Raw genomic sequence first — 230,686 nt, 5'->3', positions numbered from 1 at the left:
CCAGGAACGCCGTCTGTCGCGCCCGGCTGACCAGGTCGCTCGTGCTGAACTTCGCGTCCGAGGTGAAGATCTGGCGGTCCGCCCAGTAGCGGATCCGCGAACCCGTCACGCCCTTCTTCACCTTGCCGACGACCCGGAGTTCGCTGCCCGAGGTGAAGGGCGTGAAGGGGGCGTCCGGGCCCGCACCGGCGAAGGTGCCGGGCTCACCACGGTGGAAGGACATCGCGTACGTCTTGCCGCCGCGGTCGACCTCGACGTCGAGACGCTCGGACAGCGCGTTGACGACGGAGGCGCCGACGCCGTGCAGCCCACCGGACGCCGCGTAGGACCCCGAGCCGAACTTGCCGCCGGCGTGCAGCTTCGTGAAGACGACCTCGACCCCGGTCAGCCCGGTCTTCGGTTCGACGTCGACGGGGATGCCGCGCGCGGTGTCGCGGACCTCGACCGAGCCGTCCTCGTGCAGGACGACGCCGATCTCGTCGCCGTGCCCGGCAAGGGCTTCGTCGACGGAGTTGTCGATGATCTCCCACAGGCAGTGCATGAGGCCACGGGAGTCCGTGGAGCCGATGTACATGCCCGGTCGCTTCCGGACCGCCTCGAGCCCTTCGAGGACGGAGAGATGGCGCGCGGAGTAGTCGGAGCTCACCCGCAGATGGTACCGACGGGCACCGACACCCGAGGGCCGCGCGAGCGGCGCGCCTCGGACTGGGGACACCCGCTCCGCGCTCAGCGAAACAGGCCGTCCGGGATGCACGACTCCCAGCCACCTCGTGTTCAAATGGGTGTCCACCCGCACCACCTGCGATCCGTGAGGAGCACAGCAATGACCCAGACCGTGCACGACCTCTCCATCGACGAAGCCAGCAGCCACCAGCTCACCGCCGCTGACCGCTGCGACAGCTGCGGAGCGCAGGCGTACATCCGCGCCACCATGGCCAGCGGCGAGCTCTACTTCTGCGCCCACCACGGTGCCGAGTTCAAGGACAAGCTCGCTGCGACCGCGCTCGAGTGGCACGACGAGAGCAGCCGACTCCACGAGTCGAAGTAGTCGTCACCAGACGAACGAACGGGAGGCGCGGTGCCAGCTGGCACCGCGCCTCCCGTTCGTTCGTGTGGTCGCGTCAGGCGATCCGCTTGAACGCCTTGTCGACGTACCGGTCGATGGTGGCGCGCGCCTCGCGCGCGTACCGGTCGATCGTCGCCGTGCGCTCCGGTTCCGGCGCGTACTCGCGCCCGAGTCGAGTCGTCGCAGCGGCGAGGACCGCGTCCGTCAGCTGCGGGTTGAGCGGCAGGATCGGGCCCTGCGTGTGCGTCCCGAAGGACGTGCCGTTCATCGCGCCCTCGACCGGCGAGCCGGCCTGGTTCCCGCCGCCGGACACGACGTCCGCGAAGGGCTCGACGCCCGTGCCGAGCTCGATCCGTGTGGCGTGGTCCTCGAACCCGGCGACACGCACCGGCGCCCCGGACAGCAGCGGGTAGCGGGTGTCGAGCACGAAGTAGTTGACCCGGCGCTCGGCACCCCGGACAGCACGGGCGTCGAACACACCGAAGCCCGCGACCGGGGACCCCTCCGTCGGCACGACCTCGTTCGTGGCGAGGTCGAAGCCACCGCCGACGGCGACCACCGGCACGCCGGCGGCCGCCAGGTCACGGAGCACCGGACCGATGCGCGTGACGTCGACCCCCAGGGAGCGCATGGCGCTGAGCGGGCCGTTGCCGACGACGACCACGTCGGCGGTGGTCGGCAGGGTGTCACCCGGGGCGTACTCGACGACCTTGGTCGCGATGTCCGCGGCCGCGGCACGACGGGTGAGGGCCACGACGTTGCCGCGGTCCCCCGAGACACCCATCTGACGCGGGTAGACGTGCAGGATGGTCAGCCGTTCGGCCGTCATGCGGTCTTCTCCATGTCGCCGTGGCCGAGGGCCTTGCGGGCGATCATCATGATCTCGTAGTTGACGATGAAGTTCTTCGTGCCCGACGTCGTCGAGCCGAGCTGCTCCATGTGCCGGATCGCGGCCTCGACGTCCGGCTCGACCCGTCCGATGCGGACACCGGCGTGCTCGAGCGCGATCGCGATCTGCCACGCCTTGTCACCGGACACGACGTCCACGTGGTCGAGCTTCGAGAAGTCGATGTCGTAGATCCACGAGATGTCCGGCGTGCCCTCGTCGATCGCCATGAGGACCTGTTCCGGGTGGTCCGGCAGGGCATCGAGGTTGAGCTGGAGGCTCGCCGCGTTCTTGAACATCGTGAACTCGGCGGACTCGCCGGCGATCGGCAGACGCTCGCCGCGGCCGTACGCCGGCTTCATCGTGCCGAAGGCCTTCGTCACGGCGTCCGCGCGGAACTGCCCACCCAGGGCGGCACTCGCGGTCGCGGTCGCAGCCGCTGCATCCACCGCGTAGTGCAGACCGCGCGCCGGCAGACGGACGGGGATGTCCGTGCCCTCGAAGCGGATCGTCGCCCCGTCACCGGTGTTCGCGACGACCTCGGACTCGGCCGGGTTCGGGTCGCCCGCAGTCCGGTCGAAGTCGTCGGCGTTCTGCAACCCGTTCGGAGCCGCGGCGACGACCTCGGTGCTCGCGCCGAAGCGGAGCACGCGCTGCCCCGAGCGGGCTGCGTACGCGTCGAGGAACTGGTCGTCGCGGTTCGTGATCACGTTCGCCGTCGACAGTGCCGCGGTGTCGAGCATCATCGCGGCGACGCGCTCGGTCTCGAAGAACCGGTAGAGCTGGTCGACCTGCACGTTGAGCATCGTCACCGTGGAGGGCGACAGGATGCCGGCGAGCTCGACCGCGAAGGCCTCGTCGACCTCGAGGATGCCGATGTCCGCCTTCAGCTTGCCCGTCAGGGACACCTCGGACAGCAGCGCCGAGGCGATGCCCTGGGGCAGGTTCGCCCCGGACGGGTTCGTGAAGACGCGGAGCCCGTGCGCCCGGACGATGTCGGAGATCATGTGCGTCGTCGTGGACTTGCCGTTCGAGCCGAGCACGAAGACGACGCCGTTCGGGAACTGCTTCGTCACGTGCTGCAGGAAGTCCGGCACGAGCTTGAGGACGATGTAGCCCGGGTAGGCGGACCCACCGCCCCGCGCTCGGGCGAGGGCGCGGAGGATCCGCCCGACCAGGATCGGGATGAGGAAGCGCATCGGCCTACTCGAGGTAGTCGCGGAGCGACTGCGATCGGGACGGGTGGCGGAGCTTCGCCATCGTCTTCGACTCGATCTGACGGATGCGCTCGCGCGTCACGCCGAACGTGTCACCGATCTGGTCGAGGGTCTTCGGCTGGCCGTCACCGAGGCCGAAGCGCATGCGGATGACGCCCGCCTCGCGCTCGGACAGGGAGTCGAGCAGGCTCTCGAGCTGCTTCTGCAGCATCGTGAAGCCCACCGCGTCGGCCGGCACGACCGCCTCGGTGTCCTCGATCAGGTCGCCGAACTCCGAGTCGCCGTCCTCGCCCAGCGGGGTGTGGAGCGAGATCGGCTCGCGACCGTACTTCTGGACCTCGACGACCTTCTCCGGGGTCATGTCGAGCTCGCGCGCGAGCTCTTCCGGGGTGGGCTCGCGGCCGAGGTCCTGCAGCATCTGGCGCTGCACGCGGGCCAGCTTGTTGATGACCTCGACCATGTGCACCGGGATGCGGATGGTGCGGGCCTGGTCGGCCATCGCGCGGGTGATCGCCTGACGGATCCACCAGGTGGCGTACGTCGAGAACTTGAAGCCCTTGGTGTAGTCGAACTTCTCGACCGCGCGGATGAGACCGAGGTTGCCCTCCTGGATCAGGTCCAGGAACTGCATCCCGCGGCCGGTGTAGCGCTTGGCGAGCGAGACGACGAGACGGAGGTTCGCACCGAGCAGGTGCGACTTCGCGCGCTGACCGTCACGGGCGACCCAGCGGAGCTCGCGCTCCTCGGGCTTCGACAGGCCGGTCGAGTGCTGCAGCTTGTCCTCGGCGAACAGGCCGGCCTCGATCCGCATCGCGAGCTCGACCTCCTGCTCGGCGTTGAGGAGTGCCACCTTGCCGATCTGCTTGAGGTAGTCCTTCACCGGGTCGGCGGTGGCACCGGTGATCGTCGTCGAGTAGACGGGCGCCTCGTCGTCGTCGGACTGCGAGATGACGAGCGCACCAGCGGCGACCGCAGCAGCGGCGTCCGGCTTGGCGTCCTTGTCCTCGGTCTCGGTCTCCTCGGCGTCGCCGTCGGCGTCGTCGGTGTCGGCCGCGTCCTCAGCGGGCTCGACGACCTCGTCGTCCTCGTCGTCGTCGTCGGCCTTCTTCTTCGCGCGCGTCGCCGTCTTCTTCGGTGCGGCCTTCGCGGCGGTCTTCTTCGTGGCGGTGGTCTTCGTGGCGCGCTTCTTCGGCGCGGCCTTCCCCTCGGCCGCGTCGGCGTCGTCCGCCGCGACGCCCTCGGGCTCGGTGTCCTTCGTGGGATCGATCGTCGTGCTCCGGGCAGCCATGCGATCACCTCTCTCGTCGTGCCACGCTCGTGGGGTCGTGGCTCTCCCTCGCCGCCCAGGGCCTGCGCCGCAGTCCCCCGCGTCGCCAGGTCCTACCGTTCCGGGCAGCATGAGGACCCATGTCAAGTCCCCCGACTCCCGCGGCGCAGCGAGGCGACGCGGGCGTGAGGGGCCCGAACGGGTCCGTCCTCCATTATTGCACGGCCTTCTTCCGCAGGCGCGCAACGAGTGCAACCCAGAGCGGCCCCACCCGTATTCCGTCCTGCGCGTGCATCTCCCGCCGGGTCCGCCTGCGCGCGAGCAACAGCATCAGGACGCCGAACCCGACCACCAGGTACTGCACGGTGAGCGCGACGCGGAAGTTCTCCCACGCGAAGACGGTGCGCCCCGTCGCACCCGAGACGACGTCGAGCAGCGTCCCGATGAGGAACATCATGACGAAGGCGGCCAGGAACCCGCCGACGTTCACGACGCCGTTGGCCGAGCCGAGCGAGCCGACCGGGTTGAAGCTGCGGGCGAAGTCGAAGCCGATGAGGGATCCGGGGCCCCCGACGCCCATGGCGAGCACCAGCAGGACGAGCAGCCAGGTCGGCGGCTGCCCCGGCCAGAGCAGCACCGCGGTCCACACCACCCCGAGCGCCAGGACGATGCCGAGCACCAGGTTCGACCGACGGAGCGGGAACCGGGCGCAGAGCACACCGAGCACCGGCCCCACGACGAAGCCCGTGAGGACGATGACGGTGAGGAAGCCGGCCGCCTCGGACGGGGTGTAGCCGAGGCCGCGCAGCATCGGGACGCCCCACAGCAGCGAGAACACCGTGCCGGACGACTGCGTGACGTAGTGCGACCAGAAGCCGAGCTGCGTGCCCGGGCGACGCAGCGCGTGACCGAACGTGTGGAAGGCACCGCGCCACGAGTGCGGGAGCGGGATGGTGTCGGTGCGCACCGCCACCGGGCCGTTCCGGACGAACACGACCGCGAGGACGAGCCCGACCAGGCTCGCGGCCGCGGCGACACCGAACGCCGGCGTCCACCCCGCGGTGTGCAGCAGCACCGCGAAGGGGAACGCCGAGAGGACCTGGCCGACCTGTCCGAGGTTGCCCGTCCACTGCGAGATCTGCGGCAGGATCCGCCCCGTGAACCACATCGGCACCAGGCGGATCACCGAGATGAAGGTCATCGCGTCGCCCGCCCCGACGAGCACGCGGCCCGCGATCGCCGGCCCGATCGTCGGCGAGAAGGCCACCACGGCCTGTCCGACCACGAGCAACGCGGCGCCGAGCAGCACGAGCTTCCGTGGTCCGACGCGGTCGAGCGCGATGCCGACCGGGATCTGCAAGCCGGCGTAGACCGCGATCTGCACGACGGCGAGCGTCGACAGGACCGCCGCGGACACCGCGAAACGGTCCTGCGCGTCGACCCCGGAGACACCGAGCGACGAGCGCTGCACCACGGCGAGGACGTAGGCGAGCACCGCGACGCCCCAGACGAGGAAGGCACGGCGGGAGTTCACCCGACCAGGCTAGCGAGGCGCCCCCGCGCCCGACGCACGCTGTGGACGACGGGAGGCGCGGTGCGGGCTGTGGAGGAGCCTCCAGGCCGTTCGCGGTGCTGGCCCGCCCAGCTGGCGTCAGTCCGTCGACGCGTCGCCGTCGGACCGGCGGTCAGCCAGGAACCGCTCGAGCTCGGCCGCGATGGCGTCCGCCGTCGGGACCTCGCCGTCCACGTTCGTGAGGGGCGACGCGACGGGGTTGCCCTCCATGTACGTGTCGTGTCGTTCCTCGAGCACCCCGACCAGGCGCTGGAGCTCGGGGTTGCCCGCGACCTGCTCGTCGACCCGGGTCCGGAACTCGCGGTCCGACTCACGCAACGCGTCGGTCGGGAAGATCAGGCCGGTTGCCGCCGAGATGCTCGACAGCGCCGTGACCGCGGCATCCGGGAACTCGGTGTCACCGAGGTAGTGCGGGACGAGCAGGACGAGCCCCGTGACCTGCTCGCCGAGCTGCGTCAGCCGGTGCTCGACCAGGTGCAGGACGTTCGCGGGCGCCTGGGTCTCCGGCTTCCACACGCTCATCTGCTCGACGAGGTCGGCACGGGTACCAGACACGGTCAGGCTGATCGGACGGGTGTGCGGGACGGGCATGGGGATGGACTGCACCCACGTCGTGTCCGCGACCTGCAGTCGGTCGGCCAGACCGGTGACCGCGTCGACGAACCGGTTCCACTGGAAGTCCGGCTCGTACCCGGTGAGGAAGAGGAACGGCTGCCCGAGCTCGTCCCGCACGAGGTGCAGGGCCAGACGCGGTGGCTCGACCGCGGTGATGTGGTCGTGCTCGAAGGTGATCACCGGCCGACGCGCACGCCAGTCGAGCAGGACGTCCGGGTCGAACTCGGCGACGAGCTCGTGGGCGAGACCGTCGAGGATCGAGGTCGTCACCTGCGCGACGGCGGAGCCCGCGTCCACGAAGCCGGTCAGGCCCGCGACCAGGTGCAGCCCGGCCGGGACGGTCGGTGCGCCATCGGCGACGGAGTACAGGTCCTCGGGGTGGTTCACCGTCCCCATGCTAGGCGGCACCCCCGACCGGCCCGTGCGTCGACCCCACGCTCTCGGCGAACACCTGCTGGATAGGCTGGGCGCATGGTCCGACCGACGCTCTCCACCACCACCTCGACCCCCTCCGACGTCGAAGCCGACGTCCTCGTGCTCGGTGTCCGCTCCGGCACCGACGGCGGCGCGCCCGCGATCGCGCCGAGCGCCACCGGAGCGCTGGAGGTGCTCGCGGACCTCGACCTCGGCACCATCGGCGTGACCGGCGCGAAGGACCAGCTCGTCCGCCTGCCGGGCACCGGTGTGACCGCCGCCGGCATCGCGCTCGTCGGACTCGGCTCGACCGTCGACGCCGCCTCGGTGCGCGCCGCGGCCGGCAGCGCCGTCCGACAGCTCCCCCAGGTGTCCTCGATCGCCCTCGCGCTCCCGACCGACTCCGCCGAGCTCGTCGACGCCGCCCTCGAGGGCGCGGCCCTGGGCGCCTACGCGTTCACCCGGCACAAGGGCGCGGGCTCGACCGGTCCGACGCGGGGCGACCAGCGCATCGAGGTCGTCACGCCGGCCGACACCGCCGCCGACGCCACCGTCCGTCCGGCGATCGTGGCGGACGCCGCGGCGCTCGTGCGGGACCTCGTCAACACCGCCGCCGGTGACCTCGGCCCCGCCGACGTCGCCGACGTCGCCGTCGCCCAGGCCGAGGGCCTGCCGCTCACCGTCGAGGTCCTCGACGAGCACCAGCTCGAGGAGCAGGGGTTCGGCGGCATCGTCGGTGTCGGCCGTGGCTCGGAGCGTCCGCCGCGCCTGGTGGTCGTGCGCTACGAGCCGTCCTCCGCGAGCAAGCACCTCGCGCTCGTCGGCAAGGGCATCACGTTCGACTCCGGCGGCCTCTCCCTGAAGCCCGCCGCGTCGATGCTCGGCATGAAGACCGACATGACCGGTGCCGCCACCGTGCTGGCCGCGACGATCGCGGCCGCACGCCTCGGCCTCGACACGAAGGTCACCGCCTGGCTGTGCCTCGCCGAGAACATGCCGTCCGGCTCCGCGACGCGCCCCGGCGACGTCCTCACGCTGAAGAACGGCAAGACCGTCGAGGTCACGAACACCGACGCCGAGGGGCGGCTCGTCCTCGGTGACGGTATGGCCGCGGCGTCGCTCGAGCAGCCCGACGCGCTCGTCGACGTCGCGACGCTCACCGGCGCACAGGTCGTCGCCCTCGGCGACCGCACGACGGGCCTGATGGGCAGTGACGACCTGGTCGCCCGTGTGCGCGCGGTCGCCGACGCCGTGGCCGAGCCGATCTGGCCGATGCCGCTCCCCGAGGAGCTCGACGCGCGACTGGCCAGCGACGTCGCCGACATGGTCAACGCGACCGTCGGCAACCCGGCCGGCGGGATGCTCCTGGCGGGCAAGTTCCTGGAGCGGTTCGTCGGCGAGGGCGTGCCGTGGGCGCACCTCGACATCGCCGGCCCGTCGGAGCACAAGGGCGGCGGGTACGGCTGGCTCGGCAAGGGCGCGACCGGTGTCATGGTCCGGACGCTCATCGGGCTCGCAGAAGAGCTCCAGTCCAAGTAGTAGGTTGGGTCCCGGCGGGCTGCGCACCGATGCGCGCCCGCCGGAACCAGCGGGACGGGACCGGAACCATGCGGTCCGACCGTCGGACGCCGCCGCCGCGGTGTCCAGTGGGGTCCGACCCGGGCCCCGACACGCACGAGGGAGTTGCACCAGGTGACGGAACAGACTTACGACGTCGTGGTCCTCGGTGGCGGCAGTGGTGGCTACGCCGCTGCGCTCCGGGCCGCCGAGCTCGGCATGAGCGTCGCGCTCATCGAGGGAGACAAGCTCGGAGGGACCTGCCTGCACCGCGGCTGCATCCCGACCAAGGCGCTGCTCCACGCCGCCGAGGTCGCCGACGCCACGCGCGACGCGGAGAAGTACGGCGTCATCGCCGAGTTCGCCGGTGTCGAGGTGCCGAAGGTCATCGACTACCAGCAGGGCGTCATCAACTCGAAGTACAAGGGCCTGCAGGGACTCGTCAAGGCCCGCGGCATCACCGTCGTCGAGGGCTGGGGCCGCCTGACCTCCCAGAACACCGTGCAGGTCGGCGACCAGACCGTGACCGGCAAGAACGTCGTGCTCGCGACCGGTTCCTACTCGAAGTCCCTGCCGGGCCTCGAGATCGGCGGTCGGGTGATCACGTCCGAGACCGCGCTCAAGATGGACTACGTCCCGAACAAGGTCGTCATCCTCGGCGGCGGCGTCATCGGCGTCGAGTTCGCCAGCGTCTGGAAGTCGTTCGGCGCCGAGGTCACCATCGTCGAGGGCCTGCCCCACCTCATCCCCGCCGAGGACGAGTCGATGTCCAAGCAGCTCGAGCGCGCGTTCCGCAAGCGCGGCATCGACTTCTCGCTCGGCGTCCGCTTCGACCACGTCGACCAGCACGAGAACGGCGTCGTCGTGACGCTCGAGGACGGCAAGACCTACGAGGGCGACGTCCTGCTCGTCGCGGTCGGCCGCGGCCCGCTCACGCAGAACATGGGCTTCGACGAGGTCGGCGTCGCGATGGACCGCGGGTTCGTCACCACGAACGAGCGCCTCGCCACCAACCTGCCGAACGTCTACGCCGTCGGCGACATCGTCCCGGGCCTGCAGCTCGCGCACCGCGGGTTCCAGCAGGGCATCTTCGTCGCCGAGGAGATCGCGGGCCTCAACCCCGTCGTCATCTCGGACACGAACATCCCGAAGGTCACCTACTCGGACCCCGAGGTCGCCTCGGTCGGTCTCTCCCAGGCGAAGGCCGAGGAGGAGTACGGCAAGGACAAGGTCGACACCTACGAGTACAACCTCGCCGGCAACGGCCGCAGCCACATCATCGGCACCTCGGGCGCCGTCAAGGTCGTCCGCGTCGTGGACGGCCCGGTCGTCGGCGTCTCGATGATCGGCGCGCGCGTCGGTGAGCTCATCGGCGAGGCCCAGCTCGCGGTCAACTGGGAAGCACACCCGGAGGACGTCGCCCCCCTCGTGCACGCCCACCCGACGCAGAACGAGGCGCTGGGCGAGGCCTTCCTCCACCTCGCGGGCAAGCCGCTGCACGCGCTGTGACGACCACGTCCACCGTGCACACCGTGACAATGACACCAACCACCACAGCAACCCGCGAACAGGAGCCCACCCGATGAGCGAATCCGTCAACCTCCCGGCGCTCGGCGAGAGCGTCACCGAGGGCACGGTCACCCGATGGCTGAAGAACGTCGGTGACCGGGTCGAGGTCGACGAGCCGCTGCTCGAGGTCTCGACCGACAAGGTCGACACCGAGATCCCGTCGCCGGTCGCCGGCGTCGTCGAGGAGATCCTCGTCCAGGAGGACGAGACGGTCGAGGTCGGCACCGCGCTGGTCAAGATCGGCGACGGCTCCGGCTCCGGTTCGGACGCCTCGGACGGCCAGGGCGCCGACGAAGCCGCGGCCGACGCGAGCGAGCCGGAGACGGCCCCGAGCACCGAGCAGGGCGAGGAGCAGAAGGCCCCGGAGCCGCAGCAGGCCGAGCCCGCGCCGGGCGGCCAGACGCAGCCCGCCGCACCGCAGGCACCCTCGGCTCCCCCGGTCCCGCAGGCCGCTCCGGTGCCGCCGCCCGCCGCGGTGCCGGCCGCCGTCCCTGCCCCCGCCGCCGCTCCGGCTCCGGCTGCTGCTCCGGCCGCGTCCGGCGCGACCGCCTCGGCGTCGGTGCCGAACCCGAACCAGGACGCCTCGGCCTCCGGCTACGTCACCCCGCTCGTGCGCAAGCTCGCCAACGAGCAGGGCGTCGACCTGTCGACCGTCTCCGGCTCCGGCGTCGGCGGCCGCATCCGCAAGGAGGACGTGCTCGCCGCGGCCGCGAAGGCGTCGTCCGCCGGCTCGTCGGCTCCGGCCGCCGCTGCCGCCGGTCCGTTCGTGGCCGAGACCTCGCCGCTCCGCGGTACCCGCGAGAAGATGTCGCGCCTCCGCAAGGTCGTCGCCGAGCGTGCCGTGCAGTCGATGACGTCGACCGCGCAGCTCACCAGCGTGGTCGAGGTCGACGTGACGAAGGTTGCGCAGTTCCGTGACGCGAACAAGGCCGAGTTCCTCGAGAAGACCGGTTCGAAGCTGAGCTTCATGCCGTTCTTCGCCCTCGCGGCGTCCGAGGCCCTCAAGGCGCACCCGAAGATCAACTCGACGGTCGAGGGTGACGAGATCGTCTACCCGGACCACGAGAACGTCTCGATCGCGGTCGACACCGAGCGCGGCCTGCTGACCCCGGTCATCAAGGACGCCTCGAGCCTGTCGTTGGCGGACTTCTCGAAGTCGATCGCCGACCTGGCCGAGCGCACGCGCAACAACCAGCTCAAGCCAGACGAGCTCGCGGGTGGCACCTTCACGCTGACGAACACCGGTTCGCGCGGCGCGCTGTTCGACACCCCCGTGGTGTTCCTGCCGCAGTCGGCGATCCTCGGCACGGGCATCGTGACGAAGCGCCCGGCCGTCGTGAAGGTCGACGGCCAGGAGGCCATCGCGATCCGTTCGTTCGTCTACCTCGCGCTCTCGTACGACCACCGGATCATCGACGGCGCGGACGCGTCGCGGTACCTCGTCGCGGTCAAGAACCGCCTCGAGGAGGGCAACTTCGGCCCGAACCTCGGCTACTGACCCAGCGTCCCGTTCCACACCGGACGGCCCCGGTCCCGCTCAGGGACCGGGGCCGTCCGGCATTCCCGGGGTCGCGCGATCGACAGGACGGGCGCCGTCCTCACAGGAGGCCGACCGCCGCGGTGGTGAGTCCCCCGGCGACGACGACCCCGACGACCGCGTGTCGGACCGGCAGTCGACGCCCGGATCCGAAGGGGATGCCCTGCTCGACGGCGTCGCGGACCGCCCGCACGACGAGCGCGCTCAGGTCTCCCGGAGCCGGACCGGCCGGAGTCGGTGCGACCGGGCGCTCGTCGAACAGCTCGGACACCGGCCGGGTCCACCGTACGGGCCTGGGCGGGGCCGCTGCGACGACCAGGTCGAGCGCCTCGCCGACGAGCACCGCGTCGCCGTCCCGCGCTGCGTCGAGCGCCGGGTCGAGCACCGCCCTGGCCGCGGCTCGTGCATCGACGCGGTCCCAGACCGCCCGCGCGGCCAGGACGAGCTGCCTCGGGCCGTCGGGGTCCCGCGCGGGTCGCGCCGACGCCGGCGGCCCGGACGGTGCACCGGTCGGGTGCGCCGCGTCGGTCCCGGGCTCCGCCCCACAGGAGCCATCGGCGTGCACCGGCACGGCACCAGGTGGCACGTCGGCGACCACCACGGCGCCGGACTCGTCGACGCCGACCCCGTCCAGCGGCACGGTGCCGACCTCGACGGCGCCGCTCCGCGCTGCGAGGGCGACCTGCAGGAGCGGCACGGTCAGGGTGACGGCCACGCCCTCGGTCGGGACGCCGACGACGTCGAGTGTGCACTCGAGGGGCCGGACCGCGGGCCGCAGGACCTCGGCCGCCGGGTGCCCGCTCGAGCACCTGCCGACCCGGACCACCGGCACGAGGTGCGGACCGCACCCCGCCGACCGGTCGGCCGTCCACCGCGCGAACGCGGACGGGTCTCGTGCGCCGCACCAGCGCTCGTGTCGTTCCGTCGTCGTCATGGTGTCGAGCGTGGCGGAGGAGCGGTGGGCCTCCCGTCCGTCGCTCCCCGTCTGTGGACGGGACCGTTCGCCCACAGCTCGACGAGGGACGGTCTGCAGGCGGGAGCCGAGGCCGTATCCTGGTCGCATGGCACGCAGCACTCCCCAAGCACCGACGGCGAAGGAGCCGGGTCGTCTCAAGCAGATGTACCAGGTCTTCACCATGACCCGTCGGGCCGACCCGAAGTCCGTCTGGTGGTTCCTGCTGGCGTTCGTCGGCCCCGTCGTCGTGGGCGTCCTGCTCGCGCTCCTGCTCCCCGGGCAGAACTGGCTGGCGATCACGCTGTGGATCGTCGCGGGCGTCCTGCTCGGCGTGCTGCTGTTCCTCATCGTCCTCGGTCGGCTGGCCGAGCGCGCGGCCTACTCGCAGATCGCTGGGCAGCCCGGCGCCGTCGGTGCGGTGCTGTCGAACTCGCTGCGCCGCCAGTGGCGCTCCAGCGAGATGCCCGTCGCGGTGCACGGTCGTTCGCAGGCCGCGGTCTACCGCGCGGTCGGCACGCCGGGTGTCGTCCTGATCACCGAGGGCCAGCGGGGCAACCTCAAGCGCCAGGTGGACGAGGAGCGTCGCAAGGTCCAGCGCATCGTTCCGAACGTGCCGGTGCACGTGGTGCACGTCGACGACGACGAGGACGGCGTGACCCTGCACAAGCTCCCCCGCGCCATGAACAAGTACAAGAAGGCCCTCAACCGCAACGAGGTCCTCGCGGTCGCGAACCGACTCGACTCCCTGACGCACGGCCCGGCATCGGCGATCCCGAAGGGCATGGACCCGATGCGGGCCCGTGCCGGCCGGCCGCGCTGACCCTCGTACGCCCTCGTCGCACCGACGCCCCCGACCGTGCCAGGTCGGGGGCGTCGTCGCGTCCGGGGCTGGTCCGGCGAGGACGCCCCTCGCGTCCGTGGTGCAGGAACCGTCTGGTACCGGCTGTCCGCTCGACGTCGTCTGCTCCGTCGACGCGAGCGGCAGCCCGTACGGCCCGTAGGGCGCGGGGCGCGAGCGCCACGGGTCAGCGCCGGACGAGGACCGTCCCGGCGATGCGGTCGTGCGCACCGCGGCTGTCACGGTCGATGATCAGGGCCGGGACGACCAGGCACAGCAGGACCGTGCGCACCACGGGCCGCCAGACGCCCACGTAGCCGCCACGGATCGGGACGACCCGCAGCCCGACGCACACGTGTCCGAACGACCCGGACAGCGTGCAGATGAACAGCACCTGGAGCACGGCGAAGATCGCGAGCTGCAACCAGGTGTGCGTGATGTCGCCCGATCCCTGCAGCGGCGACCAGACCCCGGTCACGAACGCGACGAGGTCCGCCAGGAGGCCGTCGATGAGCAGCGCCACCACACGTCGGCCGATGCGCCCGACGCTCCGCGGCCCCTCCTCCGGGAGCCCGAGGTCCTTGCCCGGCCACCCGTCCGGGTGCTCACCGCCCGGGTGGGCGGAGGACGCGGAGGGCGGGGTGGTGCTGCGGGCCATGGTTCCAAGGGTAGGCGACCGCGCCGACGTAACACGCACGAAACAATGCAGTCATGTCCGGGAAACCCGGTGTCAATAGCCTCGTCGGAGGGTGCACCTGCGGCACCTCCGACATCACCTACCCCCCAGGAGATCGACACACATGTTCAGCGATTCCTCCGAGGTGCTCGCCTTCATCAAGGACACGGACGTCAAGTTCCTCGACATCCGCTTCACGGACCTGCCCGGTGTCCAGCAGCACTTCAACATCCCGGCGTCGACGGTCGACGAGGACTTCTTCTCGGTCGGACAGCTCTTCGACGGCTCCTCGATCCGCGGCTTCGCGTCGATCCACGAGTCGGACATGCAGCTCATCCCGGACGTGACGACGGCCTACATCGACCAGTTCCGCGCCGAGCGCACGCTGATCATGATCTTCGACATCTACAACCCGCGGAACGGTGAGATCTACGGCCGTGACCCGCGTCAGGTGGCGAAGAAGGCGGAGAAGTACCTCGCGTCGACGGGCATCGCGGACACCGCGTTCTTCGCCCCCGAGGCCGAGTTCTACATCTTCGACGACGTCCGTTACTCGGTGACCCAGAACAAGTCGTTCTACTCGGTCGACTCGGAAGAGGGCGCCTGGAACACCGGTCGCGAGGAAGAGGGCGGCAACCTCGCCAACAAGACCCCCTACAAGGGCGGCTACTTCCCGGTCTCCCCCGTCGACAAGACGGCGGACCTGCGCGACGACATCACGCTCAAGCTGATCGAGGCGGGCTTCGAGCTCGAGCGCTCGCACCACGAGGTGGGCACCGGCGGCCAGCAGGAGATCAACTACAAGTTCGACACGATGGTCCACGCCGCGGACGACATCCTGAAGTTCAAGTACATCGTCAAGAACACGGCCGACCAGTGGGGCAAGGTCGCCACGTTCATGCCGAAGCCGCTGTTCGGTGACAACGGGTCGGGCATGCACACGCACCAGTCGCTCTGGTCCGACGGCAAGCCGCTGTTCTACGACGAGAACGGCTACGGCGGCCTCTCCGACGTCGCGCGCTGGTACATCGGCGGCATCCTGAAGCACGCCCCGGCGCTGCTCGCGTTCACGAACCCGTCGATCAACTCGTACCACCGCCTCGTCAAGGGCTTCGAGGCTCCGGTCAACCTGGTCTACTCGGCCGGCAACCGCTCCGCAGCGATCCGCATCCCGATCACGGGCACGAACCCCAAGGCCAAGCGCATCGAGTTCCGCGCGCCGGACGCCTCGGGCAACCCGTACCTCGCCTTCGCCGCGCAGCTCATGGCGGGCCTCGACGGCATCCAGAACCGGATCGAGCCGCACGAGCCGGTCGACAAGGACCTCTACGAGCTCCCCCCGGAGGAGGCCAAGGGCATCCCGCAGGTGCCGGGCTCCCTCGACGAGGCGCTCGAGGCGCTCGAGGCGGACCACGAGTTCCTCACCAAGGGCAACGTCTTCACCGAGGACCTCATCCAGACGTGGATCGACTACAAGCGCGAGAACGAGATCCTCCCGCTCGCGCAGCGTCCGCACCCGTTCGAGTACGAGCTGTACTTCGGCGTCTGACCCTCGCTCCCCCAGAAGGGCCCCGCACCACACGGTGCGGGGCCCTTCCCCGTCTGCGGGACGCTGGGCGCTTGAGTGCACCGCGAGAGCGACAGGCTTCGGCGAACCGTTCGCGGTGCACTGTCGCCTTCGCGGAGTCATCGGCGGGGAGGCGCGCGACCGTGTCCGGGCCCGCGCGCGAGCTGTGGACAGGACCGCCTGGAGGCCCGGTGCCGGTCCGGCGGACCGGCACCGGGCCTCCAGACCGTCACCCCGCTGTCTGCCCGTTCCTTCCCATCACGGTTCCGATGGCAAGGAGGAACGGGCGTACCTGGTCGGAACGGACCACCAGGTACGCCCGGAACAACCAGGTACGCCCGGAACAGCCAGGCTGCCCGGGCACGCGAGAGCGGGGCCCGCGCCGCACCGGCACGGACCCCGCTGCTGCGCGTCGACGACTAGCGCGCCGTGGCCAGCACGTCGTTCGTCCCCGCCGCCACGCTCACGGGTGCACCCGTGACCGGAGTGGGCCGTCCCAGGGAACGGACGGACCACCCCGCCTCGACCCAGTCGGCGACCGGGAGGCAGTTGCGCGCGTCGATCACGACGCGACGGCCGACGAGCGACGCGAGCGCCACGGGCGACGCCTGCACGACCTCGTCCCACTCCGTCAGGACGAGCACGACGTCGGCCCCCTCGACCGCGTCCTCCTTCGTGGCGGCGTAGGACAGCGTCGGGAAGGAGCGCCGGGCGGTCTCGTTCGCCTCCGGGTCCCACAGCGTGACCTGCGCCCCGCGGAGGTGCAGGGCCGCGGCGACGTTGAGCGCCGGCGAGTCGCGGACGTCGTCGGTGAGCGGCTTGAAGGCGGCGCCGATCACGGCCACGCGGCGGTTCAGCACGGAGCCGCCGAGCGCCTCGATCGTCATGTCGATGACCCGCTCGCGCTGCCCCATGTTGATCTCGTCGACCTGCTGCATGAGTCCGACGACACGACCGGCGCCGATCTCGTTCGCGCGGTGCATGAGCGCGCGGATGTCCTTCGGCAGGCAGCCGCCACCGAAGCCGAGACCGGCGTCGAGGAACTTCCTGCCGATGCGGACGTCGTGCCCGAGGGCGTCGGCAAGGGTCGTGACGTCGGCTCCGGTGATCGCGCACATCTCGGAGATCGCGTTGATGAACGAGATCTTCGTTGCGAGGAAGGCGTTCGCGCTCACCTTCACGAGCTCGGCGGTGGCGAGGTCGGTCGTGATGACCGGGGTGCCCTCGGCGATGGGTGCGGCGTAGACCTCGCGGATGACGGCGTCCGCCGCGGCCGAGGCACCGCCCCAGACCAGGCGGTCCGGGTGGAGGGTGTCGTCGACGGCCTTGCCCTCGCGGAGGAACTCGGGGTTCCAGACCAGCTCGGCATCGATCCCGCTCGGCGCGAACTCGCGGACGATGCCGCGCAGCCGTGCGGCCGTCCCGACCGGCACGGTGGACTTGCCGATGATCAGGCCGGGGTGGGTGAGGTGCTCGGCCACCCCGCGCGTCGCCGCCTCGACGTAGGTGAGGTTCGCGGCGTGCGACCCCGCCTTCTGCGGCGTCCCGACGCACACGAAGTGGACGTCGGCAGCCGTCACGGCCTCGGCGAGGTCGGCCGTGAAGCGCAGTCGGCCGGTGGCGACGTGCTTCGTGATGAGCTCGGGTAGTCCCGGCTCGTAGAAGGGCACCTCGCCGGCGGAGAGCGCGGCGAGCTTCGCGGGGTCCACGTCCACGCCGATGGTGTCGAAGCCCATCTCGGCCATCGCGGCCGCGTGGGTGGCGCCGAGGTAGCCGGTGCCGATGACGCTGATGACGGGAGCCGGCCGCACGTCGGCGGCGTCGGTCTTCTTCTGAGCGGTCACTGCTTGACCTCCTGCAGGTCGTAGTCGGTGTCGGTGCGGGCGATGCCCTCGGCGAAGGTCGCCAGGCTGTCGGCACGGGAGTCGAGGCGCCAGTCGTTCGTGGTGCGGGTGCCGTCGACGATGGTGGTGGCCACCTGGCTGAAGTACGCGAAGCCGATGACGTCGCGGTTGGCCGGGTCCGCCAGGGCGTCGAAGAGCGAGTCGATCCACTGCGACTTCTGGCTGTCCGAGACGCTGCCACCGGTCTCGGTGGCGCCGATCTCGTTCAGCAGGACGTGCTTGCCGGGGGCGACCTGCCGGAGCTGCGCGAGCGTGGCGCCGAAGGTGTTCTGGAAGGTGGGCTGCTCGGTGGCGGTTCGGTAGTACCCGCTCATGCCGACCCAGTCGACGTAGTCGGCGCCGGGGTAGTACTGGCGCATGTAGTCGAGCGTCTGGTACTTCGGGTTGCCGAGCTTGTCGATGCGCGACGGCGACCAGTTCCAGATGACGTAGTCGTTCGCCCCGTTGGCCTGGAAGACGTCGTGCACGTGCTGCCACATGGCGACGTACGACCCGGGTGCGTTCTGCTGCTTCGACCCTTCGGACCAGTTGTACCACTGGCCGTTCATCTCGTGGTCGAGGCGGATGACGACGGGCATGCCGTTGGCCTTCAGCGCCCTGGCGTACGACGCCAGGTAGTCGTCGAACTTCCCGGAGACGATGTCCTGGTTCGTGTAGCCCTCGACGTACGGCTGGTCGTTGCCGGTCTTCGCGGGAACGGTCTCCCACGTCATCATCGGCAGGCGACCGTTCGCCCACGACCGCTGCACGGCGCCGGCGTTGAAGTCCTGGTCGAAGCCCTGGAAGTAGCCCACCATGTTGGTGGCCCGGCCGACCTCCTGCGAGACACGGTCGTACTCGGCCCAGTTGAACGGGGACTGCGCCGTGTAGAGGCCGTACCAACGCGACTGCTGGCCGAGGATCTGCGCCTTGGTGGGCGTGCGGATCGGTTCCGTGCCGACCGGGTCCTTCGACGGGCCGGTGTTCGGCGCGGTTCCGCCCGGGGCAGCATCGCCGGACGAGCCGCCGGCGGCACCACCCGACCCCGAGCCACCGGAGGACGTGCCCGCGGCCGAGCCGCCGGGTCCGGACGATCCGGCGGCGGAACCGGAACCCGCCGCCGACGACTTCCCGCTCGTCGCCGCTCCGAGGTCGGACTGGAGCGACGCGATCTGCGCCTTGAGCCGCGCGATCTCGTCGGCCCGCGAGCCGGCCTGAGCGCTCGACGAGTCGAGTTCGCCCTCGAGTTTCCAGATGGTCTGCTGCGCGGCGTCGAGCTTCGCGGCGAGCTGGGCGGCGGTGGGCTGCTTCGCCTTCGGCGGAGTCACCCCGAGGGCGGAGTGGACGGCCGTGGACACCGGCCCCGCCGGGGACACCCACACGGTCCAGGTGATGAGGCCGAGGACGAGGACGATGGCCGTCGTGCCGATGGCGGTGCGGCGGGCGTGCTTGCTGGACTGCGCCCACCACGTGCTGGTGGATCGGATGAGGTCAGACAATGAGGAACGCCTCCAGGGCGAAGATCGCGATCCCGATGACGTACGGGATCGCCGCGTAGGGGTTGACCCGGCGGGGCTTCGCCGGTGCCGGACGCCCGGTCGGCGCAGCCGCAGCCGCGGTCGCCGCCGAGCGACGGGTGGCGAGGACCGTCGCGGTCGAGTTGGTCGTGGCGTCGGCCCCGAAGAGTTCGTCGAACGCACGGTCGGCCGCGGCCTGGTCCCCGACGTCCACCCGCGCCCGGACGACGTCGGTACGGTCCACCGGCGGCAGACCGGCGTCGACGGGGCTGACGGGCGCGGTGCCCAGCGCGGTCGGCTGGACCGCGTCTGCCGGAGCCTGCTCCACCGGACCGCCGGCGTAGGCCCCGGCACGGGTCCCCCAGCCGGACGCGTGCGCCAGGCGGAAGAACCCGATGAGGCGGATCGGCATGAGGAAGAACGTCGACACGATGATGAACATCGGCAGGCGGAAGAAGTCGCTCGGCTTCTCGGCGAGGTGCCGCATCTGCCGGATGGCCATGCTCAGCACGCTGGAGACGACCATCAGTCCGGCGACGTAGACGAAGCCCGTCGAGAACCCGTACTGCGACAGGATCCCCTGGTACAGGTTCTCGCCCTGCCCGGTCACCGCGCGGTAGATCCAGCCGGCGATCACGCCGAAGAGCATGAACGGCAGGATGATGTCGGTGAGGAAGAACACCGCGAGGACCGGCGCGTGTCCGAGCATCCACGGGAGCATCCGCAGCGTGTTGTACTGCGAGCCGCGCGCCCAGCGGAGCTGTTGCTTGAACAGCTTCTTCACCTGCAGCGGGGCGTCCGTGTAGACCAGCGACGTGTACTGGTAGACGGTCCGGTAGCCCTCCTTGAGCGTCAGGTTCGTGAGCGTCCGGTCGTCGGACACCTCGAGGAACACGCCCATGAACTCCTCGTGCATGAAGCGGTCCATGACCCGGACGAGGATGCTGCGGCGGAACGCGATCGTCCGGCCGGGCAGGCACCCGATCTGCCCGAGCACGCTCTGCGCGGGCATCGAGTACAGCGCGCGGGAGTTCTCGAGCCAGTCGGCCCAGCGGGTGATCCACGAGCGGGTCGGCTCGAGGATCCGCTGTCGGGTGGTGACGCCGCCGACGGACTCGTCGGCGAACGGCTTGAGCAGCTCCGAGAGCGTGCCGGGCGTCCACACCGTGTCCGAGTCCACGAGCACGGTGATGTCACCGGTCGACATCTCGGTACCGACCTTGACGGCGTTGCGCTTGCCCGGGACGGGCGTGTGGGTCCAGCGGACGAGCGGGGCGAACTCGTCGCAGACCTGCTCCAACGCCTCGTTCCTGGCGCCGTTGATGACGACGATGATCTCGCCCGGACCCTGTTCGACCATGCGGCCGATCACGTCGCGGAACAGGTCGATCGGCTCGTCGACGACGGGGACGACGACACTGGTCGTCCCGACGAAGGTGCCGGTGTACGGGCGGTAGCGGGCCGACAGGATGACCTTGAGCAGCCAGAGCAACCAGATCACCGCGGAGTACACGGCGAACAGGTAGAACTCGGGGTGCCCTTCGACCATCTGCCGGATCTGCAGAATGAAGGTGAACATCGATCCCTGCTTCAACGTTCGAGGTGGGGATTCCGCTTCATCGGGGAACCATGGCCGGTTCGGGTGAGGCCATTGATGCAGAACCGGCCGCGCCGCGCAACGCGTCCCCCGTCCGGGGGCACTGTGGCCCTGTCACGGGGTACATGGCTGTCCGCATCGCGGCACCCCTCCTGTGTCCGCCGTGCTGCTGACAGCACCACGGCGGACCGTCCGGGAGCGCTCACACCCTGCGCGCACCGGTCCCGCCGACCGGGAGGCGCGCCCTGCTTCGCGTGGGAAAGTCCAGTTCAGGGGCGGGTTGGCGCGCACGGCGAGCCGCGCCGCAGGCGGGTGCGACGAGGAACCCGGAACCTGATCCCCAGCTGCGAAGAGCACTCCCGGGGTGGACAGCACGGGGTACATCGGAAGATGAGTCGGGGGACAACCCTCGACACGAGGAATTCATCCTCGACGACATGTCATCTTCTCGCGAGTTGCGACCGTCCGGGCGTGTCGCCGCCGGACGGAGCCCTCCTCCGGGTGTCCGTCAGGCGCCGTAGAACTCGCGCTCGAACACCTGCCGTGCTCGTCGGGTCACACCCAGGTAGTCGTCCTCGAGCTGCGACGCGGACCCCGGCGGGTACTCCATCAGGCGGGCGATGCCCTCGAGCTGCACGCGGTCGACCGGCAGCACGTCGGTCGTCTTCCCCGACCAGAGCACGAGCGCACTCCGGGTCCGCGACGCGAAGCGCCAGGCCGCCCCGAGCCGCTCGGCGTCCTCTCCCTCGACGAGCCCCGCCACCGTCGCCGCGTCGAGGGCCTCGAGGGTCGAGGTCGTGCGGAGTCCCGGTACCGACGTCGCGTGCTGCAGCTGCAGCAACTGCACGAACCACTCGACGTCGCTGAGCGACCCGCGGCCGAGCTTGAGGTGTCGGGCGGGATCGGCGCCGCGCGGCAGCCGTTCGGACTCCACGCGCGCCTTGATGCGGCGCACCTCGCGGACCTCCCGGTCGTCGATCTGGTCCGGGTAGCGGGTCCGGTCGGCCAGGTGCTCGAAGTCCCGGAGGAGCGCGTCGTCGCCGACCGCCCCACGGGCCCGCAGCAGCGCCTGCGCCTCCCAGGTCAGCGACCAGCGGGCGTAGTACGCGCCGTAGGAGTCGAGCGTGCGCACCACCGGGCCGTTCTTGCCCTCGGGGCGCAGGTCCGTGTCGAGCTCGAACGGGTGGATGGCGTCGTCCGTCAGGCGCGAGAGCTCGCGGACGATGGTCTGTGCGGCGCGAGAGGCCCGCTCGGGTGCCAGGTCCTCCGGGGCCCGGTACACGTACAGCACGTCGGCGTCGGAGCCGAACCCGAGCTCCCGGCCCCCGAACCGTCCCATGGCGACGATGCCGAACGCGAGCTCGGGCGGGGCGTCGCGGCGAGCGAGGGCGAGGGCGCCCGCGAGCGTCGCCTCGGTGACGTCCGACAGTGCCGGTCCCAGCGCGTCGACGTCGAGGTACCCGAGCACCGCGGCCATGCCGAGACGGAGTGTCTCCCGTCGCCGGGCCGACCGCACGAGGGCGGCTGCACCGTCCACGTCCTGACCGTGTCGCGCGGTCGTCGCGGCGTGCTCGGCGAGCAGCGACCCCAGCGGGCGGGGGCGCAGGAGCGCGTCGGGTTCGTCGAGCCACGCGACGGCCTCGGGGAAGCGTTCGAGCAGGCCGGCGAGGAAGGCCGACTCGGACAGCACGGTCGTCAGCGAGTGCGCGGCCCCCGAGGAGTCACGGAGCATGCGGAGGAACCAGCTCGACTCCCCCAGCGTGTCGCTCAGCCGCCGGAACGCGAGGAGTGCCCGGTCCGGTGCCGGTCCCTCGGCCATCCACCGGAGCAGCACCGGCAACAGGTTCCGCTGGATCGCGGCGCGCCGGCTCGTGCCCTGCGTGAGGGCACGGATGTGGCCGAGCGCTCCGGCCGGGTCCGCGAAGCCGATCGCTCCGAGGCGGTCGGCCGCCTGGTCGTTCGTCAGGACGATGTCGCCGTCGGTCGCGGCCACCGCGGACAGCAGCGGACGGTAGAACAGCCGCTCGTGGAGCCCGCGGACCTCGAGCTTCACGCCCCGCCAGCGCTGCTCGAGCGCGGACGCCGAGGTGGCGAGTCCGGTCGAGCGTGCGAGCACCCGGAGTTCGTCCTCGTCGGAGGGCATGAGGTGTGTCCGCTGCAGCCGGCGGAGCTGGATGCGGTGCTCGAGCACGCGCAGCAGCGCGTAGTCGGGACCGAAGCGTGCCGCCTCCGGGCGGCCGACGTAGCCCGCGGCCGCGAGGGCGTCCATGGCCTCGAGCGTCGAGCGCACCCGGACGGACTCGTCGTCGCGGCCGTGCACGAGCTGGAGCAGCTGCACGGTGAACTCGACGTCGCGCAGGCCGCCCGGTCCGAGCTTGATCTGCCGGTCGACCTCGTCGTCCGGGATGTGCTCGGTGACCCGCTCGCGCATCCGCTGCACGGACTCGACGAACCCGGGCCGGCCGGCCGACGTCCACACGAACGGCGCCACCGCTGCCGCGTAGCGCTCCCCGAGGTCACGGCTGCCGGCGATCGGCCGGGCCTTGAGCAGGGCCTGGAACTCCCACCCCTTGGCCCACCGCTCGTAGTAGGCGACGTGCGAGTCGAGCGTCCGGACGAGCGCGCCGTCCTTGCCCTCCGGGCGGAGGTTCGCGTCCACCTCCCAGAGCGCCGGTTCGGCGGCGAGGTCGGTGATCGCGTGCGTCGCGGCGATCGCCAGTCGCGTCGCGATGAGCACGGCACGGTCGGTGCCGACGCCCGTGTCCGCGGCGTCGTCCCGCGTCGGCTCGGTGACGAAGATGACGTCGACGTCGCTGACGTAGTTGAGCTCACGGGCGCCGGCCTTGCCCATCGCGATGACCGCGAGCGGGGTCGCCGCGACGTCTGCTGCGGGGAACGGGACCTCGCGCCGGGCGACGGCCACCGCGGCCTCGAGCGCAGCGCCCGCCAGGTCGGCGAGCCCTGCGGCGACGACGGGGAACGCCTCGGTCGGCGCGTCGTGCAGCACGTCGAACAGTGCGATCTGCGCCAGGTGCCGACGGTACCGGACGCGGAGCCGCACACGGGCGTCCTCCCCCGTGGCGCCGTCGACGGCCTCGGCCAGGGAGGCGCTGTACGCCTCCTGCGACCACGGTGGCGTGACCGGCTCGAGCAGCAGCGCGATCTCGGCCGGCCGACGGTGCAGGAACTCCCCGAGCCCGACCGAGGCGCCGAGCAGGCGGACGAGGCGCTCCGTGGCGTGCTCGTCGGCCAGCACCGGTCGCAGCTCGTCGGGTGCACGGTCGAGCAGCCGTTCCACCAGCCGCAGCGCGCCGTCCGGATCGGCCGTCGACTCCCAGAGGGCCGGGGCGTCGGTGACCGGCACCCGCATCTCGGGGCCGGACCGTGCCTCCAGTCCGGCGATCCGTTCCAGGCTCTCCGACAGCTCCGCGAAGCCCAGCCGGGCCATCTCGGAACGGGACGTCCTCGTCCGACCGGTCATGTGGTGCGCTCCGGGCGTGCTGCTAGAGCGCGCCGAGGTTCGTGTCCAGCTCGAACGGCGTGACCTGGTCGCGGTACGCCTTCCACTCCTGCCGCTTGTTGAGCAGGACGTAGTTGAAGACCTGCTCACCCAGCGTCTCGGCGACGAGCTCCGAGTCCTCCATCAGCCCGAGGGCGTGGTCGAGGCTCGCCGGGAGCTGCTTGTACCCGAGGGCACGGCGCTCGGCGTCGGACAGGCTCCAGACGTTGTCCTCGGCCTCGGGCGGGAGCTCGTAGCCCTCGTCGATGCCCTTGAGGCCCGCGGCGAGCAGCAGCGAGTAGGCCAGGTACGGGTTGGCCGCCGAGTCGATGCCGCGGTACTCCACCCGGGCGGACTGGCCCTTGTTCGGCTTGTAGAGCGGGACGCGCACGAGCGCCGAACGGTTGTTGTGGCCCCAGGTCACGAAGGACGGAGCCTCGTCGCCGCCCCAGAGGCGCTTGTAGGAGTTGACGAACTGGTTCGTGACGGCGGTGATCTCCGGTGCGTGGCGCAGGACGCCCGCGATGAAGTGCTTCGCGGTCTGCGAGAGCTGGTACTCGCCGCCCGCCTCGTAGAACGCGTTCTGGTCGCCCTCGAAGAGCGACACGTGCGTGTGCATGCCCGACCCCGGCTGCCCGGACAGCGGCTTCGGCATGAAGGTGGCGTAGACGCCCTGCTCGATCGCGACCTCCTTCACCACCGTGCGGAAGGTCATGATGTTGTCCGCCATCGTCAGCGCGTCGGCGTAGCGCAGGTCGATCTCGTTCTGCCCGGGGCCGGCCTCGTGGTGGGAGAACTCCACCGAGATGCCGAGGTCCTCGAGCATGCGGACCGAGCGCCGACGGAAGTCGTGGGCGCTGCCGCCGGGGACGTTGTCGAAGTAACCCGCCTGGTCGACGGGCTGCGGGCCGCCGTCCTTCCAGTCGCGGCTCTTGAGCAGGTAGAACTCGATCTCGGGATGCGTGTAGAAGGTGAAGCCACGGTCGCTCGCCTTGGCGAGGGTCCGCTTCAGCACGTTCCGGGGGTCGGCCACGGCGGGCTGTCCGTCCGGCGTCGTGATGTCGCAGAACATCCGCGCCGTCGGGTCGACCTCGCCCCGCCATGGCAGGATCTGGAACGTCGAAGGGTCCGGGTGTGCCAGGACGTCGGCCTCGTAGGACCGCGTGAGGCCCTCGATCGCGGAACCGTCGAACCCGATGCCCTCCGCGAAGGCGCCCTCGACCTCGGCCGGGGCGATCGCGACGGACTTCAGCGTGCCGATGACGTCAGTGAACCAGAGTCGGATGAACTTGATGCCCCGCTCCTCGATGGTGCGGAGCACGAAGTCCGTCTGCTTGTCCATGCACGACCTTTCCGTGTTCGGCGGGGCTCGGGGCTCCCGTCACCACAGGCTAGTGCTCCGGGCCCGGCGTGCGCGACGCCCGTGCGGAGCGTCGGGCAGGACGTGCCCGAGAACGTCCCCAGGTCCGACGACCAGTGTCGGGGCGGAACACCGAACGCAGCGAACGGAGCCCTGCATGGCCGTCCTCGACGACGCCGACGTCCTCACCCAGACCCCGATGCCCGTCCCCGAGGCGAGAGGGCCGCTCAGCGCAGCCCTCATCGACGCCCTGACCACCGGGACGCCCGGTGCAGGGACACCCGGTGCCGGGACGCCCGGTCCGGACGCGCTCCGTGACGCGGCGACGGCAGCGGTCGACCGCGCCGAGGACGTCCTGACGGACGACGACGTGCAGCTCACGCTCTTCCTGCTCTACGAGCTGCACTACGGCGGCATCGTCGGCGTGGACGACGACCTCGAGTGGGACCCCGCCCTGCTCGCTGCCCGCGCCGTGCTCGAGACCGCACACGAGGCGGCGGTCCGCGCCGTGGTCCCGCTCCCCGAGCGCCCGGAACCGACGGCCGAGGCCGTGTCGGCGGCGTTGTTCGCGCTCACCGCGGCCGACAGCGGGCCGAGCCTGTCCCGCTGGGTCGCGCGCAAGGCCGACCGGGAGCACATCCGCGAGTTCCTCGTGCAGAAGAGCATCTACACGCTGAAGGAGGCCGACCCGCACAGCTGGGCGATCCCGCGGCTGTCCGGCCGGGCGAAGTCGGCCCTGGTCGAGATCCAGTCGGACGAGTACGGCGGCGGGCGACCGAAGCGCATCCACTCGGCGATCTTCGCCAGGACCGTCCGCGCCGCGGGACTGGACGACTCCTACGGCCGGTACGTCGACCTGGTGCCGGCGATCACGCTGGCCGCGCTCAACACGATGAGCCTGTTCGGGCTGCACCGTCGGCTGCGCGGAGCGGTCGTCGGGCACCTCGCGGCCTTCGAGATGACGTCGTCGGTGCCGAGTCGGCTCTACGGCGACGGTTTCCGGCGCAACGGGTTCGACGAGGACGCGACGTGGTACTTCGACGAGCACGTCGAGGCGGACGCGGTCCACGAGCAGATCGCGGGCCGCGACCTCGCGGGCGGGCTCGTCGCCGCCGACCCCGCACTGCTCGGCGACGTCCTGTTCGGCGCAGCCGCCTGCCTGGTGGTCGAGGGGATGGTGGGCGCGCACGTGCTCAACGCCTGGGAGTCGGGCACGTCGTCCCTGCGCCGTCCGCTGCCCGCTGACGGGGTCCCCGCGTGACGGGGCGCGAGGAGGACGAGGCAGAGCTCGTCGCCTACCCCGACGGGCCGTTCCTGCTCCGCGGCGCCGTGCGCATCGTCGGCCCCGACGGACAGGAACTCCCCCGGCGGCGACGGACCGTCGCGCTGTGCCGGTGCGGCAAGTCGACCCTGAAGCCGTACTGCGACGGGACGCACAAGATCATCGGGTTCCGGACCGAACCCGAGCTGCCGGGCGTCGACGAGCGGGACGCGTCCGCCGACTGACGAGCCGGACGCGCGGCGCTGCGGGTCCGCGCTGCGGGCACGGACGCTGCGGGCACGGTCGCTGCGCGTGCTCACCGCCGTGCGTCCGTCACCGGTCGGGGGCGGACCTCAGCGGTCCTCGTCGTCCCAGCGCTCGTTGTTCGCCTTGATGCGGTCCAGGGCGTGTTGCGCCTCCTCACGCGTCCCGAACGGCCCGATGCGGTCGCGCTGCGGCGACTGCGGGCCCTGCTCGACCTCGTGCGTCTTCTCGTTGAACCACCACTGGGACTCGATGCGTTCGTCGCTCATGGCGCCACCGTACCCACGCGGCGGTCGGTGCGGCCGCGTGCGGGCCACCGCGGTCACGCGGACACGCCGGCGTCACCGTCGGACGCCCGCGTCCCCTCGAGACGCCTCCGGATGTGGCGGCGTCTCGACGGGACGGCGGCGTCTCGACGAGCCGCCGGTGTCGCGGCGGGCACGGCGGCCTGGGCGACGACGCGCTGCCACACCCGGTTAGAGTGGTCGGCATGCCCCGGGACGCACACGGACACCTGACCGCCGGCCGGATCTCCCCCCAGCGCCCCGTGCCCGAGGACATCGAGCGCCCCGAGTACGTCGGTCGCGCCGAACCGCACGAGCACGGCCTCGGCGACACCTACACGCCGGACGAGGTCGAGCGCATCCGCACGGCGGGCCGCATCGCCTCGCAGGCCATCGACGCCGTCGGCGAGGCCATCCGCCCGGGCGTCACCACCGACGAGCTCGACCGGATCGGGCACGACTTCGTGGTGTCGCACGGCGCCTACCCGTCGACGCTCGGGTACCGCGGGTACCCGAAGTCCCTCTGCTCCAGCCTCAACGAGGTCATCTGCCACGGCATCCCCGACGACACCGTGCTGCAGGAGGGCGACCTGGTCAACATCGACGTCACGGCCTACAAGGACGGCATGCACGGCGACACGAACCGGACCTTCGTGGTCGGGCAGGCGTCGCAGGAGGTGCAGGATCTGGTCGACCGGACACGCACCGCACTCGAGCGCGGCATCAAGGCCGTCGCACCCGGGCGACAGGTGAACGTCATCGGCCGGGCGATCGAGGCCTACGCGAAGCGCTTCGGCTACGGCGTCGTCCGTGACTACACCGGGCACGGCGTCGGGCGGGCGTTCCACTCCGGCCTGATCATCCCGCACTACGACGCGCCGCAGTACGACACCGTCATCGAGCCCGGCATGGTGTTCACCATCGAGCCCATGCTCACGCTCGGCGGCATCGACGCGGACATCTGGTCGGACGACTGGACCGTCTCGACGCGTGACAAGTCCTGGACCGCACAGTTCGAACACACCCTCGTCGTCACCGAGCGCGGCGCGGAACTCCTGACCGTCTCCTGACGGCACCCCCTTCCCCCAGAAAGGCACACCCATGACCACCCTCGCAGTCGGCGTCGACATCGGCGGTACGGGCATCAAGGGCGCGATCGTCGACGTCACCACCGGCGAACTGCAGACCGACCGGATCAAGAAGGCCACGCCCGAGGGCGGCAAGCCGCACGACATCGTCGCGGTCGCGAAGTCCATCCTCGACGAGCTCGCGCCGGCCGCCGACGTGCCCGTCGGGGTCTGCTTCCCCGCGATCGTCCGCGACGGCAAGACCATGTCGGCCGCGAACGTGTCGAAGAAGTGGATCGGCTTCGAGGCCGAGGCGCTGTTCGAGAAGGAGCTCGGGCGGTCCATCCACTTCGTCAACGACGCAGACGCCGCCGGGTTCGCCGAGCAGCAGTTCGGAGCCGCGAAGGGCAAGGAAGGGCTCGTCGTCGTCACGACCCTCGGCACCGGGATCGGCACCGCGCTCATCAACGACGGCGTCCTCATCGTGAACTCCGAGCTCGGACACCTGGAGATCGACGGGCACGACGCCGAGACGCGGGCGTCCTTCGCGGCCAAGGAGCGGGACGAACTGTCCTGGAAGCACTGGGCGAAGCGGCTGCAGAAGTACTACTCGACGCTCGAGGCGCTGCTCTCCCCCGAGCTCTTCGTCGTGGGCGGCGGTGTGTCGAAGCACCACGAGGAGTTCCTCCCGCTGCTCGACCTGCAGGCCGACATCATCCCCGCGACCCTCCGCAACAACGCCGGCATCATCGGCGCGGCGACCCTGGCGGCGCGCTCGCGCTGAGCGCTCGGGGCCGGAGACCGCTCCGGCACGGGTAGACTCGATGGTGCGAATGGGTCGGTGAGACGGTCGCGTCACTCCTCCGGGAGTGCCGAGGAACGTCCGGGCTCCACAGAGCAGGGCGGTGGGTAACACCCACCCGGAGCAATCCGCGAGACAGTGCCACAGAAAGCAGACCGCCGGCGGCGACGTCGGTAAGGGTGAAACGGCGGTGTAAGAGACCACCAGGGGTCCGGGTGACCGGACCTGCTCGGTAAACCTCGCCCGGAGCAAGGTCAGACAGAGGACGACGAGGCTGCTCGCTGAGTCCTCGGGTGGACCGCTGGAGGCCGACGGCAACGTCGGTCCGAGAGAGATGGCCGTCACCGCGAGAGCGGGACAGAACCCGGCGTACGGCCGGCCCATTCGCACCGTACTCCCGCCGTGATCGGATGCGCCGCGGGTCGCGTCGGCGTCGCGCGATGCGGGCTGCGTGGACGGCGACGAACGGACGGGAGGCGCACGGCCGTGTCGCCGCGCGCCTCCCGTCCGGAGCATCGTCGGGTGCTGCGTCGGCGGGACCCCGCAGGCCCCCTACAGGCCGGACTCGGCCGTCCGCACCAGGATCGCGTCGCTGTCCGGGCAGAGCACGACGTCGTCGGGGGCGGCCTGGCGGATGGTCTGCAGGTCCGACGCGGTGAGCGTCACACCCGACGCGGTGGACACGCCGCCCTGGAGCAGCGACGCGCCGAAGCCGTAGCGCGCGCGCTGCCGGTCGTACAGGGCGAGCAGGTCGGCGGGCACCTTCGCTGCGACGGCCGCGCGGCTCGCCACGGCGGACTGGCGGTCCGCTTCGACACGAGCGATCTCGGCGTCCCGCTCCCCGACCAGGGCTGCGCGGTCGGCGTCGACCTGGGCGAGCTGCGCCTCGATGTCGCCGACGCGGGCGCGGTGGACGTCGAGCTGCTCCATGACCTCGAGCTCGGCGGTCTCGAGGTCGCCGACGCGGCGGTCGAGCGAGTCCATCTCGCTCTGGAGCCCGGCGGCGTCCTTGCCGTTGGTGACGTTCTGCAGCATCGTCGTGTCCCGCTGGATGCGCGCCTGCGCGCTCGCGATGTCGGACTCGAGGCGCGCGAGGTCGCGCTCGGCGTCCTCGACGCGGCCGGTCGCGGCGGCGAGCTCGGCGCGGAGCGACGCCGCGGAGGCGCCGAGCTCCGTGAGCCGGTCGCCCTTCTGCAGCGAGGTGATGCGGTGCGACAGACGGGTCACGTCGTTGTCGAGGCGCTGGAGGTCGAGGAGGACGACCTGGTCCTCGGGTGCTGCCTTCACGGTCGGTCTCCTTCGTGGGCGGGTTCGGAGGCGGGCTCGGCCGCCGGCAGGACGGCGAAGTCCCAGGGGTCGGTGCGCAGGTCGCTGACGGTGACACGGACGCCCGCGGCTCGACGCAGCTGCTCGGCGGCGACGTCGAGCCACAGCCACTCGGTGGCCCAGTGCGACGTGTCGACGAGCGCGGGTCCGTCGCCGAGCGATGCCTGCTCGCGGAACTCCGATGCGGGGTGGTGCCGGAGGTCGCTCGTCACGTAGACGTCGGCCGCGCGGACGGCGGCGTTCCCGAGGTACGCGTCCCCGGCACCGGCGCAGAGCGCGACCGTGCGCACCGGGCGGTCGAAGTCGCCGGACACGCGCACCCCGGTCGCGGTCGGGGGCAGGATGTCGACGAGGGTGCGTGCGAGCGCGCCGAGGGTGGTCCCGGTCGGCAGGACCCCGACGCGGCCGATGCCCGTCGCGGGGTCGGCACCCGGCTCGAGCGGACGCTGCTCGACCAGGCCGAGCCGGTCGGCGAGCACGGCGGAGGTGCCGGTCGTGACGACGTCCGCGTTGGTGTGCGCGGCGAGCAGCGCCGTCCCGCCGCGGACGAGCGTCGCGAGCACGCGGCCCTTCACGGTGGTCTCGTCGATGGTCGTCACGCCGCGCAGCAGGAGCGGGTGGTGGGTCAGGAGCAGGTCAGCACCGAGCTCGACCGCCTCGTCGGCGGTGGCCGGGACGGCGTCGACGGCGAGGTGGACGTGGTCGACCCGCTGGTCCGGGTCGCCGGAGACGAGCCCGACGGCGTCCCACGACTCGGCGCCGGCGGCGGGCCACAGGTCCTCGGTGACGGCCTGGAGGTCGCGGAGCGTCGGCATCCCGTCAGTCTACCGAGCCGCCGGCGCCGTCCGGCGCGTCAGCGGCGACCGAACAGGGCACGGAGGCGCGAGACGAGCCGCGTCCACCAGCCACCGTCGGCGCCGTCCGCGACGGCCGTCGCCGGCGTGGACGCGTCGTCGTGGACGGTCGGGACCGAGACCGCTTCCGGCAGCACCACCGGCGTGCTCGCCGTGGTGCCGGCGTGCGCGGTCAGCGCGGCGGCGAAGGCGGCACGGTCGATGACGGTCGGACCCGTCGCCGGCTGGACGAGCGGGGTCGGGCGCGTGTTCGCCGAGACGGGGGTGCGGGCTTGGAGGGACAGGAGCGGACGGATCGGCTCGTCACGCCCGTCGGTGGTCGCCGCGGCGACGCCGGCGGTCGTGCTCGCGACCGCCGGCGTCGTGGCGACGTCGACGTGACGGGAGCGGACCGCCGGGGAGGATGCCGACGAGGTGCGCGCGGACCCCGGGGCAACGGCCTGCCGCACGGGCGTGGGGACGGGCACCGTGGCGGCACGCCGGGCTGCGGCGCGCTCGCGCCGCTCGGCCTCGTCCGCGGCGTCGGCGAGCAGGTCGGCGAAGACGGCGCGGGCGAAGCCGCGAGCGGCCTCGACCTCGGCGTCGTCGATGTCCGCGACGGCGACCTCCCACGCGGCGAGGCGGGCGAGGTCCTCGTCGCGGCGTCGGACCTCGTCCTCGAGCAGCTCGATGCGCTCGACGGTCGTCCGGCCGCTCGCGGCGGAGACCTCGACCGCGAGGTCCTCGATGCGCAGGGCGAGCCGTGCCGGCGGCTCGGGGAACGACGGGGCGCAGGCCGCGACGTGGCGGGCGCGGTCGCGTCGACGGAACGACGTCGAGACCTCGGCCCGGTCCGCGGCGGGCTGCTCGGCGGCGACCTGCTCGGGCGCAGCGGGGACCGACGCGGGCTGCTCGGGCGCGGCGGGCTCCGGTGTGGTCCGGGCGGCAGCGTCCGAGAGCATCACCGGCCGCTGCACGGGACCCGTGACCGGCGGCACCACGAGGTCCGCCAGGTACGGCGTGCGGGGGGCCGGGACGTCTCGGAGCCACTCCTCGAGCTCGCGCCCGAACGGGTCGACGAGGGGGGTGCGTGCACCGGGCTGGGTCTCCATGTGACGCAGGATAGATATCACGGACGCCCGGACCGGGGAGATCCGCGGAGTGTCGCGCATCCCAGCGCACGACACGTCATGTGCCGGCGCAGAGGTGAGCGGCGTGTCACCCGTTCGGGCGACCCTCGACCGACTCCGCGACGAACGTGTCCAGCAACCGTCGTCCCTCAGGCCAGGCACCGCTCGCGACGTTGACGTGCTGGCGCGCCCCCACCCGCAGCACCCCGGCGCCGAGCACCTCCGCGAACTGCCCGGCACGCTCGGCCGAGCAGTACGGGTCGTCGTCGCTCACCACGAGGGCCGTCGGCGCCACGACCGGCCGCGACGGAGCGAGGAACCCCCGGGCCGCCTCCGGGAAGACCGGCGCGGTGGGGTCGGGTGGCGCCACGAGGAACGCTCCGACGACCTCGACGTCGCCGTGGTCCGCGAGCCAGTGTGCGGCGGCCAGGACCCCGAGGCTGTGGGCGACGAGCACCGGTGGACGATCGCAGGCCGCCACGGCGACCGAGATCGCACGGTCCCAGTCACGGGGGTCCGGCTCCGACCACGACGCCGGCGCGATCCGCACGGCAGACGCCCCGCGCTCGCCCTGCCAGCGGGACTGCCAGTGCTCGGGGTCGGACCCCCAGATGCCCGGCACGACGACCCACGGGTGCTGGTCGGCCGGCCGCTGGTGTGCGTTCATGCGGGCAGCGTAGCGGGGGCGCTCGGCGTCACGACGCCAGGGTGTCGCGGGGGTACTCGCCGAACCGCTGGGCGTAGGCCGCGGAGAACCGTCCGAGGTGCGCGAAGCCCCAGCGCACGGCGACCGAGGCGACGGTGAGCTGTCCGGTTGCACCCCGGAGGAGCTCGTCGTGCACGCGGTCCATGCGGATGCCGCGCAGCACGGCGTTCGGCGCGGTGCCGACCTGTCGTTGGAAGGCCTGCTGGAGCCCGCGGACGCTGAGTCCCACGTGCTCGGCCACGTCGGTCGTCGTGATCGGGGTGTGCGCCCTGGCGTGCATGTACTCGATCGCCGCGCGGACGCGGGTCGTGGCGCCCTGCGGGACGGGTACCTCGGGCGTCAGCTGCTCGTGCGGGAACGCGTGCAGCACCGCGAGAGCCGTCGCCCGTGCGGTCTCCGCGAGGACGAGCGGCGACGGCTCCGCCGGCCCCAGCACGACCTGCGCCGCGCGGTGGACCTGCGCGTTCCAGGTCCGCAGGTCCTCGGCGCGCGGCCGGGCCGTGTGGTCGAAGACGAGCGGCCCGGGCTGCCCACCGTGCACCTCGGCAGCGATGCCCTCGAGGAACCGGCGGTCGACGTGCACGAGGTGCTGCCGGACGTCCGCGAGGTCGAACACGAACGGACGACCGGACGGGAAGACGACCGGCGTGCCGGGTGCGAACCGGACCTCGTCGCGCCCGACGTCGACGGTCCCACCCCCGTCGGTGGTCCACATCACGACGTGGTCGTCCCCGGACGACGCCGCACCGCTCACCTGGGCGTCGAAGTGCGTCGTGCGGAACGACATCGTGTCGTCACCGACCATCCGGAAGCGGTAGCCGAAGGGCCGCTCGGTCCGACGTGCCGTGAACCGCGTGCCCTCGTAGGCGTCCGAGAAGAGCTGCAGGGCAGCACCGAGGTCGGTGCCGGCAGCCTCGGTGCGCAGCCGGGTGCTCGCGGGCGCGTCGGTCGTCATCGGACCGAGCGTCCCACCACGCTCGGACCGGGGGTCGCTCGCCGGGTGGACGTGCGCGGATCGGCCGTCGTCGTGCGGGAACCGGACCACGGGTTCCCCCCGGATGCGGGGCGGGACGTCCGCCGACGGGTCAGTGACGACCGCGGCGGACCAGCCAGCGGTTCCGTTCCTCCACGCGGTCGTAGCGCAGGTCGTCCACGACCATCTGCACGAGGGCGAGCCCCCGACCACCCTCCGCAAGGGCGTCCGGCAGGTGCGCCGCCGACGGGTCGACGAGCACGGGCACACCGTCGTCGGTCAGCGAGACGAGCACCTCGTCCGGTCCGACGTCCACACGCAGCGAGCAGGTCACGCTGCGGCCGCCGGCTCCGTGCTCGATGACGTTCGAGGCGAGCTCCACCAGGGCGAGCTCGAGCGCCATGCGGTCCTCGGGCGAGAGATCCGGTTCGCGGTCCCACACGGAGGACAGGAACGTGTGCACCGCCGTGACGTCGTCAGGCGGGCAGGCGAGGTCGAGGACGTGCTCGCCCATGGCGACCGTCATCCCCAGTTCGTGACCGCGGCGTCCCCGTCCGGGTACGTCCGCAGGATCTTGTCGATGTTCGAGAGCTTGAGCACCATCTGCACCTGCTCCGACGGAGCGGCGATGCGGAGGTCTCCCCCGGCCTGTCGCGCGGTCTTCAGGCACCCGACGAGCGCGCCGAGGCCCGACGAGTCCATGAACTCGACGCCGGACAGCTCGACGACCAACCGGGCGCGACCGCCCTCGACCACCTTGGCCACGGTCTCGCGGAACGCGCCCGCGCTGACCATGTTCAGGCGGCCGCTGCACTCGAGGACGGCAGTGTCGTCCGTTGCCTCGTGTACGACGATGTCCATGCACGTGCCTCCTCGGTTCGGTACGGGTGCACCCTGCAACCTACCGGGTGCAGGCCGTCGAGCGGTACGGCCTCGCCGCGCCGTCGCCGGATCCACCCGCGAACGGACGGGAGGCGCGGTGCCAGCCGGCACCGCGCCTCCCGTCGTGCGGTCCGTCGATCAGCCCGTGTTCTGCAGACCGGCGGCGATCCCGTTGACCGTGAGCAGCAGCAGCCGGTGGTCGCCGTCCGTCGGGTCCGTGCTGCCGGACGTGCGGATCGCACGGAGCGCGCGGAGCTGCAGGTGCGACAGCGCGTCGACGTACGGGCTGCGGAGGCGGACGGCGCGGGCGAGCACCGGACGGTCCTCGAGCACGTCGCTCCCGCCGGACACGCGGAGCACCCAGTCACGCGTCCGGAGCATCTCGTCGAGGACCTTCGCCGCGAGGTCGTCGCGGTCGGCCAGCTCGAGGTACCGACGGGCGATCTGCTCGTCGGTCTTGGCGAGCGACATCTCAACGTTCTTGATCATCGCGCCGAACAGGGGCCACTCGGCGTACGCGGAACGGAGCACGTCGACGTCACCGACGGCCTCGAGCGCGGAGCCGAGTCCGTACCAGCCGGCCAGGTTGATGCGCGCCTGCGTCCACGAGAACACCCACGGGATCGCGCGGAGGTCCTCGAGGGACTCGACACTCAGCCCGCGGCGGGCGGGCCGGGAGCCGAGCGGCAGGAGGCCGAGCTCCTCCATCGGCGTGACCCGGGCGAACCACGGGGCGAAGCCGTCCGCCTTCACCAGGTCGTAGAACGCCTGCCGGGACACGTCGTCGAGCTGCTGGGCGAGATCCGCGAAGCGGGTCGCCGCTGCGGCCGTCCGCGCCTCGTTCGAGGGCGACGAGGCGAACAGGGTGGCCGACGCCATCTGCTCGAGGTGCCGCGCCGCGATGTCCTGGTCGCCGTACTGGGCGAAGATGACCTCGCCCTGCTCGGTGAGCTTGAGACGGCCGTCGATGGATCCCGGCGGCTGCGCGAGGACCGCCTCGTTCGCCGGCCCGCCACCGCGGCCGAGGGAACCACCACGGCCGTGGAACAGCGTCAGTTCGACGTCGTGCTCCCGTGCCCAGTCCGCGATCCGCGCCTGTGCGTCGTACAGCGCGAGGTTCGCCGAGACCGGACCGACGTCCTTCGAGGAGTCGGAGTACCCGAGCATGACCTCGAGCTTGCGGCCGGTCGCCGCCAGCCGACGTTCGAAGGGCTCGCTGTGCACGGCCTCGTCGAGGATCTCGACGCTCGCGTGCAGGTCCGCGAAGGTCTCGAAGAGCGGGATGACGTCGAGCACCGGAGCGGCGTCACCGCAGGCGGCGACCGCGAGCTCGTGCACGTTCGCCAGGTCGGCTGCCGACTGGGTGAAGGACACGATGTACCGGTGCGCGGCCCGCACGCCGTACCGCTGCTGCAGGTCGGCGACCGTGCGGAACACGGCGAGGACCTCTTCCGTGGTCTCGCTCAGCGGCCCGCCGGCACGGATCTCGGCCAGCGCGTTCCGGTGCACCTGGGAGTGCTGGCGCACCTCGAGCTCGGCGAGGTGGAACCCGAAGGTCTCGACCTGCCAGACGAGGTTCTGCAGCTCACCGTTCGCGGTGCGGACGGCCCCGGCTGCGACGAGCGACGTCTGGATCACGCGGAGGTCGGCGAGGAGTTCCTCGGGGCCGGCGTAGGCGAGGCCGTCCTGCCCACGACGCGTGGCCCGGATGCGTGCCGCGACGAAGAGCAGCGCGCGCCGGTGCGTCTCGTTCGGAGCACGGACGCCGATGCGCTCGGCGATGCCCGGGTCGAGTGCCTCCTGCGCGGCGACGAGTGCCTGCAGCCCGGGATCGGCCGGCGTCTCCGCGGCGTCCAGCGTCAGCGCCGACCCGATGCGGGTCGCCGCTCGCGCGAGACCGAGCAGGATGTGCTCCGCCGCGATGTCGGCCGCCTGCCGCGTCACCGCCGCCGTGACGTGCGGGTTGCCGTCGCGGTCGCCGCCGATCCAGGTGCCGAACCGCACGAACGCCGGCGCGGTCACCGGGACGCGTCCGGCGTCGTCGCCGAGGAGCCGGTCGTCGAGCAGTCGGTAGACCTGCGGCACGATCTCGAACAGCGTCTGGTCGAAGACGCTCATCGCGGTGCGGACCTCGTCGAGCGGGGTCGGGCGGGTGGTCCGCAGCGGCGAGGTGCGGAGGAGCGTCGTGATCTCCTCGAGCAGGCGACGCTCGTTCTCGGCCCGGGCGGTGGCGTTGCGCGCCCCGTCGCGCTCGTCGATGAGGTCGGTGATCCGCCGGACCGCCGTCGTCACCGCACGGCGGCGGGCCTCGGTCGGGTGGGCGGTGAGGACGGGGTGGAACCGGAGGTCGGCCAGGCGCGACGCCGCCTCGTCCTCGCCGACCTGCTCCACGAGCGACGCGTACGTCGCCGGGAACGAGTCGCCGGCGAGGCCCCCGTCGTCACCACGGGCGCGGAGGACCCGCACGCGGTGGTGCTCCTCGGCCAGGTTGGTCAGGTGGAAGTAGGTCGTGAACGCCTGCGCGACGGCCTCGGCCCGCTCGGCGGACATGCCCGCCACGATGGCCTCGGCCCGCGCTGCGCCCTCGGCGTCAGCGCCCTCGTACGCGTCGATGACCGCGGCACGCAGGCTCTCGACGTCGTGGAGCAGGTCGTCGCCGCCGGTCTCCCGCAGCACCCGCCCGAGCAGGTTGCCGAGGTACCGGACGTCCGCGCGCAGGTCGCTGTCGACCGCTCCGCTGACGTCGTCCCGTGCGCGCCCGTGGCGCGTCGATCCGTCGATCGCCGTCATGGGTTCCTCTCACCTTGCGCCGGGACCGCGTCCCGGGTCCCCAGCACTGTACCGGCGCACGCACGCACGTGACGACGACCGTCCGGACGGACCGACCGCGCGCAGGGATCGGCACCGCCCGCTGCACGGCCGAGCGGGCGGTGGCGTGCACGGCCGTCCGTCGTCGGGTGGTCGCCGGGACCACGACGCGGCGCGGGAGCACCCCTGCGGTCGCGTCGCACGCCGTGACCCCGGCGGGTCTGGGCCGGATCAGGCGGGCACGGGGTGCACCGCGCTGCCGCGAGCGGTCGTGGCGACGGCCACCGGCGGACGCAGGGCGGCCACGAGCGCCCGGTCCAGGCCCGCGGCGAGGTCGACCTCGGCGAGCACAGCCTCGCGCTCGGCCGCGGACCACGGGGCGGCGTCGAGCTGCGCCCGGTAGGTGTCCTCGAAGGCCGAGGGGTCGGCGACCTGGTCGAAGATTGTGAAGAGCACGCCGTTCGTGTCGAAGCCGAACCGCTCCTCGAGCAGCCGGGCGAGGGTGGGACCGCCGGTCAGGTCGCCGAGGTACCGCGTGTAGTGGTGTGCGACGAAGCCGCCGGGCGAGGTCGCGGCGACCTCGTTGAGCCGGCGGACGTAGGCGGTGGTGGCCGCGGTCGGACAGCAGAGCTCGGACCAGTCCGGCCCGACGAGGTACTCGAGGTCGGCCCGGATGGCCGGCATGCGGGTCAGCTGGGTCGTCACGAACGGTGCCGCGACCGGGTGGTCCGCCATCCGCTCGGCGGCGCGTTCGAGTGCGTCGTACACGACCGCGTACTGTCCGAGGAGGTCGGCGTAGTCGGCGACGTCGCACTCCCCCGCCAGCAGGTCGTGCGCACCGCCCGACCAGGTGACGGCGCCGCCCGCGAGCGCGACGTCCGTGGCACCAGGTCCGGCACCCGCACGAGAGCGTCGGCGCAGCAGCTCGGAGAACGGCGTCACGGTCGGGCTCATGAGGTAAGGCTAACCTCAGTAGCTGGAAGGTCAAGCACCGGAACAGGAAGTCCACCATGAGCCCGAATCCCAAGCGCACCCAGCACGTGTTCGTCGTCGACCGCACGGAGCGCATCAGCCCGCACATGGTGCGTGTCCACCTCGGCGGCCCGGCCTTCCGCGACTTCCTCGACGACGCCGACCCGGACCGTCTCGCCGCGACCGACCGGTACGTCAAGCTCCTGCTGGCACCGGCGTCGAGCGGCCTCACCCCGCCGTACGACCTCGAGGCGCTGCGGGAGACCCTGCCGAAGCACGAGCGTCCCGCACGCCGCACCTACACCGTCCGTCGGGTCGACCACGCCGCCGGCACGATCGCGATCGACTTCGTCGTGCACGGCGACGAGGGGCTGGCCGGGCCGTGGGCCGCCGCCGCCCGCCCGGGCGACCTCCTCGCGCTGTCCGGCCCCGGCGGCGGCTACGCCCCGTCGCCGGACCCCGCCGTGACCCACGTGCTGCTCGGCGACGACAGCGCCCTGCCGGCGATCGGTGCCGCCCTGGAGGCGATGCCCGCCGACGCGACCGGCGTCGCGCTCGTCGAGGTCGGCGGTGCCGCGGACGAGCAGCCGATCGTGCACCCGGCCGGGGTGGACCTGCGGTGGCTGCACCGCGACGCCACCGGCGCCGAGCCGGGCACCCTGCTGCTCGAGGCGACCCGTGCCCTGCCCCGCGCCTCCCGGCCGGTGCAGGTCTTCGCACACGGGGAGCGGACCGCCGTCAAGGCGGTCCGACGGGTCCTGCAGGACGACTGGGGACTCGAGCGGGCGGAGCTGTCGCTGTCCGCGTACTGGGCGCTCGGCCGCACCGAGGACCGGTTCCAGGAGGAGAAGCGCGAGCCGGTCGGGGCCGTCTTCGCGGACTGACCGCTGCGCGGCCGGGAGGCACGGGCCACGTCGGTGGTGCCCGCTAACGTCCGCGACGTGGTCACCACACCCCCCGCTCCCCCCTGCTGCGTCCCGGGCTGCGGTGCTGCCTCCGCCGCGGACTTCGCCGCCGTGCTGCCGCTCTGCGCCGGTCACGTCGTGCTCGTCGCGGACACCGCGGCCGAGCACGCCGGCGTCGAGGACGCGCTGCCCGGCCCGTGCCCCGTGTGCGGCTCGCGCACGGGCGTCCGGTGGCCGAGCGCGACGCTCTGCGGGACCTGTGAGTGGCGGTGGGGCGAGGTACCGGACGGCGAGCTGCCGCCGCCGCGCGTCGACGTCGTGTACTACCTGCGGCAGCGCGACGACTTCGGCGACCGGGTGAAGATCGGCACGACCGCGAACCCCCGCCAGCGGCTCGCCGCCGTCCCGCACCAGGAGCTGCTGGCGTTCGAACGCGGCGACCGACGGCTCGAGCGACGACGGCACGCGACCTTCGCCGCGACCCGCTACCCGGGCACCGAGTGGTTCCGGACGACCCCGGCGCTGCTGGACCACGTCACGTCGGTGGCCGCCGGGGTCGAGGACCCGTGGGCGCTGCACGCCCGGTGGACGAGCGAGGCCCTGGCCCTGCGCGGCTGAACCACGCCGGCCAGGGGCCACGAGGACGCCCGGTCACGGCGGGGCAGACGCTGCGCGGCCGGACCGGGCAGCGCCGATGTCAGACCGCAGCTGCCGCCAGGGGCTGCCGGTCCGCTGCCGGGTCGTCACGGAGGAACCGGTCGGCGGTCCGCAGCGACAGCGCCATGATCGTCAGCGCGGGGTTCGCGATGACGGCGCTCGGGAAGACCGAGTTGTCGCAGATCCACAGGTTCGGGACGTCCCACGACCGACCCGCCGGATCGACGACGGACGACCCGGCGTCGGCGCCCGCGCGCGCGGTGCCGATCGTGTGCGCGGTGCGCTCGAGCACCCGGACGTCGGTGCCGCCGGCGGCTTCGACGATCGCGGTCATCGTGCGGACCGCGTGGGCGCGGATCGCGTCCTCGTTGGCACCCGTCGAGAACGTCACCCGGGCCCGTGGCACCCCGTGCTCGTCGAGCTCGTCGGCGAGCACGAGGCGGTTGTCGTCGTACGGCAGGCACTCGGCGTTGATGCCGACCCCGGCCGCGCGCGGGTAGTCGCGCATCGCCCTGACGAGTTCGGCGCCGCGCAGGCCCCCGCCGCGGACGAGCGTCGTCGCGAAGGTCAGCGGCTGGACCCCGAGGCTCTGGATCAGGTAGCCACCGGCGAAGTCGGCGTCGGCCGGACGGACGAAGTCCTCGGTGATGATCGACGACGGGTAGCCCCGGTACGAGCGCATCGACTCGTCGAACGTCGCCCACACCTGTGTGGCCCCGTGGGCCGTGAAGTTCCGGCCGACCTGACCGCTGCTGTTCGCGAGGCCGGTGTGCAGCAGCAGGCGCGGCGTCTCGACTCCGCCGGCGGCGAGCACGAGCGACCGGCACCGCTGGCGACGCTGACGACCGTCGCGCGTGTAGAGGACCGCGCAGACCGCGCCGGCCGCGTCGAGCTCGATGCCGTGCACGAACGACTCGGGGCGGATCTCGGCGCCGAACGCGACCGCCGCCGGCAGGTACGTGGTGTCCATCGACACCTTCGACCCGTTGCGGCAGCCCTGGTGGCAGGACCCGCACGACACGCACGCCTGCCGGAGGCCGTGGTGCTCCTGCACGCGGTCCTCGGTGGTCAGCGCGACCGGGGCGTCGGTGGCCGTGATGCCGAGCGCTGCGGTGCCGCGCATCATCATGTCCGACGACGCGTTCCGCGCCGGCGGGCCCATCCGGTACCGCCGGTCGGGGTCCCACGGGTAGTGCGCCGGCCCGGCGACGCCGACCTCGTGCTCGACGCGCTCGATGTACGCGGTGAGCTCGGCGTGGTCGATCGGCCAGTCCTCGCCCTGCCCGCTCTCGGTGCGCAGGCGCAGGTCGTGGACGCTCGGGCGCGGCGTGAAGGCACCCCAGTGCAGGGTCGACCCGCCGACCCCGGTGCCGCTGTTGTTCGGACCGAACGCGGTCGGGGCCGAACCGCCGCTGATGCGCTCGTCCATCCAGTTGATGTCCGCGGGTGCCTCGACCTCGTCCGGCAGGTGCTCCCCGGGCTCGGTGTTCCGCCCGGCCTCGAAGGCCACGGCGGTGAGGCCCTCGCGGGCGAGCCGGGCCAGGAGCGGGGCGCCCCCGGCCCCCGTCCCCACCACGACCACGTCGACGACCTCGTCGTCCTGGTAACGCCGCTGTCCGTCGAGTCTCATCGTCCTGCTCCCTCGGGTTCCCACGCTTCCCGTTGCCCGGCACCGAGCAGCTGGAAGCCCTGCTTGCGGACGCCGTCGCCACCGTTGGCGAAGCCGTCGTAGTCGATCTCGGACATGGTGGCGGGGTGCGCGAGCCACTGCTTCACCAGGTCGACGCTCGCGTCCTCGGCCCACGTCCGGAGCTGGTCCGCGTCGAGCGGGCCGTCCGCGCGGTACCGGCCGGCCGCGACGTCCTCGAACACGGCGGGCAGGTCGGCCTCGGTGACCCGGGCGAGCGCGTCGAGCGCACCGCGGTAGGCCTCGAGGTCGGTCGGCATGCCGTCGCCACGCCAGCCGTCCCCCCGGCCGGCCGCGAGCTGCGTGTCGACGCGGAGGGCGAGGTCGACCTCGCGCTCGCCCGGCTGGGGCACGACGATGCGGGCGACGGCGCGCAGGGTGTCGAGCTGCCGCGGGCTCAGGGCGCCGGGGGTGGCTGCGGGGTCGTCCGCCAGCGCGCGGACGGCGAGCACCCCGCGCGTCCGGGCGCTCACTCGCGGTGACGCGATCACGCGGGCGTTGCCCGCGGGGACGACGGGGCCGTGCGCGATGCGGCGCGCCCAGAAGCCCCGGACGAGCGCGGCGACCTCGACCGGGCGCTCCCAGGGCAGCAGATGAGCCGCGCCTGCGACTTCGTGGAGCTCGGCGGCGGACCAGTGCGGCAGGGTGAGGCGTCGCTGGGCGTCCGCGGCGAGGTCGCCGTCCTCGGCGCCGGCGAGCACGAGTGCGGGGACGGGGTTCGGCTCCGCGGTGGTGGACCAGTCCTCACGGCTGCCGCGCAGCAGCCAGTCGCGCCACGCTCGCGGGTCCGTGCGCTGCACGTCCTGCACGGCCTGCTCGTACCGGTCGGGCGGCAGCACCTCGGCGGTGTTCGCGTCGACGAACTCGGCCGCGTGGTGCGGTCCGACCGCTCCGTCCTCGGCCCAGGCGAGCATCGCCGTCCGACGCTCCTCGGCCATCGGTTCCGGTGCGAGCGGCGAGGCCGCGAGGAGCACGACGGCGCGCAGACCGAAGAGGCCGTTCGCGCCGGAGACCGTGCGGTCCGCCACCACGGTGGCGACCTTGCCGCCCATCGAGTGACCGATGAGCGCCCACTCGGTGGCGCCGCTCGCACCGATGGCGCGCTCGACCAGCACGGCCATCTCCTCGACGGTGGTCCCGCCGGACGCCGGGCTCCGACCGAAGCCCGGCAGGTCGATGCCGACGAGGTCGAGGTCACCGGCGAGTTCCGAGCGCAGCAACGCGAACTCCTCCGAGCTCGAACCCAGCGCGTGCAGGCAGAAGGCGGTCGCTGTCATCCTTCGTTCCTACCGTCCGGATCGCGCGGGACCCAGGCTCCCGTACCCCGGTCCTGTACCCCGTTCGCGTCCCGGGGGCGCGGTCAGGAGACAGGGTGCTCGTCCCCCGCCAGCAGCACGGACGCGCCGGGTGCGGCGTCAGCGCGCGTAGGCGTCGACGAACAGCGCGCCGCGGAGGTCACGCAGGGTGTCGACGAGCCGGTCGAGGGTGCGCCCGGAGAGCCCGGAGACCTCGAGGTCGTACGGCCCGAGTGCGGGCAGTCGGCCGGTGCGGATCCGGACGACCTCCCACCCGATCGCTCGCACCGCTCGGTCCTTGCGTCGGTCGGTCTCCTGCCTCGGACCGACGTGCTCCAGGCCGTGCCGGCCGGTGCTGTCGTACTCGATCGCCACGCGGAGCTCGGGGAGCACGATGTCCGGCCATGCCTCGACGTGGTCGAAGAAGGGCCGGTCGAGCCGGATCGCCGTGTGGGCGAAGGTGAACGCGAAGCGCTCCTGCAGCGCCTGGCGCAGGTCGGCCTCGACCGCGGAAGCCGTCGCGGGGGCGCACACACTGGTGAAGGACTCCCCCGACGGCAGCCGAGGCGTCTTCGTGCAGATCGACCGGGGCACCGGTTGCGCGACGCGTCCGGACCGGGGACGGGCGGACCGAGCGCGTGACGACGCCACCGCGCCTGTCGGGAGGCCGCCGGTGGCCCGCCCGCCCGCGAGCGCGCCACCGGCCGCAGGGGGCGCACCACGCGCGGGAGCCGCCGGGAGCGTCTGCCGCCCGCGCACCCGCTCGACCCGCTGGGGCACGGGCACCGTCGCGGGCCAGTCCTCGGGGAGCACCGGCCAGCGCTGCGGCGTCGCCTGCAGCTGGCACTCGGGGCACCACACCGACCGTCGCCGCTCGCGGCCCGGACGGGACCGCTGCTCGGCGGGCGTCGCCACGAAGACGTGTCCCACGTCGCACTCCCACGTCAGCAGGACCTCGGCCGCCGGCGGCACCTGCGTCAGCACGACACCGTGGTTCCACTCCGGGTGGTACTGCCGGATGAGCACCGGGTACGACGCCCAGGCCGACCGGAACGCACCGACGGGGTAGGGCACCGCCGTCCCTCGCGACCACTGGCGCCGCCGCCACCACGCATCGACCGGTTCGACCACGCCGTCACGCTAGGCAGGACCACCGACAAGGGCGCAGGTCGGTCGGCGTCGTGGTCGAGGAGGGCTCGAGACGCGGGGCGCGTCGCCCGCGGTCAGGACCCGAGCGCCTTGCGGACGTGCGCGACGACGGCGTTCGCGTGCCCGTGACCGAACCCGTGCTCAGCCTGCAGCCACGCGACCACCTCCGAGTGGCGGTGGTCGGCGAGCCGGTCCGCGACCACGTCGAGCCAGTCCTGCACGGGGCGCCCGTACGTCTTCTCGATGCTCGGGAAGTACGAGGCGGGCCCCTTCGGCCTCGACCCGTCGGACGGCGGTTCCGGCGCGGTCACACGGTGTGACGTCATGGGCGACACGGTAGCCGTCCGGGGACGTCCCACACCAGGGGCACCCTGGGCCCGGTCGTCCGCACTCCCGGGGGGGTCACCGCCGCGGGACGCCGTGCCGGCCCCGCCGGAGTGTCCCGCTGGGCTGTTCCCCGAACCGATCCGCGTAGGCGGCGGCGAAGCGCCCGAGGTGGGACCACTGCCACCGGCGGGCGACCTCCGCCACCGTGTCGTCCGCCTCCGGGGCCTCGAGATCGCGGCGAGCGCCCTCGAGACGTTCCGCACGCAGCCGTGCCATCGGCGATTCGGCGAAGCGGCGGTGCATGGCGTTCTGCAGTCCGCGCTCACTGATGCCGACCGCGTCGGCGATGTCGCGCAGTGTGACGGGCTGGTCGGCGTTCGCACGGATCCACTCGGCGGCGCGGGCAGCGGACCCGCGCTCGGGCCGGGTCTCGTGCCGGACGACCGGGAACGCCGCGACGACCGCATCGGCGACGTCGGCGTTCACCGCCTGCCGGGCGGCGTCGTCGAGCGTCACGTCCATGAGTCGGGGTCCGTGGGACCGGATCACCCGGCGCAGCGCGGCACGGGCAGGTTCGTCGCCGGGCTGCATCGCGAGGACCACGGGCCCGACGGGCAGGTGGTCGCGACGCAGGAGCGCCCGCCGCACCACACCGTCGGAGAGGTGGAGGAGCGTGATCGTGCGCACGTCGGCCGTGAAGCCGTACCGGCGCGAGGCCGAGACGAACGTCGGGACGCCCGGCTCCACCACAACCGTGGCACCGTCCTCGAGGTCCTGCATCGTCGCTGTGCCGTCACCCGTCCAGAAGACGACGTGCTCGGCACGCGGTTGCATCACACCGGACCGTGTCCCCTGCACCTCCGCGCGGCGCACCGACACCTCGGCATCCCCTGCCCCGAGGTACCGGAAGCGCTCGACCCCGCCTGCGACACCCCCGCTCGTGCCGTACGCAGCGTCGAGCTCGTCACCGTGGTCCGCGCTGCTCTCCTCCACGCGGAAGCGGCGGAACGTCGAGCGTCCCGACCGAGGTGCCTCCAGAGTCACGGACGCATCGTCTCAGCCTGCGGGACGCCGAGCGCGCTTTCCGGACAGCTCCCCCCGGGCGGTCGGGGGCGTGGGGCCGCGGAACGCCCCTGGGCGGCGGCGTCACCACCGGATGCGGGCGAACTCCTCGCGGAGCCGTCGCGCGCGACCCGGGTGCACCTGTTCGACCCAACCGATGCGGCCGAGCAGGTGGGCACGGAAGTCGGGGTGCCCGGCTCGGTCCTGCGACGCCGGCCCGTGTTCGGCCGCGTTGTGGAGGATCGCGTGCAACCGGTCGACCTCGCGCCGACCGGGCGAGGTGCGGTCGTTGACGACCACGCCGGTGACGGACTGACGGGTTCCGCGCCGCCTGGCGCGGGTCTTGTGCGGGTTGAGCCGGTACCCCTGGTCGGCGACGATCCGTCCGACCCCGCGCAGGAAGGCGTCCGGCCGGGCCGCGAGCCGGTCGCCGCCGCTGAAGGTCAGGTCGTCCGCGTACCGGCTGTACCGGGCTTCGCTCGCGGCGGCCCACCCGGCGAGCCGGGCGTCGAGGTGGCGGAGAGCCGTGTTCGCCAGTGCCGGCGAGGACGGGGCGCCCTGGGGCAGGTGTGCCGCGGCGAGCGCCTCGCGGAGCGCGGCGCGTTCCTCCGGTCGACCTCCCGGGGGCATCCTGGTGAGCACGTGCGGCGGGACCCGGTGCGTGCAGAGCCCGGTCAGGACGTGGGCGAGCGGCTCGGCGTACCCGGCAGACCGGAAGACGCCGTACACGTTCGGCGCCGTCACGGTCGCGAAGAACGAGGTGAGGTCGGCGGTCAGCACGATCTGCTGGCCGGTGTGCAGTGCGGCCCCGGTGACGACGCTCCGGTCGTGTACGAAGCCGTGGACGGCGTCGTGCACGGGCAGCGTCACGAGGAGTCCGTCGAGGATCCTGCGCTGGGTCCGGCGGAGCAGGTCCATCGGCTTCTCGAGCAACCGCGGAACACGGCCCGGTCGCTCGACCCACTCGTGCCGGAAGTGGTGGAGCGGGCTGTCGGGGTGTGCCTGCCGGTTCCAGGCTCGGGTGTCGGCGAGCCAGAGCAGTCGTCCGAGGGTGACGTCGAGGGCGCGGGCGAGTTCCGGCAGCGTGTCGACGAGCAGCGGGCCGTCGGTGACGGCCCGGGACCGGACGGGGGTGGCGCGTCGGGCGAGCACCCGGACCGGTCGGCGCTCCGCACGTGACCGGTGCAGTTCGACGAGCCGCGGGGCTGCGGCGAGCACGCGGCCGAGCTGACGCGGGGCGTCGACCGGCGGCCGAGGGTGGGAGTCGAGGGCGGTGGCGACCGCCAGACCCACGAAGGCGCGCTCGATCCCGACGACGGCGTACCCGGCCGCGGTCAGGTCGTCCGGTGTCCACCCGTCGGCGGCCAGGAAGGCGTCGGCGAGCGCCGTGGCGACGACGTCGAGGGGCGTGGGGTTCCCGGAGGACCCGTCGGTGCCTCCGTGCGGCGTCGCGCGCGGAGCGCGCCGTCCCGCTCGGGGCGTGTCGTGGTGCTGGTCCCGCGTGCCCCGGGGTGACCCCGGAGAGGTCGACGCGTCGCGCGCGTCGGCCGCCTCCCCCGGGAACTCCACGCGGTCACCCTACGACGACCGACCGACCGGCCGTCGGTCAGACCGCCCGCGTCGCGCCCGTCACGGGGCCCGGGGCCGCGTCCTGGTCGTCGGCGGCGTGCAGGACCTGCTCCGCCTGTCCGAGGAGGTGCCGGACGGCCAGGCCGATCGACCGCGCGCCGACCACGGCGACGAGCACGCTGAGCAGGGTGAGGACGACGGCCACCGTGACCGGGGCGCCGGGCAGGTCGAGCACGCGGAGCCACTCGACCGTCGCGGTCGTCACCGCGGCGGCCGGGAACACGAAGGACCAGAACCCGAGTGAGAACCGGAGTCGGACGTACCGCGGGAGCAGCGCGACCTGCACGAGCACCAGGAGCCCGCCGAGCCCGGCGACCGCCTGCACGGGCAGGGTCACGGCGTCGTCGGTGAGGGCGAACAGGGCGACCGTGGCCACGGCGGGGGGCGCGACGAGGATCGTCATGGTCGGGACGAGGGGCCCGGGCAGGGCGGGGCGGAACGCGAGCCGGATGAGCAGGAGTCCGGTCATCACGCCCCAGAAGAACACGCCGACCCCGAAGCACGCCCAGGACAGCCACCCGACCCCGACCTCGTGCGTGGCCACCGCGGCGACGAGCGCGGCAGCGACGGTGGGCAGGAGGTACCCACCGTGGACCGACTCCAGCGCGAGGCGACCCTCGAACCAGGTGCTGAGGAGCCAGCCGGCGAAGCCCGCGGCGACCGCCACCGACGCGAGCACGACGACCGCACCGGCGAGGGGCGCGGAGCGGGCGAGGTCGACGCCGAGCAGCATCGCGCTCGCGGGGACGAGTGCGGCGAGCGGCCCCTGTGCCGGGTGCCGGAGCTGGTCGACGAGCCGCTCGCGGACCCGTGCGCCGCGCAGCACGTGGGCGCCGACCAGCCACAGCCAGGCGAGTCCCGCGACCGCCCAGAGGACCTGCGGGACCAGGCCGGGCAGCCGCAGGACCGGAGACGCGACGGTCCAGGCCTCGGCGAAACCGGCGAGCCCGAACGGGACGGCGAGGGTGTTGAGCGGGATGCGCGAGGTGGGGCGTGGCATGACGGTCCCATTCTCCCCGGTGGTCGGAGGTCGGTCGCGCGTCGTGCCGGCCGGGCGTCCGCCGTCCTCGCCCGCGGCGTCGAGGTGGTCCTCGTCCGCCGGCAGCGGGCAGGCCGACGGGAGGCGCGGTGCGTGCCCGCACCGCGCCTCCCGTCCGGCAGGTGGGCGCCTCAGCGTCGCGAGCGGCCGAGCACGACCGTGCCGACCACCGCGGCGATGCCCGCCCACACGAGCGGTCGGGTCACCCGGCGACGCTTCGCCACCCAGCCGCCGTCGGTGGCGTTGTGCGCGTCGGCGGGCTCGTACAGGTTGCCGTCGCTCGGCACGCCCTCGCCGCGGAGCGCGAAGGTCTCGACCATCGGCTTCGTGATCTTGTGGAACAGCCCCGGGAACACGTACTGCAGCGGCACGAGCGACGCCTGGATGCGACCGACGAACCGGTAGCGCTTGGGGTGCAGCGCCGCTCGCACGACGGCCTTCCCAGCGCGCTCGACCGACACCGTGGGCGGCAACGGGTGCGAGGTCTTGCCCGTGTAGTTGGCGCCGTTCTGGTAGATCGGCGTGTCGATCGTCGACGGCAGCAGGGCGGTGAAGTGGATCCCGGTACCCTCGTACTCGTCGCCGAGGACGTCGACCAGGCCGAGTGCCGCGTGCTTGCTCGTCACGTAGGCCGACTGGTACGGCGCCGACAGCAGCGACTGGATCGAGCCGACCAGCACGTAGGTGCCCTTCCCCCGCTGCTTCCAGTGCGGCAGGAGGGCGGTCACCGCGTTCAGGTGCCCGTACAGGTTGGTGTCGACGACGCGCTTGAACGCCTTCGTCGGGGTCTGCTCGAAGAGGCCGTAGACGAACAGCGCCGCGTTGCCGACGAAGACGTCGATGCGGCCGTACCGCGTGGTCGTGGTGGCGACGAGGTCGCGGACGGCGTGCTCGTCGGCGACGTCGGTCGGGACGGCGATCGCCTCGGCACCGAGCTCGCGGCACTCCCGGGCGGCCGCCTCCAGCGATCCCTGCCCGCGTGCGGCGAGCACGAGGGTGGCGCCCTGCCGGGCGAACTCGTGCGCGGCGGCCCTCCCGATGCCGCTCGATGCTCCCGTGACGACGACGATCTTCCCGCGGAACCGTTTGGTCATGCCTGCGTTGCTACCCGGCGGCGGCTGCGGTGCCGTCCAGGCGCCCGTCCCCCTCAGCGGGCGCGGCGCGGCCACACCGTGTAGCTGACCGCCCAGAGCAGCTCGATCCCGAGCACGACGCCGAGGACCGGGAGCCAACCGACCAGCGCCTCGGTCCGCGCCCCCGTGCCGAACGCCAACAGGAAGGCACCGACGACCGCCGCGGCGATCGCGACGGCGAGGAGGGTCCGCAGCACGTCCGCCCAGCATGCGCGGGTGTACGCCCATCCGGTCGGTCGCGCCGGGAGCGGCCGCCCGTCCCGCCGGTGCGCGAAGCGGGCGTCGGCCCAGGCGACCATGCGCTTCCCGTACGCGAGCGAGACCCCGATGTACAGCGCGGCGAGCCCGTGCATCCAGTCGGCACGCCCGCCCTGCGCCAGGTCGAGGGCCGTGACGGCGAGGAGCACCGCGTCGATGACGGGCGCGAGCGCGAGCACGAGCGCGCCGGCACGGGGGCATCGGGCGACGTAGCGCAGCGCGAGGCCCCCGACGACGGCGACCCAGAAGCCGACCTCACAGGCGATGATGACGGCGATCAGGACGGGGACCTCGTTTCGAGTACGACTGTGTTCACAAGGCGCATGCTAGTACAGATGTGTACGATCGGCACGTGCCCCGGCTCATCGACCACGACGAACGCGACCGCGAGATCGGCGAGGCAGCCTGGCGAGTCCTCTCGCGCGACGGTCTCGCCGCGCTCTCCGTCCGGAACGTCGCCGAGGAGGCCGGGATCGCGACGGCCTCGCTCCGACGGGCCTTCCCGACGCAGGACGCACTGCGGGTGGCGTGCCTCCGGCGGGTGTTCGAGCACGTGCAGCGTCGGCTCGACGCCCTGCACGCCGCGCGCGGGCCGGGCGACGACCCCGTGGAGTTCGTGGTCCGCTGCCTCCGGGAACTGCTCCCGCTCGACCTCGAGCGACGGACCGAGGCGGAGGTGTGGGTGACGCTCGGCTCGCTCGCGCTCACCGACGACGCTGTCCGGGCGGCGTACGACGACGCGCACGCGCTGCTCAGCGACGCGTGCGCCGCCCTCCTCTCCCTCGCACGGACGACCGCGGTGACGGACGACCGCGTCGGCAGCGGTACGGCGACCGACGCCGCACGCCTGCACGCCCTCGTCGACGGCCTGGCCCTCCACCTCGTGCACGCTCCCGCCGACGCGGACACCGCCTGGGCGGTCGACGTCCTCACCACCGAGGTCCGACGCCTCGCCGCACCGCGCGCCGGGTGAGCCACACGCAGGACCTTCCGGCGCACGGGGCCGAGGTGCGACGATGGGCGCATGCCGAAGGACGAGCTGACGGTCGCGGAGGCGACGGCGATCGCCGAGCACGCCCGCTCCGGGGCGCTGCCGCTCGACGACCCTGAGGTCCGCCGCGTCGTCGAGCAGGCGAACCGGACGCTCGTCCGAGCACAGATGTGGGGCGAGGACCGCAGTCCGAGACTCCGCCGCCGACGGCGGTGGCTCGCCGTCGGAGCACTCGTGACGGTGCTCGTCTGGGTCGCCGGTCTGCTCGTCCCGCTGGCGTTCCGACTGGGATCCTGACAGCGCACGACGATCCACTGAGCGCGCCTCAACACGCCCGGCCCCCGGAGTGGGGTTGCCCGCCCGCGGTGCTGCGGGGTTGACTCGACGGTGTGACGAGCACCGCCGACCGCCCGTCGTCGGCGAGGACGTGGACGACCACCGTCCGCGACGACACGGGGCCCATCGTGCTCGCCGGCCTCAGGAACTCGTGGGCGCCGCTGGCGAAGCAGACGCTCATCGCGGCATTGATCGTCGGCGCGGCCATCGGGAGCGCGTTCTCGCCCTGGCTGCTCGTGACCGACGCCCCCTGGATGTGGACCGGGGTGGGCATCGCGATCGCCGGCCTCGTCTTCGCTGCCGTCGCGACTCGGTGGCCCGCCGTGCTGCGCGTGGAGCTGCTCATCCCGGCCATCGACTTCTTCGCGGTCGGCCTGCTCCGGTACGGCACCGGGGACAGCCGGTCGGTCTTCACCACGATCGTCGCGCTGCCCCTGATCTGGGTCGCCGCGAACCCCGGTCGGTGGAACATCCTCTGGCCGGTGCTGGGCACGGCCGGCACGCTCATGCTGCCGTACCTGATCGCCCCGACGCACGCCCAGGGCAGCGAGTTCGTCAGGCTGTTCACGGTCGTGGTCGTCTTCGGAGCGATGGCCGCCGTCACGAACGAACTCGCACGCCAGGCGAACCTCCAGCTCGCCGCCGTGCAGCGACGCCGACGGGTGGCCGAGGGCGAGATCGACCGCGCCGCCCTGGTGCAGCAGTCCCTCCTCCCGACCAGCGCGACCGGGCTGCCGTCCGAACTCCGGGCAGTGGGCGTCTGCATCCCAGCGCGGACCGTCGGTGGGGACTTCTACGACTGGTTCGCCACCCCGGGCGGCGCGGCGTTCACGCTCGGTGACGTGATGGGCAAGGGTGTGGGCGCCGGGATGATCGCCGCTGCCGTGCGCTCGCTGATCCGCAGCACGGTCGACGAGACCGACCCCGCCGTTGCGGTCCGCCGCGCGGCGACCGGGCTGGCGACGGGAGCGTCCGACCTGACGAGCGGGCAGTTCACCACGTGCTTCCACGTCCGCGTCGACCGTGACGGCCACGCGCGGTGGGTGGATGCCGGGCACGGACTGACCCTCCTGCGGAGCGCCGACGGCACCGTCCGCGCGCTGCGGTCCGGGCACCTGCCGATCGGCGTCGGCACGAGCTGGACCGCGGAGGACACCTTCCTCGAGGCCGGTGACGTGGTCGTGGCGGTGAGCGACGGCGTGCTCGACCTGTTCGGCGGCGACCTCGACTCGCTCGACCGGTTCGAGACCTGGGTGGCCGAACGCGCCCACCCGCAGCAGATCGTCGACGGCATCGCCGACCTCGCCCACGCCGGCGAGCACCCCGACGACGTCACGGTGCTCTGCGTCGCCTACCTGCCCTGACGACGGTCGCCGGGGTCGGTGCTCGTCCTGCGAACGGGGGACTGGCGGCCGCGTGCAGCACGGGTCATGATCGTGTGTCCCGTCCACCGTCGGGGCGCCCCCGCGCAGGAAGACCACCATGGCACCCGACCACGACCCGTCGCTCCCCCTCGACCGCCGCCGGTTCCTGACCCTCGGCGTCGGCGGGGCGGCCGTCGCCGCCACGGTCGGCACCGCGCTCCAGGCGGCACCCGCGAGCGCCGCGACGTCCGGGGCCGTGCTGCTCGCCGCCGACGAGTTCGACGGCGCCGCCGGCACCGCACCGAACCCCGGCATCTGGCGCTTCGACACGGGTGCCGGTGGCTGGGGCAACGCCGAGCAGCAGACCTACACCGACTCGCGTCGCAACAGCGCGCTGGACGGCGCCGGCAACCTCGTCATCACCGCCCGGCGCGAGGCCGACGGTTCGTACACCTCCGCGCGCCTGAAGACCGAGGGCACCTTCACGGCCCAGTACGGCCGCGTCGAGGCCCGCATCCGGATCCCCCGCGGGCAGGGCATCTGGCCCGCGTTCTGGATGCTCGGCGCGGACATCGGACAGGTCGGCTGGCCTGCGTGCGGCGAGATCGACGTGATGGAGAACGTCGGCTTCGAGCCGGGTACCGTCCACGGCACGATGCACGGACCCGGGTACTCGGGGGCGAACGGACTGTCCGCGGCAGCGACCCTGCCGAACGGCGCCGCATGGGCGGACGCGTACCACGTCTTCGGTGTCGACTGGCGTCCGGGCTCCGTCACCTGGCTCGTCGACGGGATCGCGCAGCGCACCGTCACCCGCGCCGACGTGGGCTCGTCACCGTGGGTCTTCGACAAGCCGTTCTTCGTACTGCTCAACGTCGCCGTGGGCGGGACGTGGCCCGGGTCACCGGACGCGACCACGCGGTTCCCGCAGCAGATGCTCGTCGACTGGGTGCGGGTCTGGCAGCAGTCCTGACGACCGACGTCCGCTGCTCAGCGTCGAGCGCGCGCCAGCAGCCAGAGGTACGTCGCGTGCCCGACCAGCGCCAGCCCGAAGAAGACCGCGGCGACCGCGTACACGCGGTCGAGCTCGCCCTGGCCGATGACGAGCATCACGACGCAGAACACGACGGCCGCAGCGAGCACGCCGACCTGGATCGTCGACCAGACGCGACGGAAGCGGGGCATGCCGGAGTCGTCCACGATCCCATTCTGCCCGACGCAGAGCGCAGGCCCGCCGTCACTTCTCGGGGTCGTGGCCCCAGTTCATGAGCGAGTACCGCCACCTCGAGTCGTGCGAGTCGCCCTTCGGTTCCTGCTTCGAGTGCCGGGCGACGTAGCCGACGACCTTGCGCATGTGGGCGTAGTCGTCGGCGGTGTGGTCGCCCTGCTTCTTCTCGAGGATGCGGACGATGTGACGACCGCTCTCGTGGCCGGTCGACTCGCCGCCGCCGTCGGACTTCTGCCCCACCGCCTTCGACTCGTCGGTGTCGAGCCACCGCTTGAGCTCCGACGCCGTCATGTTGACGGCGTCGCCGAAGTCGTCGCGCGTCTGCTGCTCGTCGTGCTGGTCGTGGTCGTTGCTCATGCGCGTCAGCGAACGCGCGGGACCTGAGCGTCGCCGCAGGGGCACATGTCCCCCGTTCCGGTGCGCACAGCGGACGCCGCTCCACCTCCGTCCAGCCCGCGGCGGGTTGTGTGTCCCCCGAACACCCACGACAGGAAGTGAGAGCGACATGCGCGCAGTGGTCTGGCACGGCATCGGGGACATCCGCCTCGACGAGGTCCCGGAGCCCACCATCCAGCACCCGGAGGACGCGATCGTCCGCATCACCCGCAGTGCGATCTGCGGGACGGACCTGCACTTCGTCCGCGGCACGATGGCGCCGATGGAAGCGGGCACGATCCTCGGCCACGAGGCCGTCGGCGTCGTCACCGAGATCGGCGACGCCGTCCGCGGCTTCAGCGCCGGCGACCGCGTCGTGATCAACTCGACGATCTCGTGCGGCGCCTGCCGGTACTGCCGCATGGGCAAGACCGCGCAGTGCGACGTCGCCAACCCGAACGGTCCGCAGGCCGGCACGAGCTTCTTCGGCGGCCCGCAGTCGACCGGACCGGTGAACGGTCTGCAGGCCGAGTACGTCCGCGTGCCGTACGCGCGGAACACCATGCACCCGCTGCCGGAGAACGTCAGCGACGAGCAGGCGATCCTGCTCTCCGACATCTTCCCGACCGGCTGGTTCGGGGCGGAGCTCGCGGGAGTCAGCCGAGGCGACGTCGTCGTCGTGTTCGGTGCCGGCATCGTCGGACAGTTCGCCGCTGCCTCGGCCTACAAGCTCGGCGCGGCCCGCGTGATCGTCGTGGACGGCGAGGAGACCCGTCTCGCCGCCGCGCTCGCGCAGCACTGCGAGGTGGTCGACTACAACCGCGAGGACCCGGTGCAGGCGATCATGGACCTGACGAACGGCATCGGCGCGGATGCCGTGATCGACGCCGTCGGCGTCGATGCGGAGCGCCCGAAGCAGGGGCCCGCGGCGGTGTCGGACGAGCAGGCCGAACAGTTCGACGCCGAGGTGCAGCAGGTCGCTCCTGACGCCTCGCCGGACGGGTTCGGCGAGGAGCAGCAGTGGAAGCCGGGCGACGGCCCGTCGCAGGTCGCGCAGTGGGCGGTCGCGTCGGTCGCGAAGTACGGACGCATCGGCATCATCGGCGTCTACGGTCCGACCGCCGAGCGCTACCCGATCGGTCAGGCGATGAACAAGAACCTGACGATCCGGATGGGCAACTGCGACCACCACTCGGTCACCCCGCCGCTCATCGACCTGGTCGCGTCCGGGCAGTTCGACCCGACCGCGCTGATCACCGAGCACGAGCCGATCGGCTCCGCGATCGAGGCGTACGAAGCCTTCGACCGTCGCGAGCCCGGCTGGGTCAAGGTCGAGCTGGAGGCCGCCCGATGAGCGCCGCCGACCACGCCGCGCCCACCGACCAGTACGCCTTCGCGGACCCGCGCAGCCGGTACCCGGACGTCTCCCCCGAGCCGCAGACACAAGACGAGCCGGGCCTGCAGTCGCAGATGACCCCGCTCCCCGACCTCGGCGAGTCCAGCTACCGGGGCACCGGGCGGCTCGAGGGCCGGAAGGCGCTCATCACCGGAGCGGACTCGGGCATCGGCGCGGCCGTCGCGGTCGCCTTCGCCCGCGAAGGTGCCGACGTCGTCCTCGCCTACCTGCCCGAGGAGCAGTCCGACGCCGACCACGTCATCGAGCAGGTCGAGGCCACCGGGCGGAGGGCCGTCGCGGTCCCCGGTGACCTCCGTGACAAGGCGTACGCCGGACAGCTCGTCGAGCGGGCGGTCGCGGAGCTCGGCGGCATCGACGCGCTCGTGAGCGTCGCCGGCAAACAGCGTTGGCAGCCGGACCTGCTCGACATCACGGACGACCAGTTCGAGGCGACCTTCGACGTCAACGTGTTCGGGCTCTTCCGTCTCGTGAAGGCCGCGCTGCCGCACCTGCAGCCGGGCTCGACGATCACGACGACGGCGTCGATGGAGGCCTACCAGCCCGCACCCGATCGGCTCGACTACGCCGCGTCGAAGGGTGCGATCAACAACTTCTCGAAGGGGTTGTCGCAACTGCTCGTCGAGCGCGGGATCCGCGTGAACGTCGTCGCGCCGGGACCGACCTGGACCGTCCTCCAGCCGAGCGGTGGGGTCGACCCGGAGTCGTTGCCCGAGTTCGGCAGCAGCGAGTCACCGATGGGCCGTGCCGCCCAGCCCGCCGAACTCGCGCCGGCCTACGTGTTCCTCGCCTCGCAGGAGTCGAGCTTCGTCGCCGGCGAGACGCTCAACGTGAACGGCGGCATGGTCACCCCCTGACCGCACCGGGAGCGCGGACCGGACATCCCGGCACCCCTCGGGAATGCCGGCCCGCGCTCCGGCGTCGAACCACCCACACACCTGCGAAGGAGCACACCATGAGCCTCGACCTCCACGAGGGGAACGGCGTCGACACCGAGCGTCGCTGCGTCCCGACCACCACGCTGCACGCGCTGCACGATGACCAGCAGGAACCCACGTTCGGGCGCTGGCTCGGCCAGATCAACGGCGAGCGCTGACCGACGGCGAGCGCTGACCATCGAGCGCTGATCGACGGGAGGCGCGGTGCCAGCTGGCACCGCGCCTCCCGTCCGTTCGTCGGTCGAGTCCGCCGGTCAGGAGGGGCGGCCGGTGATGTTCACCAACCAGGTGACCCCGAACCGGTCGGTGAGCATCCCGAACGTGTCGCCCCAGGGGGCGCGGGTGAGCGGCTCGATGACGGTGGCCCCGTCGGCGAGCCCGTTCCAGCAGCTCGTCAGCAGGTCCTCGTCGTCGCCGCTGAGCGAGACGGAGATGTTGCTCTCCGTCGGGGTCGGCATCGACGCGGGGGCGTCCGACGCCATGAGCAGCAGCCCGGCCGGCGTCCGGATCTGCCCGTGCATGATCTTGTCGGCGTCCGCCGGGTCCTGCGCCATGCCGCCCTCGGCGAAGGTCATGGTCGTGAGCTCACCGCCGAGCACCCCGTGGTAGAAGTCCAGCGCCGCACGCGCCTGGTCGCGGAAGCCGAGGTAGGGGTTGAGGAAGACGGACACGGGTGCTCCTTCGGGTCGCGCGGACACCTGCGGCCGCGTCGGCACGATGATGACAGATCCGGCGTGCCCGGCGGAAGGCTCAGGGACGGGCCAGCAGGAACGGCCGGCGCAGCTCAGCAGTACCCCGCGCTCGGTCGGCCCGCGCGCGCCGCCGCTCAGACGTCCCGGAGGCTCCGCCCCGAGGCCGCGTCGTTCCACGAGGTGGACGCGCCGATCTCCACCGCGGTGTGCAGGCCGGTGTGGCCGTGCTCGAGACCGCACCGCCACCGGTCGAACCCGCTCGTGCAGGGGACCCGTGACGACGGGTCGGGTCCGACGTCAGGTCTCGCCGGGGCATCGGTGTCGAGCGCGTCGGGGTCGGGCGCATCTGAACGCTCCAGCTGCCGGGCCGGTCGCTGCGGAGCCGGCCGCCGCGGGACGGGTCGTTGCGGTGCGACTCTGGACGGTGGGGTCGCGGTGGTGTCCTCGTGCATCTCACCGCTGTGACGGACCGGGAGGCCGATCCGTCACGGTCCTGCCCGAACGGACGCCACACGGGCGTGGCGCCTCGGCCGCGTCTCGCTCGGCGAGCATCACCGCACGGTGACCCTCGGGGCGCAGCGTCGGTCCGTGGTGCGCGCTGTGATCGAGGGGTGCCGTGCCGACCGAGTCGCGGAGGTGCCATCATCACGACGTGCGCATCGACGACTTCCTGCTGCCCGACACCCCCGCGACCCGTGCTGCGGCATCACTCGCGGAGCGGTACCAGTCGCCCGCGATCACGGCTCACGCGCTGCGCTCGTGGTACTGGGCCGAGGGGTTCGCGGCGCTCGACGGCCTCGACGCCGTCGACCACGAGCTGCTCGCCGTCGCCGCGCTGCTGCACGACGTCGGCACGGTGACGGAGTTCGACAACCACACGTTGTCCTACGAGCACGCCGGCGGTCACGTCGCGGTCGCCCTGACGACCGGTGCCGGATGGGAGCCCACCCGACAGCGACGGGTGCTGGACGTCATCGTCCGGCACAACTGGCCGGCCGTCGACGTGGCACTGGACGTCGAGGGGCACCTGCTCGAGCGCGCCACGGGCCTCGACGTCTCCGGCGCCGGTGCGGACGTGCTGCCGACGGACTTCCTCCGCGAGGTGCTCGCCGCGCACCCGCGCGGCGAGTTGGCCGAGGAGTTCGGTGCGTGCGTCGTCGACCAGGCCGCCCGGAAGCCGACGACCGCCGCGCGACGGCTCGTCGACGGCGACGTCCTGGGCAAGCTCGCGCGCAACCCGCTCGAGTCCGTCTCCTGACGTCGGTGGCACGCGCCGGCCGCGACACGTGGTCGGACGGGTGGCGGACAGGCGGCCGTGGCAGCATCGGGTGCATGACCATCGCCGCCCCGGACGTCCGCCACGTCGTGGAGGCGTCCGGGGACGACCTCGACGCCGCCCGCGCGATGTTCGAGTCGGCGTACGGGGCGTCCGGGTTCCTGCCCGAACGGACCGAGCGGCGGTTCGGGTACCGGTTCCGGTCGGTGGGCGGCGACGGCCTGTCCCTGGACTCGAAGCGCTTCGACGGCCGCATGGTCGGTGAGGTCGACGCGACCAGCCACTACTTCGTCACGTGGGTCAGCGACGGCGGTGGGCTGATGGACATCGGCCGCGACGAGGTCGCGCTCACGCCCGGCCGTCCGGTCGTCTTCCCGAGCGAGCGCCCCTTCCGCTTCGACCTGTCGGACGTGCACCAGAACGTCGTCCAGTTCGACCGACGACTGCTCGAACGGATCGCCGCCGAGCTGCACGGCGACGAGCCGGCTCCCCTGGTGTTCGACCACGCCGCGGAGCCCCGCCACGACGCCCTCCGTGCGTGGAACGCGGAGCTCCGCGACACCGCGCAGGTGGTCCTGGGCGGTGCCCCGCTGACACCGCTCGCCATGGCGGAGGCCGCCCGCCGTTCCGCCGTCGCGATGCTCCGCGCCTTCCCGCACAGCACCCTGGCCCCGCGGGTTCCGGTGCACCCCGGCGCACGAGGGCGGGTGCTCGAAGCCCTCGAGTACATGCACGCGAACGCCCGGTCCCCCATCACCACGACGGACGTCGCCGAGCACGTCGGGTTGAGCGTGCGTGGGCTGCAGCAGGGGTTCCAACGCCAGGTGGGCACATCGCCCAACGCGGTCCTGCGGGGCATCCGCTTCGACCGCGTCCGCGCCGAGCTCCGGTACGGGTCGGTGGGCGAGGTCACCGTCGCCGAGGTCGCGCGCACGTGGGGCTTCGCCCATGCCGGGCGGTTCTCGGCGGCGTACGCGAAGCGCTTCGGCGAGCTCCCGAGCGAGACCCTGCGCACGCGGCGGTGACCGTGCGGCGGGGCTCGGTACCCCGCCGGGCGCCGGTGCGGTGAGCCCTCGGAGCGGACGCGGCGACCGCGGTCGACGCGACGACCCCGTCGGGGCCGGGAGGAACGTGGCGGGGCCACGGGAGGCGCCTCCCGTCCGCTCCGCTACAGTCGTGCCTGTCCGCTCACGAGTGTCCGGAGCAGGCGTGGTCGCTGTGGTGCGGATGCACTGCACGACGTCGGAGGGGTGGCGCGCTGTGGTGCAGGACGAGTCCGGTCGGGGCCCGCGGTCCGGAGCGCCCGCTCGCCGCAGGCGACGGCGGCTCCTCACCCTCGGACTCGCGATGGCGGTGTCCGCGGGGACGATCATCGGGGTCGAAGCCCTTGCCGGACCCGCGGAGTCGGACGGACCGCGCGGACCAGCGATCGGGACCGTCGCCGCGCGAGCACCGAGCGTCACGGTCGCGGACGTGTCCGCCCGCGGCACGACCACGTCCGGCCGCACCACGGTGCGCACGACCGTCCGTGTCGAGAACCGTTCCGCCACCCGGGAGCCCGCGTCCGTCGCCTGGCTCTCCCTGCAGACCGGCACGACGAAGTACGCCCTCGGACACGTCTCGGTGCCGTCCCTGGCGCCGGGCGCGAGCACGACGGTCCGCGCGACGCACCCGGCCCCTCGTCGCGCCCCTGCAGCGGAGTACTCCGTCCTCGCGTGCTCCGGGGCGTACTCCGCGACGGCGTGCCGCACGTCGACCGCAACCGTCGCCACCGGGTCCACGAGCCCGGAGCGCCCGTCGACCGGCGTGATGCTCGACGTCGCTCGCGCCTACTACCCGGTGCCCCTGATCGAGCGGTACGTCGACCTGCTCGCCGAGCACGGCGGGACCTTCCTGCACCTGCACCTCACCGACGACCAGAACGTCGGCATCGAGAGCGACGTGCTGGGGCAGACGCTCGCGGACGCCGACCTGCGCGACGGCGTCTGGACGAGTCGGGTCACCCACCGCCCCTTCCTCAGTGCCGCGCAGGCACGGGAGATCGCGGACCACGCAGCGGAACGCGGCGTCGCCGTCGTACCGGAGGTCGACACCCCCGGGCACATGGCGGCCGCGTTCGCCCTCCTCGAGGCGCGGCACGGCGAGGAGTACGTCGACCGCATCCGATCGGGCACGAACGAGCTCGACGTGTCGGCGCCCGCGAGCGCTGCGCTGGCGGCCCGGGTCGTCGCCGAGGTGGAGCGCACCTTCCCCGGCAGCCGGACCGTCCACATCGGCGGGGACGAGTGGGGGGACGACGTCAGCGCCGACGACCGTGTCGCCTGGCTCGACGCGATGGCGGCCGCTGCCGGCGACCGCGAGGTGTGGGCGTGGAACGACGGGATCGACCGGGCTGCGATCGGACGGCTGGACCCGCGCATCCGGGTCACCTACTGGAGCTTCGACGGCGACACCGAGGATCCTGCGGAACGCCGCGAGCGTCGCCAGCACCGAGCGGGCGCGGACGACCTCTCCGCGGCCGGGACGGACCTGCTCAGCTACGACTCGTACCACCTGTACGAGGTGCCGACGGACCTCGACCCGGCGGACAGCGCGTACGCTGCCACGGACCTGCGTGCGCACTGGTCGCTCCGGACGTGGGACGGTGACACGGGTGCGCGACTGGGGACGCCGATGTCGGGTGCCGCCGTCGCGATCTGGGGCGAGGACCTCGAGCAACCACCGTCGGATGCCCTGCTGGAGTGGAGCCGACCGCACGTGGTCGCGATGATCGAGACCGCCCGCTCCTGAGCGGGCCCCGGCGCCGCCGATCACGGTCCGTGAAACGTCCGCGTCGGGAGTCGGCGGCCGGGCCTGTCCCCGCCGGTGCGGCCCTCCGGGAACACGAGCGGCACATGCGCGTTGTACCAGGCAAGTACCCCCTGGGGGTACCTGCGCGAGGATCGACCCCACCAGATCGGAACAGCATGGACACGCACGAGCACCACCGGACAGCCGGCGATGGCAGCCGCACGACGACGTCGTGGGCGATGGCCGCCCAGGCGACGCTGCACTGCCTCACCGGGTGTGCGATCGGCGAGGTCCTCGGCATGGTGGTCGGCACTGCGCTCGGCTTCCACGACGCCGGCACGATCGTCCTGTCGATCGCGCTCGCGTTCGTCTTCGGCTACGCGCTCACGATGCGTGGCGTGGTCAGGACCGGCCTGGGCTTCGGCGCGGCCCTCAAGGTCGCGCTCGCTGCCGACACGGTCTCGATCGCGGTGATGGAGGTGATCGACAACACCGCCATCGTGGCGATCCCCGGGGCGATGGACGCGCAGTTGGACCAGTGGCTCTTCTGGGGCTCCCTGGCGCTGTCCCTGGCCCTCGCCTTCGTGGTGACCACACCGGTCAACCGGTGGATGATCAGTCGCGGGCTCGGGCACGCCGTCGTCCACGGCCACCACTGAGCCGTCGACGCGCACGCGCACACACCGTGTGTGCGGCTGGACGGTCCGGGCCGGACCCGCTGCGGAGAGGATGACGGACACAGCGGCGACGAGGCGGTCGGCACGTTCACCCGTGGGCCCTGCCGGGATCGAACCGACGACATCCACGGTGTAAACGTGGCGCTCTACCAGCTGAGCTAAAGGCCCCTCCTGTCCGATCCTAGACGGTCCAGGAGCGCACGCCCTGCGCCATGCTGGAGCGGTGTGAGATCACCCCACGGAGCCGGACCGCCACGCGGACGACGCTGCGGCGTCCGGCACGGCGCCCCTCGTCGTCGTCGCCGCCGTCACGCGGCACGACCGCCGGGGACGGTGACCCCGGCGGTCGACCGCCTACGACAGCCGATCAGCCTTCCGCTCCCCCACCGCCGAACCGCTCGACGAGCTCCCGCTTGAGCACCTTCCCGCTCGGCCCGAGCGGCAGCGCGTCGACCACGTGCACGAGGCGGGGGTACTTGTAGACGGCGATCTCGTCCGCGACGAAGCGGATCAGCTCGTCGGGTGTGACGACGGCCCCCTGCCGGAGCACGACCGCTGCCGCGACCTCCTGCCCGTGCACGTCGTGCGGGACACCGAAGACCGCCGCCATCGTGACGTCGGCGTGCGCGGCGAGGACCTCCTCGACCTGCCGTGGGTACACGTTGTAGCCGTTGCGGATGATCATGTCCTTCGTGCGGTCGACGATCGTCAGGTAGCCGTCGTCGTCCTTCGTCCCGAGGTCGCCCGTGCGGAACCAGCCGTCCACGATCGCCGTGGCGGTGGCGTCCGGCCGGTTGAGGTACCCGTTCATGAGGTTGTGGCCCCGGATCACGAGCTCGCCGATCTCCCCGGTCGGGAGCAGCACGGTGCGGTCGGTGACCTCGGGGTCGGCGATCTCGATGTCGACGCCCCAGATCGGCGTGCCGATCGTGCCGGGGCGCGGTTCCACGCCGACGTGGTTGAAGGACGCGACCGGCGAGGTCTCGGTGAGCCCGTACCCCTCGTGCACGGGTGCGTCGAACTCCTGCTGGAAGCGTTCGAGCACGGCGAGCGGCAGCGACGCCCCGCCGGAGATCGCGTAGCGCAGGCGCGGTCGCGCCTCGGACCGGGTGGCGGCGTCGAGCAGCGCGATGTACATCGTCGGCACGCCCATGAAGATGGCCGTGTCGTGCTCGACCATCGCCGCGAGCGCGGCGTCGCCGTCGAACCTCGGCAGCATGACGATGGTCGCGCCGGCACGGAAGCCCGTGTTCATCGTGCACGTCTGCCCGAAGGTGTGGAACAGGGGCAGCGCTCCGAGCAGGACGTCGCCGCGCCGCATGTCGAAGGTCGTGAGCAGGCACGTGTTGACCTGCTCGAGCAACGCGAAGTGCGAGCCCTCCGCACCCTTCGGCTGACCGGTGGTCCCGCTGGTGTACAGGATCGTGGCGGTGTCGAAGGGGTGCCGCGGGACGTAGGTGTCGAGGGGCTCGCTCGCGGCGGCCAGCGTCTCGAGCCGGTCGTGCCCGTCGGCGCTGTCGGTCGGGGCCAGGACGCTCAGCACGTCGACGCCGGCGAGCTCGGCACCGGAAGCTCCCTCGGCGAGCAGCGGGGCGGCGCAGACCAGGACGCGGGCGTCACTGTCCCGCAGGACGTACTCGATCTCACGGCGCTTGAGGAGCGCGTGCACCGGGACGACGACCGCACCGAGTGCGAGGGCTGCGTAGTAGACGCGGGGGAAGTCGGCCACGTTCGGCACCAGCATGGCGACGCGGTCGCCCTCCTGCACCCCACGCGCACGCAGGGCGCCGGCGTACCCGAGGGTCTGTGCCCAGAGTTCCGCGTAGGTGGTGCGCTGGTCACCGACGACGACGGCGACGTCGTCGGGGAAGCGGGCGGCCGACTCCGCCAGGATCGCGGCGACCGATGCGGTGGCCTGGGTGGTCCTGGCCCCGCTGACGGCGCCGGGTGCGGAGTGGGTGCTGGTGGTGGTGCTGGTCATGCCGGCCTTCCGTCTCCCGTGACGAGTTCTCCTCACGGAGCCTACGGCGCGGGCGCTCCCCGGGGCCGGAACACCCCTCGGCCGGGCGTGGCCGGGGGTACCCGAGCCGGCGGCGTCCCCCGGCCCGTTGCGCGCTCCGGCTCACCGCTCGCGCGCACAGACGGATCGTGTTGTCTGGGAACCGTCGTGGCGCGGGTCAGGTGCCACGAACCGGGCGGCCGGTCTGTGTTCGGGTCACGGATCGGCCGCCGACGGCCCCAGCCCCAGCCCCTGCCTGCTCCTCACCCGTCCCCGACGCGCTGACCAGGACGGACAGGAGGCACGGTGCGGGCCCGCCAGGCGCCTCCCGGCGGTCCCGTGGCCACGTCGGCTGTACCCCGCTCACCGCCGTGCTGCGAGGGCTCGTCGGTACCGTCTGCCGCACAGCGTGAGGAGGTGTGCGATGACCGAGGGCGGCACGCACGGAGCATCGGGGTACTGGTACCCCGACCGGCAGGAGAAGGCCGGGGTCGAACTGCTCACCCTGATGCGGCGGTACCGCGCGGCCGAGGTTGCGATGCGTGAGCGCAAGCGCCGGTCGATGCGGATGAACGCCACCGACATGGAGGCGGTGCGGTTCCTGCTGCGCGCCGGCGAGCAGGGGCGGCAGGTGCGACCGGGCGACCTCACCGCGCACCTCGGCATCACCTCGGCGTCGACGACGGCCGTCGTGAAGCGTCTGGTGTCGACCGGCCACGTCGAGCGCCGGCCGGACCCGTCCGACGGCCGCGGCGCCCTGCTCGTCGCGACCGGTCACAGCGACGACGAGGTGCGCACGGAGCTCACCGACGTCCACGCGCGGATGATCGCGGCCGCCGAGCGCCTCTCGCCGCAGACCGTCGCCGAGATGGGCGCGTTCTTCACCGAGATGATCGAGGCCATGGACGCCGACACCCCGTCGGTCGAGGCGGACGGGGCCGAGCGCCCGGGACCGATGTCCGAGATGCGTACGCATCCAACTCGGTAGTTAGACAAACTAGGGAAACCGGAGCAAGCTGGTCCCAGTCACCGACCGCGGTGACGTCACCGCACGGGAAGGGCCGGCCATGAGCACCATCGACGCGACACACTCGCAGTTCTCCGAGGTCCGCGAAGCAGCCCGGGGTCGGGTGCTCGCCGCCGTGGCCACGAGCCTCGGCATCGTCGCCGTCACCGTCGCCACCGCCGCTGTCACCGTCGTCACCCTCGGGGCCTGAGCACGATGACGAACCACCGGGACCTCCGCGAACTCCAGCGCCACCCGCACGAGTGGCACCGTCGCGGCCTGCGGCACCCCGACGAGATCGACGCCCTCGTGCACCACCGCACGCATGGCGACGTCCCGCCGGAGCCGACCTACGGCGACTTCTTCCGCGTCGCCTGACGGATCCCGTCCTCAGCCCTGCCGACCCGGCGCCCGACGGTCGTCCGCCCGGCGCCCGACGGACCGCAGCTCCGGGAACTGCTCGTCGCGCCACTCCCCCTCGGCGGGAGTCCCGCTGGTCGCCGCTCGCTCCTCGCGCTCGCGCAGCTCGACGCGGCGGATCTTCCCCGAGATCGTCTTCGGCAGCGATCCGAACTCCACCCGGCGGACGCGGGCGTAGGCGGGCAGTGCGACGCGAGCGTGCTCGAGCACGGCGCGCGCGGTCTCGACCGTCGGCTCCCATCCCGCGGCGAGCGTCACGTACGCCTTCACGACGTTGAGGCGGGCGTCGTCAGGTGCGGGCACGACGGCACTCTCGGCCACGGCCGCGTGCTGCAGCAGGGCGCTCTCCACCTCGAACGGCGACACCTTGTAGTCGGAGGACTTGAACACGTCGTCGGTCCGGCCGATGAACGTCAGCTGCCCGTCGGCGTCGCGGCTCGCGATGTCCCCGGTGTGGAAGAAGCCGTCGCGCATCGCGTCCGCCGTGCGCTCCGGGTCGCCGAGGTAGCCGGCCATCAGGTTCGTCGGACGCTCGGTCAGGTCGAGGCAGACCTCGCCCTCGTCACCGGGGCGTCCGGTGACCGGGTCGAGCAGGGTCACGGCGACGCCGGGCAGCGGGCGCCCCATCGCGCCGGGCGTCACCGGCGCGCCGGGGACGTTGCCGATGATCGCGGTGGTCTCGGTCTGCCCGTAGCCGTCGCGGATCGTCAGACCCCAGGCCGCCTCGACCCGGGCGATGACCTCGGGGTTGAGGGGCTCCCCGGCCGACACGACCTCGCGCAGGGCCCGGGGCTTCGGACCGAGGTCCGACTGCAGCAGCATGCGCCACGCGGTCGGCGGCGCGCAGAACGTGTCGACGCCGGCCTCCTCGAGCTGGGCGAGCAGGCCCGCCGGGTCGAAGCGGGGTGTGTCGTACACGAACACGGTCGCCTCGGCGATCCACGGCGCGAAGAAGCAGCTCCAGGCGTGCTTGCCCCACCCGGGCGAGCTGATGGCGAGGTGCACGTCGCCGGGGCGCAGACCCAGCCAGTGCATGGTGCTGAGGTGCCCGACCGGGTAGGACGCCTGCGTGTGCACGACCATCTTCGGGCGTGAGGTGGTGCCGGAGGTGAAGTAGACCAGGCACGGGTCGGTGGTCCGGGTCGTCACGCGTGGGCGGACCTCGTCGGCCGGGGCGGGCTCGCCGAGGTCGTCCGGGTACGCCGTCCACCCGTCCGCCGCTCCCCCGACGACGATGCGCGAGGGCGCGCCGGTGACGCCGTCGAACTTCGGCGTCTCCCCGTGGTTCGTGACGACGTGGGACACCCCGCCGCGATCGATCCGGTCCTGCAGGTCAGCCGTGTCGAGCATCGTCGAGGTCGGCAGGATCACCGCACCGAGCTTCATCACCGCGAGCATGGTCTCCCAGAGCTCGAGCTGGTTGCCGAGCATGAGGAGCACGTGGTCGCCCTTCCGGACGCCGAGCCGGTCGAGGTGCACCGCGAGCCGGTCGGACCTCGCCGCCATCTGCGCGTACGTGGTCCGGGAACCGCCGTCCTCGTCGACGATCCACAGGGCCACCCGGTCGTTGTCCTGGGCGACGACGTCGAACCAGTCGGTCGCCCAGTTGAAGTCGGCGCCGAGGTCGGGCCACCGGAAGGCGCGTCGGGCGGCCTCGGCGCGCTCGGTGTCGTGTTCGTCGAGGACCGCGAGCAGCTCGTCGCGGGCGGCGCGGTAGACCGTGGTCGGGTTCGAGGAGGGCACCGGTCGATCATGCCGCACCGCAGCCGAGTGCGCAGCGAGCGGGGTGCCGGCGCAGCGCACGGTCGACCGACGCGGGTAGCGTCTGCTCCCGTGGACGGTGTCGGTGTGGTGGACGAGGGCGGCCGCCTGCGGCTGCTCGGCAGCGCGGGCGCCGGCGCGGCCTTCGCCGTGGTGCTCGTCGTGCTCGTTGCGTCGTCCTGGACCACGGCGACGACGGGCCTCCTGGTCGGCCTCGGCGTCCCGGCCGGACTCGTCGGTGCCGCCGTGGGGGTGTGGACGCAGTTGCGGTCCTGGCGGGCCGCCGGTGGCTACGAGCGGTCCGTCGCGGTGCAGCGCTGGGTCGCGGACGGTCACGTACCGGCAGCGGTGCCCGCTGAGGAGTGGGTGCCGGCACTGCAGGCGCAGGCGGACCGCGAGGGTGCCGGCTGGGGGAAGGTCGTGCTCTGCGTCCTCTGGACCGCGATGACCCTGTCGATGGCCGACCAGCACGGGTCGGTCCTGACCGCCCTGCTCGTGGCGCTCTGGCTCGGTATCGGCCTCTGGGCGGTCCTCTGGGTCATCCCCCGTGCTCGTGCGGCCCGTGCCCTGCTGCGCCGCGGTGTCTCGACCGACCCGGCGCCGCACGGCTCCTGACGACCACCGGCGGCGGCGTGCGGACAGGGAGCGGCACGCGCGCGGCACCGTGACTACGCTCGGCAGCATGCAGAGTCGCACCCTCGGCCGTACCGGCCGCTCCGTGTCCGTCGTCGGTCTCGGTACCTGGCAGTTCGGCGGAGACTGGGGTCCCGTCAGCGAGCAGGACGCCGCCGCCGTGATGGACGCGTCGGTCGAGTCCGGCGTCACCCTCTTCGACACCGCCGACGTGTACGGCGACGGTCGCAGCGAGCAGCTCATCGGGTCGTGGCGGCAGGCCAACCCGGACGTACCGCTCACGGTGACGACCAAGATGGGCCGTCGGGTCGACCAGGTCCCCGCCAACTACGTCGCGGCGAACTTCCGCGAGTGGGTCGACCGCTCCCGCCGCAACCTGCAGCAGGACACCCTCGACCTCGTGCAGCTGCACTGCCCGCCGACGGCCGTCTTCGCGGACGACGCGGTCTACGACGCCCTCGACGCGCTCGTCGCGGACGGCTCGATCGCCGCGTACGGCGTCTCGGTCGAGACCGCCGACCAGGCGCTCACCGCGATCGCCCGCCCGCACGTCGCGAGCGTGCAGGTCATCCTCAACGCCTTCCGCCTCAAGCCGCTGGACCGCGTGCTCCCGGCCGCACGGGAGGCTGGCGTCGGCATCCTCGCGCGCGTCCCGCTGGCGTCGGGGCTGCTGTCCGGCAAGTACACGACCGAGACGACGTTCAGCGAGGGCGACCACCGCAACTACAACCGGCACGGCGAGGCCTTCGACCAGGGCGAGACCTTCAGCGGCGTCGACTTCGAGGACGGCGTCCGGGCTGCGCAGGCGTTCGCGTCCGCGCTCCCCGAGGGCGTGTCGGTCCCGCAGGCGGCACTGGCGTGGATCGTCGCCCAGGACGGCGTCACCGCGGCCATCCCGGGAGCGCGCAACCCGGAGCAGGCGCGGTCGAACGCCGGCGCGGCGGACCTCGGCGAGGTCCCCGGTCTCGACGGGACCGTGCACGAGCTCTACGACCGGTGGTTCCGCGCGGCGGTGCACGACAAGTGGTGACGGGGCGGTCCGGGTGGAGCGGGCGGACCGCCGCCCGCTCGATCGCTCCACGCGGGGTGGTCGTGACGCTCGTGGCGGCGGTGGCGGTCGTGCTGCTCGCACTGTGCACCGCTCCGGCCGCGGGCACGACCCGGACCGCGCCTCCCTGGCCGGCGCCGACCGACCTGCGGTCCCGCGCCGAGGCCGCCGGTCTGCGGAACGTGTGGGGCGCGCCGCTCGCGGAGCACGTGCACACGCACCTCACGGTGCTCGACGGCTCGACGCCGGTGACCGTGCCGGGCGACGTCGGGCACTCGGCGCGGGAGCACTTCGCGGCCGAGCTGCACACGCACGACACCTCCGGGATCCTGCACGTGGAGTCACCGACCCGGCAGACCTTCACCCTCGGGCAGTTCTTCGACGAGTGGGACGTGTCCCTCGGCGTGGGACACGTCGGCGGGCTCCGGGGCGAGCTGACCGTCTGGGTCGACGGTCACCGGTACCTCGGCAACCCCCGGTCGATCGCGCTGGTCGACCGGCGGCAGGTGGTGCTCGCCGTCACCACCGTCGGTGAGGTGCCGCGTCTGCCGGCTCCGTTCGACTGGCCGCCGCAGTACCGCTGACGGGGTGGAGGCCCGCGACCCGTCCCGACGGGACGTGCGCCGACCGGTGGTCACCGCGGAGCGGGCCGGTGACCGCGCCCGGGCCGATCCGTCCGCACGGAGCGGCGCGCCGGATCAGCGCCGTCCGTCGAGCCCGAGCAGGCCCGCGACGACGGCGGGGTGCTCGACGTGCGCGAAGTGGCCGCAGTCGCCGAGCACCGCGGTGCGGACGTCGGGCAGCAGCCGCCGCAGGTCGTCGAGGTCGGACACCCGGGCGAACACGTCGTCACGACCGAGCACTGCGGTGACGGGGCACGTGACCGCGCGCCAGCGCTCGACGTCGTAGGACGCGGCCGCCCGGGCCGCGGCGGTGAAGCGTTCCGGTCGGAACTCGTCGACGAAGGCGTCGAGCACGCTCCGGTCGAGCCGCCGCACGTGCGTGAACACCGGCGCTGCGACGAGGGGCAGCAGACCGACGCACGCGATCCCGCGGAGCAGCCCGCGAGCGGCCCCGCTGGTGACGAGGAGCCCGGCGCGGAGGAGCGTGAAGGCCGGCAGGGTGCCCAGCGCCCGCCACGGGTGCCGTGCGGCGCGGACGGTCGCCGTCGTCGTGCCCGACACCAGTCCGAGGGAGCGGACCCGGACGGGTGCGGCGACCGCCAGGTGCAGCGCGACGAACGCGCCCATCGAGTGCCCGACGACGTCCACCGCCGACAGCCCGAGCGCGTCGAGGACCTCGACGAGGATCCCGGCGCCGCGCTCGACGTCGAACGCGCCCACCGGCGCCGGGGAGGTTCCCCAGCCGGGCAGGTCGACGAGGACGAGACCGCGCTCACCGACGCCGCCGGTCTCGGCCAGCAGGGGTGTCCACGTGGTCCACGACCCGGCGACACCGTGCACGAGGAGGACCGGATCGGGCCCGACACGGTGGTGGACGACGACGTCGCCCGACCCGGTCGTGACCGTGCTGCGCTCCAGGGACCACGTGCCGGGGTCGTCCACCACCGGCCAGGGCGCGTACGGACCGTCCGTCACCACGTCCGTGACGGCCGTGGAGTCGACGTCGTGCACGGTGCCTCCCGTCCGGTCACGCGGGCGCGGACGCGCCCACCACTCCTTCGGAGCGGAGCGCCGCCGAGGAGGGTCGTGTCAGCGGGAAGGAGCGCGGTCAGCCGACGGGGACGGGCGCCGTGCACGCAGCGAGCCGGTCGAGCGCCGCGCGGTACTCCGCGACGTCGCGCTGCAGCCCCGGCTCCGTGATGATCGAAGCCTTGATCCGGCCCTGCACGTCGATCACGAAGGTCGCCCGGGTGGCGAAGCCCTTCTTCTCGAGGAACACGCCGTACTCCTTCGACACCGCGCCGTGCGGCCAGAAGTCCGCGAGCAGCTCGAAGTCGTAGCCGTGCGTCTCGGCGAACGAGCGGAGCGTCGCCTTCGAGTCGACCGAGATGCCGATCAGCTCGACGCGCTGGTCCTCGAACATCGCGATGTTGTCCTGGAGCGTGCAGAGCTCGTTGGTGCACCCGGACGAGAACGCCAACGGGAAGAAGACGAGGGCGACCGGGCGGACGCCGCGGAAGTCGCTGAGGCGGACGTGCTCACCGAACTGGTTCGGGAGCTCGAAGTCCGGCGCGAGTGAGCCGATCTCCAGGGCCATCGGTGCACAGCTTCTTCCTCGGGCGTGGGGTGTGCCCGTGTCGCGTGTGCACGTGCGGGTCGCCCGTGCACGATCGGCAATCGTACGCCGACGACACCAGGATGCAAGCGCCCGTCCACGTGCACGTCACCATCAGCCTGTGGGTCGGTCGTGGGGCCTAAGGTGGTGTGGGCCCCATCCGGTCGTGACCCGACCACCGGTGGCCCCCATGTCCACCACCACGAGAACGAACGAGGTCAAGGGTGACGGTGAACGACCAGGACCCGCGCAGCACCGCAGGGACCGACCAGGACCCGGAGGAGACCGCAGAGTGGCGTGAGTCGCTCGACGGGCTCGTCGCGACGCACGGCCACCAGCGGGCCCGCGAGATCATGCAGAGCCTGCTGAAGCGCTCGAACGAGCTGCACCTCGGCGTGCCGATGGTCCCGACGACCGACTACGTGAACACGATCGCGCCCGAGGACGAGCCGGAGTTCCCCGGCGACGAGGAACTCGAGCGCCGCTACCGCCGGTGGATCCGGTGGAACGCCGCGATCACGGTGCACCGGGCCCAGCGGCCCGGCGTCGCGGTGGGCGGCCACATCTCGACCTACGCGTCGAGCGCCGCCATGTACGAGGTCGGCTACAACCACTTCTTCCGCGCGCAGGACCACCCGTCCGGCGGCGACCAGGTCTTCTTCCAGGGCCACGCCTCCCCCGGCATGTACGCACGTGCCTACATGGAGGGCCGCCTCAGCGAGGACCAGCTCGACGGCTTCCGCCAGGAGAAGTCGCACGCCGGTGGCGGTCTGTCGTCGTACCCGCACCCGCGCCTCATGCCGCACTTCTGGCAGTTCCCGACCGTGTCGATGGGCATCGGCCCGATCAACGCGATCTACCAGGCGCAGCAGGCCAAGTACCTGTCCAACCGTGGGATCAAGGACGCCTCCGACCAGCAGGTGTGGGCGTTCCTCGGCGACGGCGAGATGGACGAGGTCGAGTCGCGCGGTCAGCTGCAGGTCGCGGCGAACGACGGGCTCGACAACCTGAACTTCGTGATCAACTGCAACCTCCAGCGCCTCGACGGCCCGGTGCGTGGCAACGGCAAGATCATCCAGGAGCTCGAGGCGTTCTTCCGCGGCGCGGGCTGGAACGTCATCAAGGTCGTCTGGGGCCGTGAGTGGGACGACCTGCTCGCCCGCGACACCGAGGGCGCGCTCCTCAACCTGATGAACGCGACGCCGGACGGCGACTACCAGACGTACAAGGCCGAGAACGGTGCCTACGTCCGCGAGAACTTCTTCGGGCGCGACCCGAAGGCGCTCCAGCTGGTCGAGGGCTACACCGACGACCAGATCTGGAACCTCAAGCGCGGTGGCCACGACTACCGCAAGGTCTACGCCGCGTTCAAGGCCGCGACCGAGCACAAGGGCCAGCCGACCGTCATCCTGGCGAAGACGGTCAAGGGCTACGGCCTCGGCCCGAGCTTCGAGGGCCGCAACGCGACCCACCAGATGAAGAAGCTCACGCTCGACAACCTCAAGCAGTTCCGCGACGAGATGCGCATCCCGATCTCGGACGCGCAGCTCGAGCAGGACCCCTACACACCGCCGTACTACCACCCGGGCAACGACGACGAGGCGATCCAGTACATGCACGAGCGTCGTCGCGCGCTCGGCGGGTACGTGCCGGAGCGTCGGACGAAGTACACGCAGTTCACGCTGCCGGACGAGTCGAAGTACCAGGTCGTCAAGAAGGGCTCCGGCAAGCAGGAGGTCGCCACGACGATGGCGTTCGCCCGTCTGCTGAAGGACCTGCTGCGGTCGCCCGACTTCGGCGACCGCGTGGTCCCGATCATCCCGGACGAGGCACGGACGTTCGGCATGGACGCCTACTTCCCGACCGCGAAGATCTACAACCCGAACGGCCAGCACTACACGTCGGTCGACCGCGAGCTCCTCCTGGCGTACAAGGAGAGCCCGCAGGGCCAGATCGTCCACGTCGGCATCAACGAGGCTGGAGCCCTGGCCGCGTTCACCGCGGTCGGCACCTCGTACTCGACGCAGGGCGAGCCGCTCATCCCGGTCTACGTCTTCTACTCGATGTTCGGGTTCCAGCGCACGGGCGACGCGATCTGGGCCGCCGGCGACCAGATGGCTCGCGGGTTCATGATCGGTGCCACCGCCGGTCGGACCACCCTGACCGGTGAAGGCCTGCAGCACGCCGACGGCCACTCGCCGCTCCTCGCGGCGACGAACCCGGCGGTCGTGTCGTACGACCCGGCCTACGGCTACGAGATCGGCCACATCGTCAAGTCGGGCCTCGACCGCATGTACGGCACGAACGAGGACGGCTCGCCGAAGCACGCCGACCCGAACGTCATGTACTACCTGACGGTCTACAACGAGCCGATCGTCCAGCCCGCCGAGCCCGAGGGCGTCGACGTCGAGGGCATCGTCAAGGGCATGTACCTGCTCAAGCCGAGCGAGCACGACGGCCCGAAGGCCCAGCTGCTCGCGTCCGGTGTCGCAGTGCCGTGGATCCTCGAGGCGCAGCAGCTCCTCGCCGAGGACTGGGGCGTGTCCGCCGACGTCTGGAGCGTCACGAGCTGGGGCGAGCTCACCCGTGACGGGCTCGACGCCGAGCAGCAGGCGTTCCTGCACCCGAACGAGCAGCCGCGCACCCCGTACGTGACCGAGCGCCTGCTCGGCACCGAGGGTCCGGTCGTGGCGGTGAGCGACTTCATGCACGCCGTGCAGGAGCAGATCCGCCCGTTCGTGCCGACCGACTACGCCACGCTCGGCGCCGACGGCTTCGGCTTCTCGGACACGCGCCCCGCGGCCCGCCGCTTCTTCCACATCGACGGCCCCTCGGTCGTCGTGCGGACGCTGCAGCAGCTCGCGAAGCAGGGCAAGGTCGACCACGCCCTCGTCCAGCAGGCGATCGACAAGTACCGCCTGCACGACGTCAACGCCGGCACCACCGGCAGCGCGGGCGGAGAGGCCTGATCCCCCGGTGAGCACACCCCGCACCGTCCCTGCCGTGGGCCGGGAGAACGACCGCGAACGCGCGCTCTCCTGGCTCCGGCAGGTGTCGGGCGAACTCTCCACCGCCACGATCAAGCGGCTCGAGGACACCCTCCCCTGGTACAGCGAGATGCCGCCGGGGCGCCGCTCCGCGGTGGGCCTCGTGGCTCAGGCGGGCATCACCTCGTTCATCTCCTGGCTCGAGGGCACCGCATCGACCCCGTGGATCGCGGCGGCCGACGTCTTCGGCTCCGCACCGCGTGAACTCCTCCGCTCGGTGAGCCTGCAGCAGACCCTGCAGCTCATCCGGGTCGTCGTGACCGTCGTCGAGGAGCGCGCGAAGGACGACGAGATGCTCCAGGAGGCGATCCTCAAGTACTCGCGGGACATCGCCTTCGCCGCTGCCGACGTCTACGCCCGCGCCGCCGAGGCCCGCGGGCTCTGGGACGCCCGGCTCGAAGCGCTCGTCGTCGACTCGATCCTGTCGGGTGAGTACGACGACGAGCTGCCCTCCCGCATCGCGGCCCTCGGCTGGCACGGCCACGGCGAGGTCGCGGTCCTGGTCGGCAACGCGCCGAAGCAACTCGAGGTCGACCAGATCCGCCGGACCGCCCGACACATGGACGCCGACGTGCTCATCGGGGTCCAGGGCTCCCGGCTCGTGGTCGTCATCGGGCGCGCCACCCCGCGCGACGACGTGCCCGAGGGCGAGGAACCCGTCTCCTTCACCGCCATCGCTCAAGCCCTCGAACCGTCCTTCGGCGAGGGTCACCTGGTGCTCGGCAACGAGGTCCCCGGGGTCGTCGACGCCTCGACCAGCGCGAAGGGCGCCCTCGCCGGGTTCGCCGTCGCACGGGCCTGGCGCGGTGCTCCCCGACCAGCCCTCGCCGACGACCTGCTGCCCGAACGGGCCCTGGCCGGCGATCCGCTCGCCCGCTCGGCCCTGGTGCAGCGCATCTACGTGCCGCTCAAGGACCAGTCCACCGAGCTGCTGCAGACGCTCTGGTGCTACCTCGACACCGGACGGTCCCTCGAAGCGACGGCACGGGAGCTCTTCGTGCACCCGAACACGGTCCGCTACCGCCTCCGCCGGGTCGCCGACGTCATCGGTTGGGACGCCACGCACGCGCGCGACGCCCTGATCGTGCAGTCCGCACTCATCCTCGGCGCGATGTCGGAGTCGTCGGCCGGGCGTCGCCGCCTGCCGCACCGCCGCTGACCCCGTCGCGCCGCGCGCCGTCGTTGCGCCCGGCGCGCGTCGAACCACGGAAGCGACATCGAACCAGCCCCGCGCCCTGGTTCGATGTCGCTTCCGTGGTTCCACCCGCGGTGCCCCGCCCTGCCGTGCCGTCGCCGACGCCCGTGCCGCACTCCACGACCGGTGGAACCGCACAACGTCCTCGCCGTATCTGTGTGGGATGTCCACACGGGTCCGGCGCGGCACGGCCGGGAGGATTGACCGGTGATCGTCGTCGTCGCGCCCGGACAGGGCTCCCAGACCCCCGGCTTCCTCGCCCCCTGGCTCGAGGACGCCGCAGTCCGTGACCGCGTCGGAGCGTGGTCCGAGGCCATCGGCGTCGACCTGGTCCGGCACGGCACGGAGTCCGATGCGGATACCATCCGCGACACCGCCCTCGCGCAGCCGCTCATCGTCGCCGCGGGCCTCGTGACCGCGGACGCCCTGCTCGCCGACGGCCGACGCGCCCTCGTCGGCGGCGTGGCCGGACACTCGGTCGGCGAGTTCACCGCGGCCGCGGTCGCGGGGATCCTCGAGCCGTCCGACGCCGTGACCCTCGTCGCCGAGCGCGGCCGGGCCATGGCCGACGCCGCGGCCCTCGAACCGACCTCGATGGCGGCCGTCCTCGGCGGTGACGCCGACGAGGTCGCTGCCGGCCTCGCGCAGCACGGCCTCGTGCCGGCCAACCACAACGGCGGCGGTCAGACCGTCGTCGCCGGTCCCGCGGACGGCATCGCCGCCCTCGCCGCGGAGCCGCCCGCCAAGGCCCGCGTCGTCCCGCTCGCCGTCGCCGGCGCCTTCCACACGCGCTTCATGGCGCCGGCCGTCGAGCGCGTCGCCCCGGTCGCCGCCGGTGCCGTCGTGCACGACCCGACGCTGCCGATCTGGACCAACGCCGACGGCTCCCGGGTCGACGACGGCCGTCGCTTCGTCGACCTCATGGTGCAGCAGATTGCGAACCCGGTGCACTGGGACGCCGTCATGGAGTCGTTCGGCGCCGCGGGCGTCACCGGCATCATCGAGCTCGCGCCGGCCGGCGCCCTCGTCGGCCTCGCCAAGCGCGGGCTCCGCGGGACGCCCACCGTCGCCATCAAGACCCCCGAGGACCTGCCCGCAGCGATCGACCTGCTGCAGCGCGCGGGCCAGGAAGCAGACGCAACCGCATGACCGACAGCTCCACACCGATCACCGCCGCCGACGGGACGGAGGCGACCCGCGCCTCCCGGCCGCTGCTGCAGCAGCGTCGCGGACACGAGTTCACCCGCATCCTGGCGTTCGGCGCCGCCCGCGGTGAGAACGTCGTGCCGAACGACGACCTCGTCGGCCCGATCGACTCGTCCGACGAGTGGATCCGCCAGCGCACCGGCATCGTCACGCGCAAGCGCGCCGGCGCCGACGTCGAGGCGGTCGACCTGGCCGAGACGGCCGCGCGCGAGGCGATCGAGAAGGCCGGCATCACCCCCGACCAGATCGGTGTGGTGCTCGTGAGCACGGTCACCCACACCGTCGCGACCCCCTCGATGGCGTCGCTGCTCGCCGAGCGCATCGGTGCGACGCCCGCGGCGGCGTACGACGTCAGCGCGGCCTGTGCCGGCTACGCGTACGGCATCGCCCAGGCGGACTCGTTCATCAAGTCCGGCCTCGCCGACCACGTCCTGGTGGTCGGCGCCGAGAAGCTCAGCGACGTCGTGGACCCGACCGACCGGTCGATCTCGTTCCTGCTCGGCGACGGCGCGGGTGCCGCGGTGGTCGGCCCGAGCGACTTCCCCGGCATCGCCCCGACGATCTGGGGCTCGGACGGCTCGAAGTGGGACGCGATCGGCATGACCGCGACCTACAACGAGTGGGCCGCCGGCGCTCCGCGCCCGACCATGCGCCAGGCCGGCCAGACGGTCTTCCGTTGGGCCGTGTGGGAGATGGTCAAGGTCGCCCGCGAAGCGCTCGAGACCGCCGGGGTCCACCCCGAGGACCTCGCCGCCTTCGTGCCGCACCAGGCGAACATCCGCATCATCGACGAGTTCGCCAAGCAGCTCGGCCTGCCCGACACCGTGACGATCGCCCGCGACATCACCACGACGGGCAACACCTCCGCCGCGAGCATCCCGCTCGCCACGCACCGCCTGCTCGAGGAGCACCCGGAGCTGTCGGGCGGCCTCGCCCTGCAGATCGGGTTCGGCGCCGGACTCGTGTTCGGCGCGCAGGTGGTCGTCCTCCCCTAGCCCCACGCGCCTCCGCGCGCGGGCAGTGCCCGTGCCCTAGGCTGTCCCACGGTCAAACGACACCCCCCTCAAGGAGAACACCCATGGCCCTGTCCAACGAAGAAGTCCTCGCCGGCCTGGCCGAGCTGATCAACGACGAGACCGGCATCGCGACCGACACCGTCGCCGCCGACAAGTCGTTCACCGACGACCTCGACATCGACTCGATCTCGATGATGACCATCGTCGTGAACGCCGAGGAGAAGTTCGACGTGAAGATCCCGGACGAAGAGGTCAAGAACCTCAAGACCGTGGGCGACGCCGTCGACTACATCGTCAAGGCCCAGGCCTGACGCGAGCTTCCTGAGCGCCGCGGCCGCGGACACACCGCGGTCCGCGGCGCTCGACTCGTTCACCACGGCGGCTCGTCCCGCCGACTCGTCCACACGAAAGAACACGTCGTTCCATGACCAAGAAGACCGTCGTCGTCACCGGGATCGGTGCGATCACACCCCTCGCCGCGACCGCCCCGGAGACGTGGGAAGCACTGCTCGCCGGCAAGTCGGGCATCACCCGGATCGAGGACGAGCGCTACTCGTCGCTCGAGATCCCCGTCGAGTTCGCCGGCCAGGCACGCCGCTTCCTCACCGACCAGCTCACCCGCCCGGAGACCAAGCGCCTCGACCCGTCGTCGCAGCTGTCGCTCGTCGCCGCGCGTGAGGCCTGGGCCGACGCCGGCATCGACCCCGAGACCGTCGTCCCCGAGCGACTCATCGTCGACTGGGCGACCGGCATCGGCGGCGTGAACACGCTCCTCGACGCCTGGGACACCCTGCGCGAGAAGGGCCCGCGTCGAGTCATGCCGATGACGGTGCCGATGCTCATGGCCAACGGCCCCGCCGCCGCGATCGAGATGGAGTTCGGCGCCCGCGGTGGCGCCCGCACCTACCTCTCCGCCTGCGCATCGTCCACCGAATCGCTGGCCGAGGCCTACCGTCACGTGGCCGACGGCGACGCCGACATCGTCATCACCGGTGGCGCCGAGGCCGCGCTGCACCCGCTGCCCCTCGCCGCGTTCGCCGCGATGCAGGCGCTCTCGCGACGCAACGACTCCCCCGAGACGGCGTCCCGTCCGTACGACGTCACCCGTGACGGCTTCGTGCTCGGTGACGGCGCCGCGGCGCTCATCCTCGAGTCCAAGGAGCACGCCGAGGCCCGCGGCGCGACGATCTACGCCGAGGTCGCCGGTGCCGGCATCACCTCGGACGCGTTCCACATCACCGCACCGGACCCCGAGGGCAGCGCCGCAGCCCGCGCGGTCATCACGGCGCTCGAGCACGCCGACGCCGCCCGCGAGGACGTCGTCCACGTCAACGCCCACGCGACCTCCACCCCGGTCGGCGACGTCGCCGAGTACCACGCCATGCGTCGCGTCTTCGGCGACCACCTCGACGACGTCGTCGTCTCGGCGACCAAGGCGTCGACCGGTCACCTGCTCGGTGGAGCCGGTGCGATCGAGGCCGCCTTCACGGTCATGGCGCTGCACCAGCGGGTCGCCCCGCCGACGATCAACCTGACCGAGCAGGACCCGGAGATCGTGATGGACGTCGCGACCGCGCCGCGCGAGCTGCCCGCGGGCGACCTGCTCGCGGTCAGCAATTCGTTCGGGTTCGGCGGGCACAACGCCGTGGTGGCGTTCCGTACGGCCTGACCCGTCGTCGCCGGCCCCGCATCGGCATGGAGGCCCGTCCTGCGTCCGCAGGGCGGGCCTCCGTCGTCCCCCCGGCCGGTCCACGTTCCCCGCGGCTCCCGCCCCACCTCCGCCTCGCCTCCGCCTCCGCCTCCGCCTCCGGTCGCACGACATGCCGCTCACCTTCGGCTCCGACGGCGTGTTCTGCGACCAGAACGTCCGCCGGCGGCACGTCGTGCGCCCTCAGGGGCAGCGGCAGGCGCCGCTCGTCACGCCCCGTGCACCAGCGGGACGACGGACGCCGCCGGCTCCGGAGGGAGCGGGCGGCGTCCGAGGTGTGCGGAGGGATCGAGCGGGTCAGCCGACGCGGTGGAGCCAGACAACCGGGTTGCCCTCGGCCGCGTGCCGGAAGGGCTCGAGCTCGTCGTCCCAGGCCTGTCCGAGTGCGAGTCGCAGTTCGCGGTGCAGTTCGAGGGCGTTGCTGCCGGCGACCTCCATCGCGTAGCGCACCCGGTCCTCGGGCACGACCATGTTCCCCGACACGTCCGTCTGCGCGAAGAAGACGCCGAGGTCGGGCGTGTGCATCCACCGGCCGCCGTCCGACACCGCCGTCGGCTCCTCGGTGACCTCGTACCGCAGGTGCTCCCACCCGCGCAGGGCAGAGGCGATGGCCGCGCCGGTGCCGACCTGCCCCGTCCAGGTGAACTCCGTGCGACGGGATCCGTCCAGCGCGGGCTGGTCGAGCCACGAGAAGTTCACGGCGCGGCTCATGGCGCGTCCGGCCGCCCATTCGACGTGCGGGCAGAGCGCGCGTGGTGAGGAGTGCACGTAGAGCACTCCTGTCGTCGTTCCGTTCACGATTCCTCCGCTTCGTCAGGTGCGACTTCCCCATCGACCTGTGGTGCGGAGTCCCGGTGCCGGAACCATCGATATCCGATTGTGATGTCCTCGCGGACACGCCCATTATGCATGCGCCCGGCTGCGAACGCCACACCCGGGCAGGACCGGATCCCGATCAGTGGAGGACGGCGCCGTCCGCGTCGACCGGGTGCCGCTCACCCGCGGTGATCGCGACCGGGAGTCGGTTCTCCTCCGGCGGTACGGGGCAGGCGAACTGGTAGGAGAACGCGCACGGCGGCAGCACGAGCCGCTCCCAGTCGAGGACGACGTCCGCTGGCCCGTCCGGCTCGTCGAGGTACAGGAAGCGCCCCATCGAGTACGAGCTGCCAGGAGCGTCCTCGGCGAGGGCACTCGTGGCGTCCTGGACGATGAGCTGCAGGCGGGATCTGCCGTGGAACGGCGCGGACCGGACCGCGGTCATCCGCACGGTCGTCCCGTCGACGGTCGTCTCGATCGTGCCCGCGACCGGCAGCGGATCGCCGGCGGCGTCGGTGAGGTGACCCGGGGCCTCCGGACCGGCCCACGGTTCGTACCGGCCGGCGGTGACCCACCCCTCCTGCCGCGGCGCGAAGCGGTCGATGCGAGCGAACCGGGCGATCGCGTCCGAGGCGGGGTCCCACACCCGCAGCGTGGTGCCCTGGACGGTGCCCGCTCGCCCGTCCGGGAAGCCGGCGACCGACGGGACGACGGCGGTGTCCCCGGCGACCAGGACCGTTCCGTCCACCGGGACGCCGTCCACCACGACCCCCTCGGCGGCGGCGGCCGTGACCGAGAGACCGCCCGTCGCGGGTGCCCACCGTCCGGGCACCGGCCAGACCGGCTGCGGACGGTCGACGACCTGCGCGGTGACCAGTGCGAGCGGCCCGCGAGCGCTGCGGGCCCAGGCGTCCCGGGCGGCGACGTGCTCCGCGAGGTCCGGCTCGGCGGTGGTCATGCCTGCTCCTGACGGGGGTAGATGACCTTCTGCACGATGATGATCACTGACGCTGCCGCGGGCACGGCGACGAGCGCACCGAGCACGCCGCCGATGGTGCCGCCGGCGACGGCGGCGATGACCACCAGCGCGCCCGGCACCTGGACGGCCCGCGACATGATGCGCGGGGAGATGATGTACGCCTCGACCTGCATGTAGACGAGGTAGTAGATCGCCGCCGCCAGTGCGGTCGCGGGCGAGGCGAACAGGCACAGCAGCGAGATGACCACGGCCGCTGCGAGGGTGCCGACGAGCGGGATGAGCGAGCCGAGGAACGCGAACGTCGCCAGGAGCACCGGCAGCGGTGCGCCGATGATGAGCAGGAACACCAGGCTGAGGATGCCGTTGATGAGCGCCTGGCTGATCTGCCCGACCACGTACCGGCCGACCGCCTGCGTGATCTGCTCGCTGACGTCGATGAAGTTCTCACGTCGCGATGCCGGCACGAACCGGTACGCCATCGACTTCAGGCCCCGCATCGACGCCAGGAAGTACAGCATCAGGATGATGACGATGACGGCGCCGGTGAGCCCGGACAGGATGCCGCTGCCGACCGCCAGGATCCCACCGCCGAGGCTGAGCAGGTTGCCCGGGTCCTCCACGAAGGACTGCAGGGACTCGAGCGAGTGGTTGATGTCGAACGAGCCGGCGAACTGACGCGACAGGTCCTGCACCCACTGCTGCTGCGAGATGTCCTGGACGATCTCGGGGAAGTTCTGGATGAGGTTCGTCGCCTGCTGGATGAGGATCGGGACGACCGCGAAGACCACGCCCGCGAAGGCCGACAGGACGCCGACGACGACGATGGTGATGGCGGCCCACCGCGGGATGAACCGCTCGAGGAAGGACACGAGCGGGTCGATGCCGAGCGCGAGGAACAGGGCGACGCCGATGTAGACCAGGACGGTGCTGAGCTGGTGGACGATCGACCCGGCGAGCAGCGCGATGAGCACGCCGAGCGCGCCCATGAACCCGATCCGGAAGGCGTTGACACGCACGCCGGTACCGGCCCGCGTCGTCTCGAACATGACGTTCGGCGTGGGGCCGTGGTCGTCGGGGGTGTCTCGTCGTCGGGGCAGGTGCACGGGCGGGCCAGCCTTTCTGGACTGCTTGAACCCGCTGGGTTCGGGGACTGCGGGCGGGCCCGGGTCTGGACTGCGTGAACCGCTGGGTTCTTCGGCTCGGTAGGGCGGGCGGGACTTGAACCCGCGATCGTTCGGTTATGAGCCGAGTGCCTTGACCAGCTTGGCTACCGCCCCTCGTCGGGGACCGTCAGGCCACCGGCTCCCCACGATACAGCGACTCGAAGGTGGCGAGCGTGCGGTTGATGTCGTGTGCCTCGATCATGGCCAGGCTGCGCTCCCGCATCGCCTGGTAGTCCTGGTCGGACGCCTGCAGGACCTGCGTCAGCTTGGCGGCGAGGTCGTGGACGTCGCCCGGGGTGAACAGGTACCCGTTGCCGTCGATGAGGTGCGGCAGCGCCATCGAGTCCGCGGCGACCACCGGCAGTCCGGACGCCATCGCCTCGAGCGACGAGATGCTCTGCAGCTCAGCGGTGGACGGCATCGCGAACACGGTGCCGTTCGTGAGCGCCGTGCGCTTGGCCTCGTCCGAGACGAACCCGGCGAAGCGCACGCGGTCGGTGAGTCCGAGCTCCTGCACGAGCGTCTGCAGCTTCGGGATCATCTCGCCGCCGCCGATGACGGTGAGCGTCGCGTGGAGCTCCGCCGGCAGCAGCGGCAGGGCACGCACGAGCACGTCGAGGTTCTTCTCGGGGGCGACACGACCGACGAAGACGATGTCGTTGCCGGCGGGGCGCCCGCTCCGGGCCGTGTACCGCGACGCATCGAGACCGCACGAGATCGCGAGGACCTGTTGCCCGGCGATGGCCTCGCGGAGGTAGTCGGCGGCCAGCACGGTCGGCGTCGTGATGGCATCGGCCAGCCGGTAGGTCTTCGCGGCGTCGTTCCAGGCGACCTTCAGCGCGATCGGCAGGGTCCGGCGCCCGAACGGCACGTACTCGAGCAGGTTCTCGGGCATGAAGTGGTTGGTACCGACGATGCGGATGCCGCGCTCGTGGGCCTCCTGGACGATGCCCCGCCCGATCACGATGTGCGACTGGATGTGGACCACGTCCGGCTGGACGGCGTCCAGGATCGGACCCGTCCACTTGCGGACGCTCCACGGCCACACGAAGCGGAGCCAGGCGTGCCACGGCCACTTGTACGACTTGAGCCGGTGCACGGTGAGGACGACGCCGCGGTGCTCCTCGTCGAACGTGCCGTGGTGGGAGCTCGACGCCGGAGCGACGACGTGGACCTCGTGCCCGCGCTCGGCCAGCCCGACGGCCAGTTGCTCGGCGAAGGTCGCCGCGCCGTTGACGTCCGGCGGGAAGGTGTCGGCAGCGATCATCACCCGCAAGGGCCGGGAGCCGCCCGTCGCGCCCGTCGGTCCGGCGGTGGCGGTGGTGGCGTCCTCTGACACGGCTGGCGTCGTCCTCTCGTGGGCGATTGCTGGTCGGGCCTCGACGGTACCGCACGGGTCCGAGCGCCCGCGTCAGCCTCGCGGAGGACGCCGAGAGCCGGCAGCGAGCGTGGCTAGCGCCGTGTCTCGGGGTGGTGCTTCGCGAGCAGGAACACCCCGGTGATCGCCACCACCGCCGCGACGACGAACCCGACCACGGCGATCCACGGCGCCCCGGCGGCCTCGCCGAGCACGATGACGCCGATGCCGACCGCCACGATCGGGTCGATCACGGTGAGTCCCGCGATCACCAGGTCGGCGGACCCGCTCGAGTAGGCGTTCTGCACGAAGTACCCGCCGAGCACCGCCGCCACGACGACGCCTGCGATCGCGATCGCGGTCAGCCAGTCGAACGTGCCGTGCAGGAAGCGGTTGAGCACCACCTTGGCCAGCGTCGCGACGAAGCCGTAGAGGACCCCCGCGCCGACGATGTAGTACAGCGCGCTCGCGCGCTTCGCCGCGAAGCGGAACGAGACGAGGACGACCACGAGCACCACGGCCAGGATCACCAGGATGGTGACGAGCTGCTCGTGGGTGATCGCGCTCTCGCGACCGACGAACGCCGCGATGGCGACGAAGATGCCGACGCCGATGATGCACGTCCACACCGCCCGTCGGGCCTGCTGCCCGAGCGGCACGCCGCTGGAGCGCGACGAGAACCACGTGGTGATGACGAGGGCGACCGCACCGAGCGGCTGGACGACGATGAGCGGGGCGTTCGTGATGCTGATGAGCTGCAGCACGACGGCGAGCCCGAGCATGAGGGTGCCGAGCACCCACCACCCGCTCGTCAGGAGCCCGACGACGTGCCGGACCGACAACCCCTTCGACTGCCGACCGAGTCGTGCCTCCACCCGCTGCACGCCGCGGCTCTGGTACTGGGCGCCGAGCGACAGGAAGACCGCACCGACCAGCGCGACGGGGATCATCAGGGCTTGGAACGGGGTCAGGTTGACCGCTTCCGGGATCGGGAGGTCGGTCGTCACGCGTCGAGGCTACCGGTCCGTGCCGGATAACCTGGGTGAATGGCCGTGCTCCCGATCCGCATCACCGGCGAACCCGTCCTGCACGAGCGTGCAGCAGCGGTCACCGCGTTCGACGACGACCTCCGCACCCTGGTGCAGGACATGTACGAGACGATGGACCTCGCTCCGGGCGTCGGTCTCGCCGGCCCGCAGGTCGGGGTCGGCAAGCGGCTCTTCGTGTACTCGTGGACCGATGACGACGAGGTCCTGCACCGCGGCGTCGCCGTGAACCCCGTGCTGTGGACCACCCCGCCCGTCCCGGAGTCCGTCGAGGACCTCGACGAGGACGAGGAGTCCGAGGGGTGCCTGTCGATCCCGGGCGAGCGCTTCCCGCTCCGCCGTGCCGAGGGCGTCCTGCTCCGGGCGGTCGACGAGCACGGCGAACCCTTCGAGGTCGAGGCCCACGGCTGGCTCGCCCGCATCTTCCAGCACGAGTACGACCACCTGGACGGCTACCTCTACGCCGACCGGCTCGGACACCCGTACGGCAAGCAGGTCGCCAAGGCGATCCGGAAGAGCAGCTGGGGCGGCCCGGGCAGGTCGTGGCTCCCCGGGCGCGACCACCCCGAGGGCTGATCGCCGGACCCTCACGCTCGCACACCCGGAGATCCGGCCGGGAGGCGCGGCTCAGGCCCGGTAGGCGGCCAGTGCCTCCTGCAGACGATCGCGGTCGGGGTGTCCGGGGCAGTACTCGACGAGGCCGGCTGCCAGGTACGCCTGCTCCGGCGTCGTGACGGCGCTGCGCCACGGCGACACCCCGCGCTCCGCGCAGGTCGCCGCGAGTTCCTCGAGCGTCGCGTGCCCGTCGGTCGCGCGCACAGCAGCACGCTGCTGCGAGGACATCGCCGCTCCGGTGATCCGCTCGGCCCGGCAGTCGGTCTGGTCCGCCTCCCACACGGCGGCGTACGTCGTGTACGTCTCGGCCGCCCCGTCGCCGTTCGTGATGTCCGGGCTCGCGGTGGTACCGGCCGCGCCGTCGTCCGCGGCAGCGCCGCACACGAAGGCGAAGACGATCGGAGCGCTCCCGGAGGCGGAGACCTCGGAACGGGCGCCGGTGTCCAGGGAGTCCTCCGGCTCGGGTTGGCCGGTGGTGCACGCGGTGAGCCCCACGGAACCGAGGACGACGAGCGCCGTGGCGAGGGCTCGGCGCACGGTGATCACCTGTGAACGCTAACAGCTTCTGCCCGGGCGGCGCCTGCGAGCCAGTCGGGACCCGGACCCCTCCGCTCACCGGAGCCGCGCACCAGCCCGTCGACGCGAGAAGGCCCCCACCGTGACGGTGAGGGCCTGTCTGCTCCCCGAGTTGGACTCGAACCAACAACCTGCCGGTTAACAGCCGGCTGCTCTGCCAATTGAGCTATCGAGGATCACTGTCCGCTGGCGAATCTCTCGCGAACAACGGGTAACAGCATAGCAGCACCCGGGCCCAGCTCCGCGCATCGGCGGCGCATCCCGGGCGCGCCGCCCGGCTGCGCCCCACGTCGGCGGCGCTCAGTAGCCGGCGACGGGGTCGACGACGCCGACGAAACCCGAACCCGAGCCGGTCAGGAACGCCGCGGTGTTCGCCCGCACCCGCTCGGCGAGCAGCGGCGCCACCATGTCCGGCGTGTCCGCCTGGTGCGGCGTGATGATCGCACCGGGCTCGTCCCACAGGGGGTGGCCGTCCGGCAGCGGCTCCGGGTCGGTGACGTCGAGTGCGGCGGCCGCGATGGTGCCGTCGCGGAGGGCGGTGACGAGCGCGTCGGTGTCCACCAGTCCCCCGCGGGCGATGTTCACCAGGCGCGCCGACGGCTTCATGAGGCTGAGTCGTCGGGCGTCGAACAGCTTCGCGGTGCCCGTGGTCATCGCCGCGGCGACCACGACGACGTCCGCGTCGGGCAGCACGTCGTCGAGCTCGTCGGTCGTCACGGTCCGGTCCGCCCCCGGCACCGCCTCGGACGAACGCCGCACCACCGTGACCGCGACCTCGAACGGCGCGACCAGCCGGATGTACTCGAGGGCGATGCCGCCGGCACCGACGACCAGCACGTTCCGTCCGTACAGCGACACACCCTCGGGCTCGGTGGCCCAGGACGTGGCGCGGGCGCGCTTCTGCAGCACCCGGAGCGTGGCGAGCGTCAGGGCGAGCGCGTGCTCGGCGACCGGCTCCGCGTACGCGCCCTTGGCCGACGTGAAGAGCACCCGGTCGCCGTGCTGCTCGATGAGGTGCGCGAAGGCGTCGACCCCGGCGAAGGGCAGCTGCACCCAGCCGACGGCCGGCGCCCGCCCGAGCGCGGTCTCGAGCCCGTCCGGGTCCCGGGCGTCGAGCCACACGATGCCCCGCGTGTCGTCGCCGAGGTCGCCGACCGTACCCCCGGCCTCGCGCACGGCGTCTGCGTGCAGCTCCGCCGCGGACGGCAGGATCGCGATCGGACCGGCCTCCGGCGGGTCGACGGGCAGCGGCGCTCCCGCGTCCGTGACGACGGCGCGGTGGCCGCGGGTACCGGCTGCGACGGTGGTGCTCATGCGTTCTCCTGACGGTCGGCGCGCGGTCCGGTCCCGGCGGCCACGGGACGGCGGGGTGCCGCGGACCGACGGGGCGCGGCCGGAGCTGCGGGGCGTCGCTTCACCGGTCGCGCGGCGGTCGCGGCGAGCGTCCGCACGTACGGGTCGACCGGGTTGTCGAGGACCTCGTCGAACGTGCCGAGGCCGACCAGGCGCCCCTCGGCCATGACGGCGACGCGGTCCGCGAGTGCCCGGGCCTCGCGCAGGTCGCTCGACACGACGACGGCGGAGAACCGACGCCCGACCTGCAGGGTCGCGAGCGCCTCGAGGACGGACTGGCGGACGAGGACGTCGACGCCGCGTGCCGGCTCGTCCGCGACGAGCAGCTGCGGTTCGAGGACGAGTGCCCGCGCCAGGGCGACGCGCTGCCGCTGCCCGCTCGACAGCTCCCACGTGTTGAGGCGCATCACGCCGAGCGGCAGGTGCACGGCGTCGACCAGGCGGGCGACGATGAGCCCGGCCTCCTTGCGGTCGAACCGGCGGTCGCGCACGTAGATCGGCTCGGCGATCGCCTCGCCCACGGTGAGGTCGGGGCTGAGCCGGTCCGCGGCGTCCTGCGGCAGGTAGCCGATGCGTCCGGTGAGCCGCTGCGCCCTGCGCGAGCTGGGACGGAGCCCACGGACCTTCTGCCCGAGCACGGTGAGCTCACCTCCGGCGATGTGCCGCCGGTGTGCCCCCTCGCCCTCGCCCGTGGCACCGAGCTGCCCGGCGACCGCGGCCGCGAAGGTGGACTTGCCGGACCCGGACTCACCGAGCAGCGCGAGGATCTCGCCCTGTCGGACGGTCAGACTGACGCCGTCCACCGCCCGGATCGGGGCCGCGCCGCGCACGCCCCGGTACTCGATGGACACGTCGTCTGCGACGACCGCCGGTCCGTTCACCGCGATCATGGGTCCCCTTCCACGTCGCGCACGGCGACGGTGTGCGACGGTCCGTGATCAGCGGGACCGTCGCGCGTACTGCGGTGGAGCCGGCGGACGGGAGGCGCGACTCGCGTCGACGACGCTGGTCGCGCCTCCTGGCCGGTGGCGCCGGGTCAGGACCCGGCGTTCTCCAGTCCCACCAGCGTACGCCGTCGCTCCGCCTGTTCCGCCGGGTCCGGCACGGGCAGCGACGCGAGCAGGCGCTGCGTGTAGGGGTGCTGCGGCGCGCCGAGCACCTCGGCAGTGGTGCCCGTCTCGACCAGGTCACCGCGGTAGAGCACGGCGATCCGGTCGGACAGCGCACCGACCACGGCGAGGTCGTGGCTGATGAACAGCGACGCGAAGCCGAGGTCCTGCTGCAGCTCTAGGAAGAGCTCCAGCACGCGCGCCTGCACCGACACGTCGAGCGCGCTGGTCGGCTCGTCCGCGATGAGCAGCTTCGGGCGGAGCGCGATCGACCGCGCGAGCGACGCACGCTGTCGCTGGCCGCCGGAGAGCTCGTGCGGGTACCGGTCGCCGTAGGACGCCGGCAGCTGCACCATCTCGAGCAGTTCACCGACGCGCTTCCGTGCGGCCCGCGGGTTCGCGACCTCGCCGTGCACGACGAGCGGTTCGGCGACGCACTCGGCGATCGTGAGCAGCGGGTTGAACGAGGTCGCCGGGTCCTGGAACACGAACCCGATGTCCTTGCGGTGCCGCTTGAAGTCCCGCTCCTTGTAGCCGAGCATCTCCGTGCCGAGCACGTCCAGCGAGCCACCGGTGATCCGCGTGAGGCCGGCGATCGCGCGGCCGATGGTGGTCTTGCCGGAGCCCGACTCCCCCACCAGGCCGAGGACCTCGCCCGGGCGGATGTCGAGGTCGACGCCCTTGACGGCCTTGAACGCGTGCGCGCCGAGGCGGCCCGGGTACTCGATCTCGAGCCCCTTCGCGCTGACGAGCGGTTCGACGTCGGTCGTGATCGCGGCACGGCGGGCGGCGCCGGTCGAGGCCTCGAGGCGGGGCACCGCGGCGAGCAGGCGCTTCGTGTACTCGGCCTGCGGGGCGGCGAAGAGCTGCGCGACCGGGGCTTCCTCGACGACCTCGCCCTGGTACATCACGGCGACCCGGTCGGCCAGGTCGGCGACGACGCCCATGTTGTGCGTGATGATGACGATCGCCGCGCCGAACTCGTCGCGGCAGCGTCGGAGCAGGTCGAGGATCTCGGCCTGCACCGTCACGTCGAGGGCGGTCGTCGGCTCGTCGGCGATGATCACGCTCGGCTCGAGGGCGAGTGCGCTCGCGATGACGACGCGCTGCTTCTGCCCACCGGAGAACTGGTGCGGGTAGTGGTCGACGCGCGTCTCGGGGTCGGGGATGCCGACGCGGCGCAGGTAGTCGACGGCCTTCGCGCGGGCCTCCTTCTTCGAGACCCCGCCGTGGGCTCGGAGGCCCTCGGCGATCTGCCACCCGACGGTGAAGACCGGGTTGAGCGCGGTCGACGGCTCCTGGAAGACCATCGCGCCAGCCGTGCCCCGGAGCTCGCGGAGCTTCGCCGCACCGACGCTGACGACGTCGGTGCCGTCGAGGTACACCGCGCCGCCGAGGGTCGCCGTCTCGGGCATGAGCCGGAGCATGCTGCGCGCTGTCACCGACTTGCCCGAGCCGGACTCGCCGACGAGGGCGAGGACCTCGCCGGGGCGGACGTCGAGACTGACGCCCTTGACGGCGTCGACCGCGCCGTTGTCGGTGGCGAAGGTGACGGTCAGGTCGTCGACGACGGCGACCGGCCGGTGCTGCTGGTCGGTGGTTGCGTCGGTCATGCCGTCGCCCCTTCCGTGCTGGCGGCCTGCTTGCGCGACACCAGCTGCCCGAGGCGGCGCCGGGCGCGGAGGCGCGGGTCGGAGATGTCGTTGAGGCTCTCGCCGATGAAGGTCACACCGAGCACGAGCAGGACGATCGCGGTCCCCGGGAACACACCGGTCCACCAGACACCGGACGCGACGTCGGACAGCGCTCGGCTGAGGTCGTAGCCCCACTCGGCACCTGCGGTCGGACCGATGCCGAACCCGAGGAAGCCGAGGCCGGCGAGCGTGAGGATCGCGTCGCTGGCGTTCAGCGTGAGGATGAGTGGCAGGCTCCTCGTGCTGTTGCGCAGGACGTGCCGCGTCATGATGCGCCACGGATCGGTCCCCATGACCCGCGCGGACTCGACGAACGCCTCGTTCTTCAGGCGCACCGCCTCGGCCCGGACGACGCGGAAGTACTGCGGGACGTAGACGACCGTGATCGAGATCGCCGCCGCCACGATGCCGCCGGCGTAGCTCGAGTTGCCGCCCGAGATGACGATCGACACGACGATCGCCAGCAGCAGGGACGGGAACGCGTAGATCGCGTCCGCCACGACCACGAGCACCCGGTCGAGCCAGCCACCGATGTACCCGGAGACCATGCCGAGGATCACGCCGATGGTGATCGACACGACGACCGCGACGATGACGACGAGGACGGCGGTCCGGGCGCCGTAGACGACGCGGCTGAACACGTCGAAGCCGCCGACGGTCGTGCCCCAGACGTGCTCGGCGCTCGGAGCACCGGTGCGCGGGAAGCTCTGGCCGTCGGCACCCTGCAGCTGGCCGAAGCCGTACGGGGCGATGAGCGGCGCGGCGATCGCGACGATCAGGTACAGCGCGCAGATCACCACGCCGGTGACGAGCATGCCGCGCTGCCAGCCGGTGCTCTTGCGGAGCTGGACCACCACGGGCAGCCGCTTCCAGAGCGGCTCGTGGCGGTCGACGAGCGAGGTGTCGGCCATCGCTAGAACCTCACTCTCGGGTCGATGAGCGCCGCGACGACGTCGACGACGAAGTTCGTCACCGCGACGATCACGGCGAGCATCGCGACGATGCCCTGGACCGCGACGAAGTCGCGCGCGGACAGGTACTGGTTGAGCTCGAAGCCGAGTCCACGCCACCCGAAGGTCGTCTCGGTCAGCACCGACCCGCCCAGCAGCATGGCGATCTGCAGGCCCATCACGGTGATGATCGGGACCAGTGCCGGACGGAACGCGTGGGTGCGGACGAGCCGCGCCTCCCGGACGCCGCGCGAGCGGGCCGCGTCGACGTACTCGGACCCGAGCGAGCCGATCATGTTGGCGCGCACGAGGCGCAGGAAGATGCCCGCGGTGAGCAGGCCGAGCGTCAGCGCGGGCAGGACGGCGTGCGACAGCACGTCACCGATGACCTGCGCGTTCCCGGTGCGGAGCGCGTCGACGATGTAGATGCCGGAGGCACCGGGGATGCCGTCCAGGATGAGGGACACCCGGGTGGAGGCGCGGTCGCCGAGCGGCAGCCAGCCGAGCCACACCGAGAAGACGAGCTTCAGGAGCAGACCGCCGAAGAACACCGGGGTGGCGTAGGTCAGGATCGCCAGCGCGCGGAAGAGCACGTCCGGCCACTTGTCGCGCACGTAGGCAGCGAGCATGCCGAGCGGGATGCCGAGCAGCAGCGCGACGATGAGGGCGTAGAAGACGAGCTCCGCGGTGGCGCCGCCGTAGGTGACGATGATCTCGGTGATCGGGCGGTTGTCGGTCGACGTGGTCCCGAAGTCGCCGCGGACGATGTTGCCGAGGTACTCGAGGTACTGGACGAACACCGGGCGGTCGTAGCCGGCGGCGTGCAGGCGTTCCTGGAGCTGCGACGGGGTGAGCCGCCCGCCGACGGACGCGGTGATCGGGTTCCCGATGACGCGCATCAGGAAGAAGACGAGCGTCACCAGGATGAAGACCGTCGGGAAGATGAGGAGGAAGCGGACGAGGACGTACCGGCCGAGCCCGCCACCCTGCCCGCGGGCACGTCGCTGTGCCTGGGGCTTGGTGGGGTCGGTGGCCAGTTCCGATGTCGCCTCGGGGGTGCTGAGGGTCACGGGGACGGGTGCCTTTCGGTGCCGTTCGGGACGCGGCCACGGGGGCGCTCCTCGTGGGAACGCCCCCGTGGGCCGACGCCGGTGTTACTTGGAGAGGGTTGCGTAGCGGAACTTGTACGAGGAGTCGAGGGTCAGCCCCTTGACGTCCTTCGACGCGACCGCGACGGACTTGCCCTGCAGGAGCGGCAGCGTCGAGATCTGCGTGGCCTCGCGCTCCTGCGCCTGCTCGATCAGGTCGGCGCGCTTCGACGCGTCGGACTCCTGCTGCTCCTGGGCGATGAGCTCCTGGATCTCCGGGTCGTCGTAGTGGTTCTGCACGAAGTTGTCCTTCGAGAAGAACGGCGACAGGTAGTTGTCGGCGTCCGAGAAGTCCGGGAACCACCCGAGCTGGTACACCGGGTACGCGTCGTTCACGCGCTCCTGCGAGTACGTCGTCCACACGGTCGACTGCAGGTTGACGGTGAACAGCCCCGAGTTCTCGAGCTGCGTCTTGATGGCCGCGTACTCGTCGTCCGAGGTCGAGCCGTAGTGGTCCGGCGAGTACTGCAGGTCGATCTGGACCTTGCCGTCGACGCCCGCCTTCGACAAGGTCTCCTTCGCCTTGTCGACGTCGGGGCCGCCGTCGCCGTCGCCGTAGAGCTCCTCGAACGGCTTCGCGGCACCCGTCAGGCCGTCCGGCACCATCGAGTACAGGGGCGAGTAGGTGTCGTTGTAGACCTCCTTGGCGATCGCCGCACGGTCCACGACGTCCGCCACGGCCTGCCGCACGGCGAGTGCCTTCGCCTCGTCGGCGTCGGACTGGTCCTTGCCGAAGGGCTGCGTGTTGAGGTTGAAGACCATGTAGCGGATCTCACCGCCGGGGCCGTCGTACACCTTGACGGAGTCGTCCTTGCGGAGGTCCGCGATGTCGGTCGGCGTCAGCGAGCGGTACGCCACGTCGACGTCGCCCTTCTGCACGGCGAGCTTGAGGTCGGTCTCCTTGGTGTAGTAGCTGGCGGTGACCTCGTCGGTCTTCGCCTTGCCGAGGAGCCCGTCGTAGTTCGGGTTCGCCTTGTACTGGATCGTGTCGTTCTCCTTGTACGAGGTGATCTCGTACTGCCCGGCGAACGCCTTGCCCTTGACGATGTCCGCCGCCGGGGTGAGCTCGTCCGCGGAGAAGACCTGCTCGTCGACGATCGGACCGGCGGGGCTCGAGAGCACCTGCGGCCACGTCTGGTCGGCGTGGTCGAGGTTGAACACGACCGTGGTGTCGTCCGGGGTGTCGATGCTCTTGAGGTTGGCGAGCAGGGACTGCGGGCCGTTCTCGTTGTTGATCTTCAGCTCGCGCTCGAACGAGAACTTGACGTCGCTCGAGGTCAGGTCGTTGCCGTTCGCGAACTTCAGCCCGCTCTTGAGCTTCACCGTGTACGTGGTGTCGTTCGTGAACTCGGCGCTCTCGGCGATGTCCGGCTCGACGTCCGGGCTGCCGACCGGGGTGTTCATCAGGAACGGGAACACCTGGTTCTGCACGGCGAAGGAGCCGTTGTCGTAGGAGCCGGCCGGGTCGAGGGACGTGATCTTGTCCGTCGTCCCGATGCTCAGGCCGTTCAGTTCGGTGTCGGAGACGCTGCTGCTCGCGCAGCCGGTGAGGACCAGCGCCGTCGCTGCCACTCCGGCGCCGAGCGCGATGCCGCGCCTACCCCACTTGGTCACGGATGCCATGTCCGCTCTCTCTCTTGGTGATGGTTCGCAAGGGGCTCGCGGCGGGCGGTGGTTCGACTGTGAGGCCCGCCGGGAACGCTCATTGGTACCACCCTGACACGGAACTCCACGATTCGAGGGAGATTTGTTTACACCCTTGTAATGCACGAGCGCGTCGTCCGGCGCATGATGTGCGCGTCCCCTCCCGGCGTGTCACGCACGAATGTTGCGTCCTGCAACGCTGGGGTGCAGGCCAGCCGAGCGCCGGATGTCGAGCGAGCGGCATCGGTCACGCTCGACCTCCCGGCCGACAACGCTCGCCCGCTCGGCGTCACGCACGCGGCGCGTCCTGCCCGCTCGGCGCCGTCGGATGCTCGGACGGCGCACGAGTCGTGGTCGCGCGACACGCCGCCCGAGTTGCGGTCGCACGACATGCCGCTCAGTGCGAGCCGCGACGGCGAGTCCTGCGACCGGGTCGATCGCGCGCGGCAAGTCGTGCGACCGGGACGACCAGGACGAGTGGCTGGCGACGGCGGGGCGCCGGGCGGGCTGAATGCGTCACGCGCACCGTCCCCGAGCGACGACTCCCGCTCGCTGGACGTCTCGCAGGCGGCGTGTCCTGCCCGTTCGGCGCCGGAAGGTCGCGGCCGGATTGCGGTCGCAGGACATGCAGTTCCGTCCGGGTCGAGACGGCACGTCGTGCGCCCGGAACGAGCGCGCACTGCCTGTCGTGCAAGCGGAACGAGTGCAGACGACCGGAACGAGCCCGGTCGCGCGAGCCGGCACCGACGAGACGGCCAGCCGGCGGCCCTCAGCCCTGCGCTGCCGCCTCGGCGTCGGCTCGGAGCCGCATCCGCTGCGCGTCGATGTCGACGAGCTGGCGCTGGATCTCCGCACGACGGTCGGCCTGCTCGTGCGGGTCGGCCCGCTGCAGCTGCCCGAGCAGCGAGGCCTTGCGAGCGAGCAGGTCCCGCTCGACCAGGGCCACGACGATGCTCCGGGCGTAGAGCGCCAGGTCCTCGTCGGTCCGGGCCGGGATCGGCGCCAGCGCGAGCTCCTGCACGAGCGAACGGAACGGCGCCGGGACGTCCTGCAGCAACCGGTCGAGCCAGTCCCCCGCGCCGATCGACTCGACGTTGGCGACGACCGCGTCCCGCACGACCGAGAGCATCGGGGCCGAGAAGGTCGCACCGGCGGCGAGCCAGATGAGCGGCGCCCCGACGTACGCCGGCTGCTGCACCATCGCCATCACGGCGTCGCGCTCCATCCGGGTGATCGGGTCGTTCGGCAGCAGGCGCAGCCCGGCCACGGGCTCCTCTGGCGGAGCGACCAGCTCGCCACCCGGGCCGGCCTGGCCGACCGGCACCGTGCCTCCCGTCCGGTCGTTGCGCGCGGTCGTCGCGCGCTGGCGGGCTGCGTCGACGGCGCGGCGCACCTCCGGGATCTCCATGCCGAGCCACCCGGCGAGCTCACGGACGTAGCCCTGCGTGAGGGACCGGTCGCGGATCCCCGCGAGCACGGGCGCAGCGGCTCGCAGGGCGCTCACACGTCCCTCGACCGTCTCGAGGTCGTGCCCGTCGAGCGTGCGTCGGATCATGAACTCGAACATCGGGCGCTTCGCGCTGACGAGACGACGGATCGCGTCGTCCCCCCGCGCGAGGCGGAGGTCGCACGGGTCGAGACCGCCCGGCGCCACCGCGACGAAGGTCTGCGCGGCGAAGCGCTGTTCCTCGGCGAAGGCCCGCGACGCCGCACGCTGCCCGGCCTCGTCCGGGTCGAAGGTGAAGACGACCTCACCGTTGGCGTTCGGGTCGGCGCCGCTCACGTCGCCCAGCATCGGACGGAGGACCTTGATGTGGTCGACGCCGAACGAGGTACCGCACGTCGCGACCGCGGTCGTCACCCCCGCGAGGTGGCAGGCCATCACGTCGGTGTAGCCCTCGACGATGACGACCTGCTTGCCCTTCGAGATGTCCCGACGGGCGAGGTCGAGCCCGTAGAGCACCTGGCTCTTGTGGTAGATCGGCGTCTCGGGGGTGTTGAGGTACTTCGGGCCCTTGTCGTCGTCGAGCAGGCGTCGCGCACCGAACCCGATCGTCGCCCCGGTGACGTCGCGGATCGGCCACATGAGCCGTCCGCGGAACCGGTCGTACGGCGAGCGGTCGCCCTGGCCGGCGAGGCCCGCCGCGAGGATCTCGTCCATCGAGAACCCTCGGCTGCGCAGGTGCTCCCGCGTCGCGTCGTACGACTGCGGCGCGAACCCCACGCCGAAGTGCTGCGCGGCGGCGGGGTCGAACCCGCGCTCGCCGAGGAAGCGTCGGGCCGGCTCCGCGGCCGCGGAGGTGAGCTGTGACTGGAAGAACTCCAGCGCCGCCTCGTTCGCGGCGATGAGCCGGGCCCGCTGGTTGTAGTCGGTGCGGGGGCCGTCGCCCTCTTCGTAGTGGAGCGTGAAGCCGATCTTGGCGGCCATCCGCTCGACGGCTTCCTGGAACGTGGTGTGGTCCATCTTGATGATGAACTCGAAGACGTCACCGTCCTCACCGCAGCCGAAGCAGTGGTACCGGCCGACCTGCGGACGCACGTGGAAGGACGGGGAACGCTCGTCGTGGAAGGGGCAGAGGCCCTTCAGCGACCCGACGCCGGCCGACTTCAGCGTGACGTGGTCGCCGACGACGTCCGCGATGTTGACACGCGAGCGGACCTCGTCGATGTCGTTCCGCGCGATCCTGCCAGCCACCCCTCGATCCTAGTTCGTGCCGGTGCCGCCGGAGGACGGTCCGCGTCCGCCCGTGGAGAGCGGACGGGAGGCACGGTGCACGTCGACAGCGCTCGTCCCGGGCATGACGCGGCACCGAGACGCCGGTGTCACCGTGCGACGCCGTCGCACCGTCGAGACGGTCCGAGATCCGGCGGCGTCTCGGCGACACCGCGGCGTCTCGACAGCACCGCGGCGTCTCGACAGCACCGGGGCGTCCCGACCGCGCCGCGGGAGCCACGCTCCCGCTCCGGGCCGCCTCAGACCGCGATGTGCGTCGTCTCGCGGTCGCCGACCACGAGCCGCTTGTGCCACGCCAGGGCCCCCTGGTCCGTCAGGCTCGCGACCTGGTCGACCACGGCCCGCAGGCGCCCCGCATCGTCGGACGATGCACGCCAGTCCGCCGCGAACCCCGGCTCGAGGTCCGCGCTGCCCGTCGCGGCCAACGCGTCGAGGAGCTCGGTGAGCACCCGACGCTGGTCCTCGTACACGGGCTGCCGGTCACCGTGGGTCATGACGAACGCGGCGACGATCCCCTTGAGCACCGCGATCTCGCCGATGATCTCCGGCGGCGTCACGACCGAAGCCGCGAACCGCACGAGGGAGCCGGACGCGTAGGACTCCCGCGTCGCAGCGGTCGCCGTCCGAGCAAATCGTCCGATGAGCTGCGACGTGAGGTTCTTCAACCGCGCCATGTCCCGGCGGGATCCGTCGTAGGACGTCATCCAGAGCGGGAGCGACCGGAGTCGGTCGAACGCCTCGAGCAGTTCGTCCCGACTGAGGTCCGACCCGACCCACGCGTGCATCGCGGTGACGATGTCGTTCTCGCCGACCCGGTCGCCGAGCGCCGCGACGTCGATGAAGCCCGCGACGACCGCGTCCTCGAAGTCGTGCACCGAGTACGCGATGTCGTCGGACAGGTCCATGACCTGCGCCTCGATGCACCGCTGCCGACGGGGAGCCCCGCGACGGAGCCACTCGAACGCGTCGTGGTCGTCGTCGTAGAAGCCGAACTTCGTGCGGCCCGACGATGCCTCGGCGACTCCCTGCGCCGCCGGCCACGGGTACTTGCAGCTCGCGTCGAGCGAGGCGCGGGTCAGGTTGAGCCCGTACGGCCGGTCGTCGTCCGGTCCGTCGCCGTAGACCTTCGGCTCGAGCCGCGTGAGCAGACGGAGGGTCTGTGCGTTGCCCTCGAACCCGCCGATGTCCGCTGCCCAGGCGTTCACGGCGGTCTCGCCGTTGTGGCCGAACGGCGGATGCCCGATGTCGTGCGCCAGGCAGGCCGTGTCGACGACGTCGGGGTCGAGTCCCAGCGAGTCGGCGAGCTCGCGACCGACCTGCGCGACCTCGAGCGAGTGCGTCAGCCGGTTGCGGGCGAAGTCGAGTCCGGTGGTCGGGCTGAGCACCTGCGTCTTGGCGGCGAGCCGACGGAGCGCACTCGAGTGCAGCAGTCGGGCGCGGTCGCGGGCGAAGTCGGACCGGCGGTTGCCGTGGGTCTCGGGCAACCAGCGCTCGGCGTCGGCCGGCCCGTACGATGCGGTGGCGCTCATCCGCCGCTGTGGTGCAGCTCGGCGGCGGCGAGCACCTTGCGGAACTCGGCGTCGACGTCGCGCGACTCGAGCCAGCGGTCCGGCAGCGCCGTCCGCTTCGGGTGACCAGCACGGCCGCGCGGCCCCTCGACGTCGGCGCCCGGGTACGGGGCCGACCAGTCGAGCTGACCGAGCAGGTCGTCGATCTCCTGCAGGCTCGACGCCATCGAGAGCGCCGAACGGACGTCGCCGCCGATCGGGTACCCCTTGAAGTACCACGACACGTGCTTCCGGGCGTCGCGGCACCCGTGGTCCTCGGACCCGAAGAACTCGACCAGCAGCTCGGCGTGCCGACGGAACGCGGTCGCGACGTCGCCGAGGGACGGCATCGCCCGGACGTCCTCTCCCCGGAACGCCGCCGCGAGGTCGCCGAACAGCCACGGCCGCCCGAGGCACCCGCGACCGACCACGACGCCGTCGCAGCCGGTCTCGTCGACCATGCGGAGCGCGTCGGCAGCGGACCAGATGTCCCCGTTGCCGAGGACCGGGATGTCCGTGATCGCTTCCTTCAGCGTCGCGATCGCCGACCAGTCCGCGTGCCCCGAGTAGTGCTCGTTCGCCGTGCGGGCGTGCAGCGAGATCGCGGCGACACCGGCATCACGGGCGATGCGCGCCGCGTCGAGGTAGGTCAGGTGGTCGGCGTCGATGCCCTTGCGCATCTTCACCGTGACCGGCACGTCGCCGGCGGCCTTCACGGTCTTCTCGACGAGGTCCTGGAACAGGTCGAGCTTCCACGGCAGGGCGGCTCCCCCGCCCTTCCGCGTGACCTTCGGCACCGGGCACCCGAAGTTGAGGTCGATGTGGTCGGCGCGGTCCTCGCCGACCAGGATCGACGCCGCTTCGGCCACCGTGTTGGGCTCGACGCCGTACAGCTGGATCGAGCGCGGCGTCTCCGACTCGTGGTGCTGGATGAGCTGCATCGACACGGGCGTGCGTTCGACGAGCGCGCGCGAGGTGATCATCTCGCAGACGTAGAGGCCGGCGCCGTACTCGCGGCAGAGGCGGCGGTAGGCCATGTTCGTGATGCCCGCCATCGGGGCGAGCACGACCGGCGCCTCGACCTCGATGGGGCCGATGCGCAGGGGCTTCGCCGTGCGGGACGCCGTGCTGGGCGTGTCGGTGATCGTCATACGTCCTCCATTCTCCCACGCGTGCCTGCGCCGGTAGCGTTCTCCACATGACCGACACCGCGATCGCCAGGTTCGACGCCGACGCTGCAGCCCGCGGGCTGTCGGTGGAGGTCGTCGAACGCCCCGCCGCCGACTCGCTCGAGGGTGCGGCCGCCCTGCTCGGCATCGAGCCCGGCGACATCGTGAAGACCCTCGTCGTGAAGCGCCACGACGGAGGCTTCCTGCTCGCCCTCGTACCCGGCGGACGCAGCATCGCGTGGAAGAAGCTCCGGACCGTCGTCGGCGTGAACAAGCTCTCGATGCCCGATGCAGCGACCGCGCTCGAGGCCTCGGGCTACGAGCGCGGCACCATCACCCCGATCGGTGCGACCGGCGACCTGCCGGTGTACGCCGACGAGCGGGTGCTCGGCCGTCGCATCGCACTCGGTGCGGGTCGCCACGGCGCGAGCGCCTTCGTCGACGGTGATGCGCTCGTCGCCGCCTACGACGCGACCGTCGCCGACATCACCGACGAGGAGCCCGTCCGGTAGGACGGACACCCTCAGTCGGGGACCTCGCTCCAGTCCCCTTCGGCCCCGGGACGAAGCAGCTGTCACCGTCGCAGACCGGCGCCCCACCGGGCGTGACGAGCGTCAGGAGGGCGGGGCGCGCCGCTCCCCGCGCGCTCGGCCGTTCCGCCGCTGGCGCAGCGGACCGGGACCGGCTGCGTGAGCCCGGACCGTCGGCCTGGAGGCTCGGCTCGACCGGTCCGGTCGTCGTCGCGCCCGTCACCGGGTCGCCTCGGCATCCGCTGCCGCATCGTCCGCCACACGCTGCTCCCGTGCCGCGAGTTCCTCGGGCGTGGTGTCGCGCAGCGCGACGACCTGGCGGAGCACCTGCTCGAAGGCCGCCGGGTCCTGCGCGCCGGAGACGCCGTACTTGCCGTCGATGACGAAGAACGGCACCCCGTTGATCCCGAACGCCTGCGCCTGGGCCTGGTCGGCACGGACGGCGGCGAGCTGCGCGTCGTCGCGCAGGGTCGCGAGGACCTCGTCGCGGTCGAGTCCGACCGACGCGCCGAGGTCGGCCAGCGACTCGTCCTGCCCGACGTGCTCCCCGCGCTCGAAGTAGGCGGTGAACAGGCGCTCGACCATCTCGAGCTGCTTGCCGTGCTGCTTGGCGAGGTGGATGACCTGGTGCGCCTTGACGGTGTTCGTGTGGCGCAGCGCGTCGTAGTCGTAGTGCAGCCCGACGGTCGATGCGATGCCGGCGACCTGGTCGATCATCTGCTGCGCCTGCTGGACCGGCAGCCCCTTGTGCTGGGACAGGAACTCGGCCTCGGTGCCCTCGAAGTCGACGGGGGTGTCCGGGCTGAGCTCGAAGGAGTGGTACTCGACCTCGACCGGGAGGGCGTCGGGCCCGGCGCCGAAGGCAGCCACCCCCGCCTCGAACTTGCGCTTGCCGATGTAGCACCAGGGGCATGCGATGTCCGACCAGACATCGACCTTCACGGAGTCGTTCACGCCGACGACAACGCGGCCGCGCACCGGGCATTCCCGGGTCGCGGCCGCGTGTGTCGGCTGGTGCTACGCACCGAGGAGGCGCTGCGCCAGGTAACCCTGCAGCTGGTCGAGCGAGACACGCTCCTGCGACATGGTGTCGCGCTCACGGACCGTGACGGCCTTGTCGTCGAGGGTGTCGAAGTCCACCGTGATGCAGAACGGCGTGCCGATCTCGTCGTGGCGACGGTACCGGCGACCGATCGCACCGGCGTCGTCGAAGTCGACGTTCCAGTACTTGCGCAGGTCGTCGGCGAGCCCACGGGCGACCGGCGACAGCTGCTCGTTGCGGGACAGCGGCAGCACCGCGGCCTTGACGGGCGACAGGCGCGGGTCGAGGCGCAGGACCGTCCGCTTGTCCACGCCGCCCTTCGCGTTCGGCGCTTCGTCCTCGTGGTACGCGTCGAGCAGGAACGCCATGAGCGCACGGGTGAGACCGAAGGACGGCTCGATCACGTACGGCACGTACTTCTCGTTCGCGGCCTGGTCGAAGTACCGCAGGTCCTTGCCGGAGGCCTCGATGTGGTTGTTCAGGTCGAAGTCGGTGCGGTTCGCGACGCCCATCAGCTCGCCCCACTCGGAGCCGGCGAAGCCGAAGCGGTACTCGATGTCGGCCGTGGCGTCGGAGTAGTGCGCCCGCTCGCCGTCCGGCACGTCGAAGCGGCGCAGGTTCTCGGGGTCGATGCCGAGGTCGGTGAAGAACGCGACCGAGTCGGCGATCCAGCGCTCGTAGTGCTCGTCGACGTCGGCCGGCGGCACGAAGTACTCGATCTCCATCTGCTCGAACTCACGCGTCCGGAAGATGAAGTTGCCGGGCGTGATCTCGTTGCGGAACGCCTTGCCGACCTGCCCGATGCCGAACGGGGGCTTCATGCGGCTCGTCGTGACCACCTGCGCGAAGTCGACGAAGATGCCCTGCGCGGTCTCCGGGCGGAGGAAGTTCAGCCCCTCTTCCGACTCGACCGGGCCGAGGTAGGTCTTGAGCATGCCGGAGAACTCACGGGGCTCGGTCCACTCGCCGCGGGTGCCGCAGTTCGGGCACGGTACCTCGGCCAGGCCGCCCTCGGGCTTCCGGCCCTTCTTCGCCTCGAACGCCTCTTCCAGGTGGTCGGCACGGAAGCGGTGGTGGCAGTGGAGGCACTCGACGAGCGGGTCCGTGAAGGTCGCGACGTGCCCCGAGGCCTCCCACACCTTGCGCGGCAGGATCACGGCGGAGTCGAGACCGACCATGTCGCCGCGCCCGCGGACGAACCGCTGCCACCACTGGCGCTTGATGTTCTCCTTCAGCTCGACGCCGAGGGGCCCGTAGTCCCAGGCGGAGCGGGATCCGCCGTAGATCTCCCCCGACTGGAAGACGAAGCCACGGCCCTTGGCCAGGGCGATGACGCTGTCGAGACGGGAGGACTGTGCCAAGGGGGACTCCTGTGGTCGCCGGACTGGGTGCCCGGTGCGGGAACGGTACCGGGCAAGCGTACCGGCCCGCCCGACGCGGTCGGCACGGGTGTCCGGACCTGTGGACGCCGGATCAGCCCACCGGTCGGAACGCGGTGGTGTCCCCCAGGACCTCGACCACTCGGTCCACGTCGGCATCGTCGTTCCACAGGTGGAACGCGAGCCGCACCCGGCCGCCACGCCCACTCGCGGTCACCCCGGCTGCCGCGAGCGCACGCAGTGCGGCGCCGTCGGAGTCTGCGAACGTCGTGATCGCCTGCCCGCTCCGTGCCGTGCCGAGCGCGTCGGCGAGCCGGTCCGTCAGTCGGGTGGCGTGCCTCCAGGCCGATGCCGCGTCGACGGACGCGAGGTGCCGGAGGGCCGCGACCGCGCCCGGCCACGCCGGCCACGCGGGCGACACGTCGAAGCGGCGGGCGACGCTCGCGAGCCGCATGTCCGGGCCGTAGCACGAGGACCAGACGTCCTCGCCCGCGTACCACCCCGCCTGCACCGGCCGGAGCCACTCGAGCGCGGCGTCCGAGAAGGTCGCGAACGCGACCCCTCGCGGTGCACACAACCACTTGTACGCGTGGGTGACGGTCACGTCGAAGGGCGCGGCGGACACCGGGAGCACGCCGGCGGCCTGGGTGAGGTCGCAGAGCGTCGCCGCCCCCACGGCTCGCGCTGCGTCGACGACGTCAGCGGGGTCGGTGACGGCACCGGTCGCGGACTGCACCGCGGACCACGCGACGAGCGCGGTACCGGGCCGGACCGCGTCGGCGAGGTGCTCCAGCGGCACGCTCCGCACGGAGACACCGCGGTGCGCCTGCGCGAGGAACGGGAACACGACCGAGCTGAAGTCGCCGTCGGGCACCACGACCTCGGCGCCGTCCGGCAGGGACGCGGCGACCACCGCGACCACCGCCGAGGTCTGCGACCCCGTCGCCACCCGGGTGGGGTCGACGCCGACGATGCCGGCGAAGAGCGCCCGGCCCTCCTCGACCAGGGCGCCGTAGCCCGCCGGTGTGGTCTCCGCACGCGACCACGCGTCGAGGTCGGCGCGCTGCGCTGCGAGCGTGCCCAGTGTGGGGAGGCCGGCCGTGCACGCCGCGAGGTAGCCCGAGCCGTCGACGAAGGAGTCCATGGCCCCAGCGTCGGACGTGCACGGGCATCACACCAGAGCAGGCTTCTTCGGGGTCCCATAACATCGCGTTGTGGAAGCGATCGAACCGCAGCTGCTCCGGGTCCTGCTCGCCGTCCGCGACGGCGGGTCGATCAGCCGCGCGGCCGCGACGCTCGGCTACAGCCAGCCCGCGGTGAGCCAGCTGCTGGCCCGGGCTGAGCAGCGCCTCGGACACGACCTGGTCCTCCGCGGAGGCCGCGGTGCGACGCTGACCGAGTCCGGTCGGGTGCTCGCCGACCACGCACTGCACGTCGAGGCCGCCCTGACCGCCGCGCGCGAGGACCTGGACGCCGTGGGCGGCCTCGCCCGGGGACGGGTGCGTGTCGCGGGGTTCCCGAGCGCGTCGTCGACGCTCGTCCCGCCGGTGCTCGCCGCGATGGCCTCGACCAGCCCGGGGGTCGTGACCTCCTACGTCGAGGCCGAACCGCCCGAGGCGATCGACCTCGTCCGCCGCGGCGAGGTCGACGTCGCGCTCACCTTCTCGCACGCCTTCGGACCGGACGACTCGGCTACCGACCCGACCCTGACGACGCGGGTCCTGGGGCGCGACCCGCTGGCGCTCGTGACCGTGTCCGCCCCGGATCGTCCGACCGGCCCCGCGGACCTCACCGCGTTCCGCGACGCCCGGTGGATCGGTGGGTGTCCCCGCTGCCGCGGACACCTGCTCGCGTCGTGCGCGGCGTCGGGCTTCACGCCGGAGATCGTGCTCGAGACCGACAACGCCGCGGCCGTCGTCGGGCTGGTCGCCGCCGGCCTCGGCGTCGCGCTGCTCCCCCGGCTCGCGCTCACCGCGACGGTCATCCCGCCCGGGGTGACGGTCACGCCGGCCGACGAGACGCTGGCGCGGCAGGTCGAGGTGGTCGTCACCCGCGGTGCCGAGCGGGTCCCGAGTGTGCGGGCCGCCCTCGACGCGGTGCACGGGGTCACCCACCTGCTCGGCTGACGAACCGGCCGGGAGGCACGGCGGACGTCCGAGCGCCGGGACGCGGCCACCGGGTGGCCGCGTCACCCGGTGGCCGGGTCACCCCGTGGCCGGGTCGCCCCGTGGCCGCGGCGCCTGGTGGCCTGGTCGCCCCGTGGTCGCGCCGCGGGGTGGTCGCACCGCCGGGTGGTCACGCCGCCCGGTGGTCGCGTCAGGCGGTCGGGGCGTCCACCGCGCCGCCGTAGCGTCGGTCGCGGCGCGCGTACTCCTCGATCGCCGCCCACAGGTCGGTCCGTCGGAAGTCCGGCCAGAGCCGGTCGAGGAACACCATCTCGGCGTACGCCGACTGCCACAGCATGAAGTTCGACGTCCGCTGTTCCCCCGAGCTCCGGAGGAACAGGTCGACGTCGGGCAGCTCGGGCACGTAGAGCCGCTTGGCCAGGGCCTTCTCCGTCACCTGGCTCGGCTTGAGGCGACCGGCCGCGACGTCCTCGGCCATCCCCCGCACGGCGTCGACGATCTCGTTCCGACCGCCGTAGTTCACGCACATCGTCAGCGTGCACACGTCGTTGTCGGCCGTCATGCGCTCCGCGGTCTGCAGCTCGTCGACCACGCTCCGCCAGAGCCGGGGCCGGCGGCCGGCCCACCGCACCCGGACGCCCCACTCGTGCAGCTGGTCCCGACGACGGTGGATGACCTCGCGGTTGAAGCCCATGAGGAAGCGGACCTCCTCCGGGGACCGCTTCCAGTTCTCCGTCGAGAACGCGTACGCCGACACGTGCCGCACACCGATCTGGATCGCCCCCGCGACGACGTCGAGCAGCGAAGCCTCGCCGGCCTTGTGCCCCTCGACCCGGGTCAGGCCACGCTGGTTCGCCCACCGGCCGTTGCCGTCCATCACGATCGCGACGTGCTCGGGCACGAACTGCGCCGGGATGGCGGGCGGCTGCTCCCCCGTCCAGTCGACGGGCTTCAGCGGCTCGGACGCGGCGGACCGGCGTGGGCTCATGCAGGGGTTCCTTCGTGGTCGGACGGGACGGGCACCGCGGGCGCCGGGGTGGCGACCACCGCTGCCGGTACCCCTCCCGGTGTCGGTGCGACCGGTGCGGGGTGCTCGCTGCGATCGACGTGCGGCAGTGACCGGAGCGATCGTTCCAGGTGCCACTGGGCGTACGCCGCCACCACGCCGGACGCCCGCGACCGTGTGCGTTCGTCCGAGGCGTCCACCGTCGCCCAGTCCCCCGCGAGGAGCGCCCCGAGCAGCCCGAGCGTGTCCGTGTCGAGCCGCGGCGTGCCGGGAGGTGCCGCCCGATCCGCCACCACCCCGCCGAGCTGCACGACGAACGCCGTGTGCGGCCCGGGCTCGCCCGTCACCGCGCAGTCGCCGAAGGAGGGCGCCCACCCCGCGATGCTCATCGCCCGCAACAGGTAGGAGTCGAGCGTGGCGCTCACCACGTGCTCGCGTCGGGACAGCGAGCGCAGTGCCCCGACGAGCAGCAGGTACTGCTGGAGCCCGGCGTCCGCCTCGCTCAGACGGTCTGCGGTCTCGACCATCGCACTCGCCGCCGTGTAGGCGCCGTAGTCGGTGACGATCTGGGCGCCGTAGGACCCGAGGCTCTCGGCCTGCGTGACGATGTCGAGCGACCGGCCCTCGTAGAACTGGGCGTCGACGACCATGAAGGGCTCGAGTCGCGACCCGAACTTCGAGGCCGTGCGCCGCACCCCCTTGGCGACCGCCCGGATCTTCCCGTGCTGCCGGGACAGCATCGTGACGATGCGGTCCGCCTCGCCGAGCTTGTGGGTGCGCAACACGACACACTCGTCCCGGTACAGCGGCATGCCCTCAGTATCCCCTGCTGCGCCGACACCCGGACCGAGCCCCCGCCGCGGTCGGGGCCGAACGGGCAGGACACGCCGCGCGGGTTCCGCCGGAAGGGTGCGATCCGTCGTCGGAGGGCGCCGAGCGTGACCGTTCTGGCCCGCTCAGGACACAGCCGATGCCGAGCCGGAGCCGGTCGCCGACTCCTGGCGCGGTCGGCGCCGAGTGGGCGGGACGCGCCGCGCGCGTTCCGCCGATCGGGTGCGATCCGTCGCCCGAGAGCGCCGAGCGCGCCCGATCGCGCGCGCTCGGCGGCGCCCGCCCGGCACCGCAGCCGGCCGTCCGACGCGGTCCGCGCGCACGGACGGGAGGCGCGGTGCGGGTCGGACCCGCACCGCGCCTCCCGTCCGTGGTGGCGTCCTACGCCGTGACCAGCTCCGGCGCACCCGTCGCAGCCCCGGCGCGGACCGCCCGGTTCACCGCGGAGACGATCGCCTTGAGGGACGCGGTCGCGATGTCGGCGTCGATGCCGACGCCCCACAGGCGCGTGCCGTCGACGTCGAGCTCGACGTACGCCGCCGCCTTGGCGTCGCCGGACGCGCTCATCGTGTGCTCGGAGTAGTCGTACAGCGTGACCGCGACGCCCTGCTCACGCATCACGGTGAGGAACGCGTCGACGGGGCCGGTGCCGACCGCGTCGGCGGTGACGGCACCCTCGTCGACACGCATCGCGACGCTGAGCTTCGTCGTGCCGTCGAAGTCGCTCGACGTCGCCGTCTTCGTGATCTCGTACCGGCCCCACTTGTCGGACTCGTCCTCGGCGGGCAGGTACTCGTCGCGGAACAGGTCCCAGATCCGCTCGGACGAGAACTCGCCGCCCTCGGTGTCGGTGCGCTGCTGCACGACGCCGGAGAACTCGATCTGCAGCTTGCGCGGCAGGTCGATGGCGTGGTCGGTCTTGAGCAGGTACGCCACGCCGCCCTTGCCGGACTGCGAGTTGACGCGGATGACGGCCTCGTACGAACGCCCGATGTCCTTCGGGTCGACGGGCAGGTACGGCACGGCCCACGCGATCTCGTCGACGGACGTCCCCGCAGCCTCGGCCTTCGCCCGCATCGCGTCGAAGCCCTTGTTGATGGCGTCCTGGTGGGAGCCGCTGAACGCCGTGTAGACGAGGTCACCGGCCCAGGGCTGACGCTCGGGCACGGGCAGCTGGTTGCAGTACTCGACCGTGCGCTTGACCTGGTCGATGTCCGAGAAGTCGATCTCGGGGTCGATGCCCTGGGTGAACAGGTTCATGCCGAGGGCGACGAGGTCGACGTTGCCCGTGCGCTCCCCGTTGCCGAACAGGCAGCCCTCGATGCGGTCCGCACCGGCCATGTAGCCGAGCTCGGCGGCGGCGACGGCGGTGCCGCGGTCGTTGTGCGGGTGCAGGGACAGGATGACGTCCTCGCGGTGGTCGAGGTTCCGCGACATCCACTCGATCGAGTCGGCGTACACGTTCGGCGTCGCCATCTCGACGGTGGCGGGCAGGTTGATGATCACCTTGCGCTCGGGGGTCGGCTCGAAGACCTCGAGCACGGCGTTGCAGATCTCGGCGGCGACCTCGAGCTCGGTGCCGGTGTAGGACTCCGGCGAGTACTCGTAGTAGACCTGCGTGCCGTGCTGCAGTCGGGCCTCGGCCGCCTTGCACATGCGCGCGCCGGCGACGGCGATGTCGACGACGCCCTGCACGTCGGTGCGGAAGACGACCTCGCGCTGGACGATCGACGTCGAGTTGTAGAGGTGCACGATGGCCTGCTTCGCCCCGTCGATCGCTTCGTACGTGCGGTCGATGAGGTGCTCGCGGGCCTGGGTCAGGACCTGGATCGTGACGTCGTCCGGGATCGCGCCGTCGTCGATGAGCGACCGGACGAAGTCGAAGTCCGTCTGCGACGCGCTCGGGAAGCCGACCTCGATCTCCTTGTAGCCCATCCGGACGAGCAGGTCGAACATCGCCCGCTTGCGCTCGGAGTCCATCGGGTCGATGAGGGCCTGGTTGCCGTCACGGAGGTCGACGGCGCACCAGCGCGGAGCGCGGTCGATGCGCTTCGTCGGCCACGTGCGGTCCGGCAGGTCCACGCGGATCTGCTCGTGGAAGGGGACGTACTTGTGGATCGGCATCCCGGAGGGGCGCTGCGTGTTCTGCATGGTCGTCGCTTTCGTCGTCTCGCCGGCATCGGCGCTGGTGGGGGCCACGACGGACTCCGCGACGAGGTGGGCCGTGTGTCAGGCCTCGTCGCGGCAGCGAAGGAGGAGGAGCGCCGAGTACATCGCTGCCACCGTAGCACTGGTACACCAGCGTCGTGCAAGCAGATGACGCTCGGCACCCCTCCTGCCGGTGCGCGGTCAGTCGACGGCGAGCGCTTCGGTCGGGGGCACCCGCATGGCGCGTCGGACGGGCGCGACGGTGGCCACGACCGCGAGCACGAGGGCCCCGGCGACCACGATGCCGACCGTCGACAACGGCAGCACGGGCGGCACGACGGTCCCGAGCGATCCGAGCATGGTCTGCCCACCGACCCAGCCGTAGATCGTCCCGAGGACCAGTCCGGTCACGACGGCCGCGACGACCATCTGCACGGCCTCGGTCACGATCATCCGACGGACCTGGGCCCCGGTCAGGCCGAGCACCCGCAGGAGTCCGAGTTCGCGTCGCCGCTGGAGCACTCCGAGAGCGAGGGCGTTGACCACGCCGACCGCGGCGATCACGGCCGAGAAGCCGACGATGACGCTGATGACGGCGTTGACCTGCACGAAGAAGTCGCGCTGCGCCTGGACCATGTCCGGGGTCATCGAGTCGCCGCCCATCGCGGCGAGCTGCGTCTCGAGCACGTGCTGCATGATGCCGAGCGCCACCGCGAAGGTGACGAGGAGCGTCACGCCGATGACGAGCCCGATCGTCGCTCGTGATGACCGGCCGGGCGCCCGCATCGCGTTCCGTCCGGCGAGCAGCACGACCGGGTCCCGCGAACCCAGCCGGCCGATGAGCTGGAGCACCGGGGGCATCACGACGGTCGCGCCGACGGCGACGCCGGCGAAGGACACGAACCCGCCGAGGGCGGCCGGCAGCACCGCCACCGGTGAGGCCGGGCTGAGCACGAGTCCGGCCAGCATCAGCAGCGTGCCCACCGCCATGAGCACGATCGACCAGGCCCGCCGGGCCCTGCCGGAGCGGACGTCGTCGTGGCTCGGTTCGACCGTCGACGAGAGCGCCTCGAGCGGGGTGACCGTGAGCACGCGGCGGGACCCGGCCGCGAAGGCGGCCCACGTCGCGAGGACGACGGCGACGAGCGGCAGGACGAGTTCCCACGGCACGAGCGTGTAGGAGGTGTCGGGCAGGAACCCGGTGCTCCGGAGCACCGCGACGAACAGCGCGGACAGTGCCGTCCCGGCGATCGTGCCGATCACACCACCGACCAGGCCGACGAGCAGACCGGTCCGGGTGATCCTCGAGCGCAGGGTGGCGCCCGTCGCCCCGATCAGCCGTTGCAGGGCGATGGTGCGCGTCTGGCCGGCGATCAGGGTCGCGCACGTGTTGGCCGTGACGATCGCGCCGACGTAGAGCGCGATGCCGAGGAACAACCAACCGAGCACGGACAGGATCGCCTTCACCGGTGTGAGGTCGTCGAGCCCGGCGGCGCCGAGGGCCTCGGCCACGATGCCGGGGGCGATGACGAGCGCCGAACCGAACGTGGTGCCGAGTGCCGCGACGAGCACGGTCGGGGCGAAGGTGCGCAGGCCGTTCACGCTGCTGCCTCCATCCCCAGCATGGTCGCCGAGATGTCGGCGGCGCTCATCGCGGACCGGTCGTCGACGATCCGGCCGTCGGCCAGGAACAGGATCCGGTCCGCGTTCGCCGCGGCGGTCGGGTCGTGTGTCACCATCACGACGCTCTGCCCCCACTCCTGCACGGCTCCGCGCAGGATCGCGAGGACGTCGCGACCGGTCCGGGAGTCGAGCGCACCGGTCGGCTCGTCGGCGACGACCACCGCGGGTCGGGACGCGAGTGCGCGGGCGATCGCGACGCGTTGCTGCTGCCCGCCGGAGAGCTGGTGCGGCCGGTGGGTGAGCCGGTCGCCGAGCCCGAGCATCTCGACCAGCCGGTCGATCCACGCGGACTCGTCGCGGGAGGGCTGGTGCCCGCCGAGCAGGAACGGCAGCCGGATGTTCTCGCGCACGTCGAGCGTCGGGACGAGGTTGAACGACTGGAAGACGAAGCCGAGACGACGACGGCGGAGCTCGGTGAGCTCGCGGTCGCCGAGCCCGGTCACCTCGACGCCGTCGATGCTGATCCGTCCGGAGCTGACGGCGTCGAGCCCCGCGGCGACGTGCATCAGCGTCGACTTGCCCGACCCCGACGGGCCCATCACGGCGGTGAACTCCCCCGCGCCGATGTCGACGCTGACGTCGTCGAGCGCGGTGACGCGGCGGGCGGCGTCGCCGTAGTGCTTGGACACGTGGTCGAGCCGGATGATCGGAGTCTGGTTGGTGGTCATGCTCCGAGCCTCGCGGCCGGGAGGCACGTCCCGCGTCCGTCGCACGACTCCTGCGGATGGTCCGCTCGGCTCGACCTGCTGTGCAGGGGTCATCCTGACGGATGACGGCGGGTGGCACCGCCGGTCGACACCGGGGTCAGTCGGCCTTGGGCACGAGCCCGTGCTCGTGCGCGAACACGACGAGCCGCACCCGGTCGCGGAGGTCGAGCTTCGTGAGCACGCGCGAGATGTGCGTCTTCACCGTCGCCTCGCTGACGTACTCGTGCTGGGCGATCTCGCTGTTGCTGTACCCGCGCGCGGCCAGGTCGAAGATCTCCCGCTCCCGCGGGGTCAGCTCGGCGAAGGCCGGCGGAACCGCCGCTGCCTGCGCGGCGCCGTCGTCGTAGCGGCGGAGCAGCTCGCGCGTGGCGGAGGCAGCGAACACGGCGGTGCCAGCGTGCACGGTCCGGACGGCTGCGAGCAGGAACTCGGGGTCGGCGTCCTTGAGCACGAAGCCGCTCGCCCCGGCCCGGATCGCCTTCGCAGCGGCCTCGTCGAAGTCGAACGTGGTGAGCACGAGGACCTTCGCCGCGTCGGCGCCGCCCTGCTCGACGATCTTGGCCGTCGCGGTGATCCCGTCCATGACGGGCATGCGGACGTCCATGAGCACGACGTCCGCGCCGGTGCGTCGCACGAGCTCGGCGCCCTCGGCCCCGTCACCCGCCTCGCCGACGAACCGGAGGTCTGGCTGGGAGTCGATGAGCATGCGGATGCCGGTGCGGAACAGCGCCTGGTCGTCGACCAGGGCCACCCGGATCGGGCTGCCGGTCGGCTGGGTCGTGGTCATCGGGTGCGCTCCTGCTCCATCTGGGTGATGCGGCCTCGGGGGAACTGGCCGCTCGCGGGGACCGCCGGCATCCGCACGGCGACCGCGAAGTCGTCACCGCGAGGCCCTGCGGTCATCGAGCCCCCGGTCATCGTGACACGCTCCCGCATGCCGATCAGTCCGTGGCCGGTACCGGGCCCGCTCGTGCCGTCGTCCGCACGCCGGTTGACGACCGTGATCTCGACGGTGTCCGGGCGGTACGTCAACGCGGCGTGCACGGGTGTGCCGGACTCGCCGTGCTTCCACGCGTTCGTCAGGCTCTCCTGCACGATCCGGTACACGGCGAGCTGCGTGGTGGTGGGCATCCCGGACGGGTCACCCTCGCGGTCCACCCGCACGTCGAGCCCGACCTCGCGCATGTCGGCGACGAGCTCCTCGAGGTCGGCCGCCTCCGGCGTCGGCGTGGTGCCCTGTTCGTGGCGCAGGGCACCGAGGAGCTCGCGGACGTCGCCGAGGGCGCTGCGGGCGGTGCTCGAGATCGTGGCGAGCGCCTGGTCGGCGACCGCAGGGTCCGCCTTGGCCGCGTACCGGGCGCCGTCGGCCTGCGCGATGACGACCGCGAGGGAGTGCGCGACGATGTCGTGCATGTCCCGCGCGATGCGAACGCGCTCCTGCTCGACCGCGACCGCTCGGTCGGCACGAGCCGCATCGCGCTCGGCGACCAGCTGTGCCTCGCGGCTCAGGCTGGCGGAGCGACGGGCGCGGCGCACGAGGCCGGCGAGCCACGGGAGCAGGAGCAGCAGCAGGACCGCCGCGAAGGACGCGAGGACGACCTGCAGCGTCTCGAGCGCCGGCGAGGACCCTGTCGCGATACCGGCGCGGCGCTGGTGGTCCTGCAGCCCGATGTACGCCGCCGCGACGACCGACCCGCCGACCGCCGAGACCAGCCCCGCGATGCGCACCCGCCGGGTGCCGTAGGCGCTCGTCGTGAAGAGGACACCGGCGAGCAGCACGTTCGCCGGGTCGGGCTGCGGCTGTCCGCTCGCCATCTCGAACACGGCGACGACCCACGACAGCGCGAGCGCCAGACCCGGTGAGAGACGCCGGATCGCGAGCGCCCCGCTCAGTCCGACGATCGTCACGAGCGCCAGCAGCGACTGGTCGGCCGAGACGCGCAGGAGCACCAGGAGCGCCCCGAGCAGCACCGCTGCGGTGATGTCGGTGACGAGCTGCGCACGCAGGAGGGGACGGAACACCACACCACGGTACGACCCGGTCGGTCGCCGCGCGTCCCTCCCGGGGATGACGCCGGTCAGAACCCGAGGCGGCCGAGCTGCTTCGGGTCGCGCTGCCACTCCTTGGCCACCTTCACCCGGATGTTCAGGTACACGTGCCGACCGCCGAGCAGCGACTCGATCTCGGCGCGCGCACGCGAGCCGACGTCCTTCAGCCGTTCGCCCCCGCGTCCGATCACGATCGCCTTCTGGCTGTCGCGCTCGACGAACAGGTTCGCGAAGATGCGCAGGGGTCCGTCCGGGTCGTCCTCGTCGTCGGGCTCGACCACGTCCTCGATCACGACGGCGAGCGAGTGCGGCAGCTCGTCACGCACGCCCTCGAGCGCCGCTTCGCGGATGAGCTCGGCGATGCGGTCCTCGTCGGTCTCCTCGGTCACGGTCTCCGCGTCGTACAGCCGCGGGGATTCGGGCAACAGCTTCGTGATCTCCCCGAGCAGGGCCTCGAGCTGCAGGCCCTTCGTGCCCGAGGTGGGCACGATCGCGTCCCAGTCGCGCAGCTGCGAGACCGCCAGGAGCTGCTCGCCGACCCGGTCCTTCGGGGTCCGGTCGATCTTCGTGACGATCGCGACCTTCCGGGCGCGCGGGTACTGGTCGAGGGTCTCGTTGATGAACCGGTCGCCGGGTCCGATCGGCTCGTTCGCGGGCACGCAGAAGCCGATCACGTCGACGTCGCCCAACGTGGACTGCACGAGGTCGTTGAGTCGCTCACCGAGCAGCGTGCGTGGCCGGTGGACCCCCGGCGTGTCCACGATGATGACCTGTCCGTCGGGGCGGTGCACGACGCCGCGGATCGCGCGGCGTGTGGTCTGCGGTTTCGAGGAGGTGATCGCGACCTTCTCGCCGACGAGCGCGTTGGTCAGGGTCGACTTGCCGACGTTCGGACGGCCGACGAAGGAGACGAAGCCGGCGCGGTACGGCTGCGCGGGGGTACCCGTTCCCTCGGGGGTCTGGTCGGTCTCGTGCTCGCTCATGCGTTGGGTGTTCCCGTCGTGCTCGGTGTCGTCTCGCCGAGGGCGTCCTCGGCGTCCTGCAGGGCGGCGCTCCGCTCGGCGAGGACGGTGATCAGGTGGCGGCGCTTGCCCTCGACGCGGTCCGCGGTCAGCTCCAGCCCGGACACGGTGACCTGCTCGCCACGGACCGGCAGGCGGCCGAGCTCCTTCGTCAGCAGGCCGCCGGCGGTGTCGACGTCGTCGTCCTCGAGCTCGATGCCGAACAGGTCGCCCAGTTCGTCGATCGGCAGCCGCGCGGAGATGCGCCACACGCCCGGTGTCACCTCGGTGCGGTCGACCACCGTCCGGTCGTACTCGTCCGAGATGTCGCCGACGAGCTCCTCGATGAGGTCCTCCATCGTCACGAGCCCGGCGACCCCGCCGTACTCGTCGACCACGAGCACCAGGTGGTTCTTCGCGACCTGCATGTGGCGCAGGGTGTCGTCGGCCGGCTTGGACTCCGGCACGAACTCGGCGGGCCGGAGGAGCGTGGTGACCGGCTCCTGTTCGCTGCCGGGCTGCTCGTAGAGGGCGCGCGAGACGTCGCGCAGGTACAGCACGCCGAGCACGTCGTCGCTGTCCTTGCCGGTGACCGGCATCCGCGAGACCCCGGCGACCAGGAAGCGCTCCATGCCCGCCGCGAGGGTCGCCTCACCGTCGACCGTGAGCATGTCGGTGCGGGGCACCATGACCTCGCGCACCAGGGTGTCGCTGAACTCGAACACCGAGTGGATGAGCTCGCGGTCGTCCTGCTCGAGCACGTTGCTCTCGGTCGCCTCGTCCACGAGCGACAGCAGCTGTTCCTCGCTGGACACGGTCGACGCGCTGCGACCGCGGCCCGGCGTGACCCGGTCGCCGATGGCGACGAGGAGCCCGGCGAGCGGCCCGAGGACGATGCGGACGGCACGGACGAGACCGCCCGTGGCGCCGATGAGCCGCTCGGCGTGGGCGCGACCGACACTGCGCGGGCTCGAGCCGACCAGCACGAAGGAGACCGCGGTCATGATCGCCGCGGCCACGACCAGCGCCACCCACCAGGTGTCGAACACCGTGACGAGGGCGATCGTGACGAGCACCGCCGCGGCGGTCTCGGCGAGCACCCGGAAGAAGTTGAGGGCGTTCACGTGCGCGCCGACGTCGTCCGCGATCGCCTCGATCGCGCGACGGCGCGCACTCCCGCGCGCGATCTCGTCGAGGTCGGCACGCGAGAGGACCGTCAGCGCGGCGTCCGATGCGGCGAGCAGCCCACCGAGGACGACCAGCACGAACGCCGCCACGAGCAGGACGGCGACGAGCACCATCACGTCACCGCCCGCGACGCTGCGCGGCGAAGGCGGAGAGGATCTCGCCCTGGAGCCCGAACATCTCGGCCTTCTCCTCGGGTTCGGCGTGGTCGAACCCGAGCAGGTGCAGGATGCCGTGGCAGGTGAGCAGCAGCATCTCGTCGGTGGTGGTGTGGCCGGCGGTCTTCGCCTGTTCGGCGGCGACCTGCGGGCACACGACGATGTCGCCGAGCAGCCCGGCGGGGGTCGGTTCGTCCTCGGTACCAGGGCGGAGCTCGTCCATCGGGAAGCTGAGGACGTCGGTCGGGCCCGGCTCGTCCATCCACCGGACGTGGAGCTGCTCCATCGCGCCCTCGTCGACCAGCACGATCGCGAGCTCCGCGTCCGCGTGGACGTGCAGCGCGTCGAGCGCGAAGGCGGCGAGCTGCTGCACGGCCTGCTCGTCGACCTCGACACCCGACTCGTTGTTGAGCTCGATGCTCACCGGTTGCCTCCTCGGGCGTCGTTCTGGGGGTACGGGGACTGCTGGCGGTCCTGCGGCGGACGACCGCGGCGCTCGGCGCGGTTCGCGCCCGCGGGGTTGCCGGCCGGCGCGGTGCCCCGGCCCCCGGGGCGGTGCCCGGCCTGCTCGGCGAGTCGTTCCTCGTCGTAGACGGTGTACGCGTCGACGATGCGTCCGACCAGCGTGTGACGGACGACGTCCTCGCTGCCGAGCCGTGCGAAGTGGATGTCCTCGACGTCGCCGAGGATCCGCGTCACGAGCCGGAGGCCGGACAGGTTGCCGGGCAGGTCGACCTGGGTGATGTCGCCCGTGACGACCATCTTCGAGCCGAAACCGAGCCGCGTCAGGAACATCTTCATCTGCTCGGGCGTGGTGTTCTGCGCCTCGTCGAGGATCACGAAGGAGTCGTTGAGCGTCCGGCCGCGCATGTACGCCAGCGGCGCGACCTCGACCGTGCCGGCCGCGAGCAGCTTCGGCACGAGCTCGGGGTCCATCATCTCGTTGAGCGCGTCGTACAGCGGGCGCAGGTACGGGTCGATCTTGTCGGTGAGCGTGCCGGGCAGGAACCCCAGACGCTCGCCCGCCTCGACCGCCGGACGCGTGAGGATGATCCGGGTGACCTCGCGACGCTGCAGCGCCTGGACCGCCTTGGCCATCGCCAGGTAGGTCTTGCCGGTACCGGCGGGGCCGATGCCGAAGGTGATGGTGTGCTGGTCGATGGCGTCGACGTACGCGCGCTGCCCGTCGGTCTTCGGGCGCACGGACTTGCCGCGGCTCGACACGATCGGGGTGCCGAACGTGTCCGACGGCCGGCGGTCCTCGTCGAGGATCCGCGCCGAGGTCGGGATGTCCGCCTGGCCGATGTCCTGCCCGCGCTTCACCATGCCGACGAGCTCGTCGACGAGTGCGTGTGCCCTGGCGACGTCGCGCTCCGCACCGGTCAGGGACACCTCGTTGCCGCGGACGAGCACCCGGACGGTCGGGTACTGGCGTTCGACCGTCTTGAGCAGGCGGTCCTGCGGGCCCAGGAGCTGGACCATCGCGATGCCGTCGACCTGGATGTCGACCGTGACGTCCGTCGGGTCGGACACGGGTCGGGCGGTCGGACGGACGGGTTCGGAGTGGACTGGTTCGTCAGCCGGCAAGGAGATTCCCTTCGTGCAGTTCACCTGCGAGGACGTGCGCGTGCACGTGGAACACGGTCTGACCGGCGGCTTCGCCGGTGTTGAAGACGAGACGGAACTGGCCGTCGGCCCGCTCGTCGGCGATGCGACGGGCGGTGGCGACCACGTGGGCGAGCAGGTCGGGGTCGCCCGCTGCGAGCTCGGTGACGTCCCGGTACTGCTCGGTCTTGGGGATCACGAGCACGTGCACCGGCGCCTTGGGCGCGATGTCCTCGATGGCGATCACCCGGTCGTCCTCGGCGACGACCGTCGCGGGGATCTCACGGGCGATGATCTTCGAGAAGACGCTCGGCTCGCTGCTGCTCATGCGTCCATCGTAGGACCCGGGACCGACGCGGGACCGGTGTGGTCCGCCCGCAGCGGAACCGCACCGCGCACCGTGTCCACCAGCGCCGCGGTCACGCCTCCCGGCACTACCAGCGGCCCAGGCGGGTCTGCAGGACCGCCAGCGCCGCGGGACCAGCGGTCGAGGTGCGGAGCACGGTGTCCCCGAGCCGTACCCGGACGGCACCGGCCGCCTCGAGCCGGTCGAACTCCGAGCCGTCGATGCCGCCCTCGGGCCCGACCACCAGGACGATCTCCTCGACGTCTGCCGGCGGTTCCCAGGCGGAGAGCCGCACCGGTCCGACCGGGTCCAGCACGACCAGCGCGCGCCGCGCCTCCCGGTCGACTGCCGTACCCCCGGTGCCGGCACCGGCGGCGAGCTGCGCCGTCGTCACCGGCGCCTGCACGGACGGCACGCGCGAGCGGACGGCCTGCTTCGCCGCCTCCTGCGCGATCGCGGCCCACCGAGCGCGACCCTTCTCGACCTTCGCGCCGTCCCACCGCGAGACGCTCCGCGCGGCCGACCACGGGACGATGCGGTCGACCCCGATCTCGGTGGCCGCCTGCACCGCCATCTCGTCACGACCACCCTTCGCGAGGGCCTGCACGAGCACGAGCGCGGGACGCGGCTCCGCCTCGACGGCGACGTCGTCGACCGTCAGGGTCAGCGTGTCCTTGCCGGTCGACGCGACCGGGCCGGAGACGACCGTGCCCCGACCGTCGGAGAGGCGCAGCGTCTCGCCGACGCGGACCCGCGCCACCGACACGGCGTGGCGGCCCTCCGCGCCGTCGAGCGAGACCGCGTCACCGGTCCCGACGCCGTCGAGGGCGCCGGGGCCGACGAGGTACAGCGATGCCATCAGAAGTTGAAGAACCGGTCGCGGAGCTTGCCGAACATGCCCTGCTGGAAGCGTGCGAGCTGCGGCCCGCCCGCCTTGTGCGACTTGGCGAGCTGCTCGACGAGCTGGCGCTCCTTGTGCGAGAGCTTCGTCGGGGTCACGACCTGCACCCCGACCCGGAGGTCGCCGCGGCCGTTGCCGCGGAGCTTCGTGACGCCGCGGTCCTTGATGACCAGGACGTCGGCGCTCTGCACACCCGGTCGGATCTCGAGCTCGACCGGACCGTCGAGGCCGTCGATCGTCGTCTGGGTACCGAGGATCGCGTCGGTCATCTGGACCTCGAGCGTCGCGAGCAGGTCGTCGCCGTCGCGGCTGAAGACGTCGTGGTGCCGCACCTTCACCTCGAGGTACAGGTCACCGGAGGGACCGCCGGCCGGGCCGACCTCGCCCTGGCCCGGCATCTGCAGGCGGAGGCCGGTCTCGACGCCCGCGGGGACGTCGACGGGGATCGTCCGCCGGGCGCGGACGCGACCCTGCCCCTGGCAGGTCGGGCACGGGTTCGGGATGACGGTGCCGTAGCCGCGGCACGTGCCGCAAGGGGCGCTGGTGACGACGTTGCCGAGCAGCGAGCGGACCTGGCGCTGGATGTGGCCGGAGCCGCCGCAGATGTCGCAGGTGCGCGGGCTCGTGCCGGGTGCGCAGCAGGACCCGTTGCAGGTCTCGCAGACGACGGCGGTGTCGACCTCGACGTCCTTGTGGGTGCCGAAGACGACCTCGTCCAGGTCGACCTCGATGCGGAGCAGGGCGTCCTGCCCACGCTCGGCTCGGCTCCGCGGACCGTTGCCGCGTCCGCCGCCACCACCGCCACCGAAGAAGGCGTCGAAGATGTCACTGAAGCCGCCCGCACCGCCGCCGAAGGGACTGTCGGCCTGCGGTCCGGCGTCGTACCGGCGCCGCTGCTCCGGGTCGCTCAGCACGTCGTACGCGTGCGTGACGTCCTTGAAGCGCTCGGCTGCGTCGGGGCTCGGGTTGACGTCCGGGTGCAGCTCGCGCGCCAGGCGTCGGTAGGCCTTCTTGATGTCGGCATCGGAGGCGTCCGGCTGGACGCCGAGGACGTCGTAGTGGTCTGCCACGTATCCCTCAGTCGGTTTCGGTTCGGTCGGTGGATCGCGGCGGTCGCCGCGGGTCGGTCTGGAGGCACGGACCACGTCCGCGGTGCCGCTCGCGCCGGGCGTGCGGCCCGGTCAATGTTCACCCAGCAGCTTGGACAGGTACCGAGCGACGGCCCGCACGGCGGCCATGTTCGTGCCGTAGTCCATGCGGGTCGGGCCGAGGACGCCCAGACGGGCGACCGCTCCCCCGCCGGCGAGGTACCCGCCGGCGACGATGCTCGTCGCGTCGAGACCGTACTCGGCGTTCTCCACGCCGATGCTCGCGGCGACGGCCACGTCGTCGACCTGCATCTCGCCGAACAACCGGAGCAGGGTCACCTGTTCCTCGATCGCCTCGAGCACGGGGAACAGACCGCCGGAGAAGTCCCGCTCACTCTTCGCCAGGTTCGCCGCGCCGGCCATCACCAGACGGTCCTGTCGGTTGGCGGCGACCTGCTCGATGAGCGTCGCGACGACGACGCCGCCGAGCGTCTGCGCGTCAGGACGCAGCTGCTGCGGCACCGCGCGGAGGGCCCGCGGGACGTCCTGCAGCAGGAGCCCGACGCTCGCACCGTTCACGACGGCGCGCAGCTCCGTGAGCGCGTCCTCTCCCAGGGGGACGTCCGTCTCGACGACCCGCTGCTCGACGCGGGCGGTGTCGGTGATGAGGACGACCATGAGCCGGGTGTCACCGAGCCGGACCAGCTCGACGTGCTGCACGCGGGCGCGCACCATCGACGGGTACTGCACGAGCGCGACCTGGTTCGTGAGCTGGCTGAGCAGGCGGACCGTGCGCCCGAGGACCTCGTCGAGGTCGTTCGGCGCCCCGAGGAAGGTCTCGATCGCGTGCCGCTGCGCGCTCGACAGCGGCCGGGCGGCGGCGAGGTGGTCGACGAAGACGCGGTACCCCTTGTCCGTCGGCACCCGACCGGAGGACGTGTGCGGTGCCGCGATGAGCTGCTCGTCCTCGAGCTGCGCCATGTCGTTGCGGATCGTCGCAGCGCTCACCCCGAAAGCGTGGCGCTCAACGATGGTCTTCGAGCCGACGGGCTCGCGTGAGGCGACGTAGTCCCGCACGATCGCCTTGAGGACCTCGAGGGAGCGTTCGCTGACCATCCGGACCCCTTCCGTTCGATGCTGGCACTCGGACGTGTCGACTGCTGATCCTACGCCCGACCACCGACCGTCCGGCACCGGAGCGGCCCCTCCCGGTACGCTCACCGCATGAGCTACGGACAGCAACAAGGCGGCCCGCAGGACGGCCCCTACGGCCAGCAGCCGGGAGGACCCCGGAACCCGCAGGGACCGCAGTACCCGGCCGGTTACACGCCGCCCCAGCCGATGTCCCCGGAGGACCAACGTCTCTGGGCCACGCTGACCCACATCGGCGGCATCTTCTTCAGCCTCGTCGTGCCGGTCATCGCCTACCTGGTGCTGCGCGACCGCGGGCAGTTCGTCAAGGAGCACACCCGCCAGGCACTGAACTTCCACATCACGATGGCGATCGCCTACCTGGTGGCGGGCCTGCTCACCATCGTCCTGATCGGGTTCGTGCTGCTCCCGATCATCGGGGTGCTCGTGATCGTGTTCGCGATCATCGCGGCGATCGCGGCGAACCGCGGCGACTTCTACCGCTACCCGCTCACGATCGAGTTCATCAAGCAGTAGGCCGCTCGGGCGGAGGTCAGTCGAGCAGCTCGCGGACGACCGCGTCCGCGAGCAGCCGGCCCTGCAGCGTCAGCTCGATCCGCCCCCGCACCGCGGCCGATCCGTCCACGAGCCCTCGGGCGATGAGACCGGCGACACGGCCACGGGCCTCCTTGCCGAGTTCCGCGGTGGCGAGCTCGCCGCGGACCCGCGCCGCGAGGAGCACGCGCTCGACGTACCGCGTGTCCGCGTCCAGGGTCTCGCGCCCGGCGGCCGGCGAATCCCCCGACAGCACCCGGTTCGCGTACGCGGCCGGGTGCTTGACGTTCCACCAGCGGGTGCCGGCGACCGCCGAGTGCGCGCCCGGGCCGACGCCCCACCAGTCGTGGCCCTTCCAGTAGGACAGGTTGTGCCGGCTCGCGTGGGTCGCGGGGCCGTCCGCCCCGTCGGTGCGAGCCCAGTTCGACACCTCGTACCAGGAGTACCCGGCGTCGGCGAGGGTCCGGTCGGCGAGCTCGTACATGTCCGCGGCCAGGTCGTCGTCCGGGGCCGGCAGCTCACCGCGCGCGACCATCCGACCCATCGCCGTGCCCTCCTCGACGATGAGCGAGTACGCGGAGACGTGGTCCGGTGCACAGGCCAGTGCGGCGTCGAGCGAGGTGCGCCAGTCGGCGAGCGACTCCCCCGGGGTCGAGTAGATGAGGTCCAGGCTGACGTCGAGACCCTGCTGCTTCGCCAGGTCGACCACCAACGGCACGCGCTCGGGGTCGTGCGTCCGGTCGAGGGTGGCGAGGACGTGCGGCACCGCCGACTGCATCCCGTAGCTCATGCGCGTGAAGCCGCCGCGCTGCAGGGTCGCGATCGACTCGGCGTCGACGGAGTCCGGGTTGGCCTCGGTCGTGACCTCGGCCCCGGGGACGATCCCCCAGGTGTCGTCGATCGCGCGGAGGATCATCACGAGGTCGTCGGCCGGCAGCATGGTCGGCGTGCCCCCGCCGAAGAACACCGTCGAGACGGGACGGCGCGGGACCCCTGAGCGCTCGAGCACCTCCGCCGCCCAGCGGATCTCCTGCACGGCGTGCCCGGCGTAGTCGTCGCGCCGCACGCCACGCAGCTCCGACGCCGTGTACGTGTTGAAGTCGCAGTAGCCGCAGCGCACCCGGCAGAAGGGCACGTGCACGTAGACCCCGAAGGGGACGTCGCCGGCGCCGGGACCGGGGGTGAGGAGGCCGTCCGCGGGTGCGGGGTCGGCGAGCGGGAGAGCACTCGGCATGGACTCCATTGTCGGCCATGATGGAGGCATGGAGCACCACACCGTCCCCACCACGGTGCTGTGGGACATCGACGGCACCCTCGTGTTGAACGCCGCGTCGCCGGGCAACCTCTACCACCTGGCGCTCGAGCGCGCCGTCGGCCGTGACCTCGTGCTGATGGTCGGGCACCAGCACGGCCGCACCGACGCCGGGCTCATCGCCGAGCACGTTCGCGCGCACGACCTCGACGACGCCCTCATCCCCACCGTGAGCCGTCACCTGCGCGACCTGACCGACGAGCGGTACGGCCGCGGTGAGCGCCGCTCCCCCGCACCGGGCGCGATCGCGCTGGTGCGCCGGTTCGCCGAGCTCGGGTGGCGGAACGGCCTGCTCACCGGGAACTCGGCGCACCGGGCACGGGTCAAGCTCGCCGGAGCCGGGTTCGACGTCGACGCCTTCGACTGGGAGCACTCGTACTTCGGTGACGAGGAGGTCGAGCGCACCGGGGTCACGTCGCGGGCCGCTGCGGCACTGGCCGGCACCCGCGCCGTCATCGTCGGGGACACTCCGCGGGACGGCGAGGCGGCCGACGCCGTGGGCATCCCGTTCGCGGCCGTCGCGACCGGGGTCTACGACGTCGACGCGCTGCGCGGCACGAGCGCGGTGTGCGTCGCGCGGGACTGTCTCCAGGACGCCGGTGTGCTCGAGGAGACGATCGCCGCACTGCAGCCCCTGCGCTGAGCGCTGCGGCTCCGGCGTCCGGCCGCGTTCTTCCGGGACCTCGCTGCGGCCGTGCCCGGTCAGTCGCCGCGGAGCGCCGCCAGGTACTTGGCCGCCATCACGCGCTGCTGCCGCCGCAGGAGCGGTGCCACGAGCGCCCACTTGCGAGACGCTGGCTGCGAGAACTGCCGGACCTGCAACCAGACCGATCCGTCGCTCGTCCGCTCGACCACGAACGACTCCTCGCCCGAGAGCGGGTGCCCCTCGAGCGTGCCGTAGGCGAAGCCCTTGCGGTCGGCCTCGTCGATGATCGACACGACGCGGACCGGCGCGTGGACCGTCTGCCCGAAGGCGTGCATCTCGAGCGTCGCCGTCGTGCCCGCCGTCAGCAACGGCGTACCGTCGGCGGCGAACTTCTCGACACGGGGCGTGCCGATCGAGGCGGGCGCGACCGGGACGCCGTGCTCGTCGAACGTCACCGGGTTGTAGCGGACCTCGTCGTCGTCGGGCTGGTCCTCGACGTGCACGCGGACACCGCTGCGCTCCTGGATCTGCCACGTCAGGGCCTGCGTGACCGCGGTCTCGAAGCGCGCGTCGCCGTGACCGATCCGTGCCCGGGACTCCGCCGGGGTGAAGCCCTCCGGCGGGTACGTCATGAGGTCCGCCGCCTGCGTGGCACCGACGGCGCCGTAGGTCAGGGCGGTCCGGTAGCTGCCGCGGGAACTCATGCCGCCCATCGTACCGGCGACACCGACCGCGCCGTGCCGAGCGCCGATCGCGGACGAGCGGCGACGCCCCGCACGGGGCGGGGCGTTGCTGCTACTTCTTCTTCTCCTCGACGTCCCCCGAGAGGGCGGCGATGAAGGCTTCCTGCGGGACCTCGACCCGGCCGACCATCTTCATGCGCTTCTTGCCCTCCTTCTGCTTCTCGAGGAGCTTGCGCTTGCGGGTGATGTCACCGCCGTAGCACTTCGCCAGGACGTCCTTGCGCATGGCGCGGATGCTCTCGCGCGCGATGATGCGTGCACCGATGGCGGCCTGGATCGGTACCTCGAACTGCTGGCGCGGGATGAGCTTGCGCAGCCGCTCGGTCATGAGCGTGCCGTACGCGTAGGCCTTGTCGCGGTGCACGATCGCGCTGAACGCGTCGACCTGCTCGCCCTGCAGCAGGATGTCGACCTTGACGAGGTCCGCCGCCTGGTCGCCGGTGGGCTCGTAGTCGAGCGACGCGTAGCCCTGCGTCTTGCTCTTCAGCTGGTCGAAGAAGTCGAAGACGATCTCGCCGAGCGGCATCTCGTAGCGGATCTCGACGCGGTCCTCGCCCAGGTACTCCATGCCGAGCAGGGAGCCGCGACGCGACTGGCAGAGCTCCATGATCGCGCCGACGTAGTCCTTCGGCGCGAGGATGGCCGCGCGGACCATCGGCTCACGGACCTCGACGATGCGACCGCCGGGGAACTCGGACGGGTTGGTGACCTCGGTGACCGAGTTGTCCTCGTTCGTGACCTCGTAGACGACGCTGGGCGCCGTCGTGATGAGGTCGAGGCCGAACTCGCGCGAGAGCCGCTCGGTGATGATCTCGAGGTGCAGCAGGCCGAGGAAGCCACAGCGGAAGCCGAAGCCGAGCGCGACGGAGGTCTCGGGCTCGTAGACCAGGGCCGCGTCGGACAGCTTGAGCTTGTCGAGCGCCTCGCGCAGGTCCGGGTAGTCCGAACCGTCGATCGGGTACAGCCCGGAGAAGACCATCGGCTTCGGGTCGGTGTAGCCCGGCAGCGCCTCGGTCGCGGGGCGCTGCGCGCTCGTGACGGTGTCGCCGACCTTGGACTGCCGCACGTCCTTCACGCCGGTGATCAGGTAGCCGACCTCGCCGACGGAGAGCCCCTTCGTCGGCTTCGGCTCGGGGCTGGAGACGCCGATCTCGAGGATCTCGTGCGTGGTGCGCGTCGACATCATCTGGATCTTCTCGCGCGGCTTGATCGTGCCGTCGATCATGCGCACGTAGGTGACCACACCGCGGTAGCTGTCGTACACGGAGTCGAAGATCATCGCGCGGGGCTCGGCGTCCACGGTGCCGACCGGGGCGGGGACCGTACCGACGACCCGGTCGAGCAGCTCGGGGACGCCGACCCCGGTCTTGCCGGACACCCGGAGCACGTCCTCCGGCTTGCCGCCGATCAGCTGCGCGAGCTCGGCCGCGTACTTGTCCGGGTCGGCCGCCGGCAGGTCGATCTTGTTGAGGACCGGGATGATCTCGAGGTCGTTCTCGAGTGCCAGGTACAGGTTGGCGAGCGTCTGGGCCTCGATGCCCTGTGCCGCGTCGACGAGCAGGATCGCGCCCTCGCACGCCGCGAGGGACCGCGACACCTCGTACGAGAAGTCCACGTGACCGGGGGTGTCGATCATGTTCAGCGCGAAGGTCTTCCCGTCGAGCTCCCACGGCATGCGGACGGCCTGCGACTTGATCGTGATGCCGCGCTCGCGCTCGATGTCCATGCGGTCGAGGTACTGCGCGCGCATCGCCCGCTCCTCGACGATGCCGGTGATCTGCAGCATGCGGTCGGCCAGCGTGGACTTGCCGTGGTCGATGTGCGCGATGATGCAGAAGTTGCGGATCGCCTCGGCCGGGGTCGCGGCGGGCTCGAGCGGCGCGGATGCTTGTGGGCTCACGGTTCCTCAGGGGTCGGGACGGTCGAACGATTGTCCCACGCCCGGGCGTCGGCGGCGCGCACCGCGCGCCGACCTGTGGAGACGGTACGGTCGCGCACCTCGCGTGCAGGACGGACGGGGGGCGCGAGTCGGGCCGGCACCGTGCCTCCGGTCCGGGCCGGTCCGGTCCGGTCCGGGCCTCCGGGCCGCGGGTGACACGTCGGCCCCGCCGCCGGCGCAGGCCGCGTCCGTCAGACGGACGCAGCGACGGGCGCCGGCAGCGCGCCGAGGCCACGGCGGAGGTCCTCCGGTGTGGCCGCGAGGCAGACGCGGATCCAGCCCTCGCCGGACCGACCGAACGCGCTGCCCGGCGCGACCGCAACGTGCTCGCGGTGCAGGAGGGCGAGGGCCCACTCGGCGACGTCACCGCCGGTCGCGTGGGAGACGTCCACCCACAGGTAGAAGGCACCACGCGGGTCGAGGTACCGGATGCCGGCGGCGTCGAGGACCTCCTTCGCCACGGCGAGGTTCACGCGGTAGTGCTCCCGGGCGTCCTGCACCGCCTGGTGGTCCCCGACGACCGCCGCGAGGGCGGCCCACTGGTCCGGCTCCGCGACGCAGCTGATCATCGCCTCCTGGACCGTGCGCATCGTCGGGCCGAGGCCCTTCGGCGTCACGAGGTACCCGACCCGGACCCCGGTCATGGCGTAGGTCTTGCTCAGTGAGAAGGCGGTGAAGACGCGGTCGTCCTCGTCGAGCGAGGCGATGCTGACGTGGCGGCTGCCGTGCGTGAAGTACTCGTAGACCTCGTCGCTGATGATCCAGAGGTCGTGCCGCTTCGCGAGGGCGAGCAGGGCGCGGAGGGTGTCCTCCCCGAAGACGGAGCCCAGCGGGTTCGAGGGCGAGTTCACGACGATCGCGCGGGTGCGCTCCGTGATGCTCGCCTCGACCGCCTCGAGGTCGGGCTCGAAGTCGTGCTGCGGCTCGAGCCGGTACGGCACCGGGGTCGCGCCGATGATGTGCGCGTTCATCGTGAAGGTCGTGTAGCCGGGGTCCGGCACGAGGACCTCGTCGCCGGGGCTCAGCACGAGCGTCATCGCCTGGAAGAGCGCCTGCGTCGCACCCACCGTCACCCAGACCTGCTCGAGGTCGACGTCGATGCGGTTCTCACGGCGGAGCTTGTCGCGGAGCGCCGTGCGGAGCGGGGCGATCCCGCCGTTGGGCGTGTAGTCGGTCCGGTCCTCGGTCCAGGCCCGGCGCGCGGCTTCCCCGATGTGCGGAGCGACGGGCACGTCGGGCTCACCGATCACGAGCATCGCGACGTCGGTGCCGTCCGACTGCAGCAGGGCTGCCTGCTCGTACACGCGGCGTATGCCGGAGGTGGGGACGGTGTCGATGCGCGGGGCGAGGGAGGGCACGTCGTCACGGTAGCCGCTCCGTGTTGCGGGGCGGTTTCGGGGCGCCCGGGCGCCGCGGTGCGTCCGGCGGTCACCGTGCACCGGCTGTCACGGTGCGGCGCCACGGCGTTGCGCTGCGTTGTCGGTGCGGGCTCGTGCTGGTAGAGTCGGTGGCTGGCTTCCGCGTTCCCCGCCCACGGGTGGAACGCGATGCGACCGAGGGCCCCTCTACCCAGAGGTCGCGACCACCCGTAGCAGACGAACAAGGAGCAACACGCATGGCGAACATCAAGTCGCAGATGAAGCGCATCAAGACGAACCTCAAGGCCCAGGAGCGCAACAAGGCCTACCGCTCGGAGCTCAAGACGGTCATCCGTCACACGAACGAGGCCGTTGCCACCGGCGACAAGGACAAGGCCACCGCGGCCCTCGCCCTCGCGTCGAAGAAGCTCGACAAGGCCGTCAGCAAGGGCGTCATCCACAAGAACCAGGCGGCGAACCGCAAGTCGGCCATCGCCAAGAAGGTCTCCGCGCTCTGAGCGTCTGACACCTCCACGAGAGCCCCGCACCGCTGGTGCGGGGCTCTCGTCGTTCCGGGGCGCACAGCCGGAGCACGCGCGTACGGCATCGACCCGCGCGGCGCTCGCGTCGAACCGCCGGGAGGCGCGACCCGCCTCAGCGGTCCTCTCCGCGTCGGGCGATGGTGCGGACCATCACCTCGAGTGCGTAGTGCGCGTCGCGCGAGCCGCCCTTCACCGCGGTGTCCGCTGCGGCGATGCTCGTGATCGCGTTCGCCAGCCCCGCCTCGGTCCACCCCGCGACGTCGCGCTGCGCCCGTTGCACCTGCCAGGGCGCCATGCCGAGTGCGGACGCCGCCTGACCGCTGGGGCCGCGGAAGGCGCTGACCTTCGCCATCGTGCGGATCTTGCTCGCGAAGGCGGCGACGATCGGCACCGGGGCCTCGCCCGTCGCCAGTGCGTGCCGCAGTTCGACGATCGCCGGCGCCGACCGTCCCGCGAGGGCGATGTCGGCGACCTTGAACGCGTTCGTCTCCACGCGACCGCCGTAGTACTTGTCGACGACGCGGTCGGTGATCTCCTCGGCCTCGTCCGCGAGCAGCTGCCGGCACGCCGCTGCGAGCTCGGCCAGGTCGTCCGAGAACGCCGCGACCAGGGTGCGGACCGCGGACGGTGCGATCTTCCGACGGGCCGCGCGGAACTCCGCGTTCACGAAGTCGATCTTGTCGGTGTCGCGCTTCAGCTCGTCGCACTGCACCTCGACCCCGCCGCCGACCCCGCTGCGGATCGTGTCGAGGAGCTTCTTTCCCCGCATGCCGCCGCCGTGCCGCAGCACGAGCGTGACGTCGTCCGCCGGCGCCTGCAGGTACGAGATGGTCTCGGTGATGAAGGCGTCGGTGCACTTCTCGACGTTCGTCACCCGGACGAGGCGCGGCTCGCCGAAGAGCGACGGGCTCGCGAGCGTCGCGAGGAGCCCGGGTGCGTACTGGTCCGCCTCGAGGTCGTGGACCTCGAGCGCGGGGTCCTCGCCCACGAGCAGGTCACGGAGGACGCTGCTGGCGCGCTCCGCGAGGAACTGCTCCGGACCGGTGACGAGCACGACGGGTGCGGGACGGACGCCGGACCAGGGGACCTGGTCGATCTTGGCGGCGGCGCGCGTGGACTTCTTGGCGGGCATGCGTTCCTTCCGTCGGCACCGGGTCGAGCGGGTCCGGGCCTGCACCGATCCTACGGGCCGCCGCCGACGGTCCCGTCGGTGACGGTGCACCCGACGACGGAGCCGCCGAGGACGCATCCGGCGACGTGCGCTCGGTCCACACGTGCACCGCACCCTGGGGTCCCCGGGAGACGACGATCGTGCCCTGCATGTCCGTCCGGAACGCCGTCGTGCCGGCGGCCCGCAGCATCGCGAGCGCCGACGCCGTCGGGTGCCCGTAGGTGTTGTCGGCGCCGACCCCGATCAACCCGACGGGCGCCGCGAGCTGTCGGTAGAGCGCCGGGTCCTGGTCGGCGGAGCCGTGGTGCGCGACCTTGACGACGTCCGGGTGCGACTCGACGAGCGGGCGCAAGCGGCGCTGTGCACGCGCTCCGAGGTCACCCAGGAACACGCCCGTCACGCACGTGCCGCACGAGGGGCCGGCCGCGGTCTCGAGGACCACGCTGGCGTCGTTGCCCGCGTCCGACGCCTCGGCGCGCGGCCAGACCACCCGCCAGCGCAGCATGCCCAGCGTGCCGGAGGTCCCGTCGTCGGCGGCCCGCACCTCGACGCCCGCCCGTTCGAGGCTCGCGACCACCCGGTCGTCCTCGGCACGGCCGACGGGTCCGACGAGCGCTCGGGCGGTGCGGTCGACCACCGCGCCCACGGCGCCGACGTGGTCGCGATCGAAGTGCGTGAGCACGAGCAGGTCGATCCGGTCCACGTCGAGCAGGTCGAGGCAGCGCAGGAGCAGTTCCTCGTCGTCCCCGGTGTCGACTAGCGCGACCGGACCGGAGCCGTCGCGGACGAGGACCGCGTCGCCCTGCCCGACGTCGCACGCGGCGACGGACCAGTCGGTCGGGACCGTGCCGCGGACGACCATCCGCGGGACGGCGACGGCGCCGAGTCCCAGCACCAGGACGGCGCCCGAGACCACGAGCCACCGCACGCGGAGGCGCTCCGGCGCGAGCACGGCCCCACCCAGCGCGCCGCTGACCACGGTGGCCGCCGCAGCGCCACCCGCACCGGCGGGCCAGCCCAGCGACGCCCCGGGCAGGGCTGCCGCTCCGTGTGCAACGGCACCGATCGCCGCCGCGGGTGCCCAGGCGACCTGGGCCACCACCGCGGCTCCCCACGGCCAGACGGGGGCGAGCAGGCACGCGGCGAGCCCGGTGACGGTGACCACCGGAGCGAGCGGTTCGGTCAGCAGGTTCGCCGGGACCGCGTAGGTGGGCACCGTCGGCGCCAGGACGACCGTGACCGGCCAGCACGCGAGCTGCGCGGCGACCGGCAGCGCCACGGCCGCCGCGACCGGCTTCCACAGACGCCGTCCGAGCACCTCGGTGAGCCTCGGCGCCAGGCCGAGGATGCCGGCCGTCGCGAGCACCGACAGCGCGAACGCGGGGGTCCGCGCGTACCAGGGGTCGGCGACGAGCATGCCGAGCACCGTGAGCGCCAGGAGCGGCACACCGCGCAGCGGCCGCCCGGAGAGCCGGACGAGCAGGACGACGACCGCCATGACGGCCGCGCGGAGGATCGAGGGGTCCGGCCGCACGAGCACCACGAAGGCGACGAGGAAGCCGACGGCCCCGACCGCGCGGAGCGACCTGGGCAGGCCGATCCCCCGCCCCACCGCCACCACGAGTGCGACGACGACCGCGCAGTTCGAGCCGGACACCGCGGTCAGGTGGGTCAGCGCGGTCGTCTCCATCGCTGCCGCGGTCGCCGGGTCGAGCCCGCTGCGGTCCCCGATCGCGAGCCCGCGGAGGAGTGCTCCGCCCGGTTCCGGCAGGCCGTCGGTCGCCGCGACGAACGCCTGCCGGGCCCGGTCGGTCGCTGCGAGCAGCCCGCCCGGCGGACGGGTCGTCGGGGTGCCACGGAGGAACACCACGGCGGCGGTCGGTGCGCCGTCGTCGTCCGCTTCGACCGTCCCGCGACCGACGATGACCGTCCCCGCCGCGGCGGCCCACGGGGTCGTGCCGGACGCGGCGGGCACGAGCCGCACGGGCACCCGGAGACCCCCGGTGTCGTCCAGCCTGCGGAGGGTGCCCGTGGTGGACCGGTCGGTGGTGGCGAGGTCGCGGGTGAGCACGACCTCGACGGTCGCCGTCCGACGGTCCCGGTCCTCGAGCACCTCGGGCGACCGGGACGGGGCACGCACGCCCACCGCGACCGCCACCAGCGCGCAGCAGGCCGCGGCGACCGCCATCGCGCCGAGCACCGCGGACAACACCGCCGGCGCACGTCGCTGCCCCACCACGAGCACGAGGACGGCGACCAGACCGGTGGCAGTGGCGCCCGCGGCGCACCACCACGCGGTGTCGGGCACCCCGACGAGCAGGACGGCCTGGATCCACGTGACGGCGACGGGCACGGCCAGTCGCAGGTCGGACGTCCCGGTTCGGAGCTCCACGGCGTCAGACCCTGACCCGCTCGCGCAACTCGGCGAACCGCCCGTCCCCGATGCCGCTGACCTCGAGCAGGTCCTCCACCGCCGAGAAACCCCCGTGCTCCTCGCGCCACGCGACGATCCGCTCCGCGAGTGCGGGTCCGATGCCCGGAAGCGTCTCGAGCGTCGCCTGGTCGGCGGTGTTGAGGTCCACGACCCCGCCCGACACGTCCTGCCCGCTGCCGCCCGCACCGCCGGCACCGGTGCCGCTGCCACCTCCGCTGCCACCGGACGCGCCGGCGACGTCCGGTACCAGCGCCTCGGGCAGCGCCGTCTCGCCGACGCGCGGGACGTAGAGCCGTTCCCCGTCGACGACGGGCCGTGCCAGGTTCAGCCGCGCGAGGTCCGCGTCCGCCGTCGCTCCCCCGGCACGCTCGAGCACCGCCTCCACCCGGGTGCCGGCCGGCACCTCGACGACACCGGCCCGCACCACGGCACCGAGCACGTACACCGCGACCACCGCGGGCGACGATGCGGACGACGACGGTGCCGGCGGCGCAGTCGAGGACGGAGTCGCCCGCTCACCCGGGTCCCCGGTCGACCCGGCAGGGGTCCTGCCGTCCAGCGGATGCCCGCCCGTGACCGTGACCCCGCCCGACGACCGGGCGCCGAGCGTGCCCACGGCGACCACCGCGAGCGCGACCACCACGACCACCGCGGCGAGCACCACGGCTGCCCGTGGGGTCAGCGTCCACCGGCGCCACCACGGGTCGAGGTCACCCGGTGACACCGCGGTGGGGCGGGACGCTGGACGGGACATGTCCGGCACGCTAGGTCGTGCCCGGACACGACGGCGGCCCGGCGTCCCCTCCTGTGGAGGAGCCCGCCGGGCCGGTCAGCTGGGGAGGACTCCCGTCAGCCCTTGATCGCGATGTTCACGAGCTTCGGCGCCCGGACGATCACCTTCACGATCTCGCGGTCGCCGATGTACCGCTGCACGTTCGCCGACGACCGTGCGAGCTGCTCGAGCTCGTCCGCCTCGATCGACTTCGACACCTCGAACGAGTCGCGGACCTTGCCGTTGACCTGCACGACGGCGGTGAGCGTGTCCTGGACGAGCAGCGTCGGGTCGGCCTTCCGCCAGCCGTACGTCGCGACGGTCGCGTCGTAGCCCAGCTTCTCCCACATCTCCTCGCCCGTGTACGGCGCGAAGACGCTCAGGCCGAGCGCGACCGTCTCGACCGCCTCGCGCACGGCGGGGTCGCCCGCACCCGGACCGTTGTCGATGGCCTTGCGGGTGACGTTCACCAGGTCCATGAGCCGCGCGATCACGACGTTGAACTTGAACGCCTCCATGAGGCCCGGGGCGTCCGCCAGGAACCGGTGGGTGACCTGGCGCAACGCCCGATCACCGTCGGCCCACACGGCGTCCTTCGGGCTCGTCACGTCGAGCGCCAGACGGTAGGCACGGGCCAGGAAGCGCGCGGACGCCGACGGCGACACGTCCTCCCAGTTGATGTCGTCCTCCGGCGGACCGGCGAAGCCCATCACGAGACGGATCGCGTCGACACCGTTCGCGTCGAGCTCGTCGCCGAGCGAGACACCGCCCTTCGACTTCGACATCTTCGAGCCGCCGGACAGCACCATGCCCTGGTTGAGCAGCGCCGAGAACGGCTCGGTGAAGTCGAGGTACCCGAGGTCGAACAGGACCTTCGTGACGAAGCGCGCGTAGAGCAGGTGCAGGATCGCGTGCTCGATGCCGCCGATGTACTGGTCGACCGGGGCCCACTTGCGAGCCGTCGCGGGGTCGAACGCCTGGGTGTCGTCGTTCGCCGACAGGAAGCGCAGGAAGTACCACGACGAGTCGACGAACGTGTCCATCGTGTCGGTGTCCCGCGTCGCCGGCGACCCGTCGACCGGGTTCGGCACGTTCACCCAGTCGGTCGCCCCGCCGAGCGGCGACGTGCCCTTCGGCTTGAGGTCGAGCCCCTCGGTGGAGGGCAGGGTGATCGGCAGCTGGTCCTCGGGCACCGGGTACTCGGTGCCGTCCTCGCCGTGGATGATCGGGATCGGCGTGCCCCAGAAGCGCTGGCGCGAGATGAGCCAGTCGCGCAGGCGGTACGTCTTCGCGGCGCGGCCGGTCCCGCGCTCCTCGAGCAGCGAGATCGCTGCCGTGATGGCGTGCTGCTTCGACATGCCGTCGAGCGGACCGGAGTTGATCATCCGCCCCTGGCCGGTCAGCGCCTCGCCCGTCGACACGGGGTCGAGCGCGGGCAGGTCCTCGAGGGTCGCGCCCTCGGGGATGACCGGGATCGCACCGGTCACGGGCTGGTTCGTGTCGACGACGACCTTCACCGGCAGGTCGAACGCCCGCGCGAAGTCGAGGTCGCGCTGGTCGTGTGCGGGGACCGCCATGACGGCACCGTGGCCGTAGTCGGCCAGCACGTAGTCGGCGGCCCAGATCGGCAGGCGCTCCCCGGTCAGCGGGTGGATCGCGGAGCGGCCGAGCGGCACGCCCGTCTTCGGGCGGTCGGCGTTCTGCCGGTCGATCTCGGACGTCTTCTGGGTCGCGGTCAGGTACTCGGTGAAGGCCGACCGGACGGACTCGGCGGCCGACTCCACCAGTTCGGCCGCCAGGTCGGAGTCCGGCGCCACGACCAGGAACGTCACGCCGTAGATCGTGTCGGGACGTGTGGTGAACACGGTCACGGGCTCGTCGCGGCCCTCGATGACGAAGTCGACGTCCGCGCCGACCGAGCGACCGATCCAGTTGCGCTGCTGCGCGATGACCTTCGCCGGCCACCGGCCCTCGAGCTGGTTGAGGTCGTCGAGCAGGCGGTCGGCGTACTTCGTGATCGCGAAGTACCACTGCGTCAGCTTCTTCTTGACGACGACCGCGCCGGATCGGTCCGAGGTGCCGTCGGGCAGGACCTGCTCGTTCGCGAGCACGGTCTGGTCCACCGGGTCCCAGTTGACCCAGCTGTCCTTCCGGTACGCCAGGCCCTTCTCGTACATCTTCAGGAACAGCCACTGGTTCCACTTGTAGTACTCGGGGTCGGAGGTGTGGATCTCGGTGGTCCAGTCGAACGACGGCGCGTACCGCTTGAACGACGCCTTCTGCTGCTCGATGTTCGCGTAGGTCCACTCCTTGGGGTCGACCCCGCGCTTGATCGCGGCGTTCTCCGCCGGCAGGCCGAAGGAGTCCCAGCCGATCGGGTGCAGGACGTTGAACCCCTGCTGCCGCCAGTAGCGCGCCACGAAGTCGCCGAGCGCCCAGTTCTCGGCGTGCCCCATGTGCAGGTCACCCGACGGGTACGGGAACATCTCGAGGATGTACTTGCGCGGCCGCTTGTCGTCGAGGTCCGTCGTGAAGAGCCCGAGTTCCTCCCAGCGGGGCTGCCACTTCTCCTGGATGCGCCGGAAGTCGTAGGCGTCGGGGTCAACGGCTGCGTGCTCGGTAGGGTGCTCGGTGGTCACGATCACCTAGGGTACAAGGCCCGGAGGCCCGTCCCGGCCCCGCCGTCGGACCGCACCGCCGCCGTGCGGCACGGTGGGCGCGGCACCCGGATCACACCGTCACGAGCCGCCCGTCCCGCATCCGCAGCGTCCGGTCGACGAGGTCCGCCGGCACCGGGACGTGCGACACCACCACGACGGTGCGCCCGGCTCGGCGCGCGGCCCCGACGAGGTCGCGCAGCACGGCGTCGCCCAGGTCGGGGTCGACGTCGGCGGTCGGCTCGTCGAGCACGAGCACGGGGAACGCGTGCAGCAGGGCACGCGCGAGGGCCAGACGGTGCGCCTGCCCGCCGGACAGCAGCACGCCGCGCTCCCCGACCGGGGCGTCGAGGCCCCCGCGACGTTCGACCCAAGCGCCCAGACCCACGCGGTCGAGCACCTCGGTGAGCTCCGCGTCGGTCGCGGTGTCGCGGGCGAACAGCAGGTTCTGCCGCACGGACCGGTCGAACACGAAGGGGTCCTGCTCGACGAGGCCCACTCGCGCGCGGACGGCGTCGGGGTGCATCGTGCGCGCCTCGACCCCGTCGAGCGTGTACGACCCCTCGTGGTCGACGAACCGGACCAGGGCGTCGACGAGCGTCGACTTGCCGGCGCCGCTCGGCCCCTCGAGCACGACCACCTCGCCGGGGTGCAGGTCGAGCGAGACCCGGTCGACCGCCGGGGCCGACGCTCCCGGCCACCGGACGGTGAGGTCGCGGAGCGAGACGGCGACCGGGCCGTCGACGACGAGGTCGTGCGGGTCGGCGGGCTCGTCGGGCTCGGGCACGATGCCGGGCGGCACGACGGCGGGCACCACCCGTTCCACGCGTTCCGCGGCCGCACGCACCCGTCGCAGGGTGAGCACCGCGAGCGGGACCCCCGCGACGACCTCGAAGAGCGCGAGCGGCACGAAGACCGCGAGCGCCCAGAGGGGACCGTCGAGCGCACCCGTCACGACCGCCGGCGCCCCGACCGCGAGGACCCCGACGACGGCTCCCCCGCCGACCAGACCCACGAGCGCGCCGACGAGCGACTCGACGGTGGCCCGGCGGCGGACAGCACGGGTGACCCGGTCGTCGAGCGCGGCGATGGACGCGAGGCGGTCCGTCAGGGTGCCGTAGGCGACGAAGACGTCGAGCGTCCGGACGGTGTCGAGCACGAGGTCGGCGACCCGGCCGCGCGCCGCCGCGGTCTCGCGGTCGGATCGCCGGGCGACCGCCAGGGTCGTGGCGGTCCCGAGCAGCGCCGTGACGGCGAGCGCCGCGACGAGGACGAGGGCGGCCGGCGGCCACACGACCGCGACCGCGACGACCGACAGGACGGCGACGACCCCTGCCGAGACGAGCGGCCCGACGACGCGGATCGGCAGGTCCTGCAGCCGGTCGGTGTCGGTGACGAGCCGCGTGAGCAGGTCGCCGCGCCCGGTCGGACCGAGGCCCACCGGGGCCACCGACGCGAGTCGTCGGTACATCTCGGTCCGCACCACGGCGAGCTGGCGGAAGGACGCGTCGTGCCCGGCGAGTCGGTCGACGTAGCGGAGGGCCGCGCGGCCGAGCGCGAACGCGCGCACCCCGACCATGACGAGCGTCAGGTAGAGGATCGGCGGCTGCTCGGCGGCCCGGGTCATGAGGTACCCGCTCGCGGCGAGGAGTGCCACGGCACAGACCGCGCTCAGCGTGCCGGCGGCGACCGCCTTCGCCCACCCGGTCCCGTGCGGCACGGCGAGCCGGAGGACGGACGTGGGGCGTGCCTCCCGGCTCATGCTCGTGCTCCCTGCCGGGCCGTCACGGTGACCGCACCGCCGGAGTGCACGTCGACGCGGACGTCGGCCGCTGCGAGCACCGCGGGGCGGTGGCTCGCGACGACGACGACCGCGCCGTCGTCCGCGAGCGCCCGCACGGCGCGGACGACGGTCTGCTCCGCCTCGGCGTCGAGCGCCGATGTCGGCTCGTCGAGCAGCACGAGCGGGGTCCGCCGCCGTCGGGCACGGTACAGGGCGCGCGCGACCGACACCCGCTGTGCCTGGCCGCCGGACAGGCCGCTCCCGCCGGACCCGACCGGGAGGCCCGGGTCGACCTCCAGCCCGGCCTCGGCCAGGGCGCGGCGGACGTCCCCGTCGTCGGGCTCGCTGGTGAGCGCCACGTTCTCGGCGACCGTGCCGCGCACCAGGCGCGGCCGCTGGTCGGCCCACGTCGTGCGCTCGAGACGCGTCGCGCCGGCCGGACCGGGCACCGTGACGGTGCCGTCGTGCGGCAGGGCCCCGCGGAGCGCGGCGACCAGGCTCGACTTACCGGACCCGCTCGGTCCCGCGAGCGCGACGACGGTGCCCGGGGCGGCGCGGAGGTCGAGCGGACCGATGACGACGTCGGGGCGGCGCACGACGAGCCCGGTGACGACGAGGTCCGCGGCGGCCGCCTCCGTGGCCGCCGCGACGGGCTCCGCCGCCGGCGTCGCACCGGGTCCGCGGTCGTCGAGGACGTCGAGCACCGCAGCCGAGGCCTCGACCCCGTCCTGTGCGGCGTGGAAGTCGGCCCCCACCTGCCGGATCGGCGCGAAGGCCTCCGGCGCGAGCACGAGCACGAACATCGCGGCGCCGAGGCCGAGCGAGCCGTCCACGAGCCGGACGCCGATGGACACCGCGACGAGTGCGACCGACAGGCTCGCTGCGAGCTCCAGGGCGAACCCGCTCACGAACGACAGGCGGAGGACCCCGATGGTGCCGCGTCGGTACTCGTCCGTGACGGTGCCGATGCGTCCGACCTGTCGGCGGGCGCGGCCGAACGCCTTGAGGGTGGCCAGCCCTTCGACCGCCTCGGTGAACGCACTGCCGAGCCGGGCGAGCGCGTCCGACTGGTTCCGCTGCAGCGCCTGGGTCGCCAGGCCGATGAGGATCATGAACACCGGGATGACCGGCATGGCGACGAGGATCACCAGCGCACTGGTCAGGTCGCCGTACCCGATGGCGACCAGCAGCACGGGCGTCGCGACGGCGGTGAGCGCGAGCTGCGGCACGTACCGACCGAAGTACGCGTCGAGGGCGTCGAGCCCCGGTCCGAGCGTCGTCGCGAAGCCCGCGGAGGACCGTTCGGCGAGCCAGGCCGGCCCGCGCTCGGCCGCCCGCGCCAGCACGGTGGTCCGCAGTTCGCTCTTCACCGTCGCACCGGCACGTGCCGCCAGGTCGTCCGTCGCCCACGCGGCGACCGCGCGGACCACGAACGCCCCCGCGAGGAGCGCCAGTGTCGGCACGAACGCCGTGGGCACACGGCCGTCGCGGACCGCGTCGACGCCGAGCGTCACCGCCGTCGCGATCCCCCACGCGATCCCGATCGTGGCGAGGGTGCGGACCAGTCCGGTCGCCGCCGACGCCACGACGGAGCCGCGCGCGGCCCGGGACAGGCGGAGCAGGCGTGGGTCGAGCGGCTTCACGGCCGACCGCCTAGTGCGCTGCCTGGGCGATGTGCGCCCGCGAGACACGCTTGCGGAACACCCAGTACGTCCACGCCTGGTAGGCGAGCACGAGCGGGACGAAGATCAGCGCCACCCAGCTCATCACCGTGAGGGTGTACTGCCCGCTCGATGCGTTCCACACGGTCAGGCTGTTGGCCGGGTCGTTGGACGCGGGCATGACGTCCGGGAAGATCGCGGTGAACATCGCCAGCACGACCGCGGCGATCGTGACCGCCATGAGCGCGAACGCGCGCCCCTCCCGGCCCCAGGCGTTGCAGAGCACGGCGAGGACGAGGGCGAGGGCCGCCACCACCGAGAGCACCAGGCTCGCCGGGGTGGCCCGGACGAACGCCATCGCCACCAGGAACGCGGCGCCGACGACGATCGTGACCACGCCCGCGCGGGTCGCGAGCCGCTTGGCCCGCTCGCGGATCTCGCCCTCGGTCTTCAGCGCGACGAACACGACGCCGTGCGTGAAGAACACCGTGAGGGTCGCGAGCCCGGTGAGCAGGGCGAACGGGTTGAGCAGGTCGAACAGGGTGCCCGTGTAGTCGTGCCCGGCGTCCATCGGGATGCCGCGGACGACGTTGCCGAACGCGACGCCCCAGAGGAACGACGGCACCGCGCTGCCGACGATGATCATCAGGTCGAACCGACGCTTCCACTCCAGGTGCTTCTCCTGGTGCCGGTACTCGAACGAGACACCGCGAGCGATGAGCGCGGCGAGGATGAGCAGCAACGCCAGGTAGAACCCGGAGAACATCGTCGCGTACCACTCCGGGAACGCTGCGAAGAGGCACGCGCCGGCGACGATGACCCAGGTCTCGTTGAGGTCCCAGACCGGGCCGATCGTGTTGATCAGCACGCGACGGTCGGTGTCGTCCTTGCCGAGGAACGGCAGGGACATGCCGACGCCGAAGTCGAACCCGTCGAGCACGAAGTACCCGACGAAGAAGAGTCCGACGATCGCGAACCAGAGAACGGGCAGGTCCATCTCAGTACACCGTCACTTCGTGCTTGACCTCGCCCGTGGCCTCGTCGACCTCCGCGGGTGCGGCGGGACCCTCCTGGGCGACCTTCTTGATGAGCTTGAACTCGACGACCGCGAGGGCGCCGTAGATGAGCGTGAACACGACCAGCGAGATCAGGACCTCGACGCCCGTGACGTTCGGCGACACACCGTCGGCCGTGCGGAGCAGCCCGAAGACGAGCCACGGCTGACGGCCCATCTCGGTGAAGACCCAGCCCATGATCATCGCGGCCATCGGCAGCGGGACCGACCACGTCGCCACGCGCCACACCCAGCGCTGGGTCGGGAACCGGCCGCGGCGGGTCAGCCACAGGCCGACGAGCGACACGAGCACCGCGCCGACACCCAGGGCGATCATCCACCGGAAGGACCAGTAGGTCACCCAGATGATCGGCTTGTAGTCCCCGGGCCCGTACACCTCCGTGTACTGCGCCTGCAGGTCGTTGATGCCCTCGACCGTGCCGGTGAACGTGTGGGTCGAGAGGAACGAGAGCAGGTACGGGATGCGGATCGAGAACAGTTCGTGCACCCCGTCCGGCGTGCCGAGCGTGAAGATCGAGAACGAGGCGTCCTTGCCCGTGGACGTGTTGTAGAGCGCCTCGGCCGCGGCCATCTTCATCGGTTGGGTGTCGACCATCGTCAGGCCGAGCTGGTCGCCCGACAGCACGGTGAGCGCACCGGACGCGAGCATGGTCCACATGCCGAACTTGAGCGCCGGCATCATCGTCTCGAGGTTCTGGTTGCGCGCCAGGTGGTAGGCAGCGACGGCGACGATGACCGAGGCGGCCACCATGAAGGCACCGAACAGCGTGTGCGGGAACGCGGCCAGGGCCACCTTGTTCGTCAGGACGGCCCAGATGTCGGTCAGCTCCGCACGCCCCTTCGTCTCGTTGATCGCGAAGCCGACCGGGTGCTGCATGAACGCGTTGGCCGCCAGGATGAAGTAGGCCGACAGCATCGTGCCCACGCTCACGCACCAGATGCTCGCCAGGTGCACGGCCCTGGGCAGGCGGTCCCACCCGAAGATCCAGATGCCGATGAAGGCGGCCTCGAAGAAGAAGGCCAAGATCCCCTCGAGCGCGAGCGGAGCGCCGAAGACGTCACCGACGAAGCGCGAGTAGTTCGACCAGTTCATGCCGAACTGGAACTCCTGCACGATGCCGGTCACGACGCCCATCGCGAAGTTGATGAGGAAGATCCGGCCGAAGAACCGGGTCAGCTGCAGGTAGTGCGCCCGACCGGTCCGCACCCACGCCGTCTGGAACACGGCGACGACGACGGCCATGCCGATCGTCAGCGGGACGAAGAGAAAGTGGTAGATGGTCGTCAGACCGAACTGCCACCGCGACAGGATGAGCGGATCGAGGATGTCGTTCATGCGGCGTGTCCGAGCCGGGTCGCCGCGCGCTGTTCGAGCACGTCAGTTGCTTCCTACGGGAGGTGGGACTGGTTCTGTGTCACCCCATCGGGACACCTCCACGCTACCGGCCGGACACCTGGTTCGACAAGTTGTAGAGCCCGTTCGTGCACGAACGTGCATGAGCTCTGATCGGCACAACCGTGCGGAACACTGGTGCCTGACGGACGCTCGACGACAGCCATGGGAACGACGACAGGTGCCGGGCCGAAGCCCGACACCTGTCGTTTCAGGACCGTGCAGCGCGCAGCGCCTGCGTCCTACAGCAGTCCCTCGTCCTGGAGGAACTGCTTCGCGATCTCCGAGGCCTTCTCCTTGTCGGAGACGCTCTTCTCGTTGAGCTCGATGAGCTTCTCGGTCGTCAGCTTCTCGTTCACCTCGTCGATCGCGTCCGCGGCCTTCTCGTCCACCTTCGACGAGACCACCGGGATCACGTTCTGCGGCAGGATCAGGTTCTCCGGGTCCTTCAGCGAGACGAAGTCGTTCGCCTTGATGCTCGGGTCCGCGCTGTAGATGTCGGCGAGCTGGACGGTGCCGTCCTTGAGCGCCTTCACCGTCAGGGCGCCGCCGGAGTCCTCGACCGCCTTGAAGTCGACGTCGACGCCGTAGACCGACTTGAGGCCCTCGGGTCCGTACGGGCGGGTCTGGAACTCGGAGTTCGCGCCGACGGTCAGCTTCTCCTGCACGTTCTTCAGGTCGGCCAGGCTCGTGACGTCGTTCTCCTCCGAGAACTGCTTCGTCACGGTGTAGCTGTCCTGGTCCGTGGCCTCGGCCTCGTCGAGGACGCGCAGTCCCTTCGGCAGGGCCTTCTCGAGCCCGTCGTCGATCTCGTCGGCGGTCTTCGCCGTCGACTCCTTGTCGAAGTACTGCAGCAGGTTGCCGCTGTACTCCGGCATGACGTCGATCGCGCCCTTCTCGAGCTGCGGGATGTAAACCTCGCGCTGTCCGATGTTGAAGTTGCGCTCGACGGTGAAGCCGTCCTTCTCGAGCACCTGGGCGTAGAGCTCGGCGATGATCTCGTTCGAGTAGTACTGCTGCGAGCCGATGACGATCGTCTTCGAGTCGGAGGACGCGCTGGAGCCGCTGCTGAGCGGGTCTCCCGACGAGCAGCCGGTCAGGGCTGCTGCGACGCCGAGTGCCGTTGCGGCGGCGAGGGCGACGCGGATACGTGCTGTGATCACGATGGGTTTCCTTCCGGGATGGGATTGCGGGCTCGCTCGCGCGATCCCTGGCGCTGCCGCGCGGACGGGTCGAGGGTGCCCTTCGGCACCGACGCCCGCTGCAGTGCGGCGAACACGATCTCGAACGCGATCGCGAGCGCGATCACGAGGATGGACGCGCCGAGCATCTCGGCGTAGTCCTGGGTCTTGAGGCCGAGGAAGAAGTACCCGCCCAGTCCGCCGGCACCGACGTAGGCGGCGAGGGTGGCGGTCGCGACGACCTGGAGCACGGCCGAACGGACACCACCGATCAACAGCGGCAGCCCGAGGGGGATCTCGACCTTCCAGAGGACCTGCCAGCCCGTCATGCCCTGGGCCTTCGCGGCGTCGATCGTCACCGGGTCGACGGACTCGATGCCCGCGTACGCACCGGCGAGCACCGACGGGACGGCCAGGACCACGAGTGCCAGCAGCGGCGCCTCGAGTCCGATGCCGAGCAGGAGGCCGAAGAGCGACAGCACACCGAGCGTCGGCAGGGCGCGGATGCCACCGGAGAGGGCGATCGACAGGCCGCGTGCTCGACCCGTGTGGCCGATCGCGTACCCGATCGGGACCGCGATCACCGACGCGATGAGCACCGCGAGCAGGGTGATCCAGACGTGCTCCCAGAGGCGTCCGGGGATCGCGTTGAAGCCGGTGTAGTTGGCCGGGTCGAACACCCAGCCGAATGCCTGCCCGATGATCACGAGGCGACCTCCGCTCGCTGCAGGAACCGGCGTGCGGTACGACGGCTCCGGGGCGCTCGACGTGTCCACGGCATGACCATCCGGCCGAGCAGCACGAGCATGCCGTCGAGCACGAACGCGAGCACGAGCACCATGACGATGCCGGAGAGGATCTCCTCGGTGATGCCGCGTGCGAGTCCGTCGGTGAACAGCGACCCCAGGCTCTGGATGCCGAGCACGGCGCCCACGGTGGTCAGCGAGATCGTCGAGACCGCCACGACGCGGAGGCCGGCGAGCAGGACGGGTCCGGCCAGGGGCAGCTCGACGCGGAAGAAGCGCTGCACGCCCGAGTACCCCATCGCGGTCGACGCCGCCTTGGTCCCGGCGTCGACCGAGGTCAGGCCGTCCACGGTCGAGCGGACCATGAGCGCCAGGCCGTAGACGGTCAGGCTGATGATCACGTTGACCGGGCTCTGCAGGCTCGTGCCGATGATCCCGGGCAGCGCGACGAACAGCGCGAGGGACGGGATCGCGTACAGGAGCCCTGCGAAGGTGACGATGCCGCTCCCGACGCCCGCCGCGAACCGGGACCCACCCGGACGCTGCAGCCGGACCACGAGCCACCCGATCGGGATGGACAGCAGGAAGCTGATGATGATCGGTGGGATCGCGATCGCGAGGTGCGCGACCGTGGCGTCACTGATCGTGTCGAGGTTCGACAGGATCCAGTTCACCGCGGTCCCCCACCCTGCGCCGGAGCACCCGGGGCGGTGTCACGCGCCCCGGCCTCTGCCACCTGCGGCACCGCGGCTGCGGCGTCGACCACCTGCACCGGACCGGTGAGCACACCGGCTGCCCGGCCGTCACCGTCCACGACGATCGGGCCGGTCGGGGTCTGCTCGACCCGCAGGGCACGACGACCGCGCCCGGCACCGATGAAGTTCGCGACGAAGTCGTCCGCCGGCTCCGCCAGGATCTCGGCGGGGGTGCCGAGCTGGGCGATCTCGCCGCCCTTCTTGAGGATGACGACCTGGTCGCCCAGCTTGAAGGCCTCGTCGATGTCGTGCGTGACGAAGACGACGGTCTTCCCGAGCTCGCGCTGCAGACGGATCAGCTCGTCCTGCAGGTCGTTGCGCACGAGGGGGTCGACCGCCCCGAACGGCTCGTCCATGAGCAGCACGTTCGGGTCCACCGCCAGCCCGCGGGCGACGCCCACCCGCTGCTGCTGGCCGCCGGAGAGCTGGGACGGGTACCGGTCGGCGAGCCCGCGGTCGAGACCGACGGTGTCCATGAGTTCGAGGGCACGCGCGCGGGCCTCGCCCTTCGATACCCCGGTCAGCAGCGGCACGGTGGCGATGTTGTCGGCGACCTTGCGGTGCGGCAACAGACCGGCGTTCTGCATGACGTAGCCGATCCGGCGGCGGAGCTGCACGGGGTCGACGCCGGCGACGTCCTCGCCGTCGATCTCGACCGATCCGGAGGTCGGGTCGACCATCCGGTTGATCATGCGGAGCAGGGTGGTCTTCCCGCACCCGCTCGAACCGACGAACACCGTGGTGGTCCGCGACGGGATGACGAGGTCGAACTCGTCGACCGCCGTGGTGCCGTCCGGGTACGTCTTGCGTACCGAGCGGAACTCGATCATGGGTGCCCTTCTGTCCGGAGGTAGCCCGACTCCGTGCGAGCGTACCCGCGCGAAACGGATGTCGTTGCGCCGTGACAGCGCATGACGGTCCGCGGACAACCACCCGCGCACCCACCGCTGCTCCGAGCGGTTCCTCCCGCTCCTGGCGGGTCCTCCCGGGCCACGGCGGCGGCACGCACGACGCCCGCGTCCCTGTTCGGAACGCGGGCGTCGTGGGATCGGTCCGTGCTGCCGGCCGGGCGCGTCGGCGCGGCCGGGCGCCGGTCAGGAGGCGGCGACCACCGCTTCGAGGTGGGCGCGGCTCATCGTGCGGTACTCCTCGATCAGCGCGGTGTCGGGAGCCGACCGGTCGCGCACCGCCCGCGCGATGACGGCGTGGGCAGACTCGGCCAGGACGACCCAGGTGCGCTGCACCCGCTCGTTCGTCGGGAACCCGAAGCGGTCGTGCAGGACCTGTGACACGGCTGCCCCCAGCGCAGCCATGCGGTCCTCGGCGTCGTGGCTGCCGGTGTCCGCCGCGTCGCCGAACCGGATCGCCCGGAAGCCCGGCTCGGTGCGGTACATGTCGACGGTGGCGTCGATGAGCGCGTCGCAGGCGTCCTGCCACGTGGCGGCGTCGCTCTCGTCGAGCGCCGTGAGGAACCGCTCGGCCAGTCGCTGGGTGCTGCGGATCGCGAGCGCCTCGACCACGGCGATCCGGTCCGGGAAGTACCGGTAGACCGTCCCGATGGAGGCCCCCGCCCGTTCGGCGACCATGGCGGTGGTCAGGCGCTCGAACCCGATCTCGTCGATGACCGCGGCCGCGGCGTCGAGCAGTCCCGCGAGGCGCGCCGAACTGCGGGCTTGGACCGGCTCGTTCCTGAGCAGTGATGATCCCCCCGGCAGTGCGTTCGATACCTCGGTGACGAGCACGTGTTCTCCTCTTGCGCTCCCGGTGGAGCGCGGTCATGTGGGAAGTGACGGAGGCAATGGTCGCAGAGACCGGCTGGAACGTGGCTGCGACTCACCACGTCCGTGGGACGCCCGACAGCCGTCCGCAGCCGCCGCGTGGGAGGATGGCCCCATGCCCGACTGGACGCCCCACGAGCCGTCGTTGGCCGAGCCGATCCTGCACCGCGCCGCCCGCATCGAGGACGCCGTGCAGGAGTTCCGGGAGCACCGTGCCCGGCGCCGCGGGCTCGTCCCGACCGTCATCCCCTACACGGGCTACGGCGCACCAGGGTGGATCCGCGTGCTCTGCCGGGTGCTGCTCACCCGGCGCGGTCTCGCGTCCGACGCCTCCTACTACGGCGTGCGGGGCTGGCGGAGCTTCACGAGCGTCGCGGTCGACGACGCCGAGGTGACCGTGACCGCGGGTGGCACCACGCACGTGGTGCAGTCGGACCGCGGCGGCGTGGTCGACGCGAAGGTCCCGATCGACCTCGAACCGGGGTGGCAGACGGTGCGCCTTTCGGCCGGTGGGATGCGCGACGTCGAGGCCGACGTCTTCATCGTGGACCCCGACACGCGCTTCGGGCTGCTGTCGGACATCGACGACACGGTGATGGTCACCTCGCTCCCCCGACCGATGCTCGCGGCGTGGAACTCCTTCGTCCTCACCGAGCACGCGCGCCGTCCGGTGCCGGGGATGTCGGTGCTCTACGAACGCGTCCTCGCACAGCACCCCGGGGCTCCGACGGTCTACCTGTCGACCGGCGCGTGGAACGTCGCGCCGACCCTGCAGCGCTTCCTCACCCGGAACATGTACCCGTCGGGCACCATGCTCCTCACGGACTGGGGGCCCACCCACGACCGGTTCTTCCGCAGCGGACAGCTCCACAAGCAGCAGAACCTCCGCCGGCTCGCGAGCGACTTCCCGGACGTGCAGTGGCTGCTCGTCGGCGACGACGGCCAGCACGACGAGACCCTGTACGGCGACTTCGCCCGGGAGCACCCGGAGAACGTCGCGGCCGTCGCCATCCGGCAGCTGTCCACGAGCGAGGCGGTCCTCGCCGGTGGCCGGTCGCGCGCCCAGGAACGGTCCCGCGACAGCACGGCCCCGTGGGTCTACGCACCCGACGGCGCAGGGCTCTGGTCGGAGCTGGCCCGGGTCGGCCTCGCCGAGGCGGACCCCTCGGCACCGCTCTGAGCGCGAAGCGCACGACGCGCAGGGCGCAGCGCGCTCCGCGGTGCGCCATGCGCGGTGCGCGGTGCGCGGTGCGACGCGACGCAACACGACGCGATCCTGACGCCGGGCCGGCGCTGAGCACACCCTCAGCCCGGGCGGTGAAGGCGCGCACGGGTGGTTGGATCGGCCCATGAGCACCGGAACCCCGCCGAACCGCATCGAGGACCACGCCCTCATCGGCGACACCTGCACCGCCGCCCTCGTCGGACGGGACGGCACGATCGACTGGGCGTGCCTCCCGCGGTTCGACAGCCCCTCCACCTTCGCCTCCCTGCTCGGCACCGAGGACCACGGGCACTGGTCGCTGCGCCCGACCGACCCGGCGGCGACGAGCACCCGGCACCACCACCGCGACACGCTCGTGCTCTCGACGGTGTGGACCACGGCCACCGGTGTCGTCGAGGTCACCGACCTCATGCCCGTCGGGACCCACCGCGCGGCGATCATCCGCCGGGTGCGCGGCCTGCAGGGCTCGGTCGAGGTCGAGCAGACGCTGCGGATCCGCTTCGACTACGCCCGGGCGCTCCCCTGGGTCCGCCAGATCGGCGGCGACGACGACCCCGCACTGCTGGCGACCGCCGGCCCCGGCTCGGTGATCGTCCGCGGTGTGCGCTTCCACGCCGACGACCACCGCCACACGAGCACGGTGACGGTGCACGACGGCGACGTGGTCGACACGGTCCTCACCTGGTACCCCTCGCACCGGGAGCCACCGGAGCCGCTCGACGTCGACGCAGCGATCCACCGGACCGAACGGTGGTGGCGGGACTGGATGGCGACCGCGCACACCGAGGGCCCGTACGCCGAGGCGAGCCGGCGCTCCCTGCTGCTCCTCCGCGCGATGACCCACGGGGAGACCGGCGGCGTCGTCGCGGCCGCGACCACGAGCCTCCCGGAGGACCCCGGCGGCGAACGCAACTGGGACTACCGGTACGTGTGGCTGCGCGACGCCTCCCTGGCGCTCGCGTCCCTGATCGCCCACGGCTACCGCGACGAGGCCACCCACTGGCGGGGGTGGCTGCTCCGCGCGATCGCCGGCGACCCCGCGGACGTGCAGATCATGTACGGCGTCGCCGGCGAGCGGGAGCTCCCCGAGCGGACGATCGAGGAGCTGCCCGGCTACCTCGACTCCGTGCCCGTGCGGACCGGCAACGGTGCGTCGACGCAGTACCAGGGCGACGTCTTCGGCGAGGTGCTCGCCGCCCTGCACGACGCGCGCGAGCTCGGCGTCGAGGAGAACGCCGACTCCTGGGCGCTCCAGCGCGCGCTGCTCGGCTACGTCGAGGAGCACTGGCAGCAGCCGGACAACGGCATCTGGGAGATGCGCGGACCCCGACGGCACTTCACGCACTCGCGGGCGATGATCTGGGCGGCGTTCGACCGTGGCGTCGCCGCCGTCGAGGAGTTCGGGCTCGAGGGACCGGTCGACCGCTGGCGGACCCTGCGCGACGAGGTGCGCGCCGAGATCGAGGAGCACGGTTGGAACGCCGCACGCGGCAGCTACCGGCAGCACTACGACACCGACGAGGTGGACGCGAGCCTGCTCGTGCTGCCGCAGATCGGCTACCTGCCCGCCGACGACCCGCGCATGACGGGCACCGTGGCGGCCATCGAGCAGGACCTGCGCGGCGGCGAGGACGGCCTGGTGCTGCGGTACCGCACGACGTCGGGCTTCGACGGGTTGTCCGGCAGCGAGCACCCGTTCCTCGCGTGCTCCTTCTGGCTCGTCGAGCAGTACGCCGCATCGGGGCGCATCGAGGACGCCGAACGACTGATGGACGTGCTCGTCGGCTTCGCCAACGACGTCGGCATGCTGTCCGAGGAGATCGACGTCGCGACCGGGCACCACATCGGCAACACCCCGCAGGTGCTCTCGCACCTGACGCTCGTGTCCGCCGCGGACGCGATCGCGCGGGCCCGCGGAGCGTCGTCGGGCCACCGGACGCGGCTCGCCGTGCACGACGGGGGCACGCGGTCGTGGACGGGAGGCGGCCGACGGGCCGGCGCGCCGTCCTGACCCTGTCGATCAGCGCGAAGGAGGCAGTTCCGCGCGAAGGAGGCGGGTCCTTCCGGCATCCAACGCGCGGATCAGCATCCCAGGTCGGACGCGATGGGAAGGAACGGTCGCACAGACGGACGGGAGGCACGGTGCCAGCTGGCACCGTGCCTCCCGTCCGTCAGGTGGCTCCGTCAGGAGACGCAGTCCGTCAGGACGACGACTCCCAGTCGGCCGGACCACGCGAGCCCGCGCGGTACTCCTCGAGCGGGACGTCGCCCGACTTCCACGCGTCGACGACCGGCTCGACGATCTCCCAGCAGCGCTCCGCGACGTCGCCGCGGATCGAGAGCAGCGGGTCGTCGTGGAAGATCCCGTTCAGGACCTCGCCGTAGGGGGTGAGCTCGCCGTCGTCGAAGGACGACGACAGGGTGACCTGACCCATCTCGAACGGGTTGCCGCCACCGTTCGCCGAGACGCTCAGCTCGATCTCGTCCGGGTTGAGGACGATCCGCAGCGTGTCGGCCTTCGGGCGACCGGACAGACCGGAGGGCAGGCGCGTCACGGGCTTGAAGGTGATGAGGACCTCCTTGCGGCTGGCACCGAGCGCCTTGCCGGAGCGGAGGGTGAAGGGCACGCCCTTCCAGCGGGCGGTGTCGACCTCGACCTCGATCTCGGCCAGGGTCTCGGTGCCGCGCGACTTGTCCACGCCGTCCTCGGCCTGGTACGACGGCAGCTCCTTGCCGTCGATCGTCCCTGCCGTGTAGACGGCGCGGCGCGAGGCGGTCTTCGCGTCGTCGCCCTTGAGGCGGGTCGACCGCAGGACACGGGCGAGGGACGAGCGGAACTCGACCGAGTCGATGGCGGCGGGGGCGTCCATCGTCACGAGGCCGAGGATCTGCAGCAGGTGCGACTGGATCATGTCGACCAGGGCGCCGGCCTCGTCGTAGTACTGCGCGCGGTTCTCGAGCCCGAGCGTCTCGTCGTAGAAGACGTCGACCTTCTCGATGTTGTCCGCGTTCCAGATCGGCTCGAACAGACGGTTCGCGAAGCGCAGACCGATGATGTTGAGGACCGTCGTGCGACCGAGGAAGTGGTCGGTGCGGTGCACGCGCTCCTCGGGGACGAGCTCGAGCACGGTCTTGTTCAGGGCCTCGGCGCTGGCGACGTCGGTGCCGAAGGGCTTCTCGAACGCCAGGGTCGTGCCCTCGGGGAGCTCGACGCCCTGCAGCGCCTCGCAGATGTCCGACGCGATCTGCGGCGGCAGCGCGAAGTACAGGATGGGCTCGGCCTCGGCCGCGTCGAGCAGGGCCTTGAGGTGCTCGGGGTCGGTCGGGTCGCCCTGGATGAAGGTCGTGGACTCGAGCGTCGCGTCGACCTCGGGACCCTTGACGTCCTGCGACGCGAAGGAATTCGTGACGACGTCCTTCCACTGCTCCGCGCTGCGGGCGCTGCGGCCCGTGCCGATCAGCTGGACGGGGACCGCTCGACCGCTCTGCAGGAACGTGCCGAGTCCCGGGAGCAGCAGGCGGGAGGCGAGGTCGCCCGTCGCGCCGAAGATGATGAGGGTGCGCTTGTCGGTCACCGGAGGTGAGTCCTTTCGCTGTGGGGTGGGGTCCGCCTGAGGTCAAGCCGTGTGCGGGCCGGTTGATTCCCGGCGTACCCGTCTCGGCCGTGGATGACGTGTCCGGGAGGGTACGAACCGGTGGTTCTGGTGCGGACGCACTTCGGGCGGCACCGGATGTGGTGCCGCCCGAATGTGTCAGGTGCGCTGCAGGCTGCGGATCAGTGTCCGAAGTTGCCGCGGTAGTACTCGTAGACCCAGCCCACGAGGGTGACCGTCACGAGCGCGAGCCCGATCGGGACGATCCACAGGCCGGCTGCGAGGCCGAGGAAGCAGATCCCCGTGGAGGCTGCGAGCAGGATCGGCCACCACGACCAGGGGCTGAAGTGCCCGAGCTCGGCGTCGCCGTCCTCGATGTTCGCGTCGGCGCGGTCCTCCGGGAGGACGCCGCCCTGCGAGGACATGACCTTCCCGAGGTAGAACGCGATGAACGCGGACATGATCCCGGTGAGGCCGATCGCGACGGTGCCGACCCACTCCGGGCGACCGTAGTAGATCATCGCCCAGATCGTGTAGGCGGCGTCCGCGATGATGAAGAAGACGAACAGGATCCAGAACAGGTTGGTGTTGGCGCGCATGGCGTTACTTCACCTCGCCCTTCGCGGCGTCGTAGGTCGGAGCGTCCGGAGCGTCCTTCGCCGGACCCACACCGATCGGCACACCGGCCTCGGGGTGGTTCAGGTCGAATGCCGGGGACTCGGAACGGATCCGCGGGATCGACGTGAAGTTGTGGCGCGGCGGCGGGCAGCTGGTCGCCCACTCGAGCGAGCGGCCGTAGCCCCACGGGTCGTTCACGGCGACCTTCGGCGCGTTCCGGGCGGTCACGTAGACGTTGAAGATGAACGGCAGGAACGAGATCGCGAGGATCATCGAGCCGATCGTCGACAGCTGGTTCATCCAGGTGAAGCCGTCGTTCGGCAGGTAGGTCGCGTAACGACGCGGCATGCCGATGACGCCCAGCCAGTGCTGGATGAGGAACGTCGTGTGGAAGCCGATGAACAGGAGCCAGAAGTGGATCTTGCCCAGGCGCTCGTTGAGCATGCGACCGGTCCACTTGGGCCACCAGAAGTAGAAGCCCGAGAACATCGCGAACACGACGGTGCCGAACACGACGTAGTGGAAGTGCGCGACGACGAAGTACGAGTCGGACACGTGGAAGTCGAGCGGCGGCGACGCCAGGATCACACCGGTGAGACCACCGAAGGTGAAGGTGATGAGGAAGCCGACGGCCCAGAGGAGCGGGGTCTCGAAGGTGACCGAACCACGCCACATCGTGCCGACCCAGTTGAAGATCTTCACGCCGGTCGGGACCGCGATGAGCATCGTCATGAGCGAGAACCACGGGAGCAGGACGCCACCGGTGACGTACATGTGGTGCGCCCACACCGTGACCGAGAGGGCGGCGATGGAGATGGTCGCGTAGACGAGGGTCTTGTAGCCGAAGATCGGCTTCCGGCTGAAGACCGGGAACACCTCGGAGACGATGCCGAAGAACGGCAGCGCGATGATGTAGACCTCGGGGTGGCCGAAGAACCAGAAGAGGTGCTGCCAGAGCAGGGCACCGCCGTTGGCCGGGTTGTAGATCTGTGCGTCGAACACGCGGTCGAGGCCGAGGCCGAACAGCGCGGCGGCGAGCACCGGGAAGGCCATCAGGACGAGCAGCGACGTCACGAGGGTGTTCCACGTGAAGATCGACATGCGGAACATCGTCATGCCCGGGGCACGCATCGTGATGATGGTCGTGATGAAGTTCACGGCACCGAGGATCGTCGAGAAGCCGGTCATACCGAGGCCGAAGACCCAGAGCGTCCCACCGAGGCCCGGTGTGAACGTCGTGTCACTCAGCGGCGCGTAGGCGAACCAACCGAAGGACGCGGCGCCCTGCGGGGTGAGGAAGCCGCCGACCGCGATGAGCGAGCCGAACAGGTACAGCCAGAAGGCGAACCCGTTCAGACGCGGGAAGGCGACGTCCGGCGCCCCGATCTGGAGCGGCATGATCGCGTTCGCGAAGCCCGAGAAGAGCGGCGTCGCGAACATCAGCAGCATGATCGTGCCGTGCATCGTGAAGAGCTGGTTGTACTGCTCCTTCGTCGCGACGACCTGCAGGCCGGGCTCGAAGAGCTGGGCACGGATCACGAGCGCCATCACACCTGCGAGCAGGAAGAAGATGAACGAGGCGATCAGGTACATGTACCCGATGGTCTTGTGGTCGGTGGAGGTGATCCACCGGACGATGATGTTGCCCTTCCGACCGACCTTCGACGCCTGGAAGTCCGGCGTCGTCGGCGCTGTCGGCTGGCCGACGAGTGACGTTGTCATCTGACGAGCCCCTACTTGTTCTCGCTCGACGCCTCGACCGGCGCCTGGTTGTTCGGTTCGTTCGTGTTGGTGTCGTACTCGTTGCCGAGCAGACCGACCTTGCCCTGCTCGCGCAGCGTGTCGAGGTACTGCTGGTACTCGGACTCGGACACGACCTTGACCTGGAAGAGCATCAGCGAGTGGTACTCACCGCAGAGCTCGGCACACTTGCCCTGGTACGTGCCCTCCTTCTGCGGGATGAAGTACTCGTAGTTGGTCTTGCCCGGGAGCATGTCCTTCTTGTAGAGGAAGTCGATGACCCAGAAGGAGTGGTCGACGTCGCGCGACGAGAGCTCGATCTCGACCTTCTTGCCGACCGGCAGGTAGAGCGTGGGGAGCTGCGACTCGTCGATCGAGCCCTTGCCGTTCTCCTCTTCCTGGGCCTGGATGCCCTGGTAGTAGACGCTCTCCTGCGGGTTGTCCTTGTCGATGTAGTTGAAGTCCCAGGCCCAGCGCTTGCCGTAGACGTGGATCGTCGCGTCCGGGTCGTCGAAGGGCTGCTCGATCGCCGACTGGTCCTTCGCGGTGAAGGCGAAGAAGCCGAGCACCAGGATCAGCGGCACGATCGTGTAGAAGATCTCGAGCGGCATGTTGTACCGCATCTGCACCGGCAGGCCGGTCTGGCCCTTGCGACGGCGGTAGACGATGGCGGCCCAGATGACGAGGCCCCACACGATGAGGCCGACGGCCAGGAGCACGATCCAGCTGGTGGTCCACAGGCCGACGATGCGGCTCGTGTGGTTCGTGACGTCCTTCGTCTCCTCGGTGCCCGGGAGCCATCCGTTCATCTGCTGCTGCGTGCAGCCAGCCAGTGCGATGACCAGACCGACGGCCACCGGGACGGCCGCCCAACGTATACGGCGATTCGAACGCACTGTTACCTCTCGGAAGACGTTGCGGGGGGTCGGCGGCGCGGATGTGACTGGCACAGAGGCCGCACGATGCTCGCTCCCAGCTTGGTTGGAACACTCCTAGCTTACTCGCAGCTGGTGACGTCTCGCGCACACCCGACACGGGCGCGGCCGCGATCCGCAGCTCCCGGACGGCGCTTTCCCCCGGTCGCGGCGGGCGTGGACACCGCCACGAACGACGAGCGGGGAGCGGCCAGATCGGTCGCTCCCCGCTCGCGTGTCGGTTCGGTCGGCGGACAGGACGCCGCCGGGGCGTCAGTGGAAGCTGTCGCCGCACGCGCAGCTGCCCTGCGCGTTGGGGTTGTCGATGGTGAAGCCCTGCTTCTGGATCGTGTCCTCGAAGTCGATGGTCGCGCCGTCGAGGTACGGGACGCTCATCTTGTCGACGACGACCTCGACCCCGCTGCCGAACTCGGCCGTCGCGTCGCCGTCGAGCAGGCGCTCGTCGAAGTAGAGCTGGTAGATCAGGCCCGAGCAGCCGCCGGGCTGGACGGCGAGGCGCAGACGGAGGTCGTCGCGGCCCTCCTGCTCGAGGAGGCTCGCCACCTTCGCCGCCGCCGCGTCGCTGAGCGCGACGCCGTGCGCGCGTGCGTCCGTCGCCGGTGCGTTGTCGATGATGGTGTCGCTCATCCGCGCGTCTCCCTCCGGGCGGTGTCGGTCACCGCGCCTGGGTCGATTGTAAGCACGGGAGCCGACAGGTCGGGTCGTCCGTCCACAGGTCGGGACCGGACCTCGGACGGGAGGCCCGTGGCGGCGTCGCCACGGGCCTCCCGTCCGGTGCTCCCCGCGTCCGTCGCGGAGCGGGCTCCCTGCGTCAGGCGCGCGTCGCGAGGCGCGCGAGCAGGATCGCCTCGGACACGATCGCGCGGTGCAGCACGCCGAGGTGCTGCGACTCGTTCGGGCTGTGCGCCCGGGTGTCGGGATCCTCGACACCCGTCACCAGGATCTGCGCCTCCGGGAACTGGGCGGCCAGGTCCGAGACGAACGGGATCGACCCGCCGATGCCCTGCTCGACCGCGGGGTTGCCCCAGCCCTCGTGCATGGCGGTACGGGCCTCCTGCACGGCCCAGCCGGCGGTGTCCACGAGGAACCCGTCACCGGTGTCGACCTCGGTGATCTCGAGCTGCGCGCCGAACGGCACGTGCGCGCGGAGGTGCCGCTCGACGGCGGCGTACGCGTCGGTGGCCGACTGGCCGGGGGCGACGCGGACGGACACGCGGGCGGCCACCGTGGGCAGCAGCGTGTTCGACGCGTTCGCGACGCTCGGCACGTCCATGCCGGTCACCGTGATCGACGGCTGGAACCACATGCGCGACAGGACCGGTCCGGTCCCCACCGGCTGCACACCCGGGAGCAGGGCCGCGTCGACGACGAGCTCGGCCTCGGAGCGCTCGGGGACCTCGGCGTCGTACGCGGTGAGTCCCTCGACGGCGACCGAACCGGCGTCGTCGTGCAGCGAGGCGAGGAGACGCACCATCGGGATCATCGCGTCCGGGGCCGCGCCGCCGAACATGCCGCTGTGGCTCGCGTGCTCGAGCGTCGTCAGCGTCGCGCGGAACGTCACGTTGCCCCGGAGCGAGACGGTGATCGAGGGGACGTCGACCGACCAGTTGTCGCTGTCGGCCACGACGATGACGTCCGCGGCCAGGTGCTCCTCCTGCTCGCGCAGGAAGGTACGGAACGAGCGGGAGCCGAACTCCTCCTCGCCCTCGACGAAGAGCACGACGCCGAGGTCGAGGTCGTCGCCGAACCGTGCGTGCAGCGCGCGGAGCGCGGCGATGTGCGTCATCACGCCGGCCTTGTCGTCCGAAGCGCCCCGGCCGTACAGGCGGTCACCGCGGAGCGTCGGCTCGAAGGGCGGGGTCTCCCACAGTCCGTCGTCGCCCTGTGGCTGCACGTCGTGGTGCGCGTAGAGCATCACGGTCGGCTTCCCGTTGCGCGCGGGGCGCACGGCGAGGACCGCGGGCTGGCCGAGCTCGCGACCCGCTTCCTGCGCGCCTGCGGTCTCCCCCTCGACCGCGGAGCGGACGATGCGGACGGCGTCGTCAGCGAACACCCCCGTGGAGCGCGCCAGGTCCGCGACCGCCTCGGCGCTCGCCTGCACGTGCGCCGGGTCGAACGCCGACCACGACACCGACGGCAGTCGGACCAGCGCGGAGAGGTCGGCGATCGTCGTCGGCAGCCCTCCCTGCACGTGTTCGCGGAGGGCGTCGAGGAGCGCGGGGTCGGTCGCGGGGCTGTGCTGGTCGGTGTCGGTCATGTCCCGTAATCTAGAGGAGATCCAGCACGCAACCGCAGTCAGGAACGCACCGTGGCGAAGGCAGCCCCCAAGACCAACACGACCGTCAACCCGTCCGAGGACGAGCTCCTCGAGTCGGGCAAGGGCCGGCCGACGCCGAGCCGTCGTGAGCGCGAGGCCGCCAACCGTCGCCCGCTCGTCGGCAACAGCCCGCAGGACAAGAAGGCCGCCCGCGCGCGTCTCAACACCGAGCGCGAGAAGGCCCGCGTGGGCATGGCCAACGGCGAGGAGCGCTACCTGCCCGCCAAGGACAAGGGCGAGCAGCGGAAGTTCGTGCGCGACTGGATCGACGCGCGCTGGAACGTGGGCGAGGTCATGATGCCCGTGCTCGTGCTGTTCCTCATCGTCGGGTTCGCCGCAGCGCAGACCGTGCTGGCGTCGTACTCGCTGCTGCTCGTCTGGGCGTTCGTGGCCCTGTTCGTGCTCGACTGCATCGTGCTCTGGCTGTCGCTCCGCAAGAAGCTGACCGCGAAGTTCGGCGAGATGCAGCGCGGCACGTTCCTCTACATCCTCACCCGGGCGTGGCAGCTGCGCTTCCTGCGCCTGCCGAAGCCCCAGGTCCGTCGCGGGCAGTACCCCTCGCTGTAGGCACCACGTCACGAGCGCCGTCCGGCCGAGCCGGGCGGCGCTTCGTCGTTCCCGGATCCCGTGGCACCACGACGCGCTGTCCGATCGCACCGAGGTTCCCCGACTCGCCGCGGGCGGAGCGCCGAGGTCGCAGGTCCGGCGCTGTCGCTCCTCGACGTGCCGCAGTTCCGGAACCTCGGGCGCTGGTGCCGGACGTGCGTGCTGGGCGTCGAGGGCGCTAGCGTGCTGCGCGCCGCAAGCGGCGTCGCCGCAGCCGGTTGATCCGCGTCGCCCAGGTCGGCCCCTCGTAGAGGAACGCCGTGTAGCCCTGCACCAGCGTCGCACCGGCGTCGATGCGGTCCTGCACGTCCTGCTCGCTCGTGACGCCGCCGACCGCGATGACGCAGAAGTCGGCGGGCACAGCAGCCCGGACGCGGCGCAGGACCTCGAGCGACCGGGCAGCGAGCGGCGCTCCGGAGAGGCCGCCGGCGCCCATCGCCTCGACCTCGGCGGCGGGCGTCCGGAGCCCGGTGCGGGCGATGGTGGTGTTGTTCGCGATGATGCCGTCGAGCCCTAGGTCGACCGCGAGCCCGGCGATCGCGTCGATCTGCTCGTCCGTCAGGTCCGGCGCGATCTTCACCAGCACGGGCGTGCGTCCGGCGGCGTCGTGGACGGCCGACAGCAGCGGGCGGAGCTGGTCGGCTTCCTGCAGTCCGCGCAGGCCCGGCGTGTTCGGCGAACTCACGTTCACCGCGAGGTAGTCGGCGAACGGCGCGAGCAGCCGGGTCGACTCGAGGTAGTCGTCGACGGCGTCCTCGACCGCGACCACCCGGCTCTTGCCGATGTTCACGCCGATGACGGGCCGGCCGGGGTTCCGTCGCGCGCGTTCCAGTCTGCGCGCCGCACGGGCAGCGCCGTGGTTGTTGAAGCCCATCCGGTTGACGAGGGCCTTGTCGCGGATGAGACGGAACAGCCGGGGCTTCTCGTTGCCGGGCTGCGCCTGCGCCGTGATCGTGCCGACCTCGACGTGGCCGAACCCGAGCAGTCCGAGTCCGGCGATGCCCTTCGCGTCCTTGTCGAACCCGGCCGCGAGCCCGAACCGCGAGGGGAAGTGGATCCCCATCGTCGTGATGCCATCGGCCGCGGACGGACGCGAGTACCGCTCGACCGCACCACTGAGGAACGGCACCTTCGGCAGCACCCGGATCACCGCGAACGCGATGTGGTGCGCGCGCTCCGGGTCCATGTTGGCGAAGACCGACCGGAAGACGACCGCGTAGCCGTTCCGGATGACGCGCTCGGCGACCCCGCTCATGCGCCACCGCCGGACGAGCCCGGGCCGGTGGCCCCGGACGCCTGCGCCGCGTGGTGGTCGAGACGCAGCTGCGCGATCGCCTCCTCGAAGTCCTCGAGCGTGTCGAACGCCTGGTACACGCTCGCGAACCGCAGGAACGCGACCTCGTCGAGTTCCCGCAGCGGCGGCAGGATCGCGAGGCCGATGTCGTTGGCGTCGATCTGGCTCGACCCCGACGACCGCACGGTCTCCTCGACGCGCTGGGCCAGCACGGCGAGGTCGCCGTCGGTCACCGGGCGCCCCTGGCACGCCTTGCGCACGCCGGAGACGATCTTGTCGCGGCTGAACGGTTCGGTCACGCCGTTGCGCTTCACGACGTTCAGCGAAGCGGTCTCGGTCGTCGAGAACCGACGCCCGCAGTTCGGGCACTGGCGGCGGCGGCGGATCGAGGTGCCGTCGTCGCTCGTGCGGGAGTCGACGACGCGGGAGTCCGGGTGGCGGCAGAAGGGGCAGAACATGTCGTGCCCCAGGCTATCGGCTCGACGCGTCCCTCAGGGTCCCGATGACGCGCCTGTGGACTGTCGGCGATCAGGCGCGGCTCGTGCGCTCCGTCACCGCTGCACCGTGCCCGGGGAGCTGCTCCTCGGTCGCGAGGGCCACGATGTGCGGAGCGACCTGGGCCAGCGCGTCCGGCGTGTAGCGGATGACCTGCTGGGGACGCAGGAACGTCGACGCCGACAGGCCCGAACCGAACCGCGCCTGACCGCCGGTCGGCAGCACGTGGTTCGACCCGGCGAGGTAGTCGCCGAGGCTCACCGGCGTGCTCGGCCCGACGAACACCGCACCGGCCGCATCGATGTCGGCCAGGACGGCGTCGTCGTCCGCGGTCTGGATCTCCAGGTGCTCCGGGCCGTACGCGTTGCTCACGGTGGCGGCGTCGGCCAACGAGTCGACCAGGACGACGGCGGACTGCGGGCCGTCGAGCGCGGTCTGGAGGCGCGCAGCCGTCCCGAGCGCCGCCACACGCTCCGGGATCGCGGCCTCGACCGCGTCGGCGAACGCGGCCGACGTGGTCACCAGCACGCTGCCCGCCTGCTCGTCGTGCTCGGCCTGGCTCACGAGGTCGGCGGCGACGTAGCCCGGATCGGCCGTGTGGTCGGCGATCACGAGGATCTCGGTCGCCCCGGCCTCGGAGTCGATGCCGACGACACCGCGTACCAGGCGCTTCGCCGCCGCGACGAAGTTGTTCCCCGGACCGGTCACGAGGTCGACGGGCTCGAGGCCGATCTCCGCGACGCCGAACGCCAGCGCGCCCACTGCCCCGGCGCCGCCCATCGCGTAGACCTCGTCGATCCCGAGCAGACCAGCGGCGGCCAGGATCGTCGGGTGCACCTGACCGCCGTGGTCCCGCTGGGGCGGCGACACGAGCGCGATCGAGCCGACGCCGGCGACCTGGGCCGGCACGACGTTCATGACGACACTCGACGGGTAGACGGCCTTGCCACCCGGCACGTAGAGACCGACGCGACGCATCGGCTGCCACCGCTGCTGCACCTGGGCGCCGTCCGCCAGGGTCGTGACCGAACCGGCGGGCACCTGCGCGGCGCTGGCGGCACGGACGCGGCGGATCGCCTCGTCGAGGGCATCGCGCAGCTCCGGGGCCAGCCCGGCGACGGCGGCAGCGATCTCGGCCGCGGGCACACGGACGTGCTCGGGTGCACCACCGTCGAAGCGCTCCGCCTGCTCCTGCAGGGCGGACGCACCGTGGTGCCGGACCGCCTCCACGAGCTCGCGGGCCGCGTCGACGGCGTGCGAGACGTCACCGACGGCGCGCGGCATGAGGCGGAGGAGTTCGGCACGGGCGGGCAGGCCGCCGCGGAGGTCGATTCGCTGCATCATCAGGCGTCCAGCGTACCGGCGGCACCGGACAGGAGCGCGTCGACGACGGGTCCGTGGTGCCGTGCCCGGTCGGGGTCCCACCCGCCGAGCAGCTGCAGGGTGAGGACGCGGAACGCCAGTGCCCGCACGAGCACCTGCGACCACTCCGGCACGTCCGCGACCACCCCGAGTGCCGCGAGTCGTTCGACCTCGACGCCGTGCCAGCAGACGGCATCGACGGCCGCGATCGCCGCGGCGTACCCGACCGGCCGCCAGGAGGGCGCCCAGTCGAACACAGTGGGCGGTTCTCCCGGTGCGAACAGCACGTTGCCGAGCAGGTCCCGGTGCACCAGCTGCGTCGGCGACCGGACGGGGCGGAACGCGGCGGCCAACCGGTCGAGCGTCGGATCAGCCGGCAGCGGTCCGGTCCCCCAGACGGCGCGGTCGGCCCGGCTCCACGCGTCGTCCACCGAGTCGAGGAACGCCGGGCGTCCGAGCCCCGCCACCGCACGGTGGAACGCCGCACCGACACGGATGACGTCCTCGACGCGGTCCGGGGCCGTCGCGCCGGCGCACCACGTCCAGGCCTCCCAGCCGTCCGTCGTCCAGCCGCCGGCGTGCGTGGGTACCGGCCGCGGGGTGCGGAACGCATCCGTGTGCTCGAGGCGGGCGAGCACGTCCGACCGCCACCGCGCCTCCCGCACGTCACCGTGCGGACGCAGGACGACCGATCCGGCGCGCCACGTGGTCCCGCGGCCCCCGGGGAGCCGTTCGGGCTGCTGCCCGGCTGCCCCGAACGTCCGGAGCACCGCGGCCGACGGCCGCGGTGCTCCGGACGTGGACATCGGGGACCTAGACCAGGCAGCGCGGGCCGAGCAGGCTCTTCAGCTCACCGAACAGGTCGGGCGTCAGGTTGACCGGGAACGGCAGCTCGAAGGTCCGTGCGACGTCGTCCTTGAGCAGGCGGAGCCGCACCTCGGTCTCCCCCTGGTGCCGGCCGAGCACCGCGGCGAGCTCCGTGACGGTCGTCGTCGTGGCCTGCCGCTCCGGCAGGGACAGCGTCAGCGGTCCGGAGCCCATCGCATCACCGACGTTGGGCTGGAACATGCTCACCGCGTGCAGGGCCTTGCCGTCGTCCCGCACGTTCACGCGCCCGCGCAGCACGACGATCGAGTCGGCCACGAGCGACGGCCCGAACTCCTGGTACGTCTTGCCGAGGAACATGACGCCGATCTCGCCGCCGAAGTCCTCGATCTGCACGATGCCGTAGGGGTTGCCGCTCGACTTCGCCACGCGGTGCTGCACGCTGGTCAGGAGCCCGGCGACCGTCACCGTCTCGCCCTCGATGCCGTCGTCCGCGGCGATGAGGTCGGCGATCGTGATCGACTGGTGCTTCGCCAGTTCGATCTCGAGCCCGGCCAGCGGGTGGTCGGACACGTACAACCCGAGCATGTCGCGCTCGAAGGCGAGCTTGTCGCGCTTGGCCCACTCGGGACGGTCGGGTACCTGCGAGACGGGCGCGGCGGTCGGCTGCTCCTCGGCGACCTCGGCGAACAGCGAGTCGAAGTCGAAGCCGACGTTGCCGTTGGCCTCGTCGCGCTTGACCTTGACCGCGCTCTCGACCGCGCCCTCGTGGATCTCGACGAGGGCCCGGCGCGTGTCGCCGAACTCGTCGAACGCGCCAGCCTTGATGAGCGACTCGACCGTGCGCTTGTTGGCGGACGAGATCGGGATCTTCCGGAGGAAGTCGTGGAACGACTCGAACGCACCCTTCTCGGTGCGCGCCTTGACGATGTCGTCGACGACGTTGAAGCCGACATTGCGGATGGCGCCCATGCCGAAGCGGATGTCGTCGCCGACGGCCGCGAAGAACCCGATCGACTCGTTGACGTCCGGCGGCATCACCCGGATGCCCATGCGGCGGCACTCGTTGAGGTACAGCGCCAGCTTGTCGCGGGCGTCGCCGACACTGGTCAGCAGCGCCGCCATGTACTCGGCCGGGTAGTGCGCCTTGAGGTACGCCGTCCAGAACGACACCACGCCGTACGCCGCCGAGTGCGCCTTGTTGAACGCGTAGTCGGAGAACGGCAGCAGGATGTCCCACAGGGTCTTGATCGCAGCGGCCGAGTAGCCGTTGTCCTGCATGCCCTTCTCGAAGCCGGCGTACTGCTTGTCCAGCTCCGACTTCTTCTTCTTGCCCATCGCGCGGCGGAGGATGTCCGCCTGCCCGAGCGAGAAGCCCGCGACCTTCTGCGCGATCGCCATGACCTGCTCCTGGTAGATGATCAGGCCGTAGGTCGTGCCGATGATGTCCTGCAGGGGCTCCTCGAGCTCCGGGTGGATCGGCGTGATCGGCTGCTCGCCGTTCTTGCGGAGCGCGTAGTTCGTGTGCGAGTTCGCACCCATGGGGCCCGGACGGTACAGCGCGATGAGCGCGGAGATGTCCTCGAAGTTGTCGGGCTTCATGAGGCGGAGCAGGCCGCGCATGGGCCCGCCGTCGAGCTGGAAGACGCCCAGCGTGTCACCGCGCTGGAGCAGCTGGTAGGCAGCCTCGTCCTCGAGCCCCATCGTCTCGAGGTCGAGCTCGATCCCACGGTTCGTCTTGATGTTGTCGAGGGCGTCACTGATGATCGTGAGGTTCCGGAGCCCCAGGAAGTCCATCTTGATCAGGCCGAGCGACTCCGCTGCTGGGTAGTCGAACTGCGTGACGATCTGGCCGTCCTGCTCGCGCTTCATCACCGGGATGATGTCGATGAGCGGCTCGCTCGACATGATCACACCGGCGGCGTGCACACCCCACTGGCGCTTCAGGCCCTCGAGCCCGAGCGCCGTGTCGAACACCGTCTTCGCCTCGGGGTCGGTCTCGACGACCGTCCGGACGTCGACCGCCTCCTTGTACCGCGGGTGGTCTTTGTCGAAGATCCCGGTGAGCGGGATGTCCTTGCCCATCACGGGCGGCGGCATCGCCTTCGTGAGCTTCTCGCCCATGCCGAAGGGGAACCCGAGCACGCGCGAGGAGTCCTTGAGCGCCTGCTTCGCCTTGATGGTGCCGTACGTGACGATCTGCGCGACGCGCTCCGACCCGTACTTCTCGGTGACGTACTTGATCGCCTCACCGCGGCGCCGGTCGTCGAAGTCGACGTCGAAGTCGGGCATCGAGACGCGGTCTGGGTTGAGGAAGCGCTCGAAGATCAGACCGTGGCGGATCGGGTCGAGGTCGGTGATGCGCATCGCGTACGCCACCATCGACCCGGCGCCGGAACCACGGCCCGGCCCGACGCGGATGCCGTTGTTCTTCGACCAGTTGATGAAGTCGGCCACCACGAGGAAGTACCCCGGGAAGCCCATCTGGTTGATGATCCCGACCTCGTAGTCGGCGCGCTCCTGGACCTCGCGCGAGATCCCGTCCGGGTACCGGTACTGCAGGCCCTTCGCGACCTCCTTCTCGAACCACGAGTGCTCGGTCTCCCCCTCGGGCACGGGGAACTTCGGCATGTAGTTCGCGGCGGTGTCGAACTCGACGTTGCACCGCTCGGCGATCAGCAGCGTGTTGTCGCAGGCCTCGGGGTGGTCGCGGAAGACGTGCCGCATCTGCTGCGGTGTCTTCAGGTAGAACTCGTCCGCGTCGAACTTGAAGCGGTTCGGGTCGTTCAGCGTCGAGCCGGACTGCACGCACAGGAGCGCCGCGTGCGACTTCGCGTCGTGCGAGTGCGTGTAGTGCAGGTCGTTCGTGCCGACGAGCGGGATGCCCAGGTCCTTCGAGATGCGGACGACGTCCTCGATGACGCGGCGTTCGATCTCGAGCCCGTGGTCCATGACCTCGGCGAAGTAGTTGTCCTTGCCGAAGATGTCGCGGTAGTCCGCGGCGGCCTTGAGCGCCTCGTCGTACTGGCCGAGGCGCAGGCGCGTCTGGATCTCCCCCGAGGGGCAACCCGTCGTCGCGATGATCCCCTCGTGGTACTGCTCGAGGAGCTCGATGTCCATGCGCGGCTTGAAGTAGTAGCCCTCGATCGACGCCCGGCTCGACAGCCGGAACAGGTTGTGCATGCCCGTCGTGTTCTCGGCGAACATGGTCATGTGCGTGTACGCGCCGGAACCGGACACGTCGTCACCGCCGCCGTCACCCCAGCGCACGCGCGTCTTGTCCGAGCGGTGCGTGCGCGGCGTGATGTAGGCCTCGGTCCCGATGATCGGCTTCACGCCACCGGCCTTCGCGGCCTTCCAGAACTCGAACGCGCCGAACATGTTGCCGTGGTCGGTGACCGCGACCGCGGGCATGCCCTGCGCAGCGGTCTCGGCGACGAGGTCGTTCAGCCTGGCAGCGCCGTCGAGCATCGAGTACTCGCTGTGCACGTGCAGGTGGACGAAGGAGTCGGAATCCGACACGGGACCTCCGGTTTCGACGAGGACTGCTGCGGGGCGGGACAAGCCTAACCGGCAGCACCGACGTCTTCCGCGTGTCCGGCACCCCCGCGGGCGGCGTGCGGCGTGGGGCGTGCGGCGGCGACCCGAGCGGTGCGGCCGCGCGAGCGGGCAGGACACGCCGCCCGCCGTCCGCCGCGCGGGCGGAAGGCGTCGGCACTGGCCGCCGACCGTGACGGATCCTGCCCGCTCGGGGCAGGCGGCAGACGCGACGAGGGGACGGACGGGAGGCGCACGGTGCCGCCGCCACGCGCCTCCCGTCAGGACGCGGCGGGCTCGACGGACGATCGCCCCCCTGTCGCACGACGTGCCGCTCAGCTTCCCCGCGGGCGGCATGTCGTACGACCGGGACGACCGCCGACGGCATGTCGTGCGACCGGACGAGGCGGGCCGCCCTCGGCCGAGCGGCGACCGGGAACGGCGGGCCGACCCCGGCAGGCCGAGGCAGGCTGGTCCGAGCCGAGCCGAGCGGTCCGGCCCCGCCGACCCAGCGACGCCGCCGCGCCGGCCGACTACGCGGACGCGGCCCGGATGCGGTCGAGCGCCGTCTGCAGGTCCTCGGGATAGTCCGCCGAGTACGACACCCACTCCCCCGTGCGCGGGTGCTCGAACGCGAGCCGGACGGCGTCGAGCCACTGCCGCGTCAGCCCGAGCTCGTTCGCGAGCACCGGATCGGCACCGTACATCGTGTCGCCGACCAGGGGGTGCTTCGTCGCCGCCATGTGCACACGGATCTGGTGCGTGCGCCCCGTCTCCAGGTGCACCTCGAGCAGCGTCGCGGACCGGAACGCCTCGAGCGTCTCGTAGTGCGTCACGCTCGGCTTGCCGTCGGCCGTGACCGCGAACTTCCAGTCGCTCGACGGGTGCCGACCGATCGGGGCGTCGATGGTGCCCGAGGTCGGGTCCGGGTGGCCCTGCGCGAGCGCGTGGTAGACCTTCTCGACCGTCCGCTCCTTGAACGCCCGCTTGAGGTGCGTGTAGGCGAGCTCGGTCTTCGCGACCACCATCAACCCCGAGGTGCCGACGTCGAGCCGGTGCACGATGCCCGCGCGCTCGGCCGCCCCGGAGGTCGCGATGGTGAACCCCGCGGCCGCGAGCCCACCCGGCACGGTCGGGCCGTCCCAGCCGGGCGACGGGTGCGCGGCGACACCGATGGGCTTGTCGACGACGACGATGTCCTCGTCGTCGTGCACGATCCGCATCCCGGGGACCTCGACGGGCACGATGCGCGGAGGCTCCTTGGGCGACCACTCGACCTCGAGCCACGAGTCGGCGTGCAGACGGTCGGACTTGCCGACCTCGACGCCGTCGACACGGACACCGCCCGCTGCGACGACCTCGGCCGCGAAGGACCGCGAGAACCCGAGGAGCTTCGCGATGGCCGCGTCGACGCGCTCGCCGGCGAGGCCGTCGGGGACGGGGAGGGAACGCTGCTCGCTCACGTCGCGTCGTGTCCGAGGACGTCGCGACCGTCACGCGGCCCGCGGGGGTCGGACTCGGCGGCGATCGACCGGGAGGCACGACCTGCCTGCGCGGGGTCGGCGGATGCCGTCGATGTGGCCGGTCCCGCCTCCGCGCGAGCGGCAGCGGCCTCGGCTGCGCGCTGCTCCTTCGCCGACGGTGCCCGGGTGCCGTCGAGGTTGACCCCGAGGATCACCAGGAGGACGAAGACCACCATGCTGACGCAGATGAACGCGTCGGCGATGTTGTAGATCGCGGGCATCATCCACGGCGTCGAGATGAAGTCGACCACGTGTCCGCGACCGAAGCCGGGCTCGCGGAAGAGCCGGTCGAGCAGGTTGCCCAGCGCTCCGCCGAGGAGCATGCCGAGCACGATCGCCCACCACATCGACCGGATGCGCCGGGCGAAGACGATGATGCCGACGACGACGGCCGTCGAGACGATCGAGAACACCCAGGTCATGTTCACCGCGAACGAGAACGCCGCACCGGGGTTCCGGACGTAGAACAGCTGCAGGGCGTCGCCGAGCACCGCCACGGGCTGGCCGTAGGGCAGGTTCGCCACGACGAGGGCCTTCACGCCCTGGTCGAGCACCACCACGACGACAGCGGCGAAGGCCAGTGCCGCGATCGCGCGGACACTGACCTTCGCCGATGGTGCTGGTCGGACCAACGTCAGTTGCCGAAGCCCTGCGCCGAGGCCGGCGCGGGGGTGAGGCCGGACTCCTGCGAGCCGGACCCGTCGAGCTCGGCGAGCTGACCCTGGATGTAGCTCTTGAGCTGCGCACGGTAGTCGCGCTCGAAGGTGCGGAGCTCGTCGATCTTGCCCTCGAGCTGGCGCTGCTCCTGCTCGAGCACCGCGACGCGCTGCCGGTTGGTGTTCTCGGTGTCGGCGATGATCTGGCGCTGCTTCGCCTCGGCCTCGGAGACCAGGCGGGCGGCCTGCGCGGTGCCCTCGGCGATGAGTGCGTCGCGCTTCTCGATGCCCTCGCGGACGTGCTCCTCGTGCAGGCGACGAGCCAGCGTGAGCAGGTTCGTGGTGCCCTCGGTGTCCTCGTCGGCCGGCACGGTCGACGGGGCCGGAGCAGCGGCGACGACCGGCGCGGGCTCCGGAGCGGCGGCGACGGGGGCCGGCTCGGGCTCGGGGGTCGGGGCCGACTGCTCGGCGGGCTGCTCGACCGCGGCCGGCTTCGGCGCCGACTCGGCAGCCTGCAGGCGCTGGCGGAGCTCGTCGTTCTCGGCCGTCAGGCGGCGGAGCTCGACGACGACCTCGTCCAGGAAGTCGTCGACCTCGTCCTGGTCGTAGCCTTCGCGGAACTTCGTCGGCTGGAACCGCTTGTTGACTACGTCTTCCGGCGTCAAAGCCATTGCCGTCACCTCAATAGAACTGCTGAACGTGTGGAACCACTTGCGTCGCGACCGAATGTACCAGCCGCGTCGAGCGGTGCGGATGTCCGCCGGAGCGGACATCGATCCCGACCACCGTACACCGGGGGCGGGGCGGAACCGTGACCTTCGTCGTGGCGTGGCGCGTGTCGCGGCCGGACGGTGGTCAGAACGAGCGTGCGAGCGCACCCACGACGACCCGCAGGATGATCACCACGAGCATGACGATCGTCCAGCCGAAGTCGAGCGCCACGGGCCCCAGCCGCATCGGCGGGAGCAGGCGTCGGACGAACCGGATCGGCGGGTCGGTCAGGGTGTAGACGACGTCGGCGACGACGAGCATCGCGCCACGGGGACGCCAGCTGCGGTTGTACGCCTGCACGATGTCGAACGCGAACCGGCCCCACATCACGAAGAAGTAGAGCAGGAGGGCGAAGGAGAGGATCCCGAAGACCAGTGACACGATGGGGCTCGCTCGGCTCGGGTGCGTCCGCCGTCACGGCGTCCGCACGGGGCGGGGTGAACCGGGGTACGGCTCAGGACTGGGCGAAGAAGGACGCCTCGATGTCGGACTCTACCTCAGCCGGCTCACCGCTCACCGCGACGTGGGCGGGCGACAGCAGGAAGACCTTGTTCGTGACGCGCTCGATCTTGCCGTAGAGGCCGAGCGACAGGCCCGACGCGAAGTCGATCATGCGGCGGGCGTCCGACTCGGTCATCTGCGAGAGGTTGATGATGACGGGGATGCCGTCGCGGAAGCTCTCGGCGATGGACTGGGCGTCCTTGTACTCGCGCGGGTGGACGGTGAGGATCTCGTTCATTTCCTGGACCGGGGTCGCCTTCTGTGCGGTCGTGTGCGAGCGGCGGAGCGGGGTGACCTGGGCGCCGCGCTGGTGGGTGTGCGTCTTGGGCTCGGCGGGTGCTGCCGCCGGGGCTGCGGCGGCCGGCGCGGCAGCAGCGGGCGACTCCGGCGCAGCGGCCTGGGCCGCAGCCGGAGCGGCGGCCTGGCGCGTGGGCGCGGGGGCCGGCTGCTGCTCGTCCTCGTACAGTTCCTCGTCGGCGAGGCCGAGGTAGACCATCGTCTTCTTGAGCGGGTTGGCCATGGTTCCTCCGGAGGTCGGTGCTCGTGGGTGCCCTGCAACGAGGCTAGGGCGCGACCGGCCGGTTTCCCGTGATTGCGGTCCCGATCCGCAGGTGTGTCGCGCCCTCGGCGATCGCCTCGGCGAAGTCACCGCTCATCCCCGCCGAGATGTCGGTGGCGTCGGGGGCGAGCGCGACGACCCGCGACGAGATCCCACGGAGCCGGGCGAACGCACGCCGGGGCTCCTCGTCGAGCGGCGCGACCGCCATGACGCCGCGCAGCCGGATGGTCCCGGTGGCCAGGACGCGCTCCACCATGGCGTCGACGTCGTCCGGCTGCACACCGCCCCGACCGGGGTCGTCGGTGAGGTTGACCTGCACGAAACCGTCGATCACCCGCGGGTCCGGCTCGGTCTCGGTCGGCGCGAAGGCGTCGACGACGGAGGCCCGGTCGAGCGACTGCACGACGTCCGCGTACCGCCGCGCCTGCCGCGCCTTCTTCGACTGCAGCTGCCCGACGAAGTGCCAGGTCAGGGCGAGGTCGGCGAGCTCCGTTGCCTTGGACTGCGCCTCCTGGTGGCGGTTCTCCCCCACGTCGGTGACACCGAGTCCGGCGAGCTCGCGGACGAGCCCGGCCGGGTGGTACTTCGTCACCACGACGAGCGTCAGCTCGTCGCTCGACCGTCCCGCAGCTCGTGCCGCGGCGGCGATGCCCGACCTGACGGACGCGAGACGCGCCTCCAGTCCGTCACGGTCGACGGAGGGGAGGCGCGCATCACCTGCCACGGGAGGGCTTACTTCAGGAAGTCGGGGACGTCGAGCTCGTCGTCGTCGTCGAACGCCGGGTCGGCGGCGCGACGCACGGGCGCCTCGTGCTCCTGGGACGCCCAGGACGGCGCGCTGGTCGCGGTGTCCTCGATCGCACCGGTGCCGGCCGTACCGGACGCGGCCGCACCGCCCTGCTCCGGGTCGACCCAGCTGGAGCGACGCTCCTTCTGCTGCGAGCTCGGCTCGCCACCGTCGAAGCCGGCGGCGATGACCGTCACGCGGACCTCGTCGCCCAGGGTGTCGTCGATGACCGCACCGAAGATGATGTTCGCCTCGGGGTGGACAGCCTCCTGCACCAGGCGGGCGGCGTCGTTGATCTCGAAGATGCCGAGGTTCGAGCCACCCTGGATCGACAGCAGCACGCCGTGCGCGCCGTCGATCGAGGCCTCGAGCAGCGGCGACGCCACGGCGAGCTCGGCCGCCTTGATCGCCCGGTCCGCGCCGCGGGACGAGCCGATGCCCATGAGCGCCGATCCCGCGCCCTGCATGACGCTCTTGACGTCGGCGAAGTCGAGGTTGATGAGACCCGGGGTCGTGATGAGGTCGGTGATGCCCTGGACGCCCGCGAGCAGGACCTGGTCGGCGGTCGCGAAGGCCTCGACCATCGAGATGCCGCGGTCGCTGATCTCCAGCAGGCGGTCGTTCGGCACGACGATGAGCGTGTCGACCTCGTCCTTGAGCGAGGCGACGCCGTTCTCGGCCTGGGACTGGCGGCGCTTGCCCTCGAAGCTGAACGGCTTCGTGACGACACCGATGGTCAGCGCGCCGATCGACTTCGCGATCCGGGCGACCACGGGCGCACCACCCGTACCGGTGCCGCCACCCTCGCCTGCGGTGACGAAGACCATGTCGGCGCCCGCCAGGGCCTCCTCGATCTCCTCGGCGTGGTCCTCGGCGGCGCGACGGCCGACCTCGGGGTCCGCGCCGGCGCCGAGCCCGCGGGTGATCTCGCGGCCGACGTCGAGCTTGACGTCGGCATCGCTGAGCAGCAGTGCCTGCGCGTCGGTGTTGATCGCGATGAACTCGACGCCGCGGAGGCCGAGCTCGATCATGCGGTTCACGGCGTTCACGCCGCCGCCGCCGACACCGACGACCTTGATGACGGCGAGGTAGTTGTGGTTCGTGGTCACGTCAGTCGGGCCTCCGGTTGAACCCTCAACCTCTACTTGAAGTTCAGGGGCAATGCTGGTAGATGTGGTGCTTCCTCGACGCTACGGGTGCGCTCCGCACGCTGTCGCGCCGCCACGCCGCGTGTCGCCGATCACGTCGGTCAGATCGACGCCGTCCGGGTCAGTCCTTCGCCCGGATGATCCCGTTGTCGGGAGCCGACACGTCGAACTCGACCTTCCGGTCCGGGTCCCGGCTCGCGTGGTCCTTGACGAGGGCCGCGAGCAGGGCCGCCTTGGTGTCCGAGGCGTCCGGGCTCCCCCACACCACGGTCGATCCGTCGTCGAGGGTGAGCGTGACGTCGTCGGCGGTGCTGGCACGGACGTCGGTCACCTGGCGGCGCACCGTCGAGGGCAGTGCGAGCACGACCTCGGTCATCGTGCGGAACACCGACGACCCGAGCTCGGCGCGGGCGAGGTCGGCGACCGGGACGCCCTCGGGACGCTCCGGTGCGGACTGCACGACGATGCCGGCCGGATCGACGAGGTCGTACGACGAGCCCGACCGGACCGCGACGACCGGCGTGCGCTCGGTGACCGTGACGACGAGGGTGTGCGGCGGGAGTTCCTCGGTCACGTAGCTCTCGATCAGCGGGAAGCCGGCGATGTCCCGCTTCACCGCACCGAGGTCGAGCCGTGCGAGCGGGGTGCCCAGCTGGTCGGAGAGCGCCTGGCGCAGCGCCGTCTCGTCGACCCGGTCCGTGCCGCGGATCTCGATCGTGCGCAGCGCCATGAGCGGCGAGTACACGGCGACGAGGATCGATGCACCGAAGACCACGACGACCGTCGCGGCCGTGATCCACGCGGCGCGGCGGTGCCGGGCGCGGCGGGTGAAGCGTCGGACCTCGGCACGCTCGAGCAGCCGGCGGCGGCGCTTCGCGACACGGGCCTCGCGGGCCGTCTCCGCCGCGCGCACGCCCGCGCCGAGCGGCGTCGTGCGCTCGTGCCCGCGGTCATCGGACCGGTCCGTCGCGGTCGGCGCGACGGGGTCGACGACGTCGGTGACCGTCGCGACCTGCTCGCTCACGGTGCCGTCCGCGCGACCCGCGTCGTCGCTCCCGGTCGGGGTACCCGCCGCCGGGCGCCCGGACGTCCGTGCCGCGTGGTCGTGGTCGCCGTCCTGCTGGTACTCGCGGAGCCGCTCCGCGACCGACGAGAGGCCGACACCGAGACGACGTCCGGCGGCGCTGGCGACCGCACCGGCACGGTCGCGGCGACCCCGGCCGTCGACCGGCGTGCGGTCGGTCGACCGGGGTCCGGCCGGCGTGCGGCGAGGCGTGGTGACCGCCCCGTCACCGGGCGCCGACGTGTCGGCGGGGGGCCCGGCCTCCTGGCCGTCGGCCGCTGCTGAGCGCGACCGACGCGGGACCGCCGGGCCACGACGCTGCCGTGGTGCGCGGGCACCACCGGTCGGGGCGTCCGGTTCCTCCGGCCGCCCGTCGAAGCCCTCGGGACGCTTCACTGCGCGCGCGTCCCGTCGTGCAGGGCGCCGAGCACCTGCGGGATGATCCGGTACACGTCGCCGCAGCTCAGCGTCATGATGATGTCGCCGTCACGGGCGACCTCGGCGGCCCGGGCGGCCGCGTCGTCCCAGTCCGGCAGGAACTCGACGCGCGACTGATCGGCGAAGCGCTCCTGCACGAGGGCACCGGTGACACCGGGTTCCGGGTCCTCGCGGGCACCGTAGACGTCGAGCACGACCGTGTGGTCCGCCAGCTCCTCGTAGACCTTCGCGAAGTCACCCGCCATGAGCCGCGTGCGCGAGTAGAGGTGGGGCTGGTGGATCGCGATGATGCGCCCGTCCCCCACGACGTTCCGGGCGGCCCGCAGTGCGGCGGCGACCTCGGTCGGGTGGTGCGCGTAGTCGTCGTACACCGACACCCCTCGCTCGACGCCGTGCAGCTCGAACCGACGCTCGGTGCCGCCGAAGGCCTCGATGCCGCGGATCGCGTCCTCCGGAGCGACACCGAGCCCGGTGAGCACCGCGAACGCCCCGACGGCGTTGATCGCGTTGTGCCGACCGGGCACACGGAGGGTCAGGTGGTGGCGTTCCCCCGCGGCGCGGAGGTCGACCTCGACGCTGGCGGCCTCGACGATGCGCTCGATCCTGACGTCCGCGTCGGCGGCCTCGCCGAAGGTGACGACACCCGGGGCGCCCGGCCGGGCGCGGACACCCTCCGTGACGCGCTTCGCACCCGCGTCGTCGCTCGACACGACGATCCGCTCGCTCGCCTTGCCGGCGAACTCGACGAAGGCGTCGATGAACGCCTCCTCGCTGCCGTAGTGGTCGAGGTGGTCGGCGTCGACGTTCGTGATGAGCGCGACCGCGACGTCGTAGAGCAGGAACGAGCCGTCGGACTCGTCGGCCTCGACCACGAACAGGTCGCTGCCGCCCGGAGCCGAGCTCGTGCCGAGGGACTGGATCACCCCGCCGTTGACGAAGCTCGGGTCGAGTCCGAGCTCGACCAGCGCCGTGACGATCATGCCGGTCGAGGTGGTCTTGCCGTGCGCACCGGCGACCGCGACGAGGCGGTGGTCGGCGATGAGCGCCGCGAGGGCCTGCGAACGGTGCAGGACGGGCAGCCCGCGCCGCTGGGCCTCGAGCAGCTCGGGGTTGTCCGGCCACAGCGCGCTCGTCACCACGACCGTGTCCGCGTTCCCGAGGTTCGCGGCGTCGTGGCCGATGTGCACCTCGGCACCGAGCTCGCGCATCGTGCCCGTCGTCGCCGTCTCGCGGGAGTCGCTGCCGGTCACCCGGTGCCCGGCGGCCAGGAACATCCGGGCGATGCCGCTCATGCCGGAGCCACCGATGCCGACGAAGTGGACCGTGCCGAGGTCGTCCGGGATCGGCTGGGTCAGGTCCGGCTTGATGGTCATCGTTCCTCCGTGCTGCTGGTGCTGCTGTCGCTCGTGCGCTCCGAGGCGTCGCGGACGAGGGTCGTCATGCGGTCGGCGCCGTCGCGGTGTCCGACGCTGCCCGCCCGGACCGCCATGTCGGCGATCCGCGCCCGGTCGCGGAGGATCGCGAGCAGCTGGAACGTCACCCACTCCTCGGTGAACTCCGCGTCGTCCACCAGGACCGCTCCCCCGGCGTCGACGACGTCCTTCGCGTTGTACCGCTGCTCGCCGTTGCCCACCGGGTACGGCACGAGCACGCTCGGCAGGCCGACGGCGGTCAACTCGCAGACCATCCCGGCACCGGAGCGCGAGACCACGAAGTCGGACGCCGCGTAGGCGAGGTCCATCCGGTCGCAGTACGGCAGCACGTGGTACCCGTCGAGGTCGCTCGGACCGATGTCCGACCTGCCGCCCACGACGTGCAGGACCTGCCAGCCGGCGTCGACGATGGCGGTGGCCGACCGGTTGACGGTCGTGTTGATGCTCCGCGCGCCCGACGAGCCGCCGGTCACGAGGAGGACCGGGCGGTCCGGGTCGAGCCCGAACTCCGCGAGCCCCTCCGCACGGGCAGCACGCCGGTCGAGCGTCTCGATCTCCTTGCGGAGCGGCATGCCGACGACGCGACCGTGCCGCAGGCGCGTGTTCGAGAACGTGACCCCGACGTGCCGCGTCAGGAAGGCGGCGAGCCGGTTCGCCAGGCCGGGCTTGGCGTTCTGCTCGTGCACGACGATCGGGGTGCCGGTCCGCTTCGCGGCGATGTAGGCCGGTGCGGCCGCGTAGCCGCCGACGCCGAGGACCACCTCGACGTCGTGCTCGCGGATGAACTGCTCGGTGCGACGCACCGCGCTGGTGAACCCGCCCGGGAAGCGGAGCGCGCGAGCGTCGAGCCGGCGTGGGAACGGCAGGCGCGGGATCGTCAGCAGCTCGTACCCGCGCATCGGGACGAGCCGCGACTCGAGACCCTCGGCCGTGCCGAGCACGAGCACGCGCGCGTCCGGATCGCTCTCGGTGAGCCGGTCCGCGACCGCGAGCAACGGGTTGACGTGACCGGCGGTGCCGCCGCCGGCGAAGAGGTAGGTGCTCACCGGAGCACTCCGTTCTGTGGTGCGAGACCGTCGCGGGTGGCGGCGGACTGCCCCCGCCCGGGCAGCTCGCGGGCGAAGGACAGCACGACGCCGATCGCCACGAGGGTCATGATGAGGGCCGAACCACCGGCCGAGATGAGCGGCAACGGGACGCCGAGCACCGGCAGCAGGCCGAGCACCACCGCGATGTTGACGAGCGCCTGCCCGATGATCCAGGCCAGGATGCCGCCCGTCGTGGTGCGCACGAAGGGGTCCGTCGACTGCCGGATGACCTTGATCATGCTGACGGCGAGCACGACGAAGAGTGCGAGGACGACCACCGCGCCGATGAGCCCGAGCTCCTCGCCGATGATCGCGAAGATGTAGTCGTTGTCCGCCTCGGGCAGCCACGACCACTTCGCCTTCGAGTTGCCGAGCCCGACGCCGAACACCCCGCCGGACGCGAGCGCCCACATGCCGTGGACGGGCTGCCAGCAGAGGTCCTGGAACTGGTTCGAGTCGGTGCAGCCGGAGAGCCACGCGTTGATGCGGTACGACCGTGACGCCGACGTCATCGTGACGAACGGCAGCACGACCGCGACGGCACCGAGGATGAGGAGCAGGTGCTTCGCTCGCGCGCCCCCGATGTAGAGCGCGCCGAGCAGCAGGATGAGCATGATCATCGCGGTGCCCTGGTCGCCGCCGAGGAGCACCATGCCGAGCGGCAGCACCGTGGCGATGCCGATCGGGACGAAGATCTCCTTCCAGTCGTGGAGCTTGTCCCGCTTCACGTAGAAGATCGCGCCGACCGCCAGCGCGATCCCGAGCTTCACCGCCTCGGACGGCTGCGCGGTGAACGAGCCGAAGCCGACCCAGTTCCGGTTGCCCTGCACCTCGATGCCGAGCGGCGTGTACACGAGCAACTGCAGGACGAGTGCCGCTCCGAGGATCCGCATCGCCCACTTGCGCCAGGTCCGCGCGGGGACGCGGCTGGCGACGAGCATCAACGGCACGCCGAGCACGGCGTACAGGCCCTGACGTGAGGCGGCGCCGAAGAAGTCGTGCGTGGCCGCGTACTGCTCGACGCTCGACGACGACAGCACCATCACGACGCCGAACACGACGAGGAAGAGCGTCACGCCGAGGATCGTGTAGAACGTGCTCGACTCCGCGACGAAGAGGTTCTTCACCGCGACGACGGCACCGCGACCCCGGTGGGGTGCGTCGGCGTGCGGAGTGGTGCCCGTCGTCCGGCTGCCGCTACGGCCGCTCGGGAGATCCGTGGTCGCCATCGGCTGTGCCTCCCAGGTGCTCGTGGACCGCCGCCGCGAATCGACGCCCCCGGTCGGCGTAGGAACCGAACTGGTCGAACGACGCCGCCGCCGGGGCGAGGAGGACCGTGTCGCCAGGTCGCGCGACCGAAGCGGCATGCCGGACCGCCTCGGGCATGACCTGATCAGTGTCCGTCGCCTCGACCTGCAGGACCGGGACCGCGGGCGCGTGTCGTGCGAATGCCTCGAGCACGGGCGTGCGGTCGGTGCCGATCACGACCACGGCTCGGGCAGCGGGGCCGAACCGCTCGACGAGGCCGTCGACGTCGACGCCCTTGAACTGCCCGCCGACGATCCAGACGACGGTCTCGAAGGAGGCCAACGACGCCGTGGCGGCGTGCGGGTTGGTCGCCTTCGAGTCGTCGACCCAAGCGATGCCGTCCGCCGTCGCGACGTGCTCGGTCCGGTGGTGGTCGGCGCGGAAGCCCTGCACGGCCGTGCGGATGTGCGCGGGCTCCACGGCGGCGGCACGCGCGAGGGCGGCCGCGGCGAGGACGTTCATGGTCATGTGCGGACTGGCGAGACCGGCCTGCTCGAGGTCCGCGATCGTCGCGAGCTCGAGCGCGCTGTTGCGGCGGTCCTCGGTGAAGGCGCGGTCACAGAGCACGTCGTCCACGATGCCGACGTCGCCGGGCGCGGGCACCCCGGGTGTGAAGCCGACGGCGCGGCACCCCTCGACCACGTCGGCGTCCTCGACCATGCGACGGGTCGCCTCGTCCGAGGTGTTGTAGACGCAGGCCATGACGGTGCGCTCGTAGACCTTGGCCTTCGCGGCGCGGTACGCCTCGGCGGACCCGTGCCACTCGAGGTGGTCGTCCGCGATGTTGAGGCAGGAGCTCGCGAGCGGCACGACCGCGCCGTCGCCCGAGGTGGGCATGTAGTGCAGCTGGTGGCTCGAGAGTTCGACGACCAGCACGTCGAAGCCCTCTGGGTCACGGACGACGTCGAGCACCGGCACGCCGATGTTCCCGCACGCGACCGCCCGGAGCCCGGCGGCCGCGAACATCGCGGTCGTCAGCTGCGTCGTCGTGGTCTTGCCGTTCGTGCCCGTGATGGTGACCCACGGTGCGGCGATCGGGCCGCGCACGACCTTGTCCCGCACCCGCCACGCGAGTTCGATGTCGCCCCAGACGGTGCTGTTCGCGCTCGCCCACTGCACCGACGGGTTGTGCGGGGGAAGGCCCGGCGACACGACGACGACGTCCGGGGCCTGGGCCTCGAGTGCGGCCGGCACGGTGTCGAGCGGGGTCCGCTCGAACCGCGCGCCGATGACGTCGAGCAGCTCGATGGTGTCCGCTGCACCGTCCGGTGCGTAGACGACCACGTCGCTGCCGAGCTCCACGAGCGTGTCGGCGACGGAGAAGCCGGTCGAGCCCAGGCCGAGCACGGCGACGCGCAGCCCCTTCCAGCCCTCGGCGTACCAGCTGTCGAGTCCGTCGAGGCGGGTGTCAGCCGACACGGGCGATCCACTCCAGGTAGAAGAGCCCGACACCGGCCGCGACGCAGAGCCCCGCGATGATCCAGAACCGGACGACGACGGTCACCTCGGCCCACCCCTTCAGCTCGAAGTGGTGGTGCAGCGGGCTCATCCGGAAGATGCGCTTGCCGTGGGTGATCTTGAAGTAGGCACGCTGCAGGATGACCGAGCCGGTGACGATGAAGAACAGGCCACCGATCAGGATCAGCAGGAGCTCGGTGCGGCTGAGGATCGCCAGGCCGGCCAGCGCACCGCCGAGCCCGAGCGAGCCGGTGTCGCCGAGGAAGATCTGCGCCGGCGAGGTGTTGTACCAGAGGAAGCCGATCAGGCCACCGCAGACCGCCGCGGCGACGACGGCCAGGTCGAGCGGGTCGGACGTGCTGTAGCAGGCGTGCGCGGTGCTCTCGTCGAGCCGGACGCCGCCGCAGATCTGGTTCGACTGCCAGAACCCGATGATGACGTACGAGCCGATCGCCAGGATGCTCGAACCGGTGGCGAGGCCGTCCAGGCCGTCGGCGACGTTCACGCCGTTCGACGTGGACACCGTCAGCAGCACGATCCACGCGAGGTACAGGACCGTCCCGATCACGGTGCCGAGCACCATGAAGTCCAACCAGGGCACGTCGCGGATCGCGGAGATCATCGTCGACGCCGGGGGCTTGCCGTTGCCGGTCGGCACCACGAGCGCGATCGTTGCGAAGACCACGCCGACGATCACCTGCCCGAGCACCTTCGCCCAGCCACCGAGGCCGAGGCTCCGCTGGCGACGGACCTTGAGGAAGTCGTCGATGAAGCCGACGAACCCGAGTCCGACCATGAGGAAGAGCACGAGGAGACCGGACAGCGTGACCGAGTCGCGACCGACCAGGTGCCCGACGAAGTACCCGAGCACGGCGCCGATGATCAGGACGATGCCGCCCATGGTCGCGGTGCCGCGCTTCGTGTGGTGCGACTGTGGTCCGTCGTCACGGATGAACTGTCCCCACCCGAGACGGTGGAACAGTTTGATGAACAGCGGTGTGAGCAGCAGCGTGAACACCAGCGCCACGGCGCCGGCGACGAGGAGCGCGATCATTCGGTGACACCTCCGAGGCGGTCGCCGAGGAATCGCAGTTCGGCGGACTTCGAGGACTTGACGAGGACGACGTCGCCGGGGCGCACCATCTCCTGCAGGGCACGGACGGCGTCGTCGACGTCCTCGATGTACACGGACTCGCCGTCCCACGACCCTTCGAGGGTGGCGGCCTGGTGGATCGGCGCGGCACCCGGGCCGACGACCACGAGCTGTCCGATGCCGAGACGGACGACGAGCCGGCCGATGCGGTCGTGCTCCTCGGTCGCGAACTCGCCGAGCTCCGCCATCTCCCCGAGCACGGCGACGGAGCGCTCCCCCGGGCGCACGACCTGCGCCAGGGTGCGGAGCGCGGCCGCCATCGAGTCGGGCGACGCGTTGTACGCGTCGTTGATGACGGTGACGCCCTCCGGGCCGCCCTGGAGGAGCTCCATGCGCCAGCGCTCGGCTCGCGTCATCGACGCGAGCGCCTCGGCGCCGGCGGCGAGGGGCACGCCCCACAGGTGGGCGACGGTGAGCGCGGCCGACGCGTTCATCGCGTGGTGCTCGCCGAGGATGGCGAGGCGGACGTCGACGGTCTCCGGGACCGGCGACGTGCCTCCCTCGTGGTCCGCGGCGGCCTCGTCCGGCACGGGAGGCGCGGTGAGCGTGAAGCGCGTGCCGCTGCGGTCCGTCTCGATGCCGGCGATGCGGTAGTCGGCACCGGCGGACGTGCCGAAGCCGACGACCCGTGCGGCGGTGATCGCGCGCATCGACGCGACCCGGTCGTCGTCCACGTTGAGGAGCGCGGTCGCGGTGGCGGGCAGGTCGGTGACCATCTCCGACTTCGCGCGCTGCGTCGCCTCGATGCCGCCGAACTCGCCGGCGTGCGCGAGCCCCACCTTGAGGACGACGCCGACGTCCGGCTCGGCGATCGAGACGAGCTTCGCGATGTGGCCCTTGCCGCTCGCCCCCATCTCGACGACGAGGAACCGCGTGTCGTGCGTGATGCGGAGCATCGACACCGGGGCGCCGACGTGGTTGTTGAACGATCCCTGCGGCGCGACGGTGGCACCGTGCTGCTCGAGGATCGTCCGGAGCATGTTCTTGGTGCTCGTCTTGCCGTTCGAGCCGGTGATGCCCACGACGCGCAGGGGCGCCGGACGTCCCTGCTCGTCGACGCGGTCGGCGCTCGAGGCACGGACGCGCGAGACGACCTCGTGCGCGAGCGTGGCCAGGGCCGCGTAGCCGTCGGCCACGACGACCTGGGCCGTCTCCGACCCCGCCGGCAGGTCGACGGCGCGCTCGGTCACGACCAGGGCCGCACCGGCCTCGGCCGCGGCCGGGACGAAGCGGTGGCCGTCCGTCTCCTCACCGAGGAGCGCGAAGAACACGCTGCCGGGGCCGACCAGGCGGGAGTCGGTCTCGACGCTGCCGTCGACGACCCGCTCCGGGGCACCGCTGACGAGCTCGCCGCCGATCGCGGTGGCGATCTCGGCGAGGGTCAGGGCGATCATCGGATCTCCTCCGCCGGACCGGAGTTCGGCTCCCAGCCGGCCTCTCGCAGGGCCTGACGGGCCTCGTCGCGGGCCGAGTACGGCGTGCGGACACCGGCGATGTCGCGGTAGTCCTGGTGTCCCGGGCCGGCCCAGAGGATCGAGTCCCCGTCGCCGAGCAGGCCCACGGCCTTGCGGATCGCGGCCTCCGGCGGGCTGACCTCGTACGTCTCGTGGTCCGGGTACGCCTCGCGCGCGGCATCGACCAGGGTCTTCCGGATGCTCGCTGCGTCCTCGAAGCGGGGGTGGTGGTCGGTGATGACGAGGATGTCGCTCCCCGCCGCCGCCACGCGGGCCATGTCGCCGCGCTTGGTCGTGTCGCGGTCGCCGTCGGCGCCGAAGAGCATGAGGACCTTGCCGGGGGTGAACTGCCGTACGGCGGCGAGGGTGTTCTCGAACGCGTCGGCGCTGTGCCCGAAGTCGACGTAGACGCTCGGCCCACGGTCCCCGGAGACACGCTCGGTGCGGCCGGGCAGGTAGCACTCGATCGCGCTGACACGGTGCTCGTCGGTCTCGTCGGCGTACCGACGGTGCCCGGACTCGAGCGCCTGCGCGATGGCGCCGAGCTCGAAGCCGCCCTCGACCAGCATGACGATCGCCAGCGCCGCGTTGGCGGCCATGTGCCAGCCGATCAGCGGCACACGGGTGGTCAGCTCGCGGCCCTCCGGTCCGATCAGGCGGAACTCGGTGTACGCGGCGTGCGCCTCGACGATGTCGACGTGCCACTCGGCCTCGACCTCGGGGTGCACGGTGATGGTCGTGACCGGGATGCGGGAGTCCTGCACCACGCGGTGGCCCCAGTCGGTGTCCAGCGAGACGACGCCGCGTCGGGCGTGCTCGGGCTGGAACAGCGGGAGCTTCGCCTGGTAGTACTCCTCCATGTCGGCGTAGTCGTCGAGGTGGTCGTGCGACAGGTTCGTGAACCCGGCGACGTCGAAGACGATGCCGTCGACGCGGTGTCGACTGAGGGCCTGGGCGCTCACCTCGACGGCGACGGCGCGGACCTCGGCCTCGCGCATGCGGGCCAGCAGTGCGTGCATCTCGCTCGCCTCGGGGGTGGTCAGGCGGCTCGTCACGCTGAGCGAACCGATGTGGCGCTCGGCGGTCGAGCTCAGGCCGGTGACCAGGCCGAGCTGCTTGAGGACACCCTCGAGGATGTAGGAAGTGCTCGTCTTGCCGTTCGTCCCGGTCGTCGCGAAGAGCTGCGGGAGGTCCGTGGCCTCGTCGGGGTGCGTCCGGTAGACCCAGGCGGAGACGTCGCCGAGGGCCGCCCGCGGGTCCTCGACCACGAGCACGGGCAGCCCGGCGGACTCGGCGAGGGCGACGCCGTCCGCGTCGGTCAGCACCGCGACGGCACCACGCTCGGCGGCCTCGGCGGCGAACTGCGCGCCGTGCCGGTTCGCGCCGTGCACGCCGACGAACAGGTCACCCGGCTGCACCTCGGCAGCACTCAGCGTGACGCCCGTCGTCTCGACGGCGTCGACCGAGCCGACGACGCGCATGCCGAACGCGTTCGCGAGTTCGGCCACGCTCCTCGGGGTCGGGTGTTCGGGTCGGAGGACCGGGGGGATCCGTGCGGACAAGTGCTCCTTCTTCCTCACCACGTGGACGGGTACAGCTGCGCCTCGGCCGTGGAGGGGGCTACTCGGTACTTCTCGAGCACCTGGGACATGAGTGTGCGGAACGCCGGAGCCGCTCCGCTGGACCACTTGTTGGTCTGCGGCTTCGTGAACGTCACCGTGACAACATACTGGGGGTCCTCGGCGGGTGCCATTCCGGCCACCGACGTGATGCGCTGACCGCCGTAGCCCTTGCCGCCCTCGGCGACCTCGGCGGTACCGGTCTTCGCGGCGATGTTGTAGCCCGAGATCGGCTTCATGCCGACGAGCGTGCCGCCCGTGACGACGCTCTGCAGCATCTTCACGGTCTGGTCGGCAGCCGCGGCCGACACGACCCGGGAACCCTGCACGTCGGGCGCGTCGATCGTCTCGCCGTCGGCGGTCTTGCAGCCCTTCACCATGTGCAGCGGGATCCGGACACCCTCGTTGGCCAGGGTCTGGAACACACTGGCGACCTGGATCGCGGTGGTCGAGATGCCCTGACCGAACATCGAGTTGATGTTCGTCTGCTGGTCCCAGTCCGGGCTGGCGCCGTACTGCATGCCCGGCTGGCCGGGGTACTGGATCGCGGACTCCGGCTCGAACAGCCCGAACTTCTTCATGTAGTCGTAGCGCTGCTGCGTCGACAGCCGCGCACCGAGCTCGGTGATGCCGACGTTCGACGAGTTCTGCAGGATGCCGGTCAGCGTCAGGTTCTCGGTCGGGTGGAACTCGGAGTCCTGGATCTTGCCGCCCCAGGGGAAGGTCCGCGAGTACGGCACGACGGCACGGTCGGTCGGGCTCGACTTGCCCTGGTCGATGAGCGCCGCGGCGATGGCCGCCTTGATGGTCGATCCCGGTTCGTAGGTCGAGGTCAGCGCGCGGGAGCCGAACGCGCCCTTGTCGGTGGTGGCGTCGACGTCGTTCGGGTCGACGGTCGGGTAGTCGGCGACGGCGAGGAGCTCGCCCGTCTTCACGTCGACGACGGTGGCGGTGGCGGACTCGGCCTGCAGGCTCTTCGCCGCCGAGGCGATCGTCTGCTGCGCCATGTACTGCAGGTCGCTGTCGATCGTGGTCTCGAGCGTGCCGCCGTCCTTGGCCTGCTCCGTCGTCCGGGTGCTGCCGGGCAACTGCACGCCGTCCTCACCGCGTTCGTACGTCTCGGAGCCGTTCTTGCCGGCGAGGCACTCGTTGTAGGAGTACTCGAGACCCGCCTGGGCGCCGTCGGTGCCCATGAAGCCGGTCAGGGCACCACCGGTCGCACCCATCGGGTAGACGCGGGCGGACTGCTGCTCCTTGTAGACCCAGGGGATGCCGAGCGCGACGACGGCCTCGTAGTGCTGCACGTCGAGGCCCTTGACCAGGTACGCGAAGTCCGACTTCGGGTCGGCCGCGATGGCCTTCTGCATCCTGCTCAGGTCCCCACCGGACGCGGCCGCCAGCGCCCGCAGCGCGTCGTCCACCGAGACCTTCTTGGTGCGTTCGCCGCCGAGCTTGCCGTCGAAGCCCGCGACGAGTCGCGGTGACGTGACGATGTTGTAGCGGTTGACGCTCTCCGCGAGCTCCGTGCCGTTGCGGTCGACGATCGCCCCCCGGTTGCCGTAGATCGTGACCGGGATGCTCCGCTTCGCCTTCGACGCCTCGTTGAGCGCGGCCGCCTGGACCACCTGGATGTCGACCAGGCGGATCACGAAGACCGCCACGAGGGCGATCACGGCGATGATCACCACGCCGTAGCGGAGTCGTGGACTGCGGATGGTCTTCGTCACGCGCTGCGGTCCTTCCCGGGTGGTGCGGCGGCAGGGGTCCGGCCCGCGGGTCAGCGGGTGGTGGGTGCCTGGAGCGGGTTCGCGTCGGACTCTACGTCGGTGGCCGAGCTCGTCCCGGCCGACTCGCTGGCGCCTGCGCTCTTCCCAGCGTCGTTCGTGCTGGTGCTGTCGGCGTCCGTCGACGTACCCGCATCGGTGCTGCCGGTGCCCGTGGTCGCGGCACCGTCGCCGGACGCGGTCGCAGGGCCGGTCGCGTCCGCGCTCCCGGACGTGCTCCCCGCGCCGGTCGTCCCGTCGGGCCCGGCGGCCAGCGGCACCGGGTCCAGCAGCGCGTTCGGCACCTGGTTGTCACCGCTCGCGGTCGCCTCGTCCGGGGCGGCGGGCGTCGGCGTGCCGTACACCTGACCGGTCTTCGGGTCGAGGTACACCGGCGTGGAGTTCGCGATCATCCCGAGCGCCTGCGCGTTGCGGGCGAGGTTCTGCGGCGAGTCGAGCACGCGCAGTTCCTCGGACAGCGACTGCTGCGTCCGGGAGAGCTTCGTCTGCTCGGCACCGAGGGCGTCGAGGGTGTACGCGCCCTGGCTGAGCACCATGCTGATGCCGAGCTGCGCGAGGAGCAGCACGCCGAGCGCGACGACGCCGGTCACGGCGTAGGCGATCTTCGGCCGCGCACGCCGCTGCGACTTCGAGGGCGCGACCTCGACGAGCTCCGGGCGGTTCCGACGCGGCGGCCGCGGGGCACGCGACGGTGCGTCGACGGGGTCGACGAGTGCGAGGTTCGTGCTCATGTCACTTCCGGATCCGCTCGGCCGCGCGCAGGCGCACGGGGATGGCTCGGGGGTTGGCGGCGCGTTCGGCCTCGTCGGCCAGTTCGGCGCCCTTGACGACGAGGGAGTACGTGGGAGCGTGCTCGGGCAGCTCGACCGGCAGCCCGGCCGGAGCGCTCGAGGTGGTGCGTTCGACGAGTGCCCGCTTCACGAGGCGGTCCTCGAGCGACTGGTACGACTCGACGACGATCCGGCCGCCGACCGCGATGACGTCGAGCGCGGCGGGGATCGCCCGCTCGAGCACGGCGAGCTCGGCGTTGACCTCGATCCGCAGGGCCTGGAAGACCCGCTTCGCCGGGTGTCCCTGCCGTTGCACCGCGACCGGCGTCGCGTCGTGCAGGACCTGGACCAGGTCGCCCGACATCTCGAACGGCCGTTCGCCGCGCCGTTCGACGATGGCGCGGGCGTACCGGCCGGCCAGCTTCTCCTCGCCGTAGCGCTGGAAGATCCGGCGCAGCTCGCCCTCGTCGTAGGTCGCGAGGACGTCGGCGGCGGTCTGCCCCTCGGTCCGGTCCATCCGCATGTCGAGCGGGGCGTCCTGGCTGTAGGCGAACCCGCGCTCGGCACGGTCGAGCTGCAGCGAGCTGACCCCGAGGTCGAACAGCACGCCGTCGACCTGGCGGAAGCCCTCGCCCTCGACCGCGTCGAGGATCCCGTCGTACACGGTGTGCACGAGCCGCACACGGTCGCCGAAGCGCGCGAGCCGCTCCCCCGCGATGCCGAGCGCGTCGGTGTCGCGGTCGAGCCCGATGAGGGTGAGCTCCGGGAAGCGCTCGAGCAGCGCCTCGGAGTGCCCGCCCATACCGAGGGTGGCGTCGACGACGACCTTGGCCGGCCCCTCGAGGGCGGGGACGAACAGGTCGACGATGCGCTGGAGCATCACCGGTGTGTGCGGGAACTTCGGCTGGTCGTCGGCCATGTGCAGCCCCTGCGACCCTCTGCGCCACGCATCCGGATCCCCATCCATGCGACCTGACACCGGGGAAGGTGTGTCAGGGCACCACGGCTGGGAGTCCCGATCCGCGGATCAGAAGATCCCTGGGATCACCTCCTCGTCGTTGTCGGCGAAGCCCTCTTCGACCTCTGCGTAGTAGGCCTCCCACGCGGGGGTCGACCAGATCTCGGCACGGTCACCGCTGCCGATGACCGTGAGGTCCCGCTCGAGCCCCGCGTACTCACGGAGGTTCTGCGGGATCGTCACGCGGTTCTGCTTGTCCGGGGTCTCCGCGCTCGCTCCGGAGAGGAACAGACGCATGTAGTCCCGGGTGCGCTTCGAGGTCATCGGAGCCGTCCGGATCCGCTCGTGCAGTTGCTCGAACGTCTCCGCACTGAAGACCACGACGCACCGTTCCTGCCCGCGGGTCATCACGAGACCCCCGGACAGTTCGTCCCGGAACTTGGCGGGGAGGATCACGCGACCCTTCTCGTCCAGCTTCGGGGCATGGGTACCGAGCAGCACGTCGGGGCCTCCCCTCCGCTCCACCGGACCGTCGTGACCCCCACTTTACTCCACTTCGCTCCCCGCGGAACGGTCAATGCTCCTCAGAACGGCCCGAACCCCCGGACTGGGGCCGCGGACGCAGGCCCTGGGCCTGCCCGAATCACCGCCGATCCGCAGCAGCACGCGGATGTGGAGCGGAATGGGGGACGTGGAGGGAAGTGGAGGACTTTCGCAGCCTCGGGGCGGCCGAGGGCGCACCGGACGGGAGGCACGGCGCGCGCCCGCCCCGCGCCTCCCGTCCGTCAGCGCTCGCGCCGGCTCCCGCGCTGACCGTTCCTTCCCATCACGCGCGCGATGGAAGGAGGGATCGGGCACACCGTGCCCATCCGTTCGACCAGGTACGCCCGAACGCGCCAGGTGTGCCCGGAACCGCCGGGGACAGCGGGCGGCGCGAGTCGGCGAGCACGAGCACGGGCACGCCCGCGCCGGACACACCCCGCACACGACGACGGGGCCGGTCCCGAAGGACCGGCCCCGTGGAGGCGTGTGGAGGAGGCGCTACTGCTGCCCCGGGTCGTTGCGCTTGTCCCAGCGCTCGTTCATGCGGTCCATGAAGGACCCGCCCGACGACGACGGACGCGAGGGCCGACCGGAGGACGGCTTGCCCGCCCGCGGCGCCTTCGCCCCGGACTTCGGCATCCGCATGCCAGGGCGCAGTGCGTAGAGCACGCCGGCGAGCATGACCACGAAGCCCGGCAGACCGAGCCACGGCTGCTTGAGCGCGAGGGCGAGCACCACGATGGCGATGCCCGCGAGCGCACCCAGCACACCGATGGTGATCGACGTGTAACTCGCGCGGCCCTGGCGGCGCGTCACACGCGCCACGAAGTCGGAGTCGTTCTGGTAGAGGCTCCGCTCCATCTCTTCGAGGAGTCGCTGCTCTTGCTCCGAGAGTGGCATCTTGTTTCCCTCTTGTTCCTGGGGATGCTGTCTGGGTGACCGCTGGTGTGCCGCGCTGCTACCGGGTTGTGGCAAGCGCTGAAGTGGACCGATTCTATGACTCGACCGCTCCACTAGGGTAGGGATCGTGGCTGAGAGTACGCGATTAGTGGACCTCGTATCGGCGCGGGTCGACCGGGCACTCGACGAGCAGCGAGAGCGACTCCTGGCGATCAGCCCGGACCTCGCCCCGTTCGACCGGTACGCCCGTGACCTGCTGTCCGGCGGCAAGCGCTTCCGGGCACTGTTCTGCTACTGGGGTTGGCAGTCGGTCGCGGGCCGCTCCGGCTCGTTCGACCCGCTCGCCGAGGGGTCCCGACAGACCACCGCCGAGGCCGTCGTGACGGTCGCGGCCGCGCTCGAGGTCTTCCACGCGGCGGCCCTCGTGCACGACGACATCATGGACCGCTCCGACACCCGTCGCGGCCGCCCCTCGGCGCACCGGCGCTTCGAGTCGCTGCACCAGGAGTCCGGCTGGACCGGCGACCGCGCGCTGTACGGCACGAACTCGGCCCTGCTCCTCGGCGACGTGCTGCTCGCGCTGAGTGACTCGCTCTTCGACGAGGGCCTGGCGCTCCTCGACCCCGCCCGCGCCCGGATCGTCCGCCAGGAGTTCCACACCATGCGACTCGACGTCACGGCGGGGCAGTACCTCGACGTGCACGAGGAGACCGCGTGGCCGTCCACCGACGAGTCGGAGCACCTCGTGCGCGCGCAGCGGGTCATCGTCTTCAAGTCGGCGAAGTACTCGATCGAGGCCCCGCTCGTCATCGGCGCCCTCGTCGCGGGCGCCTCCGAGGCGCAGCTCGACGGCCTGCGGTCCTTCGGCCTGCCGCTCGGCGTCGCCTACCAGCTGCGCGACGACCTGCTCGGGGTCTTCGGTGATCCGGAGGTGACCGGCAAGCCCGCCGGCGACGACCTCCGCGAGGGCAAGCGCACCGTGCTCATCGCCTCGGCCCGCAAGTCGCTGCCGTCGGGTCCGCGCCAGCTGCTCGACGAGCTGCTCGGCGACCCCGACCTCGACGAGGAGCAGGTGCAGATGCTGCGTGCGACCCTCACCGAGTCCGGTGCGGTCGCGGCGGTCGAGCGGTCGATCGAGCGGCACGTGCAGCGTGCCAAGGCGGCGCTCGAGGCCACTCCGCTCACGCCGTCGGCCCGCGATCAGCTGCTCTCACTCGCCGACACCGTGAGCCGCCGCGTCGCGTAGGCACCCGACCGCGGACGGGAGGCCCGTGGTGGCGTCGCCGCGGCCTCCCGTCCGCCCGGGCTGGTGTCAGAGCAGGGACTGGGCGACCCGGCGCACCTCGGCCTTGCGGCCGGCGCGCAGCGCGGCGATCGGCGAGGTGCCGAGCGCGGGCTCGTCGGAGAGCATCCATCGGACTGCCTCGTCGTCGGAGAACCCGTTGTCGCCGAGGACGATCAGCGTGCCGCGCAGCTCCGGCAGCGGCTCGGGGCCGTCGAGGAACTCGCTCGGCACCCGCAGCACGCCGTCCACGCGGGCGGGCAGCAGCGTCTTCTGCTCGAACAGGCGGTGGATCCGACCGGGTGTCACCCCGAGCAGGTCCACCAGGTCGGGCACCGTCAGCCAGCGCTCGGAGAGGGTCGTGTCGTCGGTGGGTACAGCACTCACGCGCCCCATGTTGCCAGAGCCGCGGGCCGGTTCGGTCGGTCACGCCGATCACACCAGTCACACCCGCAACATCCGACTCTCTGGTTGACTTGGGAATCACGCCATGCCAGCGTGGAGACACCTGTGAGTGCTCGCACACGCGCACGGCTCACCCAGGACAGGAGACAACCCCGTGGACAACGCTGCAGACGACGCCGCCCGGCGCGCTCGATCCGCCCGGTTCGCCACCATGCCGATCGTCCTCGCGGGCACGATCGCCGTCACCGCCGGCCTGACCGGCCCGGTGGCGCACGCCGAGCCCCGCCACGACGACGCCGCGAAGAAGCGGCACGTCGACGAGGACCGCAACGTCGGGCACCGACCGGTGCTCGGCACCGCCGTGGCCCGCCCCGCCACCACGACCGCCACGACCGTCGCCGCCGTGTCGAAGGCCCCGACGACGTACACGGTCCGCCAGGGCGACACGGTGTCCGGCATCGCCGCACGGTTCGGCCTGTCCGCGCAGGAGGTCCTGGTGCGCAACGGCCTCGGCTGGAACACCATCATCCACCCGGGGCAGACCCTGCACCTGTCGTCGGCGCCCGCGGCACCCACGGCCGCCCCGGCGTCGACCGGTGGCAGCGGCAGCTACCACGTCAAGTCGGGTGACACGGTCTCGGGCATCGCCGCCCGCGTGGGCGTCTCGACCTCGGCGATCCTGTCGGCGAACAACCTGACCCAGCGGTCGGCCATCTACCCCGGCCAGACGCTGACGATCCCCCGCGCCGGCACCGCGGCGAAGCCGGCCCCGGTGGCGACCACCGCACCGGCCGCACCGGCCGTGACGCAGGCCACCAGCGTCAAGATCGCCGCGGGCGACACGATCGGTGCCATCGCCGCCAAGCACGGCGTGTCGGTCAAGGCACTCCTCGCTGCGAACGGCCTGAGCTACACGAGCACGATCTACGCGGGGAAGACCCTCGTCCTCCCCTCCGCGAGCACGAAGCCGACGACCACGCCCACGGGCACCGCGGTGACCACGACGGTCGGGAGCGTCAACGGCGTCGAGTTGACCGGGGAGCAGCGCCGCAACGCGGCCACCATCGTCGCCGTCGGTCGGACCCTCGGCGTCCCGGACCGCGGCATCGTGATCGCGCTGGCAGCCGCGCTCCAGGAGTCGAGCCTGCGCAACCTGTCGCACGGCGACCGCGACTCCGTCGGCCTCTTCCAGCAGCGACCGAGCCAGGGCTGGGGAACGACGGCCGCCCTGCAGGACCCGGCCACCGCGGCCGAGCTCTTCTACACGGGCAACCCGGGGAAGACCCGCGGCCTCATGGACGTGCGGGGGTGGTCGTCGATGAGCCTCACCGCCGCCGCCCAGGCGGTCCAGGTCTCCGCCTACCCGGACGAGTACGCCAAGTGGGAGCAGACCGCGCGCGCCCTGCTTGCCTCGCTCTGACCCCGCTCCTCCCTGGCCGTCCGGTGGGACGAGTCATCCTCGAGATCGAGATTGGGTCACGACCGGAGCGTCAGGTCGGGCGCGGCCATGACGCCTTCGTAGAATGCCGCCGATGACCACGAACGCCGCCACGGATCCGATGATCGGTCGCATGATCGACCAGCGGTACCGCGTGCGCTCGCGCATCGCGCGCGGCGGCATGGCGACCGTGTACCTCGCCACCGACGTCCGGCTCGAGCGCCGCGTCGCGATCAAGATCATGCACGGGCACCTGGCCGACGACCAGGCGTTCCGGGAGCGCTTCATCCAGGAGGCGAGGTCCGCCGCACGCCTGTCACACCCCAACCTGGTGGGCGTGTACGACCAGGGCGCCGAGGACGACACCGCCTACATCGTCATGGAGTACATCCCGGGGATCACCCTGCGGGACCTCCTGCAGGAGCACCGGGCACTGACACCGGAGCAGGCGACCGACATCCTCCGGGCCGTGCTCGCCGGACTCGCCTCGGCACACCGCGCGGGCATCGTGCACCGCGACCTCAAGCCCGAGAACGTCCTGCTCGCCGACGACGGGCGGATCAAGCTCGGTGACTTCGGCCTGGCCCGGGCGACGACCGCGAACACCGCCACCGGCGCGGCCCTGCTCGGCACGATCGCGTACCTCTCCCCCGAGCTCGTCACGCGCGGAGCAGCCGACTCCCGCAGTGACATCTACGCGCTCGGCATCATGCTCTACGAGATGCTCACCGGCGAGCAGCCCTACAAGGGCGACCAGCCGATGCAGATCGCGTACCAGCACGCGAACGACACCGTGCCCGTCCCGAGTGCAGCGGAGCCCGGGGTCCCGCCGGAGCTCGACGACCTGGTGGCCTGGGCGACCGCACGCGACCCGGAGGACCGCCCCCGCGACGCCCGCGAGATGCTCGACCACGTCTCGGGCAGCCAGCAGCGCGCGACGGGCCAGTACCGGACCGCGGTCCTCCGCCCGGAGAACGCCACCGCCATCCTGCCGGCCGGCGGCTCGTCCCCGTCGTCGGCCGACCGGGCGACCGGCGAGCCCGGCAACGCCGACGCGACACGGGTCATCGCCGGCTCGACCGGCGAACCGGTCGCTCCGGGGCGCCGTGGCGCTCCCGGCCCACGCCGGACCGGCGCGCAGCCCGGCGCGCTGTCCCCCGCCGGTCAGCGACTCGCCGACAAGTCCGCGAAGCGCCGGAAGCGGGGCTGGATCGTCCTCGCGGTCGTCGTCGTGCTCGCGGTCGTCGCCGGGGTCGTCGGGTGGGCGCTCGGCCCGGGTCCCTGGGGCAACGTGCGGATCCCCGAGGTCACCGGCAAGTCGGTGACGCAGGCACGTCAGCTCCTCCAGGCGCAGGGCCTCGAGCCCGCGGCACGCACCGGCACCCGGTACGACGCGGTGGTGGCGAAGGGCAAGGTCTCGACGACCGAGCCCGCTGCCGAGCGCGAGGTCAGGAAGGGCACGGCGGTGCAGATCGTCGTCTCCGACGGCCCGCGGATGATCGCGCTGCCGGCGATCGTCGGTCAACCGCTGTCCACCGTCACGGCGGCGCTCGACGACGACTTCCAGCTGCAGGACGACCAGTACGAGTTCTCGGCGGACGCCCCGGAGGACACCGTGATCGCGGCGAAGGGCCTGGGCGCCGACGGACAGACCGTCGACCTGGCGTCCGTCGGCGAGTACGCCGAGCGGGGCCCGGTCACGCTGACGGTCTCGCTCGGAGCAGTCCCGGACGTCACCGGGAAGACCCTGGACGAGGCGACGACAGCCCTCGACAGCGTCGGGCTCACCGTCGGCTCGCAGCAGGAGCGCTACAGCGACGACGTGCCGAAGGGCCACGTCATCGCGTCGTCCGTCGAGGACTCCCCCGCCGTCCGGGGCTCGGCGGTCGACCTCGTCGTCTCCCGCGGCCCGACGCCCATCACGCTGCCGGACGTCGCCGGCAAGACCATCGACGAGGCCACGTCGACCCTCGAGAACCTCGGGCTCGACGTCTCCGTGCCGGAGTGCAAGAACGTGCTCTGCCGGTTCTACGACTGGAAGTCGGCCCTGCCGGTGACCGCGACCGACCCGGTCCAGGGCTCGACGGTGTACCGCGGCGACACGATCACCCTGTCCTACGAGCAGTAGGCACGGCGGCCACGCGCACACGCGCACCGTCGGCGCGGACCGTGCGTGGCAGGTCGTGTGACCGCCCGCCGCTCGGAGCCCGGCGTGACCACGGACGAGACGGGTCCGAGACGGACGGGAGGCGCGGTGCCAGTCGGCGCCGCGCCTCCCGTCCTGCGTACGGTCCGGACTACGGGCGCACGTACGGGTGCGCGCTGAGCTCCTCGGCGACCAGGAACGCGAGTTCGAGCGACTGCATGTGGTTGAGGCGCGGGTCGCAGAGCGACTCGTAGCGCGTCGCCAGGGTGGCCTCGTCGATCTGCTCCGACCCGCCCAGGCACTCCGTGACGTCGTCGCCGGTGAGCTCGACGTGCATGCCGCCGGGGTAGGTGCCGACCTGCCGGTGGGCCTCGAAGAAGCCGAGGACCTCGTCCACGACGTCATCGAAGCGACGGGTCTTGTAGCCCGTCGGGGTGGTGAGGCCGTTGCCGTGCATCGGGTCCGTGACCCAGAGCGGGTTCGCGTCCATGCCCTTGATCGCCTCGAGCAGCTTCGGTAGCTCGTCGCGGATCCGGCCCGCACCCATGCGGGTGATGAACGTCAGGCGACCCGGCTCGCGCTCGGGGTCGAGCTTGTCGACCAGGGCCTGCATGTCGTCGACGCTCGTCGTCGGGCCCAACTTGACGCCGATCGGGTTCCGCACGCGCGACAGGAAGTCCACGTGGGCGCCGTCGATGTCCCGCGTCCGCTCCCCGATCCAGATGAAGTGGCCGGAGGTGTCGTAGGCGAGGCCGGACCGCGAGTCGATCCGGGTCATCGGGCGCTCGTAGTCCATGAGCAGCCCCTCGTGCGAGGCGTAGAACTCGGTGTGCTTGAGCGCCTCGAAGTCCGCCCCGCACGCGTCCATGAAGCGGATGGCGCGGTCGATCTCCTTCGCCAGGTGCTCGTACCGGGCGTTCGCCGGGTTCGACGCGAAGCCCTTGTTCCAGGAGTGCACCTGCCGCAGGTCCGCGAAACCGCCCTGCGTGAACGCACGGACCAGGTTGAGCGTCGACGCGGCCGTGTGGTAACCCTGCACCAGGCGACGCGGGTCGGCCTGGCGGCTCTCGGGGGTGAAGTCGTAGCCGTTGACGATGTCACCGCGGTACGCCGGCAGCGTGACGTCACCGCGGGTCTCGAAGTCGCTCGACCGGGGCTTCGCGAACTGCCCGGCCATGCGGCCCATCTTGATGACGGGCATCGACGCCCCGTACGTGAGCACGACGGCCATCTGCAGGATCGTCTTCACGCGGTCGCGGATGGAGTCAGCGGTCGCTCCCGCGAAGGTCTCGGCGCAGTCACCGCCCTGCAGCAGGAACGCCTTCCCCTGCGCGGCAGCGGCGAGTCGGTCGCGGAGCTTGTCGACCTCACCCGCGAACACGAGCGGCGGCAGCGTGGCGATCTCGGCCGAAGCGGCCTCGGCCGCCGCGGCGTCCGGCCAGGTCGGCTGCTGCTTGATCGGGAGCGTGCGCCAGTAGTCGAGGCCCTCGATCACGTCCGGATCCTGCAGGGCGACGAAGTCAGGCGACTCGATCAAGGCGGTACCTCACGGTTCTGGGTGGTGTCAGGAACGTCTGCCTGTGCGCAGACCGCACCGGCCGGGGCCGGAGTCCTCAGATCCTACCGTCCGTGCGGGGACGGCCGCTCCCGCGTGACGCCCCGTCGACGGGGTCGACCCCGACCACGCGACCCCCGGTCGACGAGGTCCGTCCGGCGCCGCTCGGTGTCAGGCAGCGGGGCCGCGGCGCTCCTTCATGACCTGCTCGCGGGCGCTGCTCGCACGCTCCTTGACACTCGTCGCGTAGACGTCGACGTACTCCTGGCGGCTCAGGCCCGCGAGCTCGTGCATGACCTCGTCGGTGACGCTCCGCAGGATGAAGCGGTCGGTCTCGAAGCCCTCGAAGCGCGAGAAGTCGAGGGGCTTGCCGAAGACCACGCCGACGCGCTTGAACTTCGGGAACTTCTGGCCGATCTGCTGCACCTCGCGCGTGCCGACCATGGCGACCGGGACGACCGTGACGCGCCCCTCCAGGATCATCCGCGCGATGCCGGTGCGACCGCGGTACAGCCTGCCGTCGGGGCTGCGCGTGCCCTCGGGGTAGATCCCGAGCTGTTCCCCGCGGGCGAGGACCTGGAGCCCGGTGTGGAGCGATGCCTCGGACGCCTTGCCACCCGAGCGGTCGATCGGCAGCTGGCCGATGGCGTTGAAGAACGTCTTCGTCGCCCACCCCTTGAGCCCGCGCCCCGTGAAGTAGTCGCTCTTCGCCAGGAACGAGATCCGCCGGTCCAGCACCGCGGGCAGGATCACCGAGTCGATGAACGAGATGTGGTTGGACGCGAAGATCACGGGCCCACGGGCGGGGACGTGCTCACGCCCGATGACCCACGGCCGGAAGAGGGTCAGGATGAGCGGGCCGAGCAGGAAGTTCTTGAGCAGCCAGTAGGTCATCGTCGACTCCAGTTCGGGACGCGCGTGCCGTCGGGGTGACCCTACGCCGTGCGGGCGTGGATGCGGGCGAGGTCGGCGGCACCGACGACGCCGGCGTCGTTGACGAGCTCCGCGATGACGAAGTCGGGCTCCGGGTGGTACCCGCGGGCCGGCAGGTTGTTCAGGTAGGCCTGCTTGATCGGCTCGAGCAGGCGGTCACCCGCGCTCGCGACACCGCCGCCGAAGACGAAGAGCTGCGGGTCGAGCACGGCGGAGAGCGAGGCGCAGGCCTCGCCGAGGTGCCGACCGAGGCGACGGAGCGCCGCCAGTGCGCCGGGGTCGTCGGCGAGGATGAGGTCACCGACGATCGCGCCGTCGAGGTGCCCGCCGTTCTGCTCGCGGGCGTCGGCGAGCGCGGACCCGATGCCCCCGGCGTCGGCCACGTCGTTCGCCATGCGCTGCAGGGCACGGCCCGAGCCGTACTGCTCGATGCAGCCGCGGGCGCCGCAGCCGCAGGGCAGGCCGTTCGGGACGATGCGCAGGTGGCCGATCTCGCCACCGGTGCCGAAGCCGCCGCGGAACAGGCGGTCCTCGGTGACGATCGCGCCGCCGACACCCGTGCCGATCGTCAGCATGGTCATGTCGGACACGAGCCGCCCCGCGCCGAAGCGGAACTCCGCCCAGCCGGCCGCGTTCGCGTCGTTGTCGACGGTGATGTGCAGGTCGCCGAGCCGCTCCTGGAGCTTCTGGCGCAGGGGTTCGTTCCGCCACCGGATGTTCGGCGTGTAGTAGACGATCGACTGCGAGGCGTCGATGAAGCCCGGGGCCGCGACGCCGACCGCTCCCACGTCGTGGGCGGCCCGCAGACGCGCGACCATCGTCACGACGTCGTCGAGCATGGCGTCCGGGTCCGCCGCGTTGGTGGCGACGCGGTCCTCGGCGATGATCTCCCCGAGCTCCGTGACGACCGCACCCGCGATCTTGGTGCCCCCGATGTCGATTCCGATGGCATGCACGAGCATCGAGCCTACCGCCTCCGGGTCGCCCCACCGAACGTGGGACCGGCGGCTGACGAGGTGCTGCGAACCCCGGTCGTACCGGGCCCCACCGCCGGAGCGTCCCCGTATGCTGACGGTGTCGCCTCGTCGTCGAGGCGTCCTCGTATCGAACCGGCCGACAAGGGAGTCAACCGTGAACGATCAGCGGCAGCCCGCACCCACCTCCGCGCCCGACCACGGTTCCGCGGCCCGACTGCTCTCCGACCGGGCACGACGGACGCCCGACCGGCCGATCCTGGCCCAGCGCCACGGGGACACGTGGACCACCATCACCGCCGCGGACACGCTCGCACGCGTCCGCGGCATCGCCAAGGGGTTCGTCGCCGCCGGGCTCGCGCCCGGAGCGCACGTCGCGATCCTCTCCCGCACCCGGCTCGAGTGGACACTCGTCGACTTCGCCGTGTGGACGGCCGGGCTGGTGTCCGTCCCGGTCTACGAGACGAGCTCGCCGGACCAGGTGCGGTGGATCCTGTCCGACTCGGAGACCGTCGCGATCGTGGTCGAGCAGGAGGAGCACGCCCGCCGGGTCGCCTCGATCACGCCGGACCTGCCGCACCTCGGCCAGCACTGGACGATCGACGGCGGCGGCCTCGACGACCTCGTACGGCTCGGCGAGACGGTGTCCGACGCCGAGCTCGACGCCCGGACGGCCGACGTGCACGGCCACGACGACGCGACGATCATCTACACGTCCGGCACGACCGGGCGTCCGAAGGGCTGCGTGCTCCGGCACGACAACTTCACCGGGACCGTCGAGGGCGCGACCGAGGCCATGCCCGAGGTCGTCGCCGACGGCTCCTCGACACTGCTGTTCATCCCGATGGCCCACGTGTTCGCCCGCTTCATCGCGGTGATGTCGATCTCCACCGGCGTGCTGGTCGGTCACGAACCCGACACCCGCGACCTCATGCGTGCGGTGTCGACCTTCCGGCCGACCTTCCTGCTCGCGGTCCCGCGCGTGTTCGAGAAGATCTACAACTCGGCGGAGCAGAAGGCCGACCTGGGTGGCAAGGGCAGGATCTTCCGAGCGGCGGCCGCGGTCGCGGTGGCCCACTCGGAGGCCGTCGCCGCGGGCCGGGTACCGCTCGGCCTCAAGCTGCGCTTCGCGCTGTTCGACAAGCTCGTCTACGCGAAGCTCCGGGACGCCATCGGCGGACGCGTGCAGTACGCGATCAGCGGCTCCGCGCCGCTGTCCCCGCGTCTGTCGCACTTCTTCCGCTCGATCGGCGTGCTCATCCTCGAGGGCTACGGGCTCACCGAGACCACCGCACCCGCCACCGTGAACCGCGCGCAGGAGCTCCGCATCGGCACCGTCGGCCGTGCGCTCCCCGGCGTCGAGGTCCGGATCGCCGACGACGGCGAGATCCTGATCCGCGGCGTGGACGTCTTCGACCGCTACTGGCACAACGACGAGGCGACCGCGAAGGCGTTCACCGACGGCTGGTTCCGCACGGGTGACCTCGGCCGGCTCGATGCCGACGGTGTGCTCACCGTGACCGGTCGCGCGAAGGAACTCATCGTCACCGCGAGCGGCAAGAACGTGGCACCCGCACCGCTCGAGGACGGCATCCGCGAGCACCCGCTGGTCGGCCAGGTCGTCGTGGTCGGCGAGGGCAAGCCGTTCGTCGCCGCGCTCGTGACGCTCGACCGCGAGATGCTGCCGGGCTGGTGCGAGGCCCGCGGCATCTCCCCGGCACTCAGCCCACGCGAGGCCGCGTACGACGAACGCGTGCACACGGCGGTGCAGGAGGCCGTGGACACCGCGAACCAGCGGGTCTCGCGGGCCGAGTCGGTGCGGTCCTTCACGATCGTCGACACGGAGCTGACCGAGGCCTCCGGCCACCTCACGCCGAAGCTCACCATCAAGCGTGCCGTGGTCCTGCGGGACTTCGCCGCGGACGTCGAGCACATCTACTCGGGGTCGAAGGTCCAGACCACGGCGACCCCGGTGGTCGCGTCCCGTCGCCGCAACCGCGCGTAGGGACGGCACACGGGAGGCCCGGTGCCGGTCCGACGGACCGGCACCGGGCCTCCCGTGTGTCGGATGCGTGCGGGACGGTCCTCGTCGTCGAGGCGCGCCCGCGACGGGTCAGGCCTCCGGCGCCTGCTGGGCGTCGGGGGCGTCGAGGACGGCGGTGGAAGCCGTCACCGGGGTGGGTTCCGGACGACGGTTGGTGCGGGTGCGGTGCGAGCTGAGCTCGTCGTTCTGAGGGGTCATGCTGGGTGTCCTGAGGGTGTGGGAGACGTGTCGGTGGGAAGCCGACGCGGACACGGTACCTCGCGATCGGGACGTTCGGACAATCCCACGAAGGGGTGTCACGCCCTGTTCGCCGAGAGCGGCTCGTCCGGTTGCGCTGCGGACCACCGGGCGGGACCGCGTGCGCGCTCCCGAGGGCTCAGTGGAACCAGGACTGCGCGCGGATGTCCCGGAGCGCCCCGCGTCGGACCTCCGGGTCGAGCGTCATCACGTACACGGTGCCGTCGAGGTGGTCGACCTCGTGCTGCAGCGCCTCGGCCATCAGCCCGGTGCCCTGGAGCACGACCTCGGCCCCGTCGACGTCGACGCCGCGCACCCTGGCGAACGGGTACCGCGGGGTCGGGTAGGACAGGCCGGGGACCGACAGGCAGCCCTCGTCCATGAGCTCGCGTTCGCCCCGGACCTCGACGACCTCGGGGTTCAGCACGTACCCGACCTCGCCGTCGACGTTGTACGAGAACGCGCGCAGGCCGACGCCGATCTGCGGAGCGGCCACGCCGGCGCGGCCGGGCTCCCGGACCGTGTCGAGGAGGTCCTGCACGAGGTCGCGCACGCCCTGTGAGCCGAGCGCGTCGGGCGCGATCGGGTCCGCGGGGGAACGGAGGACGGGGTCGCCGAACAGGCGGATGGGACGGACGGTCACGTTACTGCAGCACCACCAGGAGGTCGCCGGCGTCCACCTGCTGGGTCGCCGGGATCGCGAGACGGCCGACGGTGCCCGACACGGGCGCCGTGATGGCCGCTTCCATCTTCATCGCCTCGATGCTCGCCACGGCCTGACCGGCCTCGACGACGTCACCGACGGCGACCTTGAGCGTCACGACACCGGAGAACGGTGCGGCGACGTGCTTCGGGTCGGACGCGTCCGCCTGCTCGGCGGCCTTCGTCGCGACCTGGACCGAGCGGTCTCGGACGGTCACCGGGCGGAGTTGCCCGTTCATCGTCGTCATGACCGTGCGCATGCCCCGCTCGTCGACCTCGCCGATCGCCTCGAGCCCGACCAGCAGGTCCACTCCCCTGCCCAGCGGCACGACGTGCTCCTGACCGGGCTGCAGACCGTAGAGGTAGTCGACCGTCGGCACCACCGACAGGTCGCCGTACTGCTCGCGGACCTGTTCGAACTGCCGGGTCGGCTGCGGGAAGAGGAGCCGGTTGAGGGCCTGCTGCCGCTCGGGTCCGGCGGTGGCGAGGGCGGCGCGCTCGGCATCGGGCACGGGAGTCGTCCCGACGTGCACCTCGCGGCCCTCGAGCACCTTCGAGCGGAACGGCTCCGGCCAGCCGCCGGGCAGGTCGCCCAGCTCACCGGCCATGAACCCGACGACCGAGTCCGGGATGTCGTACTTCTGGGGGTTCTGCTCGAAGTCCTCCGGGTCGGCGCCGACCGCGGCCAGCTGCAGCGCGAGGTCACCGACGACCTTCGACGACGGCGTGACCTTGGTCGGCCGTCCGAGGATCCGGTTCGCCGCCGCGTACCAGTCCTCGACCTGCTCGAACCGGTCGCCGAGCCCGAGGGCGATCGCCTGCTGTCGGAGGTTCGACAGCTGGCCGCCCGGGATCTCGTGGTGGTACACGCGACCGGTCGGACCGGGCAGCCCGGACTCGAAGGGGGCGTACGCACGTCGGACCGCCTCCCAGTAGGGCTCGAGGGCGCCCACCGCAGCGAGGTCGAGCCCGGTGTCCCGCTCGGTGTGGGCGAGAGCGGCGACGAGGGCCGACATGCTCGGCTGGCTGGTCGTGCCCGCCATCGGCGCCGCGGCGACGTCGACGGCGTCCGCACCGGCTCGGCTGGCCGCCAGGAGCGTCGCGAGCTGCCCACCGGCCGTGTCGTGCGTGTGCACGTGCACCGGCTGGTCGAAGCGCTCGCGCAGCGCGGCGACGAGCCGTTCGGCGGCACCGGCGCGGAGCAGCCCGGCCATGTCCTTGATGCCGATGACGTGCGCGCCGGCCTCGACCATCTGCTCGGCGAGCCGGAGGTAGTAGTCGAGCGTGTAGAGGTCCTCGGCGGGGTCGAGGAGGTCGCCCGAGTAGCAGAGCGCCGCTTCGGCGACGGCCGTGTCGGTCGCGAGCACGGCCTCCAGGGCGGGACGCAACTGGCTCACGTCGTTGAGCGCGTCGAACACGCGGAAGACGTCGACACCGCTCGCGGCGGCCTCGGCGACGAAGGCGTCGGTGACCTCGGTCGGGTAGGGCGTGTACCCGACCGTGTTGCGGCCGCGCAGGAGCATCTGCACCGGGATGTTCGGGATCGCCGTGCGGAGCGCGGCCAGGCGCTCCCACGGGTCCTCGCCGAGGAAGCGGAGGGCGACGTCGTAGGTCGCGCCGCCCCAGGCCTCGACGCTCAGCAGCTGCGGGGTCAGCCGGGCGACGTGCGGTGCGACCGCGACCAGGTCCTTGGTGCGGACCCGCGTGGCGAGGAGCGACTGGTGGGCGTCGCGCATGGTCGTCTCGGTGACGGCGAGGGCGGTCTGCGCGCGCAGTCGTCGCGCCCACTCGGCGGGGCCGGCCTGGAGCAGCAGGTCGCGCTGGCCGGACGGCGGCGCAGCGGACAGGTCGACCGCCGGCAGCTTCTCGCTCGGCTCGACGGTCTGGGGACGACGCTCGCCGTTCGGCTTGTTCACCGTGACGTCCGCGAGCCAGCCGAGCACCTTCGTGCCGCGGTCCTTCGACACGTGGCCGCCGAACAGCTGCGGGCGCTCCTCGATGAACTGCGTCGAGACGTCACCGCGGGCGAAGTCCGGGTCGTCGAGCACGGCCTGCAGGAACGGGATGTTCGTGCTCACGCCCCGGATGCGGAACTCGGCGAGGGCGCGCTTCGCCCGGGCCACGGCGGCCGGGAAGTCACGGCCGCGGCACGTCATCTTCGCGAGCATCGAGTCGAAGTGCGGGCTGATCTGCGCGCCGGTCGCGACCGTGCCGCCGTCGAGGCGGACGCCGGCGCCGCCGGGGCTGCGGTAGGTCGTGATGCGACCGGTGTCCGGACGGAAGCCCTGCGTCGGGTCCTCGGTCGTGATGCGGGTCTGCAGCGCCGCACCGTGCAGGGCGACGGTGTCCTGCGAGAGCCCGAGGTCGGCGAGGGTCTCCCCCGCGGCGATGCGCATCTGCGACTGCACGAGGTCGACGTCCGTCACCTCCTCCGTGACGGTGTGCTCGACCTGGATGCGCGGGTTCATCTCGATGAAGACGTGCTGGCCGGCGCGCTCGCCCTCGGTGTCGAGGAGGAACTCGACGGTGCCGGCGTTGACGTACCCGATCGACCGGGCGAAGGCGACGGCGTCGCGGTGCAGCGCGGCGGCGACGCCTGCGTCGAGGTCCGGTGCCGGCGCGATCTCGACCACCTTCTGGTGGCGGCGCTGCACGGAGCAGTCGCGCTCGAAGAGGTGGATCGTGCCGGCGTCCGTGCCCGTGGCGTCGGCGAGGATCTGCACCTCGATGTGCCTCGGTCGCAGGACGGCCTGCTCCAGGAACATCGTCGGGTCGCCGAACGCGCTGTCGGCCTCGCGCATGGCGGCCTCGAGCGCGGGACGGAGCTCGTCCTTCGTCTCCACCCGGCGCATCCCTCGACCGCCGCCACCGGCGACGGCCTTGGCGAAGACCGGGAAGCCGATCGCGTCGGCACCGGCGAGCAGCTCGTCGACGTCGCGGCTCGGCGGGGTGCTCGCGAGGACCGGCACGCCGGCAGCGATCGCGTGCTCCTTCGCCGTGACCTTGTTGCCCGCCATCTCGAGCACGTGCTCCCCGGGCCCGATGAAGGTGATGCCGGCAGCGGCGGCAGCGGCGGCGAGTTCCGGGTTCTCGGACAGGAAGCCGTACCCCGGGTAGATCGCGTCGGCGCCCGACTCGCGGGCGACACGGATGATCTCGGAAACGTCCAGGTAGGCCCGGACCGGGTGCCCCGGCTCGCCGATCACGTACGCCTCGTCGGCCTTGAGTCGGTGCAGCGACCCGCGGTCCTCGTGCGGGTAGACGGCCACCGTGCGGGCACCCAGCTCGTACGCGGCACGGAACGCGCGGATGGCGATCTCGCCACGGTTCGCCACGAGGATCTTGCTGAACACGACGTCCCTTTCAGCCCGGGTTGAGGTGTCACAACCCTACTGGCGGTAACGTGGCTCACCGTGCATGTACTCAGCGTGAGCTCCCTCAAGGGTGGTGTCGGCAAGACGACGGTGACGCTCGGCCTGACTTCGGCCGCGTTCGCCAAGGGACTGCGCACGCTGGTGGTGGACCTCGACCCGCAGTCCGACGTCTCGACGGGCCTCGACATCGACATCTCCGGCCACCTCAACGTCGCGGACGTCCTCGAGAACCCGAAGGAGAAGATCGTCCGCCAGGCGATCGCCCCCTCCGGGTGGACGAAGGGCTCGCAGGGCAAGGTCGACGTGCTCGTCGGCTCCCCGTCCGCCATCAACTTCGACGGGCCGCACCCCTCCATCCGCGACATCTGGAAGCTGGAGGAGGCGCTGGCGAACGTCGAGCAGGACTACGAGCTCGTCCTCATCGACTGCGCGCCGTCGCTCAACGCCCTCACCCGCACCGCTTGGGCGGCCTCGGACCGCGTGACGGTCGTCACCGAGCCGGGTCTCTTCTCGGTGGCCGCCGCCGACCGCGCCCTCCGCGCGATCGAGGAGATCCGCCGAGGGCTCTCCCCCCGCCTGCAGCCGCTCGGCATCATCGTGAACCGGGCTCGCGTGCAGTCGCTGGAGCACCAGTTCCGCATCAAGGAGCTCCGCGACATGTTCGGCCCGCTCGTGCTCTCGCCGCAGCTGCCGGAGCGCACCTCGCTGCAGCAGGCCCAGGGTGCCGCGAAGCCGCTGCACGTCTGGCCCGGAGAGTCGGCGCAGGAGATGGCGAAGAACTTCGACCAGCTGCTCGAGCGCATCATGCGCACCGGCAAGATCGGCCCGTACGCCGAGGGCGGCACGGCCTAGGGACTCCCCTGCCCTGCCCTGCCCTGCCTGGCGCAGGGCCCCGACCTGTTCTCGTCGCACGACGTGCCGTTGCGTCCGAAGCTGAGCGGCAGGTCGTGCGATCACGGCGCTCGCAGGCGGCACGTCGTGCGACCGGAGCTGGCGACGACCCGGGCTTCGGAGGTCGATGTCCGGCGAACGGTGGTCGTCGGTCGGCGCTGGTCGGTCGCCGGTGAGCGGTCGGCGGCCGTCGCTCCCGCGCTCGCGCTACCGCTCTCGTCGTACGACATGCCGCCGCGTCGGAAGCCGAGCGGCAGGTCGTGCCACCTCTGCGGATGCAGGCGGCAGGTCGTGCGGTCTCTGCGGACGCAGGCGGCATGTCGTGCGGTCTCAGCGGACGCAGGCGGCATGTCGTGCGACCGGAGCTGGCGGTCATCCGAACGTCGCCGGCGAACCAACGCGCGGCGCGGTGCGGCGCGGCGCGGCGCGGTCGACATCGGGAGGCAGCGCTGAGCGGGCAGGACACGCCGCGCGTCGGACGCGGAGCGGGTGCGACCCGTCGTCAGGGGGCGCGAGCGTGACGGATGGTGCACGCTCGTGCGAGCGCCATGACGACGGCGCCGAACAGCGAGGACGCCGGGCGCTCGAGGAAGCGGGCCGAGCGGGCGTACGAGGGGCGGCTACGACGCGCGCGTGGCCCGGCGGGCGGCGAGCTCGTCGGCGGGGTCGGCCGCAGGGGTGGCGTCGAGCTCGACCAGGGAGCTCTCCACCTCGCGCAGCACCTTGCCCACGGCGATCCCGAACACGCCCTGGCCGCGGGACACCAGGTCGATGACCTCGTCGTCGGAGGTGCACAGGTAGACGGAGGCACCGTCGGACATCAGCGTCGTCTGCGCGAGGTCGGACACCCCGGACTCGCGGAGCTGGTTCACGGCGGTGCGGATCTGCTGCAGCGAGATGCCGGTGTCGAGGAGTCGCTTCACGAGCTTGAGGACGAGGATGTCCCGGAAGCCGTAGAGCCGCTGCGAGCCGGAACCCGCAGCACCGCGGATGGTCGGCTGCACGAGCTCGGTGCGGGCCCAGTAGTCGAGCTGGCGGTACGAGATGCCGGCTGCGCGTGCGGCGACGGTGCCGCGGTAGCCGTTCTGCTCGTCGTGCTCGGGCAGGCCGTCGGTGAAGAGCAGGCCGAGGTCGTACCGGGTCATCTCGGACTCGGTACCGGGGGTGTCAGTCCCACTCATGTGCATGCCTTCCACGACGTTCGAGCTCCCACCCGAAGGTTCAACGACGGGTTGAGAGTTGTTCCGAGGTCCACGGTAGCGACTCGGGCGCTCCGGAGGCGGCACATCCGTCCCGGCGCGTCCGGCGTGTCGAGGATACGCCCCGACGGCGGACGACCGACAGCGCTGGGCTGCGCCGTGGACGACCGGGAGCCGCTCGTCATGCGTCGAGTCGACCGATCGCGGCACGCACCAGGTTCGTACGGACGACCTCGAGGTGCCCGGCGATCTCGCGGGCGAGCTCGGTCGCCTTGGCGCGCGACGTGGCGTCCCCCCGGCGGGACACGGGCATGAGCGCCGACTCGATGAGCCCGACCTCGCGCTCGACGACGCCGCGCATCGTGCGGAGGTGCCGCGGTTCGATGCCGGTGCGCTGCAGTTCGACGAGGGCCTTCAGCACGGCCACCGCGTCGTCGCCGTAGGTGTCGGTCGCCGGCAGCAGCGAGGCCGACACCGCGTCGGACAGGAGCATCGGGCTCGCGCCGGCGGCACGGACCGTCTCGTCCCGCGTGTACCGGCGCTCACGTCCGAGGATCGACGGCTTCGGCGCGTCACCGCCACCGGGCAGGACGGGCTCACGACCGGCGTCGAGATCCGCCAGGTAGTCCTTGATGACCTTCAGCGGCAGGTAGTGGTCGCGCTGCAGCCCGAGGACGATCCGGAGTCGCTCGACGTCGGCCGCCGAGAACTTCCGGTACCCACTGGCCGTGCGGATGGGCGTCACGAGCTCGCGCTCCTCGAGGAAGCGCAGCTTGGAGCTCGACAGGTCCGGGAACTCGGGCTTCAACCGGGCGATGACCTGCCCGATCGTGAGCAGGTCCGGCACCGCAGCGCCGGCCCGGGCTGCGGCGGACCGCGCGGCCACTACGCGGTCGCCAGGCGCGCCAGGTCGACCCGGGATGCGTAGAACGTCAGGCGGAACTTGCCGACCTGGACCTCGGCACCGTCGGTGAGCAACGCTTCGTCGATGCGGACGCCGTCGAAGTAGGTGCCGTTGAGCGAACCGTTGTCCTTCACGCTGAAGGCCGTGCCGTGGCGCAGGAACTGCGCGTGCTTGCGCGACACCGTGACGTCGTCGAGGAAGATGTCGGCGTCGGGGTGACGACCGGCCGTCGTGACGTCGGAGTCGAGGAGGAACCGCGCGCCGACGTTCGGGCCACGCCGGACCACCAGCAGCGCCGAACCCGAGGGCAGGGCGTTGATCGCCTCACGCTCCTCGGTCGAGACACCGGACTCGGCCGTCAGGGCCACTCCCATGTCCATGCTGAAGGTCAGGGTGGTGTCGACCAGCCGCTGTTCCGGAGTCTTCTGACCGCCCGGCTGCGGGACCACTGGCTCTGGCATCGTGGACCTCCTCCTCTTGGCGCCCCAGCGTATCGGAAACGGGTGACCTCGCGGGAGCCCCGAACAGGGCTGGGGACAACTCGGGAGCACGCGCACAGCGAACACACCGCGGCGACCCGGCTCCTGCACCGGATTCGCAGGGCGGGCGTGCACCGTGCCTCCAGGCCGAGTCGACCCACCGCGGTGCGGTCACGGGGCCGGCGTCGGGTACCGCGCCGGCGTGGCAGTCCCCCGTTCCTGCCGGACGAGCGCTCCGACGGGTCGGGCGCTCCGACGGGTCGGGCGCTGTCGGGGTTCCGATCGGTACGAACGGACGTGACGCGCCGACACCCGGACGAGGGGTCCGGGTGGTCGTGTGCGGGATCACGCAGCGCAGCGCCACGCGGCATCGCGTGACCACGCGCGGCTCCCGGCACAGGGGCGTCGCCCCCGCGACCCGTGCGGCGACCAGGACGCTCCCACCCGACGGACGGGAGGCACGGAGCCGGCCAGCACCGCGCCCCACGTCCGGCAGTGCGCCCGTTCCTTCCCAGCACGGGTGCGATGCGGTGCGGGAACGGGCGTACCTGGCGGCCCGGGACCGTCAGGTACGCCCCGAACGACCAGGTACGCACCGAACGACCAGGTACGCCCGGAAGGACCAGGTACGCCCGGAACGACAGGTACGCCCCGAAGGACCAGGCACGCCCGGAAGGACCGGGCGCGGCGCGGCCGCCTACCGCCCGCGTGCCAGCAGCCAGAGCAGGTACGGCGCGCCGACGACCCCCGTGACGACGCCGACGGGCAGCGCGTTGCCGGGGAACGCGAACTGGGCGACCAGGTCGCTCGCCAGCGTGACGACCGCGCCCACCGCGGCGACGACACCGAGCGCCGCGCGTCCGTTCCCGACGAGGCGCCGCGCGATCGGGGCGGCCATCAGCGCGACGAACGAGACCGGTCCGGCCGTCGCGACCGCGCCCGCGGTCAGGCCGACCGCCGTGAGCAGCAGGAGCACCTTCGCCCGGTCCGGTCGGAGCCCGAGCGCGGCGGCAACCTCGTCCCCGAGCGCGAGGACCGTGAGCCGCCGGGACTGCGCGAGCGCAGCGACCAGGAGCAGGACGACGGCCACCGCGAGGATGCCGACCAGCGTGCGGTCGACGGCGTTCAGGCTGCCGGAGAGCCAGAGGAGCGCGGTGCCCGCCTGCTGGACGGTGCCCGCGGTGAGCATCCAGCCGGTGGTGCTCAGGCAGATCGCCGCGACCCCGATGCCGACCAGGACGACGCGGTTGCCGGTGATCCCCCGACGCCATGAGAGCGCGGCGATCACGACCGACACGAGCAGCGCGCCGACGACCACCGACCCGAAGAGCACGCCGCCGCTCGCTCCGAACAGCACGATCGCCGTCAGCCCCGCGGCACTCGCGCCCGACGTGATGCCGATGACGTCCGGACTGGCGATCGGGTTGCGCACCACGCTCTGCACGATCCCGCCCGCGGCGCCGAGGGCGGCACCGACGAGCACCGCGCCGGCCACGCGGGGGCCGCGGAGCTGCCCGATCACGAAGTCCGAGACGGTGTCGCCGTGGCCGACGAGCGCGCCGGCGACCTGCAGCGGCGAGAGCGGGATCTCCCCCACCCCGAGTCCGACGAGCACGAGGGCGACGAGGAGCACGAGGACCGCGCCCAGGACGGCGAGCTCGCGGCGGACCGCGGTCACAGGCCGGTCACCACCCGCGACCGGACCAGCCAGATGAACACCGGCGCCCCGATGAGTGCGGTGACGATCCCGACCTGCAGCTCCCCCGGGTACGCGACGACCCGCCCCACGACGTCGGCGACGAGCAGGAGCGCGGGTGCCACCAGGGCGGACAGGAGGATCGTCCAGCGCTGGTCGGGGCCGCTCAGCAGGCGGACGGCGTGGGGGACGGCGAGACCGACGAACGCGACCGGCCCGGCGGCGGCGACGGCGGAGCCCGCGAGCAGCACCGTCACGACCCCGCCGACGATCCGGACGAGCACGACGCGCTGCCCGAGGGACGCCGCGAGTTCGTCGCCGAGCGCGAGGGTGTTCAGCGAGCGTCCGAGGCCGGCAGCGACGACGAGCCCGACGAGCACGGGGACGGCGATGACGCCGGCGGTCCCGAGGTCCTTCCCGGCGAGCGCGCCGACCTGCCAGAAGCGCAGTTGGTCGAGCAGGCTCTGGCTCGACACGAGGACGGCGGTCGTGACCGAGGACAGCGCCGCCGCCACCACCGCGCCGGCGAGCGCGAGGCCGACCGGCGACAGTCCGCGGCGCGCGACCGCCGCCACCCCGTAGACGAGCAGCGCGGCGAGCCCGGCACCGACGAAGGCGAAGGGCAGGTACGCGGCGGTCCCGCTGATGCCGAACACGGCGATCCCGACGACCACGGCCAGGGCGGCACCGGCGTTGATGCCGAGGATGCTGGGGTCTGCGAGCGGGTTGCGCGTCACGCCCTGCATCACCGCACCGGCGACCCCGAGGGCGGCACCGGCGAGCAGCCCGACGACCGTCCGGGGCACGCGGTTGCCGAGGACGATGAGCCCGACCTCGTCGGTGCGGTCCGGGTGCAGCACCGCGTCGAGGACGGTCCCGAACGGGATCGGGCGGGACCCGAAGGCCACCGAGAGCGCCACCGCGACGGCCAGTACGGCGACCGCGAGGAGCGCGGCCCCGACGAGACGGGACCGCGAGGCCGGGGCCGACCGGGGCCGGTGTGCAGGGGTGACGGGTGACGACGCGCGCATGGGAGGTGCGGCAAGCCTAATCCTGCGCCTCGTCCGGCTGCCCCCGAGGGATCCCCCAGCGGGCACCGGGTCCGCTCATGGGGTCGTCATGGGTTCGGCTCCTGTACTGGTCCCACGACGCCCGACCGGGTCGTCGAGGAACGGATCACCACCCGACGGGTGGTCGAGGGACGACCGGAGAGCACCGATGAACGAGAACCCCGCCGACGACCAGCGCGCGACCGACCGCCCCGGCTGGGAGGCACCGCACGTCGACCGCGACACCCTCCGCCCCGCCTACGCCTTCGACGGCAGCGGCCCGTGGCTGTACGGCGCCGACGGCTCGGGGCCCTACGCCTACGCCCCGGACGGCCGCGGCCCCTACCTGCTCGGCAGCGCGGCGCTCGGCGGGACGACCGCTGTGCACCACCCCGGTGCGAAGCGCCCGCGGCGGCTCGGACTCGTCCTCGGCTCCGGTGTCGCGGCGCTGGCGATCATCGGCGCGGCCGGCGGCACCGCGCTCGGGCTGTCCTCCCAGGGCGCCACGACCACGTCGAGCCGGTCGCAGGGCACGACGACGCTGCCCGGCGGCGGCTCCGGCACGAGCGGCGGCACCGGCAGCGGCACGAACGGCTCCACCGTCCCCGGGTACGGCAGCGGTTCCGGCACCGACGGCAGCGGGAGCAGCGGCACCGGCACCGGCACCGGCACCGGCACGAGCACGCAGACCCCCGCGACCCCGGCGACCACGGCGCAGGAGAAGGGCGTCGTGACGATCGACACCGTGATGGACTACGACACCTCGTCGCGGGCGGCCGGCACCGGCATGGTCCTCACCTCGGACGGCACCGTCCTGACGAACAACCACGTGATCCAGGGCGCCACGAGCATCACGGTCACCGACGAGACCACGGGCAAGGAGTACACCGCCGACGTCGTCGGCTCCGACGCGACGAACGACGTCGCCGTGCTGAAGTTGCGGGACGCGTCCGGGCTGTCCACCGTGACGCTCGACGACGACGGCGGACCGTCCACCGGCGACGCCGTGACCGACGTGGGCAACGCGGAGGGCACCGGCAACCTCGTGGCCGCGGCGGGCACCGTCACCGCCCTCGACCAGGACATCCAGGTGCAGAGCGAGACCGGCACGGGGACGGAGTCCCTGCACGGCCTCATCGAGGTGGCCGCGGACATCGTGTCCGGCGACTCCGGCGGCCCGGTCCTCGACAGCGAGGGCGAGGTCGTCGGCATGGCCACGGCGGCGTCGTCCGGCTCGGCCCAGGTCACCGGGTACGCGATCCCCATCACCACGGCGACGGCCATCGCCGACGAGATACTCGCGGGCGAGTCCTCGGACACCATCACGATCGGCCTGCCGGCGTTCCTCGGCGTCGAGGTCGGCTCGAGCGGCGGTTCGGGCGGGACGACCGGGACCACCACCGGTGTGGCCGTGGCGGGCACCGTCGAGGGATCCGGCGCCGCGGCCGCCGGGCTGGTCGCCGGCGACACCATCACGAGCATCGACGGCACGACGGTGACGAGCAACGACGCGCTGACGGCCGCGATCCGGTCGCACGCGGTCGGCGACCGGGTGCAGGTCGGGTACACCGACGCGTCGGGCACGGCGCGGACCGTGACGGTCACCCTCACCGCCGGCCCGGCCGCCTAGCAGCCGGGCGTCGCGGTCAGCCCAGCAGCGCCCGCACGAGGGACCGGTACACGTTCGCCGGGGAGTCGGTCCGGAAGGCCGTCTCCCCGGCCTCCGTGCGTCCGACCCTCGCGAAGCCGATCCCCTCGGCGTGCACGACGACGACCGGCGTCGGCCGACCGGGCCGCCGGATCGAGGAGACGGTCCACGGCGCGGCCCAGAACGCCGCGAGCCGCGGGTCGGCCGATGCGACCGCCGCCGGCAGGTCGGACGCGGTCCCCGGCGCACCCGTCCTGCGGGCGAGCAGGTCGGCACCGACCGAGGCCGTGCGGAAGGGGAAGGTCCACGCCGGACGGATCCCGAGCCTCCCGGCCGCCAGCTCGACCACCCGCTCGACCGGCAGCCGGGCGACGGTGCCGCCGGTCTCGTCCGTCCCGTCGACGACGGTCTCCGACCAGGCCTGGAGGCGCGTGGCGCGCCCGTCGGGCCCGCGCTGTTCCAGGGTGACCGGCTCGGTGTCGTCGGCCCACGGGCCGAGGAGCTCCTGCGTCGGCTCGGGGAGCGTGCCGAGCCGACCGACCAGGCCGGACTGCACGAGTTCCCGCCCCGCGGGAGTGCGGAGGAGCGTCGGGTTCCAGCGGCGGCCGGCGAGGCTCCGGAGGGTGGCGAGCGCCTCGGCCCCCAGGTGCGTGCCGTCGAGCTGCGGGGCGGGCGTCGCGGTCGGCAGCGGTTCGAGTGCGCGCTGCGGGCGCACCGGCGTCGGTTCGGTGGCGCGGACCGACTCGAGGACCGCCGAGACGAGGTCGTCGGTGTCGAGCATCCGGGCGAGCGGCCGCTCGACGGTCACGTCGACGCGGTGCCGACCGGTGACGAACAGCAGGTGCGCGCCCGTGACGTCGCCGCCCTCGTCGGGGCGGACGTACTCCACCAGGCGTGCCGGGGCACCGGCGGTCGTCCACGGGTCGCAGCCGATCAGCCGGAGCCCCTCGACCGATCCGGGCAGGCGCTCGAGCAGGCTGGTGTGCTCCTCGGCGATCGTGCGGTCGGAGGGGCGCGATCGGACGGTCAGGACGACGTCGTCACCGGTCAGCCGGAGGTCGGCCTGCGGGGCGTCCTGGCGACGCCAGCGGTCGGGGCGACGGAGGGTCAGACGGGCGGTGCGGTCCTCGGTACCGAGCGGGACGGGGACGACCATGCCCCGAGCGTACGGGGACGCCGCTGCGTGGGCCGCGACGGCTCGCCGGTGACGAGCGGTGGCGGCAGCGGGCGGGGCCGTCGGGCATGGCAGCGGTCAGCGGCGATGGTCAGCGCCCGGGGCGGGTGCGGGCGGTCGGTGCGGGCGGTCAGGGCCGACGCGGACGCGGCGCCGGGGGCGGGGGCACGTGCTTCGCGGCCACCACGTCGACGAGCGCGACCACGACCGGGCCCCGGCGCGTACCGATCGTCACCGCGTCGGCGGACCGGGCATGCAGCGTGCCGAGCGCGTCCCGGGCGCCGTCCTCGTGCCGGGCACGTACCACGAGGCGGTCACCGAGCGCTGCACCGCGGAGCACCGCGAGCGCGTGGGCCCTGGCGAGGGCGTCCTGGTCGCTGGCTCCGTGCACACCCCGAGCGTAGGCGCTGCGTCGCCCGCCGCCGCGCCTAGGGTGGGGGGATGGAGAAGGCACGCGTCGACAGCTGGATCTGGGCGGTGCGGATCACGAAGACCCGGTCCGCCGCGACCAGTGCGTGCAAGGCCGGGCACGTCCGGGTGAACGGGGAACGCGCGAAGCCGGCGCAGCCGATCGGCCCCGGGGACGAGGTCCGGGTCCGCCAGCACGGGTTCGACCGCGTGGTCGTCGTGCGGGGCATCATCCTCAAGCGCACGAGCGCGACCGAGGCTGCGAAGCACTTCGAGGACCGGACCCCGCCGAGGCTCCCCCGCGAGGAAGCCGGCTTCGTCCCGACCCGTGACCGCGGCGCCGGGCGTCCGAGCAAGCGGGAGCGTCGCGACCTCGAGAAGCTGCGCGGCCACTAGACCATCCGGAAGCGTCGTCCGGATCGAGAGCGACTGCGGTCAGACGAACCGGACGGCCTGCTGCATGCGGTCGCGGATCTCGAAGACGTCGACCGACCCCTCGGGTGACCAGAGCCCGCCGAGCACCTGACCGAGGGCGCTCCGCCGCACGACCAGGGCGGTGGGCTTCCGTGCCGGGCCGACGACCTGCACGTCCTCGTCCACCGCGGCGTCCGGCACGACCATCAGGCGTCCGGTGAACTTCACGCGCGTCTGCTTCTGCACGGCGCGGGCCGCGCGGACGAGCTCCTTGACGGGGCGCTCCCCCGGCGCCAGGGTCTCACCGACGACCTCGCCGTGCTCGACGCGCACCGGTGCGCCCCAGTCGATCGACTCGACCGCCCACAGGCCGCTCGGCGTCAGGACGGCGTGGTCGAGCTTGCCCTCGGCGCCGGCGTCGAGGTCGTGCCACACCGTCACGCCGATGCCCATCCCGGCGATGATCGAGGCCGTCGCCTCCTCCGCGAGGGCCTCGCCGAGGAGCCGGCGCACGTGCCGGGGTGCGGAGCGGACGAGCGCGGGGTCGTAGGGATCCTCGATCGGATCGCCGAGACCGACCCACTCACGCTCCGCCTGCAGGAAGACCTCGCGCGAACGACCGCCGGGGTGCCCGTGCGACCGTGCCCGTGGACGGGAGTCGCGACGCGCGGCCGGCGGTGCGTAGGCGTCCCGACCGTCGCGCGCCCACACCGACGAACCCGAGGGCGCGCCCGGCGTGGACGCGCGGGATCCGGCGTCGTACGCCCGACGTGCCGCCGGGGTGCCGACGCGTTCCCACGCGATCTGCACCTGGCGGAAGCGGCGGGCGTCGCCGCCCAGGTCGGGGTGGGTCTCGCGGGCGGCCCGCCGGTACGCACGGCGGAGTTCGTCGTCGTCGGCCGTCGCGGGGACGCCGAGGACCTCGTACGGGGTGGCGTCCGCCGGGCTGTCGGTCATGGCCCTGCGACACTACCCGCTGCAGGATCGAAGTCCGCCGCGCGCGGGCTGGGAGCTGCCGGGAGGCCCGGTGTGCGCACGCTCCGCTGGCCACGCCCGCGTCGGGCCCCGTCACGGGTCCGGGCCGGGACCGGAGCAGCTGCGGGCGCGGCTCAGCGCGCGGTGACGGCCTCGTGGATCGCTGCGGCGTGCGACTCGATCCAGGTGACGTCCGCCCGGTAGAGGTCCGCGTGCCCGTGCTCGAGGTCGCTGAGGAACTTCGGGTTGCCCGCTGCCGCCTCGGTCTCCATCGTCGTCACGAGGGCGACGAGCGATGCCGTCATCGTCTCGACGAGGACCCCGCGGGACCGGTCGTCGAGCCCGTAGGCGCGGCAGAACTCCGCCGCACGGTCGAGCCGCTCGTCGAGGTCCGGTGCGGTGCTGCCCTCGACGAGTCCGGTGGTGAAGGGCGCGAAACGGTAGACGGCACTCGCGACGTCCCACACCCGCGGGCCGGGGTGCGCGGTGTCGAAGTCGATGAGCCCGACGGCGGCGATGCCGTCGTAGACGCAGTTGTAGGGCGCGAAGTCGCCGTGCACGATCGTCTCGACCGGCAGGCGCTCGGCCTGCGACCACACGTCCGCGGCGTCGTCGCGTGGGTAGGTCGCCGCCGCGTCGTGGTACTGCCGCAGCAGTCGAGCCGAGGTGACGAGGGCCGCCTCGCTCGCGATCTCGGCGCTCCACGGGTAGTTGCCGGCGGTGCCCGGCACGAAGGTGACCGTCTCGAGGGAGTCCCCCAGCGCGATCGGTTCCGGTGCCGCGACGAAGCCCTGCTCGTGCAGGTGCGCGAGCAGCCGGTGCACGGTCGGCGTCCACGGCCCTGCCGGGCGGTGGACGCGGTCGTCGGCTCTGGTGACACGCTCCATCGTGACCTCCTGATCGGTACGTCCCCGTTGACGTGAGGGTCAGCGTAGCGAGAGCGGGTGCGCGATGTCTCGATCTGGTCACGAACAGCGTGTGACGTTCTCGCTCCGGTCGGCATGCATCGTTGCATGCAAGGAGTAGGATCACTCGGCGTGAGCGACGCGACACCCGAGGGATCCGCGGCGGACCGGGCGTACGAGCACGTCAAGCGGGCGATCGTCCGCGGGGACCTGCCGGGCGGGACGGCCATCAGCGAGAACGCGCTGTGCCGGGAGATCGGCGTCTCGCGGACACCGGTGCACGAGGCCTTCCTCCGCCTGGCCGCCGAGGAGCTCATCGTGCTCGGCGCCCGACGGGGCGCCGTCGTGCGCCCGATGTCCCCGAACGAGGCGACCGACGTGCTCGAGATGCGGGAGGCGATCGAGTCGACCGCGGCGACCCGTGTCGTCGCCGACGGCCGCGTGCCGGAGCTGGTCCCGGGCCTCCAGGCCCTGCTGGCCGAGCAGGAGGCCGCGGTCACCGCCGGGGACGTCGACCGCTTCGTCGAGAGCGACGCGGCCTTCCACGGCGCCGTCATCGCCGCGTCGCGGAACGCGATCGCCGTGCTGTTCGCGCGCACGTTGCGCGACCGCCAGCAGCGGCTGCGGCACCAGCTGATGCGGCTGCAGCCCGAGCAGCTGCAGGCGTCGCTCGACGACCACCGGGTGCTCGCGGCAGCGCTCGCGGCGGGTGACGGCGCGCGCTACACCGAGGTCCTCCGTGCGCACGTGGCGTCCCACCGGGGTGCGCTGTGAGCGGGGCGACCGGGAGCATCCCGACGACCGGCGCCGTCCCCGCCGTGCGGCGGCTCCCGCCCTGGCTGATGGTCTGGGGCGCGGTGTTCGTGTGCTCCTGGGGCGGCAACCAGTTCTCGCCGCTCCTGCTCATGTACGAGGAGCGGGCGCACTACTCGTCCGTGCTCGTCAACGTCTTCCTCGGGGTGTACGTGCTCGGGCTCGCACCCGCCCTGCTCGTCGCCGGGTCCTCGTCGGACCGGCACGGACGGAAGCCGCTCGTGCTCGTCGGGATCGCCGCAGCGGTCGTCGGGAGCGGGCTGCTCGCGCTCGGGCCGCTCGGACCCGGCTTCCTCGCCGCGGGCCGACTGTTCTCGGGGGTGACGGTCGGCATCGCGATGGCGGTCGGCAACAGCTGGGTGAAGGAGCTCTCCCAGGGCCGGTACGACCCCGACGCCGACGCCGGGGCAGGAGCACGGCGCGCCTCCCTGGCGTTCACGCTCGGCTCCGGGCTCGGTGCGCTCGTCGCCGGTGGCATCGCACAGTGGGGCCCGGCGCCCGAGGTGCTGCCGTTCCTCGTCCACGTCTGCGTCGCGGCGCCGTTCGCACTCGTGGTCTGGCGGGCGCCGGAGACCGCGGTGAACGGTGGCCTCGCCGGACCGTGGTGGCGGCAGCTCGCCGTCCCGAGCGCCGGTCACCGCCGGTTCACCCGCGTGGTCGTCGTCGCCGCGCCCTGGATCTTCGGTTCGGCCGCGATCGGGTACGGCTACCTGCCGACCCGGCTCGCCGGCGCGACCGGACCGTGGGGCCTCGTGTTCGCCACCGCCGCGACGGTCGTCGCACTCGGGGTCTCGAGCGCCGTGCAGCCGTTCGCGAAGCGGGTGCACTCGGTGTCCTCGGCGCGTGGGCTCGTGACCGCGGTCGCCGTCATGACCGTCGGGATCGGCGTCGTGCTCCTGGCCGTCGAGCTGCAGTCGGTGTGGATCGGCCTCGCGGCGAACGTGGTGATCGGCGTCGGCATGGGGACCGCGCTCGTGTCGTCGTTGCTCGAGGTGCAGCGGATCGCGGGCTCCCGCGACCTGGCCGGCCTGACGGGGGCGTTCTACGCGGTGGCGTACAGCGGCTTCCTGGCACCGGCGGTCATCGCGGCGATCGCGGGCGGGGCCGGGGTCCCGGTGTCGGTGATCCTGGCCGTCGTGGTCGGGCTCGGGGTGGTGTCGTGGGCGGCCCTGCTGGTCTCCTCGAAGCGGTACGTGCCCGAGGACTGACGCCCTGGGCGTCGCGCCGTCCTACTGTTCGCGGAACCAGCCGGGGCCGCGGACCTCGGCGCCGAGGGCCTCGACACGCGCCCGGAGCTCGCGGTCCGCCGTCACGACGACGACGGGAGCACCACCGGAGTCACGAGCGGCCCGGGCGGCCTCGACGATCGCGTCGTCACCGGAGCCGTCGGCCCGGACGACCTCGACCGCGTCGCTCGCCGCGCGACCGTCCGCCGGTGCAGCAGCGCGCGCCTCCCCCTCGAGCACCACGGTCCACCGCGGCCACCACCGGGCGAAGGGCAGCGCGAGCTCCCCGGACGCCACACCGCGCTCGGCGAGTGCCCCGACCGACGCGAGCAGCCGTCCGGCGGCGCCCGCCCGGTCCTTCCACCACCCGTCCGGCACGCTGCCGACCACGTTCGCCGCGTCGACGACGACGTGCGGCGCGGTCGTGATCGCCGCGCGGAGCGCCGGCCACGAGGCCCCGAAGCCGGGGTGCAGCGGCAGGTCGTCGACCTCGGCGACCGGCACCCACGACAGTGCCAGGCTCTCGCGGTCGGCGATCACGGGCTCGAACGGTCGGCGCGCCCGCCCGACCACCGTCGTGTAGGTCCAGAACCCCAGGTCGAGCACCGCCGCGTGCCGCAGGTCGATGCCGTCCTCGGGGACGCCGGCCTCCTCCGCGGACTCGCGGAGTGCGGCCGTCACGGCGTCCTCGCCCTGGTGCCGCGCACCGCCGGGGATCCCCCACGTCCCGCCGTGGTGGCTCCACTCGACGCGGTGCTGCAGCAGCACCCGCCCGGCACCGTCGTCGACGAGCAGCCCCGCCGCGCCGAAGCGCCCCCACGCCTTGGTGCCGTCGGGTCCGACCGCCCAGGCGTCACCGGGGTCGCGGGGACCGGGCGGGGGTCCGGGAGGGGTCACGTCAGGCACCCGTCAACCCTGGCACACGGCGCCTGCGTCGGGACGGACGACGGTCTCGCAGCGTCGTGTACGGTGTCGTCCGAGACACGGGGTGCCGCACCGAGCGGCTGAGATCACACCCGTCGAACCTGCTCGAGCTCGTACTCGCGAAGGGATCGTCCATGCACACTGCTGCGCCCGTACCCGGACCCGCCGGCACACCGTCCCCGGACTGGGCCGACCGCACCGCCGCACTGCTCGAGGGGGTCCGCGCCCGCGGCCCCCTGGTCCAGTGCATCACCAACACCGTCGTGCAGAACGTCACGGCGAACGTCCTCCTCGCGCTCGGCGCGTCCGCCGCGATGGTCGACGTCGCCACCGAGGCCGGACCGTTCGCCCGCGTCGCGGACGCCCTGCTCGTGAACACGGGGACACCGCACCCGGAACCGCGTGCCGCGTCGCTCGAGGCCGCGTCGGCTGCCACCGACTCCGGAACCCCGTGGGTCCTCGACCCCGTCGCCGTCGGTTCGCTGCCGGTCCGCACGGCCCTCGCTCGCGACCTGCTCGCACTCCGGCCGACCGTGCTCCGCGGCAACGCCTCCGAGGTGCTCGCCCTGCTCGGCGCGGCCGAGGGTGGACGCGGCGTCGACAGCACCGCCGGGACGGAGGACGCCCGGGAGACCGCGGTGTGGGCGTCGGACGGGAGGCGCGTGGGCGCCGTGGCCGTGTCCGGTCCCGTGGACCTCGTCGTCGCGCCCGCAACCGGCGTGGTCCGGGTCGCGAACGGCACCGCGTTGCTGACGAGGATCACCGGGGGCGGGTGCGCGCTCGGCGCCGTGGTCGCCGCCTTCGCGGCGGTGTCGCCGGAGGACCCGGGCGCCGCGGCCGTCGCGGCGACCACCGTCCACACCGTCGCGGCCGAGCTCGCGGCGCGTGACGCCGGCGGCCCGGGCACGTTCCAGCCGCTGTTCCTCGACCGGCTCGCGTCGCTGACGCCGGAGGACGTCGTCCGCGAGGCCCGCGTCACCACCGAGCCGACGGCGGTCCGGTCGTGACCGCGTCGTCGGACATCGGCGTCTACCTGGTCACCGACGGGGTGCTCGCCGACCGGCACGGCACGGGAGTGCTCGGGGTCGTCCGTGCCGCCGTCGACGCGGGTGTCCGGTTCGTGCAGGTGCGCGACAAGGAGTCGTCCGCCCGCGACCTCCTGGCGCTGACCGTCGCGGTCGCCGACGCCGTGGGCACCCGCGCGACCGTCGTCGTCGACGACCGGCTCGACGTGGCCCTCGTCGCCCGACGCGACGGACACCGCGTCGCCGGTGTGCACCTCGGGCAGTCCGACCTGCCCGTCGAGGCGGCCCGGGCCGTCCTCGGGCCGGACGCCCACGTGGGCCTCACGGCGAACACCCCGGCGCACCTCGACGTCGTCGCGGGGCTCCCCCGCGGCACCGTCGACCTGCTCGGTGTCGGCGTCGTCCACCCCACCACGACCAAGGCCGACCACCCGCCGGCGCTCGGACACGACGGGTTCGCCCGGATCGCGGGACTCGCCCGCCCGACCGGCGTCCCCTGCGTCGCCATCGGCGGTGTCGGACTCGACGACGTCGCACCCCTGCGCGCTGCAGGGGCGGCGGGGGTCGCCGTCGTCTCCGGCATCTGCGCCGCGGCGGACCCCGGCGCCGCTGCTGCCGCACTCGTCGACGCGTGGGGCACCCGGTGACGCCGCGGGTACCGCGCGTGCTGAGCATCGCGGGCACGGACCCGACGGGCGGGGCGGGCCTGCAGGCGGACCTCAAGTCGATCGCCGCCCACGACGGCTACGGCATGGGCGTCGTGACGGCGCTCGTCGCGCAGAACACCCGCGGCGTGCGGTCGGTGCACGTCCCCGACGCCGCCTTCCTCCGCGAGCAGCTCGACGCGGTGTCGGACGACGTCGTCGTCGACGCCGTGAAGACCGGCATGCTCGGCACGGTCGAGGTCGTCCGGACCGTCACCGACTGGCTCCGCGCACACCGGCCGCCCGTGGTCGTCGTCGACCCGGTCATGGTCGCCACGAGTGGTGACCGGCTGCTCGACGAGGCCGCCGCGACGGCGATGGGCGACCTGCTCGCCGTCGCCGACCTCGTGACCCCGAACCGGGCCGAGCTGACGGAACTGGCGGCGCTCGCCGGCGCGGACGCACCCGCCGGAACGGGCGCGCCGACCGACCCACCGACAGCCGCAGCAGCCCCAGCAGCAGCACCGTCGGCGACGATCGCCGCCGCCCGACGCGTCGCCCGCCGCTGGGACGTCCTGGTGCTGGCCAAGGGCGGACACGACGCCGGACCGACCTCGGACGACGTGCTCGTCGGCCCGGACGGCGTGCTGCGCACCTTCCGAGCGCCGCGGATCGCCACCACGAACACGCACGGGACGGGCTGCTCGCTGTCGAGTGCGATCGCGACGCTGGCCGCCCGCGACGGCGACTGGGAGCTCGCGGTCGACGGCGCGAAGACGTGGCTGACCACGGCACTCCGGGGCGCGGACGCGCTGCACGTGGGCACGGGCAACGGCCCGGTCGACCACGGCGCGGCCGTCCGTGCCGCGCTGCCGCCGGTGTCGTGGACGGACCGCTGGTGGACCGACGTGCGGGACACCCTCGACGAGACCGTCGCCTGCGACTTCCTCGTCGGGCTCCGCGACGGCACGCTCGACGAGGACGTCTTCGCCGGCTACCTCGCGCAGGACGTCCACTACCTGCGGGCGTACGAGCGGCACCTCGCGCGGCTCGCGGAGGTGTCGACCGGTGGTGCGGCGGCCTTCTGGGCGTCCGCCGCGCAGGGCTGCGCGGACGAGGCCCGCGAGCTGCACCACCGCCGGCTCGCCGGTTCGCACGCCGACGACCCCGTGCACCCGACCTGCGCCGGCTACCTCGCCCACCTGCAGGACGCCGCCGACAGCGGCTCGCCGGCGGTCCTCGCCGCCGCGGTGCTGCCGTGCTTCCGCGTGTACGCCTGGGTCGGCACGCAGCTCGGCCACGCCCCGGACGGGCACCCGTTCGCGGACTGGCTCGGCGCGTACGGCGACCCGGCCTTCGCGGCGGCGAGCGCCGAGGCGACCGCGCGGGTCGAGGAGCTCGCCGCAGCGGCGGACGCTGCGGAGCGCGGCCGGATGGCCCGGGCGCACCGCCGGTCCACCGCGTGGGAACTCGCGTTCTTCCGCATGCCGACCGACCGGACCGTGACCGGTGTGACCGCACGACACACGGCGGTCTGAACGGGCAGTGCGCGCGACCACCGCACCGGACGGCGGACGGGAGGCACGGGGCCGGCTGGATCCGCGCCTCCCGTCCGACGTCGGGACCGCGGGCACGACGCCGCCCGCGGGCACGACGTGCTCAGCGGGCGGTCGGCGGCAGGCGGACGAGCTCGACCGTCAGGTCCCGCCCGTCCACCGTGCCCCGCATCCAGGTGAAGTCGGGCTGTCGTCGGCGGTCCGTCGGCGACCCGGGGTTGAGCAGCCGCATGCCGGAGGGCGCGACGGAGTCCCACGGGATGTGCGAGTGCCCGAACACGAGCACGTCGGTGTCCGGGTACGCCGCGTCCGCTCGGCGCTCGCGGCCCGTGGCGGCACCGGTCTCGTGCACGAGCGCGAAGCGCAGGTCCTCGACCGTGAAGCGGGCGACGAGGGGCAGCCGGTCGTCGAACCCGGGACCGTCGTTGTTGCCGCGGACCCCCTCGAACCGGCGGGACCGCCCCTGCACGGCGTCGAGCGTCGCGATGTCCACCCAGTCCCCCGCGTGCACGACGAGGTCCGCCGCGTCGACGTCCGACCACAGCGCGGCGGGCAGGTCCTTCGCGCGCTTCGGCAGGTGGGTGTCGGAGAGCAGGACGAACGAGGTCGTCACGACGCCGCGCGGTCGTCCGGTGTGGCGCGTGCGGGCATCGGCAGCCCGGCCTCGTCGGCGGCGCCGAGACGTTCGAGCAGCCCGGCCAGGAGCGCGATGTCGTCGTCCGACCAGTCGGCGAGCCGTTCCTCGAGCGCGTCGCGGTGGAGCCGTACGGAGCGTTCGAGCGCGGCCCGGCCGGCGTCCGTGGCCTCGAGCGGCTTGGCGTTCCCCGAGCCGCCGTCCGTCGTGCGGACCAGCCCGGCGGCCAGGAGGCCGGACAGTTGCCGCGAGATCGTCGACCGGTTGAGGCGCAGGTAGCGGGCGATGTCGATGGCCATGCAGCCGGGGTGCTGCACGACGAAGTCGACGAGGGACTGGTCCACGACGCTGAGCACGAGGTCGTCGCCGCGGGCCCGGATGCTCGCGCGGCGCGTGATGCGGGCGAGTTCGGTGTAGGCGCGGCCGATGTCGCTGTTGCGGACGTCCGAGCTCGGGCTGCTCATCGCGGTCTCCAGCCTGTCACTGCGTGCGTCGGGTGCCCGACGCTGGTGGGTGCAGCCACCCTACCGGCGGCCACGTCCCGATCCCGCTCACCCGAGCGGTCGGGTCCGGCGGCGACGCTGCGGCCGGACGGCGGGTGCCTCAGTCCGCGGCGCCGCGGCTGAGCAGGTCGGCCTTCTCCGGGTGCTCGTCGAACCACTTGCCGACGAACCAGCACATCGGGACGATGCGCTTCGTGGTCCGGGTCTCCACGTCCGCGACGGCGTGCTCGACGAGCGCTGCCGCGTAGCCGTGGCCGCGGTGCGCCGGGACCGTGTACGTGTGCGGGAACGACACGGCGTCGTGCCCGGCCCGGTAGTCGAGCACGCTCACGAGCTCGCCGTCGACGTACATCGCGTAGCGGTCGCGGTCGGCTTCGTCGCGGAACTCGTGGGCCATGCGGCCATCATGCACCCGTGGGGAATGCGTCGTCCGGAGCCGCGTTGCACGCACACATGACCACCATCGGCATCATCGGAGCAGGCAACATCGGATCCCAGCTCGCGCGCCTCGCGGTGCGGCACGGCCACGACGTCGTGATCGCCAACTCGCGCGGCCCCGAGACGCTGCAGGGGCTCGTCGAGGAGCTCGGCGAGCACGCCCGCGCGGCGACCCGCGACGAGGCCGCGGCCGCCGGCGACATCGTCGTCGTGACGACCCCGCTCGCCGCGATCGAGACCATCCCCGTCGAGCCCCTCGTCGGCAAGGTCGTGATCGACACGAACAACTACTACCCGCAGCGCGACGGCCACATCGCGGCCCTCGACGACGAGACGACGACCACGGCCGAGCTGTTGCAGGACCACCTGCAGGGCGCGCGCGTCGTGAAGGCGTTCAACCACATCGCCGCGCCGGCCCTCACCGACGAGGCGACGCCGGCGGGCACCCCCGACCGTCGCGCGCTCGTGGTGGCCGGTGACGACGCCGAGGCCAAGCGCGTGGTGTCCGACCTGATCGACGCCTTCGGCTTCGACGTGGTCGACGCGGGTCCGCTCACCGAGGGCTGGCGCATCCAGCGCGACACCCCCGGCTACGTGACGCGCTTCACCGCGGACGAGCTCCGCGCCAAGCTCACCGAGGCGAAGCGCTACCGCGACATGTAGACCGCACCGCACCGTGCGGACGAGGGCGGTCCCGCAGCGCCATCGCGCTGCGGGACCGCCCTCGTCACGTTCCGGAGCGGGAGCGCGGGCGCGACCCCGGAACTGGGGCTGCGCAGGAGTGCATGCACGCGGATAGAACTGACGATGGATCAGCAGAGCGAGGGAGCACGAGTGGCGTCGCACCGCATGTCGGACCGGGACCGGCCGCGTCGAGCCGTCCCCGCGTGGGTTGTCGCACCCCCGGAGGACCCGACGGGGCCGGCGACACGGCACGCCCCCGCCACGCACGTCGCGGCAGCCACCACGCACGGCGCTGCTGGTGCTGGTGCTGGTGCTGCTGCTGGTGCCGCTGCTGGTGCCGCTGGGACCGTCACGCAGGAGCCCGCCGCAGACACCCCGGCGGCCGGGAGCGCGTCCGCGTCGGTCGCACCGACGGGCCCGCTCCCCGACGGCCACGTGCCCGACTACCCGCCGCAGGAGCACCTGCTCCCGCCGGCGCCGACCTCACCGACCGTGCAGGTCGCACCGTTCGACACGGCGCCGTTGCCGGTGTCGCCCGTCGACCTCGCCGCCGACGGACCGGCCGCGTCGATCCGGCAGGAGCGCCTGCGGGGACCGCTCGCGCCCCCGTCCGACCCGGCGCACCCCGCGGCCGCAGCCGCTGCGCAGGCACCGGTGCAGCCCGCCGCACCGGCCGCGCCCGTGGTGGGACAACCGCGCTTCTCGGTGCCCGGTCTCGAGCACGTCCTGGTCGAGGGCACCGAGCCCGAGCCCTCCGGCCCGATCGGGTACCGGACGCCGGCCCGGTTCGCCCGACAGCAGGCACCGCGCCCGACCGTGGTGGAGTCCGCTCCGACCCCGTTCGACGCGGTGATCGCCCCGCCCGCGTCCGCACTCACCGACGCGGCCGCACCGCTGTCGACGGAGGTGTTCCCCGGTGTCGGCGGCGGTGCCGCGGCGGGCGCACCGGCACCGGCACCGTCCATCGGCGGGCGGGTGACCGCAGCCGACGTCCCGACGCCCGGCGCGGCCTCCGGCTCCTCCGAGACGGCGGCGGGCGGCTCCGACGGGGCCGGGTCGGACCTCCCGACCGAACGCCGGGAGCGCCGTGACCGCGGCCGCTCCGCCATCGGTGCGACGCCGGCAGCCGCCCTCGGCGCGGTCACCGCCGTGGGTACGCTCGGACTCGCCGCCTGGTGGTTCACCGCCCCCGCCGCGGTGCACGTCACCGGACTGGTGCTCGGTGTGCTCGCGCTCGTGTTCTCCTGTGCTGCGCTCCGCCACCCCGCCACGACGTGGCAGCGGCCGCTGGGGCTCCTCGGTGCGGTGCTCGGCGGCGTCGGGACCCTCGTGCTCCTCTGGGCCGTGGCCGCGGCGCTGCTGCCGCTCGCCGGGGTGACGCTGCCCGACCTCACCGGCACCGGCACCACGCCGACCCTGGCGCCGTAGGCCGACCCTCAGACCGCGCGCACGACCCCGCGCGACAGGATCGCGCTCGTCAGGGCGTCGATCGGCTCGCGCTGCACGGTCGGGTTCGCGATGAGCACGTAGTCGACCGCCGGCAGGTCCGGCAGGGACAGCCGCTGCGACACCTTCACCAGATCGGCGGGGATGAGCGAGTGCGGGAAGACCGCGACGCCGATGCCCGCCCGCACCGCCGCCAGGACGCCGTTGACGTCGCGGGTGTTGCACGTGATCCGCCAGGTCCGTCCGGCGGACTCGAGCGCGTCGATGGCCATCTGCCGGCTGATGCTCGGCGCCTGGTAGACGATGAGCGGGACGGGCTCGCCCGACTCGAGCGCGATGCCGTCCTGGGCCATCCACACCATCTGGTCGGTCGCGACCCGGGTGCCCTCGGCGGACTCCCCCGCGGTCTGCTTGATGAAGACGAGGTCGAGCTGCCCCGCGTGCACCCGGCGCAGGAGCGGCGCGGACTGGTTCACCGTGAGCTCGAGGTCGACCTGCGGGTGCAGCCGCCGGAAGTCGCGGAGGATGCGCGGCAACTGGGTGATCGCGAGGTCGTCGGCCGCGCCGAAGCGCAGTCGTCCCCGGGCCGCCGCCCCGGAGAAGTACGCGTCGGCGGTGGCGTGCGCCGCGAGGATGGAGCGTGCGAACCCGGCCATCGCGTCACCGTTGTCGGTGAGCGCCACACCACGGGTGTCGCGGGCCACGAGCGTGCGTGCGACGGCGGTCTCCAGGCGTCGGACGTGCTGCGACACCGTCGGCTGGCTGATGCCGAGGCGCTGACCCGCGAGCGTGAAGCTGCCGGTCTCGGCGACCTCGAGGAACGTCCGGAGCAACACGGGATCGAGCACGGCCCACCTCATTCGACATCGCAATGGAGTGATAGCCACGATAGGGGTGTCGAATGACCTGCCGCCACGTAGTTTCACATGGGTACCGATCCCACCAGCGACGATCCGGAGCCCCACCACCGTGAGTGCGTCATCGACGACCCTCCCTCCGCCCACCGAACCCCTGCCGGTCCAGTCCGAGCGCCCACCCTGGCGGCACACCCTCATCGCCCTCTCCGTGCCGAACTTCCGGTTGTTCACGGCGACGAACCTCGTCGCGATGACCGCCGGGTGGATGCAGCGGATCGCCCAGGACTGGCTCGTGCTGCAGCTCACGGGCTCGGTCGCGCAGGTCGGCATCACCGTCGCCTGCCAGTTCGCGCCGATGCTGCTGTTCGGCCTCTGGGGCGGGGTGCTCGTCGACCGGTTCTCGAAACGCGCGCTGATGATGCTCACGCAGGGCGCGTTCGCGGTGCTCTCCGCGCTGCTCGCGGTCCTCACACTGACCGGTGCGGTCGAGGCGTGGCACATCTGGGTGATCGCGTTCCTGGTCGGCATGGTGACCGTCATCGACAACCCGGCGCGCCAGGTCTTCGTCACGGAGATCGTCGGGCACCAGCACCTGCGGAACGCCATCAGCGTCAACTCGAGCGTGTTCCAGCTCGGCGGGATGATCGGACCGGCACTCTCCGGGGCGCTGCTCGTCGCGGTCGGTGCGGGCTGGTCGTTCGGGGTGAACGCGGTCGCCTGCGTCGCCGTCGTCGTGACGCTCGGGTTCCTCCGGACCTCCGAGCTGCACCGGACCCCGCCCGCTCCGCGGTCGAAGGGGCAGCTCGTCGAGGGCCTCCGCTACGCCGTCCGGAAGCCCACCATCCTGGTGCCGGTGGTCCTGATGGCGTTCTTCTCGGTGTTCGCGCTGACGATGCCGGTGCTGCTCTCGGCCTTCGCGTCCGAGGTGTACGACGTCGGTGCAGGCGGCTACGGCGTGTTCAACTCCGCCGTCGCGGTCGGCGCCCTCGCCGGGGCCCTGCTCTCGACGCGGCGCGCGACGGTGCGGCTCCGGACGATCGTCGGCGGGGTGTTCTGGACGGGCGTGCTGCTCGCCGTGAGCGGTTCGATCCCGGCCATCGCGCCGTTCACCGTCGCACTGGTCGCCGTCGGCATGTCGCAGCTGCTGTTCATGACGGCGTCCAACTCGCTCGTGCAGCTGTCGTCGAACGTCGCCATCCGCGGCCGGGTGATGTCGCTGTACGTGCTCGTCCTGCTCGGCGGTCAGGCGCTCGGCGGCCCGCTCATGGGTCAGGTCGTCGACCACTTCGGGGCGCACGTCGGCATGGTGGTCGCCGGGGGCGTGCCCGCCGTCGCCGCCGGGGTCGTGGGTCTCGTGCTCGCACGTCGGGGTGGGCTGCACCTGGCGGTGCGGATGCGGCACCACGTGCCGCTGCCGGCGATCGAGCACCGGTAGCGCGGCGCGGCGGCGCCGGATCGAACCACGTTTCCGACATCGAACCGACCTGTCGGCCTGGTTCGATGTCGGGATCATGGTTCGGCGCGAGGCAGCTGTGCGCGGGCGCGACGCACCACGTGACGGACGGGAGGCACGGTGCGAGCCCGCACCGCGCCTCCCGTCCGTCAGCCGGTTCCGTCAGCCGGTCGCGTCGGCCGCTCGCGTCAGTACGCGACGCCGAAGCGCGCGCGGTGGTGGGCCGGCGAGGCGATCTCGTCGACGAAGGCGATCGCGAAGTCGTCACCGGAGATGTCCGAGCCGCCGTCGGCGTCGGTGAGGAGCAGGTCGTCCGTCGTGCGGTACGAGCCCGTGCGCTCGCCGGGGTTGTACCCGCCGAAGGCCGCGGCCGGGCTCACGTAGAACCAGTCGACGTCGCCGGTGTACGCGCCGGAGCGCAGACGGTCGAGGATCTCGCCGTGGCTCTTCGCCTCGCCCTTGAAGGCGTCCGGGAACTCCGGGGTGTCGAACAGCGCCGGACCGCCCTCGGCGACGAGCAGCGAGCCGGCACCGCCGACGATGCCGAGACGAGCGCCGGCAGCGGCAGCCGCGTCGACGAAGTGCTGGAACTTGTCCTTGAGCTCACTGCCGTCCGCCTGGACCGCGTGCAGCGAGACCACGACGACGTCGGCGCCCTTCGTGACGTCCGACACGAACGCCTCGTCGAAGGCGTCGCCCTGCGCGAGGGTGAGCCCCTCGGCGGCGTCGAGCTTGGAGGTGTCGCGGGCGACGGCGGTGACGGTGATGCCGCGGGACAGGGCCTCGCGGACGATGGCGGAGCCGGCGTACCCGGTGCCGCCGAAGACGACGATGTTGGTCATGAGTGTCCTTCCGTGACTGGTGCAGCCGACCGTACTCGCGTTACTCTCTTATGGGAAGTAGGCACCTCGCAGTGCGTAACGGAGGTCAGGATGTCGGCGATCGATTACAGCCCCTACGCGGCGGACTGCCCCTCGCGGCAGCTGCTCGACCGCATCGGCGACCGGTGGAGCGTGCTGACCATCGGGTCGCTCGTCGACGGTCCCCAGCGCTACTCCGTCATCGCGAACCGGGTGCAGGGCGTGTCGCAGAAGATGCTCACGCAGACGCTCCGAGCGCTCGAGCGGGACGGGCTCGTGACGCGCACGGTCTTCGCCGAGATCCCACCGCGGGTCGAGTACGAGCTCACCGAGCGAGGGCGCTCCCTGCGCACCGTGCTCGAGCCCCTCGAGGACTGGGCGACCTCGCACATGGCCGACGTTCAGGACTCGCGCGACGCCTACGACGCGCGCTGACACGCGCGGGTACGGACCGACGCCCGCTGACACGCGCGGCTACGGACCGACGCCCGCTGACACGCGCGGGCACCGACCGCTGACGGTCCCCAGGAAGACCGGGCGGCCCCCGGGTGTTGCCTGGTCACATGCGATCGATCGTCTACACGAAGCCCGGTGACAGCAGCGTCCTCGACCTGGTCGAGCGGGAGGTACCGCAGCCCGGCCCCGGCGAGGTCCGCGTCCGCGTCGTCGTCTCGGGCGTCAACCCGACCGACTGGAAGGCCCGTGCCGGGGGCACCTACGGCGACGGTCTGCCCTTCCCGGAGATCACCCCGAACCAGGACGGCGCCGGCGTGGTCGACGCCGTCGGCGAGGGCGTCGACACCCTGGCCGAGGGCGACCGCGTCTGGCTCTACATGGCCGCCGCGAGCCGCCCCACCGGCACCGCGCAGGAGTTCACCGTGGTCCCGGCCGAACGCGCGGTCCCGTTGCCCGAGGGCACGACCTTCGACGTCGGCGCCTCGCTCGGCGTCCCCGCGATGACCGCACACCGCGCGCTGACCACCCACGAGGACGGCCCGTCGCGGCTGTCCCCCGGCGCGCTCGAGGGGCGCACGGTCCTGGTCGCCGGCGGCGCCGGAGCCGTCGGCCACGCGGCGATCCAGCTCGCCCGGTGGGCCGGCGCGACGGTCGTCACCACGATCAGCTCGGACGCGAAGGCCGCCCTCGCGACCGCGGCCGGCGCGCACCACACCGTGAACTACCGCGACGAGGACGCCGCCGCACGCATCCGCGAGATCGCCCCGGACGGCGTCGACATCGTCGTCGAGGTCTCGATCCCGCAGAACGCGCAGCTCGTCGCGGACGTCCTGGCGAACCACGGCGTCGTGTCGATCTACGCGAACAACGGCGGCGACGAGGCGACGCTCCCGATCCGCCCGAACATGTCGGTGAACGCCCGCTACCAGTTCCTGCTGCTCTACACGATCGGTGCCGAGGCACTGTCCGCCGCCGCGGAGGACGTCACCGCAGCACTCCGCGACGGCGTGCTGCCCGTCGGGGAGGACGCCGGGCTGCCCCTCGTCCGCTTCGCGCTCGAGGACACCGCCGCCGCCCACGACGCGGTCGAGGGCGACGCGGTCGGCAAGGTCCTCATCGACGTCGCGTCCGCGTAGGACCACCGAGCGGTCGGTGACGACCAGGTGACGGACGGGAGGCGCGTGGCGGCCGTGCCACGCGCCTCCCGTCCGTCCGTCGGCCACCTGGTACACAGGTGACATGACGGACATCGCCAGCCCCACGCCCGGAACCAGAGCACTCGTCCTCGGCGGAGGCGGCGTCGCCGGCATCGCGTGGGAGGTCGGAGTGCTCTCCGCCCTGCAGGACGCAGGGGTCGACCTCGACGCCGCGGACCTCGTCGTGGGCTCGAGCGCCGGGAGCGTCGTCGGGGCGTTCGTCCGCGCCGGCGCCGTCACGCAGGCGTTCGAGCAGCAGCACGCTCCGCTGCCGAGCACCTACGTCGAGCCGGAGCGGATCGCCGGCGAGGACTTCCAGGAGCGACTCGTCCAGGTCCTGGCCGGCGCGACCTCGGAGCAGGACGCCCGCGCGCGGCTCGGCGCCGCCGCCCAGCAGGTCGTGACGGGCCAGTCCGACGACGAGCGCACCGCGACGTTCGCGGAGACGCTGCCCTCGACCGAGTGGCCGGAGAAGCCGCTCGGTGTCACGACCATCGACGCGGTCGACGGGACCTTCAAGGTGCTCACCGCGACCACCGGTGTGCCGCTCCCCCGTGCGGTCGCCGCCAGCTGCTCGGTGCCGTTCGTCTGGTCGCCGGTGCACATCGACGGCGTGCCGCACATCGACGGTGGCCTCCGCTCGGCCACGAACGCCGACGTCGTCGCCGGGCACGAGCGCGTGCTCGTCGTCGCCTGCGGGCCGGAGGGTCCGTCGCCGCTCGGGCCGTGGCTCGACCTGGCGGTGGAGTCCCTGCGGGCCGGCGGGAGCTCGGTCGAGACCATCGTCGCCGACAGCGGTGCGCAGCACGCGTTCGGCGACGACTCCCTGTCACTGTCGACGCAGGCACCGTCGGCGACCGAGGGGCGGCGGCAGGGCGAGGCCGTGGCCGAGGCGATCGCGGCGTTCTGGGCCTGAGCCGCTCCTCCACGGATCCAGTGGGGGCTGTTGCAGACTGCACGTGTCGCCGTAGCGTGAGGGCATGACGACGCCGTTCTCGGACCTGGACCAGTTCATCGCGCTCCCCCGCGTCGACGGGATCGCGCTCAGTCCGGACGGGCAGCGGGTCGCACTGACGGTGAGCACGCTCCGCCCCGACGCCACCGCGTACCGCCGTGCCGTGTGGTCGGTGCCGACGACCGGTGACGGTCGCCCGGCCCGTCTCACCCGGAGCGCGACGGGCGAGTCCGGCCCGGCCTTCACCCGGAACGGCGACCTGCTGTTCGTCTCCGGCCGCCCCGACGCGGACGCTGACGACGACACCGCACAGCTCTGGCTGCTGCCGGCCGCTGGCGGCGACGCCCGCCCGGTCACCCGACTGGCGGGAGGCGCGGGTGGCGTCGTCGCGACCGCCAGCGACGCCGACGTGGTCGCGATCACCGCCGACCTGCTGCCGAGTGCGGCCGCCGGCGAGCGCGTCGGGGTCGTGACCCGGGACGCCGCGCTCCGGAAGCGCCGTGACGACGCGAAGGTGCACGCGATCCTGCACGAGACCTACCCGGTCCGGTACTGGGACCACGACCTCGGGCCCGGCGAGCCGCACGTGCTCGCGCTCGACCTCGGCGACCTCACGGAGCCGATCGCCTCGGAACCCGTCACCACCGACGCCAGCGCCGAGCGCCCGTCCGACGCCCCGGCCCCGTACCCGGCGCACCTGCCGGAACCGCTCGACGTCACCCCGACCCCGGGCCGCTCGTTCGACCACGTCTCCGGTGCACTCACCCCGGACGGCCGGACGCTCGTCGCAGCCGTCGGGGTACCGACCGCGCGCGGCCAGCGGAGCGCCGTCGTGTCGATCGACGTCGACACTGCAGCACGGACGCTGCTGTTCGACGAGCCGGGCGTCGACCACGAACTCCCCACGCTGTCCCACGACGGCACCACGATCGCCTGGGTGCGGACGGCGCGGTCGACCCCGGCCGGTGCGAACCAGCAGGAGGTCTGGGTCGCCGGCGTCGACGGCTCGGACGCCCGCCGGGTCGCGACCGACTGGGACCGCTGGCCCACCGAGCTCGTCTTCGCGCCCGACGACACCGCCGTGCTCGCCGTCGCCGACCAGGAGGGCCGCGCGCCGCTCTTCCGCATCCCGCTCGACGGCGGGGCCGTCGTCCAGCTGACCGACAACGACTGGGCGTACTCGGGTGTCCGTGTGTCGGCCACGAGCGGTGTCGTCGTGGCGCTCCGGGCCTCCTGGACGGCACCACTGCACCCGGTCCGGATCGACGCCGACGGCACGGTGACCGCCCTGCCGACCCCCGCGCCGCTGCCCGCGGTCCCCGGTCGGCTGGAGGAGGTCGAGACGACCGCCGCCGACGGCGCTCGCGTCCGCGGATGGCTCGTCCTGCCCGAGGGCGACGGGCCGCACCCGCTGCTGCTGTGGGTCCACGGCGGCCCGCTCAACTCCTGGAACCAGTGGTCGTGGCGGTGGACGCCGATGCTGGCGGCGGCCCAGGGGTACGCCGTGCTCCTGCCGGATCCGGCGCTGTCGACCGGGTACGGGCTCGACTTCGTCAACCGCGGGTGGAACGCCTGGGGCCGGGCGCCCTACACGGACCTCATGGCGATCACCGACGCCGTGGTCGCGCGGAACGACGTCGACGAGACCAGGACCGCCGTGATGGGCGGGTCGTTCGGCGGGTACATGGCGAACTGGATCGCCGGGCACACCGACCGGTTCCGGGCGGTCGTCACGCACGCCAGCCTCTGGGCGATGGAGCAGTTCGCCGGTACGACCGACTCGTCCGAGTACTGGCAGTCGATCTTCGACGAGCAGGGCCTGCGCGAGAACGACCCGCACCGGTTCGTCGCCGACGTCACGTCACCGGTGCTCGTGATCCACGGCGATCGCGACTACCGGGTGCCGATCGGCGAGGGGCTCCGGCTGTGGTCGGAGCTCGCGGAGCACCACGCCGCGGACGACGGCACGATGCCGCACCGGTTCCTGTACTTCCCCGACGAGAACCACTGGGTGCTGCAGCCGCAGCACGCGGTCGTCTGGTACCGGACGGTGTTCGCGTTCCTCGGGCAGCACGTGCTCAGCGAGGAGTGGGAGCGGCCGGAACTGCTCGGCTGACGCGGGACGGGCGGGCGCCGGTGCGTCCGCCCGTCCCGATCCTGCTCAGACGAATGCGGCCTCGCCGGTGATCGCCCGCCCGACGATGAGCGTGTTCACCTCGCGCGTGCCCTCGTACGAGTAGATCGCCTCGGCGTCGGAGAAGAACCGCGCGACGCCCTTGTCGAGCACGATGCCGTTGCCGCCCTGGACCTCGCGGCACCAGCCGACGGTCTCGCGCATCTTCGCCGTCGCGAAGGCCTTCGCCATCGCGGAGTGCTCGTCGCCGCCGATCCCCTGGTCCTGCATCGCCGACGCCTGGGTGCACAGCGCGATCGACGCCGTGATGTTCATGAGCGACCGGACGAGCAGGTCCTGGACCATCTGGTGCGCCGCGAGCGGCTTGCCGAACTGGATGCGCTGCTGCGCGTAGTGGAGTGCTGCCTCGTAGGCGCCGATCGCGATGCCGATGGCCTGCCAGGCGACCTCGGTCCGGGTGAGCCGGAGCACCGCGGCGGTCGTCCGGAACGAGTCCGCCCGCTGCAGCCGGCGCGACTCGGGCACCCGGACGCCGTCGAGGACGATGTCGGCGTTCTGCACGCTGCGCAGCGCGATCTTGTCCTCGATCTTCGTCGCGGTGAAGCCGGGGGTGTCGGTCGTGACGAGGAAGCCCTTGACCTGCTCGTCGGCCACGTCCTTCGCCCAGATGACGACGACGTCCGCGAAGGTCGCGTTGCCGATCCAGCGCTTCTCGCCGTCGAGCACCCACGTGTCGCCCTCGCGCCGGGCGGTGGTGCGGAGCCCGCGGGCCGAGTCACTGCCGGAGAGCGGCTCCGTCAGGCCGAACGCGCCGACGACCTCGCCACGGGCCATCCGCGGGAGCCACTCCTGCTGCTGCTCGTCGCTGCCGC

206 protein-coding genes, 3 tRNA genes, 1 other RNA gene and 1 riboswitch (2 of these 211 only partly in view) are annotated in these 230,686 nt (G+C 72.2%); of the genes, 64 read left to right on the top strand and 146 right to left on the bottom strand.

All coding sequences use genetic code 11. The features are described 5' to 3' along the window. Positions 1-646, bottom strand: partial view of a DNA gyrase/topoisomerase IV subunit B gene (locus DEJ22_RS06940; protein WP_111225932.1) — the beginning only. Its footprint begins 1,472 nt before the window's first position; only the first 646 of its 2,118 coding nucleotides appear in the window; it begins with the start codon at positions 644-646; the stop codon falls past the left edge of the window. Positions 647-823: 177 nt separating this feature from the next. On the opposite strand from DEJ22_RS06940, the gene DEJ22_RS06935 reads away from it, so the two are divergent. After that, on the top strand, positions 824-1,048 hold the full coding sequence (locus DEJ22_RS06935) for a DUF7455 domain-containing protein (protein WP_058728615.1): 225 nt from the start codon (positions 824-826) through the stop codon (positions 1,046-1,048). 73 nt (positions 1,049-1,121) lie between these two features. On the opposite strand, the gene DEJ22_RS06930 is transcribed toward DEJ22_RS06935, so the two are convergent. The 5 genes from DEJ22_RS06930 to DEJ22_RS06910 all read right to left on the bottom strand — a co-directional run bounded on the left by DEJ22_RS06930 (position 1,122) and on the right by DEJ22_RS06910 (position 7,020). Continuing rightward, positions 1,122-1,895, bottom strand: coding sequence for a type 1 glutamine amidotransferase (locus DEJ22_RS06930; RefSeq protein ID WP_111225931.1), 774 nt, complete (start codon positions 1,893-1,895; stop codon positions 1,122-1,124). Then, entirely contained in the window at positions 1,892-3,151 is a 1,260-nt protein-coding gene (locus DEJ22_RS06925) for a MurT ligase domain-containing protein (RefSeq protein WP_111225930.1), read from the bottom strand. Before DEJ22_RS06925 ends, DEJ22_RS06930 begins: the two co-directional genes overlap by 4 nt. Positions 3,152-3,155: 4 nt before the next feature. Next, positions 3,156-4,457 (bottom strand): RNA polymerase sigma factor, encoded by a 1,302-nt coding sequence (locus DEJ22_RS06920; protein WP_111225929.1) that lies wholly within the window; start codon positions 4,455-4,457, stop codon positions 3,156-3,158. A gap of 193 nt (positions 4,458-4,650) precedes the next feature. After that, positions 4,651-5,970, bottom strand: coding sequence for an MFS transporter (locus DEJ22_RS06915; protein ID WP_111225928.1), 1,320 nt, complete (start codon positions 5,968-5,970; stop codon positions 4,651-4,653). A 117-nt stretch (positions 5,971-6,087) separates the two neighbouring features. Next, a complete protein-coding gene (locus DEJ22_RS06910) occupies positions 6,088-7,020 on the bottom strand; it encodes a proteasome assembly chaperone family protein (protein ID WP_111225927.1) in 933 nt (310 codons plus the stop codon). 75 nt (positions 7,021-7,095) lie between these two features. Here DEJ22_RS06910 and DEJ22_RS06905 point away from each other — a divergent pair, with 75 nt between their 5' ends. The 3 genes from DEJ22_RS06905 (at position 7,096) to sucB (ending at position 11,662) form a co-directional block, all read left to right on the top strand. Next, complete coding sequence (locus DEJ22_RS06905; protein WP_111225926.1) at positions 7,096-8,577, top strand: leucyl aminopeptidase; 1,482 nt, start codon at positions 7,096-7,098, stop codon at positions 8,575-8,577. Between the two features lie 153 nt (positions 8,578-8,730). Beyond that, positions 8,731-10,104: a dihydrolipoyl dehydrogenase gene (gene lpdA / locus DEJ22_RS06900; RefSeq protein ID WP_111225925.1), complete on the top strand. Its 1,374-nt coding sequence runs from the start codon at positions 8,731-8,733 to the stop codon at positions 10,102-10,104. 73 nt (positions 10,105-10,177) lie between these two features. Next, positions 10,178-11,662 carry a 2-oxoglutarate dehydrogenase, E2 component, dihydrolipoamide succinyltransferase gene (sucB, locus tag DEJ22_RS06895; protein WP_111225924.1) on the top strand — a complete coding sequence of 495 codons (1,485 nt, stop codon included), beginning with the start codon at positions 10,178-10,180 and terminating at the stop codon, positions 11,660-11,662. A gap of 100 nt (positions 11,663-11,762) precedes the next feature. Here sucB and DEJ22_RS06890 read toward each other — a convergent pair whose 3' ends face one another. After that, positions 11,763-12,635 carry a hypothetical protein gene (locus tag DEJ22_RS06890; RefSeq protein ID WP_181430647.1) on the bottom strand — a complete coding sequence of 291 codons (873 nt, stop codon included), beginning with the start codon at positions 12,633-12,635 and terminating at the stop codon, positions 11,763-11,765. 127 nt (positions 12,636-12,762) lie between these two features. Between DEJ22_RS06890 and DEJ22_RS06885 the strand changes: the two genes are divergently transcribed. Next, on the top strand, positions 12,763-13,476 hold the full coding sequence (locus tag DEJ22_RS06885) for a DUF4191 family protein (protein WP_111225922.1): 714 nt from the start codon (positions 12,763-12,765) through the stop codon (positions 13,474-13,476). A 205-nt stretch (positions 13,477-13,681) separates the two neighbouring features. Here the strand turns inward: DEJ22_RS06885 and DEJ22_RS06880 are convergent, their stop codons facing one another. Continuing rightward, positions 13,682-14,152: an RDD family protein gene (locus DEJ22_RS06880; protein WP_111225921.1), complete on the bottom strand. Its 471-nt coding sequence runs from the start codon at positions 14,150-14,152 to the stop codon at positions 13,682-13,684. A 142-nt stretch (positions 14,153-14,294) separates the two neighbouring features. On the opposite strand from DEJ22_RS06880, the gene glnA (DEJ22_RS06875) reads away from it, so the two are divergent. Continuing rightward, the gene (glnA, locus tag DEJ22_RS06875; protein WP_111225920.1) at positions 14,295-15,719 is read left to right on the top strand and encodes a type I glutamate--ammonia ligase; all 1,425 of its coding nucleotides are present in this window, start codon (positions 14,295-14,297) and stop codon (positions 15,717-15,719) included. A gap of 437 nt (positions 15,720-16,156) precedes the next feature. Here the strand turns inward: glnA (DEJ22_RS06875) and DEJ22_RS06870 are convergent, their stop codons facing one another. The 5 genes from DEJ22_RS06870 to glnA (DEJ22_RS06850) form a co-directional block, all read right to left on the bottom strand. Beyond that, positions 16,157-17,581, bottom strand: a complete 1,425-nt coding sequence (locus DEJ22_RS06870; protein WP_111225919.1) for a UDP-glucose dehydrogenase family protein — start codon at positions 17,579-17,581, stop codon at positions 16,157-16,159. Next, positions 17,578-19,119 (bottom strand): glycoside hydrolase family 26 protein, encoded by a 1,542-nt coding sequence (locus DEJ22_RS06865; protein ID WP_111225918.1) that lies wholly within the window; start codon positions 19,117-19,119, stop codon positions 17,578-17,580. Before DEJ22_RS06865 ends, DEJ22_RS06870 begins: the two co-directional genes overlap by 4 nt. After that, positions 19,112-20,716 carry a glycosyltransferase family 2 protein gene (locus tag DEJ22_RS06860; RefSeq protein ID WP_111225917.1) on the bottom strand — a complete coding sequence of 535 codons (1,605 nt, stop codon included), beginning with the start codon at positions 20,714-20,716 and terminating at the stop codon, positions 19,112-19,114. Before DEJ22_RS06860 ends, DEJ22_RS06865 begins: the two co-directional genes overlap by 8 nt. A 526-nt stretch (positions 20,717-21,242) precedes the next feature. Then, positions 21,243-24,215: a bifunctional [glutamine synthetase] adenylyltransferase/[glutamine synthetase]-adenylyl-L-tyrosine phosphorylase gene (locus tag DEJ22_RS06855; RefSeq protein WP_111225916.1), complete on the bottom strand. Its 2,973-nt coding sequence runs from the start codon at positions 24,213-24,215 to the stop codon at positions 21,243-21,245. A gap of 22 nt (positions 24,216-24,237) precedes the next feature. After that, complete coding sequence (glnA, locus tag DEJ22_RS06850) at positions 24,238-25,575, bottom strand: type I glutamate--ammonia ligase (RefSeq protein WP_111225915.1); 1,338 nt, start codon at positions 25,573-25,575, stop codon at positions 24,238-24,240. Between the two features lie 175 nt (positions 25,576-25,750). Between glnA (DEJ22_RS06850) and DEJ22_RS06845 the strand changes: the two genes are divergently transcribed. Both DEJ22_RS06845 and DEJ22_RS06840 read left to right on the top strand, forming a co-directional pair. Further along, positions 25,751-26,854, top strand: a complete 1,104-nt coding sequence (locus DEJ22_RS06845) for an iron-containing redox enzyme family protein (protein WP_258379505.1) — start codon at positions 25,751-25,753, stop codon at positions 26,852-26,854. Then, complete coding sequence (locus DEJ22_RS06840) at positions 26,851-27,099, top strand: CDGSH iron-sulfur domain-containing protein (RefSeq protein ID WP_111225914.1); 249 nt, start codon at positions 26,851-26,853, stop codon at positions 27,097-27,099. The genes DEJ22_RS06845 and DEJ22_RS06840 overlap by 4 nt, the downstream gene beginning before the upstream one ends. Positions 27,100-27,207: 108 nt before the next feature. Here the strand turns inward: DEJ22_RS06840 and DEJ22_RS06835 are convergent, their stop codons facing one another. Then, on the bottom strand, positions 27,208-27,387 hold the full coding sequence (locus tag DEJ22_RS06835; protein ID WP_111225913.1) for an SPOR domain-containing protein: 180 nt from the start codon (positions 27,385-27,387) through the stop codon (positions 27,208-27,210). A gap of 221 nt (positions 27,388-27,608) precedes the next feature. Between DEJ22_RS06835 and map the strand changes: the two genes are divergently transcribed. From map to rnpB, 3 genes are all read left to right on the top strand, one after another. Further along, a complete protein-coding gene (gene map, locus DEJ22_RS06830; RefSeq protein WP_111226381.1) occupies positions 27,609-28,472 on the top strand; it encodes a type I methionyl aminopeptidase in 864 nt (287 codons plus the stop codon). A gap of 31 nt (positions 28,473-28,503) precedes the next feature. Next, a complete protein-coding gene (gene ppgK / locus DEJ22_RS06825) occupies positions 28,504-29,253 on the top strand; it encodes a polyphosphate--glucose phosphotransferase (protein WP_111225912.1) in 750 nt (249 codons plus the stop codon). Positions 29,254-29,303: 50 nt separating this feature from the next. After that, positions 29,304-29,658, top strand: an RNA gene (gene rnpB / locus DEJ22_RS06820) — RNase P RNA component class A. Positions 29,659-29,823: 165 nt separating this feature from the next. Here the strand turns inward: rnpB and DEJ22_RS06815 are convergent. From DEJ22_RS06815 to DEJ22_RS06775, 9 genes are all read right to left on the bottom strand, one after another. Then, positions 29,824-30,558, bottom strand: a complete 735-nt coding sequence (locus DEJ22_RS06815; RefSeq protein WP_111225911.1) for a zinc ribbon domain-containing protein — start codon at positions 30,556-30,558, stop codon at positions 29,824-29,826. Then, positions 30,555-31,412: a Nif3-like dinuclear metal center hexameric protein gene (locus tag DEJ22_RS06810; protein WP_111225910.1), complete on the bottom strand. Its 858-nt coding sequence runs from the start codon at positions 31,410-31,412 to the stop codon at positions 30,555-30,557. Before DEJ22_RS06810 ends, DEJ22_RS06815 begins: the two co-directional genes overlap by 4 nt. 38 nt (positions 31,413-31,450) lie before the next feature. Continuing rightward, positions 31,451-32,542, bottom strand: a complete 1,092-nt coding sequence (locus DEJ22_RS06805; protein WP_111225909.1) for a hypothetical protein — start codon at positions 32,540-32,542, stop codon at positions 31,451-31,453. A 106-nt stretch (positions 32,543-32,648) separates the two neighbouring features. After that, complete coding sequence (locus DEJ22_RS06800; protein ID WP_111225908.1) at positions 32,649-33,227, bottom strand: RBBP9/YdeN family alpha/beta hydrolase; 579 nt, start codon at positions 33,225-33,227, stop codon at positions 32,649-32,651. A 28-nt stretch (positions 33,228-33,255) separates the two neighbouring features. Next, positions 33,256-34,221 carry a helix-turn-helix transcriptional regulator gene (locus DEJ22_RS06795; RefSeq protein ID WP_146241659.1) on the bottom strand — a complete coding sequence of 322 codons (966 nt, stop codon included), beginning with the start codon at positions 34,219-34,221 and terminating at the stop codon, positions 33,256-33,258. A gap of 130 nt (positions 34,222-34,351) precedes the next feature. Next, a complete protein-coding gene (locus tag DEJ22_RS06790) occupies positions 34,352-34,765 on the bottom strand; it encodes an ATP-binding protein (protein WP_111225906.1) in 414 nt (137 codons plus the stop codon). Beyond that, positions 34,762-35,100, bottom strand: a complete 339-nt coding sequence (locus tag DEJ22_RS06785; RefSeq protein WP_111225905.1) for an STAS domain-containing protein — start codon at positions 35,098-35,100, stop codon at positions 34,762-34,764. The genes DEJ22_RS06790 and DEJ22_RS06785 overlap by 4 nt, the downstream gene beginning before the upstream one ends. 159 nt (positions 35,101-35,259) lie before the next feature. After that, positions 35,260-37,911, bottom strand: a complete 2,652-nt coding sequence (locus DEJ22_RS06780; RefSeq protein WP_111225904.1) for a phosphoenolpyruvate carboxylase — start codon at positions 37,909-37,911, stop codon at positions 35,260-35,262. 249 nt (positions 37,912-38,160) lie between these two features. Beyond that, positions 38,161-38,883 carry a biliverdin-producing heme oxygenase gene (locus DEJ22_RS06775; RefSeq protein WP_111225903.1) on the bottom strand — a complete coding sequence of 241 codons (723 nt, stop codon included), beginning with the start codon at positions 38,881-38,883 and terminating at the stop codon, positions 38,161-38,163. A gap of 56 nt (positions 38,884-38,939) precedes the next feature. Between DEJ22_RS06775 and DEJ22_RS06770 the strand changes: the two genes are divergently transcribed. Both DEJ22_RS06770 and DEJ22_RS06765 read left to right on the top strand, forming a co-directional pair. Then, positions 38,940-39,785 (top strand): siderophore-interacting protein, encoded by an 846-nt coding sequence (locus tag DEJ22_RS06770; protein ID WP_111225902.1) that lies wholly within the window; start codon positions 38,940-38,942, stop codon positions 39,783-39,785. Positions 39,786-39,842: 57 nt separating this feature from the next. Next, the gene (locus DEJ22_RS06765) at positions 39,843-40,424 is read left to right on the top strand and encodes a GIY-YIG nuclease family protein (protein WP_181430646.1); all 582 of its coding nucleotides are present in this window, start codon (positions 39,843-39,845) and stop codon (positions 40,422-40,424) included. Between the two features lie 79 nt (positions 40,425-40,503). Here DEJ22_RS06765 and DEJ22_RS06760 read toward each other — a convergent pair whose 3' ends face one another. From DEJ22_RS06760 to DEJ22_RS06720, 9 genes are all read right to left on the bottom strand, one after another. Continuing rightward, a complete protein-coding gene (locus DEJ22_RS06760; protein ID WP_111225900.1) occupies positions 40,504-42,093 on the bottom strand; it encodes a GMC family oxidoreductase in 1,590 nt (529 codons plus the stop codon). Then, complete coding sequence (locus DEJ22_RS06755; protein ID WP_111225899.1) at positions 42,090-43,427, bottom strand: alpha/beta fold hydrolase; 1,338 nt, start codon at positions 43,425-43,427, stop codon at positions 42,090-42,092. The genes DEJ22_RS06760 and DEJ22_RS06755 overlap by 4 nt, the downstream gene beginning before the upstream one ends. 138 nt (positions 43,428-43,565) lie before the next feature. Next, positions 43,566-44,576, bottom strand: a complete 1,011-nt coding sequence (locus DEJ22_RS06750; protein WP_111225898.1) for a putative endonuclease domain-containing protein — start codon at positions 44,574-44,576, stop codon at positions 43,566-43,568. Positions 44,577-44,668: 92 nt separating this feature from the next. Continuing rightward, positions 44,669-44,920: a DUF4287 domain-containing protein gene (locus DEJ22_RS06745; RefSeq protein ID WP_111225897.1), complete on the bottom strand. Its 252-nt coding sequence runs from the start codon at positions 44,918-44,920 to the stop codon at positions 44,669-44,671. Positions 44,921-44,996: 76 nt separating this feature from the next. Next, a complete protein-coding gene (locus DEJ22_RS06740; RefSeq protein ID WP_146241658.1) occupies positions 44,997-45,965 on the bottom strand; it encodes a helix-turn-helix domain-containing protein in 969 nt (322 codons plus the stop codon). 102 nt (positions 45,966-46,067) lie between these two features. Further along, the gene (locus tag DEJ22_RS06735) at positions 46,068-47,552 is read right to left on the bottom strand and encodes a reverse transcriptase family protein (protein WP_111225895.1); all 1,485 of its coding nucleotides are present in this window, start codon (positions 47,550-47,552) and stop codon (positions 46,068-46,070) included. Between the two features lie 37 nt (positions 47,553-47,589). Next, positions 47,590-48,612 carry an SLAC1 family transporter gene (locus DEJ22_RS06730; protein ID WP_111226380.1) on the bottom strand — a complete coding sequence of 341 codons (1,023 nt, stop codon included), beginning with the start codon at positions 48,610-48,612 and terminating at the stop codon, positions 47,590-47,592. 170 nt (positions 48,613-48,782) lie between these two features. Next, entirely contained in the window at positions 48,783-49,745 is a 963-nt protein-coding gene (locus DEJ22_RS06725; RefSeq protein ID WP_111225894.1) for an SDR family NAD(P)-dependent oxidoreductase, read from the bottom strand. Positions 49,746-49,798: 53 nt separating this feature from the next. Beyond that, complete coding sequence (locus DEJ22_RS06720) at positions 49,799-50,221, bottom strand: hypothetical protein (RefSeq protein ID WP_349775160.1); 423 nt, start codon at positions 50,219-50,221, stop codon at positions 49,799-49,801. A 173-nt stretch (positions 50,222-50,394) separates the two neighbouring features. Between DEJ22_RS06720 and DEJ22_RS06715 the strand changes: the two genes are divergently transcribed. The 4 genes from DEJ22_RS06715 (at position 50,395) to DEJ22_RS06700 (ending at position 53,706) form a co-directional block, all read left to right on the top strand. Further along, positions 50,395-51,015, top strand: a complete 621-nt coding sequence (locus DEJ22_RS06715; RefSeq protein WP_111226379.1) for a TetR/AcrR family transcriptional regulator — start codon at positions 50,395-50,397, stop codon at positions 51,013-51,015. 51 nt (positions 51,016-51,066) lie between these two features. Further along, positions 51,067-51,330 (top strand): hypothetical protein, encoded by a 264-nt coding sequence (locus DEJ22_RS06710; RefSeq protein ID WP_111225892.1) that lies wholly within the window; start codon positions 51,067-51,069, stop codon positions 51,328-51,330. Positions 51,331-51,422: 92 nt separating this feature from the next. Beyond that, a complete protein-coding gene (locus DEJ22_RS06705) occupies positions 51,423-52,733 on the top strand; it encodes a PP2C family protein-serine/threonine phosphatase (protein ID WP_111225891.1) in 1,311 nt (436 codons plus the stop codon). A gap of 118 nt (positions 52,734-52,851) precedes the next feature. Beyond that, positions 52,852-53,706: a glycoside hydrolase family 16 protein gene (locus DEJ22_RS06700; protein WP_111225890.1), complete on the top strand. Its 855-nt coding sequence runs from the start codon at positions 52,852-52,854 to the stop codon at positions 53,704-53,706. A gap of 17 nt (positions 53,707-53,723) precedes the next feature. Here the strand turns inward: DEJ22_RS06700 and DEJ22_RS06695 are convergent, their stop codons facing one another. Both DEJ22_RS06695 and DEJ22_RS06690 read right to left on the bottom strand, forming a co-directional pair. Then, positions 53,724-53,933 carry a hypothetical protein gene (locus tag DEJ22_RS06695; protein ID WP_146241657.1) on the bottom strand — a complete coding sequence of 70 codons (210 nt, stop codon included), beginning with the start codon at positions 53,931-53,933 and terminating at the stop codon, positions 53,724-53,726. Between the two features lie 37 nt (positions 53,934-53,970). After that, entirely contained in the window at positions 53,971-54,318 is a 348-nt protein-coding gene (locus DEJ22_RS06690; protein ID WP_111225888.1) for a DUF3140 domain-containing protein, read from the bottom strand. Between the two features lie 148 nt (positions 54,319-54,466). Here DEJ22_RS06690 and DEJ22_RS06685 point away from each other — a divergent pair, with 148 nt between their 5' ends. The 3 genes from DEJ22_RS06685 (at position 54,467) to DEJ22_RS06675 (ending at position 56,846) form a co-directional block, all read left to right on the top strand. Beyond that, positions 54,467-55,690 carry a zinc-dependent alcohol dehydrogenase gene (locus DEJ22_RS06685; RefSeq protein ID WP_111225887.1) on the top strand — a complete coding sequence of 408 codons (1,224 nt, stop codon included), beginning with the start codon at positions 54,467-54,469 and terminating at the stop codon, positions 55,688-55,690. Beyond that, positions 55,687-56,607 (top strand): SDR family oxidoreductase, encoded by a 921-nt coding sequence (locus DEJ22_RS06680; protein WP_111225886.1) that lies wholly within the window; start codon positions 55,687-55,689, stop codon positions 56,605-56,607. Before DEJ22_RS06685 ends, DEJ22_RS06680 begins: the two co-directional genes overlap by 4 nt. Before the next feature lie 98 nt (positions 56,608-56,705). Further along, complete coding sequence (locus DEJ22_RS06675) at positions 56,706-56,846, top strand: hypothetical protein (RefSeq protein ID WP_181430645.1); 141 nt, start codon at positions 56,706-56,708, stop codon at positions 56,844-56,846. A gap of 96 nt (positions 56,847-56,942) precedes the next feature. Here the strand turns inward: DEJ22_RS06675 and DEJ22_RS06670 are convergent, their stop codons facing one another. Beyond that, entirely contained in the window at positions 56,943-57,359 is a 417-nt protein-coding gene (locus DEJ22_RS06670) for a VOC family protein (RefSeq protein ID WP_111225885.1), read from the bottom strand. 673 nt (positions 57,360-58,032) lie between these two features. On the opposite strand from DEJ22_RS06670, the gene DEJ22_RS06665 reads away from it, so the two are divergent. The 4 genes from DEJ22_RS06665 (at position 58,033) to DEJ22_RS06650 (ending at position 62,105) form a co-directional block, all read left to right on the top strand. Beyond that, positions 58,033-58,638 (top strand): HD domain-containing protein, encoded by a 606-nt coding sequence (locus DEJ22_RS06665; RefSeq protein ID WP_111225883.1) that lies wholly within the window; start codon positions 58,033-58,035, stop codon positions 58,636-58,638. Between the two features lie 74 nt (positions 58,639-58,712). Then, the gene (locus DEJ22_RS06660) at positions 58,713-59,681 is read left to right on the top strand and encodes a helix-turn-helix transcriptional regulator (protein WP_146241656.1); all 969 of its coding nucleotides are present in this window, start codon (positions 58,713-58,715) and stop codon (positions 59,679-59,681) included. A gap of 322 nt (positions 59,682-60,003) precedes the next feature. Beyond that, entirely contained in the window at positions 60,004-61,446 is a 1,443-nt protein-coding gene (locus tag DEJ22_RS06655) for a family 20 glycosylhydrolase (protein ID WP_181430644.1), read from the top strand. A 176-nt stretch (positions 61,447-61,622) separates the two neighbouring features. Beyond that, entirely contained in the window at positions 61,623-62,105 is a 483-nt protein-coding gene (locus tag DEJ22_RS06650) for a DUF4396 domain-containing protein (protein WP_111225880.1), read from the top strand. 113 nt (positions 62,106-62,218) lie between these two features. Here DEJ22_RS06650 and DEJ22_RS06645 read toward each other — a convergent pair. Then, a tRNA-Val gene (locus DEJ22_RS06645) sits at positions 62,219-62,291 on the bottom strand. A gap of 199 nt (positions 62,292-62,490) precedes the next feature. Next, positions 62,491-64,104 (bottom strand): long-chain-fatty-acid--CoA ligase, encoded by a 1,614-nt coding sequence (locus tag DEJ22_RS06640; RefSeq protein WP_111225879.1) that lies wholly within the window; start codon positions 64,102-64,104, stop codon positions 62,491-62,493. A gap of 442 nt (positions 64,105-64,546) precedes the next feature. Here DEJ22_RS06640 and DEJ22_RS06635 point away from each other — a divergent pair, with 442 nt between their 5' ends. The 3 genes from DEJ22_RS06635 (at position 64,547) to DEJ22_RS06625 (ending at position 65,506) form a co-directional block, all read left to right on the top strand. After that, positions 64,547-65,110 carry a MarR family winged helix-turn-helix transcriptional regulator gene (locus DEJ22_RS06635; RefSeq protein WP_111225878.1) on the top strand — a complete coding sequence of 188 codons (564 nt, stop codon included), beginning with the start codon at positions 64,547-64,549 and terminating at the stop codon, positions 65,108-65,110. 79 nt (positions 65,111-65,189) lie between these two features. After that, complete coding sequence (locus DEJ22_RS06630) at positions 65,190-65,339, top strand: hypothetical protein (RefSeq protein ID WP_181430643.1); 150 nt, start codon at positions 65,190-65,192, stop codon at positions 65,337-65,339. 5 nt (positions 65,340-65,344) lie between these two features. Continuing rightward, the gene (locus DEJ22_RS06625) at positions 65,345-65,506 is read left to right on the top strand and encodes a hypothetical protein (RefSeq protein WP_181430642.1); all 162 of its coding nucleotides are present in this window, start codon (positions 65,345-65,347) and stop codon (positions 65,504-65,506) included. A 12-nt stretch (positions 65,507-65,518) separates the two neighbouring features. On the opposite strand, the gene DEJ22_RS06620 is transcribed toward DEJ22_RS06625, so the two are convergent. Further along, the gene (locus tag DEJ22_RS06620; RefSeq protein WP_111225877.1) at positions 65,519-67,291 is read right to left on the bottom strand and encodes an AMP-binding protein; all 1,773 of its coding nucleotides are present in this window, start codon (positions 67,289-67,291) and stop codon (positions 65,519-65,521) included. 90 nt (positions 67,292-67,381) lie between these two features. On the opposite strand from DEJ22_RS06620, the gene DEJ22_RS06615 reads away from it, so the two are divergent. From DEJ22_RS06615 to DEJ22_RS06605, 3 genes are all read left to right on the top strand, one after another. After that, positions 67,382-67,924, top strand: coding sequence for a hypothetical protein (locus DEJ22_RS06615; protein WP_111225876.1), 543 nt, complete (start codon positions 67,382-67,384; stop codon positions 67,922-67,924). Between the two features lie 67 nt (positions 67,925-67,991). Continuing rightward, the gene (locus tag DEJ22_RS06610) at positions 67,992-68,972 is read left to right on the top strand and encodes an aldo/keto reductase (RefSeq protein ID WP_111225875.1); all 981 of its coding nucleotides are present in this window, start codon (positions 67,992-67,994) and stop codon (positions 68,970-68,972) included. Beyond that, positions 68,969-69,574: a hypothetical protein gene (locus tag DEJ22_RS06605; protein WP_146241655.1), complete on the top strand. Its 606-nt coding sequence runs from the start codon at positions 68,969-68,971 to the stop codon at positions 69,572-69,574. The genes DEJ22_RS06610 and DEJ22_RS06605 overlap by 4 nt, the downstream gene beginning before the upstream one ends. A gap of 114 nt (positions 69,575-69,688) precedes the next feature. Here DEJ22_RS06605 and DEJ22_RS06600 read toward each other — a convergent pair whose 3' ends face one another. Continuing rightward, complete coding sequence (locus DEJ22_RS06600; RefSeq protein ID WP_111225873.1) at positions 69,689-70,624, bottom strand: alpha/beta fold hydrolase; 936 nt, start codon at positions 70,622-70,624, stop codon at positions 69,689-69,691. A 97-nt stretch (positions 70,625-70,721) separates the two neighbouring features. After that, complete coding sequence (locus DEJ22_RS06595; protein ID WP_111225872.1) at positions 70,722-71,210, bottom strand: peroxiredoxin; 489 nt, start codon at positions 71,208-71,210, stop codon at positions 70,722-70,724. 242 nt (positions 71,211-71,452) lie between these two features. Between DEJ22_RS06595 and aceE the strand changes: the two genes are divergently transcribed. The 6 genes from aceE (at position 71,453) to DEJ22_RS06565 (ending at position 79,361) form a co-directional block, all read left to right on the top strand. After that, positions 71,453-74,197 carry a pyruvate dehydrogenase (acetyl-transferring), homodimeric type gene (gene aceE, locus DEJ22_RS06590; RefSeq protein ID WP_111225871.1) on the top strand — a complete coding sequence of 915 codons (2,745 nt, stop codon included), beginning with the start codon at positions 71,453-71,455 and terminating at the stop codon, positions 74,195-74,197. A 34-nt stretch (positions 74,198-74,231) separates the two neighbouring features. After that, a complete protein-coding gene (locus tag DEJ22_RS06585; RefSeq protein ID WP_181430641.1) occupies positions 74,232-75,434 on the top strand; it encodes a PucR family transcriptional regulator in 1,203 nt (400 codons plus the stop codon). A 243-nt stretch (positions 75,435-75,677) separates the two neighbouring features. Beyond that, the gene (locus DEJ22_RS06580) at positions 75,678-76,619 is read left to right on the top strand and encodes an ACP S-malonyltransferase (RefSeq protein ID WP_111225869.1); all 942 of its coding nucleotides are present in this window, start codon (positions 75,678-75,680) and stop codon (positions 76,617-76,619) included. Beyond that, positions 76,616-77,671, top strand: a complete 1,056-nt coding sequence (locus DEJ22_RS06575) for a beta-ketoacyl-ACP synthase III (protein ID WP_258379504.1) — start codon at positions 76,616-76,618, stop codon at positions 77,669-77,671. The genes DEJ22_RS06580 and DEJ22_RS06575 overlap by 4 nt, the downstream gene beginning before the upstream one ends. A gap of 83 nt (positions 77,672-77,754) precedes the next feature. Then, a complete protein-coding gene (locus tag DEJ22_RS06570) occupies positions 77,755-78,003 on the top strand; it encodes an acyl carrier protein (RefSeq protein ID WP_022903951.1) in 249 nt (82 codons plus the stop codon). A gap of 113 nt (positions 78,004-78,116) precedes the next feature. Next, complete coding sequence (locus DEJ22_RS06565) at positions 78,117-79,361, top strand: beta-ketoacyl-[acyl-carrier-protein] synthase family protein (RefSeq protein ID WP_111225868.1); 1,245 nt, start codon at positions 78,117-78,119, stop codon at positions 79,359-79,361. A gap of 336 nt (positions 79,362-79,697) precedes the next feature. Here the strand turns inward: DEJ22_RS06565 and DEJ22_RS06560 are convergent, their stop codons facing one another. The 6 genes from DEJ22_RS06560 to DEJ22_RS06535 all read right to left on the bottom strand — a co-directional run bounded on the left by DEJ22_RS06560 (position 79,698) and on the right by DEJ22_RS06535 (position 84,722). Beyond that, positions 79,698-80,177, bottom strand: coding sequence for a DUF3145 domain-containing protein (locus tag DEJ22_RS06560; RefSeq protein WP_111225867.1), 480 nt, complete (start codon positions 80,175-80,177; stop codon positions 79,698-79,700). A 178-nt stretch (positions 80,178-80,355) separates the two neighbouring features. Beyond that, a complete protein-coding gene (locus tag DEJ22_RS06555) occupies positions 80,356-81,174 on the bottom strand; it encodes a DUF1684 domain-containing protein (RefSeq protein ID WP_111225866.1) in 819 nt (272 codons plus the stop codon). Next, positions 81,171-82,241, bottom strand: a complete 1,071-nt coding sequence (locus tag DEJ22_RS06550; RefSeq protein ID WP_111225865.1) for an AI-2E family transporter — start codon at positions 82,239-82,241, stop codon at positions 81,171-81,173. The genes DEJ22_RS06555 and DEJ22_RS06550 overlap by 4 nt, the downstream gene beginning before the upstream one ends. Positions 82,242-82,398: 157 nt before the next feature. Then, a tRNA-Ile gene (locus tag DEJ22_RS06545) sits at positions 82,399-82,472 on the bottom strand. Between the two features lie 13 nt (positions 82,473-82,485). Then, positions 82,486-83,697 (bottom strand): glycosyltransferase, encoded by a 1,212-nt coding sequence (locus DEJ22_RS06540; RefSeq protein ID WP_111225864.1) that lies wholly within the window; start codon positions 83,695-83,697, stop codon positions 82,486-82,488. 113 nt (positions 83,698-83,810) lie between these two features. Further along, positions 83,811-84,722, bottom strand: coding sequence for a DMT family transporter (locus DEJ22_RS06535; RefSeq protein ID WP_181430640.1), 912 nt, complete (start codon positions 84,720-84,722; stop codon positions 83,811-83,813). 39 nt (positions 84,723-84,761) lie between these two features. Between DEJ22_RS06535 and def the strand changes: the two genes are divergently transcribed. Continuing rightward, positions 84,762-85,337 carry a peptide deformylase gene (gene def, locus DEJ22_RS06530; RefSeq protein ID WP_111225863.1) on the top strand — a complete coding sequence of 192 codons (576 nt, stop codon included), beginning with the start codon at positions 84,762-84,764 and terminating at the stop codon, positions 85,335-85,337. 51 nt (positions 85,338-85,388) lie between these two features. Here def and DEJ22_RS06525 read toward each other — a convergent pair whose 3' ends face one another. From DEJ22_RS06525 to dusB, 11 genes are all read right to left on the bottom strand, one after another. After that, positions 85,389-85,922, bottom strand: coding sequence for a hypothetical protein (locus DEJ22_RS06525; protein WP_111225862.1), 534 nt, complete (start codon positions 85,920-85,922; stop codon positions 85,389-85,391). Positions 85,923-86,055: 133 nt separating this feature from the next. Continuing rightward, positions 86,056-86,128 (bottom strand) — tRNA-Asn (locus DEJ22_RS06520). 124 nt (positions 86,129-86,252) lie between these two features. Continuing rightward, positions 86,253-87,266 (bottom strand): D-isomer specific 2-hydroxyacid dehydrogenase family protein, encoded by a 1,014-nt coding sequence (locus DEJ22_RS06515; RefSeq protein WP_111225861.1) that lies wholly within the window; start codon positions 87,264-87,266, stop codon positions 86,253-86,255. Continuing rightward, positions 87,263-88,195: an ATP-binding cassette domain-containing protein gene (locus DEJ22_RS06510; RefSeq protein ID WP_111225860.1), complete on the bottom strand. Its 933-nt coding sequence runs from the start codon at positions 88,193-88,195 to the stop codon at positions 87,263-87,265. The genes DEJ22_RS06515 and DEJ22_RS06510 overlap by 4 nt, the downstream gene beginning before the upstream one ends. A 146-nt stretch (positions 88,196-88,341) precedes the next feature. Continuing rightward, positions 88,342-90,027, bottom strand: a complete 1,686-nt coding sequence (locus DEJ22_RS06505; protein WP_111225859.1) for an ABC transporter ATP-binding protein — start codon at positions 90,025-90,027, stop codon at positions 88,342-88,344. Further along, the gene (locus tag DEJ22_RS06500) at positions 90,024-91,019 is read right to left on the bottom strand and encodes an ABC transporter permease (RefSeq protein ID WP_111225858.1); all 996 of its coding nucleotides are present in this window, start codon (positions 91,017-91,019) and stop codon (positions 90,024-90,026) included. The genes DEJ22_RS06505 and DEJ22_RS06500 overlap by 4 nt, the downstream gene beginning before the upstream one ends. Positions 91,020-91,021: 2 nt before the next feature. Next, entirely contained in the window at positions 91,022-92,128 is a 1,107-nt protein-coding gene (locus DEJ22_RS06495) for an ABC transporter permease (RefSeq protein ID WP_111225857.1), read from the bottom strand. Between the two features lie 84 nt (positions 92,129-92,212). Then, entirely contained in the window at positions 92,213-93,829 is a 1,617-nt protein-coding gene (locus DEJ22_RS06490) for an ABC transporter substrate-binding protein (protein WP_111225856.1), read from the bottom strand. Between the two features lie 790 nt (positions 93,830-94,619). Then, positions 94,620-96,545, bottom strand: coding sequence for a DNA primase (dnaG, locus tag DEJ22_RS06485; protein ID WP_111225855.1), 1,926 nt, complete (start codon positions 96,543-96,545; stop codon positions 94,620-94,622). 278 nt (positions 96,546-96,823) lie between these two features. Further along, a complete protein-coding gene (locus tag DEJ22_RS06480) occupies positions 96,824-98,113 on the bottom strand; it encodes a deoxyguanosinetriphosphate triphosphohydrolase (RefSeq protein ID WP_111225854.1) in 1,290 nt (429 codons plus the stop codon). Then, positions 98,110-99,282 (bottom strand): tRNA dihydrouridine synthase DusB, encoded by a 1,173-nt coding sequence (gene dusB / locus DEJ22_RS06475; RefSeq protein ID WP_111225853.1) that lies wholly within the window; start codon positions 99,280-99,282, stop codon positions 98,110-98,112. The genes DEJ22_RS06480 and dusB overlap by 4 nt, the downstream gene beginning before the upstream one ends. Positions 99,283-99,329: 47 nt before the next feature. On the opposite strand from dusB, the gene DEJ22_RS06470 reads away from it, so the two are divergent. After that, positions 99,330-99,812, top strand: a complete 483-nt coding sequence (locus DEJ22_RS06470; RefSeq protein ID WP_111225852.1) for an aminoacyl-tRNA deacylase — start codon at positions 99,330-99,332, stop codon at positions 99,810-99,812. Positions 99,813-100,049: 237 nt separating this feature from the next. Here DEJ22_RS06470 and DEJ22_RS06465 read toward each other — a convergent pair whose 3' ends face one another. The 3 genes from DEJ22_RS06465 to DEJ22_RS06455 form a co-directional block, all read right to left on the bottom strand. Next, the gene (locus DEJ22_RS06465; protein ID WP_111226376.1) at positions 100,050-100,784 is read right to left on the bottom strand and encodes a DsbA family oxidoreductase; all 735 of its coding nucleotides are present in this window, start codon (positions 100,782-100,784) and stop codon (positions 100,050-100,052) included. A gap of 63 nt (positions 100,785-100,847) precedes the next feature. Continuing rightward, complete coding sequence (locus tag DEJ22_RS06460; protein ID WP_111225851.1) at positions 100,848-102,233, bottom strand: glycine--tRNA ligase; 1,386 nt, start codon at positions 102,231-102,233, stop codon at positions 100,848-100,850. Between the two features lie 112 nt (positions 102,234-102,345). Further along, positions 102,346-103,395, bottom strand: a complete 1,050-nt coding sequence (locus DEJ22_RS06455; protein ID WP_111225850.1) for an aminotransferase class V-fold PLP-dependent enzyme — start codon at positions 103,393-103,395, stop codon at positions 102,346-102,348. A gap of 70 nt (positions 103,396-103,465) precedes the next feature. On the opposite strand from DEJ22_RS06455, the gene DEJ22_RS06450 reads away from it, so the two are divergent. Then, on the top strand, positions 103,466-104,377 hold the full coding sequence (locus DEJ22_RS06450) for a LysR family transcriptional regulator (RefSeq protein WP_111225849.1): 912 nt from the start codon (positions 103,466-103,468) through the stop codon (positions 104,375-104,377). Positions 104,378-104,567: 190 nt separating this feature from the next. On the opposite strand, the gene DEJ22_RS06445 is transcribed toward DEJ22_RS06450, so the two are convergent. From DEJ22_RS06445 to hrcA, 15 genes are all read right to left on the bottom strand, one after another. Then, positions 104,568-105,365: an isoprenyl transferase gene (locus DEJ22_RS06445; RefSeq protein WP_111225848.1), complete on the bottom strand. Its 798-nt coding sequence runs from the start codon at positions 105,363-105,365 to the stop codon at positions 104,568-104,570. Further along, on the bottom strand, positions 105,362-106,195 hold the full coding sequence (gene recO, locus DEJ22_RS06440) for a DNA repair protein RecO (protein ID WP_111225847.1): 834 nt from the start codon (positions 106,193-106,195) through the stop codon (positions 105,362-105,364). The genes DEJ22_RS06445 and recO overlap by 4 nt, the downstream gene beginning before the upstream one ends. A gap of 400 nt (positions 106,196-106,595) precedes the next feature. Next, positions 106,596-108,365 carry a 2-isopropylmalate synthase gene (gene leuA, locus DEJ22_RS06435; protein ID WP_111226375.1) on the bottom strand — a complete coding sequence of 590 codons (1,770 nt, stop codon included), beginning with the start codon at positions 108,363-108,365 and terminating at the stop codon, positions 106,596-106,598. Positions 108,366-108,563: 198 nt separating this feature from the next. Then, positions 108,564-109,964: an ABC transporter permease gene (locus tag DEJ22_RS06430; RefSeq protein WP_111225846.1), complete on the bottom strand. Its 1,401-nt coding sequence runs from the start codon at positions 109,962-109,964 to the stop codon at positions 108,564-108,566. Beyond that, positions 109,961-110,713 (bottom strand): ABC transporter ATP-binding protein, encoded by a 753-nt coding sequence (locus DEJ22_RS06425; RefSeq protein ID WP_111225845.1) that lies wholly within the window; start codon positions 110,711-110,713, stop codon positions 109,961-109,963. The genes DEJ22_RS06430 and DEJ22_RS06425 overlap by 4 nt, the downstream gene beginning before the upstream one ends. A 136-nt stretch (positions 110,714-110,849) precedes the next feature. Beyond that, positions 110,850-111,539, bottom strand: a complete 690-nt coding sequence (locus DEJ22_RS06420; protein WP_111225844.1) for a response regulator — start codon at positions 111,537-111,539, stop codon at positions 110,850-110,852. Next, positions 111,536-112,774, bottom strand: a complete 1,239-nt coding sequence (locus tag DEJ22_RS06415; RefSeq protein ID WP_111226374.1) for a sensor histidine kinase — start codon at positions 112,772-112,774, stop codon at positions 111,536-111,538. Before DEJ22_RS06415 ends, DEJ22_RS06420 begins: the two co-directional genes overlap by 4 nt. A 56-nt stretch (positions 112,775-112,830) precedes the next feature. Next, complete coding sequence (gene era, locus DEJ22_RS06410; RefSeq protein WP_111225843.1) at positions 112,831-113,784, bottom strand: GTPase Era; 954 nt, start codon at positions 113,782-113,784, stop codon at positions 112,831-112,833. Continuing rightward, complete coding sequence (locus DEJ22_RS06405; RefSeq protein WP_111225842.1) at positions 113,781-115,103, bottom strand: hemolysin family protein; 1,323 nt, start codon at positions 115,101-115,103, stop codon at positions 113,781-113,783. The genes era and DEJ22_RS06405 overlap by 4 nt, the downstream gene beginning before the upstream one ends. A 4-nt stretch (positions 115,104-115,107) precedes the next feature. Then, positions 115,108-115,569 (bottom strand): rRNA maturation RNase YbeY, encoded by a 462-nt coding sequence (gene ybeY / locus DEJ22_RS06400; protein WP_111225841.1) that lies wholly within the window; start codon positions 115,567-115,569, stop codon positions 115,108-115,110. Further along, on the bottom strand, positions 115,566-116,627 hold the full coding sequence (locus tag DEJ22_RS06395) for a PhoH family protein (RefSeq protein WP_258379550.1): 1,062 nt from the start codon (positions 116,625-116,627) through the stop codon (positions 115,566-115,568). The genes ybeY and DEJ22_RS06395 overlap by 4 nt, the downstream gene beginning before the upstream one ends. Positions 116,628-116,721: 94 nt before the next feature. Further along, on the bottom strand, positions 116,722-117,078 hold the full coding sequence (locus DEJ22_RS06390) for a histidine triad nucleotide-binding protein (protein ID WP_111225839.1): 357 nt from the start codon (positions 117,076-117,078) through the stop codon (positions 116,722-116,724). 106 nt (positions 117,079-117,184) lie between these two features. Then, positions 117,185-117,955 carry a 16S rRNA (uracil(1498)-N(3))-methyltransferase gene (locus DEJ22_RS06385; protein ID WP_111225838.1) on the bottom strand — a complete coding sequence of 257 codons (771 nt, stop codon included), beginning with the start codon at positions 117,953-117,955 and terminating at the stop codon, positions 117,185-117,187. After that, a complete protein-coding gene (gene dnaJ, locus DEJ22_RS06380; RefSeq protein ID WP_111225837.1) occupies positions 117,955-119,067 on the bottom strand; it encodes a molecular chaperone DnaJ in 1,113 nt (370 codons plus the stop codon). Before dnaJ ends, DEJ22_RS06385 begins: the two co-directional genes overlap by 1 nt. Positions 119,068-119,178: 111 nt before the next feature. After that, positions 119,179-120,201: a heat-inducible transcriptional repressor HrcA gene (gene hrcA / locus DEJ22_RS06375; RefSeq protein WP_111225836.1), complete on the bottom strand. Its 1,023-nt coding sequence runs from the start codon at positions 120,199-120,201 to the stop codon at positions 119,179-119,181. Positions 120,202-120,309: 108 nt separating this feature from the next. On the opposite strand from hrcA, the gene DEJ22_RS06370 reads away from it, so the two are divergent. Beyond that, the gene (locus tag DEJ22_RS06370; protein WP_258379503.1) at positions 120,310-120,753 is read left to right on the top strand and encodes a DUF4870 domain-containing protein; all 444 of its coding nucleotides are present in this window, start codon (positions 120,310-120,312) and stop codon (positions 120,751-120,753) included. Between the two features lie 16 nt (positions 120,754-120,769). Here the strand turns inward: DEJ22_RS06370 and hemW are convergent, their stop codons facing one another. Then, entirely contained in the window at positions 120,770-122,005 is a 1,236-nt protein-coding gene (hemW, locus tag DEJ22_RS06365; protein WP_111226373.1) for a radical SAM family heme chaperone HemW, read from the bottom strand. A gap of 28 nt (positions 122,006-122,033) precedes the next feature. Here hemW and DEJ22_RS06360 point away from each other — a divergent pair, with 28 nt between their 5' ends. Further along, a complete protein-coding gene (locus DEJ22_RS06360) occupies positions 122,034-122,726 on the top strand; it encodes an HAD family hydrolase (protein WP_111225834.1) in 693 nt (230 codons plus the stop codon). A gap of 59 nt (positions 122,727-122,785) precedes the next feature. Here the strand turns inward: DEJ22_RS06360 and DEJ22_RS06355 are convergent, their stop codons facing one another. From DEJ22_RS06355 to DEJ22_RS06345, 3 genes are all read right to left on the bottom strand, one after another. Next, positions 122,786-123,433 carry a DUF1990 domain-containing protein gene (locus tag DEJ22_RS06355; protein ID WP_111225833.1) on the bottom strand — a complete coding sequence of 216 codons (648 nt, stop codon included), beginning with the start codon at positions 123,431-123,433 and terminating at the stop codon, positions 122,786-122,788. Positions 123,434-123,524: 91 nt separating this feature from the next. Then, complete coding sequence (gene lepA / locus DEJ22_RS06350) at positions 123,525-125,372, bottom strand: translation elongation factor 4 (RefSeq protein WP_111225832.1); 1,848 nt, start codon at positions 125,370-125,372, stop codon at positions 123,525-123,527. A 230-nt stretch (positions 125,373-125,602) separates the two neighbouring features. Continuing rightward, positions 125,603-126,769 (bottom strand): pyridoxal phosphate-dependent aminotransferase, encoded by a 1,167-nt coding sequence (locus DEJ22_RS06345; protein WP_111225831.1) that lies wholly within the window; start codon positions 126,767-126,769, stop codon positions 125,603-125,605. 257 nt (positions 126,770-127,026) lie between these two features. On the opposite strand from DEJ22_RS06345, the gene rpsT reads away from it, so the two are divergent. Then, positions 127,027-127,287, top strand: coding sequence for a 30S ribosomal protein S20 (gene rpsT / locus DEJ22_RS06340; RefSeq protein WP_111225830.1), 261 nt, complete (start codon positions 127,027-127,029; stop codon positions 127,285-127,287). A 136-nt stretch (positions 127,288-127,423) separates the two neighbouring features. On the opposite strand, the gene holA is transcribed toward rpsT, so the two are convergent. From holA to DEJ22_RS06275, 13 genes are all read right to left on the bottom strand, one after another. Beyond that, positions 127,424-128,407, bottom strand: a complete 984-nt coding sequence (holA, locus tag DEJ22_RS06335; RefSeq protein ID WP_258379549.1) for a DNA polymerase III subunit delta — start codon at positions 128,405-128,407, stop codon at positions 127,424-127,426. Continuing rightward, entirely contained in the window at positions 128,307-130,874 is a 2,568-nt protein-coding gene (locus DEJ22_RS06330; RefSeq protein WP_111225828.1) for a ComEC/Rec2 family competence protein, read from the bottom strand. The genes holA and DEJ22_RS06330 overlap by 101 nt, the downstream gene beginning before the upstream one ends. A 4-nt stretch (positions 130,875-130,878) precedes the next feature. After that, positions 130,879-131,670: a ComEA family DNA-binding protein gene (locus tag DEJ22_RS06325; protein WP_181430639.1), complete on the bottom strand. Its 792-nt coding sequence runs from the start codon at positions 131,668-131,670 to the stop codon at positions 130,879-130,881. A 95-nt stretch (positions 131,671-131,765) separates the two neighbouring features. Continuing rightward, positions 131,766-134,327 carry a leucine--tRNA ligase gene (gene leuS / locus DEJ22_RS06320; protein ID WP_111226371.1) on the bottom strand — a complete coding sequence of 854 codons (2,562 nt, stop codon included), beginning with the start codon at positions 134,325-134,327 and terminating at the stop codon, positions 131,766-131,768. Positions 134,328-134,418: 91 nt separating this feature from the next. Then, on the bottom strand, positions 134,419-136,107 hold the full coding sequence (gene cydC / locus DEJ22_RS06315; RefSeq protein WP_111225827.1) for a thiol reductant ABC exporter subunit CydC: 1,689 nt from the start codon (positions 136,105-136,107) through the stop codon (positions 134,419-134,421). Then, positions 136,104-137,771: a thiol reductant ABC exporter subunit CydD gene (gene cydD, locus DEJ22_RS06310; protein ID WP_111225826.1), complete on the bottom strand. Its 1,668-nt coding sequence runs from the start codon at positions 137,769-137,771 to the stop codon at positions 136,104-136,106. The genes cydC and cydD overlap by 4 nt, the downstream gene beginning before the upstream one ends. 10 nt (positions 137,772-137,781) lie before the next feature. Beyond that, on the bottom strand, positions 137,782-138,786 hold the full coding sequence (gene cydB / locus DEJ22_RS06305; protein WP_111225825.1) for a cytochrome d ubiquinol oxidase subunit II: 1,005 nt from the start codon (positions 138,784-138,786) through the stop codon (positions 137,782-137,784). A 1-nt stretch (position 138,787) separates the two neighbouring features. After that, positions 138,788-140,200: a cytochrome ubiquinol oxidase subunit I gene (locus DEJ22_RS06300; RefSeq protein WP_111225824.1), complete on the bottom strand. Its 1,413-nt coding sequence runs from the start codon at positions 140,198-140,200 to the stop codon at positions 138,788-138,790. Between the two features lie 299 nt (positions 140,201-140,499). Further along, a complete protein-coding gene (locus DEJ22_RS06295) occupies positions 140,500-141,420 on the bottom strand; it encodes an ABC transporter substrate-binding protein (protein ID WP_111225823.1) in 921 nt (306 codons plus the stop codon). Further along, the gene (locus DEJ22_RS06290; protein ID WP_111225822.1) at positions 141,417-142,145 is read right to left on the bottom strand and encodes an ABC transporter permease; all 729 of its coding nucleotides are present in this window, start codon (positions 142,143-142,145) and stop codon (positions 141,417-141,419) included. The genes DEJ22_RS06295 and DEJ22_RS06290 overlap by 4 nt, the downstream gene beginning before the upstream one ends. Then, positions 142,142-142,858, bottom strand: a complete 717-nt coding sequence (locus DEJ22_RS06285; protein WP_111225821.1) for an ABC transporter permease — start codon at positions 142,856-142,858, stop codon at positions 142,142-142,144. Before DEJ22_RS06285 ends, DEJ22_RS06290 begins: the two co-directional genes overlap by 4 nt. After that, positions 142,855-143,769 carry an ABC transporter ATP-binding protein gene (locus DEJ22_RS06280; protein WP_111225820.1) on the bottom strand — a complete coding sequence of 305 codons (915 nt, stop codon included), beginning with the start codon at positions 143,767-143,769 and terminating at the stop codon, positions 142,855-142,857. Before DEJ22_RS06280 ends, DEJ22_RS06285 begins: the two co-directional genes overlap by 4 nt. Positions 143,770-144,033: 264 nt before the next feature. After that, positions 144,034-144,681, bottom strand: coding sequence for a TetR/AcrR family transcriptional regulator (locus DEJ22_RS06275; protein WP_111225819.1), 648 nt, complete (start codon positions 144,679-144,681; stop codon positions 144,034-144,036). Between the two features lie 151 nt (positions 144,682-144,832). On the opposite strand from DEJ22_RS06275, the gene DEJ22_RS06270 reads away from it, so the two are divergent. Beyond that, positions 144,833-145,897, top strand: coding sequence for an App1 family protein phosphatidate phosphatase (locus tag DEJ22_RS06270; RefSeq protein ID WP_111225818.1), 1,065 nt, complete (start codon positions 144,833-144,835; stop codon positions 145,895-145,897). A 169-nt stretch (positions 145,898-146,066) separates the two neighbouring features. Next, the gene (locus DEJ22_RS06265) at positions 146,067-147,953 is read left to right on the top strand and encodes a glycoside hydrolase family 15 protein (protein ID WP_111225817.1); all 1,887 of its coding nucleotides are present in this window, start codon (positions 146,067-146,069) and stop codon (positions 147,951-147,953) included. Positions 147,954-148,143: 190 nt separating this feature from the next. Here DEJ22_RS06265 and DEJ22_RS06260 read toward each other — a convergent pair whose 3' ends face one another. The 6 genes from DEJ22_RS06260 to DEJ22_RS06235 all read right to left on the bottom strand — a co-directional run bounded on the left by DEJ22_RS06260 (position 148,144) and on the right by DEJ22_RS06235 (position 155,085). Continuing rightward, positions 148,144-149,517 carry a glucose-6-phosphate dehydrogenase gene (locus DEJ22_RS06260; RefSeq protein ID WP_111225816.1) on the bottom strand — a complete coding sequence of 458 codons (1,374 nt, stop codon included), beginning with the start codon at positions 149,515-149,517 and terminating at the stop codon, positions 148,144-148,146. A 200-nt stretch (positions 149,518-149,717) separates the two neighbouring features. Beyond that, positions 149,718-150,134, bottom strand: a complete 417-nt coding sequence (locus DEJ22_RS06255; protein WP_111225815.1) for a cytochrome c oxidase subunit 4 — start codon at positions 150,132-150,134, stop codon at positions 149,718-149,720. A gap of 4 nt (positions 150,135-150,138) precedes the next feature. Then, a complete protein-coding gene (ctaD, locus tag DEJ22_RS06250) occupies positions 150,139-151,875 on the bottom strand; it encodes an aa3-type cytochrome oxidase subunit I (protein ID WP_111225814.1) in 1,737 nt (578 codons plus the stop codon). 11 nt (positions 151,876-151,886) lie between these two features. Then, positions 151,887-152,789: an aa3-type cytochrome oxidase subunit II gene (gene ctaC, locus DEJ22_RS06245; protein WP_111225813.1), complete on the bottom strand. Its 903-nt coding sequence runs from the start codon at positions 152,787-152,789 to the stop codon at positions 151,887-151,889. A 291-nt stretch (positions 152,790-153,080) separates the two neighbouring features. Continuing rightward, positions 153,081-153,455 (bottom strand): HesB/IscA family protein, encoded by a 375-nt coding sequence (locus DEJ22_RS06240; RefSeq protein ID WP_111225812.1) that lies wholly within the window; start codon positions 153,453-153,455, stop codon positions 153,081-153,083. A 184-nt stretch (positions 153,456-153,639) separates the two neighbouring features. Then, positions 153,640-155,085, bottom strand: a complete 1,446-nt coding sequence (locus DEJ22_RS06235) for a dipeptidase (RefSeq protein WP_111225811.1) — start codon at positions 155,083-155,085, stop codon at positions 153,640-153,642. Between the two features lie 51 nt (positions 155,086-155,136). Here DEJ22_RS06235 and DEJ22_RS06230 point away from each other — a divergent pair, with 51 nt between their 5' ends. After that, a complete protein-coding gene (locus tag DEJ22_RS06230) occupies positions 155,137-155,712 on the top strand; it encodes a DUF3043 domain-containing protein (protein WP_111225810.1) in 576 nt (191 codons plus the stop codon). 217 nt (positions 155,713-155,929) lie between these two features. Here DEJ22_RS06230 and DEJ22_RS06225 read toward each other — a convergent pair whose 3' ends face one another. From DEJ22_RS06225 to DEJ22_RS06105, 25 genes are all read right to left on the bottom strand, one after another. After that, positions 155,930-157,006 (bottom strand): quinone-dependent dihydroorotate dehydrogenase, encoded by a 1,077-nt coding sequence (locus tag DEJ22_RS06225; RefSeq protein WP_111225809.1) that lies wholly within the window; start codon positions 157,004-157,006, stop codon positions 155,930-155,932. Beyond that, positions 157,003-157,503 carry a transcriptional regulator NrdR gene (gene nrdR, locus DEJ22_RS06220; RefSeq protein WP_111225808.1) on the bottom strand — a complete coding sequence of 167 codons (501 nt, stop codon included), beginning with the start codon at positions 157,501-157,503 and terminating at the stop codon, positions 157,003-157,005. The genes DEJ22_RS06225 and nrdR overlap by 4 nt, the downstream gene beginning before the upstream one ends. Positions 157,504-157,573: 70 nt before the next feature. After that, positions 157,574-158,884: a histidinol dehydrogenase gene (hisD, locus tag DEJ22_RS06215; protein ID WP_111225807.1), complete on the bottom strand. Its 1,311-nt coding sequence runs from the start codon at positions 158,882-158,884 to the stop codon at positions 157,574-157,576. Continuing rightward, on the bottom strand, positions 158,884-159,708 hold the full coding sequence (locus DEJ22_RS06210; protein ID WP_111225806.1) for a hypothetical protein: 825 nt from the start codon (positions 159,706-159,708) through the stop codon (positions 158,884-158,886). Before DEJ22_RS06210 ends, hisD begins: the two co-directional genes overlap by 1 nt. 7 nt (positions 159,709-159,715) lie before the next feature. Beyond that, positions 159,716-163,198 (bottom strand): DNA polymerase III subunit alpha, encoded by a 3,483-nt coding sequence (gene dnaE, locus DEJ22_RS06205; protein WP_502862527.1) that lies wholly within the window; start codon positions 163,196-163,198, stop codon positions 159,716-159,718. Positions 163,199-163,797: 599 nt separating this feature from the next. Next, positions 163,798-164,727 (bottom strand): RluA family pseudouridine synthase, encoded by a 930-nt coding sequence (locus tag DEJ22_RS06200; protein WP_111225804.1) that lies wholly within the window; start codon positions 164,725-164,727, stop codon positions 163,798-163,800. Next, the gene (gene lspA, locus DEJ22_RS06195; protein ID WP_258379502.1) at positions 164,724-165,419 is read right to left on the bottom strand and encodes a signal peptidase II; all 696 of its coding nucleotides are present in this window, start codon (positions 165,417-165,419) and stop codon (positions 164,724-164,726) included. Before lspA ends, DEJ22_RS06200 begins: the two co-directional genes overlap by 4 nt. Before the next feature lie 2 nt (positions 165,420-165,421). After that, complete coding sequence (locus DEJ22_RS06190) at positions 165,422-166,114, bottom strand: DivIVA domain-containing protein (RefSeq protein ID WP_181430638.1); 693 nt, start codon at positions 166,112-166,114, stop codon at positions 165,422-165,424. 184 nt (positions 166,115-166,298) lie between these two features. Next, positions 166,299-166,595 carry a YggT family protein gene (locus DEJ22_RS06185; protein ID WP_220033739.1) on the bottom strand — a complete coding sequence of 99 codons (297 nt, stop codon included), beginning with the start codon at positions 166,593-166,595 and terminating at the stop codon, positions 166,299-166,301. A gap of 73 nt (positions 166,596-166,668) precedes the next feature. After that, positions 166,669-167,235, bottom strand: a complete 567-nt coding sequence (locus DEJ22_RS06180) for a cell division protein SepF (RefSeq protein WP_111225802.1) — start codon at positions 167,233-167,235, stop codon at positions 166,669-166,671. Positions 167,236-167,278: 43 nt separating this feature from the next. Further along, complete coding sequence (locus DEJ22_RS06175; protein WP_111225801.1) at positions 167,279-167,998, bottom strand: YggS family pyridoxal phosphate-dependent enzyme; 720 nt, start codon at positions 167,996-167,998, stop codon at positions 167,279-167,281. A gap of 8 nt (positions 167,999-168,006) precedes the next feature. Further along, positions 168,007-169,170: a cell division protein FtsZ gene (gene ftsZ, locus DEJ22_RS06170; RefSeq protein ID WP_111225800.1), complete on the bottom strand. Its 1,164-nt coding sequence runs from the start codon at positions 169,168-169,170 to the stop codon at positions 168,007-168,009. A gap of 160 nt (positions 169,171-169,330) precedes the next feature. Further along, positions 169,331-170,668 carry a cell division protein FtsQ/DivIB gene (locus DEJ22_RS06165; protein WP_111225799.1) on the bottom strand — a complete coding sequence of 446 codons (1,338 nt, stop codon included), beginning with the start codon at positions 170,666-170,668 and terminating at the stop codon, positions 169,331-169,333. Next, positions 170,665-172,083, bottom strand: a complete 1,419-nt coding sequence (murC, locus tag DEJ22_RS06160; protein ID WP_111225798.1) for a UDP-N-acetylmuramate--L-alanine ligase — start codon at positions 172,081-172,083, stop codon at positions 170,665-170,667. The genes DEJ22_RS06165 and murC overlap by 4 nt, the downstream gene beginning before the upstream one ends. Beyond that, positions 172,080-173,189 (bottom strand): undecaprenyldiphospho-muramoylpentapeptide beta-N-acetylglucosaminyltransferase, encoded by a 1,110-nt coding sequence (gene murG / locus DEJ22_RS06155; RefSeq protein ID WP_111225797.1) that lies wholly within the window; start codon positions 173,187-173,189, stop codon positions 172,080-172,082. The genes murC and murG overlap by 4 nt, the downstream gene beginning before the upstream one ends. Further along, positions 173,186-174,460 carry a putative lipid II flippase FtsW gene (gene ftsW, locus DEJ22_RS06150; protein WP_111225796.1) on the bottom strand — a complete coding sequence of 425 codons (1,275 nt, stop codon included), beginning with the start codon at positions 174,458-174,460 and terminating at the stop codon, positions 173,186-173,188. The genes murG and ftsW overlap by 4 nt, the downstream gene beginning before the upstream one ends. Next, complete coding sequence (murD, locus tag DEJ22_RS06145; protein ID WP_111225795.1) at positions 174,429-175,958, bottom strand: UDP-N-acetylmuramoyl-L-alanine--D-glutamate ligase; 1,530 nt, start codon at positions 175,956-175,958, stop codon at positions 174,429-174,431. Before murD ends, ftsW begins: the two co-directional genes overlap by 32 nt. Continuing rightward, positions 175,948-177,051 carry a phospho-N-acetylmuramoyl-pentapeptide-transferase gene (gene mraY / locus DEJ22_RS06140; protein ID WP_111225794.1) on the bottom strand — a complete coding sequence of 368 codons (1,104 nt, stop codon included), beginning with the start codon at positions 177,049-177,051 and terminating at the stop codon, positions 175,948-175,950. Before mraY ends, murD begins: the two co-directional genes overlap by 11 nt. Continuing rightward, positions 177,048-178,544: a UDP-N-acetylmuramoyl-tripeptide--D-alanyl-D-alanine ligase gene (locus DEJ22_RS06135; protein ID WP_111225793.1), complete on the bottom strand. Its 1,497-nt coding sequence runs from the start codon at positions 178,542-178,544 to the stop codon at positions 177,048-177,050. Before DEJ22_RS06135 ends, mraY begins: the two co-directional genes overlap by 4 nt. Then, complete coding sequence (locus tag DEJ22_RS06130; RefSeq protein ID WP_111226368.1) at positions 178,541-180,166, bottom strand: Mur ligase family protein; 1,626 nt, start codon at positions 180,164-180,166, stop codon at positions 178,541-178,543. Before DEJ22_RS06130 ends, DEJ22_RS06135 begins: the two co-directional genes overlap by 4 nt. A gap of 14 nt (positions 180,167-180,180) precedes the next feature. Then, positions 180,181-181,950: a peptidoglycan D,D-transpeptidase FtsI family protein gene (locus DEJ22_RS06125; RefSeq protein ID WP_111225792.1), complete on the bottom strand. Its 1,770-nt coding sequence runs from the start codon at positions 181,948-181,950 to the stop codon at positions 180,181-180,183. Positions 181,951-182,000: 50 nt separating this feature from the next. Continuing rightward, on the bottom strand, positions 182,001-182,738 hold the full coding sequence (gene ftsL, locus DEJ22_RS06120) for a cell division protein FtsL (protein ID WP_111225791.1): 738 nt from the start codon (positions 182,736-182,738) through the stop codon (positions 182,001-182,003). Between the two features lies 1 nt (position 182,739). After that, entirely contained in the window at positions 182,740-183,696 is a 957-nt protein-coding gene (gene rsmH, locus DEJ22_RS06115) for a 16S rRNA (cytosine(1402)-N(4))-methyltransferase RsmH (protein ID WP_111225790.1), read from the bottom strand. A gap of 108 nt (positions 183,697-183,804) precedes the next feature. Next, positions 183,805-184,236 (bottom strand): division/cell wall cluster transcriptional repressor MraZ, encoded by a 432-nt coding sequence (gene mraZ / locus DEJ22_RS06110; protein ID WP_111225789.1) that lies wholly within the window; start codon positions 184,234-184,236, stop codon positions 183,805-183,807. Between the two features lie 540 nt (positions 184,237-184,776). Next, a complete protein-coding gene (locus DEJ22_RS06105) occupies positions 184,777-185,178 on the bottom strand; it encodes an SCO2097 family morphological protein (RefSeq protein ID WP_111225788.1) in 402 nt (133 codons plus the stop codon). Positions 185,179-185,326: 148 nt separating this feature from the next. Here DEJ22_RS06105 and DEJ22_RS06100 point away from each other — a divergent pair, with 148 nt between their 5' ends. Continuing rightward, a complete protein-coding gene (locus DEJ22_RS06100; protein WP_502862420.1) occupies positions 185,327-186,424 on the top strand; it encodes a polyprenyl synthetase family protein in 1,098 nt (365 codons plus the stop codon). A gap of 66 nt (positions 186,425-186,490) precedes the next feature. Here the strand turns inward: DEJ22_RS06100 and DEJ22_RS06095 are convergent, their stop codons facing one another. Beyond that, positions 186,491-186,856 (bottom strand): Rv2175c family DNA-binding protein, encoded by a 366-nt coding sequence (locus DEJ22_RS06095; RefSeq protein ID WP_111225786.1) that lies wholly within the window; start codon positions 186,854-186,856, stop codon positions 186,491-186,493. 163 nt (positions 186,857-187,019) lie between these two features. On the opposite strand from DEJ22_RS06095, the gene DEJ22_RS06090 reads away from it, so the two are divergent. After that, the gene (locus tag DEJ22_RS06090; protein WP_258379501.1) at positions 187,020-188,285 is read left to right on the top strand and encodes a LysM peptidoglycan-binding domain-containing protein; all 1,266 of its coding nucleotides are present in this window, start codon (positions 187,020-187,022) and stop codon (positions 188,283-188,285) included. Between the two features lie 112 nt (positions 188,286-188,397). Beyond that, entirely contained in the window at positions 188,398-190,431 is a 2,034-nt protein-coding gene (gene pknB, locus DEJ22_RS06085) for a Stk1 family PASTA domain-containing Ser/Thr kinase (RefSeq protein ID WP_181430637.1), read from the top strand. Positions 190,432-190,600: 169 nt separating this feature from the next. On the opposite strand, the gene DEJ22_RS06080 is transcribed toward pknB, so the two are convergent. From DEJ22_RS06080 to DEJ22_RS06070, 3 genes are all read right to left on the bottom strand, one after another. Continuing rightward, on the bottom strand, positions 190,601-191,944 hold the full coding sequence (locus DEJ22_RS06080) for a class II 3-deoxy-7-phosphoheptulonate synthase (RefSeq protein WP_111226366.1): 1,344 nt from the start codon (positions 191,942-191,944) through the stop codon (positions 190,601-190,603). Positions 191,945-192,175: 231 nt separating this feature from the next. After that, complete coding sequence (locus tag DEJ22_RS06075; protein ID WP_111225784.1) at positions 192,176-192,898, bottom strand: lysophospholipid acyltransferase family protein; 723 nt, start codon at positions 192,896-192,898, stop codon at positions 192,176-192,178. A gap of 41 nt (positions 192,899-192,939) precedes the next feature. Further along, complete coding sequence (locus DEJ22_RS06070; protein ID WP_111226365.1) at positions 192,940-193,893, bottom strand: ROK family protein; 954 nt, start codon at positions 193,891-193,893, stop codon at positions 192,940-192,942. A gap of 175 nt (positions 193,894-194,068) precedes the next feature. Here DEJ22_RS06070 and DEJ22_RS06065 point away from each other — a divergent pair, with 175 nt between their 5' ends. Then, positions 194,069-195,916, top strand: coding sequence for an AMP-dependent synthetase/ligase (locus tag DEJ22_RS06065; RefSeq protein ID WP_258379500.1), 1,848 nt, complete (start codon positions 194,069-194,071; stop codon positions 195,914-195,916). Positions 195,917-196,024: 108 nt separating this feature from the next. On the opposite strand, the gene DEJ22_RS06060 is transcribed toward DEJ22_RS06065, so the two are convergent. From DEJ22_RS06060 to DEJ22_RS06050, 3 genes are all read right to left on the bottom strand, one after another. Continuing rightward, positions 196,025-196,153 (bottom strand): hypothetical protein, encoded by a 129-nt coding sequence (locus DEJ22_RS06060; protein WP_258379499.1) that lies wholly within the window; start codon positions 196,151-196,153, stop codon positions 196,025-196,027. Between the two features lie 178 nt (positions 196,154-196,331). Further along, a complete protein-coding gene (locus DEJ22_RS06055) occupies positions 196,332-196,835 on the bottom strand; it encodes a peptide deformylase (RefSeq protein WP_111225782.1) in 504 nt (167 codons plus the stop codon). 1 nt (position 196,836) lies between these two features. Then, entirely contained in the window at positions 196,837-200,247 is a 3,411-nt protein-coding gene (locus DEJ22_RS06050) for a pyruvate carboxylase (RefSeq protein WP_111225781.1), read from the bottom strand. 60 nt (positions 200,248-200,307) lie between these two features. Here DEJ22_RS06050 and DEJ22_RS06045 point away from each other — a divergent pair, with 60 nt between their 5' ends. Beyond that, positions 200,308-201,120 (top strand): ParA family protein, encoded by an 813-nt coding sequence (locus tag DEJ22_RS06045; protein ID WP_111225780.1) that lies wholly within the window; start codon positions 200,308-200,310, stop codon positions 201,118-201,120. Between the two features lie 659 nt (positions 201,121-201,779). Here the strand turns inward: DEJ22_RS06045 and DEJ22_RS06040 are convergent. From DEJ22_RS06040 to DEJ22_RS06020, 5 genes are all read right to left on the bottom strand, one after another. Continuing rightward, a complete protein-coding gene (locus DEJ22_RS06040; RefSeq protein WP_258375423.1) occupies positions 201,780-202,340 on the bottom strand; it encodes a MerR family transcriptional regulator in 561 nt (186 codons plus the stop codon). 199 nt (positions 202,341-202,539) lie between these two features. After that, a complete protein-coding gene (gene ftsR, locus DEJ22_RS06035; protein WP_111225778.1) occupies positions 202,540-203,244 on the bottom strand; it encodes a transcriptional regulator FtsR in 705 nt (234 codons plus the stop codon). Continuing rightward, on the bottom strand, positions 203,244-203,723 hold the full coding sequence (locus DEJ22_RS06030) for an FHA domain-containing protein (protein ID WP_111225777.1): 480 nt from the start codon (positions 203,721-203,723) through the stop codon (positions 203,244-203,246). Before DEJ22_RS06030 ends, ftsR begins: the two co-directional genes overlap by 1 nt. Positions 203,724-204,438: 715 nt before the next feature. Beyond that, on the bottom strand, positions 204,439-205,419 hold the full coding sequence (locus DEJ22_RS06025; RefSeq protein WP_111225776.1) for a FecCD family ABC transporter permease: 981 nt from the start codon (positions 205,417-205,419) through the stop codon (positions 204,439-204,441). Beyond that, on the bottom strand, positions 205,416-206,468 hold the full coding sequence (locus DEJ22_RS06020) for a FecCD family ABC transporter permease (RefSeq protein WP_111225775.1): 1,053 nt from the start codon (positions 206,466-206,468) through the stop codon (positions 205,416-205,418). Before DEJ22_RS06020 ends, DEJ22_RS06025 begins: the two co-directional genes overlap by 4 nt. A gap of 187 nt (positions 206,469-206,655) precedes the next feature. Between DEJ22_RS06020 and DEJ22_RS06015 the strand changes: the two genes are divergently transcribed. Next, positions 206,656-208,116 (top strand): S1C family serine protease, encoded by a 1,461-nt coding sequence (locus DEJ22_RS06015; RefSeq protein ID WP_181430636.1) that lies wholly within the window; start codon positions 206,656-206,658, stop codon positions 208,114-208,116. A gap of 16 nt (positions 208,117-208,132) precedes the next feature. Here the strand turns inward: DEJ22_RS06015 and DEJ22_RS06010 are convergent, their stop codons facing one another. Further along, positions 208,133-209,290 carry a hypothetical protein gene (locus DEJ22_RS06010; protein ID WP_181430635.1) on the bottom strand — a complete coding sequence of 386 codons (1,158 nt, stop codon included), beginning with the start codon at positions 209,288-209,290 and terminating at the stop codon, positions 208,133-208,135. 148 nt (positions 209,291-209,438) lie between these two features. Next, the gene (locus DEJ22_RS06005; protein ID WP_258379498.1) at positions 209,439-209,699 is read right to left on the bottom strand and encodes a hypothetical protein; all 261 of its coding nucleotides are present in this window, start codon (positions 209,697-209,699) and stop codon (positions 209,439-209,441) included. 50 nt (positions 209,700-209,749) lie between these two features. Between DEJ22_RS06005 and DEJ22_RS06000 the strand changes: the two genes are divergently transcribed. Next, the gene (locus DEJ22_RS06000) at positions 209,750-210,112 is read left to right on the top strand and encodes an RNA-binding S4 domain-containing protein (protein WP_111225772.1); all 363 of its coding nucleotides are present in this window, start codon (positions 209,750-209,752) and stop codon (positions 210,110-210,112) included. Positions 210,113-210,151: 39 nt separating this feature from the next. On the opposite strand, the gene DEJ22_RS05995 is transcribed toward DEJ22_RS06000, so the two are convergent. Continuing rightward, complete coding sequence (locus DEJ22_RS05995; protein WP_111225771.1) at positions 210,152-211,087, bottom strand: J domain-containing protein; 936 nt, start codon at positions 211,085-211,087, stop codon at positions 210,152-210,154. Positions 211,088-211,239: 152 nt separating this feature from the next. Continuing rightward, positions 211,240-211,992, bottom strand: coding sequence for a phosphotransferase enzyme family protein (locus DEJ22_RS05990; protein WP_111225770.1), 753 nt, complete (start codon positions 211,990-211,992; stop codon positions 211,240-211,242). Between the two features lie 150 nt (positions 211,993-212,142). Here DEJ22_RS05990 and DEJ22_RS05985 point away from each other — a divergent pair, with 150 nt between their 5' ends. Then, positions 212,143-212,784: a GntR family transcriptional regulator gene (locus tag DEJ22_RS05985; RefSeq protein WP_220033737.1), complete on the top strand. Its 642-nt coding sequence runs from the start codon at positions 212,143-212,145 to the stop codon at positions 212,782-212,784. Further along, positions 212,781-214,031: an MFS transporter gene (locus DEJ22_RS05980; protein WP_220033736.1), complete on the top strand. Its 1,251-nt coding sequence runs from the start codon at positions 212,781-212,783 to the stop codon at positions 214,029-214,031. Before DEJ22_RS05985 ends, DEJ22_RS05980 begins: the two co-directional genes overlap by 4 nt. 21 nt (positions 214,032-214,052) lie before the next feature. Here DEJ22_RS05980 and DEJ22_RS05975 read toward each other — a convergent pair whose 3' ends face one another. Next, positions 214,053-214,955, bottom strand: a complete 903-nt coding sequence (locus DEJ22_RS05975) for an NUDIX domain-containing protein (RefSeq protein WP_111225768.1) — start codon at positions 214,953-214,955, stop codon at positions 214,053-214,055. A gap of 68 nt (positions 214,956-215,023) precedes the next feature. Then, positions 215,024-215,119, top strand: a riboswitch (TPP riboswitch). On the opposite strand from DEJ22_RS05975, the gene thiM reads away from it, so the two are divergent. From thiM to DEJ22_RS05960, 3 genes are all read left to right on the top strand, one after another. Further along, entirely contained in the window at positions 215,108-215,980 is an 873-nt protein-coding gene (thiM, locus tag DEJ22_RS05970; protein ID WP_111226362.1) for a hydroxyethylthiazole kinase, read from the top strand. (Overlaps the previous riboswitch by 12 nt.) After that, positions 215,977-216,645: a thiamine phosphate synthase gene (gene thiE, locus DEJ22_RS05965; RefSeq protein ID WP_111225767.1), complete on the top strand. Its 669-nt coding sequence runs from the start codon at positions 215,977-215,979 to the stop codon at positions 216,643-216,645. The genes thiM and thiE overlap by 4 nt, the downstream gene beginning before the upstream one ends. A gap of 17 nt (positions 216,646-216,662) precedes the next feature. Continuing rightward, positions 216,663-218,180, top strand: a complete 1,518-nt coding sequence (locus DEJ22_RS05960) for a bifunctional hydroxymethylpyrimidine kinase/phosphomethylpyrimidine kinase (protein ID WP_258379497.1) — start codon at positions 216,663-216,665, stop codon at positions 218,178-218,180. Between the two features lie 121 nt (positions 218,181-218,301). Here the strand turns inward: DEJ22_RS05960 and DEJ22_RS05955 are convergent, their stop codons facing one another. From DEJ22_RS05955 to DEJ22_RS05945, 3 genes are all read right to left on the bottom strand, one after another. Then, on the bottom strand, positions 218,302-218,811 hold the full coding sequence (locus tag DEJ22_RS05955) for a metallophosphoesterase family protein (protein ID WP_111225766.1): 510 nt from the start codon (positions 218,809-218,811) through the stop codon (positions 218,302-218,304). Further along, complete coding sequence (locus tag DEJ22_RS05950) at positions 218,808-219,296, bottom strand: MarR family winged helix-turn-helix transcriptional regulator (protein WP_111225765.1); 489 nt, start codon at positions 219,294-219,296, stop codon at positions 218,808-218,810. Before DEJ22_RS05950 ends, DEJ22_RS05955 begins: the two co-directional genes overlap by 4 nt. A 139-nt stretch (positions 219,297-219,435) precedes the next feature. After that, entirely contained in the window at positions 219,436-219,732 is a 297-nt protein-coding gene (locus DEJ22_RS05945) for a GNAT family N-acetyltransferase (RefSeq protein WP_111225764.1), read from the bottom strand. 56 nt (positions 219,733-219,788) lie between these two features. Between DEJ22_RS05945 and DEJ22_RS05940 the strand changes: the two genes are divergently transcribed. Together DEJ22_RS05940 and DEJ22_RS05935 are read left to right on the top strand one after the other, a co-directional pair. Next, entirely contained in the window at positions 219,789-220,436 is a 648-nt protein-coding gene (locus DEJ22_RS05940) for an NADPH-dependent F420 reductase (protein ID WP_111225763.1), read from the top strand. Between the two features lie 456 nt (positions 220,437-220,892). Continuing rightward, the gene (locus DEJ22_RS05935) at positions 220,893-221,885 is read left to right on the top strand and encodes a hypothetical protein (RefSeq protein WP_146241654.1); all 993 of its coding nucleotides are present in this window, start codon (positions 220,893-220,895) and stop codon (positions 221,883-221,885) included. An 8-nt stretch (positions 221,886-221,893) separates the two neighbouring features. Here the strand turns inward: DEJ22_RS05935 and DEJ22_RS05930 are convergent, their stop codons facing one another. Continuing rightward, positions 221,894-222,751: a LysR substrate-binding domain-containing protein gene (locus DEJ22_RS05930; RefSeq protein ID WP_111225761.1), complete on the bottom strand. Its 858-nt coding sequence runs from the start codon at positions 222,749-222,751 to the stop codon at positions 221,894-221,896. 121 nt (positions 222,752-222,872) lie between these two features. On the opposite strand from DEJ22_RS05930, the gene DEJ22_RS05925 reads away from it, so the two are divergent. Further along, positions 222,873-224,195 carry an MFS transporter gene (locus DEJ22_RS05925; protein ID WP_111225760.1) on the top strand — a complete coding sequence of 441 codons (1,323 nt, stop codon included), beginning with the start codon at positions 222,873-222,875 and terminating at the stop codon, positions 224,193-224,195. Positions 224,196-224,401: 206 nt separating this feature from the next. Here DEJ22_RS05925 and DEJ22_RS05920 read toward each other — a convergent pair whose 3' ends face one another. Continuing rightward, a complete protein-coding gene (locus DEJ22_RS05920; RefSeq protein ID WP_111225759.1) occupies positions 224,402-225,055 on the bottom strand; it encodes an NAD(P)-dependent oxidoreductase in 654 nt (217 codons plus the stop codon). A 90-nt stretch (positions 225,056-225,145) separates the two neighbouring features. Between DEJ22_RS05920 and DEJ22_RS05915 the strand changes: the two genes are divergently transcribed. The 4 genes from DEJ22_RS05915 to DEJ22_RS05900 all read left to right on the top strand — a co-directional run bounded on the left by DEJ22_RS05915 (position 225,146) and on the right by DEJ22_RS05900 (position 229,796). Further along, positions 225,146-225,508 carry a winged helix-turn-helix transcriptional regulator gene (locus DEJ22_RS05915; RefSeq protein WP_181430634.1) on the top strand — a complete coding sequence of 121 codons (363 nt, stop codon included), beginning with the start codon at positions 225,146-225,148 and terminating at the stop codon, positions 225,506-225,508. Positions 225,509-225,636: 128 nt separating this feature from the next. Further along, positions 225,637-226,665 (top strand): NADPH:quinone reductase, encoded by a 1,029-nt coding sequence (locus DEJ22_RS05910; RefSeq protein WP_111225758.1) that lies wholly within the window; start codon positions 225,637-225,639, stop codon positions 226,663-226,665. 103 nt (positions 226,666-226,768) lie between these two features. Beyond that, positions 226,769-227,641: a patatin-like phospholipase family protein gene (locus tag DEJ22_RS05905; RefSeq protein WP_111225757.1), complete on the top strand. Its 873-nt coding sequence runs from the start codon at positions 226,769-226,771 to the stop codon at positions 227,639-227,641. A 64-nt stretch (positions 227,642-227,705) separates the two neighbouring features. Beyond that, a complete protein-coding gene (locus DEJ22_RS05900) occupies positions 227,706-229,796 on the top strand; it encodes a S9 family peptidase (protein WP_111225756.1) in 2,091 nt (696 codons plus the stop codon). 45 nt (positions 229,797-229,841) lie between these two features. Here DEJ22_RS05900 and DEJ22_RS05895 read toward each other — a convergent pair whose 3' ends face one another. Next, on the bottom strand, positions 229,842-230,686 hold the 3' portion of the coding sequence (locus DEJ22_RS05895) for an acyl-CoA dehydrogenase family protein (protein WP_111225755.1). 349 nt of this gene lie beyond the right edge of the window; only the last 845 of its 1,194 coding nucleotides appear in the window; its start codon lies off the right edge, out of view; the stop codon is at positions 229,842-229,844.

The organism is Curtobacterium sp. MCSS17_007 (assembly GCF_003234175.2).
GTDB lineage: Bacteria > Actinomycetota > Actinomycetes > Actinomycetales > Microbacteriaceae > Curtobacterium.
This window is presented reverse-complemented; position numbering and strand designations above follow the sequence as displayed.

Excerpts from the sequence above, each read along its gene's own strand:
- DEJ22_RS06935 (WP_058728615.1), top strand. The coding sequence starts at position 824 with ATGACCCAGACCGTGCACGACCTCTCCATCGACGAAGCCAGCAGCCAC.
- DEJ22_RS06930 (WP_111225931.1), bottom strand. The coding sequence starts at position 1,895 with ATGACGGCCGAACGGCTGACCATCCTGCACGTCTACCCGCGTCAGATG.
- DEJ22_RS06925 (WP_111225930.1), bottom strand. The coding sequence starts at position 3,151 with ATGCGCTTCCTCATCCCGATCCTGGTCGGGCGGATCCTCCGCGCCCTC.
- DEJ22_RS06920 (WP_111225929.1), bottom strand. The coding sequence starts at position 4,457 with ATGGCTGCCCGGAGCACGACGATCGATCCCACGAAGGACACCGAGCCC.
- DEJ22_RS06910 (WP_111225927.1), bottom strand. The coding sequence starts at position 7,020 with ATGGGGACGGTGAACCACCCCGAGGACCTGTACTCCGTCGCCGATGGC.
- DEJ22_RS06905 (WP_111225926.1), top strand. The coding sequence starts at position 7,096 with ATGGTCCGACCGACGCTCTCCACCACCACCTCGACCCCCTCCGACGTC.
- sucB (WP_111225924.1), top strand. The coding sequence starts at position 10,178 with ATGAGCGAATCCGTCAACCTCCCGGCGCTCGGCGAGAGCGTCACCGAG.
- DEJ22_RS06890 (WP_181430647.1), bottom strand. The coding sequence starts at position 12,635 with ATGACGACGACGGAACGACACGAGCGCTGGTGCGGCGCACGAGACCCG.
- DEJ22_RS06885 (WP_111225922.1), top strand. The coding sequence starts at position 12,763 with ATGGCACGCAGCACTCCCCAAGCACCGACGGCGAAGGAGCCGGGTCGT.
- DEJ22_RS06880 (WP_111225921.1), bottom strand. The coding sequence starts at position 14,152 with ATGGCCCGCAGCACCACCCCGCCCTCCGCGTCCTCCGCCCACCCGGGC.
- glnA (WP_111225920.1), top strand. The coding sequence starts at position 14,295 with ATGTTCAGCGATTCCTCCGAGGTGCTCGCCTTCATCAAGGACACGGAC.
- DEJ22_RS06860 (WP_111225917.1), bottom strand. The coding sequence starts at position 20,716 with ATGTTCACCTTCATTCTGCAGATCCGGCAGATGGTCGAAGGGCACCCC.
- DEJ22_RS06855 (WP_111225916.1), bottom strand. The coding sequence starts at position 24,215 with ATGACCGGTCGGACGAGGACGTCCCGTTCCGAGATGGCCCGGCTGGGC.
- glnA (WP_111225915.1), bottom strand. The coding sequence starts at position 25,575 with ATGGACAAGCAGACGGACTTCGTGCTCCGCACCATCGAGGAGCGGGGC.
- DEJ22_RS06845 (WP_258379505.1), top strand. The coding sequence starts at position 25,751 with ATGGCCGTCCTCGACGACGCCGACGTCCTCACCCAGACCCCGATGCCC.
- DEJ22_RS06835 (WP_111225913.1), bottom strand. The coding sequence starts at position 27,387 with ATGAGCGACGAACGCATCGAGTCCCAGTGGTGGTTCAACGAGAAGACG.
- map (WP_111226381.1), top strand. The coding sequence starts at position 27,609 with ATGCCCCGGGACGCACACGGACACCTGACCGCCGGCCGGATCTCCCCC.
- ppgK (WP_111225912.1), top strand. The coding sequence starts at position 28,504 with ATGACCACCCTCGCAGTCGGCGTCGACATCGGCGGTACGGGCATCAAG.
- DEJ22_RS06810 (WP_111225910.1), bottom strand. The coding sequence starts at position 31,412 with ATGCCGACGCTCCGCGACCTCCAGGCCGTCACCGAGGACCTGTGGCCC.
- DEJ22_RS06805 (WP_111225909.1), bottom strand. The coding sequence starts at position 32,542 with ATGGAGACCCAGCCCGGTGCACGCACCCCCCTCGTCGACCCGTTCGGG.
- DEJ22_RS06800 (WP_111225908.1), bottom strand. The coding sequence starts at position 33,227 with ATGAACGCACACCAGCGGCCGGCCGACCAGCACCCGTGGGTCGTCGTG.
- DEJ22_RS06795 (WP_146241659.1), bottom strand. The coding sequence starts at position 34,221 with ATGACGACCGACGCGCCCGCGAGCACCCGGCTGCGCACCGAGGCTGCC.
- DEJ22_RS06790 (WP_111225906.1), bottom strand. The coding sequence starts at position 34,765 with ATGACGGTCGCCATGGGCGAGCACGTCCTCGACCTCGCCTGCCCGCCT.
- DEJ22_RS06785 (WP_111225905.1), bottom strand. The coding sequence starts at position 35,100 with ATGGACATCGTCGTACACGAGGCAACGGACGACACTGCCGTCCTCGAG.
- DEJ22_RS06780 (WP_111225904.1), bottom strand. The coding sequence starts at position 37,911 with ATGACGGCGATCGACGGATCGACGCGCCACGGGCGCGCACGGGACGAC.
- DEJ22_RS06775 (WP_111225903.1), bottom strand. The coding sequence starts at position 38,883 with ATGAGCCCGACCGTGACGCCGTTCTCCGAGCTGCTGCGCCGACGCTCT.
- DEJ22_RS06770 (WP_111225902.1), top strand. The coding sequence starts at position 38,940 with ATGAGCCCGAATCCCAAGCGCACCCAGCACGTGTTCGTCGTCGACCGC.
- DEJ22_RS06760 (WP_111225900.1), bottom strand. The coding sequence starts at position 42,093 with ATGAGACTCGACGGACAGCGGCGTTACCAGGACGACGAGGTCGTCGAC.
- DEJ22_RS06755 (WP_111225899.1), bottom strand. The coding sequence starts at position 43,427 with ATGACAGCGACCGCCTTCTGCCTGCACGCGCTGGGTTCGAGCTCGGAG.
- DEJ22_RS06745 (WP_111225897.1), bottom strand. The coding sequence starts at position 44,920 with ATGACGTCACACCGTGTGACCGCGCCGGAACCGCCGTCCGACGGGTCG.
- DEJ22_RS06730 (WP_111226380.1), bottom strand. The coding sequence starts at position 48,612 with ATGCCACGCCCCACCTCGCGCATCCCGCTCAACACCCTCGCCGTCCCG.
- DEJ22_RS06725 (WP_111225894.1), bottom strand. The coding sequence starts at position 49,745 with ATGACCAAACGGTTCCGCGGGAAGATCGTCGTCGTCACGGGAGCATCG.
- DEJ22_RS06710 (WP_111225892.1), top strand. The coding sequence starts at position 51,067 with ATGCCGAAGGACGAGCTGACGGTCGCGGAGGCGACGGCGATCGCCGAG.
- DEJ22_RS06700 (WP_111225890.1), top strand. The coding sequence starts at position 52,852 with ATGGCACCCGACCACGACCCGTCGCTCCCCCTCGACCGCCGCCGGTTC.
- DEJ22_RS06690 (WP_111225888.1), bottom strand. The coding sequence starts at position 54,318 with ATGAGCAACGACCACGACCAGCACGACGAGCAGCAGACGCGCGACGAC.
- DEJ22_RS06685 (WP_111225887.1), top strand. The coding sequence starts at position 54,467 with ATGCGCGCAGTGGTCTGGCACGGCATCGGGGACATCCGCCTCGACGAG.
- DEJ22_RS06680 (WP_111225886.1), top strand. The coding sequence starts at position 55,687 with ATGAGCGCCGCCGACCACGCCGCGCCCACCGACCAGTACGCCTTCGCG.
- DEJ22_RS06675 (WP_181430645.1), top strand. The coding sequence starts at position 56,706 with ATGAGCCTCGACCTCCACGAGGGGAACGGCGTCGACACCGAGCGTCGC.
- DEJ22_RS06660 (WP_146241656.1), top strand. The coding sequence starts at position 58,713 with ATGACCATCGCCGCCCCGGACGTCCGCCACGTCGTGGAGGCGTCCGGG.
- DEJ22_RS06655 (WP_181430644.1), top strand. The coding sequence starts at position 60,004 with ATGGCGGTGTCCGCGGGGACGATCATCGGGGTCGAAGCCCTTGCCGGA.
- DEJ22_RS06650 (WP_111225880.1), top strand. The coding sequence starts at position 61,623 with ATGGACACGCACGAGCACCACCGGACAGCCGGCGATGGCAGCCGCACG.
- DEJ22_RS06640 (WP_111225879.1), bottom strand. The coding sequence starts at position 64,104 with ATGACCAGCACCACCACCAGCACCCACTCCGCACCCGGCGCCGTCAGC.
- DEJ22_RS06635 (WP_111225878.1), top strand. The coding sequence starts at position 64,547 with ATGACCGAGGGCGGCACGCACGGAGCATCGGGGTACTGGTACCCCGAC.
- DEJ22_RS06630 (WP_181430643.1), top strand. The coding sequence starts at position 65,190 with ATGAGCACCATCGACGCGACACACTCGCAGTTCTCCGAGGTCCGCGAA.
- DEJ22_RS06625 (WP_181430642.1), top strand. The coding sequence starts at position 65,345 with ATGACGAACCACCGGGACCTCCGCGAACTCCAGCGCCACCCGCACGAG.
- DEJ22_RS06610 (WP_111225875.1), top strand. The coding sequence starts at position 67,992 with ATGCAGAGTCGCACCCTCGGCCGTACCGGCCGCTCCGTGTCCGTCGTC.
- DEJ22_RS06595 (WP_111225872.1), bottom strand. The coding sequence starts at position 71,210 with ATGGCCCTGGAGATCGGCTCACTCGCGCCGGACTTCGAGCTCCCGAAC.
- DEJ22_RS06575 (WP_258379504.1), top strand. The coding sequence starts at position 76,616 with ATGACCGACAGCTCCACACCGATCACCGCCGCCGACGGGACGGAGGCG.
- DEJ22_RS06570 (WP_022903951.1), top strand. The coding sequence starts at position 77,755 with ATGGCCCTGTCCAACGAAGAAGTCCTCGCCGGCCTGGCCGAGCTGATC.
- DEJ22_RS06565 (WP_111225868.1), top strand. The coding sequence starts at position 78,117 with ATGACCAAGAAGACCGTCGTCGTCACCGGGATCGGTGCGATCACACCC.
- DEJ22_RS06555 (WP_111225866.1), bottom strand. The coding sequence starts at position 81,174 with ATGACCACCGCCGAGCCGGACCTCGCGGAGCACGTCGCCGCCCGGGAC.
- DEJ22_RS06550 (WP_111225865.1), bottom strand. The coding sequence starts at position 82,241 with ATGTTCGAGACGACGCGGGCCGGTACCGGCGTGCGTGTCAACGCCTTC.
- def (WP_111225863.1), top strand. The coding sequence starts at position 84,762 with ATGGCCGTGCTCCCGATCCGCATCACCGGCGAACCCGTCCTGCACGAG.
- DEJ22_RS06515 (WP_111225861.1), bottom strand. The coding sequence starts at position 87,266 with ATGAGCACCACCGTCGCAGCCGGTACCCGCGGCCACCGCGCCGTCGTC.
- DEJ22_RS06510 (WP_111225860.1), bottom strand. The coding sequence starts at position 88,195 with ATGATCGCGGTGAACGGACCGGCGGTCGTCGCAGACGACGTGTCCATC.
- DEJ22_RS06505 (WP_111225859.1), bottom strand. The coding sequence starts at position 90,027 with ATGACCGACGCAACCACCGACCAGCAGCACCGGCCGGTCGCCGTCGTC.
- DEJ22_RS06500 (WP_111225858.1), bottom strand. The coding sequence starts at position 91,019 with ATGGCCGACACCTCGCTCGTCGACCGCCACGAGCCGCTCTGGAAGCGG.
- DEJ22_RS06490 (WP_111225856.1), bottom strand. The coding sequence starts at position 93,829 with ATGGCATCCGTGACCAAGTGGGGTAGGCGCGGCATCGCGCTCGGCGCC.
- DEJ22_RS06480 (WP_111225854.1), bottom strand. The coding sequence starts at position 98,113 with ATGAGCGCCACCGCATCGTACGGGCCGGCCGACGCCGAGCGCTGGTTG.
- dusB (WP_111225853.1), bottom strand. The coding sequence starts at position 99,282 with ATGACGATCACCGACACGCCCAGCACGGCGTCCCGCACGGCGAAGCCC.
- DEJ22_RS06470 (WP_111225852.1), top strand. The coding sequence starts at position 99,330 with ATGACCGACACCGCGATCGCCAGGTTCGACGCCGACGCTGCAGCCCGC.
- DEJ22_RS06455 (WP_111225850.1), bottom strand. The coding sequence starts at position 103,395 with ATGGACTCCTTCGTCGACGGCTCGGGCTACCTCGCGGCGTGCACGGCC.
- DEJ22_RS06445 (WP_111225848.1), bottom strand. The coding sequence starts at position 105,365 with ATGAGCCCACGCCGGTCCGCCGCGTCCGAGCCGCTGAAGCCCGTCGAC.
- recO (WP_111225847.1), bottom strand. The coding sequence starts at position 106,195 with ATGCCGCTGTACCGGGACGAGTGTGTCGTGTTGCGCACCCACAAGCTC.
- leuA (WP_111226375.1), bottom strand. The coding sequence starts at position 108,365 with ATGCAGAACACGCAGCGCCCCTCCGGGATGCCGATCCACAAGTACGTC.
- DEJ22_RS06425 (WP_111225845.1), bottom strand. The coding sequence starts at position 110,713 with ATGACCACCAACCAGACTCCGATCATCCGGCTCGACCACGTGTCCAAG.
- DEJ22_RS06420 (WP_111225844.1), bottom strand. The coding sequence starts at position 111,539 with ATGACCACGACCCAGCCGACCGGCAGCCCGATCCGGGTGGCCCTGGTC.
- era (WP_111225843.1), bottom strand. The coding sequence starts at position 113,784 with ATGAGCGAGCACGAGACCGACCAGACCCCCGAGGGAACGGGTACCCCC.
- DEJ22_RS06405 (WP_111225842.1), bottom strand. The coding sequence starts at position 115,103 with ATGGTGCTCGTCGCCGTCCTGCTCGTGGCGGCGTTCGTGCTGGTCGTC.
- DEJ22_RS06395 (WP_258379550.1), bottom strand. The coding sequence starts at position 116,627 with ATGGTCCAGCTCCTGGGCCCGCAGGACCGCCTGCTCAAGACGGTCGAA.
- DEJ22_RS06390 (WP_111225839.1), bottom strand. The coding sequence starts at position 117,078 with ATGAGCAGCAGCGAGCCGAGCGTCTTCTCGAAGATCATCGCCCGTGAG.
- DEJ22_RS06385 (WP_111225838.1), bottom strand. The coding sequence starts at position 117,955 with ATGGCATCGCTGTACCTCGTCGGCCCCGGCGCCCTCGACGGCGTCGGG.
- hrcA (WP_111225836.1), bottom strand. The coding sequence starts at position 120,201 with ATGGTCAGCGAACGCTCCCTCGAGGTCCTCAAGGCGATCGTGCGGGAC.
- DEJ22_RS06370 (WP_258379503.1), top strand. The coding sequence starts at position 120,310 with ATGAGCTACGGACAGCAACAAGGCGGCCCGCAGGACGGCCCCTACGGC.
- hemW (WP_111226373.1), bottom strand. The coding sequence starts at position 122,005 with ATGCCGAGTGCTCTCCCGCTCGCCGACCCCGCACCCGCGGACGGCCTC.
- DEJ22_RS06360 (WP_111225834.1), top strand. The coding sequence starts at position 122,034 with ATGGAGCACCACACCGTCCCCACCACGGTGCTGTGGGACATCGACGGC.
- DEJ22_RS06355 (WP_111225833.1), bottom strand. The coding sequence starts at position 123,433 with ATGAGTTCCCGCGGCAGCTACCGGACCGCCCTGACCTACGGCGCCGTC.
- rpsT (WP_111225830.1), top strand. The coding sequence starts at position 127,027 with ATGGCGAACATCAAGTCGCAGATGAAGCGCATCAAGACGAACCTCAAG.
- DEJ22_RS06325 (WP_181430639.1), bottom strand. The coding sequence starts at position 131,670 with ATGTCCCGTCCAGCGTCCCGCCCCACCGCGGTGTCACCGGGTGACCTC.
- cydC (WP_111225827.1), bottom strand. The coding sequence starts at position 136,107 with ATGAGCCGGGAGGCACGCCCCACGTCCGTCCTCCGGCTCGCCGTGCCG.
- cydB (WP_111225825.1), bottom strand. The coding sequence starts at position 138,786 with ATGGACCTGCCCGTTCTCTGGTTCGCGATCGTCGGACTCTTCTTCGTC.
- DEJ22_RS06300 (WP_111225824.1), bottom strand. The coding sequence starts at position 140,200 with ATGAACGACATCCTCGATCCGCTCATCCTGTCGCGGTGGCAGTTCGGT.
- DEJ22_RS06280 (WP_111225820.1), bottom strand. The coding sequence starts at position 143,769 with ATGATCGAGTTCCGCTCGGTACGCAAGACGTACCCGGACGGCACCACG.
- DEJ22_RS06270 (WP_111225818.1), top strand. The coding sequence starts at position 144,833 with ATGCCCGACTGGACGCCCCACGAGCCGTCGTTGGCCGAGCCGATCCTG.
- DEJ22_RS06265 (WP_111225817.1), top strand. The coding sequence starts at position 146,067 with ATGAGCACCGGAACCCCGCCGAACCGCATCGAGGACCACGCCCTCATC.
- DEJ22_RS06255 (WP_111225815.1), bottom strand. The coding sequence starts at position 150,134 with ATGCGCGCCAACACCAACCTGTTCTGGATCCTGTTCGTCTTCTTCATC.
- ctaD (WP_111225814.1), bottom strand. The coding sequence starts at position 151,875 with ATGACAACGTCACTCGTCGGCCAGCCGACAGCGCCGACGACGCCGGAC.
- DEJ22_RS06240 (WP_111225812.1), bottom strand. The coding sequence starts at position 153,455 with ATGAGCGACACCATCATCGACAACGCACCGGCGACGGACGCACGCGCG.
- DEJ22_RS06235 (WP_111225811.1), bottom strand. The coding sequence starts at position 155,085 with ATGACCGACACCGACCAGCACAGCCCCGCGACCGACCCCGCGCTCCTC.
- DEJ22_RS06225 (WP_111225809.1), bottom strand. The coding sequence starts at position 157,006 with ATGAGCGGGGTCGCCGAGCGCGTCATCCGGAACGGCTACGCGGTCGTC.
- nrdR (WP_111225808.1), bottom strand. The coding sequence starts at position 157,503 with ATGTTCTGCCCCTTCTGCCGCCACCCGGACTCCCGCGTCGTCGACTCC.
- hisD (WP_111225807.1), bottom strand. The coding sequence starts at position 158,884 with ATGATGCAGCGAATCGACCTCCGCGGCGGCCTGCCCGCCCGTGCCGAA.
- DEJ22_RS06210 (WP_111225806.1), bottom strand. The coding sequence starts at position 159,708 with ATGTCCACGTCCGGAGCACCGCGGCCGTCGGCCGCGGTGCTCCGGACG.
- dnaE (WP_502862527.1), bottom strand. The coding sequence starts at position 163,198 with ATGCTCGACGGCGCTGCCAGGCTGAACGACCTCGTCGCCGAGACCGCT.
- DEJ22_RS06190 (WP_181430638.1), bottom strand. The coding sequence starts at position 166,114 with ATGGCTTTGACGCCGGAAGACGTAGTCAACAAGCGGTTCCAGCCGACG.
- DEJ22_RS06180 (WP_111225802.1), bottom strand. The coding sequence starts at position 167,235 with ATGGCCAACCCGCTCAAGAAGACGATGGTCTACCTCGGCCTCGCCGAC.
- murC (WP_111225798.1), bottom strand. The coding sequence starts at position 172,083 with ATGACCATCAAGCCGGACCTGACCCAGCCGATCCCGGACGACCTCGGC.
- ftsW (WP_111225796.1), bottom strand. The coding sequence starts at position 174,460 with ATGGCGACCACGGATCTCCCGAGCGGCCGTAGCGGCAGCCGGACGACG.
- mraY (WP_111225794.1), bottom strand. The coding sequence starts at position 177,051 with ATGATCGCGCTCCTCGTCGCCGGCGCCGTGGCGCTGGTGTTCACGCTG.
- DEJ22_RS06135 (WP_111225793.1), bottom strand. The coding sequence starts at position 178,544 with ATGATCGCCCTGACCCTCGCCGAGATCGCCACCGCGATCGGCGGCGAG.
- ftsL (WP_111225791.1), bottom strand. The coding sequence starts at position 182,738 with ATGAGCACGAACCTCGCACTCGTCGACCCCGTCGACGCACCGTCGCGT.
- rsmH (WP_111225790.1), bottom strand. The coding sequence starts at position 183,696 with ATGGCCGACGACCAGCCGAAGTTCCCGCACACACCGGTGATGCTCCAG.
- DEJ22_RS06105 (WP_111225788.1), bottom strand. The coding sequence starts at position 185,178 with ATGCCACTCTCGGAGCAAGAGCAGCGACTCCTCGAAGAGATGGAGCGG.
- DEJ22_RS06095 (WP_111225786.1), bottom strand. The coding sequence starts at position 186,856 with ATGGGGCGCGTGAGTGCTGTACCCACCGACGACACGACCCTCTCCGAG.
- pknB (WP_181430637.1), top strand. The coding sequence starts at position 188,398 with ATGACCACGAACGCCGCCACGGATCCGATGATCGGTCGCATGATCGAC.
- DEJ22_RS06075 (WP_111225784.1), bottom strand. The coding sequence starts at position 192,898 with ATGACCTACTGGCTGCTCAAGAACTTCCTGCTCGGCCCGCTCATCCTG.
- DEJ22_RS06060 (WP_258379499.1), bottom strand. The coding sequence starts at position 196,153 with ATGACCCCTCAGAACGACGAGCTCAGCTCGCACCGCACCCGCACCAAC.
- DEJ22_RS06040 (WP_258375423.1), bottom strand. The coding sequence starts at position 202,340 with ATGAGTGGGACTGACACCCCCGGTACCGAGTCCGAGATGACCCGGTAC.
- DEJ22_RS06030 (WP_111225777.1), bottom strand. The coding sequence starts at position 203,723 with ATGCCAGAGCCAGTGGTCCCGCAGCCGGGCGGTCAGAAGACTCCGGAA.
- DEJ22_RS06020 (WP_111225775.1), bottom strand. The coding sequence starts at position 206,468 with ATGCGCGCGTCGTCACCCGTCACCCCTGCACACCGGCCCCGGTCGGCC.
- DEJ22_RS06015 (WP_181430636.1), top strand. The coding sequence starts at position 206,656 with ATGAACGAGAACCCCGCCGACGACCAGCGCGCGACCGACCGCCCCGGC.
- DEJ22_RS06010 (WP_181430635.1), bottom strand. The coding sequence starts at position 209,290 with ATGGTCGTCCCCGTCCCGCTCGGTACCGAGGACCGCACCGCCCGTCTG.
- DEJ22_RS06000 (WP_111225772.1), top strand. The coding sequence starts at position 209,750 with ATGGAGAAGGCACGCGTCGACAGCTGGATCTGGGCGGTGCGGATCACG.
- DEJ22_RS05995 (WP_111225771.1), bottom strand. The coding sequence starts at position 211,087 with ATGACCGACAGCCCGGCGGACGCCACCCCGTACGAGGTCCTCGGCGTC.
- DEJ22_RS05990 (WP_111225770.1), bottom strand. The coding sequence starts at position 211,992 with ATGGAGCGTGTCACCAGAGCCGACGACCGCGTCCACCGCCCGGCAGGG.
- thiM (WP_111226362.1), top strand. The coding sequence starts at position 215,108 with ATGCACACTGCTGCGCCCGTACCCGGACCCGCCGGCACACCGTCCCCG.
- DEJ22_RS05950 (WP_111225765.1), bottom strand. The coding sequence starts at position 219,296 with ATGAGCAGCCCGAGCTCGGACGTCCGCAACAGCGACATCGGCCGCGCC.
- DEJ22_RS05945 (WP_111225764.1), bottom strand. The coding sequence starts at position 219,732 with ATGGCCCACGAGTTCCGCGACGAAGCCGACCGCGACCGCTACGCGATG.
- DEJ22_RS05940 (WP_111225763.1), top strand. The coding sequence starts at position 219,789 with ATGACCACCATCGGCATCATCGGAGCAGGCAACATCGGATCCCAGCTC.
- DEJ22_RS05920 (WP_111225759.1), bottom strand. The coding sequence starts at position 225,055 with ATGACCAACATCGTCGTCTTCGGCGGCACCGGGTACGCCGGCTCCGCC.
- DEJ22_RS05915 (WP_181430634.1), top strand. The coding sequence starts at position 225,146 with ATGTCGGCGATCGATTACAGCCCCTACGCGGCGGACTGCCCCTCGCGG.
- DEJ22_RS05910 (WP_111225758.1), top strand. The coding sequence starts at position 225,637 with ATGCGATCGATCGTCTACACGAAGCCCGGTGACAGCAGCGTCCTCGAC.
- DEJ22_RS05905 (WP_111225757.1), top strand. The coding sequence starts at position 226,769 with ATGACGGACATCGCCAGCCCCACGCCCGGAACCAGAGCACTCGTCCTC.
- DEJ22_RS05900 (WP_111225756.1), top strand. The coding sequence starts at position 227,706 with ATGACGACGCCGTTCTCGGACCTGGACCAGTTCATCGCGCTCCCCCGC.